The organism is Flavobacterium sp. CFBP9031 (genome assembly GCF_034044945.1).
Classification (GTDB): domain Bacteria; phylum Bacteroidota; class Bacteroidia; order Flavobacteriales; family Flavobacteriaceae; genus Flavobacterium.
Genome location: NZ_JAXCWF010000011.1, coordinates 1 through 230,686 on the forward strand (window position 1 = coordinate 1; position 230,686 = coordinate 230,686).

Genomic DNA, 230,686 nt, shown 5'->3' on the forward strand with positions numbered 1-230,686 from the left:
AGTCACAAGCTCGGAGGAACGAACAGTTTACTTTTGCTTCCTTTCTCAATCATAAATCTACTTAAAATTTCAAAAAACAAATCTAAAGGAGGAACGAGAAATCACACGCGGGATTCCGCAAACATAATAGACAATCTATGTGGTTACGAGTGTGATTTCTCCCTTCGGTCGAAATGACAAGATTGGGAAATTTCTTTTGAAAATAGAATTATTAGATTTAGATTTGAACTACAAATTATGATCTAAAAAATCTTAAAAGACTACATTACATTTATCAGAAGCTTCGAAGCTTTATTAAAAGATAAATACAAACAAAACGTAAATCCATGTTCGTTTTCTCGAACTTTTTTTGAAAGAGTAGGATCAATTGACGGAATTGAATATTATTTTCACGGAAGTGGATGCACTGCAAAAAAAGATGGTGTTATTTATGCTTACGATATTTCAATTTTTGAAAAGGATATAATCGAATTTTTCCAATGGAATCTTACTGAACTTATAAGAACTCATCCAGAATATCAGAAACTAAATTATACTGAAGATTATATCGAGTATGAACTTTATCAATTTATAAATAAAGGAATTTTAGAATGGTTAACTTTCGAAAAAATTGAAGGCAAAAATTTTGGATGTGTTTTTAAATGTTATAGAGTTGTCCAAGAAGCATTTTTTGTTGAAAAATTAATCTAATTCATATCTTTTTACCATTTTTTGGTAATATTCATCATCCGTTAGTTTTCCTCCATTAATTATTTTATTATCTGAGTCATATTCGTAAAAGCATAATGTAGTTTCTCCAACTGATAATGAAGTTCTGGTTAGTTGTCCATTTTCATTGTATTCATTATCCCAACCTAAATGACTTCCATTTTTGTATTCTTTCTCAAATGAGACAGTTCCGTCGAGATTTTTATCTAATACTAAATATCCTGTATAAAAAACTCCATTATGTAGTATTTTACGATATCCGTCATCGTCCCATCCACAATATTGAATTTGATCAAGATCGATTCTTAATTTATGAGGTTGTTTTAAACTCATTTGTTTTGTTTTTTATTGATTTTCTAATCTAAAATTTGACAAAAAAATATAGGTAAATATAAAACGTTATTTTGAGAAAAGATAAGCGGATGTAAATTTCTAACTAGTTTGTCATTTCGATTTCTATGATAAAACCAAATCTTTTTCATAAAAGGTTTGGTTTTTTATTACTGCAAAAACTCTATGGATTATTTTGTTTCTCACAGCATTTAAAACACTCATTTTGTTTTTTCCTTCATCAACTTTTCTAATGTAATATCTTCTCAGATCATTATCGAATCTAATTGCACTCATTGCTGCCAAATGCAGAATGGTTTTTAGGTTTTTATCTGCAAGCATTGATACTCCGGGTCTTCTTTTTAATGATGTTCCAGATTGAAAATCAAAAGGCACGACTCCGCTGTAGCATGCCATTTTTCTTGGATCAGTTATAACTGTAAAACCTTCTGTTTTTGATAATAATGTCCATGATAGAACTTGGCCCACTCCAGGAACAGATCTTATCAGTTTCTGTTGCTGGCTTAAACTTTGGTCATTATGTATTACTTTTTCAATATCATTTTCAATAATCTTAATCTGTGCATCAATGCTTTTAATAAGTTTGATGTTTAAGCTTTTCAATTCTTTATCCATTGCAATGCCTTTCATTAATTTGTAGTCATGCTGCTGAACCATAAGCTGTTTTTTGATTTTTATTCTTAAAGCTCTTTCGGTTAATAATATTTTTATCTTTTTAATGGAGCAGGAACTTGGTTTCCATTCCCTATTTTCCTGATAATTTTTTTCAATAAAACTACAAATTCGCAACGCATCAATTTTATCATTTTTGCCTCTGACAAGACCTATGCTTTTCTTGATATGCAAAGCAGATATTACATAAACCTTAAAGTTGAATTTTTCAAGTGCTTCAAACAGATTCCAATTGTATCTGCCAGTATTTTCCATAGCGATCATTACATTTTCACCTGAATATTTTTTGAAAAAATGCTTTATTGCCTGAATCTTATTCTCAATAGAAAAATAATTTACTGATTCCTCTTTAACACAAATATCCAAAGTCTTGCTGCTGATATCAATGCCGATAATAATGTTTTTCATAACTTTGCTTTTACGATTCAACAAATGATTTGAGAAATTCATCATAAGCTCAACTCCTTAATAACGGGTCACTAGCCCAAATTTCTATCTGAGTCTTTGATGAAAAGGAAGCTAAAGTCTTAATCGAAATATGAGTCACAAGCTCGGAGGAACGAACAGTTTACTTTTGCTTCCTTTCTCAATCATAAATCTACTTAAAATTTCAAAAAACAAATCTAAAGGAGGAACGAGACCCGAGCGATAGCGAATAGGCGAAGCAAATCTTCGCAAGAAACTCCACAATCTAAATCGATAATCTTTGTCGAGCTACTTGTGAAGATTTCTCGTTCCTCGAAAATGACAAACTTTGTGGTAAACTTTGACAAAGTTCTAATGAAAAAATTTATGTTCTCTCCTAGCCCCGATCGAAATGACATCTTTTTGTGGTGGGGTTCACCACAAAAAATATAATGTAGAGCGGGACAAAACGTTCTTAAAAACGAAAAATGTCCTGCTTCTAAAAAATATTAAAAGTGAAAACCTCAATAAATTCAAGGCTTCCTAATCCATCTATGGAACAATAAGAAAATATTATGATAAAAATATTTTGAAATTCAAAAATCCGCCATACATTTGCCTAACAGTGTTAAACGATTTAATACTTGAATACAATGGCTAGCAAAGATCGAATTTTAAGACAAAAAGAAGAGACAAGGAATAATATCCTTGGCGCTGCTTATGATATCGTAAAAGAAGAAGGCTGGAATGGTTTGAGTATGCGTAAAATTGCCGACAGAATCGAATATACTGCTCCTATTATTTATGAATATTTCTCAAATAAAGAAGCAATATTAGAAGAACTAACAGGCAAAGGTTTTATCAAACTGACAAAAGAACTGCAAATTGCAATTGATAAGTTTGAAAAACCCGAAGATCAATTAGAAGCCATGTGGATGACTTACTGGGACTTCGCTTTTACTAATACTGAAATGTATCAACTGATGTTTGGTGTTCAAATGACTTGTTGCGCACAGCGATGTTCGGCTCAAGAGGGACCTTACAAATTATTCACTCAGGTTATTGCTGAAGTAATGAAAGACAGCAATCCGAGTCAAGATATCATTAAACAAAAATATTTTACTTTCTTTTCTGTTATTCATGGTTTAATCGCCATCAACATCATTAACAAAAGCGATATTTTAGAAACAATAAATGCTCAGATTTTGAAGGATGCCATTGGTGGTATCATAAAATCTATACAATAAAAAATTTTCCAATTTTACTTAACAGTGTAAAATGATTTAAACGGGATAATATAAAATCCTTTTTTTTATAACTTTCGCTTAACACTGTTAGAAAATTTAATAAAGGTAATAAAAGCTTTTTTTTAGACTTTTACTTAACATCGTTAGATAATTTAATACTGATTTTGTAATAGAATTGGAAAGGCTTACTGTATGGAAATTTGCGCACTTTTACTTAACAACGTTAGATAATTTAATTCAATTAAATATGAATCCCGAGAATGCCAGAATGCCCAAAGAATTAATCCGAGAAAATGTTCAACCAATTAAAACCACTATGAAAATGAAAAATGTAATTATAACCAGTTTTATTCTGGCCTTAGTATTAAGCAGCTGTGGCGACAAAAATCAAGCTCCTACTGCTCCACCTCCACCGGTTTTACCAGTTTTAGCAATCACAAGTGCCAATACCACTACTGATGCTGAATATCCTGCTTCTATACAAGGAACTGTTGATGTTGAGATTCGTCCTCAAGTAAGTGGAAACCTAGACAGAATTTTTGTTGACGAAGGTGCTTATGTAAGTAAAGGACAAACTTTATTTAAAATCAATGAGCGTCCGTTTCGCGAGCAGTTAAACAATGCTTTAGCAAGTCTTCACGCAGCAGAAGCGGCTTTAATCAACGCTAATTTAGAAGTTGACAAATTGACTCCGCTAGTTCAGAACAAAGTAGTTTCTGATTATCAGTTAAAAACAGCTAAAGCTTCACAAAAAATTGCTTCTGCCAATATCGAACAGGCAAAAGCAATGGTAGGTTCTGCTAAAATCAATTTAGGATATACCAACGTAACCGCTCCTGTAAGCGGCTACATAGGAAGACTGCCTAAAAAACAAGGAAGTTTAGTTTCTGCTTCTGATGTTGAGGCTTTAACAACTTTATCAGACGTTCACGAAGTATTTGCTTATTTCTCTTTAGGCGAAACTGATTTCATCAACTTTAAAGAGCAATATAAAGGAAGTTCTCTTGGTGATAAAATCAAAAAATTACCTCCAGTTACTTTGATTTTAGCTGATAACAACGCTTATCCTCAAACCGGAAAAATTGATATGGTTGACGGTCAGTTTGATAAAACTACAGGAGCCATCACAATTAGAGCAACTTTCCCAAATGCAAACGGAACGTTACGTTCTGGAAACACAGGAAGAATCCGTTTAGGATTAAACCATGACGATGCGATTTTAGTACCGCAGTCAGCTACAGTTGAAATGCAAGACAAAGTATTTGTTTTCACTGTAGGCAAAGACAACAAAGTGACTAAAATGCCAATCATTGTTGTGGGTAAAAGCGGTACCAATTATTTAATTAAAGAAGGTGTAAAAACCGGCGACCAAATCGTGTTAAGCGGTATTGACAAACTTCAGGACGGGCAAGCGATTCAGCCTGAAAAATCAACTAAAGTTGCCGAAGTAACTAACAAAAAATAATCAGAAGAAATAATGTTCAAAATATTTATACAAAGACCTGTACTGGCAACCGTAATTTCCATTTTATTGGTGATTCTGGGAGTATTGGGTTTAACTAAACTGCCTTTACAACAGTTTCCTGATATTGCGCCACCATCGGTTTTGGTAACGGCGGTATATCCGGGAGCCAACGCAGAAACGGTTTTACGTTCTGTGGCACCTTCTATCGAAGAATCTATAAATGGTGTAGAAAACATGACTTATATGAGTTCTACAGCTAGTAACGACGGTACTTTGGCTATTACAGTTTTCTTTAAACTGGGTACAGATGCCGATCAAGCTGCGGTAAACGTACAAAACCGTGTTGCGCAGGCAACAAGCCAGCTTCCTGCAGAGGTTGTACAGCAAGGTATTGTGACAGCGAAACAGCAAAACAGTTTCATCATGGCAATTGGTATGTACACTGATGATGAAGCAAAATACGATCAGACGTTTGTGGCCAATTATGCGCAGATTAATATTATTCCGGAATTAAAACGTATTCCAGGTGTAGGTTCTGCCAGTATTTTTGGTGGTGTAAAAGATTACTCTATGCGTGTTTGGTTGAATCCAACACAAATGTCAACTTATAAAGTAACTCCAAGTGAGGTTATGGGTGCTATTCAAGACAAAAGTTTGGAAGCGGCTCCAGGGAAATTTGGAGAGCGAAGCAAAGAAGTTTTTGAATACGTTATTAAATATAAAGGGAAATTAACTAAACCAGAAGATTATGAAAATATTGCTATACGTTCTAATGCAGATGGCTCAGTACTTCGCTTAAAAGATGTAGCGAGAGTTGAATTGGGTGCGTACTCTTACAATAGTTTAACTCGTTTAAATGGTAAAAAAGGAATTGTAATTGGGGTTATTCAGTTAGCTGGATCTAACTCAAATGATATTCAGATTGCCATTAACAAAATGATGGAAAAGGCTTCTAAAGATTTTCCAAAAGGAATCAAACACAATATTTTCTATAGTACAAAAGTATCTCTTGACCAATCTATCGAACAGGTTGAACATACGTTAATAGAAGCTTTTATACTGGTATTTATTGTGGTATTTATCTTCTTGCAAGATTTTAGATCAACATTAATCCCGGCCATTGCTGTACCTGTAGCAATTTTAGGAACGTTCTTCTTCATGCAGTTATTCGGATTTTCGATCAACCTTTTAACACTTTTCGCATTAATTCTGGCGATTGGTATTGTGGTCGATGATGCCATTGTGGTAGTCGAAGCGGTGCATGCGAAAATGGAGCACAAACGTTTGTCTCCAAAAATCGCAACCCATGAAGCAATGCACGAAATAACGGGTGCTATTATCTCGATTACGCTGGTAATGGCTGCTGTATTCCTGCCGGTTGGTTTTATGGAAGGCTCAACAGGAGTTTTCTATCGTCAGTTTGCTTTTACGATGGCGATTGCAATTGTAATTTCGGCTGTAAATGCTTTAACATTGAGCCCCGCGCTTGCCGCATTATTCTTAAAAGATAATCACGGAGCTCACGATCACGACGCGCCTTATGTAAAAAAAGGATTTAAAGAGAAATTCTTTAGCGCTTTCAATAGCAGTTTTGAATCGTTGACAAACCGTTACACAGGCGGACTTAAATTCTTAATCAGAAGAAAATGGTTGAGTTTAGGCGGATTGGCTTTAATTACATTGGCAACAGTGGTAATGGTAAAAACAACTCCTCAAGGGTTTATTCCAACAGAAGATCAAGGATTTATTGCGATTGCAGTAAATACGCCATCTGGAACATCATTGGACGGAACTCAAAAAGTAATGACTGAAGCTGAGAATACTTTAAAAGCATTAGACGCTTCACGATTTGTAACCGCAATTTCAGGTTTCAACTTATTGACCAACTCTACAAGTCCATCATCTGCAGTAGTTTTCGTATTGCTTAAACCAAACGAAGAACGTGGAGAAGTAAAAAACATTGACGAAATCATGAATCAGGTTCGTGGTAAACTGGGCGCTATTTCTGGCGGAAGTTTCTTCGTATTCAGTTTCCCAACTGTTCCTGGATTTAGTAACGTTGAGGCTTTAGATTTAGTTCTTCAGGATAAAACAGGAGGAAAACTGGATAAATTCAGCGGTATTTCTCAAAACTTTATCGGCGAATTAATGAAACGTCCGGAAATTGCAGTTGCCTTTACCTCTTTCAAAGCAGATTATCCACAATTGCAATTGGAAGTTAACGACGAAAAAGCGAATCAATTGGGTGTTAATGTAAAAGACATTTTACAAACGATGCAGGCTTACTTTGGTAGCGCACAGGCATCTGACTTTAACCGATTTGGTAAATACTACCGAGTGGTTGTTCAGGCCGATATCGAAGACAGAGCAGATCCAACAGCAATTGACAGAGTTTTTGTAAAAAACAAAACAGGCGAAATGGTGCCAATAAATACATTAGTTAAACTAACTCGTATTTATGGTTCTGAAACCGCTTCTAGATACAATTTATTTAACTCAATTTCTATTAATGCGATTCCGAAACCTGGATTTAGTTCTGGAGACGCCATTAAAGCAATTGAAGAAGTAGCAGCACAACAATTACCTGCAGGTTACGGGTTTGAATTCTCGGGCCAGACTCGTGAGGAGATTTCTTCCGGAGGGCAATCGGCTACAATTTTCTTACTGTGTTTGATATTCATTTATTTCTTACTTGCTGCACAGTATGAGAGTTATATCCTTCCTCTAGCCGTTATCTTATCGATCCCTGCAGGTATTTTTGGAGTATTCGTTGCTATTGGTCTAACTGGAATTGAAAACAATATTTACGTACAAGTTGCTCTTGTCATGCTGATCGGGCTTCTCGCCAAAAATGCCATCTTGATTGTGGAATTTGCGGCGCAGCGAAGAAGATCAGGACAAGGTTTAGTAGCAGCTTCAATCATGGCAGCAAAATTACGTTTGCGACCAATTATCATGACGTCTCTTGCTTTTGTGGTAGGTTTAGTTCCAATGATGAGTGCCAAAGGCCCATCTGCACAAGGTAACCACTCCATCAGTATTGGGGCAGCTGGAGGGATGCTTTCGGGAGTAATTCTAGGATTATTTATTATTCCTGTTTTATTCATCATCTTCCAGCATTTACAAGAAAAAGTGAGTGGGAAACCAATCGCTGTAATTCATAACGAAGAAAAATAATAAATGGAAAACTATATAACAACCATTCTTGTCGCCATCATATTTGGCATCGGATATATATCGTACAGAATCTCAAGAGATCTAGAAACTAGAAAAGATACTTGTACAGAAATTTAATAAAAAGACTAATGAAAAATCATATAACCAAAATCGTGACCTTCGCCATTCTGATCACGACTTTAATATCCTGTAAAGTCTCAAAGGATATTGAAACTCCAAAAGATGCATTTCCTGAGAATTTCAGGAATGCATCGGTTTCGAGTGATACAACCAGTATTGCCGATGTGGAGTGGAAAAATTTCTTTACAGAAAAAGATATTATAAAATTAATTGACAGTGCCGTTGCGAGAAACAACGACCTTCAGATTGCCGAAAAGAACATCGAAATTGCGCAATACCGTTTTACGCAGTCAAAATGGGGAAATGTACCTCAGGTTAACTTATTTGTAAACGCAAGTACAAGCAATCCGTCAGACAATAGTTTTACGGGATTGAACTTAAATCAGGCAATTGGAGCTAAACATATTGACGACTATTCTGCTGGAGCTTCTCTTTCTTGGGAAGCTGATATTTGGGGAAAGATCAGAAACCAAAAGAAAGGGGCTTACGCAGGATATCTTCAATCTGAAGAAGTAAAAAAAGCATTGCAGACCAATATTGTTGCTAATGTTTCTAGAGGATATTATAATCTTTTGATGCTAGATGCACAATTGGATATTGCCAGACAAAACCTTCGTTTAAATGATAGTACAACGAATATTATCAAATTAAAATACGATGCGGGTCAGGTAACCACTTTGGCGATTCAACAATCGGAAGCACAAAAATTAAACTCAGCGCAATTGATTCCGTTATTGGAACAAAATATTGCGATTCAGGAAAACGCTTTGAGTGTTTTAACAGGTTCTTTTCCAAATTCTAAAGAAAGATCTATTCAATTAAGTGCAATTGAAGTAAAACACAATACAGCAATCGGAGTTCCATCTGCCTTAGTAAGCAGAAGACCTGATGTAAAAAGTGCCGAATTGGCTCTTAAAGCAGCTAATGCAAATGTCGGTATCACGAAAGCGGATTTATACCCAGCTCTCAGAATTACGGCTCAAGGCGGCTTAAACTCTTTCGAAACCAGCAATTGGTTCAACATTCCAGCTTCATTATTCGGAACTGTTGCAGGCGGGTTAACTCAACCTCTTTTAAATAACAAAAGAGTGAGAACACAATATAATATCGCTGTCGCGGAAAGAGAAAAAGCGGTTTTAAGTTTTAGACAATCAGTTTTGGTTGCTGTAAGCGAAGTTTCGGATGCTTTGGTTAAAGTAGAGAAATTACAACAACAGGAAACTTTCTTGAAAGAAAAAGTAAAAACATTGCAGCAAGCAATTAAAAATGCCAACCTTTTATTCAAAAATGGTATGGCAGAATATCTTGAAGTTTTAACTGCGCAGGCCAATTTATTGCAAAGTGAACTAGAACTTGCTGATATTAAAAGACAACAACTTACAGCCAATACAGATTTGTACCGCGCTCTAGGCGGAGGCTGGAAATAATACCTGTTACATTACCCGTTAATTATTTATTTTTTGAGATGAAAACGCTGTGGAACCTTTGGGTTTCATGGCGTTTTTTGTTTTTAAATTTGCCGCGAAGGCGCTAGGGCTCAAAGTTTTTTTAAGTTTCTTGTAGTCTCAATGCTTTCGGGATTGGAGATTAAACGGATTTTTATCTTATTTTGTGTCCTTTTGAGTGCCGTTAAAGGAGATGAAAAGTAATAGCTAGAAATGATAAATCTTCTCTACAAGCTCTAAACAGCAATTAAATCCTCTTGCCTCATTTCGTGCGATTTCTCTTTCTCAAAAAAATAATAAATCTTAACTTATTTTCTTACTTTTGAAAAATAAAACTTAGTGTTTTAGCGCCTTCGTGGCAGAAAATATCAATTAAACAAATTTAAACTAATGAAGAAAATAGCATTTTTTGCGCTTTTAGCTTTACTATTTACAAGTTGCAAACAAAACAGTTCAGAGCAAGAATTAGAATCAGCTAAAACCCCAGCTGATACTGTTACCGTAGCCAAAAAAGAAATAAAAGAGGAAAGTCCAGAAGAAGGAGATTGTAAGGATATAGAAGTTGAAATGGGATCTGGAAGAGAATGTATTCTAAAAGATACAGATATTAACCAGGTTTATCAAAATATCATTAAAAACAAAGAAGTAGATGAATCAGAATACTATTTGACCACTCTTCCAACAGAAAAAAAATCTATTGAAGTAAATAAAGACGGATTAATGTCTATTGATTATGAAATTACTAAAGACAAAGTAGCGATTACGATGAACTATGCAGGTGGTGTAACCGAAGTCACGCTAGAAAAAATAGATAATACAGTTAAAAGAAGTATTTATCATTATGCTGATTAATGCTAATAATTACTATTCTTTTGAGAAACCGCTATAAAGCTTTTTGTTTTTTAGCGGTTTTTTTTTTATTTGCCACAAAGGCGCTAAGTCTCAAAGATTTCTCTATGCTGATCATTAATTTTCAGTTTCTTTTTTATTCGAAAACATTTATAAAAATAATTCGTGGAAATTTGTGAAATTCGTGGCAACAAAAACTTTGTGTCCTAACGCCTTCGCTGCAAACCCTAAAAAAAAATGACTTTCAATAAAGAAACATACCTTAATAATCTAAAACAGACTATTGAAAGCTATTATCCTATTTCCGAAAAATCTTGGAAACTAATTGAAAGTATCACCAGTTTTCAAACACTTAAAAAAGGAGAAACACTATTACGAAATGGAGAAATTGCTAAAAATCTTCATTTTATTGCAAAAGGAGTTTTGCGAACTTTTATAACCGATGAAGAAGGAAATTTCTATAACAAAAACCTTTTTCTTGAAAATTATCTTGCGGGTTCTAAAGTTTCATTGATGCTTCAAACACCTTCCAATTTTACTATCGAAGCTTTAGAAGATTCCATTGTAATCAATATCAATTATAAAAAATACATTGAGTATATTAACGAAAATGACGATCTTAAAAACTTCTATATCGCTCACTTAGAAAGGCATTGGATTATCGAAAAAGAACAAAGAGAAGTCGCACTCGTTATGCAAAATGCCACAGAAAGATATATCACACTTCTTGAAAAACATCCTGACATGGCAGATCGTGTTCCGCTATTGCACATTGCATCGCATTTAGGCATTACTCCAACGCAGTTAAGCCGAATTAGAAAAAGTCTAGAAAAAGATTTGTAAATCAACATATGTAAAGGTTTTTCAGGAAAGCTCGTTTTATCTTTGTTTTAGATTTAATTCGATATCCAAAAAAAATGAAAAATAAAGATCTCATCAAAGATAATATTGACAATCTTACCACACTTTGGAAAACTGTTGCAACTCCTCTCCTTTCCTATCATAAAAATGATCCGTTCCAATTCAGTCAAATAAAAAATTCAGGCTGGCCCAATAGATTATGGTTTCGAGAAGATATTACCGAAGAAAGCTTTACGCAGATTATGGAAATCATGGAGAAAAATCCTGGTTTGGTTATTCCATACTGGGATATTTTTGGCAGCAATTCAAAATCATTTTTTGAAAAAAACGGCTTTAATATCCGTATTCATCTTGTGGCAATGGCTTTAAAATTAGGTCAAAAATTTCCGCTTCAAAGTAAGCTTACTTTCAAAAGAGTTCTAAATGAAGAAGATGCCAAAACCTGGTCAGATATTTATCCGCTATCTTTTAGTTATGTCATTAGTAAAGAAACACTGGTTCATAATTATGAAAATGTCAAATTTTATTTGGTTCATTTTGAAGGAAAAGCGATTGGAACACTAACACTTTTTCAAACAGGAAAAACAATGGGTATTCACGGCGTTGGTGTTATTCCAGAAATGCGCAAAAGAGGTTTTGCAGAAGAAATCATGAAATTCGCCATCAACGAAGCTATTGATGCCAATTGTAAATATGCACAACTACAAGCTTCTGCTTTAGGAAAAGGCATTTATACCAGATTAGGTTTTGAGGATTTGTTTACTATTACGAATTACCAACTGAGTTAAATTCCAAATTTTAAAATTCCAATTTATCAGCAAATTAATTCTCTCGCAAAGACGCGAAGTCGCAAAGTTTACTTTTTTAAGTTATTTTTCTTTGCGGCTTCGCGTCTTTGTGTGAGTTATTTTCATTGAAACTTTGACAAAGGTTTTTTAATTATAATTCTTCATGTTTAATGTCATGCTGGGCGAAATCGAAGCACTCGTACAGTTAAGCACACTAAATAGATTCAGCATGCGATCCTTCGACTTCGCTCAGGAAGACACTTAAAACCTTTACAACTTTGCGCCTTTGCGCCTTTGCGAGAACTATTTTCAATCTAAAATCCATATTCTATATTCTATATTCTATATTCTATATTCTATATTCTATACTCTAAAATCTAAAATCTACATTCTAAAATCTACATTCTAAAATCTACATTCTAAAATCTAAAATCAAAATCTTGTCCCAAATGCCCCCAAAATAGTCATAAATAGGTATTTCATGAAAAAATAAGAATAGTACATTTGTAATACATTAACTAATAACCATTTAAAACAAATACCCAATGAAGACAACAAAAATTATTTTTTGGACTACTACTATTTTAATCTTTTTATTTGAAGGCGTTATGCCAGCTTTAACCTCTCAAACTGAATTGGCCAAGGAAGGAATCAAACATCTAGGATATCCAGAGTATTTTGGAAATGCATTAGTTGTATTTAAAATTCTCGGAGTTTTAGCTTTAATTATTCCACAAGTTCCGGGACGTATAAAAGAATGGGCTTATGCAGGATTTGCTTTCGATTTTATTTTTGCTTCGATAAGTCATTTTGCAGTAGACGGAATCGGTTTTCAAGGATTCTTCCCTCTAATCGTTTTTGCCGTTTTAATTGTATCGTATGTAACATATCATAGAATACATCGTTATAAAAACATAGCACTCTAACAACCAAAACTTTATGATTGAAGTTTTTAAAACAAATGTTCAAGAAGCTGCTCAATGTTTGATCATCATTGAGAAGCTTCTTGAGCATTATCCAGACAGCTCGATCAACTTCGATTTAGAAGATTGCGACAAAATCCTCCGTATTCATGCATCCGATTTTTCGAATACAAAAATTATCGATATTTTAAATTCACACGGTTACTTCTGCGAAGCCCTTCCTTAAAAAATTAACACTTCTCAAATGCTTGATTTATAGTATTTTAATATTTTTTATTGTATATTTGAAGGAGTACCAGTTTCCCTAATTCTATAAATTAAATTTCACAGATAATGTACTGAGGTTTTATAATAAACCAATCGGTAAACATGAACTGTCGAATTCTCTATTTCTAAAATTAAAAAAAATGAAGAGCGCTATTCAAAATACCATACTGGAAACCTACACTAAATTGCATGATTTAGTTTCCTCTTTTTCAAAAGAAGAAATCAATATTGTTCCGTTTGAAGGGAGCTGGACTGCTGGTCAAACCACACAGCATATTACTCTGGCCTGCTCTGGTCTGACTATGCTTTTTGCAGGAAAAACAGAAAAAACAACTAGAGAACCTGATGAAAACGTAAAAGCTCTAGATGCTATATTTTTAGACTTCGCTACCAAATACCAATCACCCGAAAATATAAAGCCCCCAGATATCGAATATGAAAAAGGCACTTTGTTAGCTTCTATCAAAAAAATACAAAATGATTTGTTTGAAGCGGCAGAAACATACGATTTAACGCTTACTTGTCTGGACGCTAAAATACCTGGATTTGAACATTTCACAATTTACGAATGGCTTCGTTTTGCCATTGTACATGCGCAGAGACATACACATCAGTTAAAATCGATTTACGAATACATTAAAAAACAATAGAGCAGTATTTAACTAAAACTATTTTTATGAGATCAAAAGTTAGAACCATTGTTTCATCTGGTTTAGTTGCAGGAACATTAGACATCACTGCCGCTATTTTGATTTATGCAGGAATATTACATAAAACAACAGCAGAAAAAATTTTACAGTCTATTGCAAGCGGTATTTTTAAAAAAGAAGCGTACACAGCAGGGACAGAAATGACTTTTGTGGGCTTGGGACTTCATTTCTTAATTGCTTTTATTTTTGCTTGGTTTTATTTTAAGATTTTCCCTTACATCCCATTTTTTAAAATAAATACATTATTGTCGGGAGTCTCATACGGGTTCTTTATTTGGGTAATCATGAATCTTGTTGTTCTGCCCATTGTCTTTCCTGTTTTACCCGAGAAAAATTTAGATTTTCCGCTTTTGCTTTCTATTCTTATTGTAATTTGCTGTGTCGGGATTCCGATTGCTTTTATAACGAGAAAATATTACGCTAAATGGTATTAGAAAAAGGTACAAAGTGACAAAGGCTCAAAGGTGCAAAAGTCAAAAACTTTGAACCTTGCTACTCTGAACCTTTATAAAGAAAATTAAACCTTTCTTCTTCCTGTAATTAATGAAATGATAAACAGGACTAAAAAAATGAAGAATAAAACTTTTGCAATGCTTGCAGCTCCGGCAGCAATACCACCAAAACCAAAAATTCCAGCTATAATAGCAAGAATAATAAATATAACTGTCCAACGTAACATAGTATTGATTTTTTAAGTTCTTAATATGACTATTTTATAAGCCTTTTTTGTGTATTTCAAAGTTCTTTTATTCCTACAAATCTTATTAACTCTATACGCTTAATTGTTATCCCTATAAAATTAAACTAAAGCCAGAGTACACAGCACTTTCACTATTATTTGCAAGCCTTACAGAATTACCATGTTTATGCTTTTGAGTTAATTTTTTGATCGATTGGATTAATTGCCGCTTCTATACTAAAGTAATTTTAGATAAAATTTTTAACCATAGTGATGGAAGCTAAAAAACATGGTGTCATTTTAGAAAAAACAGATCGAACTTTTGAAGAATTAGGTGTTTTAAACCCTGCGATTTATCAAGATGGAAATACTGTTCACATGTTTTACAGAGCTGCAAAAAGAGGAAACTTTTCGACCATTGGTTACTGCCGTTTTGAAGGACCAACCACTTTAGTCGAAAGAAATACACAGCCCACTTTTGTACCAGAATATATTTATGAAATTCATGGTGTCGAAGATCCGAGAATTACCAAAATTGACGATAGGTTTTACATGACTTATGTCACTTATGACGGAATTAACGCCTGTGCTGCATTGGCAGTTTCAAAAGATTTAAAAGTTTTTAAAAAGAAAGGAATTATAACGCCAAAATTCATGCTTCACGAATTTACAAATTTGATTCGTAAGCATTTACAGAATCCAAGTATCGCTAAGATTTTGGCTTTTAATACCGAAAGAAATTATCCGCTGACAGAAACTATTAAAGAGAATCTGTTTGTTTGGGATAAAAATGTAGTTCTTTTTCCGAAAAAATTCAATGGAAAATTTGTTGCCTTGCATCGCATATTTCCATCTATTCAAATTTTTTCGTTTGAAAAGAAATCAGAATTAACAGAAGATTTTTGGAAAAACTATTTAAAAAATCTTCCAGATTACATTGTAATGGAACCTAAATATGATCACGAAACAAGTCATATCGGTCCAGGAGCCCCGCCAATAGAAACAGCAGATGGCTGGCTTTTAATTTATCATGCTGCCGAAAGAAGAGAAAAAGGATTGGTTTATCATGCCGCCGCTGTTTTACTGGATTTAGAAGATCCTTCAAAAGTTATAGCAAGACTGCCAAAACCCATTATTACTCCTTCTGAATATTATGAAAGACATGGATATGTCAATTATGTGGTTTTCCCGACAGGAACAGCCATTTTTGACGGCCAACTATATATTTACTATGGCGCTGCCGATGATAAAATTGCGGTAGCCTCCTTGAACCTGAACGAGTTATTAACCGAGCTAAAAAAGAATTCTCATGAAGACAATATCAAATAAATCAAAAATAGTTTTTTTATCTACTTTTCCGCCAACGCAATGCGGCATAGCAACTTATACACAAGATACCATAAAAGGAATTACAGATGTTTACGGTAAATCTATAAAATGTGAAATTTGCGAACTGGTTAATGAACCAAAGGAGCATCCGACACAGGCCTATACCTTAAACACAAAAAATAAAACAGAATATGCTAAAGTAGCAGAAGAAATCAATAAGGATGAAGCTGTGAAACTAGTTCATATTCAGCATGAATTTGGTTTGTTTTCAGGAAATTACGGAGATGATCTTTTAGATTTTTTAAATGTTATTAAAGCCCCTGTTACGTATACTTTTCACAGTGTTATTCCGAACCCAAATGACGAATTGAGAACATTTGTAAGGCTTTTATTGAGCTACAGCAATTCGGTTTTTGTAATGACTAATAAATCTAAAGAAATACTAATTAACGACTATGCTATTGATGAAGAAATAATTACTTGCGTGCCCCACGGAACCCATATTGTAATATATGAAACTCCAGAAAAGGCAAAAGAAAAATTAAATATTCAGGACAGATTAGTACTTTCAACTTTCGGTCTTTTGGGCGAAGGTAAAAATATAGAAACAGGCTTACAGGCTTTACCAAAAATTATTGAAAAGGCGCCAAACGCTTTATATCTAATTATCGGAAAAACACACCCCAATTTAATAAAAGATGGTGTCGATACTTATAGAGACAAATTAGAAGGTTTAGTAAAAGAATTGAATCTTCAGGATAATGTTCGTTTTGTCAATCAATATTTAGATACCGATGCACTTTTAGAATATCTACAAGCAACAGATATTTACATGTTTACATCCAAAGACCCGAATCAGGCGGTAAGCGGCACGTTTGCCTATGCCATGAGCTGTGCATGTCCGATTGTGGCTTCTAAAATTCCGCATACCAAAGAAGTATTAACTCCAGATTCTGGTATTTTAGTTGATATTGGAAATGTCGATCAATTTGCCGAGGCGGCAATTAAATTGATTGGAGATGAGAATTTGAGACATGAAATGGGCATCAATTCTTTTACAAAAATGCGCGCTTCTTCTTGGGAAAATGCTGCAATAACTCATATGAATACATACAAAAACCTGATCAAAAATCCGTCAGAAATAAAATACAGCTATCCTCCTATTCAGTTAAAACATATCAAAAAACTAACGACAGAATTAGGAATTATTCAGTTCAGTAAAATTTCTATTCCAGATCTAGATTCAGGATATACTTTAGATGATAATGCCAGAGCTTTAATCGCTTTCTGTATGCATTACAAACAAACACTGGACAAAGACGATCTAGCTTATATTTTAATCTATTTAGATTTCATTCAACGCTGTCAAAAGCCAAAAGGAGACTTTATCAATTATGTCGATCAGGAAAACCGCGAACATATTGAGCAAAATGCCGAAGTAAATTTAGAAGACTCAAATGCAAGAGCTATTTGGGCGCTGGGAACCGTTGTTTCAATGTCAGACATTCTTCCTGAAGCTATTACAAAAAAAGCAACAAAATGTTTATTGAACTCTTTAAAATGGACTGAAACTATTCAGTCGCCACGTTCTATTGGTTTTGCAACAAAAGGTTTGTATTTGTACCATACTACAGTTCCTAATTTATACGTTGCAGCAATTATCAATAAACTGAATGCTAAACTTTTGGCCAACTATGAAGACACCGCAACAGAAGATTGGCAATGGTTTGAAAATTATCTGACTTACGGAAACGGAACTCTACCAGAATCAATGCTGTATGCTTATTTAATTACCAATAAACCGGTGTATAAAAAAGTAGCACTAGATTCATTAGACTTCTTAATTTCTAAAACATTTGTCGACGGAAACTTTAAAGCCATTTCTAACCAAAGTTGGCATCATAAAGGGTCAGAGCCTGATCAATACGGTGAACAGCCAATTGATGTTACTTACACAATTCAAACTTTAAATGCATTTTATAATGCCTTTAAAACACCAGAATATAAAAAGAAAATGAAAGCGGCCTTTAATTGGTTTTTAGGTAAAAATCATTTAAATCAGATTATGTATAATCCTGTAAGCGGCGGCGGTTATGACGGACTTGAGAAACACAATGTAAACTTAAACCAAGGTGCAGAATCTACTGTTTGCTATTTAACCGCAAGATTACTAATGGAAAAACTAGCCATGTCACAATCGCGTGTTATTCCGTTACAAAAATCACGAAGCGGCATTGCTATAAATTTATAAGAAAAAATACTGGAGCTAACCAAATACTTCACTTTTTAAACCCTGAAAATCCCTTTCTTAATGAGAGGGATTTTTTGTTTGCGGACACTAACGTCAAAGTGTTTTAATTATTGTGAGCTTATGAAAATTATATAAGGCTGATGAAAAGTTGTGTAATATATTTTAACAAGTATTGAGCTAACTTTCCTGTATAATTTAATGATTTGAAAAAACTGTTAAATAATTGATTTTCATTTCACATCATTCACCTTAAAACCAAAACATTTTGATCCTTGCAATTAAAAATACATTCGCCGAAATTGGAGAGACCACCTTATTCGCCAAAAGGTTTTTTAAGGAGGTTTTTATTCCGCCATATGAGACCAAGGAGTTTCTAAAACAATGTTATGTTATAGGGTATAAATCTCTGCCATTGGTCGCAATTACCGGTTTTATAATGGGATTGGTACTTACCCTGCAATCCCGTCCAACGTTGGTAAAATTTGGTGCAGAATCTTGGCTTCCTGGAATGGTGGCGCTTTCGCTGATAAGAGAAATTGCACCTGTAATTACTGCATTGATTTGTGCCGGAAAAATTTCATCTGGAATTGGAGCAGAATTAGGATCAATGAAAGTAACAGAACAGATTGATGCTATGGAAGTTTCAGCCGTTAATCCGTATAACTATTTAGTGGTAACGAGAGTGCTAGCCTGTACTTTAATGGTTCCGCTTTTAGTGTTTTTTGCCGATGCTGTCGGAATCATTGGTGGTTATGTAGGCATTAACATTCATGGCGATGTCAACTTCTATCGATTTTTAACCCAGATCATTCAATCCTTAGAATTTCTAGATCTGTTTCCAGCCACTATTAAAACTTTCTTCTTTGGATTTTTTATCGGAATGATTGGCTGTTATAAAGGTTTTAATGCTTCTAACGGAACAGAAAGTGTGGGTCAGGCTGCCAATTCTGCTGTTGTAACAGCGTCGTTGAGCATTTTTATTATAGATATGGTTGCTGTTCAAATAACCGATTTATTCTTTTAAAATGATGAAGGAAAAACTACATAAAGAACCCACAACAAAAGAGAAAGATAAAACTCCGATTATCGAGATTAAAGATCTTCATAAAACTTTTGGAAAAGATAATGCCGTTTTAAAAGGCGTAAATCTCACTTTGAATAAAGGCGAAGATTTAGTGGTTTTAGGACGTTCAGGCTCGGGAAAATCAGTTACGATAAAATGTATCGTTGGATTGATTGAACCAGACAAAGGCGAAATTAAAGTTTTTGATGAAAATGTCCTTAATATTTCAAAAAGCGAGCTGAATGAAATTAGAGTCCGAATCGGTTTTTTGTTCCAAAGCGGGGCACTTTACGATTCGATGTCCGTTAGAGAAAATCTCGCTTTTACCTTGACCAAACACAAACGCGATTTAAGCCAAGAAGAAGTCGATAATGAAGTAATGGAAGCATTAGAAAGTGTAGGACTTGCCGATGCCGTAGACAAAATGCCTTCTGAACTTTCAGGCGGTATGAAAAAAAGAATTGGTCTAGCGCGCACGCTAATCTTAAAACCAGAAATTATTTTGTACGACGAACCCACAACGGGTTTGGACACGATAACTTCAAGAGAAATCAGCGAATTGATCTTGGATATTAAACACAAACAAAAAACTTCTTCCATCATTATTACTCACGATATGGCCTGCGCAAAAATGACAGCCGATCGAATTGTAGTTTTAAAAGAAGGTGTAATTCATGCCGAAGGAACATACGAAGAATTAGAAAAAGACGAAGACGAATGGGTACGCTCATTTTTTGAATAAAGCAAAATAAATAATAGAAATCATGGAAAAGGAATCTGGATATACTTGGAAATTAGGAATGTTTGTAACGATAGGTTTACTGCTTTTTATAATGGCCGTATATTTTATCGGAAAACAGCAAAATCTTTTTGGTTCAACCTTTCATATTAGCTCTCAGTTTAAAACGGTAAGCGGTTTAGAAGTCGGAAATAATGTTCGCTTTTCTGGGATTAATGTTGGAACAGTAGAACAAATTCAGTTAAAAAATGACTCGACTGTAAGAGTTGTTTTGGTCATGAAAGAAGAAGTTCGAAAATTCATTAAAACGGATGCCACAGCCAGTATTGGGTCAGATGGTCTAATGGGCGATAAAGTTCTGACTATTTCTCCAGGCGCTAAATCTCAAAAAGAGATTGAAGACAACGGGCAGATTGCTTCTGTTGACGGAATTGAAATGCACGATATTATGAAAAGCGTGAAGAAAAGCGTAGACAATATTGGCGTGATTTCAGACGAAATAGCCATTTTTAGCCACAGCATGAACAACGGAAACGGCGCTTTGGCAAGATTGGTTAAAGATGATAAAATGGCCAACAGCGTTTCTAATACGCTTTCTAATCTAGAAACAGGTACAAAAGGTTTCAGTGAAAATATGGAAGCGGCAAAAAGCAATTTCCTTTTTAGAGGCTACTACAAGAAAAAAGAAAAAGAGAAAAAGGAGAAGCAAGAAGAAAGAAAAGAGAAACAAGAGGAAAAGAAAGAAAAGCAAGAAGAAGCTAAAAAAGAGAAAGAAGAAAAAGCTGCTAAAGAAAAGGAACAAAAAGAGAAAGAAGAAAAGCAAAAGCAGGAAGAGGCTAAAAAGGCAGAAACTAAAAATTAAATTCCAAATTTTTAAAATGCCAAATTCCAATTCTCATTTTATGTCTTCCTGAGCGAAGTCGAAGGATACGCACTGTAAAACACGATCCTTCGACTTCGCTCAGGAGGACAAACATTATAAAAACCCAGCATTTCACAATTCACAATTTACAATTCACAATTAAAACTATATGCCAAGTCAATTCAAACATACCGCCTTAAAAGTTTTAAAAATTACTGGAATTACGATTGCGGTAATTTTGTTTTTGCTGTTTATTATTCCGCTGCTTTTTCCTGGAAAAATTGCTTCGGAAGTGAAGAAAATTGCGAACGAACGTCTGGATACGAAATTGGAATTTACAAAATCTAAACTTTCCTTTTTTACACATTTTCCATCATTGACTGTTTCGTTAGACGATTTATCTTTAACGGGTTCTAAACCTTTCAGCAATGATACTTTATTAAGAGCCGATCAGGTTGCATTTGGAATTGATATCAAAAGGCTGCTTTTTGACAACGAAGTTAAAATCAACAAACTCTATGTTTCAGATGCTTTAATAAATGTAATGGTCAACCAAAAAGGTCAGGCCAATTATAATATTTATGTGGCACCCGAAGATCGAAACAAAAAAGAAGATCCAAATGCTCCAGAAGAAGGAACAGCAATACGATTGGAACGCATCGATTTACAAAACTGCCACGTAAAATATAACGACCGTTCGGCAAAGATTTTAGTTGATGCAAAAGGCTTTAATTATATCGGAAAAGGAAATTTGAGCGAAGATATTTTTGACCTAGCAACAGATGCTAAAATTGATGAACTGGATTTCTATTATGATCGAACTGGCTACTTAAGAAAGAAAAAAGTCAGCGCCGATTTAATTACCCGAATCAATACACACGCCCTTTCCTTTATTCTTCAGAAAAATGAACTTCATATCAATAAACTGCCCTTAAAGTTTACTGGTCTTTTTTCCATTTTAAGAGATGGCTATAAAATCAATATTAAAGCGGCTTCAGAAAATACAACGGTAAAAGATTTATTGTCTGTAATGCCACCCGAATATTTAACATGGCTGGAAAGGACAGAGATTTCCGGACGTAGTGATTTACTGCTCACTTTTAAAGGAGATTATAACGTTCAGAAAAAACAAAAACCAAACTTGGCTTTCAATTTAAAAATTAATGAAGGCTCAGTAAATTATAAAAATGCTCCAGTTCCCTTAACCGATTTTCAAATGGATCTAAATGCTATGCTTCCATCTTTAGATACCGAACAATTGCTGGTTAATTTGAGAACCTTAAAATTTAAAGTGGGCGAAAAAGATTATTTTAATGCCTATCTGCACAGCAAAGGTTTAAGCGAAATGTCGATTAATGCAAGCGTGAAGGGCGCATTAGACCTTGCTGTTGTTGATGCTGCATTGGGATTAGAAAATATGGATTTGAAAGGAATTCTAAAAACCGATATTAAGGCTCGAGGCGTTTTTAGCACCTCTAAAAAATTATTTCCTAAAACGATCGGAGGCATTTCTTTGCGAAACGGCTGGCTTAAAACAAAATATTATCCCAATCCTATTACCAACATCACTTTTATAGCCAATATGCTGAACAAAGCGGGAACCTATCAGGATTTGATTGTTGCAGTCGCGCCTTTTTCTTTTGTTTTTGAAGGAAATCCGGTTTATGTCAATGCCACTTTATCCGATTTTAGCGATTTGGCTTATAATGCCAAAATTAAAGGCGAACTGAATGTAGGCAGAATCTATCAGGTTTTTTCGCAAAAAGGTTTGGATTTAACAGGCTACGCCAAAGCAGATCTTTCGTTAAAAGGAAAACAAAGTTATGCTACAACGGGTCAGTACGATAAACTGGACAACAGAGGAACATTGCTGCTAAAAAACATAAAAGCAACTTCAGAATTGTTTCCAAAAGCTTTCTATATCAAACAAGGGAATTTCCGTTTTCAGAATGAAAAAATGTGGTTTGAAAAATTCAATGCTTCGTACGGAAAATCAGATTTTGACATCAACGGTTATCTGATCAATACCATCAATTATTTTCTAGAATCAAAAGGAACTTTGAGCGGCAATTTCAACTTAAAATCAAAACTGATTAATGTAGATGAATTTATGGCGCTTGAAGAAGGCGAAAATAAAGACCGAAACCTAGAAGTCGAATATGCTAAAGAAGATCATCCGAAAATGAGCGGCGTGGTTATTATTCCAGAAAACCTAAATGTCACTTTAAATGCAAACGCAGACAAAATAGAATACAATAAATTGATATTTAACAAACTGAATGGAAAAATAGGTATAAAAAAAGAAGGATTTTACTTAGAAAATGTTACCTTTAATATCATTGACTGTATTTTAGGTATTAATGCATTGTATAAAGACGAGTCTCCGACTTCTGCCCATTTTGATGCTCATTTTACAGCAAAAGACTTTGATGTTCAGCGAGCTTACAAAGAAATTCCGATGTTTCATGATATGGTTACCGCCGCTGAAAAAGCACACGGAATAATCTCTGTTGACTATAAAATAAAAGGAGATTTAAACGGAAATATGGGACCTATTTATGAATCTATGCACGGCGGAGGAACCATTAATTTACGTGATGTTCAAATTAAGGGTCTGAAACTTTTTGACGGAATTAGTTCTAAAACAGGACAAAATGGTTTGAACAATCCTGACATGAAAGGAATTGAAATCAAATCGACTATAGATAAGAATCTTATAAATATTGAGCCATTTACCTTTAGCGTAGCTAGTTTTAGGCCAACTATTAAAGGAACTACAAGCTTTGATGGACTTCTGGATTTAAGAATGCGTTTAGGACTTCCGCTTTTCGGAATTATAGGTTTTCCAATTGTAATTACTGGAACACACGACGCTCCAAAAATTAAAATATTCAGCAAAACAGGACAAGAAATTAATCCGGCTGTTTACGATGAAAAAAACAATAAGGTAATTCGAAAAGAAAAAGTTAGCAAATCCAAAACAAAATAGAAATGAATTCAAAATCTCAGCATAAAAACAGTTCATTCGAGAAGTTTGCTTCAAAAGTTTCTAAAGCCGCTGGAAGCACACCAGCTTTTATTGGAGCTCTTTTTCTTGTTATTGGTTGGGCTATTTCAGGGCCAATTTTCGACTATTCTGAAACTTGGCAATTGGTAATTAATACCGGTACAACGATTATCACTTTTCTAATGGTTTTTTTGATTCAAAAAGCACAAAATAAAGATTCTCTTGCCATTCAGTTAAAATTAAACGAGCTAGTGGCATCCAATGATTTATCGAGTAATAGCCTTGTTGATGTCGAAAATATGACCGAGGAAGAGATGAAGATTATTCAGAAATATTACCATCATTTAAGCCAGTTGGCAAAAAAAGATAAAACGATTAGAACATCGCATTCTATTGCCGAAGCAGAAGAAGTTCATAGTCGCAAAAAAGAAAAAAAAAGTAAACCAGATACTATTAAAAAGACTACCAAAAACACCTCTAAAAAAATAACCAAAAAATGAAATTGAGCTCTACTGAAACGTATTGGCCATTAAAAAATGCCATAAAACAAAGTTATCCTTCCATAGATTCTGATATCCACACCGACATTTTGATTATTGGTGGAGGCATAACAGGAGCTTTAACAGCTTATAAATTATTAAACGAAGGAAAAAAAATTGTTCTTGTAGACCGCAGGGACGTCTGCGGCGGAAGCACTTCTGGCAGTACAGCCTTATTACAATACGAAATTGATGTTCCGTTGCATCAGCTCATAAAACTTCGCGGCGCTAGATGTGCCATAGACAGCTATCAAAATGGAAAAAAAGCCATTTTCGACCTTCGAAATATCATTGATACTGTGGGATGCGATTGTGGTTTTGAGTTTAAAAAAAGCGTCTATTTTACAACTCTAAAAAAAGATGTTCCTTATTTAAAAAATGAATTTAAAGCTAGAAAACAGCATGGTTTCGAAATCAGCTGGTTAAGCAGATCAGAATTGCAAAAAATGGGATTGAATGCAATTGCTGGCGTAGAATCTAAAACTGCTGCTGTTATGGATCCGTTTAAATTGGCAACCGATCTTCTATTTCATTGCCATGAAAAAGGAATGCAAATTTTTGACCGAACTAATATTGCTTCTATTCAGCATCAAAAAGGCAAAATTATTGCAACCACTGACACTAAATTTTCTATCACTGCAGATCATATTATACATTGCACAGGTTACGAAAGCACAGAAACGCTAAAAGAAAAAGTGGTTGATTTAAAAAGCACTTATGTTATCACCTCTGAAAGTCAGTCCGATCTTCCAGAGAATTTTAAAAACACGATTTTTTGGGATACAGCCTCTCCTTATCATTACATTAGAACTACAGATGATAATCGCATCATAATGGGCGGCGGAGATGAGGATTTTAAAGACGCAGCGAAACGAGATAAATTGCTTCCTAAAAAAGAAACGTATCTTTTAAAACAATTCTTTAAAAGATTTCCTGATCTAAATTTTAAAATTGATTATTCCTGGGCAGGCACTTTTGGAGAAACCAAAGACGGTCTTCCCTATTTCGGAAAACCTAATCCGAGAAAAAACGAACATTACATTTTAGGTTTCGGAGGTAACGGAATCACTTTTAGCGTCATTGGAATGAATTCGATCTTGGATTCACTTAATAATAAAAAAAATACAGATTTAGATTATTATAGATTTGGAAGATAGAAAGATGCTAAGGTTCTAAAATACTAAGTTGCTAAGTTTTTTTCTTAGTGTCTTAGCATCTTAGAACCTCAGTAACTTAACCAAGCACCAACTCCATCTGAATATTACATCTTTTATACGGAGTTTCCAGGCCGAAAACTTTTTCGAAACCCAATTTATAATAGAGATTTATTGCGGGTTTTAAGATGGTGTTGCTTTCTAAATATATTTTTTTTGCTCCCAATTCTTTTGCTTTTTCTGCGATAGCTTTACCTAAAAGCCAGCCAATGCTTTTTCCTTGTGCTTTTGGAGAAACGGCCATTTTTGCCATCTCAAAATCATATTCAGAATTATTTATTTTAATTAAAGCACAGACACCTACAGGTTCATTCTCATAAAGAGCCACAAGAATTTTCCCTCCTCTTTTTAGAATATACTCTTCAGGATTATCGAGCGCTTTATAATCGGCTTCTTCCATTTCGAAATAAGTTGAAATCCATTCTACATTCAATGCCCTAAAAGCTTCCTGATATTCTGGCTTATAATCAACTATTTTCACGTCTTTACTTTCTCTCTTTTTCTTTTGTTCACGAACTCTTTTAATCAGAGATTTTTGCTCCAGTAAAAACTCCCATTCTTCCAGTGCAGCCCACAGATTATGCTTGCTTTCGGCAATTATATCTTCAATCGCAACATCAATATCTTCTAGCTGCTGTTTGATTTTCTTCGAAATCAAAATTCCTTTTTCGGTAAGTGCGACATTATTCTTGCGCTTATCCTCTGTTTTTGCGCTTTCTTCAATCAACCCAGCGCCAATCATTTCCTGAATAATTTTGCTGACAGAAGGCTGAGAATGTCCAATTTCATTAGCAATTTCAGTAATGGTAATTTCGCGTTCTTCTGCCAAGGTATAAAATACAGGAAACCATTTCGGTACAAATTCAACCCCATACAATTCATATATTTTCGCAGCATCATCTGTAACAACAGCAGTCATTAAACGCAAACGGCTTCCTAATGCCGCTTTTCCAACTTTATCAAAAAATTCCATAACAAATAATTAATTATATAACTAGTTATGCAAATATATCTTTTTTTTTTAGATACTAAGAAACTAAGGTTCTAAGATTCTAAGTTTTTTTTGAAAACTATAGAATCTTAGAACCTTAGTGTGTATTTTTTGAGAGGCTAAGTTATTAAGATTCTAAGTGTCTAAGTTTTCCTTAAAAAAACCTTAGAATCTTAGCAACTCAGAACCTTAGCAACTTAAAATATATTGTGCTTTAGAGCTAGCGACAGTACTTTTTTTTGAGAGGCTAAGTTGCTAAGATTCTAAGGGTCTAAATTTTCCTTAAAAAAGCTTAGAACCTTAGCAACTCAGAACCTTAGCAACTTAAATATATTATGCTTTTAAGCTAACGAGAGTATTTATTTTTAAGATGGTGAAATATAAGTTTTCTCAAAAAAAACTTAGAATCTTAGCATCTCAGAACCTTAGCAACTCCGGCCGCTAGGCCGTTATAGCCAACGAATTCAAATTAAACTTATATTCTTTTGGGCTGCAGTTGAATTTTTGTTTGAATATTTTAGAGAAATAGCTTCTGCTGGTGAAACCAATGCAGTATACAATTTCTGAAATATTTAAATCAGATGTTCTAATTAGAATTTCGGCTTTTAGAACGCGCATGTGCGTGATATAATCGTTGACCGTGCGATTGTGGATCATTTTGAAACCTTCTTGAAGTTTATTTGGAGACAAACCAGATTTTTTACTTAAGGCTTTAATAGAAAATGCCTCTTCTGGACTTGTTTTTATAAATTCTGAAAGCTCTTTAATCTCTTCCATTTCTCTTAATGTCAATCCGTTTGATTCATTTGCGAAAGCGTGCAAATCATCTGAATGCTGCTGGATTTCCATTGCCAAAATAATTCTCATGATGCCTTCTTTCAGCAAATTTCTCACAATTCCTTTTTGTGTGATGGAATTAAGCTGCTCTATTTTTTCTGCAATCTGCAAATTATACGAACCAATATAAAAGAAATCTGTTACTTGATTATTTTCAAAAAAAGTATCTTTTACCTGCTGATTCAAAGAATGAGTTTGACTTGCAACATCAATCTGAGTACCAACAATAATTAATGTGAGCTTTGTCTTTTTACCTTTTTCAAAAAACAGCACATTATCCTGGTTTTGTTTAGAGGTTACAATTGCGGTTTGAAAAGTTTTTAATTTTCGTTCCTCACCATTTAATCCAAAACTGTGCGAAAGGTTTCCTTTAGAACAATAAGCAAAATAAATAGGCGATGATTTTACATTTAAAAAATCCAATCTCACATCTGCAGAAAATGTCATATCAAACTGAACATAGGAGATATTATCATTAAAGGAAGCTCCAATAATAGAACCTTCTGCAAAACTATTTTCTACTTCAAGTGCATATTCGTCTAAATCAAAATTCACTTTTCCGCCAAAACTAGTCTGAAGTTCATCAAATATATTTTGAGTTTTTTCTGTATTTATAGTAACTATTTTCATGGTTTGCCGGATTTAAAATTATAATTTGCCAAACAGATTATTTTCTAGAAATCTGAAATTCAAAGTTCGTTTAAAGACACGCCAAAAATGTTATATAATTTTTCGGTTTTGTTTTATAATTCCTTATAAATGTTTATTTTAACATATCTATTTATTCCAGCATGAAAAGTTTCTCCTTTGCCCCTATTAGTTCTCCAACTTCTAAAATTCTCATTTTAGGCACGATGCCTGGAATAAAATCTTTAGAGCTAAATCAGTATTATGGTCATAATCAGAATAACTTTTGGAAGTTTATGTTTCAGATTCTAGAAGAAGAGTTTTCTACTGATTACGAAATGCGAAAAAACTTATTAATCAAAAACAATATTGCGCTTTGGGATGTCTTACAATTTTGTGATCGAGTTGGAAGTTTGGACAGTGCCATCAAAAACGAAATAGCAAATGACTTTGAAGATTTCTTGGCAACTCATCCTCAAATAGAAAGTATTCTTTTTAACGGACAAAAAGCAGCTTCGTTTTTTAAAAAATATGTTCACTTAACAAAAGAATACAAAACATTCACACTTCTATCAACTAGTCCGGCCAATGCTGGCAAGACTTTTCAGGATAAATTATACGAATGGAACATCATTAAAACCTTATTATAAAGACCTGTATTTTATACAATTAAAATGCAAATATTGAAATCATGTAACTTTTTCTGTTTAAAGTATAACAAAAATCATCTGCTCTCGATCTAATTTTACATCAAAGAAAAATAAGCCATAGTGAAGATTTAATGAACGAAATGGAAAGGCTTTCTTCTTATTAAAATTGACAAAGCAAACTGTAAAAAGTTTAGTCTATAAAGAGAACATTGGTTATGTTAGTTTATTTTTGGGAAAAAGCTACTCTATAGAAATATAGAGTAGTTTTGTTTTTATAGGCTACCATTAAAAGATAAAAACATGAAAATCCAGACATATTATAATCATATACGGTTTTATACTCCGCATCATTTTATATATTATCCCATTTTAATTTTGTTCTTGATTGCCAGTATTTATTTGGCCATTACGACGGAAGATCATTTAATATGGACATTTATCAGCGTGGCTTTTGTATTGCTTTTTGCACTCGCTTATATGCTGCGCCAGCATTATGCTTTAACACTGCAAAACCGAATTGTACGCTTAGAAATGCGCTACCGCTATTTTACTCTAACAGGCAAAAGATTCGAAGAATTTGAATACAAACTTACAGACGATCAGATTTTTGCTTTACGCTTTGCGCCAGATAACGAATTGGTTCCGCTTGTTGAAGATACTTTAAAAAACAGCTTAACAGGCGATGCAATCAAAAAAGCAATTGTGCACTGGAAAGCAGATTATCATAGAGTTTAGCAATGGCAATTACAATATCAAAATTCAATAACAATATCAATTTTTAATTTTTAATTTTTAAAATTAATTATTGAATTTTGCCATTGATATTGATTTTTGACATTGAATTTTGCCATTGTCATTGATTTTTGAAATTGTTATTGAACTCTCTTTTTATTGAAAATAAGATAAAACAGAAACAGCAATACGCCAACTGCAACAATTACAGCAAAATAGACTGCAGCGATATTGGGATGCAAATAATTTGGCTCGTAAAACAACTTATTTAAAGTTTTAAATTTTTCTGCTAAAGCTTTTCTATCAAAATTATTTCTAATTCCATTAAGCGGTTCATCTTTATTATCTCTGTAGTGGTATACATCTTGAGTCAGCAACTTCGGAATCAAATTTGTTTCTATATTGTATTTTCTTAAAAGCGTATCTAATCTTTGAAAAGTATACGTTAATGAATCTTTCTTAGCATTGTATAGCAATTTATAGCGATCTACAGCTACTTTATATTTTTGCTTATCTACAGAATCTCCTTTTACAGGATTAAATAGAGACTTATTTTCTAAGAAAATACAAATATCCTCATCATGTTCTGGACGCACGGAAACACTCTTAAAAATAATTTCTGTGCTATCTCCCACAATTCTTTTTGAGATCACTCTTTTGTGCAATTCTTCTTTATCAAAACCGATAATATCAAAAATACTATCCGCCTTACTTTTCGTTTTATCAAAAGTGCTCGTTAAAGCTTTTATGGTGTCAATGCTATAATAATTGGTTTCTATAATCGGAAATTCACCAGGTACAATTGTATCATCTTCCTTAATTACGGGATACGGTTTTGGGTATAAAATATTCTCATAATTAAATAGTTTCTCAGAACTATAGGAAGTGTATGCGTATAAAAACGGATTTAAGACATTGATCAGTTTTTTGTCATTATTAAAATCCTTTTCAGACAATTCTGATTTCAGTTTAGCATTCATTCCGAAACTATAGCTAATAAAAAACGAAAAAGTCAGAAATGAAATAAAAAGCAAACAACCCGCGATTTTAAACAGATTCCCTCCTCTATAGCCTTCTCTAGAATGATTTCGAATCAAAAAAATCAAAAAGAAAAGCAAAAACAAACCACTTACAAAAAAGTGCGAAATCGAAACGTCATCGTAAAATTTGAATCGGTAAAACTCCGTGTAGGTATTAATATTCTTTATTCCTTTAAAAGTAAAATAACCGTATAAAAAGTAAGCTAAATGAATTAAGGCTAATATAATAACTGATTTTATGAAATAACGTTTTAGATTTTTGGTCATTTTTAAAAGGTGCTAAGGTTCTGAGATGCTAAGATACTAAGGTTCTAATATACTTAAAATTTATCTTGCCTTTCATAAAAATATATTTACAAAATTAAAAAGTAAAATAATCTGGGCGTGCCACCATTATAAAAAAAGGGCAAATAATAGCAACGCCTATTCGCCCTTTTTTTATAATGCTGTCGGGCTGTCCATGCTGCTTCGGCAGCTTATTCCCATCCCTCACGCAATCACGGTTTCAAAACAACCTCCCGAAACATTTAGCCACAATAAACCCAATCGACAATGAATTTCTGCCAATCTTTGGTTAGATGCACTGCAGTGCATCTCTACAGTATCATTGAATTTGATTTCGCTAAAAAAAACCTTAGAAACTTAGTATCTCAGAACCTTAGTCCTTTTTATTTCGAAATATCAAACCCTTCCTTCACTATTTCGCTTTCTACTTTATCAATCAGTTTATTGGTTTTACCCGTAAGTCTTTCTTTCTTCCAATCGCCTTTTGCGTATATGACAACAGTAATTAAAGCCGTTACAACAGAAGCAATCGGGAAAGCCCACCAGATTCCAATTTTACCTAAAGAAGTATTATGAGACAAAATAAAAGCCAGCGGAAACTGGATTACCCATTGCGAAACCAAAGTTAGAATCATAGGCAATTTTGTGTTTCCAACAGCTCGAAAAACACCAGTTAAACAAAGCTGTATGCCTAAAAATCCCCAAGAGAGACAAGTAATTCTCAATAACTCTGTTCCACCTTCAATAACGGCTTGATCATTTGGAACAAAAAATGCGATTAGATACGGCGCAAAAATAAAAGCAATGATTCCGAGACCAGTCAATAATCCGAAACCCAGATAAGCTCCTAATTTTGAAATTTCAGCTGCACGATCAACATTTCCAGCTCCAATATTTTGCCCAACAAGAGTTGCAATCGCCATTGACAAACCCAAAGCTGGAATTAGAATGAGCTGAATCAAGTTGGAACCCGCACCATAAGAAGCAACTGTCAATGTACCAAAACGAACAATCAAAAATGTGATTGCCATCATTCCTAAAGCACGCATTGACTGCTCAATTGAAGACGGAAAACCAATTTCAAAAGCTCTTTTGATATGTTTATAATCAGGTTTAAAATCGGAAATGCGAAGATGGATTCCGTGTTTTCCTCTAAACAAAATTGCAAATCCAATTATAATAGCCAAAAGCTGTGTAAATAAAGTTGCCAAAGCCGCCCCTTTTACGCCTAAAGCTGGAATAAATTTCCATCCGTAAATAAACAGCGGATCTAAGGCAAAGTTCAAGATAACGGTTCCTAAAACAATATAAACAGGAAGTGTTACACGCCCAACTCCACGCATAATCGATTGGAAAATCATAAATCCGAAACTAAAAACAAGCCCCACAAAAGCCACTCGCATAAAACCTAAAGCATCTACGTAAACTGCAGGCTCTACCTTCAACAGATATAAAAAATACGGACTCAAAATATAGCCTATAATCGACAAGAAAACAGATACAATAATCACCATAGACAAAGTCTGTGCTGCCACGTGGTTGACCATTTTCTGATTTCCTGCTCCAAAATATTGAGCAATTAAAATAGAACCCGCAATAGCCAATCCAGTTCCTAAAGCAATGGTTAAAAATATTACAGGCGTGCTTATCGAGACCGCCGCAACGGCATCTCCGCCCAGACGCCCAACCCAAAAAGCATCTACCAACTGATATGCTGCTTGTAATAAATTAGCAATCATAATCGGAACGGCTAATTTTAATAATGAAGAAAGGATTGGCCCTTCTAATAATTCATTTTTTTTCATTTATTCAAAATAATTATTCAAAAATCAGTTGACATATCAACTTTTAAAGTTCAAAAAAAATTAAAGAGTTTCTAGCTTGTCTGCATAAGATCGTACCGCATTCAACGCTTCAATTCTTTCTTTTGGAGAAAAAACAGACATTACTTCTTCTTCTGCCCTTTTCATCAGCGAGCGAATGCTTTTTGCTAACGAAATTCCTTCATCAGTAAGACTTACAATATTTTTACGTTTGTCTATTTTATCTTTTACAACCTCAACAAGATTCTTTTTTTCAAGTGCTGATATACTTCTTAAAATAGATGATTTGTCTCGCATTGTTTTATCTGACAATTCTCTCTGCGAAAGACTTTTATGATGCAAAATCATCAACAATGGCAACTGTTCTAGCTGTAATGTAATTCCGGCTTCATTCATTAACGCATTGGTACGCCTGAAAATTGCACGTTTGATACGATGAATCTGAAAGAAGAAACTATCTGATATTTCTTCTTTCCAAAAATTTGAAAAACTTTCTTTATCGGTATGTTTTTTTTCCATGATGCAAAATTACAAAAAAGATTGACATGTCAACTATTTTTAAAACAAATCCTTATTTTACTGATATACAATTCATTCACTAAAATAATTCGGTTAAAAAAAGAAAAATGAACGATTATTTTTACTAACTTTAAATGTTAAATATTGCCTAATAAAAACTTAAAAATTAATCTGATGAAACAATTATTTATTTTTTTGGTAATGATGCTCCTTTGGATTCCGTTAAACGCTCAAACTGTTGCTGAAGCCAGTAAAGAGGATAGCTTAACAACTTTTAAAACTGAAAAAGACGATTTTCAAGATAGTACTGTGGATGATCTGCCCTGGCACAATAGACGCTTTAAAGTTACCGCTGGCGCTTTTTTTCCTGTAAATAATACTCAAGTTAAAGTTGAAGGCAACAACGGAAATATAGGAACTGAGATTGATCTTGAAAATGATTTAGGGTTTTCTAAATCGACTGTATCCTTTTTAGGAACCTTTGATTGGCGCATATCCAAAAGATCTCGATTAGGTTTTGAATATTTTGTATTAGACAGAACTGCAACAAAAACGCTGCAAAGAGATATTAATTTCGGAGACCATACTTACCCATTGGACGGAAGGGTTCAAGGTACTTTTAACGTACAGATTGCTAGAATTGCTTATGGGTATGCTATTTTATCTAAACCTAAATATCAAGCTGGTCTATTGATTGGGGCGCATGTTCTTTTCGCAGATTTAGGATTAAAATTAGAAGCTAATACGCAAAGTGTAGAATATCGTGATACTTTTGATTTTACTGCGCCACTGCCAGATGTTGGAATTTGGGGTGAATTTGTTCTTGGAAAACGCTGGGGTTTATATGCCAACGTTAATTATCTTGCCGTAAAAATTGATGAAACCGATGGCCGAATCATAAGCTACAATTTATCGGTTTTGTATAATGTTGTAGACAACTTTAGTCTTACTGCAGGTTATACTGGCTTGAACTTTAGAATAGATACGGTTCAAGACCGCTTAAACGGTTTCTTAAAATGGGGATATAACGGGCCAACGCTTACAGCGGTTTACACTTTCGGTAAGCATGTTAAAGTTACTAGATAAAGGTTCTCTCTCAGATGCTAAGATTCTAAGGTGCTAAGGTTCTAAGTTTTTTTAACCGCAAAGAGCGCTAAGGATTACGCAAAGTTCGCAAAGTTTTTATTTCAAAGCTTTGTGGAAAAAAGCTATGAACATAATTTTACCGCAAAGAGCGCAAAGTTTTTTTTAGCTGAACGAAATATTCTCGCAAAGACGCAAAGTCGCAAAGTTTTTTATATTCTTTGCGACTTTGCGTCTTTGCGAGATTAAAATTTCATCAAAAAGCTTTGCGAACTTTGCATTCTCAAAAACCCACCTCAAAAAAACTCTGCGAACTTTGCGAAAATCTTTGCGCTCTCTGCGTTAAAAATTATACTCAAAGCTTATCAAACCTGAAACTTGAAACTAGAAACTAGAAACAAAAAAATAAACCCGATAACTCTCCAGCTATCGGGTTTATTACCAAACTTAAACTTACTTAACTTAACTCAAAATAAAACTTTATAAATTTAGAATCTCAGAAGCTTAGAAACTCAGATTCTCAGCATCTTAGAATCTTTAAAAAACTATTTTTCGATTGGAGTGAATTTTACTGCTGTTCCTCCTCCAGCTGCCAATTTGATATTTAAAACAGTTTTGTTGTTTACTTTTTGTTTAGAGATTGTAACTGGATATGGATTGGTTTTATAATTTGCCCCTTCTCCATCTGCATAAATTTCTGCTTCGTATTCTTTGTTTTTGTCTAAAAACGAAAGCGTTACTTTTAAGTCTCTTGCATTTCTATTTGTAATCGAACCCAAATACCAGTTTTTCTCGTCCCAATCTTTACGGGCAATTGTAGTGTATTCTCCAATTTTAGAATCTAAAACTTTAGTATCCGACCAAGTGCATGGCACATCTTTTACGAATTGAAATTCTGGTTTTCCTTCATAGTTTTCAGGTAAATCAGATGCCATTTGCAACGGACTGAAAATAATCACGTACAAGGCCAATTGATTGGCCAAAGTGGTTTGCACTTTTGCTCCAGAAGGTGTTTTATAATCAAAATTGAAATTCCCTGGTGTGTAATCAAACGGTCCAGAAAGCATTCTGGTAAAAGGCAAAGTTGTTAAATGCTCTGGCGTATTTCCTCCATCTACAGACCATGCATTATATTCTTGTCCTCTTCCGCCTTCTTGTGACATAAAGTTTGGATACGTACGCTGTAACCCCGTTCCTTTCATTGGTTCGTGGTTATCGATCATGATATGATATTTAGCCGCCGTTTCGATTACTTTTCTGTAATGACGTGCTCCGTACTGGCTGTCATGCCATTCTTTTTTATCCAAATATTTATTTACATAACCCGTTTTAACCGAATTCACTCCCATTTTTTGATACAGTTTGAAAGCCTCTTCTAACTGGTTCTCATAGTTTTTAGTAGCACCAGCCGTTTCGTGATGTCCAATTAAACGAACATTTTTTACGGCCGCGTATTTGGTAATTTCTTCCAAATTAAAGTCTGGATACGCTTTTACAAAACTAAATGCAGAACCATCTGCAGTCCAGTCACCATCCCAACCTTCATTCCATCCTTCAACCAAAACTCCGTCAAAACCATTTTTCGCAGCAAAATCAATATATTCTTTTGTGTTTTTGGTTGTTGCACCGTGTTTTGGGCCTTGTCCCCAAGTATATTTTTCTAAGTGCATTCCCCACCAGATTCCAATGTATTTTGAAGGTGTGATCCAAGATAAATCTTCAATTTTTGAAGGCTCATTTAGATTCAGCATAATGGTCGAAGTTGCTACTTGTCCAGGATTCTTCCCAACCACAATAGTTCTCCAAGGTGTTTTAAAAGGTGTTTCTGCGTATACTTTTACACCATCTGCCCACGGTACCAAATCACTTTTATATTGCTTGTCTGTCGTTTTTAAAAGTGTCATTGAGGCAAAATCTGTTAAATTGGCTTCGTGAATAGCAACATATAATTTGTCTTTGGTTTCAAAAGTTGCTGGAGTATTGATCGTATCTGTTTTACTCATTAACGTTTTACGGTATTCACTTTCGTAATAACTGTTTTCACGATGAACTGGAATCCACCAAACTTCATTATTATCTTTAAAAGTAAATTGTGTTACTTCGTTAGAGATTTTCACTTTTCCTAAATGAGGCTGTTTTGGAAATTCATAACGAAATCCTACTCCATCATCAAAAACTCTAAAAATAATATCGACTAAACGCTCCTCGCCTTTTGTTTCTTTTAAATGAACAATCAGTTCGTTATGATGATCTCTAACTTTTTTGAATTCGCCCCAAGGCTGTTCCCAAGTTTCATCTGCCGATTTTTCTTCGGTCGAAACGACTTCAAATCCATCTTTCATTTTAGCTAAACCCTGAAATTCAAATCCCATAAGAGAAGGTTCAATAATCGATTTTCCGTTAGAAGAAAAACTATATTGAGGCTGTCCAGAAGGCGTTAATTCAAAAGTTAATTCAGAGATCTTTTCCGGAGAACTGATTTTATACGTTTTTTTAGTACTGCAAGCCATAACGAGCATTGTGGCAAAAGCTATTAGACAGTATCTATATTTTCTGTTTTTCATTATTTAAATTGTATTAATTACAGCTCTATTTTATTTCGCTTAATGTTTGTTTTGCTTTTGCAGGCTGCATAGAAACAAAATAATTAAACACCTGATCGAGTTTTTTCTGGGCTTCGACATTTCCTTTTTTCTGTACGCGTAAATCATACAATTTGCTGATCTCTGGAAATACGCTTTCTGTATTTTTTACTCCAGCAAAAGCTTTGATTTTTTCAATGAAAGAATATCCAAATTCAACTGTTGGTTCAATCATGGTTCCTTCTCCGAAATCATTCCATGTAATCAGCTGCAGATAATTTACATTGGCATTTTTAGCTAAGGCAAGAGTTTCATCCAATGTTGCTCCATTGTTATGTTCAATCGTCCATCCAATCGCTGCTCCGCCTCCGCCTTGAGCGTAAAAATCTTTAAAACCAGGATAAGCGCTACCCATTGCTACACCCAATTTTGGTTTGGTATTGGTGTAAAAATTAGTTAAGTAACTATTGTCTTTGTATACCCACGCATATTCGCCAGAAGCATTTTCTCCTGCCATTGAAGAGTGGTCCCAAAGTGTCAAGAAAGTGGGTTTTGCTGTTAAAGTATTAAAGACGTTTGTCCATTCAGCGGGGGTCTGTAGCACAATTGGTCCAAAATTCATTAACAGCGGTTTACCATTAATCTTGATATAATTGGCATCCGAAAAATAATTCTTCTCTACATAAGCCAAATCTGTTTTTGCTGCACCAGTTACCGAAATTGCTTTTCCTGCATTAACCACATTGGTCAAAAATCGGTCTTCGTATACAATAGCATATTCTAAACCTACTTTATCAAGCATTTCGATTAATTGATCTGTATTCTCTTTGATCATTCCGTAATCGTTTACATCGTAAGTGCCGTACCAATCAATAAGAATTCCATCAATTCCTGAATATTTCATCAACAATAAATGATTTTCGATCACATTTTTATCGCCTGAGTGATAAGGTCCAATCAGCGGATAATAGTACGATGCAATTTCTCTTCTTCCGTTTGCTCCTACGTTGTTCGGATTTTTATTGGCCATTGTCCAATGATATCCCCATTTTTTATCGGCACTACTTTCGTTGGTTTCAAACCACGGCATGTAATGCATATAAATTTTAGTGCTGTTGGTTTTCTCAATCGCAACAGGGTCTGTTTTCTCTGGTTCTACAGGTTTGTCTGAGCCTTTGTCATCGCTGCTGCAACCGGCAATCATCGCAATGCTCATCAAACCAAAAACCAACGATGTGATATATCTTTTCATATTGATGTACTGTTTGTTATTTTTATATTTTGCCACAGATTAAAAGATTAAAAAGGATTTTATTGTGATTAATTTATTTCACGCAGATTTAAAAAGATTTAAGCAGATATGCGCAGATTATTTTTTTTACATTTAAAACCAAATCTGCTTTAATCCGCAAAATCTGCGTGAAACAAAATCTTTTTTCAATCCTCTAATTCGGTTTCTAATCTTTAGAATCTGTTACTAAAAAAAATTAAAAACATGTCAGCCTTCCACGACTAACCAACATGGAAGACTGACATTCTAGTAACCTAATTTGGATACCCAGGATTTTGTTTAAGGTTTTTGTTTGTGGTTAAAACAGTACTTGGGATTGGGAAAATTGCTCTGTATTTTTCTGTTGTCCCTTTTGACCACCATGGTTCGAAGAATGTTCCAAAACGAATATTGTCTGTTCTTCTTCTTCCTTCGAATGTAAATTCTTTCAACAATTCTTGATTTATAAATGCAAGGTCAATGGTTGCTGGCAATTCTTCACCTGCACGAGATGCTACTTGCTGTACAAATGGTCTTGCTAAATCTGGCGAGCCTAAACGAACGTAACATTCTGCTTGCATCATTAAGATTTCTGCATAACGAATTAATACAAAATCGTGATCACGCTCCCATTGCTCTCCTGCTTTCATTTCATATTTATGTAAACGAACTCCTTCATTCTCTTTTGCATCTTCCAGACTTGTTAGGTTCTCTGTATAGGTAAGTGGTTCTCCATTATCCATCATAATTACAGTTCCTGTCGCAAGATTGATCTGATCGCCTTCTAGCATACATTTTTTTCTCTTGTCTGTGTCTGCAAATGCAGAATAAACTCCAGGCTGTGCGCACATTCCGTTTGCACTCCAAGGATAATTGTTTGGAATGGCAGAAATAGCTAATTTTTGATTATAATGACAAGACATTGAGTTCATGTAGTTTCCAACTGTTCCAGCTTTTGAATCGTAAGGAATAGCGAAAATAATTTCTGTCGAAGTCTGATTTTCTGTCACGAAATTCGAAAAGAAATCTGGTGTTAAACTGTATCCAGTAACCTTTTGGCACATATTGATACAATCTTGCCAACGTGGCTGACCGATAAACGCTTCTGAATTAAGATATAATCTAGCCAAAATAGAATACGCAACATTTCTAGTCATTTTAGAATACACCGCATTTGGATTTAAATGCGGAATAGCGTCTGTCAATTCTTTTTCAACAAAATCATAAACCTCTTTTCGTGTTGAATTGGTTGGAAGAGCTGTATCTTCAAAATCGGTTACAATTGGCACATTTCCGAATAAATCTAAAAGATTGTAGTAGTAATAGGCTCTAAGCGCTTTTAATTCTGCATAAATTGGCTCTTTTGATTTATCACTAAGAGATGATTTATCGATTTGATAAATGATTGCATTAATCTTAGCAATTCCAGTATAATTGTAACGCCAAGCCGAAAGAATCATTCTATTGTCCGATTTCCAAGTATGCTTTTGCGCGTCTTGATATTGTCCGCCATCGTACCAGTTTGTTCCTCTTGTCGGAATTGTTGCTTCATCTGAAACTACTTCATTCAAAAAGAAAACATACTCACAAGTTGGAAAATTATTTGAGATTGCATCAGAGAATCCTCTTAACGAAGAATAAGCTCCACCTACCAGCGCATCAATCTCTTTGGTTGTATTTCCGAAATTTCCATCTTCTACCTGATCATACAACTGTTCGTCCAAATCAGTACAGGATACCGTAAAAAGCATGCTTAAAAGTATTACTGCTGTTATTTTGATTTTCATTGTTAATATTTTATGGTTATCAATTCGCTTAGTTATTCAGCGTAAAATTTAATCCAACAGAAATTGTAGTTGGTCGAGGATAATTATTGTATCTGTCAATTCCAGGAGCTGCCAAACCAGTTTGATCCATTACTCCAGTCTGATTAATTCCGTCCTGAGCATTTAAACCAATCTCTGGATCTACACCTTTGTAGCCTGTGATTACAAATAAGTTTTCGCCCATTACATACATTCTAAATTTAGATTTTTTGTATTTCAATGGTAAAGTATAACCAAAAGTCAATGTCTGAAGTCTGAAGAAAGAAGCATCTTCGATCCAGTAATCAGAATATTTTGGAGACGAAGTAATACCGCTACTCAAGAAAGAATCTGGCACATTAAAAGCTGGCAATCTGTTCGGATCGTTTAACATCATGTTTGTCGCATTTAATGCTTTTTGTCCAAACATTCCGTATCCAGAAAATCCAAGATCAAAGTTTCCGTAAGTAAAATTCATTCCGATACCTAAAGTTAAATCTGGCTGAATATTTCCTAGATCTCTTTTATCAGCATCAACCAAAGCACTTTCAGCGACTACTTCATTAGCAGCGTTGTAGTATTGAATTTTCCCATCGGCATCTAAACCAGCGTTTTTGAATCCCCAGAAAGTTCCAACTGGATATCCTTCTGCAATAATTTGAGAATATTGTCCAGACATACCTGCCAAACCATGTAGAGATCCGCTGTAGATCACATCTGTTTTATAGGTTGGGTTAGAAAGTTTTTCTATTTTCTGAACGTTATGTCCAAGAGTCAAATTAGCATTCCAGTTGAATTTATCCCCTTTAATGATATCTGCATTCAAAGTTAACTCTACCCCTTTGTTTGACATTTCGCCCACGTTAGCCAACATTGTTCCTACTAAATAAGGTGGCTGAGGCACTTCGTAAGTGTATAATAAATCTTTTGTTTTTTTAGAATAATATTCAAAAGATCCTGTAATTCTATTGAAAAGTCCGAAATCAAAACCAACGTTAATTTGCTCTGTAGATTCCCATTTCAAATCAGGATTTGGGTTTTGTTTTGGAGAATAAGCCAAACTCCAAGTTTTAGTAACTGGATCGTAATAACTGTCGCTTCCAACTCCCAAAATAGAAAGTGATTTATACTCTCCAATTCCATCTTGATTTCCTGTAACTCCATAACCAACTCTCAATTTTAAATTGTCTAACCAACCTTTTGAAGATTCCATAAATTCTTCGTTAGAAATTCTCCAAGCTGCAGAAGCAGATGGGAAAGTTCCCCACTTATTGTTTTCTCCAAAACGGCTTGATCCATCACGTCTTACGGTCGCTGTCAATAAATATTTACCATCATAACCGTAATTAGCACGAGCATAAAAAGACACTAGGTTCGATTTTCCTTTGTATGAATACACGTCGGTTAAACGATAGTTGTAACCTGCACCTAAATTATTGTAACTAAATGCATCTGTAACAAAACCACCTCTTTGTGCTCCAAAACCTTGATAGATATTTTCTAGATAAGAATATCCAGCCAAAGCGCCAATGTTATGTTTGTCTATAACTTTGCTGTAATTTACATAAAGCTCTCCTTGTGCATTTGTATATTCTGCATAAGTTCTTTGTGCAAAACCGCCTTCTGTCTGTCCTTCCATAACCGCATAAGATGGTTTGTAAGTACCCGCTTTTACTGCATTGTGCTCTAGCGAAATATTTGCTGTAGCAGTAAAGTCATTCAAGAATTTCACATCTGTTTTAAAGTACCCTAAAAGTCTGTGTCTTTCATTATCAAAAGTTCTGTTTGTTAAAATCTCAACCGGATTCTGATAAATATTTCCTACTACTGCACTGAAATTTCCTTCTGAATCGTAAACAGGAATCGTTGGATTTAAGTTATAAGCTCTTTCAAAAATTCTATAGTCTATTGGGTGCCATTTATCAATGTTTGCAAATAATCCCATATCAAATTTCACTTCTTTATTGTCTCCAAGAAATTGGTAAGCGCTAACATTACCGCTTAATCTTTCTAATCCAGATTTTTTAATAACTCCTTCATTATTTAAGTACGAAAGTGAAGTTCTAAAACCGCTGTCTGCTTTACCAGAATTGATGCTTAACGTGTGCGATTGAGAAATCGAAGTCTGCTCGATTGCTTTTTGCCAGTTTGTACTTCCACCATAATCTACTGCATCTGCAATTTGATTCTGGCGTACATATCCTCTCCACTGATTTGCCGAAAGAAGATCTAAGTTATTATTTACATAACCGATACCCGTTTGTCCGTTATAAACAACAGAAACACCTTTTGTTCCAGATTTTGTAGTAATCATGATTACTCCGTTTGCTCCACGAGAACCGTAAATTGCTGTTGCCGAAGCATCTTTAAGAACATCAACCGATTTAATATCTGAAGGTTGAACGACGTTTATATCAACTCCTGCAATACCATCTACCACAATTAACGGGCTGTTACTTGCTGTTAAAGAAGTTCCTCCACGAAGACGAATTGTAGAAGCTGCAGCTGGATCTCCAGAAGGACGAATAATGCTTAATCCTGCCACTTTTCCTTGCAAAACCTGCTCTGTAGAACCAATAGTTCCTTTTAGCAATTCATCTGCTCCAACTGTAGAAATTGCTCCAGTCAAGTCTGATTTTTTTACTTTTCCGTAACCTACAGAAACTACTTGCACTTCTGCCAATGCATACCCGTCATTTTGCAGGCGCACTTCATAATTAGAAGTATTGGCTGTAATCTGAACTTTTTGTGTTGTCGAGCCGATAAACGAAACTTCGATTGCACTTCCTACGGCTACATTCAGGCTAAATTTACCATCAAAATCTGTTGTAGTTCCGTTTTTAGTTCCTACTTCAATGATAGAAGCTCCTGGCAATACATTCCCTGTATTGTCATAAACAGTTCCTGATATCTTTTTCGTCTGCGCGAAAGAATTGGCAGTAAGAAAAAGCATAAAAATCATCAATACCGCTGCCTTAGCAGTCCACATTTGATGCAGGACGCTTTTTGTATTTTTACTATTCATTAGAATTGGTGTTTTAATTTAATAGTGATTATTTATCTAAAGTTTTTAGCGGAATGGTCGTATCCGAAATCGTTTTGTCTTTATTGTCTTTTACCAAAACATGAATTTCGCTTAAGCTCGGAACTCCATTAAGTTCTGAAACCAGATTGACAAAACCTTTAATTTCTGCAGTTCCTCCAGTAAACTCACCCGAAATTGTTTTTGTACCAGCTGTAATCGTGTAGATTAATTTGTTTACACCTGCCTCGTTATTTTTTCTTGACATTCCAAGAAAATCTTTTTGACTGATTTGCGATGGAAAGAAAGCAAAACTTGGCGGTGGCGGCGGAACAAATTCTCCTGCGTAAATAACCTGATCTCCAGAATTTGCTGTCCAATTCTCTGCTACCATCAGAAAATTTATCTTTTCCATTACAAAATCATCTGGAGCATTGAAATACTGCTTAGGAACAAAATCCATTTTATAAAAACCGTTACCTAAATCTTTTAATTTTGTTTTTTCGGCAATTTCTGGTTTTGCAGCTTCGTACATTTGCTGAATAGTCCAGTCATTCAAACCACCATGCATATGTACACTTGGAGTTCCAGCAAATGCCGGATTAAGATTTGCATTAAAAACAATACTTACTGGTTTATCAATTAATGGTTTTGATGGATATGATCTAAATAATTCACCTGAAGTATAGAAAGATGAAAAATCAATATAAGCCACATTGGCAACATCACTTTGTTTAGATCCATTTTTGTTTTTCAAACGAAACCAGAATCCATCACTCTTCGCTATTTCTTCTGGAGTTTTAGAAAAATAAAGTGTTGGAGTTAGCGTAAAACTCCAGATTCTATTTCCTTCATATTTCAGTTTTGCAAAATCTGATGAGTTTTCCCAGTGTCCAGCATCTGGTTCAGATGGAGACCAGATCCAGATATATAAATCTTCTGTTTCAGCAAATGTTGATGCCGACATATCAAAGTACCATGTAACTTTTTCATCATATTTGTAAACAACAGGAAATGATGATATTGGACCTACGGCTCCAGCAGCTTCTTGTGCCTGAATAAAATTAGGAGCCATCAACAAGGCAAGTAAAATTGTATATATAAACTTTTTCATATTACTTTTTAATTAATAGCATTTAATTTAAACACATAAGACACGAAATCTACACCACCAGAAGAATGCGCCAATTGAATCTGCATTTCTTTGCTTTTACCTGGAACTGAAATCAATCTAAGTTCATCTGTTTTTTGCGTTTTCTGTGCGTCGCTGTACAGATAGATTTTTGTTCCAACACCAGTAGTAGATTGAAACGCTGAGCTAAGTGCCCAATACCCCTTAGGAGCAAATAATGGAGGAACATCTCCAGTTACTTCGTAACTTGTAGGATTGTTATTTCCATCTACGTTAAATTTGATTTTAAAATCTTCGTAGTTGAAATAAGTGCTCAAGTTTTCTTCGTTTGGTTCGATCTTATTTGCTTTCGCAACTTCATCAACCATTTTCAGATTTGTTAATCCCCAATTTCCATTTACTTTTTCATAAAGGGTAATCGGTTCTACGTAGCTTCCGTCATCTGTGTTATCGCATCCGATAGCAAATAAACACATCATAAAAGCTAGCCAATAAAGACTTTTACATTTCATAAATTTTTGGTTTTCGTTAGTTTGTTATCCCCTTCAAAAGGATACAGCGAAACTAGACGTTAAATAAATCCTAAAAAAAAAATCTGAAAAAAATCAAGATAAAATTCAAACACAAAAAACATTAAATTACTAATAATCAATATTTTATATATTTTTACAAGAGTAAAAAATCAAGACGCTGTTGAGATAAAAATAAGCCGTTTTTATATGGTAAAAATGACAATATGTAAAATAATAAGCATATTTTTTTCACTATGTACATATATAACCAGTTTTTATTGTATAATTGCAAATAAATTACCTGTTTTTAACATTTGTAGCTCATTTTCACTCCGAAAATCACCTTTTAAAGCTATGTTATTAAACATTTTACAAGATTCTTGAAAAACAGGTTTAGCTTAATCTCAAACTTATTCTTAATTTTAAATCGAATTAACTCACTATATCTATCAACCCACTTTTCCCTAAACCAAAACCAAATCATGCAAAGAATATTGATGCTGCTTTTCTTCCTGGCAGGTTTTTCTCTTACTGCGAAAGAGACGAATCCGTATTTAGAAGAATTAGATCAGGTACTCTTGAAAAAAGAGATTTACCTGAAACAGAAATATCGAAAAATAGAAGCTTTAAAGAAAAATGTATCTAAGTTTACGCTTAGTCAGAATAATGAAGAATTGTACAATTGTTATATGTCTTTGTTTGATGAATACAAATCTTTTAAATACGACTCTGCCTATTACTATTTAGAGCAATCTAAAATCAAAGCTAAAATCCTAAAAGATCCGAAGTATTTATCTAAAAGTAGAATCAAGGAAGGTTTCGTACTTTTATCTTCTGGGCTTTTTAAAGAAGCCATTGACACGCTAAATGTTATTGACGATACTAAACTGGATCAAAGAAACAAATTTGAATATTATAACATTAAAGCTCGTGCTTATTATGATTTAGCTGATTACAACCGTGATCAGCGCTTTAATATTCATTATGTACAGCAGGGAAATCATTTCTTAAAGAAAGCTTTAGAATTAATTGGAACCAATACCAACGAATATTGGGCTGCAGAAAGTTTAAAACGATTGAAACAACAAGACTGGCGCGGGGCCGAATTTGCTTTCAGCTACTGGATCAACAACTACAATCTGCCTCCTGATTATTACGGAATTGCCACTTCGAGTCTCGGATATATTTATTCTGAACGGGGTTATACCAAAAAAGCGATTCAATATTTAGCTCTTGCCGCAATTGCCGATGTAAAAAATGCTACGAAAGAAACCGTTGCGCTTCGAAATTTGGCCAATGAACTTTTTAAAATGGGCTATTTGGATAAAGCAAACGAATACATCAATATTGCAATGGATGATGCCACTTTTTATAATGCAAGGCATCGAAAGATTGAGATTTCGTCTATTTTGCCAATTATAGAAAAAGCGCAGCTAAATAATGTAAAGGATAAAAATGATAAACTGGAGAAGATTATCATTCTCTTGACAATTCTAACGGTTATCATTTTCGTTTTCCTTGGCATCATTTTCAAACAATTAAAAGAAAAGAATAAAGCAAGAAAAATCATGGCCGATTCGTACTTGCAATTGCAAGAAATGAATGTAAGTTTAAGTGAGGCCAATGCTATTAAAGAAGAATACATTACGTATTTTATTAAAGCAACTTCGGCTTTCATTAATAAAATAGACCATATTCAGAAAAGTACGCTGCATAAAATCATTACCAAAAAAACAGATGAAGTTATTGCTAGTTTGAAGCGTTATAATGTTAAGGAAGAACGCGAAAATCTGTTTCATCAGTTTGACGAAATCTTCTTGAAGTTGTTTCCGACATTTGTAACCGATTTCAATAATTTATTCCCAAACGATCATAAATGCATTGTCAAAAAAGGTGAACTTTTAAATACAGAATTGCGAATTTTTGCTTTGTATAGATTGGGCATTCAAGACAGCAGTCAAATGGCAGAATTCTTAGAACTTTCTGTAGCTACAATTTATACGTACAAAACCAGAATTAAAAGCAAATCTGATTTTAAAGATACTTTTGAGCAGAAGATTATGGAGATTAAGACAATTTAAAGTTGCTAAGGTTCTGAGATGCAAAGGTTCTAAGTTTTTTTTAGCCACGGCTCTAGCTATAAGGACTGGCAAAGCAATTAACGAATTATGTTTTAATATCACAGCTCCAGAGGAGCGGCATATTTATAGAATGCAATTCAAACGACAATCAAAAGAGCTCCAGCGGAGCGACATATAAATTTAAATATTAATAAATATGTCGCTCCGCTGGAGCTCTTTTGTATAACAAATTTCTTTTCTATAAATATTTAGTCCCTCTGGGACTATACTCTAAAATTGTCATTTTCTATTCTGAAGTTTCCAATTGTAAAATGGTATTCTGATAAATCTTACTCAATGAAAACAATTGCTCTGCAAAAATCATTATTGCAATTGGAACAAAGAAAAATACCAGCAAACCTTCTTCATATAAAAAATAAGTCGAAAGCATCGCCAGACGAGTATATTCTAGGTAGTAAATCCATTTTCGTTGTTCTAATAAAGCACCGCAATTGATTAAAGTGATAATTACCAAAGAAAGTACAAACACTTTATCATACAATTCTAAATAATCAAAATAATAAGTAAAAACCGTTAGAATCAAAGTACAGATTCCTAATTGTATATAAAGATAATTTTTAAATCGAAGTCTCTGATTGGGAGCTGCTTTATCCTGCAAAAAACGCTTTTCCAGAATGGGACGAATATCCTGATCCATATCTGCTGGGCTTCCAAAAACAGCATTCCATCTCGCTTTGAATCCGCTTGAGCGTTTCCATAATTCGTAAATTTCGAAATAATAATGAAAATGCTGCCACAAGAAACTATAGCTTTTTAGCGGATGCGTCAATCCATATTTGGGTTTTTCCTCTTCGGTTTGGAAAGTTCCAAAAAGGCGATCCCAAAAGGTGAACATATCACCGTAATTTTTGTCTAAATACTTTTCGTCAGAAGCATGATGAACTCCATGAACAGAAGGGGTTACAAAAACATATTCCAGCCATTTTATTTTACCAATAAGCTGTGTATGCGTAAAAAAAGAATAAGCGCCATGAACAATAAGCATGGTAATCACCATACTGGGATGAAAACCAACAAATGGCAAAACGCACCAAAATCCCGTTCGAATTATAGCCTGAAAAGTAGTAATTCTCGCTGCCGCAGTAAAATTAAACTCTTCGCTGTGATGATGTACAATATGCGCTGCCCAGAAAAAATTGACTTCATGTCCTAAGCGATGATACCAATACCAGACAAAATCGGTGGCAAGAATAAGGGCAAACCAAACCAAGGCATTACTCGGAATATCAAAAAGTCTATAATCATCATAAATTAAATAATACAGCTGATAAAAACTGGCTGCAACAAATAAGTTAATCAAACGCTCTGCAATTCCGATGGAAATATTGGAAACAGAACTTTCATAGTTAAAAATTTCAGGCTTTTTTCTGCGTTGAGCAAGCTTATATTCCAAAAACAAAAAAAGAAAAAAGGCCGGCATGGCAAATGCTAGAAAATTGATATTTTTCATTTATTTGATACTTTTCGATTCTAAAAATTATGTATTGAGTAATTTTATTTTAACACATAGAAACATAGATTTTTATTACTTCTGCTTGAGATTACAAAAAAGCTAGCTTTAAAACATAGCTATGTGTATTGTTATTAGTGAAACGCCTTTTTACAGGCTTGTAAATACTATGTTTCTATGTGTTTAATAATTTTCTTCTCTTTTTAATAGTTCAAACGAAAAAGACACTTCCATTAATTACGTTTTTAAGAGCGCTAAAAACGTAATTAATGAAAATGATCTTTTACGAAGTAAACCTGATTTTTAATTCTGTTTAAATAAAGGCGCTTCCAAGGCAACTTCTTTAACTGACTGCGTTTCGGCCACTTTTTTCAAAGCGATTATATAAGCCGCAATACGAGGCGTTACACTATGTTTTACTGCAACTCTAAAAACAGTATCAAAACCTTTTTCTAAAATATCCTCCAAACGTTTGTTTATCTGATGGATTCTCCATGACTCCAAAAGCGAATTCTGAAGCCATTCAAAATAAGAAACGGTAACACCGCCCGCATTGGCCAAAATATCAGGAACAACTAATATATTTTTATCATGCAGAATCTGATCTGCATCTGAAGAAACAGGTCCATTGGCACCTTCAACAATAATTCTGGCTTGAATCTCTCCTGCATTATGCTTCGTAATAACATCTTCTTTTGCCGCAGGAATCAATACATCGACATCTAGAAGCAATAAATCTTCGTGTTTTATGGCAACCGAATTTGGATAGCCTTTTATGGTTTTATTATTTAAGTTATAGTATAAAATCAATTCTGGAATATTAATCCCGTTCGGATTATAAAATGCTTCAGAAACATCGCTTACGGCTACAACCTTCACTCCTTTTTCATGTAGAAATAACGCAGAATGTAGACCAACGTTTCCAAATCCTTGAATAGCTGCAGTAGCTCTTGCCGGTCTTATTTTTAGTTTCTCAAGTGCTAGAAGTGTAATAATACTTACTCCTCTTCCTGTTGCCTCTACTCTGCCTAAAGATCCGCCGGAATGAAGATGTTTTCCTGTTACAACCGCATGAATTGGTCTTCCGTGCAACAGTGAAAACTCATCCATTAGCCAGCCCATTTCGTCTGGTCCTGTCCCCATATCTGGCGCAGGAACATCTTTCTCTGGTCCGAAAATATCAGCCAAAGTTTTGGTATAAGCTCTTGTAATTTTTTCTAATTCTGTTTTAGAATGCTTTCTCGGATCGCAAATAATGCCGCCTTTTGCTCCACCAAATGGAATTCCAGTTACAGCAGATTTCCAGGTCATCCAGGCGGCAAGTGCTTTTACTTCATCCAGATTTACAGCGGTGTCGTAACGAATTCCGCCTTTTGAAGGTCCTAAAGCGGTGTTGTGAATTACACGGTATCCTTCGAAGTTCTGAACGTTTCCATTATCTAAAGTAATAGAAAAATTTACTGTGATTTGTTTTTCTGGGCGCTGCAATTTTTGTTTGATAGAATCATCCAATTTTAAAATATCAGCAGCGATATTAAAGCGATCAATCATGGATTGAAACGGATTATGTTTTATAATTTCTGAGCTCATAATATATAGTTTTTAGGTTTGGGTTACTTTTTATGTTTATGATCTTCTTTGGTAAGAAGATTTACTTTCTCTTTTAATCTTCAAACTAAATGCAACACGGAATTTTTATCAGGCAACGGCGCATCAAAATTTTCATATTTCTGTTGGTTCTCATATCTTGATTTTTTAATGATTCAAAAAAAAGCCTTTCATGGTGCAATGAAAGGCTAAAAAAAAAAAATAACTAACAAGTACTTTCTCTATTAACGCCATTTCAAAACGTGATTCATCATACAGCACATCGCAAAGCTGCATGGAAAAGACGTCATAATATTTCGGCTATAGTTTTTCATTGTTGAGACAAAGCTACAAAAATATATTTATAAATTCTATAGAATTAGTCGAGTTTATTTTCGTTAATTAAAATTTAAACATTAAATCAATTGAAAATAAAAGGGTTACCGCTTAAAAAAAATTACTTTAATTGCGACAAAACAATAAAAATGACAGCGACCAAAGCCAAAACTAGACCTAAAACATTGATTTTAGATAATTTTTCCTTGAAGAAAAAAGCACCAATAAGAGTTCCTAAAATAATTACGCCCATATTCATCCCAGCAAAAACTGTTGATGGATTTTCTGCAAATGCTTTGTGAGCTTTTAAATAGAATAATATATTTCCGAAGTTGAAAACGCCAACTAATATCCCAAAAGGAATACTTTTTAAAACAAAATTTTCTTTGGTTACAAACAGCTTATACAATACGATTAAAATAGAAACAGCAAAAGCAATTAGAAAAACAAAGAATAACGATGTGGTATAAGGAACGACCGTATACAAAGCTATTTTCTTAAAAAGAATATCAATAATTCCAAAACCAAACAAAACTGCAGCTGGATAAATCCATTTGTTTTCTGTATGGTTTGAGGGCTTTTTTAAAATTAATAAAAGTGCCGCAAAACCAATTAAAACTCCAATAACCTTATAAGTATTAAATCCTTCATTAAAGAGCAACCAAGCTGCCAAAATCGGAATAAATAAGGACAATCTTTGGGCTGCATCTGTTTTTGCAATTCCCATATATTTTATAGAAAGTGCCAAAAACAAAAATAAGATTGGAAGTAAAATTCCCACTGAAGTGTAAATTTCTAATGGGGCATTATGATCTAATGCATTAAGATCTGGACCAAAAGTAAAATAACAAAGTGCAATTGCTGCAATATAGTTGAATGAAATTATCTGAGAAGGATTAGCATTATATTTCCTTGAAATTTTGAATATAACGCCAACTGTAACACTGCATAGAATGCTTAAAATAAGAAATAACATAAATTTATATTTGGATTGTAAAAGTAAACTATTGTCAAATAAAAAAGCCCAGCCGGTTTTAAAAAACCAGCTAGACCAGATTAAATCTTAAACCGTTGAATTAAACAAAATCTAAATTGATCTGCTAAAATCTTTTTAAATCTGCGAGAAACAATTTTTTGCGCATAGAATTTTCACGCAGATTTAAAAAGATTTTAGCAGATATTATACAGATTAATATAACAAATGATTAACGATTAAAAACAAACTTAAGCGTTAAATTCAAATATTCCTTTCTTAGAATTTACTGATATAGCTCCCGTAAATATCTCTAAACTGACTTCCTTTTGCAAAACGATCTTTACTCAGTTTTTTATATTCTACCAATCCCCAAAGGATGAATTCTTTCATAAAATAGACATCTTCTTTTACCAATTGCGGCTGGTATTTTTTCAATAATTCATCTAATGGAGTTACTTCATCTAGAATGTTTTTATAATCTTTATCAGAAGCATCATCTAACAACTCGAAACCGCTCTCAGCAAAAAACCATTCTACAAGATCTGAATATGGTGTTTTTTCATCAGGCTTTTCTAATTTTTCTATTTTTGGGAAATATTCTGGAAATAATGTTCGAATGGCAGAACCAATTAAACTTTCAGCCACAACATCGGCTCCCTCCTGCTCTCCTTCGTAAACCAATTCGACTTTTCCTGTTATGGCTGGAATAATTCCGATAAAATCGGATAAACGAATTGAGGTTTTATCAACACCAGAAATCAAAGCTCGGCGCTCTGCTGTACTAATTAAGTTTTCGAAAGCCGTAATACTCATTCTTGCACTTACACCGCTTTTGTTGTCAATATATTCGCTTTCACGAGCTTCAAAACTAATTTGTTCCAAAATATCTCTTGCTAAACTCGGAACATAAACCACATCGGTCTGATTTTGATCTAATTTAGATTCCTGTTCTGTAATTGTTCTCGCAATTTCAATACTTTCAGGATAATGCGTCAGGATCTGAGAACCAATTCTATCTTTCAAAGGTGTTACAATACTCCCTCTGTTGGTATAATCTTCAGGGTTTGCAGTGAAAACAAATTGCATGTCTAAAGGCATTCTTAATTTGAATCCTCTAATTTGAATATCGCCTTCTTGCAAAATATTAAATAATGCTACTTGAATTCTTGCCTGTAAATCGGGTAATTCGTTGATTACAAAAATACAGCGATTCGCTCTCGGAATCATTCCGAAGTGAATTACGCGGTCGTCTGCATAAGACAATTTTAAATTAGCCGCTTTTATCGGATCGACATCACCGATTAAATCGGCTACCGTTACGTCTGGAGTTGCTAGTTTTTCGAAGAAACGATCGTTTCTATGCAACCATGAAATCGGAGTTTCGTCTCCTTTTTCTGCAATTAAATCCTTCGCAAAACGAGAAATTGGGTTTAACGGATCGTCATTAATTTCTGAACCTTCCACAAACGGAATATATTCATCTAATAATTCGACCATTTTGCGCGCCAAACGCGTTTTTGCTTGTCCGCGAAGCCCTAGCAAATTAATGTTGTGACGAGATAAAATCGCGCGTTCCAATTCTGGAATTACCGTATTTTCAAATCCGTGAACACCTTCAAAAACAGGTTTTCCCGATTTGATTTTCTCACGAAGATTATTACGCAATTCCTCTTTTATGCTTGTAGTTTTATATCCAGTGGCTTTTAATTGACCTAATGTCTTTATAGTATTTATTTCCATTGTGTTGAAATATAGATTGTTTATTTATTTTTTTATCACAATTGATGTGGTAGACGCACTGCGGTGCGTCTGTACGATATACGGACGGAATACGGAACGTATATTCAGGCGAAAAGAAACCTTAGTATCTTAGCATCTCAGAGCCTTAGTATCTTAGCATCTCAGAACCTTAGCAACTCTATTTAATCCTCTTCTTCCTATTCGCTTCATAGTCCTCAAAAATCATTTCGCCGAGACCTTTAATTCCGGTATAAAATGCTTTTCCTTGATTGGCTTCTGTAAACTGATTCACAAATCGCTGCAAATACGGATCTCGGGCAATCATAAAAGTCGTAATTGGGATATGAAGTTTTCTTGCCTGTTGCGCCTGAGTGTAGCATTTATCGACAATATATTCATCCAGACCATTACTATTCATATAATAAGAACCATCACGTTCGCGAACACAGCTTGGCTTTCCATCGGTAATCATAAAAATCTGTTTGTTGGTATTTCGCTTTCTGCGAAGAATATCCATAGCCAATTGCAAACCAGCAACCGTATTGGTATGATAAGGCCCAACTTGCAAATAAGGCAAATCTTTAATCGGAATTGTCCAGGCATCGTTTCCGAAGACCAAAATATCTAACGTATCTTTTGGGTATCTTGTTGTGATTAATTCTGCCAAAGCCATGGCTACTTTTTTTGCAGGAGTAATTCGGTCTTCTCCGTATAAAATCATACTGTGGCTAATATCAATCATTAGAACAGTACTCATCTGTGCTTTGTACTGCGCATCTTCTACGACCAAATCATTTTCAGTCAGCATAAAACTTTCGACACCGTTATTAACTTGAGCATTTCGAAGACTTTCAGTTAAAGAAATTCTTTCTAAGCCATCGCCAAAATTATACTCACGGAATTCTCCTGTGTGTTCATCGCCACTTCCCGCGTATTTTGTTTTATGATTTCCGCTCCCAGATTTTTTCAAGTTTCCAAAAATCTGATCCAAAGCTTGCTGTCTTATTGCTCTTTCTGTTTTTGCAGTTATTCCAAAACCAGAACTTCCATCGCCTTTTACTTCATCTCGAATGTATCCTTTTTTCTTCAGGTCTTCGATAAAATCGTCAATCGTATAATTTTCGTCGGTAAGTTTGTATTCTTTGTCCAGTTCCCGAAGCCAGTTTATAGCTTCATCAAAATCGCCCGAAGTATGGGTGATTAACTCTTTAAAAATCGTAAAAAGTTTGTCAAACGGAGACTGAAAAGGAGCTTCGTAAGTCTTAAAATAAAAGCCTTTTTTAAATTCGTTTTTCATAAATCTAAAATTACATCTTTTTAGAATTATGAAAAACGAATCGTTTATTAATTTTTAGTTAAAATATTTAAACAAAAATCTCAACTAACAGTGTTAGATATAATAATTATTCAAACTTTCCGTCTACATAATACCATGCACCATTTTCGAATTTAAAAGTCGAAAATTCGTAATGCGTTTGAGGTTTATTATCTGAATCTAAAAAGTAAGCTTTGAATTCAACTGTGTTTTCAGAAGAACTCAAAATTTTCAATTTCTGCCATTTATTAGAAACGGCCCATCTTAAAATTTCAGGTTTCGAATAATATTTTCTTTCTGAAATATAAGTCGTTTCCATAAGATATTCGGCATTATGAGTTGCATAGGCCGAATATCTTGACCGCATTAAAGTTAAGGCCGAAGGTGCTTTTTGATTGTCATTCAGATATAAACCGCAGCAATTTTCAAAAAGCAACCCTGTGTCACAGAAGCATTTTTTACTCTCCATCGACTGGTTCTTCCCCATTAATTTTAACGTGAAGCTGATTTAATAAAACTTGATAACGAGTTATTTCGCGAACTTCTTCGTCTTCTTCAGCAAAATCAATCATTTCATCCAATGTTTCGCTCACTTCCAATAATTTGTTGTTTGCTTCTCTGTCGTTTTTCGCCGCAATCAAATCAATGATTTCCTGTACGTTTGCTTTTAATTCTTCGAATTTACTATTCATTGTTTTTTTTGTTTCAGGTTTCAAGTTTCAGGTTTCAGGTTCGCAACGATAACTTGGAACCTGAAACTTGAAACTATTATCTATTCTTCGTTTTTACTTTCGTTGAATTTCTTAACGATTTCTTTTAATTTTTCTTTACGGGCAATTTCAGCTTGTTTGGCTTTTGCCTGAGCTTTATGCAATTTATCATTATGCTTTTTGATGTTTCTTTCGTTATTTCTTCCCATTACATCTCTCTTTTAATTTGTTCTAACGCTTTTTCAGTAAAAATCAATTCGCTGATGATCTGTTTTCGCAATTCATCAATATCGTCATAATCAAAATGTTTTGCCCAATTGGTTAGCTGCTGTAAGTTTCTAATTTGTTTTAATCTTTTTGTGGTTTCAAAACTTGTTCTTAAAACTGCTTTTCCATCATATTCAGGATTATTTTTATGCTCATAATTGGCAAGATTATTTTCGAAATCAACTTTTATATAGTATAATTTTTCTTCGGCATTATCGGGATAAAACTCTTCCCATTTTGCAAAACCAATCTTAGTTTTCGATTCCGTTTCTGGATTTCGGGCAATTAGACGCCATTTGCTATTGGCCAATCTACCCCAATGATTCGAAACACGGTACATTCCTTCTTCCGTATAATAATAGGCACTTCCTGCTTTGCTTTCAAATTGCTTTTTCAATCCTTGAATTGAATTTGGAAGTACTTCATTAAAAGCACAAAACGTATTTTTAAAAGAATTGGGATGTGGTTTAAAGTTCTTTTGCATTGTGCAAATATACTCAGATTACAGCGAACTCCCCAAACCAAACCTAAATTGCTTACCTTTGCTACTTTAATTCAAAACAAAAAAATCATGTCTAAAGATTTAGAACAAAAAATGCCTCAAAAAGGAGTTTTTACAGGCATTATCGAAAAAGATGAAAATAATAATTATTTCTGTGGAGAATATCTTTTAGACTATAAAATGGTTCAAGCCAAATTTGAGGTTGGAGATTGGATTACGATAAAATCTGTTATTGAAAATCCAAGCGACATCAGCTACGATAAATATCCTAAAAAATCAAGAAACTTCGATAAAGCGAATCATAAACCGGAATAGGTTTATTTTGTTTCAGGTTTCAGGTTTCAGGTTTCAAGTTTTGTTGGAACGGTTAAATTTTACCGCAAAGAACGCTAAGGTTTACGCAAAGTTCGCAAAGTTTTATTTATACAAAGCTTTGCGAACTTTGGTTTTTTATCTATTCTTAAATATATTTCTCAGCGTTCTTTGCGTAACTCTTTGCGCACTTTGCGGTTAAAAAAAAATCCTTACGACCTTTGCGACTAAATAAACTTACAGTTAACTTTTATCAATATTTTTTCGATCAAAACTGAAAAGTTAAAAAAAAGTGTACCTTTGCAAAAAATTTGTCGATTTGAACTAAAACAAAACGATTTCAAACTAATAGACAAGTAGTTACCTTTTATTTATGAAAAAAATAGTTGAATACCGCAAGTTACTAAACGTAGAAAAAACTGCAGAGTTAAAAGATTTAAAGACAATTTATCGTAATGCGATGAAAGAATCTCATCCTGATAAATTTGTGGGAAATGAAGCTGGTTTAAAAGAAGCTGAAGAAAAAAGTAAAACGATTATCGAAGCTTACCACTTTTTAGTAAGTATTCACCCTGATACTATCAAACTTAATTTACCTGAGTATACAGAAACAATTTCAACTTGTTCTATCACAGATTATAAATTTGTTGAAGGTCGTTTAATTATTGACTTTTCTAACGGAAGCGTTTACGAGTACATTAGCGTACCAAAAGCAACTTACGTGAAAATGGTAAATGCAGATTCTCCTGCAAGATTTGCTAAAAGACATATCTTAAACTCTTTTACTTGGAGAAAGAAAACAAATCAAGAATAGTTTTATACTACTATATTTTACAAAAAAGCACTCTATTAAAAGAGTGCTTTTTTTATGCCTTAAGTTCAAATATTTGCACACGGGTCGCTCAAATAACCATCTTATTAAGAGTATTTGATCAAATCGAGCCAATAAACACGCTGATTTAATGGGTTTTAAGCCAAAAAAAACTATAACAAAATTTTAGGTTGCAAAATTCTGTAAGTTTTATAATTTTAGATACTTTTGTTGCACAAATCAATTAACTAATTAATTTTTTATAATGAAAAAAATACTTTTTGTACTTACGGCTTCTGCAGCTATCATTTCTTGCAGCAAAGTTAAAGATGGAGAATACCTTATTACAGGTACTGCTACAGGGATTGAAAACGGAAAAACAATCATTTTACAAGGTGCAGATCCTGCTACAAGAATGCCTGTTTCTCTTGATACAGTAAAAGTTGAAAACGGAAAATTTGAAATAAAAGGAAAAGTTACTGAGCCAGCTTTCCATACATTAATATTACAAGGTGCTAACGGACCTATCCCATTTATCCTAGAAACAGGAGAAATTAAAATTGCTATTGACAAAGATAGTATCCATAAATCTAAAGTTTCTGGAACTTATAACAATGATGAGTACGTGACTTTTATGGAAGACATGAACAAAACTCAAAAAAGTTTAATGGATTTCCAGAAAAAGAACAATACTAAAATGCAGCAAGCTCAACAAGCTCAAGATACAGCAACTATCAATGGCTTGATGAAACAATACATGGAACTACAAAAAGAAGTTCAAGAAGGCAGCAAAAAGAAATATTTAGCTTACGCTGAAAATCACCCAAAATCTTTTATTACAGCTTTAATTATTCAAAGTTTATTGAATGATCCAACAGCTGATACAAAAAAATTAGAGAGCTTATACAGCACTTTGGATGAGTCTTTAAAAAATACTGCTCCAGGAAAAGAAATCAAAACTAAATTAGGTCAAGCAAAAATGCCATCTGTTGGTGCTACAGCTCCAGCGGTAGGCAGCGCTAAATGAAGAGCTGATTTTTCGGCTCCAAATCCAGAAGGAAAAGTAATATCGCTTAAAGAAAGTTTAGGTAAAGTAACTATTGTAGATTTCTGGGCTTCATGGTGCGGACCATGCAGACAAGAGAATCCTCATGTTGTGGCTTTATACAAAGAACTTCATTCTAAAGGATTAAACATCGTTGGAGTATCTTTAGATAAAGATGCTGCAAAATGGAAAGAAGCCATAGCAAAAGATGGATTAACTTGGACTCAAGTATCTAACTTAAAATTCTGGGAAGAGCCAATTGCAAAACAATACAATGTTGAAGCAATTCCTGCTACTTTTATTCTTGATGCATCAGGAAAAGTGGTAGCCCAAGATTTAAGAGGCGCTGAATTAAAAGCAAAAATCTTAGAATTGTTAGCAAAATAATTCTATCTCTTATAAAAATAAAAAAATCTCCCTTGTGGAGATTTTTTTTTGCTCTGTCAGAAATTCAAAAACGGAGTTTGATCAAAAAGAATTAAAAATTGAATTTAAAAAAGGAGGATTAATCCAAATGCAAAACCATATTAAACGGATATTTTTTAGTCGATATTCTTTTAACTTGTCAATAAAAGCAATATCTCACGACTTTATTTAAGATTAAATTCAAAGTAAAAACTACAAAATTACTATAAAAATAATCTTACTTTATGAAATAATTAAAAAAAAATATATTTTGGGAGTTTTTTATTTTATTCAATTCCAATGAATTAAAAAATAACTTTAAAATAACTTAAAATTAAGTCATTTTTTTGTTTGGAAATGTAGAAAGAGTTCCTATCTTTGCCACCGCTAAGAACAACTAAGCACAACAAGCTGAGATCGGGGAGATACTCAAGCGGCCAACGAGGGCAGACTGTAAATCTGCTGTGTGAACTTCGCAGGTTCGAATCCTGCTCTCCCCACGGAAAGGCCGAAAAGGCACAAAACTTAAAGTTTTCAATCTTTTCAAAAAGCCATAAAAAATGTCTGAAGACCTGCAAATTCAACGATTTGCAGGTTTTTTCGTTTTAAGCCTATTTTCAATATTTTTAAAAGCTCACAAAATTAAAGGTGCAGAATCGGTGCACTTTCCGGCGCGCTGAAAAGTGCACCAGAAACAGTGAAAATCCCTTATATTACAGGGGTTAACGAGATTAACGACTTGATTTGGCAGTAATATTATTCTACATTTATTAATTTAAAAAGTAGGATTATGTTGGAAAGCAGTTTTGGTTTGGGATTCTTTTTAAAAAGACCCAAAATAGAAAGTAAAGAATGGATCGTATATTTCAGAATAACTGTTGACGGTATCCGTAAGGAAAGCTCAACCAAAAGAAAATGGGATAATACACGATGGGATCAAAGGTTCGAAAGAGCGGTCGGCTCAAAGGAAGATGCAAAGTCGCTGAACTTCTTTTTGGATTCGCTGACTTTAAAAATCAATGAAATCAAAACCGAAATGATGTACAGCGGCAAAACCATAACCGCTGAGAAAATTATGGACGAGGTTCTGGGAAGGACAGCGCCAAAGATTAAGGTGCTCGAAGAATTTCAAAAGCATAATGATGAAATGGAGGCGCTTCTTGGAAAAGGCTATGCAAAAGGCACTCTTGACCGGTTTACCATTACTAAAAACCATTTGACTGCGTTTATAAAATTCAAGCTTAAAAAGCACGATCTTGAATTTGCGGATTTGAATCTCGAGTTTGTAAAGGACTTCGAGTTTTACCTTAGAACTGTACGCGACTGCAGCAACAACACCACCCTAAAGTATATTGCAAATTTCAAAAAGATTGTAATCCGCGCCATTGATAAGGAGTTAATCACCAAGGACCCATTTAAGAACTTTAAGGGACGTAAAACAAAACTGGTAAAAAAACCACTCACCGCACAGGAATTGTACGAACTTGAAAGTCATTATTTCACAACTGACAGGCTCAATGTGGTAAGGGATGTATTTGTCTTCCAATGCTACACTGGCCTGGCTTACATAGACGCTTATCAATTAAAGAAAACTGATATCAAAGAAGGCATTGATGGAAATCTATGGATTATGTCCGAAAGGCAGAAAACAAACTCATCATTTAATGTACCTCTTCTTCCCCAAGCACTGAAAATAGTTGAAAAATATAAAGAGCACCCGCTGTGTATCCAGCGTGGAACCGTGCTTCCTGTTTCATCCAACCAGAAAATGAATGAGTATCTAAAAGAGGTGGCAGTCTTGTGCGGCTTTCCTTTTACATTAAACACGCATATGGCCCGCCGTACTTTTGGAAGCACTGTGACATTAAATAACAACGTCCCTATTAATGTAGTTAAAGAACTGCTGGGTCATGCATCGGTAAAACAGACTGAGGCATATGCTATAACTGAGCAGGCTACAATCGGTCGTGAAATGTCTATTCTCAATAAAAAACTCAATAAAACTGGATCCAAAATATCTAAACCTGATTTGGCGGTTCTCAGCAGGCTCGAAAAGGAAATTCAGGCAATCAAAAAGAAATACAACATTTCTTCGTGATCAATAAATTTCAAGATATATTTAAAATTAAAAGAGGCTATCTCAAATATTTTGAGATAGCCTCCTTTTACACAACCTAACTTCGCTTTTATATCCTGGATGATAAGATGGGGTGTACTTAATGTATCCTAAATCCTGAAGCTGTTTAAAATACTTATGATACGTCGGCAGCGTATTCACATGTGACAGCTCCATAATTTTACTGCGGCTGACTTTAATCCTTCTTCTTTGGCCCTGCCTATAGCCTAATCCTAGTATTGCTGTCAAAATTGATAGATGCCAGACATTTAGTTTAGGATCATTACTATACATGCAGGGCTTGGAAGCCTTTTCTAATTTTGCTCTCATGTAATCCCTAGAACCTGTTCAATTGGTGCATTTTAGATTTTTAAAGCAGATTCTGAAATGGATTTTCTTTAAATTTTAATAGGGATGACAGCTTCTTCTTAGCTGATTGCTAAAGCTGAAAAAAGACTTTTAGAAGCTTGCGGACTGCGGTTTTTGGCAGTCAGCAAGATGTCTGGTTGTATCACAACCAAAAATCTTGCTGCCCCTCTGCTCGGAACTCGCTGGCAGTGAAACTTTAAGGTTGAATGAAATTGAAACAATGAAAAAGAAAAGATCATGGAAGAGAAAAACAGCGGCAGAAACAGATGGCTGCACATCCGGCTGACCAAAGAAGAATTGGATTTTATTGATAAGAATTTCAAAGCATCAGCCTGCCGCAAACGCAGTGATTTCGTGCGCAGAAATCTGCTGAGAAAACCCATTGTAATGAGATATAGAAACGAGTCGCTGGATAAGCTGCTGCAGGAGCTTATCCAGCTCAGAACACAGCTGAATTTCATGGGAAATAATTTCAATCAGAGCGTTAAAAAACTCCATACCCTTTTTGAAATTTCCGATTTAAGAGTCTGGATTCTGTCTTTTGAATCTGACAGAAAAAAATATTTTTCGCTGGTTGAAGAAATAAAAAAACAAATTGAAAATCTCGCCCAAAAATGGTTGCAGTCATAAACACAGGACACTCGATTAGAGGCATCTTCATGTACAATGAGAATAAAGTTTCCCAGGCTGCAGCTGTGTGCATCGGCGAGGGAAATTATCCCATCGATATTGAAAAAATGTCAGAATCTTTTAAGCTCGGCGTATTTCTAAAACAGCTCCAGCTCAATGAAAATGTCAAGCGCTGCGCTGTGCACATCTCACTGAATTTTGACCGTTCGGACAAGGATTTATCCAAAGAGAAACTCATGCAGATTGCCTGTTGTTATATGGAGAAAATTGGATTCGGCGCACAGCCTTATCTGGTCTACCAGCACCACGATGCGGGACATCCACACCTGCATATCGCAGCCATAAATGTGCGGGCAGACGGATCCAGGATTAACATGCACAATATTGGAAGAAACCAGTCCGAAACGGCCCGCAAAGAATTGGAGATTTCTTTTAATCTGGTTCGGGCGAACTCGAGAAAAAAACAGAGTCCAGCGCTTATTAATGCCATAGATGCGGAAAAAATAAAATATGGGGCAATAGATTCAAAGAGAGCCATCGCAAGTGTACTTAATGCAGTTATTCCGCACTACAAATACACAACGCTGGGTGAGCTAAACGCAGTATTGAACCTGTATAACGTGAAGGCGGAAAGGGGAACGGAAAATTCAAAAATGTTTCAGAATAAAGGGCTGATCTACCAGATTCTGGATGATAACAAAAAGACTGTCGGGGTTCCTATAAAAGCCAGCAGTTTTTATTCCAAGCCTACCCTTTCCCGGCTTGAAATTAATTTTGCCGCCTCCAAAACTTCTCGCATGGTAAACATGAAAAGAACCCGAAACGCGGTGGATCTGTTGCTTTTGAAATACACATCAATTACGCTCTCGCAGCTTGAAACGCGGCTGGCGAACCAGGGCATTACGGCAGTTGTCAGAAGAAATGAACAGGGGTCTATATACGGCATGACGTACATAGATCATAACACCAGATGCGTTTTCAACGGAAGCAGTCTGGGACCTGGATATGCAGCCAAAGGGCTCCTGCAGCGTCTGGGCCATCCGTCCAATTCTGCGAAGCAGTATACAGTTCCTGATGGTACCGCTAAGAAGCACGGCTCTTTTATTTCCGCAGGGGAAGTGCAGCGGATAATTGATGACGTGCTTTACGCCGGAACTCCGTCAGATTACGTTCCAAAACAGCTTAAAAACAAGCGAAAAAAAAGAAAGAGAAAAGGACAGTCAGATAATAATTAACACATAAAAATCATGAGCATGCAGACGGGAGAAAATGAACAGGCGCTTAGAAAAATTTTAGATATGACGAGACTGATGAGCATCGCAGTGCTGCTCATCCATTTTTATTATCACTGCTTCGATTCCTTCAGGCATTGGAATCTTGCTCCGGATTTTGCCCAGCGGATCTTGGAAAATATTTATCGTACAGGCCTTCTGGACAGCTTTCATAAATCTAAACTTTTTGCACTTGGACTCTTGGTTATTTCCCTTATGGGTGCCAGAGGAAGAAAAGATGAAAAGCTCCATTTTAGAACTGCTTTTTATTATATATCAATGGGCCTCCTGCTCTACTTTGGGTCCTATCTGGCTTTTGTAATATTTGCGGATGCTGAGGCGTGCTCTGTTCTATATATCTCACTGTGTTCTTTGGGCTATCTGATGACACTTTCCGGCGGCACGCTGCTCTCCCGCATTATCCGCAGGAAGCTCAGTTCAGCAGATATATTCAATAAGGAAAACGAAACTTTCCCTCAGGAGGAAAGGCTCATTGAAAACGAATATTCCGTTAACCTTCCCGCACGCTATCATCTCAAAGACAAAGTACGCAGCAGCTGGATTAACATTATAAATCCCTTCCGAGGCATTCTGGTTCCAGGCACGCCAGGTTCGGGAAAATCATACTTTGTAATCCGCCATATAATCACCCAGCATATTGCCAAAGGCTTTTCAATGTTCATCTATGATTTCAAATTCGACGACCTCACCGTTATCGCCTATAATGCCTGGCTGAAATTCCGTCATCTTTATGCCGTGGAGCCCAAATTTTATATCATAAATTTTGACGACCTCTCCAGAACCCACCGTTGTAATCCTCTTGATCCTGCGGCAATGACCGACATTACCGATGCTGCTGAATCTGCTCGCACAATCCTTATGGGACTCAATCGGGAGTGGATTAAAAAACAGGGCGATTTCTTTGTAGAATCCCCTATAAATTTCCTGACAGCCGTCATCTGGTACCTGCGAAAATACAACGATGGCGAGTTCTGTACCCTGCCCCATGTCATTGAAATGATCCAGGCAGATTACGAGAGCCTTTTCACGATTCTGAGAACCGAAAAAGAGATCGAAGTGCTTATCAATCCGTTTGTCAGCGCATTCCTAAATGAGGCAGTCGACCAGCTGGAGGGTCAGATCGCTTCTGCTAAAATCTCGCTGGCGAAACTCTCCTCTCCCCAGCTTTACTACGTACTCTCGGGCAGTGATTTTACTCTTGACATTAATAATCCATCCGATCCGAAAATTGTTTCAATGGGAAACAATCCGCAGAAAATACAGACATACGGGGCTGTCCTTTCACTTTTTGTCAGCCGTCTTATCAAACAGGTAAACCAGAAAGAAAAGATTAAAAGCAGTCTTATTTTTGACGAGTTCCCCACTATCTATCTCAATAATATTGACAGTCTGATTGCAACGGCAAGAAGCAACAAAGTGAGCACCTGTCTGGGGATTCAGGACTTCAGCCAGCTTCGCAAAGACTACGGCCGCGAGCAGGCTGATGTGATCATTAATATAGTCGGAAATATCATCAGCGGACAGGTAAACGGTGATACTGCAAAACAGCTCTCAGAACGTTTCGGAAAAATAATGCAGGAACGCGAAAGCCTTTCAATAAACAGCAGCGACACCTCCATCAGCCGTTCCCGACAGCTGGAATCCGCAGTGCCGCCTTCGAAGATTTCTTCGCTGAGTTCGGGGGAATTCGTGGGCATGACAGCTGATAACCCGGACTGCAGAATTGAGCTTAAAACCTTTCACTGCGAGATCATCAACGACCACGAAAAAATTAAAAAAGAAACAGCTGCTTACAAAGAAATCCCGATCATTCGAAGCATTGATAATGTTATCATCCAGAAAAATTATCTGCAGATCAAAATTGAGATTCAGGAAATAATCCACAGCGAGATGGAAAGGATAATCAAAAATCCGGCGCTTTCCTCGCTGGTTCTCAAAAAAGAAAAATAACTTTTAATACTTAGATGTTTTCTTGAGACAAAGAAAAAAGAAATGTTTTTTTAGCTGCCGTATTCTTTTATTAGCTGCAGTGTCTTTTCGTCCTGCTCTCCATTGTAATATTTCACAAGCACCTGCCTGAAACATTCAGGCGTTTCAGGCAGAAGTCCAAACAGGGTCATGCAGGATTTCAGTTTTCTTTCATCTGGCCTGCCCAGAATTTCCAGTGCCGTTTTGTTTTTGATTTCAAGCATGGCCTTGGTAATTTCCACAAGCCGTTTTCCCAATACAGGATGATTGAGATACTGCTCGGCTTCCTTCAGGTTTTCAATGCCGTAAAAGATATTATAATCCGTGAAGCCCAGTCCTCTTAGCTGGGGGAAAATAAACCACATCCAGTGGGTCTGTTTGCTGCCCTGTCTGATCTCGTGCAGTGCGTTCTCATACGTTTGTTGCTGTGCCTCTAAAAAACGGTCCAGATCATATTGCTTTTCCATTGCATTACTTTTTTCTCACCTGAAATTACAAAATATTTCAATGCCGATCCCAAAACAGGCATCTGAAATTGGTTCTGCCTGCTGTAAAAACTATAAGGAAATTTTCAATGAAAACGGATTAAAAGAGCCGCGAAAATAGCACCCGCAGGCTCCTGCATGCGCATAACGGCCTTGCCGCCCTTCGGGACTTATAGCACTCCGGATCCTTGATCGGGCGCTTGATTTTGTGCTTTCTTTTTTCCCGTTTTTTCTTTGAAAAATTTTATGCGGGCTTGAGGAAAAACAGAAAAAATACTCACTTAAAATGTTGCATCATGGAAATCTCAGGACGAATTACAAAAGATGCCGTAACGGCAAAAGTTTCAAATGACAGGGAGGTGGTAAATTTCTCCATTGCCATAAACGACAGCTACAGACCAAAAGGATCTGACGAGCTAAAAAAGATAGTAACCTACATCGACTGCTCCTATTGGATGGGTTCCAAAATGGCGCAGTGGCTTAAAAAAGGCACTGTGGTTGAACTCTTCGGGCGTATAGGTCTGAATGTCTACAATAATGCCGAGGGCAAAGCGCTCGGTTCGCTGACCTTTCACACCAGTAACATTAAGATACTGGTGTTCCCAAAAACAGAAAACAGTTCTTCTCTTCCCGCAGTTCAAAAGAAAAATACGGATCAAGACACCCCTGACGACCTGCCTTTCTAATTGGAATATATACCGTTTCACATCAAAATTTATACGCCATGAAAGCCTTTGAAAAATCAGTTTACATAGAATATCCCGTATCCGCCCAGTTCAAAAAAATAGTCCTCTCCAATATGGATTCCTATGACGGGACAAAAAAAGAGCAGTTAAAATCTTTCTTGGAAGACCTGCAGAAAAACGGATGCATCTGCGGGATGATTTCAGAGTTTGTCTACAACTCGGACTGCAGGAAATTCTATATACAGCATTTGGATGATTTGGAAAATATCCGATATGAAATTGAAGATTCCCTTGGGGAATCTGTCAAAAACCGCCACCGACTGCCCCATTACACATTTGTATGCTGGCTCTGCTTTGAAGAATACTGTTTTGACATCTACAGAAACAGTTTTGAATAACCCTTTTTCAATCTTAAAATCTTCCCTTATGAAAGCATCAGATAAATTTAAAACCGCTATAGAAAGCTACCTGAGCGAAAAAGCGCAGAACGATGCCGTTTTTTCAGCGGACTATAAAAAAGAGAGCAAAAACCTTGAAAGCTGTTTCCATTACATTTTCGGCGAGGTCAAAAAAACAGGGGAATGCGCCTTTGACAATCAGGAAATCTTTGACATGGCTGTAAAGTACTACACAGACGACACGATTGGAACGCCTGCCCCTGTTCAATGCAGAGTAGCAGTAAGCCCGCCTGTAAAACCTGATTTGTTCTCGACTGCTCCCGCAGTATCTCAAAGCACAGTTCAAAAAATAGAAAAAGTGCAACCCGTGAAGCCTGTACAAACCCTAACACTCTTTGACTTATGATACCCAAAACAGTTATAGAAAAAGAAATCAGCGCCTTAAGCACCACCCTAGCCCCAATCACAGCGCAGATGCACAAGTGGGCGGAAAAAAATATTTTCCTGAAATGGGCGGTACTCTCAAGGGGAAAATTCCATTGTCTGGAATGCACCCATTCGTGGAAACCCGACAGCCAAAGCCAGTCTTGCAAAAATTATATTAACTGTACCGCCTGTCAGGGGAAACTTAAAATGCATCAGCACAATCAGGTGCATTTCAAAGAAATCGAATATTTCGCCCTCACCGATACCTGCTCTGGGTATCAGGTGGTGCGCATCATCTGCTCGCATAAAAACATGAAAAAAAATGTTCTTCCCGCCTGTTCGCACACGGAAGTCATGCAGCATTGGATAAATCCAAAAGGGGAAGTGCGCACCATCTCAAGAAGCACCAATGTTTTTTCCAATGCCTATGATGCATGGCAGTACTATTCCCCTTTAGAAATCCGTCCAAAGGATTTTCAGAACTCGCCAAAATACCGCATTAATCCCTACAAGGTATATCCGCACATGAAAGTGATTCCGCTTTTGAAAAGAAACGGTTTTAAAACTTCCGTGCACGGCATTGCACCGCAGATACTCTTTACTGTTCTTCTAAAAGACCCCATTGCAGAAACCCTTTTAAAAAGTTCTCAGACTTCTCTGCTCAAGCATTACCTGAATTTTCATGAACAGCACCTGCGCGAAAACTGGCAGGCAGTAAAAACCTGCCTTAAACAGCGTTATCAGATTCAGGACATCAAAATTTGGGAGGATTATATTGCCCTGCTCCGATGGTTTAAAAAAGACCTCAGCTCCCCTGCGCTTGTCTGCCCTGAAAATTTAGAACAGGCGCACGACAGGCTTGTTGCCAAAAAAAGGGACATACAGCGCAGGAAGCATCTTGCGCAGATGCGTGCTGAAATACAGAAAGCAGAGCCGATTTATGAAAATGATAAAAAACAGTTCTTCGGACTTTCTTTCAACGATAATGACCTTACCATAAAAGTCCTTGACCGTGTGCAGGATTTTCTCCAAGAGGGCGACACGCTCCACCACTGCGTATTTACCAACGAGTATTATAAAAAGAAAGATTCACTAATCCTTTCGGCGCAGATTGAAAACAGACCCGTGGAAACCATTGAAGTCTCCCTTTCCAAAATGGAAATTATCCAGTGCAGGGGACTCCGCAATAAAGCCACTAAATATCACAGCAGAATTCTTAGGATTATAAATAAAAACCTGCCTGAGATTGCCGTGCGGTTGAAAAAGCAGAAAAAGCAGACTGCTCCCGCTTAAACCATTTTACTATTGATACCGCAGATTTTACACTGCGGTATTTTTTTTTGGCGCGCAGACACTTTAAGGTGCACGGGGCAGTCCCGGTTTAGGGACTATTGTGGAATGTTAAGTCAATTTCATCACAAAGTTCGGGCACGGCTTTCGGTTCTCCGCAAAAAATTCCCCCATAAATGCAGGGCTGCGCTCCTGCTTTATTGCGTTGCTTTCTGCGTTCGCTCAGCCCTGCCCGGGCAGCGGTGCTGTAATTAATCTTAAAACTACAGCAATTATGAAAAATCAACATCAAAACACAGAATGGCAGAAAGTATCAGAAATCGAACTGATCTATAAAACCAAAGTAAAAAGCGCCGAAAGACCGTCTATCACTTCTTCCAGAGATGCTTACCGCATACTGCTCGACAGCTGGGATCCCGGCAAAATAGAATTCTTCGAGCAGTTCAAAGTGCTGCTAATCAGCCAGTCCAACAGGGTTCTGGGAATCTACGAGGTTTCCTCAGGAGGCATCTCGGGAACTGTGGTGGATATTCGCCTGCTTTTCGCGGCAGCCCTGAAAGCTGCCGCCGTCGGGATCATCATCACCCACAACCATCCCTCCGGAAAAACATCACCTTCCGAGGCTGACAGAAATATGACCCGAAAAATCCGGGAAGCGGGAAAACTGCTGGATATTCCACTGATCGACCACCTGATCGTAACACCCGACACCTATTACTCTTTTGCAGATGAAGGCGCCCTCTAAGGGCGTTTTCATCTTTCATGCCCTTGCTCTGTTCTGGTTTTTTAGGTAATTTTGCCATATGAATCATGAAGAAATAAAACGATATTTTGAAAACAATCCGCCGCCGAAGGAAGTTGTGTGGACCGAATGGGCGAAGATTACCGACACTCAGGTTTTCCTCAACAGCTGTTATACCACCATCAAAAATTTTAACGGCCCGATAGAACGCTGCCCGGCATGGTGGCATTTAAGGGATTTTTACATTCTGATGAAGAAAACAGCAGGCCAGCCGATCGGCGAAGAACCTGCTTCAGAATAATTCTGATCCTTCCGTAAATTCTTAATAAAGCAAAAAAGCACCGATTTGGCTAAGGGTGGTCGGAATTTCTTCCGACCACCCTTAGCCTTATGCCGGTTTTTTTTATCGACGGGCAGACACTTTAAGGATTTTCATTTCTATCTTTTAAAGTATTTTTGTATTTCACAATTTACTTAAAAGTCACTAATAGCAGTACCTCTGCACGGTCAAATTAGGCATTCATCAAAAAAGGTTCTGTGCGGTATACTAGGAAATGAAAATTAAAATATCAAACTCAAATTAATATTATAAGCTCAATAATGCATCTGTTGTTTTTATATTTTGTTAATTTGTATCAATTAAAAGAATATAGAAATTTATGTCTGAAATATCGACCAATCCACTGAATAAACTTACTTTTTCTGGGCACGAAACTTTCCATTGCAGGCAATTGTGGCTGAAAAAAGGTTACGATTTTGTAAAAAAAGGAAGCAGATTCAGTGATAGCGAGGCAGTAGTTCTGTTGGGTGTCGGTAAAAATATGGTTTCAGCTATACATTTCTGGATGAAGGCATTTGCATTAATCGACAAAGAAGGAAACACTAGTGAGTTGGCGGATTATATTTTTTCTGCAAATGGCAGAGACCCCTATCTGGAAGATGAAGCTACCTTATGGCTTCTTCATTACCACCTCGTAGCTCAGGGCTCAGCATCAATATATGATTTGGTTTTTAATCAATTGAGAAAGGAGAAAATTGAGTTTACAAAAGAAAATTTCCTGCTGTTTGCAGAAAGGAAGGCAAATGAAATTGGATTTACACAGTTCAACAAGAAGACCGTTGCGGCGGATTTTGAGGTATTGGTAAAAATGTACATCCGAACAACCGACCAGGTAAAAGATAAGGAAGACACCTTTTCCGGGCTTTTAACGGACTTAAATTTAATACAGGAAGAAAAGAAGCATAGTTCTCTGTATTCCATTCCTAATGAGAACCGAAACAACCTGCCTGAAGAAATTATTTTATACACAATTTTGGATAAAGATGATTTTCAAAAATCTGTAAGCTTAAATGTTCTTTCTCAGGATCGAAATAAGGCCGGGTCTGTTTTTGCGATTACGAAAAATGCATTGATGGAAAAATTAGAATCAGCTGTTAACAGTCTTAAATATAAGAAATACGGTATAACATTAAGTGATCACGCGGGTATCAAAGAACTACAGTTCGCAGTAAAACCCAATAAATTTGAAATACTAGATCTTTATTATGGCAAATAAATTCACTACATCCACCAATATAATTCGTGATACAGACAGGGAATTGACATATATTCCTACTCCAAATGCCATTCGAATTAGTAATCAAATAAGCAATGACTTTAAGCAAGGGACAAGGTCATTTAATATAATCGGATCATACGGAACCGGTAAGAGCTCGTTCTTATGGGCTCTTGAACAAACCCTGAAAAAAAATAAATCATATTTTGGATTAAACATGCTTGCTGATCCGAAAATTGGTTTTGTTAAAATAATTGGTGAATATCAATCTTTAAAGCAGACCTTTGCTGATCTACTTGAAATCAAGAATGATAAAGATGTTATTGAAAATATCTTTTCTGAACTTTTTAACCGCTATTACGATCTGGACAAGAAAAGCCCCCTGCTTTTTATTGTCATAGATGAGTTCGGCAAATTTCTTGAATATGCATCACAGAATAAACCTGAGCAGGAACTGTATTTCATACAGCAGCTGTCTGAGTTTGCCAATAATTCGGATAATAATATAGTATTATTGACAACAGTGCATCAAAATTTTGATGCCTACGCCATGAATCTTGGGTCGTCGCAGAGACAGGAATGGACAAAAGTTAAAGGAAGATTTAAAGAAATCACTTTTAATGAACCCGTTGAGCAGTTATTGTTCCTTGCATCCGAACATATTGAAGAGAAGCAGTCAGTCAATAAGAAAGAACGAACTATTGCTGAACTGGTTGAACTGCTGGCAGATTCTAAGGCTTTTAGGACTAATGAAGACTACATTAACGGAATTGCCAAAAGATTATATCCCCTGGACGCTATTTCTGCCTACGTACTGACATTGTCATTGCAGAAATACGGGCAAAATGAAAGGTCATTATTTTCTTTTTTAGAATCAACAGATCATACGGGATTATACCAGCACAGTATCTTGACAGATGGTTTCTATTCAATAGCTGAAGTGTATGATTTTCTGGTGCATAATTATTTTTCATTTCTTAACTCAAGGTATAATCCTGATTTTAGTGCGTGGAAAGCTATAAGGACTTCATTGGAAAAGGCAGAAGTTTTATTTGACAGTAACCTGGCGGATTATGAGAAACTGATTAAAACAATAGGCTTGCTGTCAATAAATGCGCAGGCCGGCTCATTCATAAATCGTGATTTTCTTATAAGGTATGCCCAAAAAAGTCTAGGTATTGCTGCCGCTGATGCGATAATCGAGGATCTCGAGGTAAAGAAAGTGATTCTTTACAGAAATTACAATAACAGATATATCCTTTTTGAAGGGACAGATTTAGATATACAAACCGCCCTTTACGAAGCGGGGAATAAAATCGATGACATTACAGATGTAGTTACCTTGCTGAACAAAAATTACGAGCTCCCTCCCGTATTGGCTAAAAGAGCTATGTTCGAGACAGGAACGCCGCGTCTGTTTGAATATAAAATTACCTCACAGCCTATTTCTGCAAAGCCCGAAGGAGATGTGGACGGTTACATTAACCTGATTTTTAATGAGAAGGACATCTTGTCCGACATTGAAAGCTTCTCATCTGAGAATCAGGAAGGAATTCTATATTGCTATTATTTAAATTCTAAGGAGATTAAGGATCTCCTATTCGAAATAGAGAAAACAAGAAAAGTTATAGAAGAAAACCGCGATGACAAAGTCGCAGTTACAGAGCTTAAAAATATTGTTATGCACCAGAGAAATTTATTGAATCATAAGATACTCAATAGTTTTTTTGGAGATAAGGCGACGGTAAAATGGATCTTTGAGGGACAGCAGAAAGAGCTGAAATCGCAAAAAGAATTTAATGCATTTCTATCTGAGATTTGCCGCAAGGTTTATCATAAAACGCCTTACTTTAATAATGAGCTAGTAAACAAGCATAAGATCTCGACATCGATCCATACAGCAAAAAGAAATTATTTCAGGGCTTTGGCCAATGATTGGGATATTCCCCAGCTTGGTTTTCCTGCAGAGAAGTATCCGCCGGAGAAAACAATTTATTTATCCTTGCTGGAAAACAATGGTATCAAGTTATGTGATGATAATGCATCCCGTTTGATTGAACCTCATAATGAAAACGGTTTTGATGATTTGTGGAAAGTCTCTGTGGAATTTTTAAACAGTGCCAAGCTGACCAAAAGAAACTTAACAGAATTCATAGAAATATTAAGCAACAGGCCTTTTAAGCTCAAGCAAGGTTTCATTGACTTTTGGGTTCCCACTTTTTTATTTATAAAAAGGGACGAATATGCCTTATTTAATGTAAATATCTATACTCCTACCATTAATGAGGATATTTTGGAACTAATGGCAAAAGTGCCAAAAGATTTTGAAGTAAAATCTTTTGTGCTTGAAGGGGTTAAGTTGGATATTTTCAATAGCTATCGCAAATTTTTAAATATTGATATAAATAAAAACGGCAATGCCCAGACTTTCATAGAAACAATAAAGCCTTTTCTGGTATTTTATAGAGGACTCCCGGAATATTCGAAGGAAACCAAACGTTTGTCAAAAGAAAGTTTTGCCATCAGAGAGGCAATAGCAAATTCTAAGGACCCGGAGCAGTCTTTCTTTGAAGATTTCCCTACTGCATTAGGCTATTCTGTTTCAAAAATACAGAAGGACAGGGCGGAATTACAGCATTTTATAGTACAGCTGCAGGATTCCATAAAAGAGGTTCGCAACTCTTTTGATGAATTGGTTAATCGTTTTGAATCTTTTCTACAGGATAAATATTTAGACAAGCCTATGCCCTTTGATCAGTACAAAATCAAATTTCAAAGTAGATATAAAAGTTTGCACCGCCACTTGCTGCTCAACACGCAGAAATCATTTGTACAGAGGCTTGATTCTCAAATAGAGGATAAGAAAGCATGGTTAAGCTCATTAGCGCAATCTTTAACGGGCAAATCGCTCGAAAAATTTAAAGATGATGACGAACTTGTGCTCTATGATAGGTTTGCCGATATGATTTTAAGTCTGGATAGTTTAAATAGGATATCAAAGACTAAATTTGATGAAGATAAGGAAATAGCCTTGGATGTTCAGATAAACTCTTTTGAAGGAGGAATGGCGAACAAGGTCATACGGCTTCCGAAAGGAAAAAGCAAAGAGGTCGAGAATCTCGAAGAAAAGATAAAACAGCTGCTGTCTAAAGATAAAAGTATAGACCTGGCCGCTGTAACAACTGTTTTAAAAGACTTGTTATAATGGGTAAAGTAAGACACGTATTGGGCATATCTGGAGGAAAGGACAGTGCCGCCTTGGCTATATATATGAGGCAGAATTATCCGGAACTGGATATAGAATATTATACATCGGATACAGGAAAAGAACTTGATGACACTTATAATCTGATAGAAAATCTTGAAAATTATTTGGGCAGGGAAATATACAGACTTCCTGTTCTTTCTGACGACAGCCTGAATCCTTTTGATCATTTTGTAAAAATGTACAACGGCTATCTGCCTGGAAATATGTCGCGCTGGTGCACGAAAAAACTGAAGCTCGAGCCCTTCGAAAAATTTGTTGGAGACGATTTGGTTATATCATATGTGGGTATCCGCGGTGATGAAGACAGAGAGGGGTATATATCTAGAAAATCCAATATCCAATCTATTTTTCCGTTCCGCAAGAATATCTTCAGCGAAGATGTTACGGCCAAATTTCTTTCAAATAACAATATCAATAATGTTTTAAAATATTATGAGGCATTTGATTTAGGCGAAAAGCGTGAAAGATTTTTTGAAGTTATAAGCGAAGAGGTTTCGATTAACTTCAGTCAGTCGCAAAAACTCAATAATCTCTTGGATCTTGGAATTAAAGAATATAATCAAGCTGTTTTTCAATTCCTCCAGACAACTGAATATCCATTGTCAAAAGAAACTGAATTTCCTTTGATAGATAATCAGGAAGTACTGGTCAGGGATGATATTTTCACAATATTGGAGGATTCCGGCGTTGGGGTTCCGGCATATTATAAAGCCATAGAATTTGAAGTAAATGGCAAAAAATCAACTTATGCGCGAAGCCGCTCAGGCTGCTTCTTTTGTTTTTATCAGCAGAAGATTGAGTGGGTTTGGCTGTATGAACAGCACCCCGATCTGTTTTTGAAAGCTATGGAGTATGAGAAAGACGGCTATACCTGGATACAGGATGAATCCTTGTCTGAATTGGTGCAGCCTGATCGTATCGAAAAAATAAAAGAAGAGTATATCAAACGTAAAGAAAGAAAAAACTCAAAAGTACAGTCGCCTTATCTTTTGGATATTTTGGAAGATGCGGAAGGAGAAGGTTGTGCAAGTTGTTTTATATAATAGAAATACACCATGGTAGAACATAAAATTTTACAATTTACTACAGGGGCCATGTCTATTATCCAAATGGGTGAAGAACAAATTGGACATCCTTCAACAGCGATCAATGAATTAGTGAAAAATGGGTATGATGCAGATGCTGACAAATGTTGGGTCTACACCCAATATAATGCCGATCCGAATAAAAATTTCCTGATAATAAAAGACAATGGGCTCGGAATGAGCAGCCATACTCTTTTTAATGACTGGTTAATTACTTCAAGAAGCAGTAAAAGGGACGAAGATAAAGATAACCGCAAAAGTCTCATCTACGAACGAAAATATTTAGGATCTAAAGGGATAGGCCGACTTGCGGCAATGGCCCTTGGAAGACATCTGACAATTATCACAAAGCAGAGCAGTGATGCTAAATATAATTGGATAAAAATTGATAGGGAGAAATTCAGGGTCGACAGCCTGCTGGACGAGGTATCTTTTTTAGGTGGTGAGATTGATGATTATACCGAGCTGTTTTCCGATGAGGAGTTATTGGAAAAGAGCGCATTAAATAAAAATGGAATATTGCTCAACTTGTTAAGGGATGATCCATTTAATGAGTTTAATGAAGGAACCATGATTATATTGCAGGACGTTGATAATTCGGTGAGTTCCATTATTGAGGAAGAAACCAATAATAATGATATCGAGGGTACAACATTTTATAAAAGCCTTGTTGAATTAATAACGCCACTCAAGCAAAGTTCATTAATCCAGAAAGAACTTGTGGCTGAAGGAATAATTGACCAGGAAAACAAAATTGACAACGGATCGGGAACATTTCAGCTGTTTTACGGAATAAATTTTATAAAAAACCAGATAAAAGGCAGGATAGATTTTATTGAAATAGAGCCTTCAAAGATTTTTGAATATTACGACTATCGCATTTTTGGGAAAGTTACGGCTGAAAATTATGTAAAGGGAAAATACCTATGCAAAAGATTGCCTGAAGACGTACTAAACCAAGATTTTGATATTGAGCCTGAGTATCTTCTATCCGATGAAGATTTAAATAAAAGGAAAGAAATTAGTTTTGACGATATTCCTACCAAATACAAAGACACGCAATTAGGAGAGTTTTACTTTGATATTAGGGTTTATGATCTGGATGAAGATTCTAAAGAGAAAATGAAAGACCTTCTCAAAGCAAGCGGAAGAAGAGAATCAGCTGTTATAATGAGCAGATATCTTGGCCTAAAGGTTTCTAAGAATGGTTTTGGTGTCAAACCCTACGGAGAAGAAGAGCAGGATTGGCTTGGACTTGGCGCCCAAAGAGTAAAGAAGCATATTGTAACAATCGGACCAAATCAAATATTGGGATATACCTTTTTATATTCACCTGAAAACGACGGACTAAGCGAGAAGACCAACAGAGAAGGATTTTTCGAAAACAAGGCCTTTATCGTCTTTAAAAAATCGATCACAGGAATACTAGAGGAAGCAGGACGAAGAAGGGCCAGATACAGGCTAAAGCATAATCTGGGTGTCAAAACCGGGGGCGTGAAAAATAAATTTGAAAGGCCTGATTCTGAAAAATTCATTCAGTATCTGGCAGAGAAAAGCAATAATGATCCTGAATTGATGAAATTGACTAAAGAATTTGTATCTGAAACCAATACCTCTTTAGACAACATGCAGGAAACGCTGACATTGTCACAGCGCTTGGCAACCTTGGGAACAAGTCTCGAATTAATATATCATGAATTGGCTCAGCCAATTTCGGCTATCGGAGGAGATATCAGCGTATTAAAGCTAAAAGCCAAACATATACAAGAACAGAATCTCAGAGAGGAAATTACAGCAAGATTTGCCAACATCGATCTGTCTTTGGATGCCATGGATGAACTCAAAGATTCTTTGCAGCCTGCTATCGGCAAAGGAAGACATAAAAATTTCAAGCCAATAGATACTTTCAAGAAAGTTTTACACCTTTTCCGGGAGAAAATCGAAGAAAATGGAATTACAGTTACCATTTCCCGTTCCCTTGAATCGCTTGAAATTAAGGAAGTGGAGTATCCTTTTTGGGTGTCCTTTTTAAACATTGTCAGTAATTCTGTGTATTGGCTGCAGCAAGGCCAATCAAACAAAATTATCAGTTTTGAGTATAAGGAACCAAATACGTTTGTAATAAGCAATACTGGGCCTAAAATCAATGAAGATGAACTTGAGATAATTTTTGAATACGGTATCACAGGCAAGAAAGAAAGAAATGCTACTGGATTAGGATTGGCTTTTACCCGAAATATGTTGGGGAACATTGATTGGCATATAACAGCTGAAAACATATCATATGGTCCTGCTTTTTATATTACAAAAAATTAAGAATTTTATATTTAAACTCATGAGTTCATCACCTGCCGCTTCAGCAAATATAGTGCTTCTATTAGAAGATGATAAGAGAATAATAGAGCCTTTTGTATCCTATTTTAGTGAGAAAAAACTAAATGCAGATTTAATTGTTTCCCAGAATTTAAAAGATTACCTAAAAGCATTTGAAGACAATCGGGACAATGTAAAATGTTTGGTTATGGATCTGAATAATCAGGATCATGATTCGGCGGCATCAATCAATGAAACTATAAACCAGATAAAAACACACTACGAGAATAATAGAATTCCCATTTTTGTCCACAGCGGCAATTTAGCTCATTTTACAGAACTCGATGAAAAAGGGACAATTATAAAAAAGCAAAAAAACAGTAGATCTATTGCGCAGATAATTGACTCGATAGAGTTGATGTTGAATAGCGGATTCTTGAATATCTTTTCCATAAATGGAACTTTGGACCAAAAGATCATGTCCGAAATCCATTCGGCATTTGTCAACCAGTTTAAGCATAATGAGATTGAGGAGATAATCAAATCAATCCAGACTGATAATCCCAATGATCCGGAATTTTCAAGCAGGACCCGAGAGGTGTTTGAAAGAATCGCAGTAAGATCGATCTACCAAAATCTAATAAATGGCAATTCTGAAGACAAAAGCGTCGTTGTAAATTCAATTGAGCATTATTACAGAAGGACCAATACTGATAAGCATTGTTTTTATACAGGTGATATATTTGAAAACCAGTCGGGAAAAATGTTTTTTGTCGCAACTCCAAGGTGTAATATTTCCAATAGGAATTTCGAGCAGATACTGCTTTGCGAAATAAATGAAATTTCTGCTGATCAGAATAATAGTTTTCAATCTGCCAAAGTTGAAAATAAAGCGACTGGGGAAACTAAGGGAGCCAAGCAGATAAGAACCAGCATAACCGATGATGTCACCAATTCTTATGTGGGGGAGCGCTTTAGATTTTTGCCTCCTTCACCGCAATTCAGAGGAGGTTTCGTAGATCTAAAAAAGATAATTACAGTTAGCGAGGAGGAATTAATGAGTTACAACCTGGTCATTTCTTTGGTTGATGATCTAACAAATGATGTTGTCAGGAAACTGGCCGGCTACTTATTAAGAGGCGGTATTTCTGATACGGCATATAATGAAGCACAATACTATTTAATAAAAGATTAACGTTATTGAAATTTAACCGCTCTTTTGGGACAGGGATTAATCTTTCAAGTTGATAATCAACTGCCATTCCAAAACTAAGAAGAAAGTAAAGTAATAACTATCGAATACATCTCGAATATAATCAACGATAGTTATTGCTTTGCCATTATTTGCAGTCACTAAAGAAAATCCATAATCCTATTTTTTGGTATATCTCATTTTTTAATTAATTGCATACTTGCTAAAGTGTGAGATTCAGCTTGTCGCTAATAGTTATCATCATGCTGCATTCTGTCCTAATTTTTGCTGCGAATCAGATTTTCTACATGCATAAGGAAATAGTTGTAAATATTTAAATCGGGATGTCCGTTATCGAAATTTTTTTTTGCGATCGCTATGGCACGTTCAACATTTTGTTTTGCTTCTTGCAGATTGCCTAGCTCCAGCTGAATTACAGCCATAGTGCTAAAGGTAGTGCTTAGCGTATGGTGACTTTCTCCCAGAACTTCCATTTCTATAGCAATGGCTAGTTTTTGAAACTCATAGGCTTTTTGAAAATCTTTTCTTTTTAAATAGATAGATGCTAAATTGTTGTAGGACGCACCAAGTGTGTAGTGATTGTCTTGATAAATCTTTTTCCTAATTTCTATTGATTTCAAAGTATGGTACTCTGCTTCGCTAAGCTTATCTATAGTTTCATACATAGCCGCAATGTTTCCATGCGCTTCGGCAAGGGCAGGATGATTTTCTGCTAAAACTTCTTTACGTATAGCAAAGGATTTCTGCTGATATTCCATCGCTTCTTCTATTAATCCAATTTTATAAAGCAATATGGAATAATTGTTATATGCTGCTGCTAGATGCGGATGGTTTTCATCAAGGTTGAATTCTGCAATAAATAATGCTCTTTTTTGATAATCTAATGCAGATCGCAAGTCCCCTTCAATTTCATATAGCAGCGATAGATTATTGTAGGAAGTGCCCATATCCGGATGAAGAGGATGTTGATACTCCTCCTGAAGTTCTATTGCTTTAAACTGAAATTCAAATGCCTCTTCCATTTGACCCAGCGTTTTGTATATTGATTGCAGATTATTGTATCGTGATGAAAGTTCAAGTGCGTTATTTGGTATATCTTTCTCATATATTGATACAGCATTGTGATTGAATAAAAGCGCTTTTTCAAGGTTAAATAGATCCTCTTCTCTTAAACCTAAAATACTGTAAAGTCCAGCAATTTCTTTTCCTTCTTTGGACTCTTTAATATAGCTGGCAGCACTTTGGGCGTATTGAACGAATCTCTCAATATCAAAAGGATTTATTTCCCATGAGATCGTTAGGACTTTTGTAAGGGTATTGATTAGCAATATGCAGTTGTCCTCATCGGGTTTTAATTTATCTCTTAATACTTCTTGTATTATTTGATGCACTTGATAGTTGCCATCTAATTCTTTCAACCATCCTTTTAAAGCCAGTTCTGATATATTATCGAAAAATTTGTTGTCATCTTCCGGAATTTCGAAAAGCAATTTTAAGTCGTCATAAGAAATTGGAGCTGAATTTAAAATAGAAAAGTATAGTAAATATTCGACTTGTTCTTCAGTTAGATCCGAAATTGAGAATATTTTGAGCAAGTATTCAAAAAGTGTTGTTGCTTGTGGATCATGTCCTACAACAATCTTTGCCGTTTTAGGAATATTCAATCCATTTTGCTTTAATAATTCAACTAGTCCTTGAATGCTTAGTTTTCTTTTTTGAGCAGTCTTCGCTAGTAATTCAATTGTTAAAGTATGGTTTCCAATATAATTCAAGAGACTGATTACTAAATCGCTTTTTTCAATTTTATAGTATTGATAAAAAATGCAAATTGCATCTTCATCATTTAAGACTTCGAGATTGAGCAGTGAGTAACCTTCAATTTCTTCACGAGAAGTTAAGAGTATTTTCCAATTATTAAATGGAAATTTACTATCGAATTCAATTATTTCGGCCGAAGTATTGTCGACAACCAACAAATTAGAACCTGAAATATTTTGTAATTTATTAAGAATCATCAATAATCGGTCTTCCGGAGATATCTCGTTAATCGGAAGTTTCAGATTATTGATCAACGTTACGTTATTTGCAAAAGCTTCCACTAATGGAGATCTTCTTTCTCCAATTTTCGCTTTTGAAAAATCAGTTTTTACATCCAGCCAGATCACGTGTGAATAATTGCGATAATTCTTGGCTACAAAAAGTTTGGCAAGCGTAGTTTTTCCTACTCCGCCCATACCATTAACCAATACAGCTCTTTTGGAAGATTCAATTAAAGCTTCAAGGTTTGACAAGTCGATGGCCCGACCAACTATTTCCTGCTCATGGACATTAGGTATATATGTGATTACCTGTGGTATCGCAGATTCATTCTGGAATAAATGAGGATAATACCTTCTCCTTAATTCTACATACTGTGAAATATATCTTTCAATGTCTTCCCAGCTCCAAAAAACAATCTCAAAGCCATTTAATTGAGAAAGAAATATAGCGCGATCCTGAACACTGCCATATTTTTTAGTAGTGCTTATTAAGATAAACCGACGGCAAGTAAGTGCTGAACCTAAAAATAGTTTGATGCTTTCATCTAAATCATTAATAAGTTCTTTTTCTAGCTCTTTGTCGGACCGCAACAGCTTCTTTTTTTTACATTGTACTACTACTTTATGTGCTGTCGATAAAATATCGATTCCAAATTGGGCCGCACCTTTTGTTTTGTAGAGTTCGAATGACTGGGTTTGATAAACGCAATTCAATAGGTCCTTGCAAAAATCCTGGAATACATTTTCATCTCCGATGGTCTCATATTGGAATTGCATATCAATATTCAAATAAAGTGTTACTGTTTAAATTTTATTATCCTTAAAAATCAATCCTCCAAACTTCCCATCAGCTGTTCCATTCCAAAATTCAACAGAAAATCAGAGTAATAGCTATCGAATACATCGCTGATATAGGTGTCGATTGTTATTTCTTCCTCAGTATTATCAGAAGAAGAAAGCCTGTAGTTTTTCTTTTTGGTAATCATGTATAAGAACAATGAATGAAAATAAACCGCAGCAATATACCTTTTTTGAGCTACGATTATCTGATCCTCATTCTTTAGTTTTTTGCGATAATTAAGAAAAACGTTGCTGTCGATGTTTATATAAATTTTCTCTAATATATCTCCAGAAGCTACCGGCGCCAGTACAGTATCATAGTTCATGGAAATGCCCCCGTTTATTTCAATTTCCTCCCATTGCTCTTTTGAAACTTTTACCAGTTCCGGTAATCCTATATTATCAAAACTCTCTTCTTCCTTAGGTGCTATTTCTTTCTTTTGTTCCGGGTCAACAATTTTCAGAAAAACAATCTCCTGGAAGAAGGTATCTCCCGCACCTTTCAAGGAAGCTTCTATTTCTATCTCATCGCCTTGCCGTAATTCCGTATCAGGGTTGAAAGTGATTTTGATTGTCCCTTTGTCAGGACTTGACTTTATAATATTTATTAATTCCCCCGGTTCTTTTGCATTTCCCTGCTGATTGCCGCCTTTGCTATCTGTCCGTTTTACTTTTAAAACACTGACTTGCAAGTCCCCTGGATTATCTGTCCGGTCAAAATAGTGGTCTTCAACATCGGTTTCAAAGCGCAGAGTCTTTTCGCCCCCGATTGGTACAGCAATGGGACTGTTGGCTTTATGCTGTAATTTAAAAAAACTTGGAAAACGTTCAGGCTTAAAAGGCGTCTGCTCCCTCACTGGTCTTCCTGTTGATTGTTTTTTTTCAGGTTTTTCTTTTGCCTTTTCCTCAAGTTTCAGAGTGTTCTGCAGCAGCTTGAAAAGTTCACTGTCTTTTGAAAGGTTTTTAGCAAAGCTTTTTATAAGTTCAGAAGTGTCCTCGCTTTCTAATCCGATAGAATCTTTTCTGCGTTTGTTGATTTCTTCAAGTTTGGATTTGGTTAATTTCTTTCGCAGATAATCTCTTAATTCCTCTGCCTTTGCTCCATTTTTTAAACGATCGCGCGAAGCCATAAAAAGGTCTTTTCTAAACTCATATTTCATCTTTGTGCAGTCCACATTGATGAGCAGGTAATCTTTCAGTAGATTAAATTTTAAGCTTCTGGTAATAAATTCTGAAGTGTAGTGGCCATGTACCTGGCCGTTCATTGAAAACAAAGTTGACATGTTGTTTTTAAAAAACCTACGTTGGATGTCTGCTTTTGTTTCCTTGACGGTTTTGCCTTCTTGTTTTGCCTTGAAAACATAACAGGTAACTTTCATCTTGCCGAAAAGAATGTCTTCGTATTCTTCAGAAAACCAATCTTCAACATAATCTTTTTCTTCCTCCAAACGTCTCTGCAGTCCATATACCGTTGTTTCCAAAACTCTATTGTTCGGATAACGCTCTTTTGTATCTATTGTAAAGACCGGCAAAACCGGTTTAAATAAAAATTCATTCAGGTTCTGATTCAAATCCTGAGCAAACCCGGAAACTCCTTTCATTTGATAAGAATACATCTTGATGACAGAACCGGTTGTAAAATTTCTGTTAAGAAGCTTTAGGTCAAATTCTGAAATATCGAAAGAAGGAATTTGGGCATCAATTTTTAAGTATTCGTACCAAGTGTTTTTCTTTACCTCCAATTCATCTTTCGAGAGCGGATGTTCCCTGACTAATGTAAAACCGAATTTTCCTGAACCGTCAAATCTTTTGGACCCAATCAGCTGGTATCCTTTTCCGCAAAAGACGATTGCTCCGCTTCCTCCCATATTGTACTTTCCTTGAACAAAATGGATTTCATTTTTGTTCCCTCGCATCAGGGAAAGAAAAGTGCTTTCAAAATTTTCAGGATGTTGTCCTTCGCCATTGTCATAGATGATTACTGAACTTTGCTTTGTCGGGCCGTCGGCTATAATTTGGATGTCTTCCGCCTGTTTCCTTCTTGTTGTGGTTAGATCCCAATTTTTATGGTTGGTAAAAAATAAACCAACTGCCTCATCCATAGATTTGGGAGCATTTTTTGATTTAGGATCCAATCCTGCTTCAATGCATTTTTTCATTAGAATCGCATCAATAGAATTGGTTACTTTTTCCACTAATGCCGCAATTGGATTAGATTGTTGGTTTTCAATTATGCTGAAATTAGATTCATTCTGCCCAATTGGAAACCAGTTGTCTGAGTTCGACAGATATGAATTTGCTGAAATTAGATTGTCAATATCCAGTTCGGTTTTACAATTGTATATGGATTCAAATAAAGCTTTCAACATAAGCAGTTAAATTGGTTATTATAAAAAATTAAATATACTAATTTATAAGCTGTATTTTAGATAGATGCGTAAATCTGGCACAGCAAATAAATATTTAAAAAAATCATTATTATAAATCTAAAGTTCTCTTCAAGTCAGTTTTTGATATGATGTCAAAGGAATATTTTGAAAGAGATCTTTTTCCTATACTGCTGCTGTCCGCATATGTTCCAATAATTACCCTTTTAAGAAAATTATCATCTATTCCTGAATGGTCTCCTAGTATATTTTTTAACTCTTCAATTTTGGTTTCATTGTAATAGACTGACTTAAATAGCAGTTCTTGGGCTACATCTTTATGAAGATTATACAACTCGTTTATTAAAAATGTTTTACAGGAATTTTCTATGCTTGCTTTCATTTCATTGTCCTCAGTCAAAGAAGTCAATACTATATCAAAGCTTTCCAAATCGGGTACTATTTCATCGATAACCTCGTCCTGATATTTGACTTCGAATTGAAAATCGCCATTTTTAGTCTCTATGAAAGGATGCAGGTGCGGATGAGTAAAAAAATCCTTTGCCCCTTTTAGATTGGAATTACAGATATGGCAGCTCGGGATTAGGTTATATATAGATATCGAGAGAAAAGGATATTTTGATTTTGGAAAAAAATGATCTAATTCCGGCCTCGTTTTTCCGTGTTCGTTGTAGCTGGTGTGGATGTAGTTCCTATTGCAGTACGGACAAACGGTTACACCTAATGCATTTGTAAGCTTGTAAGCCCCCCAAGGCTCTTTCGATTCAATTAAAGCATCATAATTAAAGACAGAATAGATTCTTGAATAGAATTTTTTTACATCTTCATTAAACTGTGTTTTGAGTTTTGAATGGTATTCTTTCACAAGGCCAATCGCTATTTTTGCTTCCGGATCCGGGGCTGTAAACAAATCTGGGGCTAGTAATCCATCCTTCAAAGCTGTAAACTTATCACAGTAGTCCCTTCTTCTTGCGGCCACCGTGTCTTTTCCGAAAATTTCCCCTGCTTTTTTATTGATCTGCTCATAAATCTGATCATAAGTGCCGAACGATAAAAACATCTGGTACTGCGATAGCAGATCTACGCTGGTTACAACATTTGCCTGATAATATTCGATTTCACCTTTCAATTGATCGGGTCTGCCGGTAATAATAGATTTTAATAGATTCTCATCGTTTTTCAGCCTGGCAAAATACCGGCGTTCTTTAAAGTCCATAGTTACATCGTCTGCTAAGGCCTCTAATTCAGAATAGCCATCAGATGCTTTAAAATACTTCCAATGAGACTCAAGTAGTGAATCTGCTATGTTTCCTATAAAAATCATGAGGCACTAAGTTTAGAAATTTCTAATTCATGCCATTTGATTTGAGTCTCTTTAGATAACTCCTTCAGCCTCTTTTTTAGTTCGTCTTCCAAGCGGAAGCGCAAAACAGGTTCCCCAATCATATCGACCCTTTTTTGGAATTGTTCAACATTGTCATCGGTCATCTCTTTTATATCATTTAAAAGACTTGTGATTTTTCTTTTTGCAAATTCCCCAATGGATCCGCTTGTTAAGAAGAACTGCCTAGTAAATAATTGATGAATATTTGCCCCAAACGATGACTCTTCATTTAGCTGCCTAGTCGGATGACAATTTTCGTCCAAAAGGATCACGTTTTCTTTTGGCAGATCAGAGATAAGAAATGGTGAATGTGAAGTGAGAATAATTTGAACTTTTGATGATTCAAATACATTGGGAATGAACCAAATAAGATCATTTAGAAAATTCTTTTGCCATTCAGGATGTAGGTAAAGGTCGCCTTCATCTATACAAATCAATACACTTTTGGAATTTCCTCTTATTTTTTCGCCAACGGAGTACAATTGTGAATACAAATTCAAATAAGCCCTCATTCCAGAACTTAGTTTTGACCAGTCGTGTGATATTAGTGAAGGGTTGTTGAAAACATTTTGCTTCTCTCCTATAAGAGTTTTGAAATCCTCATTGAAATCTACCAGAATGGAATTGCTGTTGCGCTCTACCTCTCCAAAATTATAATTGGATACCTCCAATTCTTGAAGTAGATTATTGTAAAAACGATAATCCAATTCGCTTAGGTCTTCTATTTGGGAAGTATCGATTTGATTGAGATAGTTTAAAATTTTGGGATTCAAAGTTGCAATAGCCTCAGCCATTCCTTCTTGCCCGACTAATTGCACAAGCTCCAAAAACTGGTCCATACCTACAGATTTAGATACCAAAAAACTAAACAGATTGATTGCCAATCCATACTTAAATCGATTGTAATTGGATGTCGATTCCTGGTAAATAGCCTTTCTGTAACGCTTTAAAATCCCAGAAATCTTGTCCTCTTCCGCATGAGACTTTTCCAGTTCGGTAAAAGCAACAGGATTGAATATGAACCTGACCTTTCTTTCAGGATTATTACCGGGATTTAATTTTTTCCAGGTATCATCGAAAATATCTGAATCTACGAATCTAATCTTATTTGACTGCAGCTTGTTCATTGCTTCGAATGAACAATTATTGACAGTACTATTTTCGAATACGTATTCTTTATTATCGGCAACATTTGAATAAAACATACTTTCCCATTCACGAACTGGATCAATTTTCTCCAATTCAGCTTGCATACTATTAACAGTTGAGCCTGTTAAATTATTGTTTTCTGTTTTGCCCCAAAAATAAGGCTGGTCATTTTTTTTAAAAATCAAAACATAGTTTGAGCTTAATCTATCCCTGCTCCCTCTGCTGATTGCTGTAAGTATAAAATCTATTACATTGCTCTTTCCTGATGAATTTTTACCAATAATTGCTGAGATTTGAGAAATATCAGTTGTGGTTTCCGAACTATCAAATTTGAAAAAATCCTCTAAATAATTACTGTTATCAGTATTAAAATTCAAGATTCCATTTTGATTTGTCAAGGCGCTACTGCCATCAATCAAATTAATCGTAATTTGATTTGAAGCACTATCATAATAGAGATCATATTGATTAGAAAAGTTGAAGCCTTTGTTGTTTATGTTTCTAAATTTTTCAATCCACACATATAGTAGTTCCATTATATAATTATTGGTTGTAAGTATTTGTAATAATAATCTCAGAGTATAAATTACAGATAGCGCAGTTAGACATTTATAAAGTTTTTGATTCGTTGGATAAGTAATTGGATATCTTCCTGTGTGTTGAATTTACCAATAGATATACGGAGGCTGTTCATGGCGTTGTTGTTGCTTAAGCCCATTGCTAATAAAACATGTGAGGGCTGGATTAATGCTGAGTTGCAGGCCGAACCGTTGCTTACCGCCAAATCATTATTGATGCCAATAAAGATTTCAGTATCAAATCCTGGTATGCAGAAGTTTACAGTATTGTAAATTCTTGGTGAGCGCTGTCCATTAACAATAGCTCCTGCAATCTGTGATAATTCAGATTCCAATAAGTCCCTAAGTTTTTCTATATGGGCTTTATTCTCCTGCATTTCTACCTGCGCAATCTCGATTGCTTTTCCCAGTCCTGCAATTAAGGGGACATTATATGTACCGCTTCTGAGGTTGCTCTCCTGTCCTCCTCCATGGATTAATGGCTGTATTTTATTTTGTCGCGTTATTTTCGGGTCAATGTAAATTCCTCCAACCCCTTTAGTGGCATACAATTTATGACCGGAGAAGCACAAGATGTCAATACTGCAGTCTGTGAGGCTAATAGGCAGTTTCCCTATTCCCTGAGAGCCGTCACAAACAAAATAAATACCCGCATCTTTTGTTATTTTGCCAACTTCATTTATTGGATGGATTACTCCTGTTTCATTATTTACCCACATCAGGCATACCAAAAGAGTATCCTCTTTGATCGAAGATCTAAGATGTTCTATATCTATTGCCCCCTTATTATCAACCGCAAGATATTCGATTTCAAATCCCAGTGTCTGCAGATAATCGCAAGTTTCTATTACCGCTTTATGTTCAGTGCTGCAAGTAATAATGTGTTTCTTGGAATTGTTAGGGTTTAGAGCCAGTCCCTTTAATGCTAAATTGACGCTTTCGGTTGCTCCAGAAGTAAAGTAAATGCTATCTGCTTCAATGTCCAGCAATTCAGCAATACTAGCCTTCGCATTTTCTACTGCTATTTTAGATTTATTTCCAAAGGAATACAAACTAGACGCATTGCCAAAAAGTTCATTAAAGTAAACATTTACTATATCCACAACTCTACCATCAACGGGAGTTGTCGCGTTATTATCTAAATATGTTATTTTATTTTTCAAAAGATTATAATCATTTAATGAAAGCTAATATATGACATTTTACAGTTTGAACTATGTCAGTTATTTAATAATTCTCAGCGCCTGTATCGGTTTGCTTCTAAATCCAAAAAATCATAATCTAAAATACTTTTAAAGCGAAATTGATTATAAAAACACACACAATGCAGCTTTTGTAAAATAGATAAGACTTATAGGAAAATTAGAACGGTGATTCTGAAGAGAGCCGGTCTGCACTGAACTGCCATAAGACCTAATTGCCGCCCTTTACCCATCACACTGATCCTGCTTCCTTGCTTTAGCTGATTTTTTTAATTTCTTTTCCGTATTTTTGTCTTTGAACAACCGCATATACAGCTATCTTATTGATCGATAAACGTTTGTAAATACAGTCTGTACAGTTCTCTAAATATTTCATCTATTAACACAAGAGTTGAAAACCATATAAAATAATTTTCATATATATAGTTTTGGCTGACAAGTGTATTTAATGTTGGAAGATTCTGCTGATAGGACTGCGTATTATGGGCAATTCTATTTCTAAACCTATACAGGTAATCCCTGTATATCACCTGCAGTGAAAGTTCACCATCCTTTAGTGCCGTGAAAAGGTTATTATTATCGTTTGCAAAATGTTTGGTTTTAATTTCGTTCCATATAATGCCGTATTCATTAAAACTTTTCTGGGACCAAATGGAAAGATTACTTTCTGCAAAAATTTCTTTGACCGCAGTGGTTGTTCTGCTTAGAATTTCTTTTTTATCCAGATCGCTGGCCGTCTTAAAACTCTTCGACCTTTTTTGAAGCTGTCCAATTAGATCCTTATAGAGGGTCTGCTTATCATTATAAGAGGAGCGATCCCCAACAGGATTGGTTTTATAATCGTATCTGTACTCGAAATCAACAGACGCCAGTTCCCAGCATATGCATTTGAGTTTCTGTTCCTGAAATCCAGTCATTTTTATAAAAACGGACTGCATTACGTAATCGCACATTGGAAAAGTTTCGATGCCCGAACCGATTCCTACACTCGCCGATACGACATCAGTCAGAATTTCGGTAATGGGCGACATGATAAACGAAGTATGGATGTTAGGCTGCATAGGCTCTGAAAAATGAAATTGAAGTATATATTCGATACCTTAAATGTCCAAGATTATTTGGGGCCCTGGTGTGTGACGGATTATTTTTCATGCCCTTTATTTCTAACTCAATAGCAGCTTTTAAAGCTTCTTTTTTTGCAGTGTTAATCTTTCGATTTCGAAATACGGTGAAATAGACCAGGCCAAAAAAGTACATATCCAGATCAATAATTGAAGGGAATTCCGTTTTTATCTCCAAATCTGATAAGGTCTGTTTCAGATTTTCAATTTGCACCTCGTACTTGCGTCCAGGAAAAAACTTGGAAAATTGGCCGTACCTTGTGCTATTGATGTCAGATACCACAGCATATATGTATTCCTCGTAATATTTTTCCATATTTGGCTTATAGCCCCTTGCAATATATTTTGAATCATTGTCATTTTTGTATTGAGACAATAATGACAGTAGTCTAACAAAGTCTAGTTTTGCTTCCCCACTGACACCCTTTACAACATATTTCTTCAAAAAATCAGGTGCAAAAAACTGCACGAGGTCTTTGTCCAAAAAATACAGCGATGCCCTACTTTCCTGGGCCAGGAGAGGTGCTCCCTGAATATTTATATTTCTGAAAACAGAAGAATAATAGTTTTGTTGCTGCTTCTCATCTGAAATTACCGGAACCAGATAAGAAAATCCTAAAAATGTATTTTGAAAGAACTCAGCTGTAACATCGAGATTTATTTTTTTGTAATTGCCTTCCTTGATACCCGAGATAATACCCTCCTTGGTTTTACCCTTTGCGGTTAGTTTGGTAAAGGTCCACTCCACCACATCATCAAGACGTTCATCTTCCTCCTCTTCATCATCGTTTTCAGAGGCAAACATTTCTATCGTTTTTTTATATACCACCTGATCTGGAAACAATCCCAGGTAAGCCAGCAGTATGCTGGTTAATCTCTGCTGCCCGTCAAGAATCAGATTTTGATTGGTCTGATCAAATTTAAAGGCGCCTATAGTTACAGGAGGCACAAATTGTTTGTATTTAAAAGTTTTTATTAAAGTTTCAACCTTTTTTTCATCCCAGACAAAAAAACGCTGGTATTCGGGCAGTATTATATTTTTCCTGAGTATTAAATCAATCCAATGCTTCAAAGAATACTCTCCGTAATATACTCTATTGTCCATATTTAATTCGGCTTTGTTTGTTATAATTTTTGAATGCTAAATCTTTTTGTGAAAATTTGTAGCCGCTGTACCTATCCACGCAGGCAGCGCAGCGATTAAAATATACAAACGTCGTCTAAAATCTATGAGTGACAGCAGGTAGATTTACCTGTTTTTCCAGTCAGGGCAAAGTGTAATATTTTCTTTGGCATACAGCTGCTAATGTATCAAATTACACTTTCATCACTTTACGGAAAACCGTAATGGTCTTCAATTGACCGCTAGACGTATCCTTTTTTGCCTCTGTTGCCGATATTAGTGCATTATTTTAAAAGTGTTGTTGTTCATTAAAATGGCAGGACTTTTCTTGGACTTGACACCTTTCGTTCGCAAAAAACTAAGACTAACTTTGCCTATTTTAAAGTAACTAAGCTTTGTGGCTCTTTGGGTGCAGAATCGGTGCAATTAGAATTAATAATCAATTAAAATACTGTAATAAAGCTATTTAAAGCCATAAGTTCGAAACATTACTACCTTTTTTTGATTTTCCACCGAACTTCAAAATTGATCTAATTCATTACTAACTCCAAGAAAACAAGAATTAAAAAATAATCTGTAATTCATAATAAACTGACCAGTTTATTATTATATTTGCATCATTATGGCAAGAACAAAGGAATTTGATTATGAACAGAAATTGGATATTGCGCTAGAACTTTTCTGGACGCAGGGATATCATGTGACTTCCATCACTGACTTGGAGACGCACTTAGGAATTAATCGAAGCAGTATTTATCCAACTTATGGAGATAAAAAAGCACTGCTTATTAAATGCCTGACCAAGTATATGAAATCTAAAGTATCAGAATATGAAGGTATTTTAAAACCTGGCCAGACTGATGCAGTTGAAACTTTAAGAGCATTATTAAAGCTGGCAGTAGCTCAAAGCATACAGGAAGACAGAATATGTCTGGCTGTTAAAATTGCTTTTGAACTGGCATTAACTGATCAGGAAGTCAGACGTCTGCTTGCAGCAAATGAGAAAAAGATAGAACACATCTATTTTGAAACATTAAAGCTGGGGCAGAGCCAAGGAAGCATTAAAGTTGATTTAGACACAAAATTGACTGCTGATTTCTTTGCCAGTTCGTCTAGTGCAATGTTCAAGAATTATGCATTAAATAAAAATCGAAAATATATCTACGATATGATAGAGACTTTAATCGTAATGGTTAAAGTCTAAATAGGTGACCTTGGTACGAAATTAATTATAATAAAATATTTTTTTAATCTTTTTTAAACCGATCAGTTTGATATGAAATAAATTTAAACAAAAGAATTGCATACTTGGGATGCATGGACGTTATCGAAATAATAAGTACAGATTTCGCTACTCTTATAAGATAAACTGTACATTATATAAAAATCGAAGGTGTAGCTACGGCATTTTAAAAACTTTAATCACTACGATTAAAATGAACTAGGAACTTTCGAACAGAATTAATAAGTAATAATTTTTTTTAACCTTTTTTAAACCGAACAGTTTAATATGAACTCAAATTTAAATAAAAGAATAGCGTACATCGGATGTCTGGGCGTTATCGGAATTATAAGCACAGAATTTGGCGTAATTGGCATCTTGCCGCAGATAGCTGATTACTACAAAATAAATATTGGAACCGCAGGGTACCTCTTGAGCATATTTGCTTTAACTATTGCCCTTACAGGGCCTTTCATGGTTTTATACGTATCAAAATTTGACAAAAAGAAAATTATGATGTATGCCTTGGGGCTTTTCCTAATTTCTAATTTCTTTTCAATTTTCAGCCCTCCTTTCTGGCTTCTAATGATACTTCGAATACTGCCCACGATTTTGCATCCAGCATTCTTTTCAATGGTAATTGCTGCCGCAACAAAAGACACATCGACTCAAATGCAGATGCGCTTAACCAGTATCATAATTGGAGGCATAGCCCTTGCACAGGTAACACTTATCCCATTCACCACATTTATCGCAAGTATTTACACCTGGCAGTTGAGTTATGTTATTCAGGGTCTGCTCATTTTGATAACACTGATCATCATTTATAAGTTTCTGCCGTCTATGCCCAATAAGGAGGTGAAGTCTTTTAAAAACCAATTGAGCATACTCAAAAGACCCAGGTTTATTGCCGGGACTTCTTTAAACCTGCTTCTTATAACTGCCTGGTTTTGTTCCTATAGTTATTTTGCCGATTATCTTTCGAAGGAAAAAGGTTTAAGTGCACAACAGATCAGCTATATGCTGTTTTTGTTTGGAATAATGGGTGTGATATCTAACTTTCTGGCAGGTCGTTTACTGGGAAGATATATGTTCTGGACTACCCTATTTTTCCTTGCAGGTACATTTCTGCTTCCATTTGCATTTCAATATACCGGCAGTTCACTGCTCAGCATATCAATTGTGGTGGGATTTTGGGGAATTATGTATGGACCATGCTTCCTAATTGGCGTCGGCCATATGGTATCGGCCGCATCCGATGCAAAAGAATTCGCAAACAGTCTTCAGACTTCGTTTGGAAATCTTGGTGTTTCACTAGGTACTGCTATTGGTGGATGGTTTATTAATCATTACGGAATATCAATTACGCCATGGATTGGTCTGGGTTTTGGTGCACTGGCTGTTATTGTAATTTTTTGGAGAGCGTGGCTCGATAGAGCTATTACAGCTGAGACCCTTTAAAGATTTGTAAAAAATACTATTTAAAGTTGCGGTCTTTGAAGACCGCAATTTTTTTTGGAGTGGATACCTTTTTTGCTAAAAAAAATTAAGATAGTTTTTAAAGTTATTTGACCATTCTAAGTTTTGTGGCAGAATCGTGGCACAATGCATTTTAAAAAAAGTACAACATCATAAAAATCAACATCTTACAAGTTTAGGTTCGAAACTTTTGTACAGTCCAACAATTCTGTCGACAGAGTCTGCAGAATTTATTTTCCATATTCAAATGTTTTCAAAATTAGATTATATTCATTAAATTAGCACTATGGATAAAGAAGCAGAATCAGGACTCGATTTTATAATTGACAAATTAACAAACTCGATAGAAAACGTGATTACCGGAGATAGTTTTCAGACTGAAATTTCTATTCTCCAAAATTCTGATTTAAAGTCTTTAACAAAGAAAAATGGCTGGCTTTTTAATTGGAATGAAGAATTTAAAAACCCAATTAGAGATGTTTATAAACTTACAATTTTTGGAAATTCAAAAATAATTCAAGGTCTTATAAGCTTAGAAGTTAAGTCAGATCATGTCTATATGCATCTTGTTGAAAGTGCTCCATTCAATAAAGGACAAACAAAGGTTTATGCTGGTGTAGCTGGTAATCTAGTTGCTTATGCTTGTAAATTATCTTTTCAGCGCGGTCACGATGGAAATGTTTCTTTTCTTTCAAAATCGCAATTAGTTGATCATTATGAAAAAACACTTGGAGCATTCCATTTCGGTGGTAGAATTATGATAATTGAAACAAAATCAGCTTTGAAATTAATCAATAAATATTTTCAAAATAAATAATTATGAAAACTAAAAAATTAGATTTAGATATAGACAGTATTGGTGGACTAAGTTCTCTAACATTAGCTGAAGAAAAAGCTTTAAGCGATTTTTTTCAAAAGAAAAAACTAACAAAAAAGAAAACTGAGAAAAAGAAATTAATACTTAAAAATTAGCACATACCATATCAGACATTTGATGTACTTGATACTTTTTGCTCCAAAAATTTAGCAATCATATGAATTATTATCTCAATTGTCTACATTATTGGTTTTTTTAATCCACTAAAACATCGAAATCTACTGTTGACAAAGTGGTTTCATATCTTCGAAAATTGGAATATTTCTGGCATTGTGCCAAAAAATAATTAACAGGCACAATGGAACTATAATGGCTAAAGGAAAAAAAGAAAATGGTGCCGAATTTATAGTTACCCTTCCCCTTAAGCAGAATTCCGAAAGTATCTAGAAATCGCTATTGCTTAATAGAATATAATTGAAATAAAGTACTGTTGCGATCTAAACTATTGGCTTTATTTCCAAATATATCTGTTCTTGTTAAAAAATTACACTTCGATTTTTATTATTAAAATTTTGCCGTATTTTTTTAAACCTCGTTTATTACAAGGTAGTGTACTTGACTTAAGCATTAGAAAAACAAATTGATACAATAAAACGACAGTCCCCAACAGGACATCTAACCAAATTGTTATCGCCATACAAAGACAAACTCTACTTCCAGTAAGCCAACCCTCTTCAAATCTTCCATAAAATTTATTGAAATTTGTCCTGTTCCCGGTCATAAACAAGCTAAATGGCGCCAATTGAAGACAATTGGCGCCATTTTTTTATAATCTCACTTATTTTTATTAGTCTAAAGAGCCGGGCTCCTCAGCAGCCCTAGCCCCGATAGCAGTGGAAATCCTTTTGTGCCGGCGCTCGGCGCAAAAGATTGCAACGAATAGCGGGAAAAAGCTCCAAAAAAATAAGATTAAGCCAAAACTCAATGATCATCAAATAAAATAAAAAATCCCATACAACAAAAATTACCACAAGCACCACCGTAATTCCCAAAACCCGATCAAAGGCCCAAAACACGAAACCAAAAACACCTAGCCCCTATGACCCGCAGCACCCTTAAAAGGAACCCCAAAGCGGCCCCAAAGACATAACGGTGAAGGACATCAAAAAGGCGTTATAGAGAATGACCCTTTAAAGGGGTCCCAAACGGATAGGAATACCCAAAAGGGCAACCTGATCCGGGGACAATACTATTTTTTATGGTTTTGCATTTTCTCCAAAAATTCCCTGTACCAATTGCCCGCTTTACTTATTTACTTATAGGTCATTTCCCTTATAGTTATCTGTTTATTGCCCTGTTAGCTGTTAAATATTCCGATGAGGATACACCGAAATGCTTTTTAAAGGCCCTGTAGCAGGTCGTCCTGCTTCTAAAGCCGCAAGCAAAGGCCATTTGCTCCACTGAGAAATCTTTCCAGTTCGCATCATTGATTTTTCCCTTGAAATAATTGATTCTCTTCAGGTTTATATAATCTTTAAAATTAAGATTCCTTTCAGAATTGATTAAATAAGAAATTACATAAAGCTGGATTCCTGTTTCTTTTGCGAGATCCGGCATACAAAAATCTTTTTTAAGAAAGAGTTTCCGAGAGGCCAAAATATTTTCTATTTTGGCCATGCCCTGTCGCTTTTCTTTTGGTGTCAATTTTTCAAATCCCATATTTTTTTTATTACTATCTGGAAAAACACATTAAAATCTAAAGTAATATCTCTAAATGGAGCTTTCCCTTTAGGTCTGAATATGCTATCTCCAAGAGAAAATTCTATTTAAAATCGATCATCACCTTCACAATTTTATCGGTAAACTTATTTGGAACTTTATAACTGGGCGATACAGGAGTCCCGGTATCAAGTCCAACGTCCATTGTTTCATCTAATGAAAACCGGAATGGAACTGTCTTCTCTATATGTCCGGATGCCACAGTCTTACCATCTACACTTAATACCCCGTTACCTCCTTTGCCAACCCCTCCGCCATCATAGGTGAAATCAAAAGTTATCGTATGCTTGCCTGCGGGCAAAGCCTCTTTCGCTGCAATAGGTGTTATTTGCTCCTGCAGCCAATTGTAGATAAACTGTGGCCTGCCTTTGTCTACAATTAAGGCCCAACCGGCAAACAGGCCGCCTTGGGTAATGATAACCCCCTGGCTTTTATTTTGGGAAACTTCAATATCGGCTGTCAGGGTAAAAGATTTATTTTTTACATCCGGGGCACTTCCTTCCGGTAAACGGTACATTCCTTCATAATAAGTAAAATGGCTAAGGCCTTCTATTGGCCCGGAGGGCCTGCCTGCCAGTTTTGCATTAAATCGTTCTGCTGCGCGATCATCAAGGGGGAGCACATCATACTTTTTGGCTTCTTCCATAAAAATTTTCTTTAATTCCGCCAGTTTCCCCGGATTGGATTTGGAGATATCATCATGCTGGGTAAAATCATTATTGATATCATAAAGCTCCCATGTATCATTGCTAAAAGCGATATCAGGCGCTCCATCTGCCCATGGCTTTAGGCCGTGGATTGTAGCGGCTATCCATCCGTTATCGTAAATTGCGCGGGCCCCTCCCATTTCAAAATATTGTCTTTTATGATGTGTGGCAGCCGCTGCATTTGCGGCATCAAAGGTATACATCATGCTCACCCCTGACATCGGGGTCTGTTTGACACCGTTGACCACTGTGGGCTGCGGCAGGCCAGCTGCCTCCAGGATGGTAGGAACAATATCATTGCAGTGACTAAACTGGGTGCGTATTGCGCCTTTATCCTTAATAACCTTCGGCCAGGAAATAATTAAGGCATTGCGCGTTCCTCCAAAATGGGACGCGGTTCGTTTGGCAAATTTAAAAGGTGAATTCATAGCCATTGCCCATCCTACCGGATAATGGTTGTATGTTGTAGGACCTCCAATGTCATCTAAACGTTTCAAAGCATCCTGTACAACATCCGGACGATAGCTGTTAAAATCGGCAGCCACTTCATTCAAGGTTCCCGTAAGTCCTCCCTCGGCACTGGCCCCGTTATCACCAATAGCATATATGACAAGTGTATTGTCGCCTGCCCCAAGTTCATTGACTGCATCGAGCAACCTGCCCACTTCAAAATCAACATAGGAAAGATAAGCTGCATACACTTCCATCATGCGCGCATATACTTTCTTTTGGTCGGCACTTAATTTATCCCATTCTCCTACCTCAGAAGGTATGGGATTATATTTTGCACTTGTCGGGATTATGCCTTTAGCCTTCATCCTTTCAAAAGTTTCCTGACTCACCTTATTCCATCCCGAATCAAACTTTCCCTTAAATTTGGCGATCCATTCTTTTGGTGCATGATGCGGTGCATGGGTGGCCCCTGGTGCAAAATATACAAAAAAGGGCTTATTAGGGGCAGTTGATTTCTGATTGCGGACCCACGCAATGGAGCGGTCCGTTATATCTGCCGTTAAGTTGTAATCCGGATCGTTCGCAGGAGGCAACACAGGCCTTGTATTTTCTACCAGCGGCGGCGAATACTGATTACAATCCCCTCCATTAAATCCAAAGAAATATTCAAATCCCATATTTGTCGGCCATTGCGTAAAAGGCCCTGCCTGACTCGTTTCATAGTCAGGAGTGTTATGGTTTTTACCAAACCAGGATGTATTGTATCCATTATCACGCAAAATTGTTCCGATCGTAGCAGAGTTGTCCGGCATGATGGCATCATAACCCGGGAAACCGGTGGCAACTTCCGAGATCACTCCAAAACCTGCCTCATGATGGTTTTTACCGGTAATGAGAGAAGCACGCGTTGGCGAACAAAGAGCTGTGGTGTGCCATTGTGTATAGCGCAAACCTTCCTGGGCAAGCTTATCGGCCGTAGGGGTCGGTATTGGTCCTCCAAAAGTGGAACTGGCGCCAAAACCTACATCATCTAAAAGTATAAGGATCACATTTGGTGCTGCCCCAGGCGCTTGACGAGTCAGGGGAAAATCTGCTTTTGAATCTTTATAATTCTCTTTGATAATCCCTTTAAAGTCCGAGGGCCTGCGGTCAGGCAATACCAATCCCGGTTTTGTTTTTTGCTGCGTCGATTTATTCTGGCCAAATGACTGCTCCGGGAAAATTATAATATTGAATAGTAAAATTATACTAACCATAAACTTCAGGGGGCATTCTTTTGTTTTTTCTGTTAAATTAAATTTCATGGCTTATCTAATTAGGTTAAATCTGATCCGTTTTCATCTGCATTTTTAAATCGTTTCCATTCACTAAGGGATACTGTCGTCTTATTTTATTTCTTCGATTGGAGCGGGAAACCATTCCCCGTCCAGCACCGGTTTTTTAGAAACATACATGCGCATGGTCAGTGCAAAGCCTTTTCCTTTCGGAGTTGGCAGCCAATTGCTTTGGATGGCACCTTTAGGCAGAGAAGAACCCAGCCAGATACTCAAAGATCCATCGGCATTTTTCTTTAATCCTGACACATTATTCAAATTATATCTCTTCAGCTTATTGTCAACCACTCTGTAATCCGGTACACTGTACAAAGTGACAGACCAAAAAGCATTGACCATTAAATCGGGAATATCTTCTTTGGGAAATTTAATTTCATATACCTTGTCTCCGCTTAATAATTCTTTTTTCGAATCTGTAAGCCCCACAAAATAAATTGCTTCTTCCACGCGGTTGGCCCATAACCCGCCATAATTGATAATATCCCTGGCCATAATATCATCACCAAAATTACCCGCGGCATACGAAACAGACCATCCTCCTTTTTGGGTGCCAAATCCTTTTGCGCCAGCCAAAAATGCCGGAATTGCTTTTGTTTTAACAACTTGGTTAATATGTGCTTTTGCCTTGTCACCTGTTTTTGCATACTGGGCAACTGCAATTGCTTTCGCCTGATATTCTTTAGCTTTTGGCATAGCATCAGGAGCAGAATTGAGAACCTCCTGGACCTTATCAAAAATTTCTCCGGCAATCGGCGCTTTTGGAGTAAAATCAGGAATAGTAACCGGAGGTGCAATTTTGATCCCCTCGGGAACGGTAAAAGTAAACTGCTCCTGAAGTTTTTTGGCCGTGGCCGAAGTTCCTTTTAATTCTACCCTGGCCAGCATTTTTGCTTTTTCTGATGGCAGCTCTACCTTTACCGCATCTGAAGGAATTGCCGGATTGGAACCTTTTAAAACCAAAGCAAATTTTCCCCAAGGTGTTTTGGGAAAATTGCGTTCGTTGATATTGGCTATTACTTCTCCCCAGCCATCCAGTAATTGCGCTGTATAGTAACGTCCCTGGATTTTAGGGACATTCAAAATAACAGCATGCTCCTTATCAACGGCAATCCACGCCTCCAAATAAGCAACATCAAGATTGGGGTTTACAAACTGCGCAGAGCCAAGCGGGTTGTATTTGATTTTATTATACCCTACCTTCTCTATATTAATATCATGGTTTTCCTGCTGGATTACCAGATATCTTCCATACAGGTACGTATATGCATCAATGATATCCTGATCAGATGGCGTTGCAGTATTTTCCGAAGCTGTAACTGGTGTAGTACCTGAGCTTGTTTCTTTTTTGCAACTAATAAATAGAAAGACTGCTGCTATAAATAGAAGAGATTTTTTCATTTTACATTTTTTTAGTTAAATATGATTATTGGGGAAATATAAAAGAGATAACAGCCCTGAGTCCCCAATCTGGTCTTATATTGGAATGGCCTACAACTGGTATTAAAGGCATAACGGCAAATTGCATAGTCTGCCCGCCCAGTTTTGTGATCGCCCCTACATTTGGGCTAACGGTGATAAGGGTTGTTTTGCCTTCCCAGTTTTGGGTAATCTCTGATGTGATTCCCAAGCTTGCCCCGCTTTTATAACTGTGCGTTAAAAATAGCTGGGTGTAAAACTGATTAAAATCAGCGCGGTTTTCATTTCCCGCCACAGACCATATCTGATTGGCCAGGAAACCTACGGAAAGACCTTTTCCCTGATGCATCACAAGTACACTGGGTCCAATACCAAATTTTTCTGTTCCCAAAAATGTATCGGTGGCAGTCGGGACCAAAAAAGCGGGTCCAAATCCTAAAATAATGCCCTTGGTTTTGGGAGCAAAAAAAGCGGTTACCGTGGCATCACTCAGGCCAAACTCATGTTTGTTTTCACCGGTAACATCCTGCTGGTCTACAACCGGCAGGATATAACGGGTAATCAGGTTTAAATTATCACTTAATTTAAAAGGAATTACCGGCTGGATATTGATTTGGTATTTTGAACCATTATAGGTACCAATTCCGTAGGTTAGATTATTCTGCAGCGGGACACTGATTAAACTTGCAACAGGATTGGCTAGTTTATCTGCCAGTTCCTGGGCGCTGGATCCGGGTTTTTCAGGTTCTTGCTGCGCAAAAACATTAAAATTTAAGAAGATAAAAAATAGAAGTAAAATCTGCTGGACTCTGTTATGAGATAAGGGCTGTTTCATGGCTTATAATTAAGTTTGTAGTTAATACTAAGTGTACCCGAAATTAAAACTTTTGCCACCCAGACCATTAACCGGAAACTACCAAAATGGTTGCAAATTATAATTTGCAACCATAATTGAGTGAATAATTTATAAATTGTATAGATTTACTTTCTCCATAACAAAAACGGGGCGCTCCAGCAGCCCTAGCCCCGATAGCAGTGGAAATCCTTTTGTGCCGGAGTTCGGCACAAAAGATTGCAACGGATAGCGGGAAAAAGCTCCAAAAAAAATATTAAACCTAAAAAAATATACCGCCCAACCTGCCCCGTACCCCTCCTTAAAAAAAAACAACAGCAATAATCTAATTCAAAAAATAAAACAAAAAATCCCGTACAACCAAAAATTACCACAAGGACCACCGTAATTCCCAAAAACCAATCAAAGCCCCAAAAACCACAGCCAAAAACACCCAGCCCCTATGACCCGCAGAACCCTTATAAGGAACCCCAAAGCGGCCCCAAAGACATAACAGTGAAGGGCATCAAAAAGAACGTTACAGAGAATGACCCTTCAAAGGGGTCCCAAACGGATAGGAATACCCAAAGACCCATGAGGATGAAAACGAAGCCTTTGAGACCATAGCGCCCGAAAAGGATAATGCGGTCAGGAAGGAATTCGAAATCGGGCAGCCTGGAAGTGAGGAGCATCAGGAAGATGAGCGCACCAGAAACGAAACGGGTAACGGTTCAATCCACAATAGTAAACCTTCCCGGCGAAAATTTTAATGTATAGGTGTAACAATATAAAAAAACGTTATCATTTAACTAACTAACTAACTAACTAACTAACTAACTAACTAACTAACTAACTAACTAACTAACTAACTAACTAACTAACTAACTAACTAACTAACGTTGTAGCTGTTATGCCTTGTTTTTAAATTTTCGTTTATGTTCTATTATATAACTTGTAGAGTCAGGCTTTATATCGAAATATTGAAATTTATATAGCTCGTTAATTTCTTTACTTTCGTTTAATTTATAGTCAAACAATTTCTTTAAAACAAAAGTGGTGTCATTCAATATTACGCCTTTCTTTTCAACTAAATAATATGCACCAATCCAATTTATATAATACTGAATAATAATTTCATTCTTTTCTGTTTTGAAAACTCCTTTTCCCCAAATTGGAAATCTGTCTTTGTAATGCCTTATGTCACATTCAAAATGCTTTTTAGCATTACCAATTGAGTTATGGTCAGTCAGTCCACAATTAGCCGAGTAGTCAAACACGTAGTTTTCCTGGAAACCTGTTGAAAATCCAAATGTCAGCAAAGTGCCATCTTTATGAAGTGTCAAAGGTCTGATTTGTTTCTGTAAATAAGGTTTTGTGCTATCTTTGCTGAAACCACCGTAGGAGTTTTTATAATACGGAAATGTCATTTCTTCTCTTTCTTGATAATAATACCCGTCTGTTCTTATTGGTCTTAACTTGTCGCCAACTTTGTCCAGGTTAATGACATATTTCTTGTGATTAATTTCCATGCACGAAGTCAAAATCAGTAATGCCAATATTGATAATTTAAATTTCATACTATTTTTTCGTTCTTCTAGAGTATCGGTTGTAAAATAAGGCATAACGTTCTGGCACTTCAGCGGGTTTGGGACTAAATAAAGCCCATTCTTCGGATTTGCAAAATAATCATAAATACAAAAACGAACGTCCATTAAGGCAATTGCCCAAATCCGTTGTAGCTGTTGGCGGTTCGGTTGTTTTTAGTTGAAATTATGATTTCAATCCTTTTTTTAAGTTATCGCTTTTCCGCTTTGTTTTCCTTAGTTCGAAATAACAATATTCGCATTGTTTCTTAAAGTAAAAAAGAAAATAACTGAAATTAGAATTCCAATTATAAAAAAAATCAATTCAAATTTACTGAAATACTTTTTTGAGAAATTATCCATCATAATTGTTAAATAAATTGCAATGTAATAAAGAACAGAAAGCCGTTAGAAAAAACCCTAAAAATTTTTTGTTCTCCAAAACTTCTCACTGACAATTGATTGATTTCAGCGATTGTTATTGTATAAAAAATCAGAGTCCAAAACCAAAATATTCCCCTTGTTGTTTTAGAAGGCGCTTGATTCATTTTTTTTATTGAATTTGAAATCTGTTTATATTTTCTTTGCGTACGTTCGGTTTCAACTGACAGCCAACGGTTTGCAGCTACCCGAAGGGCGGGACTTTTAAAACAAAAATTGATTTGAAAAACTAATGTTTCATTAACCACAAAACTGTCTTTGGAACACCAATCCCCGCCTTTTGGGTAGGTGCTGTATGCACAGGTATTTGTCTATTCATTGAAACAGTTAAAGTTAACTTAACGATAGATTGACCATGTCAAACTTAATTTATATCATCTAAATTCAGAACTTCTTCGATGTCCTGTTTCGAAAGTGGTTTGTGATATAACTTTTTAATCACAGGATATGATTGAGATTTTAACTTGTCGCTTTCATCTGTGGAGGAAGTTACAATATAGAGTTGAAATTTATTGAAAGACTCAGGTTTTATTTTTTGCAGACCGTCTAAAAAGCCCCATCCATTTAGTACGGGCATATTGATGTCTAAAAGTACAACAATAGTATCGTTTGAGTTTTGTAGAGTTTCTAATACTGCCAAACCCATTTCTCCGTTATCACAATGATGACAATAAACTGAATCATCCAATTTGTGAATCATTTTTTGGATAACGAATCTGACGATCGGATCATCATCTACTATAAGTACTGTTTTGTCCATTTCTTCATGTTTAAGTTAAGTGTTGTGCCTCATTAACCATATTCTTTACAATGTCATCCAATTCATTTGCGGAATCTCTCAAATGTTTTAACCACATTAAAGTATCATCAAGACTTTCATTATTATCCTCAATAACATTCATAATTCCCAACATTCTTGCAAGAGGAGCCCTTACAATATGAGACTGTGTCCAGGCAATATTTTTGAGTTTTTCGTTCTGTATTTCAATTTTCCTGACATAATTATTTCTGCTTATTTCAAAATTCTTTCGCTCCGTGATATCATTCATGGCTCCTACCATACGGATAGGATTTCCTTTTTCATCTCTGATTACAATGCCCTTGTCTACGACATCGGAAAAAGTACCATCATTTTTTTGATAACGATACTCGGCAATCCAGTCAGATTGGTTGGGTTTTTCGAGTGCTCCATAAATACTTTGCAATACCCATTCCCGATCCTCAGGGTGAATGTGATTGGTCCAGGTTTCCAAAGTTGGAGTTGTTTTTTCAAATTCGTATCCAAAAAGATTTTTTAAACCAGCCCCCCGATACAGTGTATTTTCTAAGATATTCCAATCCCATATCGCATCATTGGTCGCTTCAGCAACTTTTTCAAAACGTTCATTGGATTGAAGCAGGCGTATATTCGACTCTTTTCTCAGTGTGATGTCTCTAAAATAAACAGACAGCCCAGTGGTTGAAGGATATACCGTCACCTCTAGCCATACATTCAACGCAGGGTAAAACTCTTCAAAAGTCAAATTTTCTTGAGTTTCCATGGCTTTATGATATTGTCGGTAAAAGTCGGTCTCAATGGCGTCAGGATATTCATCCCAAAGGTTTTTGCCAATCAGGGTATCCCTTTTTCTATGCAATACCTTTTCTGTTTCTTTATTTAAATAGGTTACTACCCAATCTTTGTTAACATAAAAAAAGCATCTCCGATACTTTCCAGAATGTTGATTTTTTCCTGATAAGCTTTTTCAAGTTCTTCTGCGGCATGCTTTCGTTCATCTATATTCTTGAAGTAGGCAGATACCCCGCCCTGCGATGGATAGGTATTTATTTCATACCATTTTCCATCTCCCGGGTAATAATATTCAAAGGATTCTTTTCTCTTTGATCGGGCGACCCTTTGATAAATTTTCCGAATAGGAGTATCTGCACTTGCTGGAAATAATTCCCAAATATTCTTGCCCAAAACATCTTCAGCTTTCTTTAAGAGTAAGTTCTCTGCTTCCTTGTTGAAATAAGTAAACTTCCAGTTTTTGTCCACAGCATAAAAAGCGTCAGATATACTTCCCAAAATCTCACGAATTTGAAGCTCCAGCAACTTGTAAGCGTGAATATCCTGAAAACTGCCATATATTCGTTGGCATTTCCCATGAATCATTTCTACATTTCCAATAGCCCGAACCCAACGCTCGTTCTTTTTCTTAGTTATTATAACAGCTTCAAAGTCAAATACAGCACCAGTTTCAATGCTATTTTGTAAAGTGTCATTTACCATTGATCGAAAATCTTCCCTATAAAATCTTAGACCTGTTTCTAAATCAGGCGTGAAAGTTTTCGGGTTTGTTTCGTGAAGTTCGTGGACAATGTTGGACCAGTATACTTTGTTACCCGCAATATCAAATTCCCAATTTCCAATTCTAGCGAGTTTTGAAGCCTTGTGGTAAAAGAAAATATTTGAGTCTTGTTTATTCGCTTTCATTTTTCAATTATTTATCTTCTGGTCTATACTTGTGCCTAACGTCAGTCTGTGAAAAAACCTTCGTTTGTATTACCTCAAATATAACAAAAAAGTTGTGCTAAAACAGGAATTTTCGTATTTTTAAGAATGTAATATATCTCAGGAATTTCCCGTCATCAGATGCATATTTCAAGTCTGAAAGACGCAATAAGCCCAGACAATCAGGTTCGTTTTATAGATGCTTTTGTATCGTTTGTAGATTTACCTAAGCTTGGTTTTGAAGTTAAAACACTCAAAGAAGAAGGTCGCCCAAGTTACAATATTAAAACGTTTCTTAAAATTTATTTATATGGTTATCTAAACGGAATAAGAAGCTCTCGAAAATTAGAAAAAGAATGTTACAGAAACATTGAAATGCAATGGCTATTGGAAGACATTCGGCCGAATTACCACAGCATTTCTGATTTCAGAAAAGACAATCCTTTAGCATTAAAGAACTTATTCAAACTCTTTGTTAGTTTTTTAAAAGACGCCGATTTAATAGGCTGCGAAACCATTGCTATTGATGGAACTAAAAGTAGGGCGTACATTCAACTAGCAAAATATAGATCATTTAAAATCTTTAAAACTTTCACCAATGGTTCGAATTCTGTACGATCATGGTTTCTATAAAAATGATTTAAGTATTCTGTTTCTGATAAGCAACCAAATTCAGGTTTTTATACTTTAGATTACAGAAAAACATTAGTACGCCCTGCCCTAGCCCCGATAGCAGTGGAAATCCTTTTGTGCCGGGGTTCGGCGCAAAAGATTGAAACGTATAGCGGGAAAAAGCTCAAAAAAAACAATATCAAACCCAAAAAGATACAACCAAAAATCACCACAAGGCGACCGTAATTCCCAAAACCCGATCAAAGACCCAAAACACGCAGCCAAAAACACCCAGCCCCTATGACCCGCAGCACCCTTATAAGGAACCCCAAAGCGGCCCCAAAGACATAAGGGGAAGGACATAGAAAAGCACCTTATAGAGAATGACCCTTTAAAGGGGTCTCAAACGGATAGGAATACCCAAAAGAGTAATGAGGATGAAAGCGACACCTTTGAAACCATAGCCCCCGAAAAGGACGATCCGGTAAGGAAGGAATTCGAAATTGGCCAGCCTGGAAATGAGGAGCTAAAAGACGATGGTCATGCCAAACCAATCAAGCTTTTGTCTGCACCCCGCCCTAATTAAAAGTACTAAAGAATAAAAAATGTAAATTAGCCAATATTTACAATAGTGTCATACTTAAGATGGGTTACATATTATGAAATGGATTACAAGGGAAAGACCTAAAATAGACCGTATTGCCTGCCCGTGGCTGATAAAAAAATTTGTCGACAAGCAGGCTGAATTTATCTATGTCCCATATAGTGAGGTACTGGTGAAGGCCAAAGAACTGGAGGCTATTGCTTTTGATATTCCTGATGTCGAATATACTCACTATGATGAAAAATGTACTTTTGATTATATCGTTAAAAAACATAAAATTGAAGATCCTGCCATACTAATTATTGCAGAAATTGTTCGTGGAGCAGACACAGACAGACATGACATTGCAAAAGAATCATCCGGGCTTTGGGCAATTTCAGCCGGGCTTTCTTATAATATCACTGATGATCATAAACTACTGGAAAGCGGAATGGTCATTTATGACGCGCTCTACAGCTGGGCGACGCATCTGCACAAGCAAAACCATCTTCAAAACAGTCCTTTTGAGAATCTCCTGCATGAGGTTTACAATAAATTTTTAAACGAAAAAAAATCAAATAAAAAAACACCTTCCTGGGTAAAGGAACTTAAAGAAATTATTCAGGATCAGATTGACACCCAGTTTACCTTCGATTTAAAACAAATTTCAAATGATCTTGAATTAAACCCATCTTATTTGTCCAGAGAGTTCTCTAAATATTTTGAAGACCTGAATTTTGGGGATTATATTCGAAAACTGAGAATTGAAAAAGCAATTCATCTTATTGAAAATTCGTCCTATACACTCACTGAAATAGCCTACATGACCGGTTTCTCAGACCAAAGTCATTTTACAAGGATTTTCAAGCTTCAGACTGGGAAAAATCCATCCTCATACCGAAAAAAAACACAAAAAAGTAAACCAGATACAAAAAGTAAATAACCTTCTATTTCTATCGGTTTGGTCTATATAGCTTTGTTGTTCGAAACAAAACTATTCATTGTAATGAAACCAACGCTACTTTTTGCATTGCTGTTTATAAGCACAGCTGTCTTTTCTCAGGAAACCTATCCAAAAATCACAGGATATTTTGGAATTTACCATCCTATTGTTACAACCTCCAGCGAGCAGACCAATTTAAACTTCAGGGATTATTATGCAGTGGGCTTTCCAACGGGAATCAATATCTGGAAAAGCTCCAAAATAGGTTTCTCTTTTGAAATCGTTCCCAACATAAGGGTTCAGGGCGCCAGCGACAAAGTAAGCAATATCGTATTTCATCCAGGGGTTTTAGTGGCTTTGGGAAAAGGCTACACTTTTGCAGGAAGACTGGCTTTTGAAAGCGGCGGCAGATATGGCTTTACGCCCGTTCTGAACAAAACGGTTATAAAAAACAAAAACAGCAGCTACTTCCTGGCTCTACCCCTGCCCGTTCGTTTTGGAAATGATCATCCCGCAACCTTTACTGCCGGTCTGCAATTTGGAATTGCTTTTTAAAAATCATCTAATGGAAGAAAATCAAAAATACAGCTTAAGATCCCTGGTGCTTTATTTCCTAAAACTGGGCACTATGGGCTTTGGCGGCCCCGTTGCTTTGGTGGGTTACATGCACAAGGATCTGGTAGAAGACAGAAAATGGATTTCAGAAGAACAGTACAGAGAAGGCCTGGCACTGGCACAGTTAGCCCCGGGCCCTTTGGCAGCGCAACTGGGAATCTATATTGGGTTTGTACATTACCGCATTCTTGGCGCTACACTGGTAGGATTTGCCTTTGTACTGCCCTCTTTTATAATGGTAGTTTTACTGGGCATTGTCTATAAACTATACGGGGGCTTATCTTGGATACAGGCCGTTTTCTACGGCGTTGGAGCCGCTGTTATTGGAATTATAGCCTTAAGCTCCTATAAGCTTACGCTGAAATCCATTGGCAAATTCAATCTGGAATGCTTTAAATCAAAATGGCTGCTATGGCTGTTTTTCGTCCTGGCTGTAATCATCACATTTATGACCGAACAAGAGCAGGTTCTATTATTTATAGCCGCAGGTCTATTGTACATGATCATCAAAGCACCACCTAAATGGTGGAATGGAACAACCGTAAATTCAATAGTTTTATTGCAGGTTACTTTTTGGAACTATGAAAGCACAACTCTCACAAAAATTGCCGTTTTCTTTGCCAAAGCCGGCACTTTTGTTTTTGGAAGCGGACTGGCAATTGTTCCCTTCCTGCATTCGGGAGTGGTGGTTGAAAACCAATGGCTGACAGAGCAACAATTTCTGGATGCAGTAGCGATTGCCATGATCACGCCAGGTCCTGTTGTAATCACCGTCGGGTTTATTGGTTATCTGGTCAACGGGTTCCTTGGCGCATTAGTGGCGGCGCTGGCAACATTTCTGCCTTGTTATCTCTTTACAATTGCAATGGCACCATCATTTAAAAAAATTGCACAAAATAAACCAGTCAAAGCATTTGTAGATGGTATTACCGCAGCAGTTGTAGGTGCGTTAGTGGGATCAGTGATAGTAATTGCCAAAAGAAGCATTATAGATATCCCAACTCTGCTTATTGCTTTTTCAAGTATTTTAGCTTTGATATATATAAAGAAAATTCAGGAACCGTATATTATTGTTATAGCCGCTATTTTAGGTATTATAATAAAATCAGTAATAATATGAACAGAAGACTTTTTAAAATCGGGTGCTCTTTTTGGTGCAGCAGCACTGGTACTTCCAACAACCAATGCTTTTTCAAAAAATTTAACTGATAACAATATTGATATATTAGTAGATACTAACGGTAATTATATTCAGCAGGCTCTTCTATAGTCTCGTCGAGGTCACTACAGCCAAATAGCGCCAATTGAAGGCAATTAGCGCCTTATTTTACTTAAAGAACTTTTAATCTGTATATTAGTGAATTTTTTATTTTCGTTTCATCGTTATAAGACATAAAAACCAGAAAAATATTTTATTTATTGCAGCGCTTATAAATTAGAAATACAATAATTGGCTTCAAATATACTTTCTCCAAAAACAAAATTGGGCTCTCCGGCAGCCCTAGCCCCGATAGAAGTGAAAATCCTTTTGTGCAGGGGTTCGGTACAAAAGATTGGAACGGATAGCGGGAATAGCTCCTAAAAAATAATACTAAATCTAAAAACTGAGTTTTTGAAAAAATTGACAGCAATAATTTAATTCAAAAAATAAAATCAAAAATTCAGATACAACCAAAAATTACCACAAGCACCACCGTAATTCCCAAAACCCGATCAAAAACCCAAAAACCGCAGCCAAAAACACCCAGCCCCTATGACCCGCAGAACCCTTATAAGGAACCCCAAAGCGGCCCCAAAGACATAAGGGGGAAGGACATAGAAAAGGACCTTATAGAGAATGACTCTTTAAAGGTCTCAAAGGGATAGGGATACCCAAAAGAGCGATGAGCCCCAAAGCGCAACCTTTGAGACCATTGAAGCCCGAGATGGACAATTCGGTGCAGAGGGAATTCGAAATTGGGAACCTTGGCAACCAAGAGCTTAAAGAAGATGAAATTACCAGAGATGAATCGCGTAATGGATCATCTGGCATTATTAAACCTTCCCAGCGAAAATTTTAATGTATTGATCCTGAAAAAAAATAAAAAAGGTATCGACAGATTTGCTGGCATTTTCCTGCTCTGCTAATTCTAAATGAATGCCAGGATTCTCAAAAAAAGTATCTTTTATGAAAACGAGATGCCAGTAATCTTGTCGCAAGTGGACAAAAAGCGCTCTTGCAATAAAACATCATCAGCCTGCGGATTGTAACTTACCGGCTTTTTATGATAAAAATAATTTCCGCTTACCTTCACTTTTTCATCACTGCTTCCTGCAAGCCATACCTGAGTTTCATATCCCTTATTTAAATCCTCAGGCGCACCTCTGCCACCCATTTTGGTCGGAACCCAACACGGATTCAAAGCATTGACATAAACATCCGGCCATTTTCTGGCAACTGCCTTGCAAAGTAGCAGAACATGTAATTTTGTATCGGAATAAGTTATTTTGCCTATTACTTTGTCAAAATATTCAAGTTTTGCATGCCCGCTTTCATGCATGTCAGAGCTTATATAAATTAGCTTTTTAGGCTTTTTGATCAGGCAGGTTAAAATATATGGGGCAAGGGTATTTACTGCAAGAAGCTCAGGCGCTGGGTAATAATAAACACCCGCATTGTGAATAACAGCATCAAAGCTTCCTAAAGCATTCACTTTTTCTGCCAGCTGTATTGTATCTTCTATATTAGCCAGGTCTCCTATAAGAACTGTTTGTGCATCAGGCGCTTTAGCCAGTGCCTATCTGCCTCGTTCTTTATTTCTCGCATGAAGGACTACCTGATGACCTTGGGCGATTAATGCGCCAGCTGCCAACAGCCCAAGACCATCTGCCGAGCCGGTGATAAATATTCTCGCCATTTAAAATTTAGTTTCTCAAAAATTATTTACTGATTATATTGTGGCAGTCTTCCATTATCGTCATTATGGCTTCTGCATATTATAAACTTACAAAAAAAACCTCCAAAATCAAATGACTTTGCAGGTTTAATTAGCGTGAGCGTTAGGAGATGGGGCTAATTGATATTTGATAAAAAACCGCGCGATATCTTATTTCAGATTATCATTAAAGAAACGCCCTAATGTATCAAAAGGAATCACATCCACTTTGTCATACAGATCAACGTGAACTGCATTTGGTATAATGATTAATTCTTTTGGCTCATTGGCCTGTTTAAAAACATCTTCACTAAAATATCTTGAATGCGCCTTTTCCCCTGCGATCAATAACATTGGTCGTGGCGCAATTTCCCTTACATAAGAGAGTATTGGCATATTCATAAACGAGATTGGATTGGTTACCGGCCAGGCTCCGTTTGAGTTCACAGAATTAACTTGAAAACCACGCGGTGTTCTGTAATAGTCAAAATATTCCTTTACAAACTGCGGCTCGTCACCATTCAATTTTTCAGGCAGGTTCCTTGGCCCATCGGCCGGTTTTCCGTTTTCCATATCTTTCCAGCGCTGCTCGCCCAAAGTTTCCAGTGTTTTGGTTCTTTGTTCGGGAGTTACTGAATCATTGTAGCCTTTCGACATTACTCTGGTCATATCATATAAACTAGTCACAGCAACGGCTTTAACCCTTTTATCAACAGCAGTTGCATTTAAAGCAAAGCCGCCAAAACCACAAATCCCGATGATCCCAATTTTATTTCTATCTGCATTTTTCTGTAATCCTAAAAAATCAACCGCAGCGCTAAAATCTTCAGTATTAATTTCCGGAGATGCCAGGTTTCGCGGTTCACCACTGCTTTCTCCTGTATAAGACGGATCGAAGGCCAAAGCTATAAAACCACGTTCTGCCATCTGGCTGGCATATAATCCTGATGATTGTTCTTTTACCGCTCCAAAAGGTCCGCTGATGGCCAATGCTGATAATTTTTCGGTTCCTGTATTTTTTGGAAGGTATAAATCACCGGAAAGTGTAATTCCATACCGGTTTTTAAAACTAACTTTTTGACGTATTACTTTGTCACTTAATTGAAATGTATAATGCTCTTTTGATGTATTCATTTTTTCTGAATTTGACTTTTTCTGGGCAAATATTTGCCCTGTTATCAGTAATAATATTACTATAGCTAATGCTTTTTTCATTAATTTTTGAATTATTTTATTTAATAAATACCCTGCGTTTAGTATGGTTTCTTTTCCGATTTACAATTCCTTTCCATTATTTGGAACGGAGGTCTATTAAAGCTCCTGCGCAGTTGGGCGGAAGATAACTTCATTAATATCTACATCCTCAGGCTGACTGATTGCGAAAGCCACGATACGTGCAAAACTGTCCGGACTAATTCCCACCTCACCTACATAATCTTTGTTGGCCTGCTGAATATCTGCCTCGCTAATATGCTCCAATAGCTCTGTTTTAACAGCGCCGGGACACACGATTGTGGTACGAATATTATAGGGCTTTACCTCTATTCGTAAACCTTCAGTTAATGCGCGAACGGCATATTTTGTAGCGGAGTAAACTGCAGAACCGTAAAATATTTTATGTCCAGCCACAGAAGAGGTATTGATAATCTGACCAGACTTTTGCTCTTTCATATAAGGAAGAACAGCCGCAATGCCATTGAGTACGCCTTTAATATTAACATCAATCATGGTGTTCCACTCCTCAACATTTATCCTGTCCATTGGAGACAAAGGCATAATCCCTGCGTTATTAATAATAACATCTACACGTCCAAATTTTTTGACTGCTGAATCAACTAAGTTTTTTACCTGTTCCAGATTTGTTACATCCACCGCTACAGCAAGGGCTTTCGCGCCCGTTTCCTGAATAGCTTTTGCCAGTTTTTCAATTTTATCAGCTCTTCTTGCACCTAAGATCACAGTTGCTCCCAGTGATGCCAGATGCTTTGCAGCTGCTTCTCCCATCCCGCTGCTTGCTCCGGTAATGATTACTACTTTGTCTTTGATATTATTTTCCATAATTAATTTTATTTAAGTTCAACTCTTTTTGAAAACTATTCAGCACTTTTATACACCTTATCTATTACCGCTTCGTTCCAATTTACAATTCCCTTTTCGGTATTTGGAACGATGTATAATTGTTGCAAACCCACATCAGCACTTGCACCATGCCAATGTCTTACATTTGGCGGACATTTTATGACGTAACCTTTTTTGATAATTTCAACAGGCCTGCCCTCAATCTGATGATAACCAACACCATCGGTAATAATCAGGATTTGACCCGCGGGATGACTGTGCCAGTTGCTTCTTGCACCAGGCTCGAAATACACATTACCTACAGCTGTTGTAAAAACGCTATCAGCATCAACCAAACCAGTATTGTATGCATTTCCTGTAAATAAATCTTTTGAACCTTTTTCTCCTTTTGGAAAAATTTGAGTCAGTTCGTTCTTATCTGCATTCATTTTTTCCTGATTTTGATTATTGCAGGCGGATAAACACAGCATAGCGGCAGCGAAAATGCCGATTACACTAATTTTTTCTTTAGTAATCATAGGTTCAGTTTTTAAATTTTATAACTCAATATCATTTTCACAAAATCAGCGTCGTAATGGGAAAAGAATAAACTCTCAGCAATATCCAATTTGAAAATGCTGTCCATATCCTGTCGCGAAAGTTCAAAATCGAAGACATTGATATTTTCTATCATCCTTTCTTTGGTTACTGTCTTCGGAATAACAATAATGTCTCGCTGGATCAGGAAACGCAAAGCTACCTGAGCAACGCTTTTACCATATTTTTTACCGATGTTCTGTAAAGTCTCGTTACTGAAAAAATTATTTTTCCCTTCTGCAAAAGGCCCCCAGGACATTACTTTCGTCCCGTACTTATCCATCAATTCCTGAGACTTGATTTGCTGATTGAAAACGTGAGTTTCAACTTGATTTACAGCCGGCTTAACCGATACATGTTCCGCCAAATCAATGAAACGGTCCGGATAAAAATTACTTACGCCGATCGCTTTTGCTTTTCCTTCTTTATAAGCTTCTTCCATCGCTGAATAAGTTCCATAGTAATCGCCAAAAGGCTGGTGAATAAGCAGTAAATCGATGTAGTTGGTTTGTAATTTTTGCAATGATTGTTCAATTGACTTTTTAGCTTGTTCGAAACCTGCATTACTTATCCAGATTTTTGTTGTTACAAAAAATTCACTGCGTGGAATTCCACTTTTTTTAATCGCGGTTCCAACTCCTTCTTCATTACCATAAGCTTGTGCAGTATCGATGGAACGATAGCCCGCACTAATGGCCTCAGATACATTTTTTTCACATTCTTCAGGCGAAATCTGATATACACCATAACCCAAAATCGGCATTTCTAACCCGTTGTTCAATGTTATATTTTTCATAATGATTTTATTTTAATTGTTTTCAAATTTCACAATTACATTTCCATCACCCACAGCTGCAGCTAATCCTGCAGGATTGTCAATATATCCTAATTTTGTATAACTATAGGATGTGTTGAAAGTTTTATAAAAAAGCACAAGTACATTGTTACCGTAAAGTGCTAAATCTCCTGTTTTTAAATTTCCTCCAATGGAAGCATTTGCCGGAAGTGCACTAGGGAAATCGTAGTACTTTTCATTGCTATTCAGTTCAGTCATATTTACGGTAAGCGGGAGCATTGCTTTCAATGCAGCTGCACTTGGATTGTCATATAACGTTGCTGTAAAAACTGTTGTACCAATTGTAATTTTCATTTTAGTTGAATTATTATTGTTTCCATTCTCATTATTTTGTCTTGGTACTCTTTGATTGTCATTGCTGCAGCTTGCATTACAAAAAGTAAAAACAAAAATAATAGCAATAACTGTCACTAAAGATTTCAGTTTCATAATTGTCTCTTTTAAGGTTGAATATTTTTTATGAATTTTGCAGGAACTCCGCCAACGATGGTATTATCAGGAACATCTTTAGAGACTACTGCCCCTGCTGCGACAACTGCATTTTCTCCAATTGTTACGCCGGGTAAAATAGTCGCATTAGCTCCAATCCATGCATTTTTTTTGATTAGAATGGGTTTTCCAATGAGTCCTTTTCTTTCCTTAGGGTTTAATGGATGATTTTCGGTAATGAGGCTCACTTTGGGGCCAATTAAAACGTCGTCTTCAATGGTAATTCCGCCCAATGCCAAAAAAGTGCAGTCAAAATTGATAAATACGTTTTTACCAATTGTAATGTGTTTTCCATAATTGATGTAAAGAGGGGCGAATACGGCAACATCCTGAAGTTCTTTATCTAAAATCCTGCTTAGTATTTGCGTAATTTCTTCAGGATTTACAGCATTGTTCATCTGATTCAGTAAGGCTTTCACAGCGAATGCTTCTTCTCTCAATCTGCCTATCTGCGAATCGTTAGGAAGTATGGTTTCGCCTGCTAAAAGCCTATCAAAAATATTTTTTTGAAATGGTACAGCATCGGATATAGGGTTTGAATCTGACATATTATTTGAATTAAATAAGCAGATACAAAGATAAGACCGCCTTTAAGCAAGGCAGTAATGATAATCAAACCAAAGATTAAGAAATTCAAACTTCTGCCAGACGAAATGCGGAGGGATTGGTACCCGTATTTTTTTTGAAGAAATTATTGAAGTAGGTTGGATAATCAAATCCAAGTGCATAAGCGATTTCAGAAATACTCCAGTCAGTATGCTGTAAAAGAGCTTTTGCTTCTGTGATGATTCGCTCGGTAATATGAGTCGTTGTCGATTTTCCGGTAACTTCTTTTACGGCCCTGTTCAAGTAGTTGATATGCACATTCAAATGTTGGGCGTAATGTTGTGCTGTTCTTAACTGCAGTGGATTGGAGGTGGTTTCAATTGGAAATTGCCTTTCCAGTAATTCCAAAAATACAGATGACAATCTTGAAGATGCGTTCGTATTTTGTTCGAAATTTTCAGAAGGTTCCATCTTTAAGGATTCGTGAATAATGAGACTAATGTAATTGCGAATCAGCTCATCTTTAAAAACATAAACACTTTCCTGCTCCGCAATCATTTTCTGAAAAATGGTATTGAGAAAATCTCTCTGTTCTTCTGTAATTTTTAAAACGGGAGTTCCGCCAATTTTAAAAAAAGAAGATTGCTGAAGGCTTTCGGAACGCTCGGAGTTTTTAAAAAACTCTTCTGAAAATAAAATAGTATAACCTATATAGGTCGTGGATATTGTTTCCCATGAATATGGAATATGCGGATTTCCAAAAAAGAGAATCGTACCTTCCTGCTCATAGGTTTTATCAGAATAATGGATCCTGCTTTTCCCTGTAGTCAAGCAGATTTTATAAAACTCTTTTCTGCTGTAAGTTCTGGTTTCAGCACCATCATCCTCTATTTGGAATGCTTTAAATCCTTGGAGTTTCAGTTCATTATTAAACTTGGAAACTTCTCTTACTATCTTCTCTGTCATTATGCAAAGTTAAGAAATTCAAACTTGTTCAAAACCTCTAATCTTAATTTTTATCCAAATACTTTTCATGTAGCCTTATCCTCATTCCATTATCACATCGAGAAATTTTTGGAAATACTGTTTTAATTAATTGAAAATAAGCTGGCAATGTTACCAAGAATTAGAATATTTTAAAACGTTGCAATAAAAATAGCTTAAAATACTTGCAAAGGACAACTCATGCATGAAAAAACTTTTATAATAAATAATTACGGATATTTCTTAAGTTAAAAAACTTGCTACCTTGCCCATCCACTCCCCTTACCTACAACGCTGAAAGATAATTTAAGTATTTATTTAAGTCGCGCTAATATATAAAAGTTTGATTAAACAGTAAAATCACGGAACCGGTAAAGTATACTTAAAAATGTACCTAATAACTTTATTGCCCGAAAAAACAATGCAGGCACTTTTAGAATTTAACATCAATAAATTTTTATGACAACATTTTCAGCGCTGATTATAGAAAAATGACATTACAACTCTTTAATTTCTATTATTTAATTTTCAATCAATCCTCAAAAGGACATCCAAACCAAATTCTTTTAGCCACTGAAAGCAAGACACTACCAGCAGTACGCCAATCTCTTCAAATCCTCCATAAAACGTATAGAAATTTGTTCTGTTCCTCTCACCACAGCCAAAAGGGGCCAATTGAAGACAATTGGCGTCTTTTTTATTATAACCTTCTGATTTTTATTAATCTAAAGAGCTGCCGTATGGTATGTTTTATTGCATCAGTATAAAAAAGTGATTGGTCATTGAGTAGAAGTACAACAATTGGGTTTGGATGGTGCAGTTCTCCAAGACAAAAAAGGGCCCTGAGCAGCCCTCGGCACCGATTGCTTCGCCATTTCGCTTCGCTCGTGTGCAGTGAAATCCTTTGTGACGGGGTTCGCTGTAAAGATTGAAGCCTATAGCGGGAAGAGCTCCTAAAAAAATAAATACTGTCAATCCATACCATATCTTATTATATTGTAAGAAAAACAAACTCATTTATATAAAAGTATGTTTCAAATTATAATATGAAACAAACTGAATCTGAAACATACAATATTTGATATATGGAGTTAAAGTTTAATTTCGGACATTTTGAAATTCAAATAAACGAAGAAAAAAATCATTGAGCGGTCTTTTTATTTGGATGATCGAAAACTGATATAAAAAAAGCTTATCGAAATCCTTCTGAAATTTATTATAATGATTTCAATGAACATCCGAAAAAATGAGCATCATAGATTTTTGTATTCCAATTGAATAAATTAAAACTTATTAAAAATGGAATATAAAGAAATAAAAAACAGTTATACTTTTGACTTTAATAATTACATGGTTTTTTAGCAGTTTTTTAATTAAACATCACAAAAAAATACTATTCGCATAAAAAGTCCAAAATCATTTTCAATGAAGTAAAAACTCATACCATAAAAATTAAAAATACAAAGTGAAAAATTTCAAAATCATATATAAAACTAAATACATTTTTGCTAAATCACCAACAGGACATCTAAACCAAATTGTTAAAGCCAATCAAAGACAAACATTACATATGGTAAGCCAATTTCCTTAAATCATCCATAAAATATGTTGAAATTTGTCCCGTTGAGGTCACTACAAAGCCAAAAGGCGCCAATTGAAGACAATTGGCGCCTTTTTTTATTTAAAAAATTATTAAATAGTATATTAGCTTATTTTTTGTTTTCTTTTCTGATATTATACATCCATTTAATAACACTGCAACTTTTGGAATTTAAAAATGTCCTTCTTCAAATTTGCCAAATTGTCCAAATACAAAACCAACTTCATTAAATCAATTGCCAAAATCACTTGTTGTCGATGTTAGTAGCCTTTTCTTCTGAGTATGAGATTAAAAAAATGCTATAAAATAAAATAGATATAAAATCCGTGCATTATTGAAAAAGTCAGAATAACTTTTTCAATCCAAGGCCTTCGGCGTATAAAAAGTTGTTTCCAACTGTTCCAACAAGCCGTTGGAAGAGAATTCTATACTCGGGAAATAACCAAAATATAAACTCTCAAAAGTTGTGAATAATTGTATGATACTTCACATAGGAATAGTTGTTGGCTGTAGTTGTTTTTACCTTTAAGTATAAAGCCATTCACAAATATGTAAATGGCTTTATCTTTTTTATTTAAAATTCGTTTAGAATTTTCCGTTATTGTTTTTCCAATTTTCTTTTGGGGCAATTGGCTCAATTACATCCCAGTGTTCGGCAATTTTTCCGTTCTCAACTCGGAATAAATCATAGAAAGAGTTGTGGCTTTTTCCGAAGTGTCCTTCGCTGACAACTAACACAAAATTTCCTTCACCAAGTACTCTGTGGATTTTGTCATATTTCAAAAAGATGCCTTGTTTAGCTAATTCTTCAAGTGTTGCACCAAGGCCTGAAAGTTGGTCAGGAATATTTGGATTGTGTTGAATGTAGTTGTCGCCGTCAAAATAACCTGCAAGTTTATCCATCTTACCATTTACCAAAATGTCGTCAACAAAATTTCTAACCAAGGCTTTGTTGGCTTCTGTTTTGTCAAGGTCTTTGATTTCTGTTGCTCCATCAATCATTGTGTGTCCACTTGGATTTGGTTTTGCTGTTTCTTGTAAATTATCCCAATGCTCTACAATTTTGCCATCTTCAAAACGAAAAATATCAAAGCCAATTTTTGGTCCGAAAAAATTATAATCGGTATGTGCAAATACAAAATCTCCATCTTGAAAAGCACGAACGGTATTCACTTTTGCAGAGTTTGGCGGTAATGCCTGTAGCAATGCTCCAAAACCTGCAAGTCCGTCTGCTACACCTAAATTATGCTGAATGTATTTGTTTGGATTGATGTATCCTACAGGTTCACTCGCTCCTGTTTCAATCGCTTTTAATAAGCTTACTACTTTTTGTTTGTTTTCCATTTTTACTGTTTTTTTTGTTTTTGAAATTGACTTATTTTGTGCAGTTGCAGTCGATAATCCAAATCCTAAAATCATCGTTAGACTTAATACTATTTTATACATTTTGCTTTGGTTTTAATTACAATACAAAAGTGCAACGATCAATAAAAATGAGAAAGGTAGAAATGTGCCTTTGAATGATACTTTTACGCCAATGTGTTTTTTTCTCTAAATTCAGTTGGGGTAACTGTTGAATGTTTTTTGAAGTATTTGATAAAATTTGTTGGTTCTTCATAACCTAAATGATAAGCTATTTCCTTAACGTTTTCGGTGGTATGTGCTAGAATTCTTTTGGCTTCTAGAAGTACACGATCGTCAATGAGTTCTTTTGGTGATTTACCCAAAACCTTTGTAGTGGCTTGATTCAACCGCTTTTCTGTAATGATTATTTGCTTGGCATAATAATTTACTTGTTTTTGATTTTTATAATCCTTTTCCAAAAGGTCTTTAAACAGCATAACATAATCAAGGTCAGCCCCTTTTTTTATTTCGGTAAAGTTTTGTTTACGTCTTTCTCTTTCAGAATGAAACAGAAAATTATGAAGCAGGTTTTGTAAAATATCGGCTTGGAAATTATCTTTAACGTTCTGCAATTCATCTGTCATTTGTTGAAGTAAATCCATAAATATTTTTGATTGTTTTTGAACTTGAATTTGTGAAACTGAAAACAAGTCGTTAAACAAAATATTGGTTCGTAAAAATTTAGTGTCGGTTTCCGTCTTACAGAAAAAGCTGTCAGTGAATAAAATTGCTTTACCACCAAACTTTATTTTGTAGTCAAACCGTTGAACAGTGTCCTTGTTTAGGAATAAAATAGTGTTGGGTTTTATTTTTACTGGATTAAAATCCACCAAATGTGTCGGACTGCCTTGCTGAAACCAAATGATGTGATAAAAACCTGTTCTGTGTGTTGTGGTTAACGTGTCTTTGAATTCTTGGTATAATGTATTCAAGTCCACAATTTCAAATTCTTGTGGAAGCCCTGGTTTAAAATCGTATTTTTTGATATCTGTTTTCATTTGTAGGATGTTGTCACAATTACCGCCAACTTATATATGTCTGAATATATCCGATATATACCCTAAATTGAGTCGCTATATCTAATAAATGTCAATGTTTATTTCTTTCAAAAATAGGATATTTACTTTATAAATATTTAGGTGGGGCTTTTTATTTGTTCATACTTTAGTACATATTATGAATGTAATATTCAGAACCATTAAACTACATTATATGCATAAAAACCATTCAAAACTAATTGAATGGTTTTTTCTAATGTATCTAAATGTCTGTTATATTCTATATCCGCCCGAAACTTCTATTCGTTGTGCATTAATCCATTTGGAATCATCGCAGCAAAGGAATGCTACTGCACTTCCGATATCATCCGGCAGACCAACTCTTCCTAAAGCTGTTTCTGAGGCTATGTATGTATTCAAATCTGAAACATCACGAACAGCACCGCCTCCAAAATCTGTTTCAATGGCGCCCGGAGCAATAGAATTAACTCTTATTTTTCTGCTTCCCAATTCTAAAGCCTGGTATCTTGATAAGGAATCGACTGCTGCTTTCATCGCGCCATAAGCAGAATATCCGGCAAAAGAAAATCTTGCCAAACCAGAAGAGGTGTTCACGATGCTGCTTCCGTCATTGAGTAAAGGCAGCAATTTTTGTGTTAAGAAATATGGACCTTTGAAATGGATATTTGTCATTGCGTCCAAAATTTCTTCTGTTGTGGTTTCAAAACTTTCATTAATTCCGATACCTGCGTTGTTTACCAGTGCATCGAGTTTTGCGGTAGAAAATTGAGTGTCTAAAACCTCTTTTACTTCAGCTGCAAATTGGTCAAAACCTGCCGTTGTGGAAATATCCAAAGACAATGCAAACGCTTTTTTTCCAAGAGCTTCAATTTCTTTTACCACCTGGTCTGCAAACTCTTTTTTGGTTTGATACGTTAGAATGATATCAAATCCTTTTTTGGCCAATTGTAAAGCTGAATCTTTACCAAGTCCACGGCTTGCGCCTGTTATTAATGCTATTTTATTTTGATTGTTTGACATTCTTATTGTTTTTATGTTTGTTAGTATTTTAAAATTAAGTCATTACAGAATCCAGCCCATATAATTTCACTTATAACAGCCCAAGACCTATTCTTTATAACTTATGAGATATGTTGTTAATTTAGCCTGCTTCCTCTAAATTCATTTGGTGTGCGGCCTACTTCTTTTTTAAAGAGGCGTGAAAAATAGGTGGTATTTTCAAAACCTAGTAAATGAGAAATTTCAGATATATTCAGTTCTCCTTCGGTTAACAAGTTTTTTGCTTCACCGATCAAAAAAAGATGAATAAGCTCTAAAGCTGTCTTTCCTGTTTCTTGTTTGAGCAAATCGGTTAAATAGCGGGAAGATATATTTAGCTTCTCTGCCATAAGAGATACTGTTGGAAGTCCAATATTTGTTGTTCTTCTTTCTTCAAAATTAGCAGCCAGCAGTGCATTAAACTTCGTGACTGTAAAACCAGTTAGTGCTGCACGGTTAATAAACTGTCTTTTATAAAAACGCTGTGCATATTTAAGCATGGAATCCAGATGACTTACAATAATAGCTTTGCTGAGTTCGTCAGTATTATTATGGTATTCTTTTTCAATACTGAAATACAAATTCCAGATGATATCCTCTTCTGTAGGTGAAAGATGTAACGCCTCATTGACCTCATAATCGAAATAACTATACTTCCTGATTTCCTTGTAAAGGACTGTTCCGGGTAAAAAGTCTTCATGAATCATAATTAGAAAGCCCTTTTCCTCTAATTCCACATTTTTAAAAACCACTTTCTGCTGGGGTTTTACAAACGACATTGAACCAAGGTCATGGTCATATTTTGTTTTTCCATAGTGCATACTGCCGGATTTTAATTTTTTAAATCCGATGATGTAAAAGTCTGAAGAAAATTCAAGAATATTATTACCGTCACATGAGTCCCGTTCACCATATGCAACACTAAAAAGTGGATTTTCAGGAGGTTTTACACCAAGAGCTTCATGCAGATCGCTAATTTTTTTGAAATGTTTCATTGTTCTCAATTTTAAAAACAGAACCCATAAAATCCAGATTCTGTTATTTTAAACTTCTATTAACCGTGTGCTGCTACAGAAACACCCTGCCATGACTCCCATGTTTTAAGACGTTCTTCGTAAGTGTGTTTTGTCCAAGGGTAAACACTTTTACCTAATAATAATCGTAAGGGCGGATTTTCTGAATCTACCAATTTAAAAAGAGCTTTGGCAGTTGCTGCAGGGTTACCGGAATCCTGTTTACTGGCGTGCTTATAAAATTCTTTCCTTACACCGTCGTAAGCTGGTATAGATTCGCTGAGTGCAAGAGAAGTGTTACCGAAGAAATCTGTAGAAAAACCACCCGGTTCAACTATTGTAACTTTAATACCAAAAGAACTTACTTCACCAGCCAGGGTTTCTGTGAGCCCTTCGACGGCAAACTTGGTTGAACTATAGAGTCCCATTAAAGATACGGTATTCAATCCCAACGCACTCGAAAGTTGAATGATATGTCCGGAATTTTGTTGACGCATAATAGGCAGAACAGCCTGAATAGTCCACAATGACCCCAGTACATTGGTTTCAAACTGAGATCTGACGTCCTGTTCTTTGAGTTCCTCTACAGCCCCTATATGTCCAAAGCCCGCATTGTTTATCATTACGTCGATCTTGCCGAAGTGTTTTTTTGCAGTTTCAATTGCTTTAAAACTTTCACTTCTGTCAGTAACATCAAGTTTTAGCACCAAGAGATTTGATGAAAACTTTTTGGCCAGTTCATTTAATGTTTCAGGATTACGAACAGTTGCAACGACATTATCGCCACGTTTTAAAAATGCTTCTGTCCAAATCCTCCCGAATCCTCGCGATGCACCTGTTATAAAAATTGTCTTTGCCATAATTTTAGTTTAATAATTATAAGGACAAAGTTCTGCTTATTAGCAGCAGTAATTGTGATACAAAAGTAGGCAATAATGAAACGTTTTAACGATTTGCCTCTATTTCTAAAAATTGTTTAAAATAGATCTTATCTCGTTAGAAGTAATATCTATTTTTACAATCGGTTTTCGTTAAACAGATTTAGGATTTTTTTGAAACAACCCTCTGTTATATTCTACTATATCCCGATGAGATGGATACGATGGCAAAGAAGAAAGTTCCGCAATAGCCTTATCTCTTAAGGATGGGGCTTGTTCTTTAACACCATCAGAAAGTGCCTGTTTTAATTCGTTTGTATTAAGTTCTGTGCAATAAGCAGGCGTTCCTGGCTGATGTTTCCACGATTCAGAAAGATCACCGGAATCAACTGCATCAAAACCTGCATCATTAATTAATCCTGCAATTATTTTTTTTGCCTCTTTATCATCACCTGCAACGGCCATTGCTATTCTGTCCTCAGCACCGGGTTGTTTTCCTCCATTTGCTAATGTTTCTGCCAATAAGTTATTGAAGGCTTTTATTACAGGTCTTCCCACTTGCTCAGAAACCCAAACGCTTTCTACTTTTCCATTTTTGATTTCTTCAATATCGGCATCACGAAAAGGATAATAATTGGAAGTATCAACCACGATTACATTTTCGGGAACGTTTGCTAAGAAATCTTTTGGCAAAGTTGGAATTGCTACAGTGGGTACTGATAAGATGATGACATCTACATCTTTTACGATATTTTCTATTGTTGCAGCTACGACGCCTAATTCTTCAGCACGAGCATTTAATTTATCAGCATCACCTGAATTACTGATTTTGACATCATGACCAGCTGCCGCCATTTTTTTTGCAATCGTACCACCAATTGCACCGGTACCAATTATTCCTATTTTCATATTCTCTTTATTTTATTTGTTATAATTTTCTACTTAAACTCTTGGATCAATTCCATACTGATCCGGAGCGCCAAGGTGTCCACGTAAAGTTTTACCTTCATACTCTTTGTGAAAAAGCCCACGCTCTTGCAAAAGCGGAACAACCTGATCTACAAAGGCATCAATTCCATCTGAATTAACATCTGGTGAAATCCAGAAACCATCAGCTGCTTCTGCTTCAAACCACATCTGCATATGGTCTGCTGCTTCTACAGCCGGCCCCACAATTACCGGATGATAATCGATAACACCATGCGCAAGAATGTCCCGAAGGCTCCAGCCTTCTTTTGCTATTTTTAAAGCATTGGCAGAACGAGGATCATACCGAGATGGGCGTGCTGTCTCCAGTTGCGCTTTTGAAATTGACTCGTTCATTCGGGAAGGATCAAGTGGAACACCCAACATTTGCTGCAGGTAGCCAAGTCTTTGCACAAGTGAGTCTCCTCCTAATTGTATTCTTCGATCAAGTGCCGTGCGTCTGTCTTTGGCAATAGTAGTCATCAATCCAGCAATGTATTTGATTTCATCAGGATCACGACCGTATCTTTTTGCCGCTGCCCTAAATAAATTACGCTGAGCTCTCGCGTCTTCAATGGTAAATGCTGCTCCTATTACCACATTTGCAAAACGTCCTGCCAATTCGTGTGCGTTGGGACTGCCGCATGCATGAAAGATGATAGGCTGCCCCTGCTCAGATGGTGGAATATAAAGAGGGCCTCTTGAACCAACATATTTACCCTGTAGATTAATTGGAAGGATCTGCTCTTTTCTGGCAAACTGCCCTGTTTCCTGATTATGAATCCAGGCATCTTTTTGCCAACTTCCCCATAGCGCCTGAATGAGTTGAATAGCCTCGTGAGCACGACCATAACGATCTTCGCTTGAAGGAATTCTTTTTCCATAGTTAGCAGCAACATCTTCGCCACTCGATGTGATGGCATTCCAACCCGCTCTGCCGTGGCTCATAATATCCAAAGCCTTAAACTGTCGCGCTAAATTAAAAGGTTCATTAAAAGTAGTTGATCCCGTAGCGACCAATCCAATATATTCAGTTTCTCTGGCTACTGCAGCGAGAGTCATCATCACATCAAGATTAAAAGCCGGAGATTCGGTCGCGATATCTGTCATTACTGCTCCCGGACCATCTGGCAAAAATATAAATTGAAATTTTCCCCGTTCTGCAGCCTGAGCTTGTTTTACACGGGCATCAAAACTTTTATAGCTTTCGGGATCAACTCCCGGCATACGCCAGGCTCCCGATTGAGAACCATATCCATTTCCGAGGTGAAGTCCGATGAGCATCTTTTGATCAACTTTCATAATTAGCAAATTTTGAAGAGATTATTTTGCAAAATTAAATCAAAAATACTTTCCTTTGTATAGTCCTTTCCCAAAGGAAAGCAAAATAAAAATTTTACTATGTCGAAAAAGAAACCTTACTGTGAGTGCCTAAATACCGTTAAGCCAGTACGGGACACCCTTGAAGTAATTAATGGAAAGTGGAAATTATCCATCATTATTTCTGTAGGTGTAGGCAATAGCCGATTTACAGAAATTCAGGAGAGTATTCCCGGATTAACTCCCAAAGTCCTTTCTAAAGAACTTAAGGAACTTGAACAGCACCAGCTTATCAAAAGAATTATCACAAACGATTATCCTGTCAAAATATCGTATTGCCTTGAACCATATGCAGATACTCTGACGCCTATTATATACGCTATGAAAGATTGGGGACTAAACCACAAGAAGAAGATTTTTTCGCAGGTAAAACCATTCGATATTAAATTACCATAATTCAAAAGCCCACTGGAAAAAGCTTGACAGCAACTTTCGAAAATTTTAAATTTTGAGGAATAAATTACAACTTCTAACTGCTGAATTTAACGGATTCAGCAGTTTTTTTATACAAAGTCAGATTATATTTTAAGCTACAGTAAAAAGTCTGCGTAAATATGTATCACGTCTTCCCACTTTTGTATAAGAAGCTGCAACAACTCCCGCTGTAACTTTGCTTCATTATTAATCATATAAAAAAATAAAAATGAGCAAAACAATTTTAATCACAGGCGCGTCATCAGGTTTTGGATTGATGCTGGCAAATAATCTTCATAAAAAAGGATTTAACGTAATTGGAACCAGTCGTGAACCAGAGAAATATAAAGTAGATTTCAAATTAATACCTCTGGATATAGATGATGATAATTCTATTATGGCATTTAAAGATAAAATTTCTGCCGAAATAAAACAATTGGATGTTCTGGTTAATAATGCCGGATTTATGATCACTGGAATTGCGGAGGAAACACCAATAGATGTGGCTAGAAAACAATTTGAAACCAACTTCTGGGGAACCGTTAAAGTTACAAATGCGTTATTGCCATATTTTAGAAAACAAAAATTTGGACAAATTATAACTATAAGTTCTATTGTTGGTTTGATTGGACCTCCAAATTTATCATACTATTCTGCTTCTAAACATGCCATTGAAGGCTATTTCAAATCACTTCGTTTTGAGCTAAATCAATTTAATATCAAAGTTAGTGTTGTTGAACCCGTTTGGTTTAAAACAAATCTTGGACATAATGCGATATCTTCAACAGGAAGTATTCAAGATTACAATAGTTATAGAAAAAAAGTAAACGCAGCTACTCAAAAAGGCTTAGACGAAGCAGAATCTCCAGATGCAGTAGCAAAAATTATAATCAAACTAATTGGTACAAAAGAACCAAAATTCAGAAATCCGGTGGGGAAAATGTCTAGTATGATTGTATTCCTGCAGCATTTTGCCCCAAAAATGTTTGAAGGTTCAATATTAAAAAGTATTAAGTAAATAATTCCATTTTATTAAATTTTAAAAAAAAATCTCCCTAAGTATGTTTATTTAACAAAAAAAATCTGCTAAATAAACTAAATCTTGGAGCAAAACGAAAATAAATGAAAAGTAAAATTATAACCAATGCAGCTCTTAAAATCAATCCTGAATTCATAGAGCTAGTACTTCCGCTAGCAATTGAAACAAAAAACCAAATTTTACTTGAAGAAGGATGCGAGAATTTTGTTTTGATGAGAAAAAATGAAGAACCAAATACGCTGGTAATTTTTGCCGTTTATACTTCAAAAGAAACGTATAACTGGCATCTCGAACAAGATTACGTAAAGCATTTTTTTGATTTTTTAAATGGAAAGCTGATTACCTCACCGGAAGTAACATATCTAGAAGAAATTTAACTTGTCTACATCCTAAACTTTTTAATGTAAATTTATAATGTCTAAAACGGTCAAGCATGAAAAATTACAAAACGATAAGCGAGCTTTATACCTCAAACGGATTTCCGCCTCCGGAAAATCCGTTGCTGGGGCTGGTCACTTTTGAAGAGCTACAAGGATGCACATTTGCTGAAACAGAATTCACAATGGATTTTTATAAAATAGCTTTAAAAAAAGTAAAATCCGGTACCATTTTATACGGAAAAACGAAGTATGATCACGATAACGGTTCGATGGCATTTGTAAAACCTGGCCAGAAAATTACAATGAGCGACATTGAACTTACCGAAAAAGGCTTTATGATTTATATCGATGAAGATTTTTTAATGAATACCAATCTTTATTCGGAAATCAAAAAATACGGCTTTTTTGATTATGAAGTTAATGAAGCCTTACATTTATCACCAAAAGAAGAAGAAACGATCTGGGATTTATTTTATAAAATAAAATTGGAATACTACAACAATCAGGACGATTTCAGCAAAGATATTATGTTGACCCATATCGACTCAATTCTAAAATATTCGCAACGCTATTACAAGCGTCAGTTTTTAAACAGAGCCACGTTGTCAGGAACAGTTATTACTAAGTTTACTGAAATTTTAAAATTATATTTCGAAAGCGGGAAACTTCAAAAAGAAGGATTGCCAAACGTAAAATATATGGCTGCTGAATTATCTTTATCAGCAAGATATCTCAGCGATCTATTAAAACAGGAAACTGGCAAAACGGCACTAGAACATATTCATGTTTTTTTGGTCGCAGAGGCAAAAAATCTATTGGTCAGCACAGACAATACAGTAACAGTAACAGCCTATCAATTAGGATTTGAAAATCCGCCCTACTTTTCAAGATTATTCAAAAAAGAAGTCGGACTTACTCCAACAGAATATCGTGATCAATTTTTAAACTAATTTAATTAATGAAAACTTCATATATTATTTAAATATATTTTGTGACAAAATCGTGGCACATACAATATGGAGTGGATACTGGAGTGGATATCTTTTTTGCCATAAAAACTTAAAGCAGTTTTAAAGATATTTCACTAGTCGAAGTTTTGTGGCAGAAAGGTGGCACAAGCAATTTGCAATGGAAACCTTTTTTGCCACAATAGGCTAAGGCGGTTTTAATAAAGAGGTTAATGATTTGTTTTTTTGACGGTACATTTTCGTTTAATCCCCAACAGGACATCTAAACCAAATTTATAAAGCCAATGAAAGACATGACTTACATGTAATAAGCCAATCTCTTCAAATCCTCCATAAAATTTATAGAAATTTGTCCCGTCGAGGTCACAACGCCAAATGGCGCCAATTGAAGACAATTGGCGCCATTTTTTTTATTTGGACTACTAAAGAAATTAACTTTGAATCATTTTTATCTTTCTTCTGTCTTTCTTTAGCCCGATTGCTTCGCCAGTTCGCTTCGCTCGTGTGCAGTAAGATCCGTTTGTGCCGGTGTTCGGCACAAGCGATTGGAACGTATAGCGGGAAGAGCTCTCACAAATAATATTAAAAGCAACTGCGCTAATCTAAATCGCATTTCAATTGCAGGAAATTTTATGAAGGTCCATATCTTCGATTCCTATCTGCTGCTAGATTTAGGTAAAAAATTGGTTGATTACCGTTGCTGCACTTTTAATTATCATTACTAAACCATTTGGCACAGCTGATGATAGAAATTGGTTTTTCTGTTGCCTTAAAATTTTTTTTTTTGCGACGCTGAATTTCCGCGTTCAACTGGTTCATTTTAAAAGTTAACGGCAAAAGGCAATGGGTAAACAGCACAATTACAGAGAGCAGTATAAAGTCGTGCGTGCTGTATAGTAAACGAATTAAAAACAGTATTGTCAGAAACATCAGAACACTGATAGCCATCACTATATAAAATATTCCTCTGCGCCTGCATTTAAGTTCCTGCAGTGTTAAAATTGATAAATCCCTACTTTTCATAAAAACCGCTTTGTTTTAAACAGACATGTATTATTAACATTGAAGGACATGTCAAAGAACTCCTGAAAATGTATTGATGTAGTATATGCAGCGACAATCCTTTTAATGTCCTAAAGAATTTTCCTTTCCTAATATAACTTTTGTAAATCCTAAATTATCTACTGCTTTACCTTGCCAATAATGCTGCGTAAAGCCGGATCGTTTGTCATCAAACTCCAAAACCAGTTCGATAATAACTTTAGTCGGTTACGTACTCCTGTTAAAGGTACCAAATGCACGAGCAGCCAAACCAGCCAAGCAGCTAATCCCCCAAAATACATTTTTGGCAAATCAACAACTGCCTTAAATTTTGATATTATGGCCATGCTGCCTTTGTTCTTGTAAAGAAAGGGTTTCGTCTTAATACCGAGGATCTCGCGCTGTAAGTTTTCTGCAAGTTGTTTTCCCTGCTGTATGGCTACCTGAGCTAATTGTGGATGGCCTTGAGGGTATCGGGTATCATGAAGAGCCAACGCCTGATCCCCGATACAGAAAAGATTAGAATAACCATCTACCTGATTAATGTCATTAACCAATATCCTGTCTCCCCTTCCTATACAAGCGGCAACAATACCATCAACTTTTCGAGCTTTTACCCCTGAGGTCCATAACAAAGTTTCTGCTATAATTATCTCCCCGCTGGAGAGTTTCACCTCGCTGTTTTGGTAATCGTTGACCAAAGTGTTCAGCATAATAATTACTCCCAGTTTTTCAAGTACACGGTAAGCCTCTTGCTGTGCATTAATGCTCATCGTATTGAGAAGATTTGGTGCTCCCTCAATAAGATATATTTTTGCTTTTAGACCTAAAGCCTCCGGATAATCTTTGTCTGCAATGTTTCTGCCCAATTCCGCTATCTTTCCAGCAAGCTCGACCCCGGTCGGTCCTCCACCAGCAATTACAATAGTTGAAAATTTTTGCTTTTCTTCTAGAATTACACTTCTCATGCTCTTCTCCATAGAAAAAAGTATATGATTACGTATCATAAGGGCATCCTCTATACTCTTCATCGCAATTGCATTTTTCTTTATGTTTTCATTTCCAAAATAATTAGGTTCTGTTCCCATAGCAAGTACCAGGTAATCATATGAGAGTGTACCCTGGTCTGTCACAAGCTTATTAAATTCAGGAAGTACCTTATCTAGTTTGCCCATATGGAAACGGATATTAGATGCCTTTTGAAAAAGCTTGCGAAAAGGATAAATTATATTGGATGGCTCAATAAAAGCAGTAGAAACCTCATATAGAAGCGGTGGAAAAAAATGATAATTGTGTTGATCTAACACTATAACATCCAGCTTAGGATTATTTGCAAACTTTTTTGCGAGACGAATCCCGGCAAAACCACCGCCAACTATAACAACCTTTTTTTTATTATCCATTTTACTGGTATTAATTTTAAATATTATAACCTCCTGCCTTCAATTTGCTTTATATAAAGCTATTGAAACAAAAACTACTATTCTCCGGGCAAAGGTAGCTGTCCAAAAGCAATAGAAAAAGGTCAATAAATAGCCAAAATTGGTCTAAATGAAGCTTTTTTACTTTAAAATCGTAAGCATTAATTTATCCCAAAATTTCTAATTAAACCGTATCAGCATGAAATATCATTTTTATGATTCAGTAAAAACGGTGAAATGTCGGTTTCAAAATAAATCCTGCCCGGAGCATTCCCCTTTCAGATTTAAAATCTATCAGACTCTCACTATAACCCTGCCACCACTGCAGGGTAATGAGCTGATTAGCCTTTTTTGACAGTTTATAGCTGATCCCTGCATTCAAACTTCCCTTGAAATCCCAGCTGGCGCCTTTTCTTAGCATTAAGTCAAAAAACAATCTGTCATTGCAGGTGATCCACTGAAGCTGCACCTCGCCGTATCCGATGTATTTTGGAAGAGATGGATTGTTATCTATCAAAAAAGGCAGCCATGCCTTGACCGAAACAAAAAGTTCGGGAGAAAATACTCTAATAAATCCTATCGAAATCATATTTATGCTTCTTGAATAGATACTGTCGCGTCCATTGGATTCGTGTTCTATTCCATAGGTCAGAGCACCAACAAAATGATTATTTCTAAATACAGGCCTGAGCATCATCAATCCCGGATTATAATTGCTTTCCTCAAAAGGGCTTGATGCTTTATATATCTTCCAAAAGGATTTTTGTGTGTACGTTAGATAAGCATAAGAATCAAACAGCAAAGGTTTGTCTGATAATCGCTGCTTGAAGCTAAACTGAAACTTAGCATCCATGCTGTTTCTCGTAGGTGTTTTATCTAAATTCACACCCGTTACAAAATAATTATCTTTATAGATCGAAAAGGCAGGAAGCTGGGTAATTATTTTATGAATTGAATCTCTATCCAAGGAAAATTGCGCATAGCTGAAGGTATAAAACATTAATAACAGTAAGAAATAGTTATTTTTTATGTACCGAGAAAATAGATTGCATTTCATATAATTTTTTATTAGTAAAGCATCAGCCATTTATTCTAAATTCAACTCAATAGCAGATTTAAAAATTTATTTGCAGAGAGATCACAATAAATTATGCGCCTCACAAATAGATTATTTAAGATTGTATAAAATAGTCGTCAGTAAATTGACACTACTTCTTTTTGACTTCTTTTTGCTGTATCAGCATTTTTTTTGTCTCGCATTACCCCCCATTTTATACAAGCTGCTCCCCAAGAGAAGCCAGCCCCGAAGGTTGTGATTAATAGGTTTTCTCCTGTCTTAAAATCATCTTTGAAATCCCAAAGACAAAGAGGAATTGTTGCAGAGGTCGTATTTCCGTATTTCTGGATATTAATTTTTATTCTGGATTTATCGATACCTAAATTTGAACCCACCGCCTCAATTATCCGCAGATTGGCCTGATGCGGTATTACCCAGTCAATATCATCCGTGCTAAAGCCGCAGCTTGTTAAAACTTCCCCGCTTACAGAACTCATTGCTGCAACTGCCTTTTTAAAAACATAAGCCCCATCCTGTTTTATGTAATGATCTCTATGAAGTAAACTCTGCATACCAGCAGGTATTTTAGAACCTCCTGCCGGAACTAAAAGCGAAGAAGTACCACTCCCGTCAGTATGAAGAATCGATTTCAATAATCCAAAATCAGATTCTGATGCTTCAAGCAATACAGCTCCTGCTCCATCGCCAAACAAAATACAGGTAGAGCGATCTTCATAATCTACAAGAGAACTCATTTTGTCTGCCCCTGCCACCATAACTTTCTTGTAACGCCCGCTTTCGATCAGGCAGCCCGCTAATTCAATTGCATATAAAAAACCGCTGCATGCTGCATTGATATCAAGTCCAAAGGCATTTTGTAAATTGCTTTTTTCACATACCAGAGATGCTGCCGGCGCCAGCATATGATCGGGAGTAGCAGTAGCAAGTATCAAGACTTCAATCTCATACGGGTCAACCTCATAGTTTTCGATAAGATTATTAATCGCACCAGATGCAAGATCAGATACAGCAGTATCATCGTCGGCTATTCTGCGCTCTTTAATTCCTGTTCTTTTTTCAATCCATTGTTCTGAAGTATCTACTGTTTTAGAAATTTTTTTATTATCTAAAATTGAAGGCGGCACATAGCCGCCGACAGCTGTTATGACGGCATTCATTGTCTATTTTTTTTTAAGCGTAGCTTTTTCATATCGTTATAATGCACTTAATCGAAAAAAGATTAAACAGATGTTTTTTAATCTTTTTTCAATTAAAATAATGGTCACCGAAAGTCTCGGCAACATATTTATTTAATGAAGTTTTTCTTGATATTTTCGATAAAGTAGTAATCATAAATAAAGGCAGCGAAATTGCCTCCTGAATAATAAGCAAGTACGATGGAATACTAGCCCATTGGTTATAACCGTTTTAAACACCCCCGCTTTTTAATACTGCGGAAATGACAATAAAGGGACATCTAAACCCGATGCCATTATTCTTGTTTTGCTTTTGTGGACCAGAGAATCCCAAAAACCATATTTTTTGGGCACCATGACCAGTATATCTGCCTGATAGCGCTTTATTTCTTTTTCTATTTCATTAATAACGGCATTTGACCGCACTGTCTTGTAAATGTACTTCACATCCTCAAACTCTTTTCCCAGTGTGCCATCCCTTACTGCTGCCTCATCCCGTTTCCTTATTTCAGCAACACTTTCCTCGACACTGAAAAGTTCAATCTCAATATCAGGATTTCCTATTACCTTGATAATCCAGCTGAATCTCCTAGCGGCCGAAAAACTCAGCGTATCACAGGCATATAATACTTTTCTTAATTTTTTAAATCGGGCATTGAGAGGCACTGCCAAAACAGGGATATCAATATTTTTAATGACTGATGTTGTGGTGTTGCCCTGCAGATCCTGCTCAAAAGAACGTTCTGCCATACCCATTACAACCAATTCAGCACCTGTGCTTTCAAGTACAGCTGCCAGTTCGTCTTTCAGAAAGGAATAGCTGCAGCAGCATTGGACTTCAATTTTAAACAAATGGGCTATTTCTTTACCCAGGGTTTCCAGTCTTAAAATAGCCCTGTCTAATTCTTTCTGCATTTCTTCTGCGCTGATAAGCGCATTTGCGCTGTGCACATTTAAGCTAAAAGAGTTAAATAGAACAAGTTTCGCATTTGCGGCTTGGGCAATTCCTGCCGCATAGGTAACGGCATTTCTGGCTGTATCGGAATAATTTGTAGCAGCGATGATGGTTAGCGGTGTGATCATAGTTGTATGTTTTTAGATGCTTTTGCAAGCCATCAGATATTTTGATTATAAGCAGAAGAGAAAATGCTTCTGCTTATAAAATTATTTAGTATTCGCCAATTGCTTTTTTGTATTTGGCTTCGCTGATTTTGTATCCTGCCTTTGCATCGATAAGATCAGCGTAGGCTTTCTGCCAAAGCACCTGGGCTTCCAAAACGTCTTCTCCCAGAACGGTTCCGGCATCAAAACGATCCTGATTTAAACGAAGATTTTCCTCAGCCTGTTTTAGTGACTTTTTATTCAGATCTATTTGTGTTGCAGCCTGATTAAGCATCAGCCATGCGTTCTGAACCTCAATGCTCAAAAGTTCTTTTGTTTCCTCAAGTTCCAACTTTTGCGCTTCGGTTGCAAAATGCTGTTCTTTTACCTTCTGTTTCCTCGCTCCCCAATCCAGAATAGGAACAGAAACTGTTACCAGTCCCACAAATGCCTTCATATCATCGCTCCCGTCAGAAAAATTAATCTTTTTACCGTAAGATGCCAGGCCGTTTGCACTTAAGGCAACAGTGGGTTTTTGGTCTCCTTCCAGTAACTTGGCCTGGTACTCGTTGACCTCGACTGACTTGCTGAGCGCATAGATCTCAGGACGGTTATTTACAGCCGACGCAACATCGGCTTTGCTTATCAGCCGCATATCATCTGAAAAATTGCCTGCTACATCGTATTGAGCTGCACTTAAACCTGTAATCTGAGACAGAGCCAGTTTGGTTATCGTTAAACCGTCTTTAGCTTTTGTCAGGTTAAGGATCGCTTCGTTTTGCTGCACTTCCACTTTAAGCAGATCATTTTTATAGATCAAACCTGCATTAAAAGAGTTCTCAAGGTCTTTTTTCAATTCGCCTAAAAGGCTTAGGTATTTTTCTGCCAGAACTACTTTTTCCTTTAGGTTGACAGCCTGCCAATACGCAGTTTCAGCGTTCAGCAGCACCTCGTCTTCGGTTAAATTTTTCTGGGCGCTCTGCAGGTCAACCAATGAACTTGTCATTTTTTTTGCCGTCTGGATTTTGTTTCCTGCATAGACAACCTGGGTCACGGCTACAGATCCATTAGCACTGTATTCCGGCAGTAAGGTCCTGAAAGGATCCGAGAGATAGAGCCCGAAAACGCTTGCCTCTACGGTGGGTTTTGTCGCTGCATTGGCCGCCTGATTGGCCGCTTTGGCTGCACTAATGCTGCTTCGAGCCTTCTTGAGTTTTTTGTTGTTTTCCAAAGCCATGCTTCTGATCTGATCCAGAGAGACAGTCTGCTGCCCGTGAACAATTCCTGAGAAAAAAATCAGGAACAAAAAATATATAGTGTTTTGTTTACTTTTCATGTCAATTCATTTTTAAACAATCCTGCCGAAATTTTATTACAAATCGACAGGAGGTTTGAAGAATTATTATTATTTATCAATGCTGGTGAACCGGCTTATACAGTACATCCTCTTCTCCATCAGGCTGCTCTTGAGGCGCTTCATCTTCGATTATAGGGTTCTTCAGTAACTTATAGTACATGACAGGCACCACAAAAAGGGTTAGGATCATCGAAAAGATCAAACCAAAAGCTAGCACGCTTCCCAGCGGACCCCACATAGGCGATTTACCTATAATCATAGGCACTACGCCGACTGCGGCAGCGGCAGAAGTCAGGAAGATAGGTCTCATTCTGCGTTTAGCAGCGGCAATTGCAGCAGCTTTGTGTTTGTATCCATGATCTCTGATAAGCTCATCTGCATAATCGACCAGTATGATTCCGTTTCGCACCACGATGCCTATCAAACTTATGATTCCCATAAACCCAGTCATCCCAAGTGGATTACCTGTTACAAGAAGTCCTAGGAAGGCTCCAAAAAGACTCAGTAAAAAGGTGCACAATACGATAAGCGCCTTTCCAAGACTTTTGAACTGAAACAAAAGTGTCAGGAAAATCAAAATAAGGCTGACTCCTAAAGATATTCCCATACTTGGCGCATTCTCCCCGCTTGATTCAGCGTCTCCTCCGTATTGAATAGTAGTTCCGGCAGGAAGTTTAAGAGCATCTATTTCCGGCTTTACTTCTTGAAGAATACGCGAGGGTTTTTTACCCAGCTGCGCCTCTGAATATACACTCAGCATCTTTAATCCGTTTCTTCTCAGTAGCATTCCGGTGTGCCATTCAGGATCTAGAGTTGCTACAGCTTTAAGCGGCACTTTCTTCCCGTAACGTGTTGTAATGTGAAGATTCTGCAAGGCAACGAGATCTTTACGGCTGTCTTCGTCATAACGAAGGAAAATGTCTACCGTCTTATCTCCTTCCCATAAGGTGGAAATAGAATATCCTTTTAAACCGGCTCCTAAAGTCTGCGTAATGGCTTGTGTGCTTATACCTAAGCGGCTTGCTTTCGCATTATCTATATTGAGTTTGACCCCCATATAATCGTACTCGCTGCTCAATCGGACATAGTTGACCCCCTCAGCTTTTTCCAGAATTTTTTTGACTTCTATAGCTGTACGTTTCTGATCGGCTTCATTTTCGCTTACCACCCTGATATCAATCGGAGCACCCTCTTGAAAACTCAGCTGTTTGATTTTAACCGCTCCGTCCTGCATAAAACCTTTTAGCTTGTCCAGATACTCTTTGGCCATTTCATTTGTTGCATCAATGTCGGTTGTTGTAATAAATACCTGCGCAAATTGCTTTCTTGGAGTTTCCGGTGCGTATGACGTATGAAAACGAGGTGAACTCATTCCTATGAAACTCGTTACGTCAACAACCCGTTTGTCTTGTTTTAGGATATTTTCCAATTCTTTTACTTTCGCTTCGGTTTTCTCCAAAGACGTGCCGTTTGGCATCCAGACTTCCATATTAAACTGATTGCGCTCACTTAAAGGGAAAAATTCAGAATCGACTTTTGTAGCAATAAAGAGAGCTGCAACAACAGAAAGCAATCCCAATCCCATAGTTGTTTTAGGATTTCTAAAAGCTGCTTCTACTCCTTTATCAAAAGCGGACTGAAGGTGATCCAGCAGGTTTTTCTTTATGGGTCTGTCGCTTATTTTGTGTTTTAATCCTTTCTTTATAAACACATAACAAGTGTACGGGGTAAAAAGAAGCGCAATAAGCATGGAAACAATAAGAGCTATGGCAACAGTTACCGGAAGATAAAACATAAAATCCTTAGCAATTCCGTCCATAAAAATGGCCAGCGGCAAAAATGCGAATATAATGGCGAGTGTTGCCGTAAATATTGGAACCATCAATTGTTTGGCAGCCTGCCAGGCACCTGTCCAAGGCTCTACGCCTTCGTCGAGTTTCTCGATATAATTGTCGACCACCACAATGGCATTATCGACTACCATTCCTAGTACAATAATAAGAGCGGCCAGTGTTACCTGATGAAGCTCCACCCCGAACATGCTCATAAAGGCAAAAGTAATCAGCATAGAAATCGGAGCTGCCGCGGAAGCCACTACTGCTATACGAAAAGGCAGTAAAAGCATGACCACCAAAAGCACCGATCCGATTGCCAGACCAAATTCTTTCATAAAATGACTGATACTGTGCTCCACATCTTTTGGCTGGTTCACAATGGTTTTCATTTTAATATCCGGAGGAAATGTTTTTTGGATAGCCGCAATTTTTGCTTCAACTTCTTCACCAAATGCTACAATATTGTTCCCCGGAAGCATATCGACAGACAAGACCATAGCTTTGTCTTCCCCTACACGTACAAATGATGATTTTTCTTCGAAACGGCGTTCAATCTCAGCCACATCTTTTAAACGGACAATTGTTCCAGATGGTGTCGTGTAGACAATCTGGCTGGCAATATCATTTTCATCCTTGTAACGGCTGTTGGCATAAATAGGCACAATATTATTAGATCCTACTGATACTTCTCCAGTATAGCCTGTAATATTCTGCTGTTGCAGGATCCCCATTAAAACGCCGGCATCCAAGCCATACTGCTGAAGTTTTTTATCGTTTATTTTAATATAGATCTGCTGTCTTTGCCCCCCCGAACGATTTATCTTAGAAACCATCGGAATGACTTTTAACCCGTCTTCGAGTTTGTCAAGGTATTTTTCGATCTCAGCATACGAACGCTCTTTTGACGATACAGAAATAATCATTGCCGTAACATCGGCAAAATTACTGTTGATAAAGGGCCCTATAACACCCTGAGGCAATTTTGAACGCAAATTGGCATCCATATCCAGTTGCAGAGTATGCCAGAATTTCTTTCTGTCTTTTACATTTGTGTAAATTTCGGTGGTAATAAAAACCTGTCCTTCACGAACTTCTGACTTTACTTTCTTCTTTTTGATTTCTTCAAATGAGAATAAGTACTGTTCTATTTTCTTTGCCACTTCTTCTTGTACCTGATGTTCATCAGCACCTGGATAAATAGCATATACCAGAGCTGTAGGCATATCAATTCTAGGGTTTTCGCTTCGGGGCATGTTCACTAAGGAATTGATTCCCATCAGCATCAGCAGGACAACCAGTACAATGACAACCTGCTTGTGCTTCATTGCGGCTTCTAAAAAGTGTATTTTTCGCTTTGTCATCTTTTAATTGAATTTTAGAAAATTAGAATTTGACAGGCGTACCGTCTATTAAGTTGGTTTGTCCGTTTACAATGATTTTGTCGCCCGCCTGAAGTCCTTCTTTTACCACAACATCATTCGTTCCGGTTATTTTAGATATATTGACTCTCTTTTTAAAAGCAGTATTTCCTTCTTTGGCGATATACACGTAGTTTATATTATCTGGATCTCGCACTAGGGCTTGCGCAGGAATAATTATTGTATTTTGAATCTGTCCGGAGTTGATGCTGATATCGGCAATCATTCCAGGAAGCAGCTGTCCATTGACATTCTCCAGACGCACCTTAACGGTGTAAGTTTTCGAAAGATCATCGCCCTGCGGATTTATTATGGTGATTTTTCCTTTGATTTCCCTATTCAGGGATGGAATTGTAATATTGGCGTCTGCACCTATTTTCAATGAAGTGATTTCATTTTCATTAATAGCTGCCACAGCATATACTTTGTCTGTTTTTACAATGGTAAAAGCTGGAATTCCAGGCGCTGCGCTGGCACCTGCCTCGGTGAGTTTATGGGTTACGATTCCTGAGAAAGAAGCATACAATTTGGTATCGTGCATGTTTTTTGATGCCGTTTCTTTATTGGCTTTTGCTTGTGCCAGACCGGTTTTTCCAGAAATATAATCTCGTTCGGGAAGGCTTCCTTTTTTATAGAGCTGATCGAGACGGTTGAAATTATCCTGGGCCTGTTCCAAGGCTGCATTTGCGACGATAAGATTGTTCTGATAGGCATTCTGCTCTATTGATGCCAGAAGCTGTCCTTTCACAACACGCTCTCCCTCCTGTACCAGAACAGCAGTCACCCTTCCCGGAATGCTAAAGCCGATAGAAACAGTATTGTCTGCTTCAATAGTGCCGCTGTAATCCAAAACTTCTGCCTGAGATGACAGTTCAATTTCCCTAACACTTACTTTTACAGGTTCAACTGTCTGGTTTTGGTTTGTTTCCTTTTTACCGCATCCGGCACTTAATAACATAATACTCAGAATAGATAAGATATTCCTCTTAAACATTACCATATAATTTGCTTTTTTATATTGATTAATAAAAGTCCATGCAGTTATTCCAACTGATGGTGCAAATCTCCATAGAATGTTTAGTCTACAAAAGGTCTGTTCCGAGCCGTTTTTGGTCTAAAACCGTTATTTTAGACAATAGAGTTTCGCCTCACTTGCATAAGAGAGGTCGTTTTTAAAGAAAAATATCGCAAAAATTTAAAGGCTATTTGTATTTGTCGCGAAATGATTTTGGGGTAACTTTCATTTTCTTCTTAAAGAATTTCCCGAAAAAAGACTGATCACTGAAATGAAGTATTTCAGCAATTTCTGCCAGCGAATGAGAGGTTTCCATCAGCAGGTTTCGCGCCTCCATGACTACTGCTTCCTCAATAATTTCGCGCGAAGTGTTTCCCGTAACCTCTTTGGTTAGTTTAGACAAATGCCCAGCAGTTATAAATAGTTTATCGGCATAAAACTTGACATTTCTATTATTGCGAACATGAATCGAAAGCAGGGATAAAAACTCATGAATGATCTCTTTCTTTCTATTGGTTTTCAAATCGGCCTGATTTACTCCGCTTCGGTGCATTTCCATCATTTCAAGCGCCAGCAGATTGAAATAGTGAAATATTTTTGCCTTCTTATAGAGATTATGTTCTGATTGTGACAAATTCAGTGTATACATTTTTGTCATGATATCGAAAATAATACTATACTGATCTTCTGTAAGTGATAATATTGGGGTTTGGTTAAGCTCTGTTAATCTAAAAAGTCTTATATCCTCATAATTAAGCATATTGGTCATAGCAAATTCGTCCGTAAATACACAACCTATATTCTGAACAGGTTCTATAATTTCCAAAATATGTATCATCGACTGTGACGATAGTACCATCGTATCCATTGGACCAACAATATAGGTCTGCAAATCAATCTGTACTTTTATCCTTCCTTCCAGCATGAGCAATACAGCGGTATTGCAGCTTCTAAAAGGAAAAGGAAATGGATTTCCTTCAATAACCTCTTTATTGTAATGCACATGAAACTCTGTTCCGTGTGCTGCTTCTTCCCCCAGCATATTAATAATATCCCGCAGGCTGTAATTTCGAATTTCTGTATATCTGCCCACTTTTATTAATTATGACAAAGCAAAGTTAAAATATTAACTTTTAAACTTAAGGCAATTTTTTAAAATCCAGCATTTGGAGTTGATGTTTTTTTGCTGCAAAAAATTAAAGTGAATTTTACAGGTGTTTCGCTTGATTAATATGTATGGTAATTAAAAGGCACAGTACATTTTTTTCAAAGCTTCAAGTTCCATTCTATATAAATGCTAGAGCTTTATGCAACAAATCTGGAACTCAAGTTATTTTTTTTTACTTTTAAACTGCATTTTAGCTTAACGGATTGCTCTATTGACTTCTTGTTCAATTCATGCAAGAAATTGGCTTATTTCTGACTTAATCTTTTTTCTCGCAAAAAAAGCAAAGACGAATAATATTTGTAGAGTTGTATATTAGTTTACCGCCATAAACCAATTGAGTTTTTATATTTTTTTGCATCAATCCCCAACAGGACGTCTAAACCAAATTTACAAAGCCAATGAAAGACAGACGCTACATGTAGTAAGCCAATTTCTTCAAATCATCCATAAATGATGTTGAAATTTGTCCTGTTCCTGTCACATACAAGCCAAATGGCGTCAATTGAAGACAATTGACGCCATTTTTTATATTACATCCTTCAATTTTTATATTACTCAATCAGTACGTTATCTCTTGTTTGATAAGCCTAAAAAGGATATTATTAAGCATAAGTAAAAAAGGAACGGCCCTTTGTTAGGCTGTTCATCGAGTGCTGTTTCTATAGCCGTCAAGATCTTTCAATTTTTGAAACTTCTGTAAATTACAAATTCAACAATTTAATTCAAATTTACATTTTTCCAAATGCAAAAATAGGGCCCGCAGCCCTTAGCCCCGATAGCAGTGGAAATCCTTTTGTGCCGGGTTTCGGCACAAAAGATTGGAACGCATAGCGGGAAAAGCTCCTAGAAAACAATAATAAACCTAAAAATAATATTAAACACCCCGCCTGTAAAGTATATAACATCATAAGGGCAATAATCCCCTACTTTTACCCGTTACAATCCAGCAGCAAAAAAAGCGCATAACAGCAAGAGCATATCAGGGCCTGCCCCTGTAAAGGAGATTACAAGAAATGAAGAAGTTTTAAATAAAAAATGCAGATGGCAACCAATGGCTGGTATCCCACAACGAGTTCCCAAAATTCACCTGCTGCTTTGAGAATAAAAAATTCAATTACCAAAGGACCATAACAGGACTTTCCGACCCCTTAGGCGATCCAGATGAAATCCAATTACTGCAGAAAATGGAAAAATGGCTCCGGGAGTACCATAAGGAGAAAATAAACGGATGAGCATAAAAAAAAATAAAGGCGCAGGTGATTCACCAGGTGTCTTTTTGTAATCAGTCATCATTTTATTTTCGACCTATTTAATCGCTCAAGTCTCTTTAAAATTATAAATTCAGGAAAGTACAGATGCGTATTATACAATTACCAGCATCAAAGCTATAAGAAGATCCCTTTATTAAAGGTCACCTTTGAATACGAAAATTATAAGTAAACATAAAATGGAAGATTATGTTTATGGACGCCCCGCCATGTACATAACTGTATGTGGCGGGTTTTCCATTTCATTATATCAAATACCCTTCAACGGTTTTTTTCTTAAATGGCATCAATTACATCAAAGTGTTACCATGCTGTCAGGGAAAATTAAAAAACATGCAATCACCAGAATAAATTAAAGATTCAGTAACATGCTGCTCCAATCGGTCAATCATAGCTATACAACCCATTAAAAATGGCTGTACTATTTTCTCCAGATAAAATACAACACCAGAATACAGCGGCAATAGTCCAAATACATTCTATTACTCATTGTATCGGATATTGATTACTAAAAAACAAGCGCGATATTCTAAATTTATTTATAAAAAGTAATCCGGATGTTAAACAGATTGATTTTGTTTATTTTTTCCAAAATAAAGTTAAACAAATTATTTGCTTTTTAATAACTTAGCAATACAGCGACAGCAAATTCTATGGAGTGCAACAAAAAAATCCTATGTTGTAATTGTACAAAACTTTTCCGATTTTCTATAATAGTAATCCCAAATAACACGCTAGCTTCGTAACCACCAAAAACCGATTGCCATGTACCGACATATGAGTCTCTTAAAAGATATCGTTGACAATACCCCTTTGCCAATTGCCGTATATTCGGGGGATGAGCTTAAAATAGAACTGGCTAATACCGCGATGATCAAAGCCTGGGGAAAAGGCGATCAGGTACTGGGAAAAAACTACCTTGAGGTACTTCCGGAGGTCAAAAAAGAAGATTTTTTCCAGCAGGCCACAACAGCGCTTAAAACCGGCATACCCTTTCATGCCAAGGATAAAAAAGTAGACCTTGTGATCGACGGGGTACTTAAAACACACTATTTCAACTACAGCTTTATTCCTCTTGCTGACAGCAATGGCCATATCTACGGAGTAATGAACACCGGGGCCGACGTGACCGATATACACCTGGCAAAACTGCAGCTGCAAAGCGCTCAGGAGAGGCTCCGCATTGCAATAGACTCCTCGGGCATGGGAACGTATGAAATTGATCTTGCCACCAGAAAAGTAAAGACATGTGGGAATTTCAACACCATAGTCGGCGTTGAGGGGGAAGTATCTAATGAGCAGCTAATTGCAAAACTACATCCAGCAGATTTACCCCTACGCGAACAAGCACATCAAGATGCCCTGAGTACAGGGATCGTATCTTATGAGAGCAGGATTATAAGCAAGGATAAGACCTCCCGCTGGATTAAAATTAACGGCAGGGTCATCAAAGATGAGAATGGCAATGATACGGCCATTATAGGCATTATCCAGGATATCCATGAACATCGGGAATTTGAGGATGAACTCAAAAGACAGGTCGCCCAAAGTACCGAGGAGCTCAGAAGATCCAATGACGATCTGCTGCATTTTGCCAACGTAGTGAGCCATGATCTGCGGGAACCGGTCAGAAAAATTAAAATTTTCAATACCCTGCTTCGAAATGAAAAAGACACTGTTTTTAATGAGAGCTGCAAAAAATACCTTACCAAGATTGACCAGTCAGCGCTAAGGATGAACAATATCATAGAGGGCATTTTAAGCTACTCAACAATCGATAAATCCCAGCAGTCTATTGAGGATATTGACCTGTCGGAAGTTATCGAAAACATAAAAACCGACCTGGAGCTCATCATCAAGGAGAAAGGCGCCATACTCAATGCAACAGTGCTCCCTGAAATTCAAGGTGCACCGATTCTCATTACCCAGCTATTTTATAACCTGATAGAAAATGCGCTTAAGTTCTCCAAAGCAGACCAGCCTCCGCGTGTTATTATTACCAGTGCCTTGGTCACTATTAACGGCGAGGATGCAGTGCAAATTACCATCAAGGACAATGGAATAGGTATGGATCCTGCATTTGCCGAAAGGATTTTCACAGCCTTTGAGAGATTAAATTCCAAAGACCAATATGAAGGAAATGGTCTGGGACTAGCACTTTGCAGAAAAATAGCCAAAAGGCACAACGGCACCATAACGGCCACGGGCGAGAAGGATAATGGCGCTGAATTTACAGTTACACTACCTCTGAAACAGACCAAAGCTAATATTTAAAATTTAAATATACAGGAGATTTGTACTAAAATGGATCCTTTGAAAAAAATCACATTCTGTTTTTTAATTTTCCTTTTACAGCGGGGAGAGTTCCTAAAAAATAAATCCTAATAATATACCACATCCATAAAACAAAAAAAGGCATCTGCGGGGTGCAGATGCCTTTTATAAGCTAACTGTTATAGTATATTATGCTATCACTACGTTTACTGCGTTTGGACCTCTGCGGCCTTCTTCAATGTCATATCGAACTTCATCGTCTTGACGAATGTTTTCTGATAGACCTGAAACATGAACAAAAACTTCGTTTCCTCCATTGCTAGGAGTTATGAATCCGAACCCTTTTTCTTCATTGAAAAATTTTACTGTACCTTCTTGCATTTTAATGTATTTAATTATCCAAAGGTACCCTATTAAAATTAGAACTGGCTGAAATTGGGATTTTTATTCTATACTATTATTTCTGCATCCCAAAAATAAGGATAAAAGTGTATTATAATTACAATACGCAATGAGAAATACTATTATCTAGTCCTTATGGGAAATATTCTTTTCAGAAACAAAAAATATATTTTTAACCGGATTTATCAAAACTTTTGTCCAGTGCAGTAGGAATACTTTTTTCAGAATCAAAATAAAGCCGGTAAAAGAACTTGGTTTCTGCACATATAGGTTTGCCCCTTTGCTGAAAGTCTCTTCAATATCATTGGGGTGACTTGAAGTCGAAAGCATAACCGCTGGGATATCCTTTAGCTTTTGATCACTCTTTATTTCTGCCAGCGCCTCCTTGCCTCCTTTAACTGGCATATTGATATCTATAAAAACAATATCAGGATTTGGTTCATCCGGATCTCTCAGGGTGCTCAATAATTGCTCTCCGTTCTCTACCGTAGTTACTTCAGAAGAGATATTTGCTGCATCAAGAGCTTCCAAAAAAAATTCCTTATCATCCTTGTCATCCTCGGCCAATATAATTTTTACCGGCTCTTTTTCTTCCAGATCATCAGAAGTTAGGGCAGAATTTTTAGGACTTGTCATATTGAAGCGGTTTTACAATCACCAAAAGTACTATATAAATGCTTAATAAAAATTTCAACAAGCAGTTATATTAAAATATAGGGATTTTTTGATTTAGCCTTCACAGAACATAACCGCTGGGGCATTAATTATATTGGAGTTGTACAATCATTATTCTTAAATTGTATAACATAACTTGCCGGGCACCGCACTACCTTAGTATCAACCATAAAGCCAATAAATGTGCAGACCAATATAATTTTCTACAAGATATACTACAACATACTCCAATACCCACTGCAGTTTATTGTGGTGACGATTTACTAATTTCTTTTGCAAATACCGCCATGCTTACTTTATGGAATCAAGGGGAGCACGTGATTAGCAAAAAGTTTACCGATATCATTGCGGATTTTTACAAAGATTCGATTAGCGAACAAATTCTTACGGTAATGAAAACGGGAATATCTTTTCAGTCCAATGACAAAAAAATTGATGTCCTTATAAATGAAGTATGGACACCACTTTTTTTTAACTATAATTTCACCCCACTTCGCAATGAAAAAGGAGTTGTTTACGGCGTGGTACATACCTGCACAGAAGTCACTAAATTACATGAAGCCACAAGTCAAATAGTGAATTCCGATGAAATGCTAAGCATGGCAATAGAAGCCTGTGGCATGGGAAGCTATGAAATCGACATTATAACAAACAGGATCAAAACTTCTGATAATTTTAAAAAACTATGGTCGATCGACTCTGAAATTACTGTACAGTCACTGGCATCAAAACTGCACCCGGATGATCGCTTCCTTCAGGAAAAAGCCCATAAAGAGGCCCTTGAAAACGGAGTAGTCTGCTATGAGGCCAGAATTATACAAAAAGACAACTCGGTGAAATGGGTTAAGGTTTTTGGAAAAATCATAAAAGATGAAAAGGGTGATCCCTCAACAATCCTAGGAATTGTTCAGGATATACATAATCAAAAAGAAATTGAAGCAGAACTCAAAAGAAAGATTCAGGAAAGTACACGGGACCTGCGGCGATCTAATGATGACCTGCTGCATTTTGCCAATGTAGTGAGCCATGATCTTCAGGAGCCGGTGAGAAAAATTAAGATCTTCAATAACATGTTAAAAAATGAGATCGCAAAACAGCTGCCGGACCGCTCTGTTACGCACTTAAATAAAATTGCCCATTCTGCAAATCGTATGCAGTGCATTATCGAAGGGCTCCTTGCCTACTCTACAATAGACAAAAGCACCCAGCCTGTTGAAAAGATTTTCCTAAACGATTTATTGGAGAACATCAAAACAGATCTGGAGCTTATAATAAAAGAAAAAAATGCCATTTTAATCGTAAGTGATCTTCCTGAAATCCAGGGAGCCCCTATTCTTATTCATCAGCTATTCTACAATCTTATCCAAAATGCGCTCAAATTCACAAAAACCAACCAGTCTCCACGAGTTATTATTACATCGGCTATAAAGAATATCGATTCGGTTGAATCTGTTGAAATTTCCTTCAGAGACAATGGTATCGGGCTGGATCCTATTGATGCAGAAAAAATATTTGCCGCTTTTGAAAGACTTCATTCCAAGAATGAATACGAGGGAAACGGGATTGGCCTGGCACTCTGCCAAAAGATAGTGAGCAGGCACAATGGAACTATAATGGCTAAGGGAGAAAAAGAAAATGGTGCCTAATTTATAGTTACCCTTCCTCTTAAACAGACTTCCGAAAGTATCTAGGAAAAGCTATTGATTCATAGAATACAATTACAATGAAATATTGTTGCGATCTAAACTATTGGCTTTATTTCCAGATATATCTGTTCTTGTTAAAAATATTACACTTCGATTTTTATTATTACAATTTTGAAGTATTTTTTTTAACCTCCATTATTACCAGGATGTGTATTTGACTTAAGCGTTAAATAAATTGATACAATAAGGCAACAATCCCCAACGGGACATCCAAACCAAAATACAAAAGCCACCTAAAGACAGCCTCTACATCCAGTAAGCCAATCTCTTCAAATCTTCCATAAAATTTATAGAAATTTGTCCAGTCGAGGTCACTACAGCCAAATGGCGTCAATTGTCTTCAATTGACGCCATTTTTTATATAACCTTCTTATTTTTATTGGTCTAAAGGACGGGGCTGCTCCAGCAGCCCTAGCCCCGATAGCAGTGAAATCCTTTTGTACCGGGGTTCAGCACAAAAGATTGGAACGAATAGCGGGAATAGCTCCCAAAAAATAATATTAAACTCTAACAATAATATTATATGCAAATCACTTGGTTTGGATAAATTATCAGTTGTAGCACGCAGCTTATTTTATGACTAAAAAACCAACTTAATTCAAAGCCTTCACCCGTAAGATTACACTGGTTCTTCTAGCGTTGGCTTCAGGATTAAAACCAATCTTCATCAGCAAGTCTCCTGAATAAATCTTGGAGCTGTCAATGGGTGACTGTATTCCGGGATAAAGATTTACTTCTTCAATTCTGTATTGTTTTTTTGGATCGAGCCCCTGCATTTTAATAGGCAGTCCAATTGTGGTATTGAATGTAGTGGCTACATAATAGTTGAACACAATTGCTTCCTCTTGATTCTCTTTTACATAAGCCATCGACGCTACTTTTTCCTCATCCGGGTTTTGCAGCCTATATTGATCACCATGCCAGATGATATCTTTAATTCCATTATACAGCTTCACTGCATTTTGTGCATAAAGTAAATCCGTAGTATCTAATTCATTTACCCGAATATCGAAACCCAGCTTGCCCATCATGGCAACATCTGTTTTAAACTTAATGGGTTGTTTACCCATATCCGTAACATGATTGTCCACAGCAATAGAAGGAAAATAACACGAATATTCCCATTGCATAAATATTCTGTCGAACGGATTGGTATTATCACTTGGCCAAAACTCTGTGAAGTACTGCAGGGCAGCATAATCAACTCTTGAGCCGCCGCCTGCACAAAGCATCATGGGTGTTTTTGGATATTTGGTCCTTACTCTTTCCAATACTTTGTTTAAACCACGAACATATTCAATATAAAAGTGATCCTGGTTTTTTAAAAATGGTGAGTGGGCATTATAGATAAGCGAATTACAATCCCATTTGATGAACGCCAATTCAGGCACTTCTTTGAACAATTGCTCTACAGTATTGTATACAAAATCCTGAACCGCTGGATTAGTAAGATCAAGCACAAGTTGGTTACGCATATAAAATTCTTTTATACCTGGTTGCCTGATGATCCAGTTAGGATTTTTTTCATACAATTCGCTTTTAGGATTCACCATTTCGGGTTCTATCCATATACCAAACTTTACACCATGCGCAGTAGCTTCCTTGCCTACAGAGCTGATACCATTCTTGAGTTTTTGTTTATTATACTGCCAGTCACCAAGCCCTGTTGAAGCTCCGTTACGGGGATATTTATTACCAAACCATCCGTCGTCTAGCAGAAAAACATCCACCCCTAGTTTCTTTGTGTCTTTAGTGAGTTCGCTCAGCTTTTCGTCATTGAAATCAAAATAAGTGGTTTCCCAATTGTTTAATATGGTTTGGCGTTGGCCGCTGCCTTGCGCCAATTGATAGTTTCTGGCCCAGCGTTGCAGATTACGGCTGGCTCTGCCTTTACCTTCGCCAGAATAAGTGTACACAAAACGTGGTGTAGTGAACTTCTCAGATGATTTTAATGTGTAGTTTGATGAAAAATTATTGATGCCCGCTGTTACACGCAAGTAGTATTCATCAAAGGTTTCAAAATCAATTTTAAAGTTACCGCACCATTCCAATGAACCGGCAATTACTTCACCTTCTGTTTCGCCCGCAGGCTTGTCGATGGATATCATGAAGGAGGATGAATGCAATAGGTTGCTGCGTGTGCCCAACTTTGAATCGAGTGTGCGGATACCATGCAATAGCTGCTGTTCTTCTGAGAGCATCTCACGTCCCCAGCCACTGTAGTGATTTTTAAGAAAAAACTTTTTGCCCTGGAGCGTAAGGTTGGCAGAAGCATATTTATTCAACACAACATTACCCTTTTCCTTATGCTCTATTTCCGACCATTGTTCAATTACATCTTCTTTATAATAGGCCTTGTAAAATAATGTGACTTGGAATTTGTACCTCGTATCTTTCAATACAATAGTAGTCAATGTCTGGTTGTCGTCAATTTTTTTTACTTCATGGTTTACATACTGCAACACTACGGATTTATTCCCATCGCTATGGGTTACAGACAAGGCAGGCTCCATCAGGTTAAGCGAGCCGGATGCTACGTAGGCTTCCCGCTTGTTAAACAAATCATCATTACCTGCCTTAAACTTATCCAGCGAGTTGATGACCGCATATTCATCTGTATTTTTTAATTTTTTCCCAAGGTAGGTGGTTATTAAAGAGCTGTCTTTGTCTGTTTGCAGTACAAGAACTGTATTTTCAGTGGATACTGTAATGATTTCCTGGCTGGTAGCTTTGCTGGTAAAAAGTATCATCACGACAAAACAGGTTTTAAAAAACTTAGAATGCATTATATGTGGATTTTAAATTAAAAAGCTGGGGAACTTTGATATTAAAATCAGCTTTTCCCATGGCCTCTCGGTTAATATTTTTTTTGCTGTTTAGCTGGATAAAAAAAAACTAAAGTATTTAGATCTACTTATTTCTTCTATTAAATTCATAATGTTAAATCGTGATAACCATCAGCAATCAAGACAGTATCAAAATCTAGCTAAGCCAACTGTAATTCATTTCTAAGTTTTAAATGAACAATAGTAATTATGGTTTAGCTTGATATTCATTTATTGTTTCTTGCATTTGAACTATCTATTTTATCATTTAATCCTTATACTTTTTCTTATCAGGGGGCATTTAAAAAAAACGAAGGTATGAGTGAATGCAAAACAAAGCTTTTAAATTTGATTAAAAATCTTTCCGTTTTGTCTAAATAGCTATTTAATTGGGGATAATATGGTTCACGTCGGATTTGTCAGAATCCAATATAAGAATTAATTAATTTAAAAATTACCTCGCCAATTTACAGAATGATTTAAAAATAAATATCTCTAGTCTAATCATTTGATTCTTTCTAAGCATATGCACAACTTCAATTTCGCTTAGAGTTCTCTTTGCAGATTCAAAACTTTTAAGGCCTAATTTGTTGGAGTGGATACCTTTTTGCCCCAAAAAATTAAGGCGTTTTTTTATAAATAATTCACCAGACTAACTTTTGTGGCAAAATCGTGGCATTTGATGTTTTTGAAAACCAGAACTCAGCAAAATCAAACTCTAAGAAATTTAGTTCAAATCTGCAGCTCAACACTATATCATCGATCAAGCTATGGATTTTACTTCTTTTTAGAGTTTGCAAAAGACCTTTTCTAAGGTCGAAATATAAAGTTTGGAATGATTCTGCAATTTAAAAAAAATACTATCCAGATATCATCTTGAAAAAATGTCTCTTTGATTTTCTACCATTGAAAGTTATAAAGTTCATCAGATCGTGCGCTTAGGTATTACTATCGCTTATAAAAAAAAGAATTATAATACTTGTACTGCTGGCTATGCAAATAGTTCATTCGCAGACTAAGAACAAAACCGCCGATGCCCTTTTTGATAAAATGTATTATATAGAGGCCGCCAAATCGTATGAATTGTCGGTAAAAAATGGAGATGCTTCTAAAGAAACACTGCAGCCTTTTTGTCCTGCTGCTGTTAGCGAAACAAATAAGAAAACCACATAAATCAAAAACCTATTTTTTTCCATTTCAGTTAAATCATTAATATTAGTAAATATTTCACTGCAAAAGTGAATATAAATTGACATATAGTAAACTTATGGATTTTAAGAAATTCTTAACAGACAATTATTGTTACGTAAGTTTAATGTTAACAACCCACGGAATCACCAGCAAAAACTGCTAATTTTAGAATTTGGCAAAAAATGGTAATATTTACAAATAGTAATAATATCTGTTTAAATCAAAATTAATTCTAAAGAAATTTTCACAATGCAGAAAGCAGATATTCCGTTGTTTCAAATTCAATAATTTAAAATCTTTCAGATCACAATTCTATATCTGCATCAAAATTGATTTACGGCCAGTTTTAGCCTTAAAAAAACGTCTTTACACAAATTCAAAACATTTATGATAGAATTTGAAAGACCGTTTTAGATCTCCAGTTTAACTTCGCTTTATAAAATATTCGAAAAACAAAAAGAATACAGATATAAACGAATTAACTATGAAAAAAACCTTCAATCTATTTCTAGTCCTCTCCACTATTACTTTTAACACTTTTGCAAAGCCTATTCAAAATGATGATCCGTCTTTGCTTTGGTTTAAAAAAACAATCGAAGTCATTCAATTTCAATTAAACAAAGCAGCACAAACATACAAACCCGGGAAAAATCCGCGTTCGGTAAATCCCAACGGAACAGTGCGCTTAGCCGGTTTAACCGATTGGACTACTGGTTTCTTTCCCGGAAGTCTTTGGTACGGCTATGAACTTACAGGCGACAAAATACTGGCCGATGAAGCTAAAAAATTCACACTCGCGCTGGATTCTATTCGAAATATTAAAAATACCCATGACGTTGGTTTCATGTTGTATTGTTCTTATGGAAATGCGTATAGAATTACAAAGGACGAAAGCTATCTGCCTGCTTTGAGCGATGGAGCAGCCCATCTTTACACCCGATTTAATCCTAAAATTGGAGTGATTCGCTCCTGGGATTTTCCATCGTGGCATTATCCTGTAATTATTGATAATATGATGAATTTGGAGTATTTATATTGGGGAGCGAAGCAATTTAATAAACCCGAATATAAAAATGCTGCAGATACTCACGCGTTAACAACTATGAAAAATCACTTCAGAAAAGACTTCAGTTCTTACCATGTAGTAGATTATGATCCTGTAACTGGAAAAGTTCTGCGTAAAGCTACTCACCAGGGATTAACAGACGAATCAGCGTGGGCACGTGGTCAGGCCTGGGGTTTATATGGCTATACGGTATGTTATGAAAACAGCAAAAATCCAAAGTTTTTGCAACAAGCCGAAAATATTGCGAAATTTATAATGAACCATCCCAGAACACCAAAGGATAAAATACCGGTATGGGATTATGATGTCCACAATGCATTAGAAACCGATGAGCTGGCACCAAGAGATGCTTCGGCTGCAGCAGTTATTGCTTCTGCCTTATTAGATTTGAGTACACAAGTAAAAGACGGTCAAAAATATGCTGACTATGCTGAAGTACTATTGAAATCATTATCTTCAGATGCTTATTTGGCTAAACCAGGTGAGAATCATTATTTTCTGCTAAAACATAGTGTTGGTGCTTTTTTATACAATTCAGAAATTGATACACCACTTGATTATGCTGATTATTATTATCTGGAAGCTTTAAAAAGATATGCTGCAATCAAAAAAATCCAGATATAAGCAGCATCTTTAATCAATTTGAAAAATTTAATGCATTAATAAAGAATTTAGGAAGTTATTTTTGATCTCTAAAAGATCCATTAAACAGCTTCTTATTTATTATAAAAACAAATGATAAATTTAAAAAGAACTACCGCTCTATTTTTTATGCTGCTAACATTTTGTTCTAGCAATGCGCAGGAAACTGTAGTAAATAAAGAAAGCTTTGATGCTGTAAACCTCAATTATCCGGGGTTAGAAAAAGTAAACCAGCTTTTTAATCAAGCCAAATACAATGATGCTGCAAAAGAACTTTTGGTTTATTACCGTAATCGTAAAACCGTAAAACATCCTGATTTTAATATCGGTGATGAAGCACGATTTAAAGGAAAAGACATCGGAAAAGCCAATCAGGAAAAAGCAGACAATGCCTTACTGCATCAATTTCAGCCGCATAAAGGATATGGCTTTTTTGATTATGGAGCCGATATCAATTGGGATCTTTGGCCAATAAAAGACAATGAAATCCGTTGGCAGCTGCACCGTTTAACCTGGTGGCATTCTATGGCATTAGCATATAGGAGCAGCGGAGATGAAAAATACGCCAAGGAATGGGTGCTGCAATTTAGAGACTGGGAAAAGAAAAACTTTTTAGGACGTTCTGCAGAAAACGACAGCATAGCATGGCGTCCGCTGGAAGTATCAGAACGTATACAAAGTTATCCGGCTATATTTAATTTGTTTGTAGTATCTCCCAACTTTACACCAGCATTTTTGATGGAATTTTTAAACAGTTTCAACAAACAAACCGATTATATTCCAAAGCATTACAGTAAAGAAGGTAATCATTTATTATTTGAAGCACAACGTGTTTTGGGTGCAGGAGCATTTTTTCCTGAATTTAAACAAGCTGAACAATGGCGCAAAAGCGGTATCGAAATCCTTAACCGCGAAATAAAACTACAGGTATTTGCCGACGGAGTACAATGGGAACTTTCTCCGACTTATCATGTGGGCTGTATCGAAATTTTTACTAAAGCATATAATGCTGCAAAAATGACGGGATTAGAAAAGGAATTTCCGGAGTCTTATATCAAAACCATTGAGAAAATGGTCTTAGTTACTGCCAATATCTCTTTCCCTAATTATAATTATCCTATGTTTGGCGATACCTGGGCTGTTGATAAAGCAGTAAGGATAAAACAATTTTCAAGCTGGTCAAAGATGTTTCCTAATGATGGACTTATAGAATATTATGCTGCAGAGGGAGCCTCAGGAAAATTACCCGGTTATCTGTCCAACGCATTTCCTAATGGAGGTTTGTATACCTTTAGAAACGGATGGGATAATAAATCAACAATAATGGTTTTAAAAGCAGGTCCGCCTGCAGAGTTTCATGCGCAGCCGGATAACGGAACTTTTGAGCTTTGGGTAAAAGGGCGTAACTTTACACCAGATACGGGCTGTTATATTTACAGCGGCGATGCCGAAGTGACTAAAATGAGAAACTGGTTTCGCCAGACAAGAGTGCACAGCACATTGACACTGGATAATAAAGACATGATAATTACCGAAGCCCGTCAAAACAAATGGAAGACCAGTAAAAATCTTGATGTTTTAACGTATACAAATCCCAGTTATACCAATTTGAACCATCAAAGAAGTGTACTTTTTATCAACGGAAAATACTTTTTAATAATTGATAAAGCAATTGGTACAGCAACAGGAAAATTAGGCGTGCATTTTCAGTTAAAAGAAGACAGCAAACCTGTTTTTGATAAAGAAAATAATAGCGTTTATACCACCTACGAAGATGGAAATAATCTTTTGATTCAATCCTTAAACAGCGATAAAGCGGTATTAAATGAAGAAGAAGGTAAAGTTTCGTACTCTTATGCAAAAGAAACATCGAGACCGGCATTTGTGTTCGAAAAACCAAAAAATGATACACTATCACAGCAATTTATCAGCATCGTTTATCCGTATGATGGAAATAAGGCTCCGCAAATAACCATCAAACCAAATCCGGGAAATGATTTTGAGAAAGGAAACATCAATTTAAGTATCACTATCGATGGTAAAACCAATGCTGTTCAAACAACATTAGAACAATAAAAATCAAAATGTCAGCTGTGTTTTCTTTTCTTAATTATTCATTAAGAGAAGAAAACACAGTCATTAAGAATCCATCCGTTATTTAATTTTTTAATGTAAAGTTATATGAAAAAAAACATCATCCTTAAACTGGCTTTTCTCGGTTTGGCACTAACAGCCGGCATAGCATGCAGTAAGGAACAAAATAACGATTTAGAACCTGTTTTAAAACCAGCTGTAAACGATACCATTCTCAACATAAATTACGAATCTGGCGAGGTTACTTCAGGAGTTACAGGTATAACCGGCACTCATGCACCCGCCGCTGATGCCGTTTCTGTGACTTCACCCGGCAGTACTGGTAAATATGCTATTGCGCATAAAGTTACCCTTGGAGACAACGTTTATTTTTCAGACGGTTCCTACCGCAGTGAATCTGATGCAGTTACTTTAGCTAAATACCGCTATATCCCTGGAGACGAACATCGATACGAGGTTAGTATATTATTAAAAGATTGGCAGCAGTGGAATAGCGCGAACCCAGCCTATGGAGATAATGTTTTCCAGCTGAAAATGTCTGATAATCAATTACTGCCTTTAAGAATTCTTACTAAACGAAATGCTGTCGTTGCCAGAGATTATCAGTATCAGGATAATCTGATTACTGATTATCGTCCTTATATTAATCAATGGATTAAGTTTCGAATTGAAGTGAAATGGGCAATGGATGAGACAGGATACATGAAAATATACGTTAAGCTTCCAGATCAATCCGATTTTAATCTGGTTCTGGAACGAAATAATTTTATAACATTCACAGGCAGCCCCGCTGTGGGAAATGTAGGTTACTTAAAATGGGGTGTTTATCGCGAAGCTGGAAAAAATGCCGATGGAAGCGTAATTACCAGCGATAATGTACTAACACGCATCGCTTTTCATGATGATATCCGCATCATCAGACTTCCTTTAAAATAGTAATGTACAAGTTCAAAAATAGGCAGCTTTTAGGCTGCCTTTTTCTTTATAAAACATTCTTAATCTTCTTTGACATTTTTAAATTACTCTTCAGAAAATATCCAATTGAAAAAGTATATTTTTAATTGACATTACTAAACGCTAAAGTTATTTTGTTTGATTCAATTATCACTCATTGGTCATGCAAGTTATTCTTTAACAAGTTTTATCTGTATGAGAAAAATAAGCACAGTTTTTTTTGCTGTTAAAAATCAATATTTTAGTTAACAATTTACTTTCTTTTGACTAACCTATACTCAATACTGTATATTTTAAAACTGATTACTATTTACGGCGCTTTCTTTAAAATTTAGTTTTAAAAGAAATAGTATAAAACACTGATATTACCAATGTTTACTATTAACGAAAACGTTGTATTAATCAAAATCAATAGCATTTTGGACGCATTCAAAACTGAACTTTATAGTCGATTAATATATTTGTTTTAATTAAAATCAAAAAAACATGACCAAGCAAAAAGAAACCACCCGACTATTACAGAATTTATTTTTTTTCTCAAAGCAGAAAATTCCCCTGTCCTATTTTCAAATTAATAAATTGTTATAATTTTCCTCACAACTCATTGTAGCTTTTTAAAAATCATTTAATATAGAGCAGCAAAATAGTAATGAATTTTATTTAACAGGACAAAAACTCAACTTAGATAACATCAATGCGAAATAAGTCTCAAGCTTATTTCGGCTAAACGAATAAATTATGAAAAGGACTATATTTTTATTTTTGCTGCTGGCAACTTGCAAAATGATGTACGGGCAGGATAACATTACTGTTAAAGGTAAAGTTACAGATGCACAAAATATTCCAATGCCCGGAGCAACAGTTTCTGAAAAAGGAACTAAAAACAGCACCATTACTTCTATGGATGGTGACTATCAAATCACAGTTAAAGCTGATGCTGTTTTGGTATTTTCTTATATCGGAACAAAAACGAAAGAAGAGCAGGTTAAAAACAGAACAAGTATCAATACCAAATTAATAGATGACACTAATAATCTTGACGAGGTAGTTGTAGTAGGTTATGGCACCAAAACCAGAAAAGATCTTACTGGAGCCATCTCTTCTGTTAAAGGCCAGGAATTGGCAAAAATTCCGGTACAAAATGTGGCGCAGGCTTTGCAGGGACGTATTGCGGGTATGCAGGTAACAATGTCTGATGGAACTCCCGGAGCTGAGCCAACTCTTAGAATTAGAGGCGGAGGTTCTATCACACAAAGTAACGAACCGCTTTATGTAGTTGACGGTGTAGCCCAAACCGGCGGATTAAGTTTTCTGGATCCAATGGATGTTGAATCAATGGATGTTTTAAAAGACGCTGCTTCAACCGCTATCTATGGTGCACAAGGTGCTAATGGAGTAGTTCTGGTAACCACTAAAAAAGCAAAAGGAGGAAAACTTACCCTAAGTTATGATACCTACGGGGGTATTAAAACAATAGCAAAAACACTTCCTGTAATGAATCCGTATCAATACACGCAGCTACTGTATGAAGCAGCAACTGATGATGCGAGATTGCAGAAATTCACTAATACTTTTGGTACTTATGATGAATTGGAAGGTCTTTACAAAAACAGAAAAGGAATTGACTGGCAGGATGAGGTTTTTGGAAATGCTGTAGAAAGCCAGTACCATAAAATAAGTATCAGCGGAGGCGAAAATGATACGAAATACAACGCTTTTTATTCGGTTAATAATGATCAGGGAATTATGCTTGGAAGCGCTTCTGTCAAAAATATTGCAAAACTAAACGTTACTAATACAATAAGTAAAAAGGTTACTGTTAATGCTATTGTCAATTACTCCAATCAAAAAGTAACAGGCTTATCTACAGGCGATGGAGGAAATGCGAGATTAAGCATGCTGCAGAATTTACTTCAGTACAGACCTACAATTGGAAAGATAGGATCAGACGAAGATTTAAAGACACTCACCGTAGACCCTTTAGACAATCAGGATTCGCCAACATTTCAAAGTCCGCTTATTACAATTGACAGTCAAAAAAGAGAAGCGGTTACCAGATCTATTAATATGAGTTTACAGCTGCAATACAATATTACTCCAAATTTAATTTACCGCGGACTGGTTAGTTATACGGACAACAGCATTAAAAATAAATTCTTTAATGATTCAAGAGGCATTCTGGCTATTAGAAGCGGCGGTGCATTTGGCGGCATTACACATAATATTGCAACACGATTAAACTACAACAACGTTTTAACGTACAGTAAAACCTTTAATAAAATCCATAAATTTGATGCAACGGCCGGGCAGGAATATATTTATAACTATTCCGAAGGAGTTACTACAACTGCTTCAGCCTTTCCCGAAGTTAATTTAGGCTGGGATAAATTACAATTAGGCACAATTGCAGGAATTCCGACAACTTTTTCAGAAGATGATGCTTTGTTGTCTTTTTTCGCAAAAACAAACTACTCCTATAAAAATAAATATCTGTTTTCTGCCAGTATTAGAGCTGACGGATCTACAAAATTCGGAACTGAAAATCAATGGGGATATTTTCCTGCCGTATCTGCCGCATGGAGAGTTATTGAAGAAGACTTTATGAAAAAGCTGCCTGTTTTCTCCGATTTTAAATTTAGAGCCAGTTATGGTGAAGCCGGAAATAATAGAATCGCAAATTATGCGGCTTTAGGAATTTTTAATTCAGGTTCTTATCCTTTAAATAATCAAACTCAGATTACAGCATTTCAAAATAATCTGCCAAATCCATATTTAAAATGGGAAGCTACTAAATCGACCAATTTAGGTCTTGATCTAGGATTTTTTAATCAAAGAATATCTTTAACAACTGAGATATACGAAAATAAATCTAAAGACCTGCTATATAATACTCGTGTACCTGCAAGTTCAGGTTTTAAAAAACAGTTTCAGAATATTGGAGCCACCTCTAATCGTGGTATCGAATTTACACTGAATACAACCAATGTAAAAACAGACAATTTTATATGGAATAGTACTTTTAATATTGCTTTCAATAAAACAAAAGTATTGGCTTTAAGCCAAGGAGAAAACTCTTTGATTACAAATAGTTACACAGATAAAAACGACTATATCTTACAAGTAGGAAAACCAGTTGGCACCATGTACGGCTATGTTAGTGACGGACTGTATCAGGTAAATGATTTTGATTATAATCCAGCAACAAAAGCCTATACATTAAAAACTGGGGTTGTAAGCGATAATATTGTAGTACAGCCTGGATTTATAAAATTTAAAGATATAAGCGGAGCAAATGGAACTCCTGACGGCGTAATAAACGATTTGGACAGAACAGCTATTGGCGATGCAAATCCAAAATACACAGGAGGTTTCAACAATACTTTTACTTATAAAGGACTAGATTTGAGTGTATTTCTTGATTTTACGGTAGGAAACGATATTTATAATGCAAACGTATTAAACAACTCAAGACTGAATTTAGATAACCTGAATACACTGGCAATTTATGCAGACAGATGGACAACTATTAATGCTGCAGGACAGCGAGTAACTGATCCTGATGAACTGACTGCGCTAAATGCTGGTAAAACAAATCCTGCTTTCAACGGTAATACTACCGGACGTTTGTACAGCGATATCATTGAAGATGGTTCATTTTTAAGAATCAACAATATCAGTTTAGGATATACACTTCCTAAAGAATGGCTGAAAAAATCTAAAATTTCTAATTTGAGAATTTATTTTACAGCCTATAATTTATATGTGTTCACTAAATATTCTGGATATGATCCTGAAGTAAGCGTCTACAGCAATGCCATAACCCGGGGCGTAGATTTCAGTGCATATCCTAGAAGTAAATCTTTTGTTACAGGTTTAAATATTTCACTATAATTTAATTTTAATAAGATGAAAAAATATATATTTTCCCGCAGAGCAATTATAGCAGCGAGCATTACTTGTCTTCTATTACCTTTAAATTCCTGTGATAAAGAACTAGAAGTAACGCCTTACTCCTATTTTACAACTGCCAACTTTTTCTCAAATGTAGATGAAGCCTATATGGCAACACTTGGTGTTTACGAATCCATGTCATCACTTGATAGTTATGGATGGAATATTTCTCTAATTTTTGATGCCGATACCGATATTGAACAAATGACAGGAATTGGAGCTGATGACTGGAGAACAATAGCACATTATCAGGGAATTTCTCAAACTACCACTTTTTACACCGCGTGGAGTAAACTTTACGAAGGAGTTGACAGAGCGAATGTAGTAATCGAAAGAATTCCTCAAATGGATCTGTTTACCAATGGGACTCAAACTCAGAAAGATCAGTTAAATAGGATGCTGGGCGAAGCCAAATTTCTCCGCGGATTCTACTATTCTGAGTTAGTACGTTTATGGGGCGATGTGCCTTTCAAAACAAAAAGTTCTCAATCAGGAGATAATCTGCAAGTTGGTCTGGTAGACCGTTACGAAATTTACAGTCAAATTATAAAAGACATGCAGGAAGCTGCTCTTCTTCTGCCAGAACAAACACCTACAGATGAACGTATCAATAAATGGGGAGCAAAAGCCATGCTGGCAAGAGTGGCATTATTTGCAGGAGGCTATTCTTTACAGGCAGACGGAACTATAAAACGTCCTACAGATTACAAAGAATATTATAAACTGGCACAGAAAGAGATTAATGATGTAATGGCTCAAAATCCTTACAAACTAAATCCATCTTATTCTAAAGTGTTCAAAAACCAATGCCAGCACGTTTTAGAACCAACCGAAAATATTTTCCAGATTGCTTTTTACAATCCAGCAGGAACTTTAGGAAACGCATCTTGGGTTGGAAATTTTAATGGTCCTGCGACAGCAAACGGAGTTTATCCTTCGAATATTTCAAGATGTCTAGTGCCAAAACCATTTTATAACAGCTTTAATGCGGCCGATCAGCGCAGGGATTTTTCGATTGCTACATATTCTATTAATAATCTTGGCAATAAATTACCGCTTTTAACCACCAATCAGGACGAAAGATGGACAATTGGAAAATGGAGCAGAGAATATCAAACGAATGCAACTGCCGAAAGAGTTTATACACATATTAACTGGGTAGTTATGCGTTACTCTGATTTGCTTTTAATGCGCGCCGAAGTAGAGAATGAATTAAATGAAGGACCAAATGCGATTGCTTACGATGCTATAAATCAGGTAAGAAAAAGAGGTTTTGGTGCAGATGTTGCAGGAAGCAGAATTGGCATAACTTTAGGAAATAAAGGTACAGGATACACTTCGGCAGCAAATGTAGTGATACAAATTACAGGCGGCGGCGGTACAGATGCCGCTGCTGCAGTAATAACGCTGTCAGGCGGAGGAGTTAATACCATTGGAATGTTACGCTCTGGTGATGGTTATACTTCTGTACCAACAGTAACCATTACAAGCACAGACGGAAAAGGGTCTGGAGCAACTGCTACTGCACAATTATTAGCAAAACCCGCAGTTGCGGCAATCAATCTTGCTTCTGGATTAAATAAGGATAACTTCCTTAAAGCAATACAACAGGAAAGAGCCTGGGAACTTTCCGGAGAAGGAATGCGCAGAGCCGATTTAATTAGATGGGGAATTTTAGAAACTAAGTTAGCCGAAACAAATACTGCCGTAAAAGCGATTCGATCTACTTACTTCTTCCCTTCTATCACCAATTTTGTGGCAGGGAAACATGAATTATATCCTTACCCTCAAAATGAAACGGATGTAAATAAGAGCATTACGCGACAAAATCCTAAATATTAAAAACAAAAAGCTAATATTATGAAAAAGATAGTATTAGTATTGAGTTTAATCTTTATTTCCACATTTACGTTTGCGCAAGACACCTAAAGATATGAAAGTGTTAAGAGATTCTATATTTACTATAATGAAATTAAGCAACGCTAATAGACAGAAAATGCACGATTTGACTGCAGAAAATGGCAAAGGACAAAAAGCAATTAAAGACGATCCAGCACTTTTTTATAATCAAAGACAAGAGAAAGTTGAAGCTTGGAAAAAAGACATAACAACTAAAGAAAAAGCAATATTAACTCTATAAAAATTTCAAATATGGAGAGATTTTGTCAAATCTATACACAAACCTAAGTCATAATACAGATTAGGTTAAAATAACCCATTATTTTTTTTATAAAATTACTTGGTTTTTGGACATTAATGCAGAACTTGCCGTTCTGCATTAATTGTTTCTAGAAGAAACGAAAATAATAAAATAAAGCAAAGATTATGAATACCTTAAATGATACACAAATATCTAATTCCTATGCAATTGGAATAGATATTGGCGGTACTGCACTGAAATGTGGTGTTGTTAATGAACTTGGAGAAATTCTGTTTTCTTTTTTAGTATCTCTCAGCGAAGTAAAAACCGAAGAAGAAATAATAAACTTAATTGTGAGCGCTATCACCCAATGTACACAGCAGTTAAATGAACCTATTGTTGGTATAGGAATTGGCTTTCCTGGTCTTATAGAAAATGACGTAATTGTGGGCGGAGGAGTAAACTTACCCGGATTTGAACAACTGCCCTTAGGGAAAATTTTAAACGACATAACTGGATATAATATCGCAATTGATAATGATGCCAACTTAATGGGACTAGCCGAAGTAATTTACGGAGCGGCAAAAGACAGCGATGACGCTATTTTTCTAACTATTGGCACAGGAATAGGCGGTGCCATAATGATCAATAAAAAACTATTTGGAGGTTACCAGAATCGCGGTGCCGAATTAGGACATACCATAATCCAGCAGAATGGACTACAATGTGCCTGCGGCGGAATAGGATGTTTAGAAAGCTATGCTTCTGTAACCGCATTAATTAAATATTACAAATCTCAAAATAAATCTGCAGAAGAAAATATCGACGGGAAAATTATTATCGAAAAATATCTTGCCGGCGAAGAATATGCTGTAATAACGATGCAGCATCATTTTGACTATTTAGCAGCCGGAATTGTAAATTATGTGAATATATTCAGCCCGCAAAAAGTAATTATTGGAGGAGGAATTAGCGAAGCGGGTCAGTTTTACATTGATGAATTAACAAAGCGGGTAAAAAAGACTGCAATTCCAGTTTCTTTCTCTAATACCGAAATTGTAGCAGCAACTCTTGGAAATAAAGCAGGTTTACTTGGTGCTTGTGCCAATGCCTTTCAAAAATTAAAAACATTAGATTACGCAACTAAATAAGGATTTGAAGAGATGTTGACACAAATTGTAAATCACAAATAATGAAAAAAATATCACAAATTGTTTTATTACTATTTTCCTGTTCAGTACTTGCTTGTGTTTGTAATGAAAATAAAATAACAGAAAAATATATAGAATCTGATTTTGTTGCTAAAATTAAAATCAAAAAGAATTATAAAAATGAAAATTCAGAAGAACTTTATAAAACAGATTTTATAATTAATGAACTTTTTAAAGGTGAAAAAATAAAAGCGCTTTATGTTGCAGGAAGAAGCGATCAAAATGCAGGGAGTTCTTGTTCACTATTTATTCCTGTAAATACGGAATTAATTGTTTATGCCCGAAAAAATAAGGATGGAAAATATATCATAGGAATGTGTTCAGGATTATTGTATCTCGATAAAACTAATCTTAAAAAACAAAAAAGAGAATTAGAAATATTAAAAACTTTTAAGTCAAAAAAAATAACTTTTACAGAAAAGATAAATTACCGTGAAAAAAATTATAGCGAAAGTAAAAATATTGGTACCGATTTAGAGCAATTTAGAGGTATTGAACCTAATAAAGAATATGGAATTTATGAAATTACTTTCGATGCAAATTTGAGAATTAAAAATGTTTCGGATATTAGTGGTTTCGGAAATCAAATTGATCAAAAATTGATTGAAATTATTAAAAAAAGTAAGTGGTCTAGCAATGACAATGGAATTAAAGATAAAATTCCCGACAATAGTAAGCTCCTAATTGGAATCTATTTTTATGGAAAAGAAAAAAATAACATGAGTTTTTTAAGTACATATTATCTCTAAAAACAACTGGTCCTAACCTAACAGCTGTTTTTAGAGATTGGGATTTTAAGCTTAATTTAATAAACAAACTCACAAAGCGCCAACACGATAAGTTTAATTGACTATCTTTTGATTAAACCTCTAAAAATAAAACACATAAACAGAGCTTAAAAGTGTTTTAACTAAAATTAATATCATTTTACACAAAATCAAAACCCTCTTATAACATTGATCATTAAATTCGTTTTGTATTTCAGCATTTACAAAACAAATAATAATCATAAAGATCATGTTTCAAAAAAACATATTTTTCATATGGCTTTTCGTGGTATTGAATATTCCGTTTTTTGGGAATGCTCAAGATGCTGACCGTCCTAATATCTTAATCATCATGACCGATCAGCAGACCGCTGATGCCATGAGTATTGCAGGAAACAAAAATCTGAATACACCCGCAATGGATAAATTGGCTCAAAACGGAGTTCGGTTTACCAAAGCCTACTGTGCACAGCCTTTGTGCACGCCATCACGCGCTTCTATCATGAGCGGAAAAATGCCTTTTGAAAATGGTTTTATAGGCAATGCTCCTGAAAAAGATGGTCAATGGCCGGAAGATTTATTAATGATGGGAAAAATTTTCCAAAACGGAGGTTACAAAACCGGTTATGTTGGCAAATGGCATTTACCGGTTCCTACTTCGAAAAAAAGCCAGCATGGTTTTGAATATATCGAAAACACCAATTTTCAAGATTATAATGATGCTGCAACACCTTCATTCTGCGCTCGTTTTATCAAAGAAAACAAAAGCAACCCATTTTTATTAGTGGCGTCTTTTTTAAATCCGCATGACATTTGCGAATGGGCGCGAGGTGAAGATTTAAAAATGGATATTCTGGAAAAAACACCTCCAGCAGATCAATGTCCACCACTGCCAGCCAACTGGAAAATTCCCGAATACGAACCCAAAATTGTTCGCGAACAGCAAAAAGTAAGTTTCAGAACCTATCCTACCGTTAACTGGACACCAGATCAATGGCGCCAGTACCGCTGGGCTTACAATCGTCTGGTCGAAAAAGTTGACAGTTATATCGAAATGGTTCTGGCTTCTTTAAAAAAATACAATATCGAAAAAAATACCATTATTATTTTTACTGCAGATCACGGCGATGGTTATGCGGGACACAGCTGGAACCAAAAGCAGATATTATACGAAGAGTCGGCCAAAATACCTTTTATCATTTCAAAAATTGGTCAGTGGAAACCTCGAACCGAAGATATGCTTGTTTGCAATGGCACAGATATTATTCCCACAATATGCGGATTTACAGGAGTGTCTAAACCGTCTTATTTAAAAGGAATTGACATCAGTAAAAAAATAGAAAACCCAAATCAAAATCTTCGTGATACGCTGGTAATTGAAACCGATTTTGCCGATAACGAAGAACTCTTAAATATTAGCGGACGTGCCGTAATTACAAAAGATTATAAATATATCGTATATAACAAAGGAGATTTAAAAGAACAGCTTTTCGATCTTACGAAAGATCCAGGAGAAATTACCAATTTGGCGGTAGATCCATCACATAAAAAAGAACTAACTGCCATGCGCCGTTATTTAAAACAATGGTGTAAAAAGAACCGAGATCCTTTCTCGTCTGGATTATAATTTGGTTAAAGAATAATTTATGAAAAATATAACTGCTTTATTTTTATCATTCACCGCTGTTTCAGTTTTCAGCCAGCAATCTGCTGCTATAAAATTAACGGCAGAAAAACTGCATTCAAGAGTTCGAGAATGGCCTTATCCAGTAAACGGAATTACGGTTCCTACCAATGCTCCTGCCCTGCTTTGGCCTGCTACAAATGGAAAAGACATGGTTAAACCAATGGAAAGCGGCAGTGAAGTTCCCGAAGATCCAAATATTGGCAATGTCCGCTATAAAATAATGCTTGCATGCGATACCAATTTCAGTAAAAATTTAATTGCCAGCACAGAACAGCGCTGGGCTGTTTATCCGCTTCATGCTGCTTTGAAGCCCGGAAAATGGTACTGGAAATACGGTTATGCATTAAAAGGCAGCAGTCAATGGACATGGTCTGCTGTTTACGATTTTGTTATTGATGCTAAATATGCCAGCGAAAAAGTATCACCACCCATAAACGAAGTTTTAAAACGCAACGAAGGATCGCATCCGCTTTTATGGGATATGAACCGTATTGGCGAAGATTTCTATAAAAACAATCTTGATAATCCCGAAGCCAAAAAGTTTATCGCTTTCGCGGAAAAATTAATGCTGGCTCCGCTTCCAACCGAAAAACCACAAAGAGTAATTGATACTACGGGCAAAAATAAATTAGAAAAAAAGATCATTTTAGAAAGAATGTATCATGGTTTTGGTGATGCTGTTGGTAATCCGGTTCGTAATTTATGCATTGCCTATCAGCTTACTAAAGACGAACGTTTTATTCAGGATGCCAAGCGCAGAGCCTTAAACCTTGCAGCCATGAATCCAGATGGACTGGCAACAGGAGATGATTTTACAAGCGGCGCCGTGCTTGAAGCCATGGGCTGGTTTTATGATGCCGGATATCAATTTTTAACTCCAGAGGAAAAAGAAATTTTTAAAAATATAATTACGATTAGAGCTAAACGTGTTTACAATCATTTACCTAATCGTTTTGAACTGCATGTAAGCGATAATCACGTCTGGCAGATTACGCTGCGAAATCTTGCAATTGCGACTGTTGCCGTAATCAATGATGTTCCCGAAGCCAAAGAGTGGTTTACTTATATGTACGAAGTCTGGTCGGCACGTTTTCCGGTTTTAGGCACATCAGATGGCGGCTGGCACGAAGGAAATGGCTATTTCAGAGTTAACTTTAAATCCATCATTTACTTATCGCAAATGTTTGGCGATTTTAGCGGAGTCGATTATTTTAAACTTCCGTGGATGCAGAACCTGCCTTATTACATGCTGTACACACATCCAAACGGAGCCGCAAGTACCGCACTTGGCGATATGTGGGAGAATATTCCGTACATCGTAAAAGGTGAAGCCTGGTTTGCCGATGCACTGACTTATAAAATGAATAATCCATACTTAAACTGGTATGTAAACGAAATAAAAAGAGACCATCCATCTTATTATCACGGCACAGATGATTTCCTGTTTTTCAGATTATTAAACTATAAACCCAATAGAAATCTACCTGTAACTTCACCAGAGAACTTGCCAAAAACCCGCAAATTTGGTGATATTGGTGTTGTTGCCATGCACGAAGATTTGGCCAAAGCCGATAAAACACTAAGCAGTTATTTATCCAGCAGTCCGTTTGGTTCTTCGGGTCATGGTCATGCGTCTCAGAATGCTTTTACTATCAATTACAAAGGAAAAGTAATCTTTGGAGGAACAGGTTATTACAGCAATTTCAGCGACAAACACAACCTTTTATATTATAGATCATCAAAAGCTTACAACACAATTTTAGCCGATAGTTTGAATCAGAAATTGGGTGAAGAAGGTTACGGATGGATTCCAAGAGCTATCTCAGGAAAACACATTCAATATGCCTTGGGAGATGCCAGTAACGCTTACGGAGAAATAAAAAGTGATTTTTGGTTAGACCGATTCAAGCAAATTAATGTTGTACCAAGTAAAGAAAACGGTTATGGAGAATCTGGTGTAACTTTGTATCGCAGACACATGTTGCAATTAGAAGGCGGTTATATTGTTTTATACGACGAATTAGAAGCTAAAACTCCCGTAAAATGGACCACTCAATTTCATTGTCCTTATTACAGCATCAAAGGAGAAAATGCTATAAATGCCAAACAGCAAAACTTTACTGTACAAACCGATTTAGGAAATGTAAACGCAAGCGTCTTTACAGATACATCTTTAAAAATGTCGGTACATAATCAGTTTTTTGAACCTGCAGTTAATTGGAATAAAGTCACCAATGACGAAGGCCAGATAAAAGAATTTAAAGATCAATGGCATGCCGGAATCACTTCTGAACCAAAACAAAAATTCAGGTTTTTAACCATTATTCAAATTAAAGATGGCAAAACAGAAGTCATCAAAACCCTCTCAAACAGCAATGGTGTATCACATTTACAAGTTGGAGAATGGGAAATTCAGGCGCAGTTAGACGGAGAAAAAGCAGCAGCTTTACAAGTTTCGGGAAAATTTATAAAATCATTATTCAGCTATGGAAATCTGCCTGTTAAATTTGAAGGAAAAGCATATTCGCCTAAAATTAAAGGAAGTTCGGTATTGTTAGAAATGGAGAAAAACAAAGTAAACAAACAAGAAGCCGTAGATGAACTGCCAGACACTGCCAAATATGATAAAAATTAAAAGCTATAAGATGCTTACTTTTTCTTTAAATTAGAGTTTAATTTCTTTAATAGAAGAAATTTTAAAAAAAAACAAAAAATAATTACAATATCACTTCATGAAAAAAAAGACTGCTATTACTGCCTTTTTCTGCATTCTTCTTTTCGCAGCCAAAAGCTATGCACAAGTTCAGGATCGATATTTCCGAAATATTTCGGTCGATAAGGGCTTGTCGCAAAGTTCTGTTTTTGCTATTCAGCAGGATTCACTGGGTTTTATCTGGATTGGAACTCAGGACGGATTAAACCGTTATGACAGTAAAGGTTTTAAAGTATATCGACCATTAAAGAATGTCAAAAACAGTCTGCAGTCTTATTATATCAGAAGTCTTTTTACAGACCATAAAGGGCAGTTATGGGTTGGCGGCAATCAAGGCATCAGTGTTTACAATTATAATACAGACAGCTTTACAAATTACCCGCTTCCCCGTAGTATTGGCGAATGGTATATCTCTTCTATAACCGAAGATAAAGAGCATAGAATTTGGGCAAGTTCTATAACAGGAGACGTATTCGTATTGCTTCCCCAAACTTCAAATTTTGCTACAATCAAATTCAACGCTTCTTCTCATGAAATTAAAAAAATAGCCGACATTGGAATTTGGCAGCAGCAAATTATATTAGGTACAGATGTTGGTCTTTTTAAATTAAACACCAATACACATCAATTAACTAAAATTGATTTAGGAGCAAAAAAACCTTATATCAATGATGTTTATACTGATGGAAAGAAATTATGGGTGGCTACTGAAGGCGATGGTCTAATTCAGTACAACTCTCAAAATGGTCAGATTGTTTCTTTGCTTCACAATACTGCAACTAGCAGCATTGCTGATAATAATGTAAGATGTGTCGGAAAAGATACAGAAGGCAATATCTGGCTGGGAACTTTTAAAGGGCTTAGTATTTTTAATCAAAAAAACAATTCATTCACCAATTATTACCATCAAATATCACAGCCTTATACAATAAGCCAAAACTCTGTCCGATGCTTTTTTAAAGACAAACAAAACGGAATTTGGCTTGGAACGTACTACGGAGGTTTAAATTATTATCATAAAAACGACATTAAGTTCAATCTTTTAAGTCAAAACTCAGGAAAACCGTCTTTAAACGATGAAGTAATTGGTGTTATTAAACAGGATGCAAAAGGCAATTTCTGGATTGGAAGCAACGATAAAGGACTGAATTACTGGAATAAAAATGCCAATACGATTACCTATTTTTCTAACAGCGAAAATAATCCAAACAGTTTAAGTTCTAATAATATTAAAGCCATCGAATTTGATGATAATGGAAATGTATTGATTGGTACGCACAACGGCGGATTGAATCTACTGAATCCGAACGGCGGCCTTGTACAGCGATTCCTGCATAATGAAAATGATCCCGGCAGTATTGCAGGAAATTTGGTTTACAGCATCTTAAAAGATTCTAAAAAACGAATCTGGGTTGGAACAAGATCGGGTTTAGATCAGTTTCATCCTGAGACCAAAACCTTTACACACATTCATTTAGATAAAGCTGGAAAACGGCCAACATCAGACGATATTACATTTTTGTTTGAAGACAGCAAGCATCGGATCTGGATTGGAACCACAAACGGAGTAACCCTTTTCTATCCTGAAACCTTTTTATTTGGAAACATCGGGCACGGAAAATTAAGTGATGACATTGTAAATTGTATTACAGAAGATCAAAAACACCGTATCTGGATTGGAACAAGAGAAGGTTTGCGTTTATATGATGAAAACCAGGAATCTTTTATCAGTTTTAAAACCAGAAAAGATTTCGTTAAAGAAACAATTTACGGCATAATTCCAGATGACGACGGCAACCTTTGGATTTCAACCAACAACGGCTTAATTAAATTTAATCCCGACAAAGATTCGGTTCAGGCTTTTGATGAAAGTGATGGTTTACAGAACAAACAATTCAATGATTATGCTTTTTATAAAGCAAAAGACGGGATGCTGCTTTTTGGCGGCATAAAAGGGATTTCGTATTTCTATCCATCAATGGTTAAACAGAAGGCGCTTCCGCTAAAACTAAGTTTTACCGCTTTAGAAGTATTAAATAAAACTGTTGCAGTGGGCGATGAAACAGGTATTTTGGAAGAGCATATTGACCAGACAGATGAAATAGAAATTGGACCAGAATACAAGCAGTTCACTATCTTTTTCAATACGTTCAATTATATTTCTTCTAACAGAACTTACTATTACTATAAATTAGAAGGAATTGATAAAGACTGGCAGCGTACAGATGAATTAAAGGTCAGCTACAGTAATTTACCCGCAGGAAATTATAACTTTCAAATTAAAGCCATTGGGCCTAATGGTGAAATGAGCACCGTTAGAAGCTTAAAAATCGGGATTCTCCCGCCTTGGTATAAAACAATCTGGTTTTCATTATTATTACTAGCAATAGTCGGTACTGCTGCATACATTGGTTTTAGAATTATAAGAGAAAGAATAAAAGCTGTTCAGCAGTTAAAGCTGGAACGAATTGACAAAGAGAGAGTAAGCTATATCAATCAGGTAAAAATGGATTTTTTTACCAATGTTTCTCATGAATTAAGAACGCCTTTAACGCTGATTTTAGCTCCACTGGAAGAATTATTAAAAATGCCTTCTGCAGATAAAGTTTCAAAAAAGAAACACGAATTAATGTTTATCAATGCCAAAAGGCTTTACAATTTGGTGGATCAGCTTTTTGAATTTAGAAAAACTGAAATGGGAACGCGACAGCTTAAAGTGGGCAAAGGCGATATTGTAAGTTTTACAAAAGAAATTTTTGAATCCTTCAAACCGCTTTCAGAGAAAAATGGTATTCAATATTCCTATCATTCGGCAGAACCGCAGCTTCTATTTTATTTTGATAAAGATGCTATGGAAAAAATCTTATTTAATCTTTTATCTAATGCCTTCAAATATACTAAAACGGGTCAAAGCATTCATGTTGAACTACTAAAGAATAATGATACGGTACAAATAAAGGTCGCTGACACGGGGGTCGGAATTAGCGAAGCAGATCTATCCAAAGTATTTGATCGTTTTTATCAGGTAAACAATCGCGAAATGAATTTGGGTTCCGGTGTTGGTTTGGCTTTTACAAAACGTTTAGTAGAATTGCATCATGGCGAAATTATGGCAGAAAGCACCGTGGAGGAAGGAAGTACTTTTACCGTAACCATTCCGATTTCAGATCAGGTTTACAGGAATGATCAGCAAGTCGAAAGTTCACTTTACGAATTGTCTATAATTTCAGATAATGAACTTGACGAAGACACAGCATTAGAAGAAGAAAATGAAATAACAGAAAGAGATCAGCCCATTAAACTGCTTATTGTAGATGATAACAAGGAGATCTTAGATTATCTGCAGGAATATTTCAGCAAAATATATGAAGTTACAACAGCTTACAACGGACAAATGGCGTTGGATCTTCTAGAAATTCAGCCGTTTGATCTTATTATCAGCGATGTCATGATGCCGGAACTCGATGGTTTGCATTTTTGTAAAAAAGTGAAGCAGAACATTAATACCTCTCATATTCCGTTAATGCTTTTGACAGCAAGAAATGAAACCAGCCAGCAGCTAAAAGGTATTGAAATGGGCGCCGATGATTATATTACAAAACCATTTTCGACTCCGTTACTGGCGGCAAAAATTACAAATCTGCTCCGTTCTCGCAAACGATTAAAAGAGTATTATTCTGTTGGTAAAGAAATGGTACCTGAGAATATTGCATTTAATACCCTTGACGAAGAATTTTTAAAGCAAGCCATTCAAATTGTAGAAGACCATCTAGCTGATTCTGAATTTTCGGTAGATCAGTTCAGTAAAGAAATCGGCATGAGCAGATCGAATCTTTATTTGAAATTGAAAGCTATAACAGGCGAATCAGCAATGGACTTCATTAAAAGAATCCGCTTTAAAAAAGCGGTTGAACTGATGCAGAGTAAACGTTATACGATTGCACAAATCACTTATATGTGTGGTTTTAACTCGCCGTCTTATTTCTCTACTGCATTCAAGCAGCATTATGGCTGCATGCCAAGCGAATATTTAGCCAGTCTAGACGAATCGAAAGGTTAACTAAACTAGAAACAACACAACAAATAACTATTTAATGAAAAACTGCAATCGCTATTCTTAACAAAACCAGCTAAAATAAAGTCTTTAAACGACTAAGATCAATTACAAATTCAATTCTGAGAATTAAAAAACTCGTCTAAATAACAAACTCATTTAGAATCGAGAAGCTAGAACTATGTCTTTTCGGAAATTATAAAAAAACACATTTATGAAATTAATAAAAACATTCCTTTTATTCACTTTCTTCCTGCCTCTAATTTCTACTGGGCAGACAAAAGCGACAGTAACAATTCAAAACAATTCGGTTTTAGAAAGAAAAGAAACTTTGGTGGCTGTAAAATGGCAGACAGTACTTTCCTCGTATCCTAAAATAGATACTTCAAATTTTATCGTAATTGATTTTAAAACAAAAAAACAGATTCCTTTTCAGTTAGAACATCGCGGTAATACCGCTGTTCAAAATTTATTAATACAAGTTGATCTTAAGGCAAAATCTTCACTTACACTAATTATTCAAAAAGGAAAACCTGAAATATTTACGTCTAAAACTTATGCGCGCTATGTACCGGAACGTAAAGATGATTTTGCGTGGGAAAATGATAAAATTGCTTTTCGTACTTATGGAAAAGCATTAGAAAAAACCGAAGGAGACGCTTATGGCTATGATGTCTGGGTAAAAAGAACCAATAAATTAGTAGTGAACGACCGCTATAAACGTGATGACTATCATATTGATCACGGAGACGGATTAGATTATTATCATGTAGGTTTTACATTGGGCGCTGGAAATATGGCTCCGTTCGTAAAGGATACGATTCGTTATTCTGGTAATTATCATTATTGGAAAATTTTAGACAACGGTCCTCTACGCTCTACTTTTCAATTGAATTACGATTCCTGGAACGCTGGCGGCATTAAAGTAAAAAATACCAAAATTATTTCGATTGATGCCGGTTCTCAATTAAACCGAATCGAAAACATCTTTACTTTCGAAGATAACAAACCAATGCCTGTTGTAGTTGGAATCATAAAACGTGAAAAAGCAGGTGTGATTGCATTAAATGAACAGCAGGGAATTATGGCTTATTGGGAACCAACTTTTGATAAAGACGGAACTACAGCTGTTGGTTCTATTCTAACAACACCAGTAAGTAAGATGTGGGTTGATAAGGAACAGCTCCTATCTAAGACCTCAGTTAAAAATAATGAACCAATTGTATATTATTCAGGAGCAGCTTGGGATAAAGCAGGTCAAATTACCAGTTCAAAACAATGGCAGGATTATTTAGATCATTTTAATCAGGAGCTTCAAAGCCCATTGATTATCAGCATAAAATAAAAATTTACTAATAACCAAAAACTAAAAAAATGTCAATTAATTTATTCGATTTAAAGGGAAAAACAGCACTTATTACAGGAGGAGTTCATGGTCTGGGAATGGCAATGGCCAAAGGTCTTGGGCATGCAGGTGCAAAAATTGTGGTAAACGATCATTCGTCGCAGGAAGCAGTTGATAACGCCATAGCTGAATACAAAGCTGAAGGAATCGAAGCTTACGGATATCTGTTCGATGTAACCGATGAGACTGCCGTGATTAATGCAATCAACAAAATAGAATCTGAAGTTGGTCCAATCGATATTTTGATCAATAACGCAGGAATTATCAAAAGGACTCCTATAATTGAAATGGAAGTTGCCGATTTTGAAGCTGTAATAAAAGTGGATTTAACAGGGCCTTTTATTGTTTCAAAAAATGTGGCTAAAGGAATGATTGAACGCAGAGCAGGAAAAATCATAAACATGTGTTCGATGATGAGCGAATTAGGAAGAGATTCTGTAAGTGCTTACGCCTCGGCAAAAGGCGGTCTAAAAATGCTGACCAAAAACATGGCTACAGAATGGGCGAAATTTAATATTCAGACTAACGGAATTGGTCCAGGATATTTCGCTACAAGCCAGACGGCTCCCATTCGTGTAAACGGGCATCCATTCAACGAATTTATTATGGGAAGAACACCTGCCGGCCGTTGGGGAGATCCTGAAGATTTGCAAGGTGCTGCCATATTTTTAAGTTCAAAAGCAAGTGATTTTGTAAACGGGCATATTGTATATGTTGATGGTGGAATTTTGGCGACCATAGGAAAACCATCTAACGAAGAATAAATTTTCCGAGATTAAAATTAAATTATCTTGATAAAAGTAACGTTGGAGATGCCTCCCATTTTGCCACAAAAGCTAAGGTATTTTTTAATGATTCAATTCTAAAATTTTGTGGCAGAATCGTGGCGTATAACTCTTCAAATGGTACTCTATTTATTCAAATTAAGCTCTTCTAGATTGAGTTTCAGATGGCAGAGCGATTAAAAACATTTTTTAATCGTAAGTATTCAGTATTTTTAATATATTTGTTATACAGAAAGAATAATACTACAGCCAGTAGTTAGTTAGTATTTAAAATTTCGTGAATGATTTAATATTGAAGTAGAAAAAATTTGAATTTGGGTGCAGAATCGGTGCACTTTCGGCAAAGACATTTTATAAAACCTAGTATAGACAGGACTTCAGCGATAAAGTTCGAATCCTGCTCTCCCCACGGAAAGGCCGAAAAGGCACAAAACTTAAAGTTTTCAATCTTTTCAAAAAGCCATAAAAAATGTCTGAAGACCTGCAAATTCAACGATTTGCAGGTTTTTTCGTTTTAAGCCTATTTTCAATATTTTTAAAAGCTCACAAAATTAAAGGTGCAGAATCGGTGCACTTTCTTCATTGCCCGTTCAACTCTAGTAAGAAATACATTTTATACACTATGTCTTTTAAAGGAGTACACTCTTTCAAAAATAAATTCACTTACCTACAGGTAACTTCTTTTAGCCACTATCTGAACATTTACTTTCTAAAAATTCGAAAAATAATTTCTTTAAAAATTTAAAAATAGAATAAGGAACACCTTCATTAAAAAACAACTTAAAACATTAAAAACAAAAAAGTTAACAATTAAAAAACTTTTCATTCCCCGTTACTATTCTATTCTAAAAGCTGATAAAAATTTGAACATTAGAGATGATAAAAATCAGATTGGTAATAACCTTTAAAACCATTATAAATATATATTTAAATAATATTATTTGTATTCGATCTAAATAAACATAAATTTGCAGCGTAAAATAAATAACCGCCATGAAGTTAAATTTCTCTTTACTGCTGCTCGCCTTTATAAATATTGGTCTGGCGCAAGATGCCAAAATTACCGGGAAAATTATTTCCGAAAATAACGAAGTCGTCTCTTACGCTTCTATATCAATTAAAAGTCCTAAAAAGAATGCTGTTTCTGATGACAAGGGAAATTTTGAAATTACAAATCTTTCTCCTGGAAACTATATCATCTACTTCTCTGCGATGGGGTTTACAGCAGAACAAAAAAACGTTGAACTTCATGAAAATGAAAATCTTGATATTTCCATTACTTTAAAAGAAAACATCAATACGTTGCAAACTGTAGAAATTACTGGACGAAAAGAAAAATCCTATCGAAATACCAAATCTTTTATCGGAGCTAAAACAGAAATCGCTTTGAAGGATTTACCGCAAGCAGTTTCGTATGCTACTAAAGAATTAATAGCCGATCAGGGAGCAATTCGTGTGGGCGAAGTCGTGAAAAATTTCAGCGGTGTAAGCCAATTTACTTTTTATGACGATATCTCCATTAGAGGTTTTAGAATAAACGGAGGAAGCAATACGCAATTACTAAATGGCATGCGAACATCCACCGGATTTTGGAAACAGCCTCTAGCAAACTATCTGGAGCGTGTTGAAGTTTTAAAAGGACCATCCTCTGCTCTATTTGGGAATGCTTCTCCTGGAGGAGTTTTAAATCGTGTAACCAAAAAACCATTAGACCAAGCCGCAAACAGTGTGAGTTTTTCTACTGGAAGTTTTAATACTTTAAGAGCTTTAGCCGATTTTACTGGGCCATTAACCGAAGATAAATCACTTTTATACCGTTTGAATTTAGGTTATGAAAATGCCAACTCATTCAGAGATCTGCAATATGATAAGAATATTGTGGTAGCTCCTTCCCTTTCTTTTCTTCCGAATGATAAAACAAGCGTGAATTTTGATTTAATCTACAGTAGCTCAAATGGAAATCTAGATCGCGGACAGTCTACTTACGAAGACAACCTCTATTCCACAAAAACTTCAAATTCGTTAAACTCAACAAACGATTATTTAAAGGAGGAAACCTATATCGTTACCACTTCTTTAAACCACCAGTTTTCAGATCGCTTATCTTTTTCAGGATCGTATATCAGAACGGGCTATAATGAGGATCTCTTAGAGCACCGTGGTGCCAATAAATATGCTTCTGCTGGAGACGGATCGACAATTCCAACCGCAATTGAAATGCAGGTTTTTCAACGTAAACGCAAGCGTTATATTGATAATCTTTCCACTTTCTTCAAATATGAGGCTAAAACGGGAGCTTTAGACCATAATTTAATTGCAGGATTTGATTATGCTCAAGAGGAGGTTCCTGTAGGAGGTTCACAATTAACTGCAAGTGGTTATAGAAATGCGGCCAATAATGGCTTTATCGCGACTTATAATCCTGCAAATAAAGCCAATTATTTGTTGGATCCGAAAGGAAATCCAGTGCCAAACGTAGCTCATTTTGATTTGAGCAATCCATTTGCATCGCAGCAATTAAAAGATATGAGCAAATATTTTTATGTGGCTCGCCAGGTAGATCCAACCTATTATTCATTGTACGGAATTTATATTCAAGACCATATTAAATTTGGCGCTTTTCAGGCTTTAATTGGTATCCGTTACGACGAATATTCAGATAAAGTAAATTACAAAAAAGCCACAGAAACAAAAGTAAAACAGCATTCGTTTTTACCTCGTTTTGGCCTTACTTATACACTTAACCCAAACATTAACCTCTACGGAACTTATGTTCAGGGATATAATCCTCAAACGGCGTCTACTCTGGCAAATCCAAATTCGGGAGGTCCATTTAATCCGTTAGAGAGTAATATGGTTGAATTTGGAGGGAAATCTTCTTGGTTCAAAGAAAAACTTTTTGTGACTGTTGCGTTATTCAAAATACAGCAAAAAAACACGTTATATCCTGCTAATGATCCGTCAAATCCCGATTTAATGAGATCTATTGGTGAAGAAGAATCTAAAGGTATCGAATTTGATTTGAATGGAAATATTACGCGCAACTGGAGTATTTCTGCCGCTTACAGTTATAATGAAGCTTATATTACAGAAAGTCCGATTGAAGTTGAAGTTGGAAGACAAAAAGCAAATACTCCAAGACAACAAGGTAACATCTGGACTCGTTATAATTTTACTAATGGCGCTTTAAAAGATTTTGGAATTGCAATGGGATCTAATTTTGCAACAACGCGTACTATGAGCCAGACTACTACAGAAACTCTTCCTGGATATACCTTGTTTAATGCTGCTTTTTATTACAATATCAATAAATTTAAAATTCAGCTGAACGCGAATAATATTCTAAACAAAACCTATTGGGTTGGAGGGTATGATTATATCCGTTTGTTCCCTGGCGCTCCTTCAAATTGGCTTTTAACTCTTGGTTACTCCTTTTAAAAAGCTTTAATTATATTGAAAATATTTTTTACTGCCTCTTTACATGAATAAGACATTTAAAAAAAACATTGGAGTTTTACATTTATGGCTCGGACTAACGTCCGGGCTTATTGTATTTATTGTAGCCCTTACCGGAAGCATTTTAGTTTTTGAAGAAGAAATCGACGCTTTTATTAATCCTGAATTTTATAAAATTTCGAATATTGGAATCCAAAAAATGCCTGTTGATCTTTACGTTAATTCTATTGCAAAACAATATCGCATTACAGAATTAGACCGAATTCAAACGTATCAAGATCCAGCAAGAACAGTAATTATTTCTGGAACAGATGCTGATAAAAAAGATCAGATTTTCTCCGTAGATTCGTATACAGGAAAAGTACTGGCAACCATTCCTGAAAAAAGCAGGTTTTTCTCTGTAATACTAGATCTGCATCGTCATTTGATCCTAGGAGAAGTGGGAAAATTTATTACAGGCTGCAGCTGTCTTATTTTTATTTTTATGTTGCTTTCGGGACTAATTTTATGGTGGCCAAAAAAAATAAAAAACTTAAAGCAGAGATTGACCATAAAATGGAATGCTTCTTTTAAAAGGGTCAATTGGGATTTTCATTCTAATTTTGGTTTCTACAGCTTTCTATTTCTTCTGATCATATCCTTGACTGGATTGACCTGGTCTTTCAAATGGTTTGAAAGCGGTATCTATTTACTGGCAGATGGAACAGCAAAAAAAACTTCGGCTAAAGTTGAAAATCCGACAAAAGTGGATCCAAAACTGGATAAAACTTTTTTCTATCAAAACATACTTTCAAAAACAGAAAACATTTATAAATACAAAGGAGATACGCAGATTAGAATCCCATCTGATACCATAAACAGTATTATGGTTATTAAATTGAATCTTGAAAAATCTATTCCGAATATTTCAAGTATGGCTTATTTTGACAAATACACAGGTAAACTTTTGAAAATAAGACCTTATGAATCCTTTAGCAATGGCGATAAAGCACGACGCTTAATTTACCCAATTCATACAGGAAGCATTTATGGCTATCCAACCAAAATTCTAGCTTTTATTGTTTGTTTATTTGCGGCAACATTACCCATTACAGGACTTCTTATCTGGTTGGGAAGAAAGAAAAAAAAGTGATGTTCTTGGTATTATATTTAAACACATAGAAACATAGAATTGAGATACTTAAAAAAGGCGTTTCGCTTATTTAAAACAAACATAGTTAGCAATTTATAAATCCCTAAGTAAAACAAAAAAGTGGACTTGGAGATTTACTTTTTTTGAAAATAGAGATAATTAGTTGTTGCATTTATATCTCGTAATCGTATCTGAGAATTATTAAATTCAAACAGCTTCCAGTTGAAATTTAATTTAGAAAGCACTCCTGTATTGAAAATTACTTTAACTTCTCTGACACCATTTTGAACAGAACTTTCCCACTGTCCCGTTTCTGAAACCCCACTTTTGGTGGCAACTACAGATTGATCGGTTTTAAATACAAATGTATAGTCGCTGTAATTTGAAGTCTTTACAGCACCATCGTAAAAATAAGGTATTTCCCAAGAACCTTTTGCAATGGTTGCGTCAAAATCTAGTGTCACAAGGTTATTTTCTGGGCAATAATCTATGGCATATTTAATAGCGTTTTCGAAATCCTCATTATTTGAAATCGTTTTTGTCTGATTATTGTAATCTGCAATTGTGATAGGATATTTTAGAGAGATATACTGGCTTTCATTTAAATTTTTTATAAAATTAAAAAAGGCCTGATCGCTTACTATTAATTGAGAACTCGCTGCTTGATTGAGGCTGTTATAGCTGTTGATTGTGATGGGATAATTGATATTCAGACCGTTGATTTTGGATAAAAGATCTGGATAGAGATTCCAATAATCGATTAAAGAATCAAAATCTGCCTGATTTGGAATCAGTTTTTCGATGTAATTATAATATACCATCGTTACAGGAAAATCTATTTTTACAATATCATCATCATAATTGCTTGCGTTGATATTATCCAAAACTTTTTGATAATCGGCAGTTGCGTTTACTGCAATCTGCTCATTATTTACTGTAACGGTATAAGGGAGTTTTATAGTACAATAACTAGATCCGTCAATCATATTATCCTGTACAGTTCTAACCATAGCAACCCTTTGCAAATAAGTTGTAAGCGGAGAAACAGTAGTAATGGTTCCCTGCGAATTATTGTTTTGCTCGTCTACTTCACTTTGACAGGAAAACAGTAAAAATAGGAAAACTGCAATTGATAAATATTTTTTCAAAAGGAACATATTTATATTTTTACAAAGGTAATAAATTTTAAAACAAACTGTTTTTTAATAACCTACAGCAAGGCTTGATAATTTTCATCTATACTAAATTATCAAAAACCAATAGCATTTTATTCTTCTATAAAACAATCATCTCTACTTTTACCCTACTTAAATTAAAAACAAATACTTTTACGCTGAAAAAATTGAAACTCTAAATGCCAGATCAAAACCAATCTAATACTTGTGATGAAATCATTTTTTCGTCTTTCTTCAAAAGTCATGTAAAAGCACTTCGGAATTTTCTTTTTTACAAATTTGGAAACGCAGAACAAGCAGAAGATATAACCCAAGAAGCATTTGTAAAGCTTTGGCAGAACTGCGCTTCTGTACCTTTAGAAAAAGCAAAATCATACCTTTACACCATTGCCAATAACAGCAGTCTCAACCAGATTGCACACCAGAAAGTGGTTTTGAAATATGAAAAAAACTTCACTGGTTTGGATAAGACCAATGAGAGTCCGGAATATCTTCTGGAAGAAAAACAATTTCAGGCTAAACTTTTAAAAGCCATCGAAAACTTAAACGAAAAACAACGCACTGCCTTTTTGATGCACAGAATTGATGGCAAAAAATACAGTGAAATTGCCTTAGAGCTCAACATTAGCGTAAAGGCAGTAGAAAAACGCATCCATTTGGCCCTGTTAAGCTTACGTAAAGAAATTGACTTATAAAAAGTAGGGTAAATTTAATTCTAATTGTTTTAATTAAATAATACGATAAAATGAAAAAAGATCGCTTATTGGCAAAATGGCTCAACGACGAATTATCTCCGGATGAATTGGCCGCATTTGAGGCAAGCCCCGATTTTGAAAAATACCAAAAGATAAAAAACTATACCGCTCATCTAGAAACAGGCGATTTGGATGAAAATGCTATGTTATCGAATATTTTAAGCCAGAAAAAAACAGCGCCAAAAGTAATTCCTTTATATAAAAAATGGATGTTTAGAGCTGCCGCCATATTCGTTCTCGCTCTTGGAATTACGTTTGCGATGAAAGTTTTTGTGCCTCAAACAGAAACTGCCAATTTTGGAAAAAAGACCGCTTTTTCATTACCCGATAATTCTGAAGTGGTTTTAAATTCAGGTTCTGAAATACACTATAAAAAGTGGAATTGGAACAACAACAGACATTTGGAACTTAAAGGAGAAGCTTATTTTAAAGTTGCAAAAGGCAGAAAATTTGAAGTGCAGACCAATCTTGGAAAAGTAACGGTTTTAGGAACGCAATTTAACGTTAAAGCCAGAAAGAACAGGTTTGATGTTGTGTGTTATGAAGGCCGTGTCAAAGTAAATTATAACAACATTCAAGTTTTATTAACTCACGGACAAAGTGTTCGATTTGAAAATGGAAAAGAGGCAAAAAGCACTGTAAATTCATCACAGCCAGAATGGATGGATAACCAAATCTGTTTCTATAAAGAAAACATACGAACTATTTTAGATGAAGTTGAAAGGCAATACAATATTAAAATCGATTTAAACGCCAAAGATACTATCTCTCTGTTTACAGGAAAACTGCCTGCAAAAGATCTCAATACAGCTTTGCAGATTATTAGTACGACTTATCATTTAGAAGCTAGAAAAGTTTCTAACAACAAAATAATTTTTAACGAAAAATAAATGTTCCGCCCCAAACAATTTCATTTTTTGTTTTTTCTCTTTTTTCTTGTCCTGAATATTTTTGCTCAAGACAAAGGAAAGGTTATGCCTTTTAAAAAAATAATAATTGATATTGAAGAACAACATGGCGTAAACTTTAATTATACCGAAGATAATATTGAAGGTCTCGAATTAAATCCTCCCAAGAAATCATTTTCATTAGAACAAAAATTGGAATATCTCGAAAGAAGAACACATTTGTCTTTTGAAAATATAGGCAATAAATTCATCAATATCTATAAAAAGGATACTATTTCTAAAATGATTTGTGGCTATGTTTTATCTTCCATAGATAAAAAGCCTATTGAAAATGCCAATGTTAGTTTAAATAATAAAACTCACTATACAACTGATTCTGAAGGTTATTTTGAGTTTAATAAAGAGGATAAAAACAATTTTATAATTAGTCATATTGGTTTTGCCTCAAAGAGAATTACGGCAGGAAATACAAAGGTTAAAGATTGCATTCAAATCCTGCTAGACCCTGAAATTACAGAATTGCACGAAATTAAAACCAATGCTATTTTGGCTTCGGGGATTTCTAAAAACACTGATGGATCTCTTGAAATTAAGCCGAAAAAATTTGGTATACTTCCCGGCCTTATTGAACCCGATGCGCTGCAGACTATGCAGCAGATTCCAGGTGTAAACAGTTTGGATGAAAGTGTATCAAGTATCAACGTTCGCGGTGGTACACACGATCAGAATTTATTTTTGTGGAATGGAATACGTATGTTTCAAACAGGGCATTTTTTTGGTTTGATATCCGTTTTCAATCCAAATCTTGGGCATACCATTTCCATCTATAAAAACGGAAGTTCTGCCTTTTATGGAGAAAGCGTTTCAAGTATAGTCTCGATTTCTTCTACTCCAGAAAAAGCAGAAAAAAACTCTTTTAGCGCGGGAATCAACATGATTAATGCTGATGTTTATGGAAAATATAATCTTTCTAAAAAAAGTTATATCGAAATTTCGGCACGCAAATCGATTACCGATTTTGTAGAAACTCCTACTTATAAAGAATATTTCAATAAAGTATTTCAAAATACTACCATTACCGATTTTTCGCAGAACCAAAATCTTAATTATAAAAGTGATAAAAAATTTGGCTTTTATGACGCTACAGTAAAATACGCGCAAAAAATAGGGATCAAAGATCAAATCACACTTGATTTAATAACGATAAAGGATAATCTGGAAGTTACTAAAAGTGCTGCTTCATACAATATAAACAAATCGCAAACCAATGTTTTACGCCAACAGAACTACGGTGCGAATTTGTTATGGAAAAGAAACTGGAATAAATTTAACACAACCAAAATTAATGTTTATAATTCTTCGTACGAACTTCTAGCCGATCAAAAATCAATTTACGAAAACCAGACTGTTATTCAGGAAAATACCGTAAACAACAATGGCGTTAATTTAGAAAATAATCATATCCTAAACTCTAAATTTAGTTTCAGCGACGGATATCAATTTAATGAAATTGGCATTACTAATTTAGAGCAGGTAACTAATCCTGATTTTTATCGTAAAGTAAAAGACGTATTACGAACTCATGCTTTAATTGTAGAAGGTAAATACAATGATACCATTTCCCGAGTATATTTTAAAGGTGGAATGCGGCTTAATTATATTGAAAAATTCAAAAAATATATCGTAGAGCCTAGAATCCAATTGGCTTACGGACTTAGTAAAAGTGTAACTTTAGAACTTCTCGGCGAACTCAAAAGTCAAAACTCCCAGCAGATTATTGATTTGCAGAAAGATTATTTTGGCATCGAAAAAAGACGCTGGATTATCTCGAATAACGGCACAATTCCTATTCAAAGAAGCAGACAGTTATCTTTAAACTTGTTCTATCAAAAGAACAACTGGCTTTTGGACATCGAAAACTTTTATAAAAAAGTAACCGGAATAACAACCTCCAGCCAAGGTTTTCAGAATCAGCTTGAATTTATTAGAACCACAGGCGATTATGAAATTTGGGGAACAGAAATCCTAGTTCAGAAAAAAATAAACCACTTTCTTACGTGGTTAAGTTATACTTACAATGAAAACAATTATAATTTTCCGAATTATGAATACCCTCGTTTTCCCAACAACTTTGAGCTGACACACTCTTTGTCTTGGGCCGCAATTTATGAGAAAAACAATTTCAAGATTGCTTTAGGAACAAAATGGACTTCTGGAAGACCAAAAACATCTCCAAATTTATCTCAAATTGATCTTTCTGATCCTGTACTGGTTTACAATAAACCAAACGACAGTAATCTAAATATGTTTTCTCAGGTTAATCTTTCCTCAACGTACAAGTGGGAAACCGCAGATGGAATTCAATACAAAATAGGAATCTCAATCCTAAATATACTAAACAGAAGAAATGAAATCAGCGAATATTATAGAATAAATTCTTTAACAAATTCTATAGAAGAAGTGGATACTTTTTCACTCCAAAGAACTCCAAATCTGAGTTTTAGAATTTCATTTTAATATCGTTTCTACAAGAGTTTTTTAGGCTCTCATTATACATTTTTATTTTTTTTTCAAAAAATCACAATTCTTTGGTAGGGTAATCTTTACTAAGGCTGTTTCACTATAGAATCATCATTTGATTTGAGACAGTTTTAAAATATGAATACATCAGAAAATTCAACATCTAATAAACGGCAGATCAGATTTGCATCAAAATGCAAATCTGAAATAGTACCCATCATGGATGCTCTTTACATTATTAACGGAAAATGGAGAATCTCAATAGTCCTTACGCTTATGGAAGGTAACAAACGGTTTTCTGAAATTCAAAAAGAAGTGCAGAAAATCACATCCAAAGTTTTAGCTGATGAACTTAAAGAAATGGAACTAAACGGATTTGTTGAAAAGAAAATAGATGGTCAAAGCCGCGCTAAAACCGAATATCAATTAACCGATTACAGTTCATCACTTGAGCCTATTATCAAATCATTACGGGATTTTGGCCTACAGCATCGAAAAAAAATACGGGACGAAAGCTATCAAATTAACAAAATCGCTGACTGATTATTATCTATTACCAATACAAACCAAATATGAAAAGAAAAAAAACAGCAATTGTAGCTTCAATATTACTCCTGATGGTTTCTGCCGGCGTCTACTTTTATTATGGAATTATCTTTAAAGAAGCCCGAAATATAGAATCAGAAACGCCAGATTTTAGTTTAACGGCAAAAAAACTGCTTGAAGATTATAACGAAGACCCAAAAAATGCAGATTCAATATACCTCAACAAAACTATTGAAATAACGGGCCTTGCAACCAAAGAAACCGATTCTTCATTGATACTTGAAAATAGTGTTTTCTGTCTTTTCAAAGAAAAACTAAAAGACAAAATGATCAATAATAAAACCACAATTAAAGGCAAATGCATTGGATATGACGAATTGTTTATGGAAGTCAAAATAGACCAATGCACAGTTAAATAAACCAAAAAATTAATAATTAATTTATGAAGAAAATTTTAGTTCCGTTCTGCCTGTTTTTAGTTACACTGGCTTACTCTCAGGATGATTTATTGAAGAGTCTTGATTCTACACAAACAGAAGAAAGCTATTCTACAGCTACATTTAAAGCTTTACAGCTGGTAACCTTACAGACCACAAAAATGCCTGCTAAAAAAGAATTTTATTTTGTGGTTTCGCATCGTTTTGGCACTGTAAAAGATGGTTTTGACAGTTTTTTTGGACTTGACAATGCAACCACAAAACTCGGAGGAATCTACGGTGTTACAGATTGGTTATCGGTCAGCCTTTCGAGACATACTTTAAATAAAATGTATGAAACCGGATTGAAATATCGGGTAGCAAGACAAAACGATAATTTTCCGCTGGACATTGTTGGGTACAGTGTTGCAGATATCAATACTTTTTTAGAAAAAGACCAATATCCTGGTTTAGAGTTTAAACATCGTATGACGTATGTACAACAGGTTTTACTATCTAGAAAAATCAGTGAAAAATTCTCATTAGAATTAGTACCGTCCTTTATACACAAAAACCTTTACAATCCTGATATCGAAAGAGACAATCAGTTTTCTTTTGGTGGTGGTGGACGCTATAAAATCACGAAAAGATTATCTGTCAATTTAGAATATATGCACAATTTTGATAAACCTGACTTTTATAAAAATCCGTTGTCTGTAGGTCTTGATGTGGAAACAGGCGGACACGTTTTTCAATTAATCTTTACCAATTCACAATCTATGAGTGAGAGCGGATATCTTACCAATGCCTCTGGCGACTGGGGTAAAGGGGATTTCTTCTTTGGCTTTAATCTATACAGAGTTTTCTAACAATTAAAAACAATAAATCATGAAAAAAACAATCGTACTTACCATTTTACTCGCGGCATTTGCAAGCTGCAGTGATTCTGACACCGTTCAAGATATCGAAGGAACACCAACAACTCCGACTACACCCACAACCCCAACTACACCAACGAATCCAACTGACCCGACAACTCCTACTGCGGCTACTTATAGCAAAGATGTAAAATCTATTATTGATGCCAATTGCATAAGCTGCCACTCCAGCGGAAGATCGGCATCTTTTAGACCATTAACTACTTATGCGCAAGTAAAAGCAGCAGTAGAAAATGCTGGTTTATTAGGCAGAATCCAGCTTCAAAGCGGCCAGCAGGGACTTATGCCTCAAGGTGGAAGAATGGCTCAGGCTAATATTGATCTAATAGTAAAATGGAACACCGATGGTCTAAAAGAAAATTAATTATTATGAAAAAATCATTTATTAATTTCTTTGCGCTACTGCTTATTATAATTGCGAATAACGACGGGTTTGCACAAAAACTGATTACAAAAACAGGAAATATAAAATTTCAGGCCTCTATGCCTACTTACGAAGAAGTTGCAGCCGAAAGCAAATCAGTTTCAGCTGTTCTGGATCAGACAACAGGAGATTTTGCCAGCTTGGTGCTTATAAAAGGTTTTCGGTTTAAAGTAGCGCTGATGGAAGAGCACTTTAATGAAAATTATATGGAATCTGAAAAATTTCCAAAAGCGACTTTCAAAGGCAAAATTGAAGATTTTGATAGTTCAAAAATTACAAGTTCTCCTAAAAATTTCACATTAAAAGGAGATCTTACTATTCACGGAAAAACAAAACCAGTCTCTGTGATTGTAAAAATTTCCAAAACTACAAATGGAGTTAATGCTATTGGCACATTTGAAGCAAAACCAGAAGATTTTGATATTGAAATACCAAGTCTTGTCAGAAAGAAAATTGCCGAAAAAATAAAGATTAATTACAATTTCTTATTAGTTAAATAACCCTTTTTAAGAATCGGATTTATTCAGATTTACAAGAGTTTTAAGCATGACTAATGTTCTCGAGGCCGGTAAACTTATTACGCCGGTCTCTTTTTTTAACCTCAAATCGCATTAAAATGATCTGTAAAAATTATATTGTTACCGGAGAAGATGTAAATGATTATATGGTTATGGAAGATACCGCATATATCTCGTATACGATCCGATTGTTATACCATTTTTTGTTTCATAACGGTTTTTCCAAAGAAAAGCTTAATTATATGCATTTAGGTTTACAGGAAGGAAATCATGAATTAATCATCCATAAAAACCTGATGTTTACAGAACATTTTTTAGTTGAAATGAAGCATTGTTATATAGAGGATAAAATCAATATTAAAAGCTGCTTTTTTAACTCAAAAAACGAATGCTGTGCAGAAGTAACAAAAGAAGTAAAATGGTTTGACGCAATCGGTAAAGAAGTCATTAAAACGCCAAATCAAATTCTTAGACATTTTTATCCAAAAGTATAAATTGAATTTAACTGGAGTAATAAGAATAATCTAAAAAGAATCAATTTTCGTATATAGTATTAAAGGAATTATTTATGGAACTATCTTCTGTTTTTTTTCTAAAAATTCTTCGGATACTAGCTAGGAAATATAGCATAGGCTTTACTTTTGAAGAGCTAACAAAGCTTGTAACAACAGTGTCTAATGTTTCAAAATTTACTAACAATATTGCTTCTGAAAGGGAAAACCAGGCAAAACTGTTGGATGTTTTAGTTTTGATGAACTCTGAAGGCTACATTTTTCTTAATTCAGATACTGATCAAAGTTTAATTACAATAAAAGGTCTTATTGCAATAAATAATAAAATTTTATGGAATTAACTTTTCAAGAAAGCAATTAAAAATTGGCTGCTAAAACTCAAAATTTTATCCTTGAAATACATAGTAAGTGAATTTGATACCTTTTTTTGCGACTAAAGGCTTAAACCTTTATAATTCGAATATATTAGTGATGACGAGTTTTTGTTAAATCACTGATTTGATTCTAAACGTTTCAAAATCACATTTTTTAAACGTCCTTCATGTTCATCTCCCCAATTGCCAATAGCTGAAATTACAGGAATTAATGTTTTTCCAAAATCTGTCAGGCTGTATTCTACTTTAGGAGGTACAACAGGATAAATGACCTTTGAAACCAATTCATGATCCTCTAATTCCTTCAGCTGAATATTTAGAACCCTGCGTGAAGCATCTGGAATTTTACGCTGCAGTTCACTTGGCCTTTTATGACCTTCATTTATAAACCAAAGCAAACGTATTTTCCATTTGCCATACAAAACTTCCCCTATCAGGTCAAGTCCGCAGTTTAGATTCGGGATTATTTTTCTTTCATACATATAACAAAAGTAAACCTATGTTCCGATTTATACAATAGGGGAAAAATTTATCCCTATCTGAATCGTAACTCCGTACTTGTGAGAAAGTTGCATACTTCTCAAATTTGTACTAAAGAAATTTAAATCGAATATAAGATGGATTATCAAAATGAATTATCAGGCAAAATTGCCCTAGTAACAGGAGGCACAAAAGGAACTGGAATGGCAATTGCAGAAAGACTGCTGCAAGCTGGTGCAACAGTTATTATTACCGCACGAAACGCGCCAGAAAAAGAAAACACCAAACTGCATTTCATTGCTTCGGATTTGAGTAAAGCTGAAGGAACACAAAAAGTTGTCAGTGAAATATTGTCGACTTACGGAAGACTGGATATTCTTGTGAATAATCTAGGTTCTTCAACCACACCCGCAGGCGGCTTCAGCGCACTTACTGATGATGATTGGGTATCAACCCTAGAGGCTAATCTGCTTGCCCCTGTTCGACTGGACAGAGGTTTTATCCCTCAAATGATAGATCAAAAACAAGGTGTTATTATTCACATAGCTTCAATTCAGGGTAAATTGCCTTTGTATGATTCCACTCTCCCCTATGCTGCAGCAAAAGCTGGACTTATTAATTACAGCAAAGGCTTATCTAAAGAAGTATCTTCAAAAGGCGTGCGTGTACTGACTGTTTCGCCAGGATGGATCAATACAGGGGCGACAAAAGCTTTTCTTGGTGAGATTGCAAGAAATGCAAACAGTACAGTAGAAGAGGCGCAGCAAAGCGTTATGGATGCATTGGGCGGAATACCTTATGGCAGGCCAGCTGAACCGGAAGAAGTGGCTGAATTGGTTGGATTTCTTGTTTCACCAAGAGCTAAATATTTAACAGGAACTGAATTTGTGATCGATGGTGGCACAGTACCGACGATCTAATAACCTTTAAAAAATTAAAAAGATGAACTTACCTAAAGTGATAAAAGATTTAGTCAATGCACAGAACAGCTTCGACAGCACTGCCTATGCCAACTGTTTTTCCGAAAATGCTGTTGTATTTGATGAAGGCAAAACGCATAACGGAAGACTGGACATCCAGCATTGGATAGACGAATCAAATAAAAAATACAAATCAGTGATGAAACCTCTTCAATATGCTGAAAATGGAACCGCAAGTGTCTTAACTGCAGAGTGCGCAGGAACATTTCCAGGAAGCCCCATTACACTACAATTTCATTTTGATATTGCTGACGGGCAAATTCAACATTTAAAAGTGACTGGATAAATAGAGAAAGTGAGTAATTAAAGGGCAATTTTGAGAAAAACATGAAATTGAAGAAACATCTTTTTTCTCACAATTGTCAATTAATTATCAATTTATAATAGTGTATATAAAAAGTATAAAAGAGAAAAACCTGCAAATCTTGGGATTCGCAGGTTTTTCTCTTTTATATGTCTAATACTTCTCACACTTATTGCAGAAGTTTTTATTATACGGTAAGTAATCAATTGTTAAAAAAAATGAAGGTCTTTCTTTTTTTTTTATCTTAGCAAAAATTTTACTTCTATAACTGCCTCATATACAAAATTTTATCAAGCCTTCTTTTTAAATAATCCAATTTTTGTATATACAATTTCAGTGTGTTTTTTTGAAAAATTATAGTTAAAACAAATGATGTTTCTCAAATATCATTCGTAACAGCGAAAATCAGTTTTGCATTTTCATTGTAATTTTTTTGATTGAATAAACGACACGGATATATGATTTTCAATTTACTTATTAATAAAAAGAAACTAATATGCCAACTCCTATCCCTGCAGGTATAACACTTGAAACCATTATCTATAATGGTCCAACAAAGGACAAAAAAAATCTTCTTTTTTTAGGCGATGGCTTTAGTGCAGCTGATAGAGCTCTTTTTGATAGAACAATAAATGAAATTGTGATCCGATTTTTTAGAAAGGCTCCTTTTAATCTTAGAGGAGTTAAAGAACACTTTAATATTTTTAAAGCATTTACACCATCACCGAGCTCGGGTATTTCATGTGCCGTGCCTGTCGACGCTAATGGGATAACAGTTCCAGACAATCCTGGCACAGCTGGAGCGGCTATTGGGACTATGATACAAAAATCAAATGCATTGGGACTAACTTATGGTTATCTGATAAACGGAACGCCAATGGCCAGACTTATAGGACCTAAAACTGGTGATCAAACATTAATAATGGATTTTATTGCTACGCTTACTTTGCCTTCTGAAGCTGCGGCAGATAATTTAATACCGCAATGTTGGGCTGCTCCTCCAAGTGGTGTCTCTTCCTCTACAGGAAAAGACCATGCATTAGTTATTGTATTGGTAAATGATGATAAATATGGTGGAGGCGGGCATCCCGATTTTGCAATGGTCTGTTTGGGCGATCAGCCTGGTTTTCAAGGATTATCAACTTCTGCTGCGGGTATAGACCATAATCCGGGCACTCCAAGAAATAATTATAATAATCTTGCTGCCGTGAGCATGCATGAATTAGGCCATTCGCACTTTAGACTTATAGATGAATATTCTGAAATAAACACACCAGCCATCGCAACTACAGCAGGCCATTTTGATGGTACTGATGTGCGTCCTAATGCTGTAACACGGAGAGATGTGCTTGATACTGTTACGAATGCATTTGACCCCAGCAAGGCCAAATGGTACAAAGACGCTTATCCCGGCAGCTCAGAAAAATTAATCGGCACCGATGCCTTTACTTATATGCAAACCAACCTCAAACCGCTATGGGAGCGACCTGCAGGTACCGTATGCGCCAATATTGGTTTTGACGGATCTACGAAGTATCCACCTGTATCGATAAGAAATGGTATTCGCTATCCGCAACGAATTATAGGTTTATATGAAGGGGGCGCCAGAGAAGGCTGTGGTGTATATATTCCTGCAGGATCGTGCAGAATGAAAAGTACAAGTTATGATAATGATTTTTGTTATGTATGTAAATATGCAATTATAGAAAAGATAGACCCAACACTGCTAGAAGCTTTGTATCGAACTTTTTACCCAAGACCTTAAAATAATTAAAAAATGGCGGCTGATAAAAGTACATTTGAGTTATTAATTGAAGAGCTAGGACAAGCCATCAATGGTGTGCTCAATGATATAGGCAATCCTGTAAAGTCTCCTCAAACCACTTTATACTTCCTTCGCAACTTGGGTTGGAATGTTCCTGAAAGTACAGACCTCTCTTCGTCTCCTCTTAAATTTATCAATAGCTTTTCTTCCATTAATCTTAATAATACTTCCGATTACGGATCGCTTATCGGATCACTAAAAAATGTAATAACCGATTTTGATTCCATCAAAGATAATCTTGGTCTTGGCGCAACATTATCTGATTTTGGCACAAAGTTTCCTAGACAGCTTCTTGATTATACGATCATGCGGCATCTGCAGTATGAACATCCAAAAATTTCTGCTTTCTTCCTCTTCATTGGTATTTTTGATAATAGCTACCAACCAGCGGCATTGCCTGCCCATATTGCCTACAAACAATATCGTATTGAATGGGAAAGATTAATCATTTTTCTACAGGAACCACATCGCATACCAGAAATTGTTTACGGATGGGGTACACCAACTTATGATGGTAAATTATTAATAGAAAATATTGAACATTTACTAAATGCGCTAGAAATACAAACTGGCGTTTATATGCCTACTGGAGATATTACTTCACAATATAGTTTAAGTGGTGATGCCTTGTATGTACCATTTTTTGATCTTGATACGGTTAAAGCTGGACTAGAAGTCTATCCAATTGCCACAGATAGCACTCCAAATAACGCAGGGTTGGCAGTGTCGCCATTCTTTATCGGAAGTGCTGAAACAGAAATTGTAATCAATGAAAATTTTTCCTTACTTATTAAGGGCGGACTTAAAATAGATAAAACCACAGGGGTAGAAATAAGACCCAAGACGGCCATAACTTTATTTGATCTTACTGCTGCCTCTGCTATTAATGGTAGTATTGAAGTAACTTTTCGAATATCGGGCCCAGAACATCTGGTACAATTAGGTGCGCCAGAATCTTCCAGACTCGAAATAGGAGCCATAGAATTAACTGGTAAAGCTCAAGTAAACCAGCAAGGCAATGATTTTACTATTGAAATTGCCGTTAAAGATTCACGTGTGGTAATAGATTTAGGTGGCGGAGATGGATTTATTTCTTCTGTACTGCCGTTGGATCCTATAGAAGTTCCTCTCGATCTTACTGTAGGATACTCCACTAAAAATGGCATTTACTTTAAAGGAAGTGCAGGAATACAGATTCAATTGCCCATCCACATTTCATTGGGACCTATTGAAATTAGCGGTATCACCATCGAAATAAAAATAGAAGACCGAAAAATACCTATATCGGTAAGTGCTGACTTTAAAGGCGAATTGGGTCCGCTTACAGTGGTTGTAGAAAATATTGGAGTGAGCACCAATTTAAGTTTCCCCGAAAATAACCGTGGAAATATGGGGCCATTTGATCTGGGTTTTGGCTTTAAGCCACCAAATGGACTGGGTCTTTCTGTAAATGCTGGAGCAGTCATTGGCGGCGGTTACTTATTTTTTGATTTTGAAAAAGAAGAATACGCTGGTGTACTAGAACTGACAATTGCAGGATTTATTTCTGCAAAAGCAATAGGCTTGATTACGACAAAGATGCCAGATGGCAGTAAAGGTTTTTCAATGCTTATTATTATCACGGCAGAATTCTTTCCTCCATTTCAACTAGGTTATGGCTTCACATTGAATGCTGTTGGCGGATTATTGGGATTGAATAGAACCATGCTGTTGGATCCATTAAGAAATGCCGTGCGTACTGGAGCAGTAAACAGTATCATGTTTCCACAAAATGTAATTGCCAACGCACCAAGAATTATTAGTGATCTAAAATCGATATTCCCTCCCTATGAAGAAAGATTTCTAATTGGCCCTATGGGAAAAATTGGCTGGGGAACGCCAACTTTGATTACACTTTCACTTGGTATTATTATTGAAATACCTGGAAATATTGCTATTCTGGGAGTACTTAAAGTAGCATTGCCAACAGAGCAAACGCCATTAGTTCAAATACAGGTTCTATTTGTAGGAACTATCGATTTTGACAAGAAAATGCTAACCTTCGACGCGAGTCTCTATGAATCATTTATTCTTACTATGACTCTGGAAGGCGATATGGCAGTGCGTTTGAAATGGGGCGATGAACCTGATTTTTTATTGAGTGTAGGAGGTTTTCATCCGTCATACACACCTCCCCCGCTTTCATTACCCACCATGAAACGCCTTTCTCTCACGATCCTAAATACAGACATTGCCTTGATACGGGTAGAATGTTATCAGGCAGTAACATCCAACACGGTACAGTTTGGTGCTAAAGCAGAGATTAAATTTGATCTTAGAGCCTGTATCATAGAAGGAAGTATTGGTTTTGATGCCTTGTTCCAGTTCAGCCCATTCTATTTTATTATTCAAGTATCCTCCAGCTTCAAACTTAGTGCCGCTGGTATTGATATATTAAGTGTAAGGGTGAGAATGTCTCTTGAAGGACCAACTCCATGGAGAGCGAAAGGTACTGGTAGTGTTTCTATCTTATTTTTCGAAATATCTGCCGACTTTGATGTTACTTGGGGAGAAGAAAAAAACACAGCCATACCAGAAGTGGCTATCTATCAAAAATTCCTCGACGATTTACAGAAAAGAGAATACTGGAGTACCATACTGTCAAATAACAAAAATCTTTTAGTATCACTTCGAAAAATGGAAGAGTCGGCAACAGCGCCTCTTGTGTTACATCCTGCAGGATCACTGGTAGTACAACAAAAAATACTGCCATTACAGGTAAAAATTGATAAAGTAGGAAGTCAAAAAGTGAACGACGTACAAAAAATCACTATTAAAAAAGCAACTAGTGATGACAATGAACTAAAAATCACAGAAGTAAACGACAACTTCGCCCGAGCACAATATCAAAACCTTACCGATTCAGAAAAACTGTCTAAGCCTTCTTTCGAAAAAATGCCAAACGGCGTTCAAATATCATTGAGTAATACAATTATCAAAAATGGAAAATTTGTACGAAAAAATGTCGCGTATGAAATTACCATTATCGATAAAGAGCCTATAAAACCATTTAGAAAAGGAAGATTCTTTATGGAAATCGGCATCTTGTTCAATCATTTCCTAAAAGGAAACAGTGTATCTAAGTCTACTTTATCTAAATCTCATTTGAATAAAATGCAGCCTTTTGCAGAAAAAATTTCTATAAAAGAAGAAGGTTATACTGTAGCCTTAAAATCAAACAATAAGGCGCACACTGCGCACGCAACATTTGAAAGTGAGATCATGGCGCAGACTTATATGGAGGAGCAAATTGCCAGACAGCCAGGACTGAAAAAGGAGCTTCAAATTATTCCTAATTATGAATTACAATCATCATGAGCGAAACATTAGCAAACTACTCTTTTTTACCATGGTTACGCCAAGGATTATCTAACAACATCATTAAATTCGACAATGATAGTTCTGTGCTTTTGCGTGCCTCTATAAAAGTAGCACTCGAAATTGAAGCAATAAAAGTAGATGGAAAAACGGAAGACAACAGAATATTACCAGCTAAAGAAATTCAACTTTATGGACCTGGTGACATTGTAGGTATAGATAGCAAGGCAATTGTAAAAACAGAGCCCAGAAACTGGATCACAAATTTTGAACCTAATTATTTACCTTATATCGAATTTTACGAAGAAGATTTTCCATGGCGATACACGCCCGCAAGACCTTCCGAAAACAAGCTTCGCCCTTGGCTCACGCTCGTCGTACTAAAAGAAGATGAATTTGAAGAGGGTCAGAATATGAAAGATAAACCGCTGCCTTTCTTTAAATTGAAAAGCGGAAAAAATAGTGCCGATATTTTCCCGAAATCATCAGAACTTTGGGCATGGGCACACGTACACATAAATACAGATCTTTCTAATGGAGCAGACGCAAACACTGCAAACTCAGAAACTATTACAGATGCTATTAATGATTTAATTAATAAAAATCCTGATAATGCCTACTCTAGAATCATTTGTCCAAGAAAACTGGAACCCAATATTGGATACTATGCTTTTCTTATTCCCACTTTTGAAAGCGGGAGACTTGCTGGATTAGACTACGAAATTCCTTCAACATTAGTAGCAAGTAAATGTGCATGGGATGACAGCAACGTTTCCGAATTTCCGTATTACCATCGCTGGCATTTCAAAACAGGCAATATGGGTGACTTCGAATATTTAGTAAACCTATTACAGCCAAAGCTTGCTGATAAAAGTATTGGAGTAAGAGATATAGACGTGATACATCCAGGCTCTAATCTTCCTCCGATAAATGACCCTGAACTCCACCATATTTTAAAACTCGGTGGCGCACTAAGAGTTCCTTTTGATTCGATGAAGCCCGCCGATAAAGCAATTGCAAAAAAATATGATGAATGGGATGAACATCCCTATCCGCATCAATTTACCAAGGCTATGGCCGCAAGAATAAATCTTTCTGATGATTATAGCATTGCAGCAAATACTATGGAGCAGGTAAATTTTGATGCTGGAATTATTTCAGAAGATGATCCTACAAAAGGTGATCCAGATCCAGTAATCACTTCTCCATTATATGGCACATGGCACGCACTACAGCAACGTTTATTGAAAACCAGCGATAGTACAGACCTTCCCAACAATAAAAACTGGATACATGAGCTAAACCTTGATCCGAGATTCAGGACAGCTGCGGGGATAGGAACTAAAGTTATTCAGAAAAATCAAGAAGAATATATGCAAGCGGCTTGGGAGCAAGTAGGTCGTGTTACAGAGATTAACAACAAGTTCAGATTTGCACAACTCGCATTGCAAGTATCTTTAAAATATTATAACAAACATCTGACGCCCCTGATTACCGAAAAAGCGTTTATGTTTACGTCACCCGTTCAAAAAAGGATTATCTACAAAAACCTTACTGTCTATCAAACCATATCAGAAAGTACGATACCAGCTGTAATGACTTCGGGCAAATTTCGCAGCATTACAAGAACTCGAGGCGGTTTTATGAAGAAACTAAACTTTTCTGATACTGTTACGCCTTATAATTTAATAGATAGAATAAACAACGGCGAAGTTGTTGTTACACCGCCAAAAACAGATCCCGAAGGCGCAATAAACCTCACCGATCTGGCCGAGGAGATGGCCCCAACAGATATTCCGCAATTGATTGTAGAGCTCTTAAAAAAATACAAGTGGTTCAAGTTTTTGCCTCTGTTATTATTGATATTGCTATTCTTATTCATGCTACTATTCGCCGCATCGTTAAGCGGATCTGTGGTATTGGGACTTATAGGAGCTGCATTGGTATGGTTCTATCTAAAATTAAAAAAATGGAACAACGATGTTATGGCAGCCACTGCTGTAACACAAGACAGTCAAACGCCTGCTGCAGTAGACCATTATCCTGTTAGTCCAGGCTTTGTCATAACATTACCCGGAAGCACTTATACACCAACAACTGGCAGTACAGACAGTGAAGAAGCCATTAAATTTAAAACTGCTTTAAAAGATGCTTTTACATTGATAAGTATTAAGTTTCCAGATCCTATACGAAAACCTGTGGATTTAAAAGACTTAACTACTTCAGTGGTAAGCTCACTAAATCCCGTTATTACTATTCCTAAAAGAACCCATCACAGTATTACTATCCCGGCTCGTATAGCCACCAATATGGTAGAACAATTTGCGCCAGTAATGGTATATCCGGAGATCGATATCCCGATGTATAAGCCATTGAGCGAAATGTCTTCAGAATTGTTTCTGCCAAATATCAACCTTATCGAACAGAATAGCATTACACTTTTAGAAAACAACCAAAAGTTTATTGAATCTTATATGGTCGGCATTAATCATGAAATGTCAAGAGAATTATTGTGGAGAGAATATCCAACCGATCAAAGAGGTTCCTATTTTAGACAATTCTGGGACGTACAAAGCTTCTTGCCTCCACAACCTGAATCGGAAACCTCAGCACAAGAATTAAGAGAAAAATTAAGAGATATTCCCAAAATACACGAATGGTCAAAAATTAATACTGCAAAAGTTTTTCCTTCGCAAGCAGACTCTCCATTGAAAAATGAACTGGGTCAGCATAACCAAAGGGCGCTAATAAGCGGAAAAACACAATTGGTATTGGTGATAAGAGGAGAATTACTGAAAAAATACCCAACAGCAGTAATATATGCACATAAAGCAGATTGGGGACCTGATCAAACTATTATACCAGACCAGCCCGCTCCAAAACCCAGAAGTGTAAGTGAAGAAAGGATTTTTGCAAAACTTTCGGCAGAGGAGGAAAAAAATCCACCACAATCTATTATCAAAACGCCCTTGTTTGAAGCAAAAGTAGAACCTGATATTTACTTTTTTGGATTTGATCTTGATGACGAGGAAGCAAGAGGTAAATTAAATCCAACTTCAATAACGGATGATCCAGGCTGGTTTTTTGTCATAAAAGAAAGACCAGGTGAACTGCGCTTTGGACTAGACATTGAAAAAGCGAAGAATGCGGCAGGAGTGGAAAAAATTGTAAACTGGAACAACCTTTCTTGGAAAGATATTCAAACGGCTGACGGAAGTTGTATTGAAATGAATAAAACAGTGACCTTAAAAACACCCAATGCTGATGATCAGGAAAATATAGAACACCCAGATGATGTGCAAGCAAGATGGTCTCCTGACACCAATGCCGCAGAACTTGCCTATATCCTTTATCAGGTTCCAGTACTTGTTGGAGTACATGCTAGCCGAATGTTACCCAAATAACTTTAATTATGAGTGATCTAAAAAACATACAGGACGCACAAAACAGTAACCGAAAACAATCGGCTGCGGTGAACATTGAAATTCAAAAGGCGCAAGCTGCATTGGAGAAACTAAATGCTGACGAAAAGGAAGAACTAAAAAGTCTTAATGAACAAGAACGCGAATCAAAGAAGTTATTCAATGAAAAACAAAGAAACCAAATAATAAAAGATATTGGAGAACTAAGAGATTCAAAAAAATCGATTAAGGCCAACTACGAACAGATAACGAATGCTTTTTTAGCACAACTTGATCCTATAAAAAAGATCACAGAATTAAACGACAACATTCCCATTCTGATGTTTCCGTTACGTTTAGAAACAAGATTCAAATCAACTGGCAATCAAAAACAGCTTTGGTTACGAGTTTATCCCGATGATTGTAATATCAATAGCAAAGAAGAGCTATTATCTGAATCTGAATTGAAAAATGCAAAAGCCTTTTGGATAGAAATGTGGAAAGCAGGCGGCATAAAAGCAGATGAAAAAGCGGCCTGGAGAAGCTTGGTAAATAGCCATGGTACGGGGCGTTCTGCTTATATCATAAAAGAGTATAAACCTGCCAATAGTAAAACTGTAAGGCCTAGCGCGGAATATAAAATTTTTGTGGTAAACTCTTCTCTTTCCTTAAGCTCGGCTGAAAAAGATGCCGCAACAAAATATTGGTCAGCATTTTGGTTTGCCAAAGGCGACACTGTAAAAATTGATAAGGCAAAAGAAATTTTAACCGCGGCAACAAACTCTGCCACAGCAACATCAATACAAGAAAACTATATTCCGGAAAATATTAGTGATGAAATACCTGAAGAACAAGACAGCAGTAAAATCATAATTTCTGAAATCGATCTTCCTGATTATACCGCTAAAAATGGTTCCTGGACACAGTCAGCTAAAACAATGGGACTTCCTAATAAGTTTGTAGTAACCACCTTTGATGGAAATGTAAAAAAAACAATCCTGTTTAATAACCCTGTCAAAGATCATTTGGCTGTAAGTGTGGATCCCTCTTTAACAGGAGATGACCAGCTTAAGAAAGATGATGATAAAAATCTTATTCTCAATGACGAATTGAGCTGGATGGTAGATTTTGAAAAAGCAGAACAGGCTGGAATGGCAACAAAAATAGACCTTACACCTGAGGAAGCGCAAACCGGTTTTAAAAAATTATTTGTTACAGGCATAAGATTCACCTCTGATGAAGCTGATGGCCAAGAACAACTGGAAACCTTATTTACGGATCATTTTTACAGCAAAAATGGTCTTGAACTAATAAAACAGGGAGCACCTACAAATAACACTGAAGACGCACCTGCTGCATACACTTGGACTGATAATGGCGATGATAGTTTTGATTCGTTTTTTAGCAATACTGAAGATTTTGTTTCGGCAGATACACCAGATAAAAAATCAGATGGCGAAAAACTGGCTGATTGCCTTGGAATAGATCCTGCCATATTAAAAAATGTAAAAAATGCCAATGGTAAAGATCAGTTAGAAGCTTACGCTATGAATACGGCACTTTTTCCAGCAACGTTGGGCTATTTTATGGATGAAATGATGGATCCATTATTCACCGACAGGGATATCGAAGCTACCAAAGCATTCTTCTCTGGTTTCGTTTCAGGACGAGGTCCTATACCGGCCATACGAATCGGAAAACAGCCTTACGGAATTCTGCCGATAACTGTCTATTCCAAATTAAATTTCTTAGGAAGAGACAATAACACAGACTTATCCAACAACATTAGAACACCATTTCTGCCAAGACTTCACAGATGGCTGATGAAAATGGACAGCACTTGGGATGAATTATTAATAGATGTCGCACACATAGGCAAAACAACAGATGATGCCCACAAGCTATTATTAAAAATTCTAGCATTGAATGCCAATTCAGTTGAGTTTCATCAGCGCTATGCACAGTCGAAAAATCAAATGCATAATCAGCTAAATCTGCAGCATCATTTTCTTTTAACACCAAAATTTGAAAAGAAAATGCAGGAAAAAGCAAAGCAAATTTTAAATGAGCTTGGAATTGACACCGTTCCTATACTTGAAAAATTCTTTCTGAGTCGTCCTAATCTGTTGAGCGGCCCATTTATTGATGATGTACCCGATTCCGAAACATCTGCTATCCGTCCCTATAGTGCAAACGGATTGAATTATATCGAATGGCTGGTTGCAACAGCAGGCGATAACGTACGCAGAGATGATTTTGGTGATCAAGAAGCCCCGACAGCACTACTCTATTTACTTTTAAAACACGCGCTTACCCAATCACAATCCAATGCAGCGGCAAATGTGTTGGCAACAAACAATCTCATTGCCAGCAGGAAAGTATTTAAAGATCCTGATTTTTTACATGTAGAAGCCAAAGGTATTGGAAAAAGTAAATACGAACATTTATTCAGTACCTATCCTACTATCACTGGAGATGCTACAACGAAATTAATAGATTATATCCAGAAACCCAATATTTTACACAATCTGGCAGAGACGGAACAATTGAAGGAAACAATTGATGCTCTGAAAATACTGGAGAAAACACCAACCGCAAGATTAGAACGTTTATTAACCGAACATCTAGACTGCTGCAGCTATCGCATTGATGCATGGAAAACGGGTTTGGTACAATACAAACTTACGGAACAACGTTTAAGAAACAGCAAAAATACTAAAACCTCAAAAGGCATTTATCTTGGCGCTTATGGCTTGTTGCTGGATGTCGAGCCACAAAATAGAACACTTACAACCGAAGCCCTTACACCTGAACTGAATGAAATATTCAATAAAGAAAACAGTACTCCGCTCCAATCAGACAGCAAAAATCTTGGTTTCATACACGCGCCTTCCTTAGACCAGGCCGCCACCGCTGCTATTTTGCGCAACGCTTATGATAGCAACAAAGATGCCGGCAGCGACAATCCTTTTGCCATAAACCTCACATCAAACAGAGTGCGTGTAGCTGCTAATTTTTTAGAAGGAATGCGTAATGGTCAGCCTCTTGCGGCATTACTTGGCTACCAATTTGAAAGAGGTTTGCATGACAAATACAGTCTTGGCAAAGGTGAAGTAGATAAATTTATTTTGCCTTTAAGAAAAGTCTTTCCGTTGGTGGCAGATAATCTTATAGACACTAAATCAAAACCTGAAGAAAATGAAGAAATGATAGCGGCAAACAATGTTCTTGATGGATTAAAGTTCATTAATTATGTCAGAGAAGCCTCTGTTAAAGTATATCCTTTTGGTTTGGCATCAACTTTTAATTTACCCACGGCCACTCCAGATCAGGCTAAGGCAATAAAAGAAGAACTCGACTACATTATCGATATCAACGATGCGATATCCGATCTTGTAATGGCAGAACAAGTTTATCAGGTAGTGCAGGGAAATTTTGAAAGAGCATCCGGAAACGCAAATGCATTTAGCAAAGGAGATTATCCGCCGGATATTGACATTATCAACACCCCTAGAAGCGGTGTAACCCTTACACATCGAATGGCTATTCAATTCGATAGTGATGCAACCGTAATTTCAGGTGCAATAGCTCGAGCAAAAGCCGAACCTGCTGTTAACAAATGGCTTATCGAAAATTTACCCGCACCAGAAAATGTGATCTGTAATGTAGTCTACAGTACGCCTCTTCAGGCCGATATTCCAATCACCGTTTCTCAAAAAGAATTGGGACTGGAAGCAATTGATCTTTTATACGTATTAAACACAGATACGGAGCAATCAATGACCGAATTGGATGATCGAATATTGAATTTCGTACGCTACACCAAATCAAATCATCCAAAAACAACCATCAAAATAAATTATACCGAAGCTGTAAATACAACAAATAAAGCGAATGTTTCTTTCTTTGAATTGGCTGCCCTAATAAAAAGCTTACGCAAAATATTGATCGGATCTAAAGCGATAACTCCTACTCAGGTGCTGTTATCAACAGAATCTGCAACACCTACTAATCTCGATGATGCGAGATTGAAGACAACGGTAGAAAATTTAATAGCTATTGATTTTGATAGTGTCAAAACAAGTTTAGAAAATATTAGCACCAACACACATTCGTTTACCAGCATTTCGGCACAACTTTCTAATGATATTGGAACACTCCTAACTGACCCATCTATTAAAGACAACATCATTATACAATTAAAATCTGATCTCAAAAACTATCTTGCTGACCCAAATCCTGCTAACAAAGCTACGATCCTGACTGCATTTGAAAATAGTATTAATTCTATAGGTGTTCCTTCAACCATTAATACTTTAAAATCAACCTATGATAACTACCTAGAGCTGTATGCAAATGATTTTGTCCATTTTGACACCTTGGTAAAAGATATTTCTACGCAGTATTTAAAAACAGCCCTTTTTGATAACGTGCAAACAGGAATTGGCTTTATTCATAGTGGCGTGGCTGTTATTTATCAAAATGTATTTACCAAACTAGATATTCTGATAGAAAGATGGAATAAAAAATTAATTGAAGTAGAACTCATAATGTCGGCTTATACTACAACAGCCGATCCTGACGAAAAAATAGAATTACTTCAAAAAGCAGAGCAGCAAATTTCATCTGTTTCTACTTTTCCAGTTTTACCATTGGCTGCTTATAAAACTGCATTTGATACTAAGAAAGCCGATTTTATTAGTTTATTGAATAACATTAAAGCACTAAAAACAAATAACAAAACCACAATTATTGATTTTTTATCAGATGTAAATACAACCATTAAAGAGGTAAGCGTATTCGATACCGTCGCATTTGACACCGTAACCGAAAGTAACAATACTAACACAGAGCTATTGCAATTGGCTTTATTGAAAGAAGATATTGTAGTATCTCTAAACAACCTTCAAAAATATATTGAGAAAAAAATAATCAATAGTAAAGCCTTAATAGCCGAGGCTGATGCAACAGTTGTTAATTCCGATAAAATTGCTGCCCTTATAAAAGCTGCAAAAACAATATTGGGAGATGAAGCTTTACTATTGCCACGCTTTACACTAAATAGTACTTCTGCCGCCGAATTTAATAACGCTCTTACTGATAAAGACCAATTATTAACTTTTATAAAAGCAACAGAAAACAGCCTATTTCCAGTTGAAGACTGGCTGGGAGGAGTTGCCAGAGTGAGAGATAAAGTGCATCATTGGGAAAACATTGTTTTTCTCACCGATGCATTCAAACCAACAGTCGAAGTAAACCTTACTGCCCTACAATTTCCTTATCAATCAAATGATCGCTGGCTGGCTGTAAAATTTAGAGAGGATACCGCCACAGAAAAAGATGAAAATGGCAAATACATCTTTAACATCAAAAATGATAAGCTGCTCTATACGGCACATTTTGCAAAAGATTATGATAACACCAAACCACAATGCGGTATTGTAATAGATGAATGGACAGAAGTAATTCCTGCGAATGAAGAAACAACCGGAATCGCTTTTCATTATGATCAACCTAATAGCGAACCTCCGCAAACAATGTTTTTGGTAACGCCTCCGCAGATAACCGGAAATTGGAAATGGAACGATATCATTGAATCTATGGAGGAAACTCTACAGATGGCTAAAAAACGTGCTGTAGAACCTGCCCAAATAGAAGGTTCAAGATATGGACATTTTCTTCCTGCGACCATAATGGCTGTAAGCATGCATTGGATTACCGCTTCTATCAATCTGGCTCAAAACAATAATATTTATAAAAAAATAAACAATGGTTAGTCCTATTAAAGATATCAGAGAAGCGCTTGAGTTAAAGTTATTCCCTACCGTAATGATGTGGAATAGACTTGAAGGAAGGCCACGCACCCATAATTTTGACCGCGCACTAAAAGCCGAAGTAAGAGATGCATTATGGATGCTTACCAAACAATGGCAAATGGGAGAATTTAAAGCCGATGATGCAGGTTCTCCTGTATTTGCAAAAATTCATATTACCAGTTCGCATTTACAAAAGTACAAAGCGGCTGATAATACTGTTCAAAATTTTGAGAACAATGTCCCTCTCGAAGCAAAAACAGAACAGAAGAAGATCGCTTTTAAAAGAGAAGAAAAAAAAATAAGCATTGATATTAGGCTGCAAATGGGCAGATATTGGTTGCAGTTATTAAAAAAATATGCTCTTAATTATCGAGATATTTATATCGATAATTATGGTTTTACCATGCCGCCAAATAATCGTGATAATGCCTCTATTTATGCTCATAAAAATGTATGGCAACAATATGCCGCTATAAGCGGAAGAGCAATGGATGGCTATGCACTATATGAAAAGATTATTTTGGGCACACCCGCATCTGACGGTATTGTTTTAAGCGATCCTGGACATCAAACAGTACTTGACAATGATCTCGCAAATGACTTTAAGGACTGGTACGCTAAAATATATCTTCAACCGAATGATGAAAAGAATACTGCTTGGCTGCCTAATAAATTAGAATACCAATTTGAGTGTAGCGCAACAGCTGAAAAAACAGAAAAAAAATTGTCTGCTGCAGAATATTATCAAGGACATCCAGATTGGTATGTATTTGATATTAAAGAACAAAAAACGAATAATACAGGAGAACCTCTCAACAAATTCACAGATACCTTTATACCTTCACATATCGCATTTGAAGGCATGCCGGATCGAAGATGGTGGCAATTTGAAGATTCTAAAACCGACCTTGGAGATATAAAACCCTCAACAACAGAACTTTCAAAACTATTATTAATGGAATTCGGATTGGTTTTTGCTAACGACTGGTTCTTAGTACCATACACACTTCCAATTGGTTCTTTAGCCAATATTGAAGGCCTCACAGTGAAAAACAACTTTGGAGAAACGATCTGGATTAAACCAACTGAAGAAATAGGCAAAGAGAATACGAGTTGGAGTATGTATAAATTACATTCAGAAAAACAAAATAATACACTATTTCTCTCCCCAACTGCAATGAAAGTACATGAAAGTGATCCTATCGAAGAAATTGTATTGATAAGGGATGAAATATCGAATATGGTCTGGGGAATAGAAACCGTTATTCCGTCTCCAGCAGGTATTGGCGAAAAAGGAAGCGAAGCGGCATTGCGTGTGCGTCAATTTCATGAAAACATCGTAAACAAAAATACCCCAATTGCAACATTGCCCTATTCAGCCAAAATCAGTTATCAGGCTATGAGCAATGTTCCAGAAAACTGGATACCATTTGTTCCCGTACACAAAAAAAATGATAATAGGGAAACCCAATTACAACGTGCCTCTTTATTAAGAATCATAGAAAAAGATCAGGAAACGCCAAAAAAAATCAAGCCACAATCCAGTATTCTACGCGAAGGTTTGGACGAAATTCCAAAACCATTACCCTATTACATTCATGAAGAAGAAATACCAAGAGCAGGTGTAAAAGTATCGCAATCCTTTCAGCGTACGCGTTGGCTGAACGGAGAGGTATTTGTATGGCTCGGCATGAAAAAGAAAATCGGAAGAGGCGAAGGCAGCAGTAATATGGCTTTTGATCAGATCAAAGATGTAAAAGATTAATTGAGTCATTACCGTTTTGGAACTGCCCTTTTTTCGCATAAAAAAGCTATGGCAGATTAGCATAGGAATTAAAAAAGATAATTTGCCGTACCGCTAAATCTGCCATAATCCTATTTTTTTAGATTAAAAATTTGATTATCCTTTTGGAGCTATAATTTGGTAATTTCCACTAAGATGCATTAAACTGAAGAGATACATTAATCCATCATAATAGGGATCAAAATAACCGTCTTCGTAAGGCTCTAGCTTGGCATTCCAAACCGCACGAACAAAATCGATACTTGCTTTGTCTTTATTTACTAATGATGCTGTAGCTGCTGTTCCTACTAACCCGATTGAATGCCTCAGTTTTTTCACCGGACCCGCCTGAAGAATAAATTCAGGAGTAGAACCATCTAGATTGAACTGATCTTCATAAGTATCTAATCCTTTAGATCTTAAGAAATTTTGAAAACGCTTCGCATAGTCTTCCTGCCATTCTTTATCTTTTCCGTACCAAGTATAATCCATGGCAATGTTCATAGGAACGCGCCAAGAATCATAACGAAATCCCGGAGGCATCCAAGGTGTCGGATGTGGTTCTCCATTAAATTCTGTATAATCTGAATTTAGCCCCGTAACAGGATGGCAGGCTTTATGCAAAAAGTTACGCGAAACATCCGCACATTCTTTATAAAACTGCTCATGTCCGTCTTTGGCATACAAGGCCCATATTTCATAAAAGGCAGGAACATGATAAGAAGGATCTGTCCAATTGTAGCCTCCTCCTTCTGGTACAAAAGAAATTTGCTTATGTTCTGTATTAATAATATTATGCACATTACCCGTTCCGTCTTTTTTCCACATAGCATCTAATATTCTTCTGGCTTCTTTGTAGTAGTCTATTCCGGTATCATTGCCCCATTTATTAGAAGCGAAAAGCAGACTCGTTACATAATACAATTCTCCGTCTGAAGCAGAACCTGGAGAATTTTGTTTTTTAGTCTCTGGATTTACGCTCCAAGCAAAGTAACCTTCTCTTGGTCCATCTTGATGCTGCATGTATTTTACCGACCATCTCCATAGACGATCGAAAACATCTTTTTTATTGAGCTGAACCGCAACCATCATTCCGTATGACATTCCTTCTGTACGAGCATCTTTATTTTTGATATCAGAAACGTATCCTAAAGCATCCCCTTCTTCAAAATAAACTTTATCTGGCCCTTCAAAAACATCATAATAGGCTTTGGCCAGTTTCTTGTCTATTTCAATCTGGCTATAACCTGCTTCTTTAAAAAGATTACGGTATTGCGGTCTTTTTAATGCTGATTTATCCGCTTTCTTTTTATTTTGACTAATAACTAAAAACGGAACCATCACTGCAAAAATCAATAGTAGAAGTCGGGTTCTAATCAGGTATTTATTTGTAAAATCTTTAGCTATAACCATGTTTCTATTTTTATTATTTTACTAGTTAATTGAAAAAAAATTGCGCTTTGAAATCTTTCGTTTCATTAGAAAAATTAAATCTGCTTTTTACTTGATTTTGCTTACTCCTTCTGCAGTTTGTATTATTTTCTGAATAGTGCCATCTTTATTATAATGCATGTAATCTACACAGATGGAACGTCTGTAGCTGCCGCCTGTTGGCAGACTTCCGTTATGATAAAAGAAGTATGATTTTCCTTTATAATCTATAATGCCAGGATGTGTGGTAAAACTATTCTGAACATTTTCCTGAATAATTCCTTGATAATTCCATGGACCCGTAATATTTTTAGCGGTGCAGTATTCTATCATTTCAGGTTTTGTACCTTCACTGGCATATACTAAATAATAAAGTCCTTTTCTTTTATAAACCCAAGGACCTTCAATGTAATTTTTAGGTTTAAAAGTGGTAATAGATCCATCTAGCTCTATCATATTCTTTTTAAGTTTAACCCATTTACAGCTTCCATTGCCCCAGAACATATAGGCTTGCCCGTCGTCATCCACAAACACAGTCGGGTCAATATCATCCCAACCGTACGTCATATCGGTTGTCATTTCGTTTATTATAAGGGCTTTTCCAATTGCATCTTTAAAAGGGCCTGTAGGACTATCTGAAACCGCAACACCAATTGCTGCACCGCCTTGGCTTACCTCATCTTTTTTATGAAATGTCGAAACAAACCAATAAAACTTTCCGTCTCTCTCGATGCATTGAGCTGCATAAGCATCGCCCGTTGCCCATGAAAATGTGCTAGGCGAAAGTAGCGCTCCGTGATCTTTCCAGTCTTTCATGTTTGTTGTCGAAAATACATGCCAGTCAGCCATTTTATAATTAGTATCCTCTTGAGTTGCTACATCGTGTCCTGTATATAAATACAAGATTCCCTTATGTACAAGAGGAGCAGGATCTGCTGTAAAGATGTCCTTAATAATAGGGTTTTGTGCTTCTATGTTTACTGTAAAAAAACAAGAAATGATCACCAATAAAATTTTACTTATATTTTTCATTTTTTGATTCAATTAATTCAAAATGCCATTTGATTTTTCTTCGATAGTATTTCTCTAAACAATAAACAGCGCAATAAATGCGCTGTTTATAAAAACTAACTTAACTTAAACTAACCAAAATTTAAAGCCTTAATAACCAGGATTATTATCACTAGGCTTTATTTTAGGATTAGACGAGGTTTCTCTGTTTGGTATTGGCCATAACTCGCTTTTACCAGCAGTAAAACCTGTTCCTTGTAATACAGTGTTTGCTATACCCCATCTTATAATATCATCAAAACGAGATTGTTCTCCGGCAAATTCTACTTGACGTTCGTGAACAATTGCTGCAAAAACAGCCTCTTTTGTTGGAGCAATGTTAGTGGTCAGGTTGGCTCTGTCGCGCACCTGTTTGATATATTCTATTGCCACTGTCTGCGAACCGCCATCTCTTTGGTTTTCACATTCTGCTTTCATAAGCAGCACGTCGGCATAACGCATTACTTTAAAGTTGATGCTTGATCTTGTTGCTTCATCTTCTCTATTGTAATAGTTTTGATATTTTTTCCAGCCTGCTCTTCTAATACCTGCAGAGGTTGTAAAATTACCTGCTACCATTACTTTGGTTCCTTTTAAATAAGACGATCCTGGCACATAAAAAGTATCTCCAAAACGGTTATCACCTGCTTCATACGAATCTAAAAGATCGTCTGACGGATAAACATTATACCAGCTAAGATTTCCATATTCCTGACCTCTTAGTGTTGACTCCTCAAAGCCTGTTCCTCCACTATCACCAACAGCACCCCATTGATCGCCAGTTCCATTTTTTTCATCAAACTCAATTTCAAAAATCGATTCTTTACCATGTTCCGTTTCTTCCATAAAGTTGTTGTAAAAATTCCCTTTATCTTCCAGACTGAAACCTGTCACATTATTAAACGCTGCTAAAGCTTCAGTATATTTCTTTTGATATAGCAATACTTTACCCAATTGTGCATAAGCGGCTTCTTTATTGGCTCTTCCTGCTGATTCTGATGCTCTTGGCAAAAGATTTTGAGATGCAAATACAAGATCCTCTTCAATCAAAGCATAAGCCTCTGCTTTAGGGCTTCTTGCATTTCCAACAATAGTATTTGTTTTATAAATTGGCAAATCGCCAAAACGTTTTACTAATAGAAAGTAATAGTAAGCTCTTAAGAAATGAGCTTCTCCTAAATATTTGTTCTTTTTTTCCTGAGATAAAATAGAAGCTGGAAGAGCGTTAATTTTCTGCTCGTTATCTAGCACAAAATTCGCTCTGGATATTCCCATATAACAAGATTCCCAGTAATATTGAATAATATCATTTCCTCCGTTAAAAGAAAAATCCTGAAAAGGTTTCTTGTTACCCTCTAACTGCGGGTTCCCTAAAGCGTCATGCCCCATAAGATCCATCGCAAAGAAAAGATTTCTTCCATAAAGCCCTCTGGTCTGAAGATTTGCATAAGAAGCATTTACAGCAGACTGCACCTGTGCCTCAGTTTTAAAGAAAGTTTCAGGCGATAAAGCATTGGGATTGCTTAATTCTAATTCGCCCGTGTCACATGAAGTTATGGTTAAAACTCCAGACAATACTATAAGTATATATTTAATTTTTTTCATCGTCTTTTAAATATTAAAATGTAACATCAATTCCAAAAATCACCGATTTTGGCTGTGGATACCTTCCTAAATCAATACCTGCTGAGTTCGCATTAGCATCTGCACGTGCAATTTCTGGATCTAGACCTGAGTAATTTGTAATGGTAATAAGGTTCTGTCCGCTTACATAGAATCTTGCTTTTGAGAAATAGCTTTTAAAAGCATCACCAGATAGTGTATATCCTAAAGCGATGTTTTTTAATCTCGTAAAAGAACCATCTTCTATATAACGCTGGTTTGCAGAAGACCAGTTAATATCTGCACCTTGAGCTCTTGGCAATGTTGCAGAAGGATTGGTAACAACACCATTGACAACATTTGCTCTATCTAAAACATCTGTGCTGGCATTAAACAAACGGTTCATTCCTTTTAAATCAAAAGTATTTGCATTGTAGATATCATTACCTGCCACACCCGTTATAAAGCAATTGAAATCAAAGTTTTTGTACGCTGCGCTAAGGTTCAAACCATAGGTAAAATCAGGATACGGATTTCCGATGTTTGTTTTATCATCTGAATTGATCACTTTATTTCCATCACGATCAACAATTTTAATATCACCCGGTTTTATAGATGTCTGTCCTGGGCCAAAAACAGCGTCTACTTCTGCTTGATTTTGATAAATTCCATTGGTCTGATATCCATAAAAGTAAAATAGCGGCTGACCTACTTCTAATCTTGAAAAATTCTCTAAACCTGCTCTTGGTGAAGGTCCGCCTAAAACGCTCGATACCCCTGGAGCTAAACTCACTACCTCATTTTTACTAGTACCTAAATTTGCCACAGCAGACCATGTAAAGTCTCCTTTTCTGTCGTTGTAACCAATCGAAACTTCAAAACCGCTTACTTTTACGTCAGCAATATTTTGAATCTGCGTTCCACCGCCTGCAGATCCAACAGAAGCTGCAAGGGGAACTGCAAAAAGAATATCGCTACTCTTATTGTTGAAATATTCAAATGAACCCGTTAGCTTTTCATCAAAAAATCCAAAATCAAGACCAATATTTCTATCTAATTTTGATTCCCATTTTAAGTCTGGATTAGCTGCCACTCCCAAAGAAACTCCAGGTGCATTCGCTCCTCCAATTGGATAATTGTAATTTGCTATTAAAGTAGCGCTGTATTGGTAATTTTCTATTCTGTCATTTCCTGTTGTTCCTGTACTAGCTCTAAGTTTTAATGTGCTGAAAATAGAATTTTGCATGAAATTTTCTTTCGCTATATTCCAACCCGCAGCAACAGAATAAAAATTACCCCAACGATTATTTGATCCAAAACGAGAAGATGCATCTCTACGTCCTGAAACTGCCAGCATGTATTTGTCATCGTAGTCATAGTTAATACGAACAATATACCCTAAGTTTTTTTCTTCATAATTTGCAGATCCTAAACTTCCTTCATTATATCTCAACTGATCAATTTCATTTGAAATATAGTAACGGCTGCCAGCTGCAACACTTTGCGATTTCCCATCAATTTTAGTAATAACTCCTAAAACTTCCAGATTATGTTTGTTTGCGATCGTAGTTTTATAAGTCAAACTATTATCAAAAACGATCGTCTGCCCTTGAGAATTTGTTTCGTTTGTTGAAGAAAACGCCTGCTTGTGGTAAGAACCATCCTGAAAACTCGGAATGAAAGTGTGATCTTTACCTGTATAATAATCTAAAGAAACTTGTGATCTGAATTTCAAACCCTTGTAAATTTCTAATTCAGCATAAATGTTTCCAATTATAGATAAGTTGTTTATTTTCTGATATCCTAAATTAGCTACACGAACAGGATTTTCTGCGTCATTGCCATCAATAGCGCTCGGTCCTTGGTAACCGCCTAAATTATCTTGATTATATATTGGTAAATAAGGTGCCATTTTTATAGCATGTTCTAATAATGTTCTTCCTCCTGCAGTACGTTCTGGATTAATAGTACTAAAAGAAACCCCAATATTGCTTCCTATTTTTAATTTACCAATATCTTGCGTATTATTAGCTCTAAAAGAATAACGTTCGAAACCTGTATTAACAATGGCTCCCTCCTGTTTCATATATTCAGCAGAATAGCGGCTTGTAGAATTCTCTGTACCATTTGAAAAACTCAAATTGTAATCCTGCATAAGTCCTGTTTGAAAAATCTGGTCTTGCCAGTTGGTATTTATGTTTCCAAACTCAGCTGCTCTAGCCGTTAAATCACTTCCTAAATCTTTAGCGTATTGAAGGTATTGCTGTGTATTTAAAACATTATATCTTTTTGTCACTTCCTGCCCTCCAACGTAAGTACCAAAGCTTAACTGACCTGGTCCTTTTTTACCTTTTTTGGTAGTCACCATAATAACACCATTAAAAGCTTTAGAACCGTATAAAGCTGTAGTCGAAGCGTCTTTTAAAACAGAGATGCTCTCAATGTCATTAGGGCTTAAGCCAGAAAGATTTCCAGTTAAAACTCCGTCAATTACATAAAGCGGAGCACTGTTTCCCATGGTAGCCAGACCACGAATACTAACTGTAGGATTAGAGCCTGGTGCACCATTTACAACGGTAACCCCTGCCGCACGTCCTTGTAGTGCAGATTCAGCATTTGTAATAGGTACAGCGGCAATATCTTTTGAGCTTACCGTAGAAACTGCACCAGTAACCTTAGTTCTCTTTTGAGTACCATAGGCTACTACAACTTCATTTAAATTTTGTGTAGATTGAACAAGAGTTACATTGATTGAGCTTCTTTCGCCCACAGTAATAGTCTGTGATACTAAGCCCACATAAGAAAAAGTTACTTTATCGGTTGGATTAACTCCTTTTAAAGAGTATTTACCGTCAAAATCGGTTGATGCGCTATTCTGCGTTCCTTCTACATTAATACCGGCACCAGGTAACGGAAATCCTGATGGGTCGGTAATCACGCCATGAATGGTCTTTGATTGTGCCATTATACTATGACTGCCCACGATCAGCAGTCCGATTAGTGCAATTTTAAGTTTTAAGTTCATTTTAATAGTTTTTTGTTTGGTTTAAATAGTTAATGGTTTGTTTAAGTTACTTGTAATAAAAGTTCATTGATGGTATTTTTATTTGGTTATTTATTTTGAAATCTTTTCATTTTTGAAAAAATTGATTTCCGAAAATTGTAATATTTTGGTAACAAATATAAAAAAACAATCAATAAAACAATCGGTTGCATTGTATTTTATTTAAAATAAACACAAAAAAAAACTAAAATAAAAACATTAAAAATATTTTTAAGCTTAAAAAAATAATAATAATTTATTTTGAAAATAAATTTCAAATAAATTATAATAATTCAGTAGCTAACTGACCAATTTTCTACAAAAAATATAATATAAGAAAAATCTAATATTTTAATATAAATAGGATTATAAAATAAGTAATATAGTACTAAAATGAGTTAAAAAGCATTCTTTTACAATTTATCTTATAAAGAAAAAGCAACAAAAACGGCAAGGAAAACAAAAACAACAATCGGTTGTTAAAAATGACAAAACCTACTTAAGGCTATTTGTAGCGCTACAAAAAACAAAAAAGCCCGATGCGATTAATGCCATAATCTGCATCGAGCTGTAATTTTTTGATAAGCCTTTTACGTTTATCGCAAATAACTCTAGAAATCCTTTTTGGTATAAGTTCTATCCGTCTAAAGTCTTGTTTGGTTTCTTCATTAAAAATACCCCAAATAGTATCTAACTTTTTAGGGCACTGACTTTTGATCAAACAAATCAGATTAACTGATTTTAATAGTACTATTCAAGTTGTTTTAATTGATTATTACAATCCCTCCATTGCGAGGTATTTTTATTTCTACTTCTTTGTTTTTATTTATTTTAAGTGCATTTACTTTTCCATTGAGCTGATCATCATCTGTATAAGAATTTACCGCTGTCCCAGAAGAAAACATGTCTAATTTTAGTTTTGTTCTAAGGGTTTTATTTTCAGCATTAATTCCAGCGATATACCACTTTGCTCCTTTCCTTCTGGCCAGCAATACATATCTGCCTGGATATCCATCCAAAAAACGAACCTCATCCCAGACTGTAGACACTTCTTTCATAAATTTTATAGCCCAATCTGGAGCGTCATGCAAATTATTTGGCGCTAAGGCAAAATGCTGCACGCCGCTTTGAAAAAGCACTGAAGTAGCCAAAGCAAACACATCAGAAGTCATTCTTTTTGAACCTTTATTGGCAATGTTATCACTGTTGTAGAATTTATTTAAAGCGCTTCCTCCAAAATCCATGCTTCCAACCGTATTTCTAATAAAAGTATGCGTTGCTGCATTTACAGCTTCATTATCACAGCTTTGCTGCCCAAAATGCAGATTCTCACTTGCCAAAACCGCTTCGCTAGACGCAAAATTAGGATACATTCGTTCCCAACCTCTTGGTAAGGTACAGCCATGAAAAATGACCATAATTCCAAAATCATTCGCATCTGTTAAAATATCTTCATATAATTTCATCGTTACCTGCTTATCACCTCCAAAAAAGTCAACTTTAATGCCTTTAATCCCAATGCTATTCATCCATGCCATTTCTCTACGTCGGATAGCGGCATTATCCATTAATCCCCTCGGTCCCTGCGGAGCATCATTCCAATACCCATTTGAATTGTACCACAAATAAAGTCCTACGCCTTTCTGCGCGCCGTATGCTGCTAATTCTGCTATTTTTTCACGACCTATCTGCGTATCCCAAAGCGCATCAACTAAAACAGTTTCATATCCCATCGAGGCACTAAAATCGATATACTGTTTTTGCACAGGAAAAGTGGTATTATCATCCATTTTTATAATCCAGCTCCAAGTGCCTTTTGTATATCGATATTCTTTAGATGCTTTATATTTTGGTTTAACCAAATCAAACGGAACTGTAGTCTCGACAATAGGCGCAAGTGTTTCTCCTATTGTGATAGTGCGCCACGCTGTTTCTCCCGTAAGTGATATTCCTGGTGCTGTTGTTCCGTTTCCGTTATTCTCTCCCGGCATCGGAAATCCAATTGTATATAACCCATTTTCATGTCCAATTAATCTGCTTGCACAATAACCGCTATCTACACCTGTTTCAGAAATTAAGACCCATCCGCTGTTATTTACCTTAAATAGACATGGAAATGTATATCCATTTCCTAATCCATTTTTTCCGACTGCATCATCTAGTGTATAGGAAGTCTCGTAACTAGGTGCAGTCCTAGCAAATCCTGTCATTGGATTACTTTGCGGACAAAGAAATGTAGTAGTTCCTTTTGGCAATAAAAACCCTGAGACCTCTTCTTGAACTACACCCGAAAGTGTTTCTTTCTGTGGATATAATTTATATTTAAATGCCACATTGTTGTTGCTGACTCTAAAAACAACATCAAGGACGGATGCATTATCTTTTGTGAATGAAAAAATGGCTTCGTTTGCTATATAATGAACGTTGCTTTGTTTTATATTGCGCAATTGGTAAGTCTCGTCTATTTTATTTTGTTTCACATCTGCCTGTAAAGACAAGCCTGAGCTAAAATCTCCTGCATTTGTTTTTAATCCTAAAGGAGATTTTTCTATAAAACTCTTTTCATTGTATGTAACGGTGTAGAATGGAATTCCATTACTTATAGAAACCGAAACTATGAGTTTTCCGTCTGGACTTTTTATCGTCGGCTGAGCATTTAGTTTCAAAAATCCAACTAAACAGAAGATTATTAAACTTTTAAGATTCATAATTATAGATTTATCTTTTGATAAAGGAATTTTTAAAGTGTTTTTTTTTTATATAAGTATACAGATACAGTTTACTTTGTTTCTGAAATTTTATCATTCAATCGGAAATAATCAAAATCTGCGTAACCTCCAATTGTTTTAGAAGCGTAATTAAACAGCCCAAATCGATAGCCCATAAAATGAGGAATTGTGTACGGCATCTTTATTGGTTTCCCGATACTAATCCATTTTTTACCATCTAAACTGTAATAAAACTTCCCTTGGTCTACTTGATCTTTAAAATTGCATTCGGCTTTAAAATAGATCTTGTCATGATTTAATAAAACACTTTCTATTTCTTTTGGATTTCCATTTTCAGCATTTATCATGATGATTTTTTTCTTGCCCTTCTCGACTTTTACTCCAACGAGACCAAAATCTTTTTGTAGCAACGAAAGTCCTGCAAAATCTCCTTCTTTCATATTTGAAAGTTCCAACATAGTAGATCCCGAACATACAGGCCCAAAAGTTCTTTGTGTCAGAATGTTTTTTACCTGCGTAAAACTGCTGTCTATTCTGGATGTTTTTAATCTTAAGTAACCTTTTCTTTCTTTTACAGACCAAAACTTATTATCTGGATTATGATTCCATTGCCAAACCAGCGGCAAATCATGCTCTCCATTTTTACGGGTAAATTCATCTGAGTTTACAATTCTGGTAATCAGGCTTTTATCAACAGGAAGATCTAGATTTTCTGGCACTTTACCATTTTCTCCCAATATCGGCCAACCGTTTTCCCATTTTACAGGAACCAAATACGGAATACGGCCAACACCTCCTGCATCTCTAAATAAATAAGAAAACCATCTGCCGTCTGGAGTATCAATAAGTCCGCCTTGCGCTACACCTAAATCCTGCAGTCCAATCTTTCCTTCCCAAGGTCCTGCAATCGAATCTGCTCTATGTATGATTACGGTGCGCATGCCGTTTTTGGGCCAGCAGATATTAAATAAATAATATTTTCCTTTAATTTTAAAAAGCTGTGATCCTTCAGCTGGCAGCATTATATCGCTTTTCGCAGGTTCATTGGCATTTTCTATTAAAACTTTTTTAGTCTCTTCCTTTACTTCTGATAAATCTTCTTTTAGTTCAACTATTTGAATCTTTCCGCCTCCACAGACAAGGTAAACTTTACCATTATCATCAAAGAAAAGCGAATGATCATGGTACGAATTGTTTAACACAATTCTTCTCCAAGGTCCTTTTTCAATATCTTTTGTAGAAAAAATATACGTTTTGCCTGTTGTTCCCGAAAAAGTACTCACATAATATACATCGTTATGATAGCGCAGACTGCTTGCCCAAGAACCTCTACCGTAGTCATTTTTTCCATGATCTAAATTCAATCGATCATCATTATCTTCTAAAGTTTGGTAAGCGTAATTTACAAGATGCCAATTCACTAAATCTTTAGATTTCATAATAGGAACACCAGGATTCATATGCATCGTTGTACTACTCATATAATATGTGTCGTTTACTCTGATTATGGATAAATCTGGCACATCTGCAAAAATAATGGGATTTTGAGCTTTGTCCTTTTGAGCCTGACTTGCAAAAATATTCATTGTAATGGCTAAAATAGCATATATAAAATCTTGTATTTTTATCATAATTTCTTTTTTCGGTATTTCTAAAAAAATATCTGAAAGGAATATTAAACTAATTGAATAACAACTGCGAATACAGCAATAAATCATGTCTCCACACTGGCCATGTGTGTCCACCAGAATATTCGCTATAGCTATATTTAAGACCGAGCTGATCAAACTTTTTCATCATTACCTGACAATTCTCGTAGGCGATGTCTTCCTTTCCTCCCATCGAAATCCACAATTTTATTAGATTACTATTAATAGACTGTGCATTACTTTTTATAAACTCATATTGAGGATCGGCTAATTTTGGGTTATTTGCCCACCAGCCTGAACTGAATACGCCGAGACTTGAGAACAGTTCCGAATTTTTAATTCCTGCATAAAGTGTCTGCAGTCCTCCCATTGACAAACCTGCTAAAGCTCTATTTTTACTATCGGTTGCAACTTTAAAATTACTTTCTACAAAAGGTATAGCTCCGTTTTTTAATTCGTTTTCAAATGCTTTTAATGTTTCTTTGCTAAAACCAGCAATACCGCCTGCATTTCCCATATTTCCATCAAGCATTACAATCAGCATTTTCTTTGCTTTATTTTCTGCAATCAGATTATCTAAAATTAAATTAGCCTTTCCTTGAGCGCTCCATCCTCTCTGGTCTTCGCCTCCTCCATGCAGAAGATATAAAACAGGAAATTTTTCAGATGCGGTTTCATATCCTGGCGGTGTATAGACATACATTTCGCGCCATGAATTAGTTGCTCTCGAAAAGTATTTCATTGTTCTTACCTCACCATGCGGAACGTTTTTCAAGTCATAAAAATCTCCATCTCTTTTAGGAATTTCTATTCCGCTTGCCATGCGGCCCATTCCATAAAAGGTTTCACTTGACGGATCTGCAACTGCCACACCGTCAATTAAAAGGGAGTAATAGTTAAATCCTCCATTTATCACATCGGTTGTAACACTCCAAACGCCCTGTCCGTCTTTCTGCATATCGTACTTTCGTCCCAGATCTATCTGCACTTTCAAAGCTTCAGGCGCGCTAACTTTAAAGATTACCCTGTTATCAGGCAATATCTGAGGATACTTAGCATTACGAATATTCGTTTGGGCTGTCGTTCCTAAAACGGTATATTTTGCAAAACTCGATTCATCAACGGGTTTAAACAATAACTGCGAAAACATGTATAAACTGTTTTTCCATACTTTAAAATCGTGAACTCCAGGCTCCAGATAATAAATGTGCGGCACATTATTTTTAAATAAATAATCGTGGGTGCGTCTACTGTTTTCAATCAGCCAATCATTATCTCCGCAAGAAATCCAAAGTAGTTTCAGTTTCTTTTTAGTTTCTTCAGGATTAGGAACTAACTCTTCTGTTTTCTTAGTATTTGGAGCCGACGAAAATCCGCCGATCCATGCAAACTTGTCTAAATTTCCTAAACCGAAATTCAGAGACTGTCCCCCTCCCATAGATAATCCTGCAATGGCACGATGTTCTTTGTCCTTGAAGACATAGTATTTTTTTTCAACAAAAGGAATTAAATCATTTAATAGATCTTTTTCAAAATCTGCAAATGCCTGTACTTTATCTGGTGCCATTATATTTCCAGAAGCGCTGTCCTCTTTCATGGCTCTTCCGTTTGGCATTACAACAATCATTGGCTGGAGTTTTCCTTCTGCATAAAGATTGTCCAATATAATCTGCGGACTTCCTCCCTTCAACCATTCTTTTTCGTCTCCTCCAATTCCGTGTAAAAGATATAAAACTGGGTATTTTTTATTTTTAGCAAACCCAGGTGGCGTATAAATAGTTGCTTTTCTAACGGTTCCAACCGTCTTCGAATTATAACTTACCGTTTCTACTTTTCCATCTGGAACTGCTGGATTCAACTGATCAAAACCTATAGGCGCCTGAACTATAAAAGGCTCTTTCGAATTATCTGATTTATACCCTAATAACGAAAGCATTTTTTCTGCATAGCGATTTCCTAATTCTCTATAGCCTGCTGCATTAAAATGGAGCAAATCTGAAGCCACTGCACAACCTTTTGACGAAATTACATAAGACGTTGGAATGGTCTGAGGCAGTGTCGCAATAATTTTATTCATGCTCGCACATTTGCCGTTTTGATCTTCATGAACGGTCTCTCCAGAAAGTAAAGGCACTTTTTTAGGATCTAAATTGAGATCCTTCATTAGGTTGTCATACACTATTTTGACCTTTTTTGTCCATAATGTGTCACCTGTATTTGATTCTCCTTGGTGTAACAATATTCCTTTTATAACGCCTTTTTTCTGCGCTATTTTTGCCATTTCAACAAGTCTAGCGTATGGGCTTCCATTATATTCTTTGATCATTCCGAGCATCCAGTCTGGCGCTGTTTTCATGTAGTTTTCGAAATTATCTTTATCAAAAAGCTCAATTTTACAACCTCCAACTGCAACATTTACCACTCCTACTTTTATATTTTTAGGAAGATTGGCAACCATTGTTCTTCCAAAAAAATCTGTTAGTGTTAATCCGGTTTTACATCGGCATAACGGCGGTATCGCTGTGTACCATTGGCCCATCTTGCGATTTAATTCTGGGCAGTTTACCGCTTCTAAAACCTGAAAACGAGGATCTACATTTATCTTGTGTTCAGCTTCTATTGGCGCAGCGCCCTCCATATTTGACTGTCCAAAACTCAAATAGATATGAAAATTTGGGTCTTGAGAATATCCATTATATCCTGTAAAAAAAAGAACTGTAACTGCGAAAAACTTAAGTATTGATTTCATGATATCTTGTTAAATCTGCTTTTATTAAATAAGTTTAAATCTACTGCTTCCCCGATTCTTTGGTATCCAAGAATCAGTTTCTGATGCCCTTTCTTTGTCAAAATCAATTACTGCATCAAAGATGTTTTTTCGGATCCATGCATTTGAGCTCAATCCAGTGATCCTGCTGCTGTTTTTGTATTTTATTTCGGAATTGCATTATTGGATGCAGTAGCATATAAACCTACCAAAGCTCCTGTAAATCCTCCCGCTACATTTGTTGAAAGAATATCTCCTGAGACTGCACTTCCCAGATTTTGAAAATCGGTACCATTTAAAGCGTAACTAAACTGATAATTATCTCCTATTGCTTTTACTTTCAAGTTCATTACACCCTTACTCTCAATTTTTGTACTAGCTATAATTTCTGATTGGCCATTTTCTGTTCTTTCCAGTAGAACATAAGTATCTTTTTCTTTTTTAGTTACTCCAAAAACATAATTAAAGTGTTCATTTTGAAGACATACTATTCCTGCCAAATCTTTTTCAGAGTTAGGTTTATACTCTAATGTGGTTTCAAAAGAAAAATTATTGTGCTGCTGTCTGTAGAATAATGTCGAAGTTGGCTTTAATTCTTTGATATTGACAGGAAAGGGACTAATCTGCAATCCTGTTTTAACAATAGAAATAAAATGCTCTCTTGGGCCTCTCAATCCTATCCATCTGTAATCTAGCTTTTCTGAGGTGAAGTTCTCTGTAAATGTAAAATTGCCATTAGGAAAAAAACCATCTTTACCAGTTTTATTTAATACACCATTTGGCATCTTCAATTTTGGTCCCATTGGAACTAGGCCATTTTCAAAAACAGGAAAAGTCCCCGACCAGTCTACGGGCAACATAAACGTTTCTCGTCCAGCATTTACTCTGTCTTTTTCATTGGGACGAATTCCTAAAAATACGCCATAATATTTATTATCAGGACCAAGTACTAAATCAGCATGCCCTGCCCAATCTACTTTATCGGGCCTATTTTGAGGGAAATATCTTTGAGTAAGAATCGGATTATTGGATGCTGGCTTAAAAGGGCCTTTTGGACTATCACTAATAAAAATAACCTCACTATGATTTCCTCCTGTACCTCCTTCGGCACACATTAAATAATAATGATTGTCTTTTTTATATAAATGAGGAGCTTCTATCCATATGGGTTTCTTAGAAAGATCAACTCCACCATCCACTATAATTTTATCTGTACCAGGAATAACCTGATCTTTCTCTAGATCGTATTCCCAAACTTTAATCACACGATGCCCCTCGTATAATTCTTTTCCTTTATCTGGAGCATCATTGTGCACCACATAACCTTTGCCGTTATCATCAAAGAAAATAGAAGGATCAATTCCGTTAAAAGCCAGTTTAATTGGACTTCCCCAACCTTTTTTCGGATCTTTAGTTTTTACAATAATATTGCCCATATTTCCTGTAAATGCCGTTACAATCATATAGAAAGTATCATTGTGAGGGTTATAAGTAATTCCAGGCGCATAAACCCCAGCACTGATGCCTGTATCATGGGGGTTAAACTCTGAAACATTATTCAATACCCCACCTAAATCAGTCCAGTTTACTAAATCTTTAGAATGAAAAATTGGCACTCCTGGAAACATGGCAAATGAAGAACACACCATATAATAATCGTCTCCTTTTCTTGTAATGGCTGGATCTGGATAACATCCCTGCAGAACTGGAGAATAAAATTCATCTTCTTTTAATGGATTGTTTTTATATATCTGGTCATCTCCCTGATATACCACATTCGAAAATACTGGAGCCTGTTTGTTTGTTTGTTTCTTTGAATTTTTCTCCTGAGCTGTTAATGAGAAAACACATAAAAATCCTATTATGAATAAAAAAGGTAATTTTCTTGTAATCATTGTTCATTGTTTTTGGTTTCTTTTAAGCTGATACACTATTAAGCAAAAATTGGTTAAAATTTTATAAGTGTATTTTTAACAAATATAAAAAAAATATTATTAAAACGCAATCGGTTGTGTTTTATTTAATTGCATACTACAAAAAAATAAAGCCAAAAAAAAGAAATTATCGCATCATTAAGGCTTAAAAATTGAATTTTAATCAAATACATCTGCACCATTGTAGACATATTTGCCAAAAAAGAATATGTTTATCTGATATTCCTAAAGAAAACATAAAAAACACCTACTTGATTTCTTATTTAAAAATTACTAAAAGCTATTTATATTATTTAAAGATTACAATTTGAAGAATAAATTTAGTTTTATAAAAAAAAGAAAACTGCTGTTACATAGAATGCATGGCAGTTTTTTGGAAGATCAATTTATATTTTTTCGAAGATTCGAGAATAAGCCTATGAAATCGTCAATGTAGCCACTCTGCAATATCGTAAATCGTTACAGGTCTATGTTCTTCCATTTCCTATACAATAAGTAGTATATATAATTTTAAGAGGAAATAAACCTCTACGAAATATTATTTTTCTATTTTACAATATAAATCAATAAATACTCAACAAAAACACAATATTTGTCATAAAAAAATATTGATAAATCATAAAAATATCTTTTTTGACAAAATAAAAATTCCATATTACATATATTTTTCTTTTCTTTATGCAATCGGTTGTGTTTATTTTAATTTAAAAATCATTTTAGCGCTTCAAACAAAAAATCATTATTATGAAAAGAAAAAAAATAAAATATCAGATTCTTATACTATTCTCATTTTTGTGTTCTGCCCAAAATAACATAGTAAAATTTCCTTTTCAAAATACCAGTCTCACTTTTGAAGAAAGGGTCGAAAACTTAGTCAGCCAACTAACACTAGAAGAAAAAGTAGCACAAATGCTAAATGCTGCACCCGCAATACCAAGACTAGGAATTCCTGCTTATGATTGGTGGAATGAAACACTACATGGTGTTGCAAGAACTCCCTTTAAAACCACAGTTTTTCCGCAGGCTATTGCGATGGCCGCAACTTTTGATAAAAATTCACTTTTTAAAATGGCGGATTACTCTGCCTTGGAAGGAAGGGCTATCTATAATAAGGCGGTTGAGCTTAAACGAACTAATGAACGCTATTTAGGACTGACCTACTGGACTCCTAATATCAATATTTTTCGAGACCCAAGATGGGGGCGCGGACAAGAAACATACGGAGAAGATCCCTATTTAACAGCTGCATTAGGTGATGCTTTTGTAAAAGGTCTTCAGGGTGATGACCCCAAATACTTAAAAGCCGCAGCTTGCGCAAAACACTATGCTGTGCATAGCGGACCAGAATCTCTGCGACATACTTTTGATGTTGATGTCACTCCTTATGAACTTTGGGATACTTATCTGCCGGCCTTCAAAAAATTAGTAACCGGATCCAAAGTTGCGGGAGTTATGTGTGCCTATAATGCATTTAGAACACAGCCTTGCTGTGCCAGCGATATTTTAATGAATGACATTTTAAGAAATGAATGGAAATTTAATGGTTATGTCACATCTGACTGCTGGGCAATTGACGATTTTTTTAAAAACCATAAAACGCATCCTGATGCGGCATCCGCTTCAGCCGATGCAGTGCTTCATGGTACAGATATTGACTGTGGGACAGATGCTTATAAATCACTTTTTCAAGCGGTTAAAAATGGACAAATTACTGAAAAACAGATTGATGTTTCTGTAAAACGTCTTTTTATGATCCGTTTCAGATTGGGTATGTTTGATCCTGTGTCAATGGTAAAATATGCACAGACTCCAAATTCTGTTCTAGAATCAAAAGAGCATAAAGACCATGCTTTAAAAATGGCTAGACAATCAATAGTACTGCTCAAAAATGAAAAAAATACGCTTCCATTGAACAAAAAGCTGAAAAAGATTGTTGTTTTGGGGCCAAATGCAGATAATTCAATTTCTATACTTGGAAATTACAATGGAACTCCATCCCAACTAACAACGGTTTTACAAGGCATTAAAGAAAAAGTAGGCCCTGAAACTGAAGTAGTTTATGAAAAGGCCATCAACTTTACAAATGATACATTATTGGTTTATAAAGATCTAAAGAGCCGTTATTCTTATGAAGGAAAACAAGGCTTTAAAGCTGAATATTTTAATAACAATACATTGTCTGGTGAACCTGAAACTACAAGAACTGAATCTGAAATAAATAATTTCTGGCAAGAAGGAGAAATGGTTACCAAAAACATCAAAGCAAATCATTTTTCAGCACGTTACACTACCAATTTTAAAGCAGATGAAGATGGTTCTATAACTTTTGAAGTCGCTGCAGATGACGGTTATAGGTTTATTATTGACGGAAAAGAAGTTATCGACACCTGGAAAAAAAACAGATGGGGAGCAAAAACCTACAAACTGCAAACCAAAAAAGATTCTGTTTACAAATTAGTGCTAGAATACTGGCAAGGTGAAGGAAAAGCCGAAGTATCTCTGCAAACAGGAAATTTTATAAAAACTGATTTTGCTAATCTAATTGAGCGCCATAAAAATGCAGAGGCCTTCATTTTCGCTGGAGGTATTTCTCCTCAGCTTGAAGGAGAAGAAATGCCAGTAGATATGCCAGGGTTTAAAGGAGGAGACCGCACTTCTATCCTACTTCCAGAAGTACAGACTAGGCTTCTAAAAGCGCTTCAATCGTCTGGAAAATCAGTAGTTTTTCTCATGATGACTGGCAGTGCAATAGCTGTGCCTTGGGAAGCAGAAAACATTCCGGCTATACTTAATATATGGTACGGCGGACAATCTGCTGGAACTGCCTCTGCTGATGTCGTTTTTGGAGATTACAATCCTGCAGGAAGACTTCCGGTGACCTTTTACAAAAGCGATTCTGATTTACCCCCTTTTGTTGATTATAAAATGGATAATAAAACATATCGTTACTTTAAAGGCACTCCTTTATACGGATTTGGTTATGGTTTAAGCTATACTGAGTTTAAATACAGCGGAGTAAAAGCTCCTGCAAAAATAAAGAAAGGGCAGTCAGCCACTATTTCTGTTAAAGTAACCAATACTGGAAAAATGGAAGGAGAAGAAGTTGCACAGCTGTATCTAATAAATCAAGATACATCAATAAAATCTCCTTTAAAGAGCCTCAAAGGATTTGAAAGATTTAATTTAAAGCCTGGCCAGAGTACAGTTATCAATTTTAATCTTTCTCCAGAAGACCTTTCTTATGTAACAGAAAGTGGAACTTTAAAATCATATGAAGGTAAAATTAGAATTTCAGTTGGAGGTTTTCAGCCAGATGAAAAAAATCAGTCAAAAAACAATATCATAACTCAAACTTTAGAAATAGAAAAATAATTAATCATTTCCTCTTTATACTGTTTTTCAATTTTTTTTAAACCGAACTAAATTTCTGTGGTAAAATCGTGGCACATTGCCTATTGAAAATAAAGAATTTAGCAAAATCGGGATATAATAAGCCACTTTACGAATAGATTAAACAAACAAATAAGATGAAAAAACAATTCTTTCCTGTTACGTTTGAATTCGTATATTCGGCCTTTATTTTGAAAAAAGAGAATGATTGCAAAATTGAATGAAAAAAAATCCTATCCCTGGATTGTTGTTGGCCTGCTATGGTTTGTTGCTTTATTGAATTATTTAGACCGACAAATGCTCTCCACCATGAAATCAGCGATGATGGATGACATTCCTGAATTAGCTAAAGCTGAAAATTTCGGCCTTTTGATGGCCGTTTTCCTTTGGATTTATGCGCTTATGAGCCCTGTTTCTGGAATTATAGCCGATCGGTTTAACCGAAAAAGAATCATAATAGGCAGTCTTTTTATTTGGTCTGGGGTGACTATGGCGATGGGTTATGCCACAACTTTCAATCAGATTTATATTTTGCGCGGCATTATGGGTTTTAGTGAAGCCTTTTACATTCCGGCCGCCTTATCCTTAATAGCCGATTATCATCAGGAAAAAACACGCTCTTTTGCAATTGCGATTCATACCACTGGAATTTATTTAGGACAGGCCCTCGGTGGTTTTGGGGCTACTATTTCTAAATATTTTTCCTGGCATTTCAGCTTTCACTCCGTAGGTTTATTTGGTGTGCTTTACAGTTTAATATTGATATTTTTTATACAAGAAAAGAAAACGTACTTCTTAGATACCACAAAAAAGTCCTCTATCAGCATTGAATTCAGGCAAATGTTCAAAGGATTGGGAATACTATTCGGTAATATCTCCTTTTGGGTTTTGCTCTTTTATTTCTCCGCACCAAGTTTACCGGGCTGGGCGGCCAAAAACTGGTTACCCACTTTATTTACCGAAACTTTACATTTGGACATGTCTCTGGCGGGGCCAATTGCAACGGTAACCATTTCGATGTCTTCCTTTTTTGGCGTTTTAATTGGAGGTGCCATTTCAGACAGATGGGTGATGAAACATCTTAAAGGAAGAATTTACACCAGCGCTATTGGATTGTTTCTTACCATCCCGGCATTATTTTTATTTGGCTATTGCTGTGACATAACCGCTATTGTTTTTGGGGCTATCCTTTTTGGACTTGGATTTGGAATATACGACACCAACAATATGCCCATTCTTTGCCAGTTTGTTGCTCCACGCTACAGGGCTACGGGATATGGAATTATGAATTTTGCAGGTATTTCGGCCGGAGCTGTTATTACAGAGTTTTTAGGAAAAGCCGCTGATAATGGAGGAATGAGACACGTTTTTGTACTACTCTTATTTGTAGTTTTTACTGCAATTGTTTTACAACTCGTAAGCCTGCATCCAAAAACTATTGATATGACTGATGAGAATTAGCTTTCAATCTAAAAAAGAGGCAAATTTGGATATTAAATAAAATAACTTTACATGAAAGCCTTATTATTTATTATGCTTTCTATTTTCCATAAAAGTTACTAAATTCGTTACTGAGCATGGAGAGAAAAACTTCTTATTTGAATCTGGATCAACTGTCCCATTTGAGACAATTCCAACAAGCAAACCATTTTCATCTACTAATGGAGCCCCGCTAAGTCCTCCGAATTTCTCTGGCACAAGAATATCTTTTAATAAAATGCGATTTGAAATTGTTTTATAATATTCAAATTCATATACCCTTTGAGGTCCATTTTCCATCGTTCTAGTCCAGCCCACAACATATAATTTTTCTCCCTGAACTAAAGGAGTGTTTCTTATTTCCAAAGGTATAATGTTGGAAGAGTTTTGTTTTATGGAAAATACCAGCCAGTCATTGTCGTAAGTAGATTTGGCTTCCAATAACTCAGACTTGTCTTCATTTAATAATTTATCACAAATTACAATTTCGGACTTATTGTTCAATGGGTACAATACCCATTTTTTAATATAGTTCTCCAATAACAGGGTTGTCATTTTTTCGGGCTTAATAATCTTAAGTATATGTTTTGCTGTTACAGCAAATGTTTCATTGTTACATTTTATAAGAAACCCACAACTGAATTTTGGCTGGTCATATTTCGGGTTTATAAATTCTATCCCATTTACCAGAGCTATTTCTTTAAATACTTTATTTGAAGAAATCTCCTGTCCATAGCAACCTACTATCCACAAAATCGCAATAGCAAAAAAAAGTTTAAATTTCATAATACTACCAAATTTAGAGTTCCCTATCAGCCAATGCAAAAACTTCCTTTCCGTTTATGCTGAGTTTCAAATGTAAAAAAACAAATGTTATAAATGACAGAAGAGATGCAAGTATATCTAGCATCTAAAACAATTAACGGTTTACGTTACAAAGACTAGGGATATCATAATACTATTTTCTTTGCAAAATCTCAAAACTGGCACATACATCTTTAAACACTTAAAAATGAAGCAAATCAAAAGATTCTTTTACTTGTTTAAATCTTAGAATTGCATTTTAAAAAAAACATCATAATAGTTTTGCTTAAATTTGCAGATTACTCTTATTGTCGCTGTCTATTGTCTAAAGATGATGGGACAAAAAGAAAAAACATGACATTACGATACATATATTTAACAAATGGATTTAAAACGGTTTAAGCTTACACAGAACATCCAGAAGCAGGAGGATACAAATCTGTCTTTTCGAGTTTTTGAAATAAGCGATCTCAATATCAGCGAATATCTAAAACCGCATAAAAATGACCATTTTTACATCTTAATAGTTGAGGCTGGAAAAATTGACATCCAAATTGAAGAAAAAGTTTTTAATTTAAAATCTGAAAAAATATCAATTGTTTTCCCTGGCCAGATTAACTTTATATCAAACCCCAGCAGTGACCTGAAAGGCAAAATAATATTATTTGAAGAAATATTGTTCTGCTCTGATATATTGAAAAATGAATTAAGCCCTTATAATGTAAACCTATCGGCAAATCTGAACTGCAGCGCGCTTTCTAAGGAAGAGTTCATACAGGCATTATCACTTATTGAACACATCCGAGTTATTTATAACAATCCGAGTCTTGTGAGAAAAGAGCAGGCTCGTTTTTACATTAAGATATTGCTACTGGGACTTATTGAATCGGTTCATGGCCAGCATCCCGTATTGCACCAAAAGACCAATCAGCATCTTTATATAGGTTTTAAAAAACTCCTAAATGAACAATTTAAAAGCCAGCGCACAGTACAATATTACGCATCAGAACTTGGCATTTCTCCAAAAAAACTTAATGATATCACGAAAAAACACTGCGCAGAAACAGCAATTAACGCCATACATAATCGAATCCTAAAAGAAATAAAAAGACAGCTGCTGTTTTCTGATCTTTCGCATAAAGAAATTGCATTTGATCTTGGTTTTAGTTCTCCGTCAGCATTAAATAAATTTGTGAAATCAAAACTCAAAGAAACACCGACAGAACTTCAAAACGAACTGGCACAAATTTACAACGTATAGTACTATTTTTTTATTTCCGTAAACTTATTAATGTAACATCTGTTGAGTTCAAATAACAATTCGCTGCTGCTGAAAAATAAACAGTCAAAACCGTTTTGCTGCAAAAACATTCATGATTATTTCTTTTTAATACATTAAAAAATACAGCGAGATTAAAAAAAATCAAAGAAGATATTCAAGTGCTCAAACTGAATAATATAATCACGTCCTTTTTTAATTAAGCATTCTACAATATTTATATCTTGAATCTATTTCTTTAATGGAAAAATGGCCGATGCTCAAAATTCAGAAAAAAATATTTCTGAGATTGATCTATTCTTTTATTCTACTCTGGAAAGTTAAAATCATCTAGATCCATTAATAGATAAAATTGGCGCAAATTTATACCGCGTCGTCTCATATGTATAACACCCTCCCCTCTCTGCTGATTTATCTTTGCATCAGCAATCAGAATTTATTAAAGTTCTATAAAAACTTAAAAAAAATCCAGAAATAACGCTGTTTAATTCAATTTGATTGGGATTAAAAAATCCATAATAAATTCAAAAATCATCACTAAAACAATCCTGTCCCGTTAACAATTTTGCAAAAAACAGGCTGGTCCCGATACTTAAAAGCAAACAGATGAATAAAAAAAATTCTACAAAGGAAAACCTAGAGACTATTTTAAACGAAAATCTAAAATTAGCGGACCAGATTAATCAACAGCAAATAGATGCTCTGATTCACGAAATTAAAGCTGCAAAACGAATCTTTATCATGGCAGCCGGAAGAAGCGGACTGGCATTAAAAATGGCAGCAATGCGATTTATGCACTTAGGCTACCATGTATATGTTGTTGGAGAAATTATAACACCTGCAATTCTTGAAGGAGATCTTCTGCTGGTAGCTTCTGGATCTGGAACTACCTCATCTGTGCTTTCAGCCGTCGAAAAAGCAAAAGCACAAAAGGCAAAAGTTATAGCAATAACAGCCGATGCAAAAAGCAGACTGGCAGAATTATCAGATAATATACTGCTAGTCAATGCTGCAACAAAAACGGATTTCGGCATATCAGTTTCCAAACAATACGCAGGAAGTCTTTTTGAACAATTTACACTGTTTATACTTGAGAGTATTTTTATGAGCCTCTGGCAGGAATCCGGTTTAACCAAGGAAGACCTCTGGCCTAAACATGCTAACCTGGAATAACCTTTTTTATTATTAATTTTTTAAACATTTTGAGATGACCAAATTACAAGTCGCAATTGATTTACTTACTACAGAGGCAGCATTAGAACTTGCAGGCAAAGTAGCACCTTATGTAGATATTATAGAATTAGGTACGCCCCTTATTAAAGCTGAAGGCCTTAAAGTTGTAACAGCCATGAAAGCTGCCTTCCCTGACAAACTAGTTTTTGCGGATATGAAAACTGCAGATACTGGTGCATTGGAAGCAGAAATAGCTTTTAAAGCTGGTGCAGATCTAGTTACCGTTATGGGTACTGTAGATGATGCAACCATAAAAGGTGCTGTAGAAGCAGCAAAGAAATATGGAAAACAGGTTGTAGTGGATACTATCGGTGTTAAAAACAGAGTCCAGAGAGCAAAAGAAGTAACTGAATTTGGAGTAGCTTTTGTTGAATTACATGCTGGTCTTGATGAACAGGCATTACCTGGATATTCCGTACAAACTCTTATTGCTGAAGGAAGAGAAGCAAAAGTTCCTTTTTCTGTAGCAGGTGGCGTTAACATCGATACGATAAAAGATGTTGTAGCTGCCGGTGCAGATGTAGCTGTAGCAGGGGGAGCTATATATGGTGCTGAAGATCCAGCC

Annotated in this window: 173 protein-coding genes, 1 tRNA gene and 2 pseudogenes (1 of these 176 cut by a window edge); 97 read left to right on the top strand and 79 right to left on the bottom strand. The window is 35.8% G+C overall.

The genetic code is table 11. The annotated features are described in order from the left end of the window. Positions 1–249 precede the first annotated feature (249 nt). Positions 250–690 carry a DUF6896 domain-containing protein gene (locus tag SOM12_RS24155; protein ID WP_414655679.1) on the top strand — a complete coding sequence of 147 codons (441 nt, stop codon included), beginning with the start codon at positions 250–252 and terminating at the stop codon, positions 688–690. On the opposite strand, the gene SOM12_RS17820 is transcribed toward SOM12_RS24155, so the two are convergent. Both SOM12_RS17820 and SOM12_RS17825 read right to left on the bottom strand, forming a co-directional pair. Continuing rightward, positions 682–1,041, bottom strand: a complete 360-nt coding sequence (locus tag SOM12_RS17820; protein WP_320494667.1) for a hypothetical protein — start codon at positions 1,039–1,041, stop codon at positions 682–684. The genes SOM12_RS24155 and SOM12_RS17820 overlap by 9 nt on opposite strands. A 123-nt stretch (positions 1,042–1,164) precedes the next feature. Beyond that, on the bottom strand, positions 1,165–2,139 hold the full coding sequence (locus SOM12_RS17825) for an IS110 family transposase (protein ID WP_320494668.1): 975 nt from the start codon (positions 2,137–2,139) through the stop codon (positions 1,165–1,167). 650 nt (positions 2,140–2,789) lie between these two features. On the opposite strand from SOM12_RS17825, the gene SOM12_RS17830 reads away from it, so the two are divergent. The 11 genes from SOM12_RS17830 to SOM12_RS17880 all read left to right on the top strand — a co-directional run bounded on the left by SOM12_RS17830 (position 2,790) and on the right by SOM12_RS17880 (position 14,422). Then, positions 2,790–3,383: a TetR/AcrR family transcriptional regulator gene (locus SOM12_RS17830; RefSeq protein WP_068842436.1), complete on the top strand. Its 594-nt coding sequence runs from the start codon at positions 2,790–2,792 to the stop codon at positions 3,381–3,383. A 247-nt stretch (positions 3,384–3,630) separates the two neighbouring features. Then, entirely contained in the window at positions 3,631–4,848 is a 1,218-nt protein-coding gene (locus tag SOM12_RS17835) for an efflux RND transporter periplasmic adaptor subunit (RefSeq protein ID WP_320494672.1), read from the top strand. A gap of 12 nt (positions 4,849–4,860) precedes the next feature. Then, complete coding sequence (locus tag SOM12_RS17840) at positions 4,861–8,025, top strand: efflux RND transporter permease subunit (RefSeq protein ID WP_320494673.1); 3,165 nt, start codon at positions 4,861–4,863, stop codon at positions 8,023–8,025. Positions 8,026–8,153: 128 nt separating this feature from the next. Next, on the top strand, positions 8,154–9,572 hold the full coding sequence (locus tag SOM12_RS17845) for a TolC family protein (RefSeq protein WP_095931606.1): 1,419 nt from the start codon (positions 8,154–8,156) through the stop codon (positions 9,570–9,572). A 408-nt stretch (positions 9,573–9,980) separates the two neighbouring features. Next, positions 9,981–10,442 (top strand): hypothetical protein, encoded by a 462-nt coding sequence (locus tag SOM12_RS17850; RefSeq protein ID WP_320494675.1) that lies wholly within the window; start codon positions 9,981–9,983, stop codon positions 10,440–10,442. A gap of 234 nt (positions 10,443–10,676) precedes the next feature. Next, positions 10,677–11,282, top strand: coding sequence for a Crp/Fnr family transcriptional regulator (locus SOM12_RS17855; protein ID WP_320494677.1), 606 nt, complete (start codon positions 10,677–10,679; stop codon positions 11,280–11,282). A 74-nt stretch (positions 11,283–11,356) separates the two neighbouring features. Next, entirely contained in the window at positions 11,357–12,088 is a 732-nt protein-coding gene (locus SOM12_RS17860) for a GNAT family N-acetyltransferase (RefSeq protein ID WP_095931609.1), read from the top strand. Between the two features lie 545 nt (positions 12,089–12,633). Continuing rightward, on the top strand, positions 12,634–13,014 hold the full coding sequence (locus SOM12_RS17865) for a DoxX family protein (protein WP_095931610.1): 381 nt from the start codon (positions 12,634–12,636) through the stop codon (positions 13,012–13,014). Positions 13,015–13,027: 13 nt separating this feature from the next. Then, entirely contained in the window at positions 13,028–13,237 is a 210-nt protein-coding gene (locus SOM12_RS17870; protein ID WP_095931611.1) for a hypothetical protein, read from the top strand. 181 nt (positions 13,238–13,418) lie between these two features. Next, on the top strand, positions 13,419–13,928 hold the full coding sequence (locus SOM12_RS17875) for a DinB family protein (protein WP_320494681.1): 510 nt from the start codon (positions 13,419–13,421) through the stop codon (positions 13,926–13,928). A 26-nt stretch (positions 13,929–13,954) separates the two neighbouring features. Further along, positions 13,955–14,422, top strand: a complete 468-nt coding sequence (locus SOM12_RS17880) for a DUF1440 domain-containing protein (protein ID WP_095931613.1) — start codon at positions 13,955–13,957, stop codon at positions 14,420–14,422. Positions 14,423–14,505: 83 nt separating this feature from the next. Here the strand turns inward: SOM12_RS17880 and SOM12_RS17885 are convergent, their stop codons facing one another. Further along, the gene (locus SOM12_RS17885) at positions 14,506–14,667 is read right to left on the bottom strand and encodes a DUF1328 family protein (protein ID WP_008467744.1); all 162 of its coding nucleotides are present in this window, start codon (positions 14,665–14,667) and stop codon (positions 14,506–14,508) included. Positions 14,668–14,940: 273 nt separating this feature from the next. Between SOM12_RS17885 and SOM12_RS17890 the strand changes: the two genes are divergently transcribed. The 8 genes from SOM12_RS17890 to SOM12_RS17925 all read left to right on the top strand — a co-directional run bounded on the left by SOM12_RS17890 (position 14,941) and on the right by SOM12_RS17925 (position 25,614). Further along, on the top strand, positions 14,941–15,996 hold the full coding sequence (locus SOM12_RS17890) for a pesticidal protein Cry7Aa (RefSeq protein WP_414655676.1): 1,056 nt from the start codon (positions 14,941–14,943) through the stop codon (positions 15,994–15,996). After that, the gene (locus tag SOM12_RS17895; RefSeq protein WP_320494686.1) at positions 15,977–18,247 is read left to right on the top strand and encodes a glycosyltransferase; all 2,271 of its coding nucleotides are present in this window, start codon (positions 15,977–15,979) and stop codon (positions 18,245–18,247) included. Before SOM12_RS17890 ends, SOM12_RS17895 begins: the two co-directional genes overlap by 20 nt. Positions 18,248–18,512: 265 nt before the next feature. Further along, entirely contained in the window at positions 18,513–19,271 is a 759-nt protein-coding gene (locus tag SOM12_RS17900) for an MlaE family ABC transporter permease (RefSeq protein WP_095931616.1), read from the top strand. A 4-nt stretch (positions 19,272–19,275) separates the two neighbouring features. Continuing rightward, complete coding sequence (locus SOM12_RS17905) at positions 19,276–20,052, top strand: ABC transporter ATP-binding protein (RefSeq protein WP_414655680.1); 777 nt, start codon at positions 19,276–19,278, stop codon at positions 20,050–20,052. A gap of 22 nt (positions 20,053–20,074) precedes the next feature. Next, on the top strand, positions 20,075–20,911 hold the full coding sequence (locus tag SOM12_RS17910) for an MlaD family protein (protein ID WP_320494690.1): 837 nt from the start codon (positions 20,075–20,077) through the stop codon (positions 20,909–20,911). 169 nt (positions 20,912–21,080) lie between these two features. After that, a complete protein-coding gene (locus SOM12_RS17915; RefSeq protein WP_320494691.1) occupies positions 21,081–23,900 on the top strand; it encodes an AsmA family protein in 2,820 nt (939 codons plus the stop codon). A gap of 2 nt (positions 23,901–23,902) precedes the next feature. After that, a complete protein-coding gene (locus SOM12_RS17920; RefSeq protein WP_095931620.1) occupies positions 23,903–24,418 on the top strand; it encodes a low affinity iron permease family protein in 516 nt (171 codons plus the stop codon). Then, positions 24,415–25,614: an NAD(P)/FAD-dependent oxidoreductase gene (locus tag SOM12_RS17925; RefSeq protein WP_095931621.1), complete on the top strand. Its 1,200-nt coding sequence runs from the start codon at positions 24,415–24,417 to the stop codon at positions 25,612–25,614. Before SOM12_RS17920 ends, SOM12_RS17925 begins: the two co-directional genes overlap by 4 nt. 76 nt (positions 25,615–25,690) lie before the next feature. On the opposite strand, the gene SOM12_RS17930 is transcribed toward SOM12_RS17925, so the two are convergent. Beyond that, entirely contained in the window at positions 25,691–26,644 is a 954-nt protein-coding gene (locus SOM12_RS17930; RefSeq protein ID WP_320494693.1) for a bifunctional helix-turn-helix transcriptional regulator/GNAT family N-acetyltransferase, read from the bottom strand. A 459-nt stretch (positions 26,645–27,103) separates the two neighbouring features. Continuing rightward, positions 27,104–28,129, bottom strand: coding sequence for a helix-turn-helix domain-containing protein (locus tag SOM12_RS17935; RefSeq protein WP_320494694.1), 1,026 nt, complete (start codon positions 28,127–28,129; stop codon positions 27,104–27,106). Between the two features lie 161 nt (positions 28,130–28,290). Here SOM12_RS17935 and SOM12_RS17940 point away from each other — a divergent pair, with 161 nt between their 5' ends. Both SOM12_RS17940 and SOM12_RS17945 read left to right on the top strand, forming a co-directional pair. Then, positions 28,291–28,776 (top strand): DNA-deoxyinosine glycosylase, encoded by a 486-nt coding sequence (locus SOM12_RS17940; RefSeq protein ID WP_320494695.1) that lies wholly within the window; start codon positions 28,291–28,293, stop codon positions 28,774–28,776. Between the two features lie 300 nt (positions 28,777–29,076). Next, on the top strand, positions 29,077–29,511 hold the full coding sequence (locus tag SOM12_RS17945; RefSeq protein ID WP_320494696.1) for a DUF6526 family protein: 435 nt from the start codon (positions 29,077–29,079) through the stop codon (positions 29,509–29,511). Between the two features lie 137 nt (positions 29,512–29,648). On the opposite strand, the gene SOM12_RS17950 is transcribed toward SOM12_RS17945, so the two are convergent. The 3 genes from SOM12_RS17950 to SOM12_RS17960 form a co-directional block, all read right to left on the bottom strand. Further along, entirely contained in the window at positions 29,649–30,815 is a 1,167-nt protein-coding gene (locus tag SOM12_RS17950; RefSeq protein ID WP_320494697.1) for a hypothetical protein, read from the bottom strand. Between the two features lie 401 nt (positions 30,816–31,216). Beyond that, entirely contained in the window at positions 31,217–32,638 is a 1,422-nt protein-coding gene (locus tag SOM12_RS17955; RefSeq protein WP_320494699.1) for an MATE family efflux transporter, read from the bottom strand. A 60-nt stretch (positions 32,639–32,698) separates the two neighbouring features. Beyond that, positions 32,699–33,175 carry a MarR family winged helix-turn-helix transcriptional regulator gene (locus SOM12_RS17960; protein ID WP_320494700.1) on the bottom strand — a complete coding sequence of 159 codons (477 nt, stop codon included), beginning with the start codon at positions 33,173–33,175 and terminating at the stop codon, positions 32,699–32,701. Between the two features lie 174 nt (positions 33,176–33,349). Between SOM12_RS17960 and SOM12_RS17965 the strand changes: the two genes are divergently transcribed. Then, positions 33,350–34,261: a hypothetical protein gene (locus SOM12_RS17965; protein WP_320494701.1), complete on the top strand. Its 912-nt coding sequence runs from the start codon at positions 33,350–33,352 to the stop codon at positions 34,259–34,261. Positions 34,262–34,803: 542 nt separating this feature from the next. On the opposite strand, the gene SOM12_RS17970 is transcribed toward SOM12_RS17965, so the two are convergent. From SOM12_RS17970 to SOM12_RS17995, 6 genes are all read right to left on the bottom strand, one after another. Beyond that, positions 34,804–36,822, bottom strand: coding sequence for a glycoside hydrolase family 97 protein (locus tag SOM12_RS17970; protein WP_320494702.1), 2,019 nt, complete (start codon positions 36,820–36,822; stop codon positions 34,804–34,806). Between the two features lie 25 nt (positions 36,823–36,847). Next, the gene (locus SOM12_RS17975) at positions 36,848–38,092 is read right to left on the bottom strand and encodes a glycoside hydrolase family 71/99-like protein (protein ID WP_320494703.1); all 1,245 of its coding nucleotides are present in this window, start codon (positions 38,090–38,092) and stop codon (positions 36,848–36,850) included. A 293-nt stretch (positions 38,093–38,385) separates the two neighbouring features. Beyond that, the gene (locus SOM12_RS17980) at positions 38,386–39,897 is read right to left on the bottom strand and encodes a RagB/SusD family nutrient uptake outer membrane protein (protein WP_320494704.1); all 1,512 of its coding nucleotides are present in this window, start codon (positions 39,895–39,897) and stop codon (positions 38,386–38,388) included. 28 nt (positions 39,898–39,925) lie between these two features. Beyond that, positions 39,926–42,940, bottom strand: coding sequence for a SusC/RagA family TonB-linked outer membrane protein (locus tag SOM12_RS17985; RefSeq protein ID WP_320494705.1), 3,015 nt, complete (start codon positions 42,938–42,940; stop codon positions 39,926–39,928). Positions 42,941–42,968: 28 nt separating this feature from the next. Then, on the bottom strand, positions 42,969–44,051 hold the full coding sequence (locus SOM12_RS17990) for a hypothetical protein (RefSeq protein ID WP_095931633.1): 1,083 nt from the start codon (positions 44,049–44,051) through the stop codon (positions 42,969–42,971). Between the two features lie 8 nt (positions 44,052–44,059). Then, positions 44,060–44,581, bottom strand: a complete 522-nt coding sequence (locus SOM12_RS17995; RefSeq protein ID WP_095931634.1) for a DUF5004 domain-containing protein — start codon at positions 44,579–44,581, stop codon at positions 44,060–44,062. A 482-nt stretch (positions 44,582–45,063) separates the two neighbouring features. Here SOM12_RS17995 and SOM12_RS18000 point away from each other — a divergent pair, with 482 nt between their 5' ends. After that, the gene (locus SOM12_RS18000) at positions 45,064–46,662 is read left to right on the top strand and encodes a DUF6377 domain-containing protein (protein WP_281633115.1); all 1,599 of its coding nucleotides are present in this window, start codon (positions 45,064–45,066) and stop codon (positions 46,660–46,662) included. 286 nt (positions 46,663–46,948) lie between these two features. Here the strand turns inward: SOM12_RS18000 and SOM12_RS18005 are convergent, their stop codons facing one another. The 9 genes from SOM12_RS18005 to SOM12_RS18045 all read right to left on the bottom strand — a co-directional run bounded on the left by SOM12_RS18005 (position 46,949) and on the right by SOM12_RS18045 (position 55,587). Continuing rightward, on the bottom strand, positions 46,949–48,172 hold the full coding sequence (locus SOM12_RS18005) for a sterol desaturase family protein (RefSeq protein ID WP_095931636.1): 1,224 nt from the start codon (positions 48,170–48,172) through the stop codon (positions 46,949–46,951). A 303-nt stretch (positions 48,173–48,475) separates the two neighbouring features. Beyond that, positions 48,476–49,762: a Glu/Leu/Phe/Val family dehydrogenase gene (locus SOM12_RS18010; RefSeq protein WP_172426956.1), complete on the bottom strand. Its 1,287-nt coding sequence runs from the start codon at positions 49,760–49,762 to the stop codon at positions 48,476–48,478. Between the two features lie 454 nt (positions 49,763–50,216). Continuing rightward, positions 50,217–51,071: an EamA family transporter gene (locus tag SOM12_RS18015; protein WP_095931638.1), complete on the bottom strand. Its 855-nt coding sequence runs from the start codon at positions 51,069–51,071 to the stop codon at positions 50,217–50,219. Positions 51,072–51,347: 276 nt separating this feature from the next. Beyond that, entirely contained in the window at positions 51,348–52,811 is a 1,464-nt protein-coding gene (locus SOM12_RS18020) for an AAA family ATPase (protein ID WP_095931639.1), read from the bottom strand. A 178-nt stretch (positions 52,812–52,989) separates the two neighbouring features. Further along, a complete protein-coding gene (locus SOM12_RS18025; RefSeq protein WP_320494708.1) occupies positions 52,990–54,108 on the bottom strand; it encodes a vWA domain-containing protein in 1,119 nt (372 codons plus the stop codon). Positions 54,109–54,214: 106 nt separating this feature from the next. Further along, complete coding sequence (locus SOM12_RS18030) at positions 54,215–54,595, bottom strand: YchJ family protein (protein WP_095931641.1); 381 nt, start codon at positions 54,593–54,595, stop codon at positions 54,215–54,217. Further along, positions 54,585–54,818, bottom strand: coding sequence for a hypothetical protein (locus tag SOM12_RS18035; RefSeq protein ID WP_095931642.1), 234 nt, complete (start codon positions 54,816–54,818; stop codon positions 54,585–54,587). The genes SOM12_RS18030 and SOM12_RS18035 overlap by 11 nt, the downstream gene beginning before the upstream one ends. Positions 54,819–54,898: 80 nt before the next feature. After that, the gene (locus SOM12_RS18040; protein ID WP_095931643.1) at positions 54,899–55,045 is read right to left on the bottom strand and encodes a hypothetical protein; all 147 of its coding nucleotides are present in this window, start codon (positions 55,043–55,045) and stop codon (positions 54,899–54,901) included. Then, entirely contained in the window at positions 55,045–55,587 is a 543-nt protein-coding gene (locus SOM12_RS18045; protein ID WP_095931644.1) for a hypothetical protein, read from the bottom strand. Before SOM12_RS18045 ends, SOM12_RS18040 begins: the two co-directional genes overlap by 1 nt. An 87-nt stretch (positions 55,588–55,674) precedes the next feature. On the opposite strand from SOM12_RS18045, the gene SOM12_RS18050 reads away from it, so the two are divergent. The 9 genes and pseudogenes from SOM12_RS18050 (at position 55,675) to mobC (ending at position 64,535) form a co-directional block, all read left to right on the top strand. Next, a complete protein-coding gene (locus tag SOM12_RS18050; RefSeq protein ID WP_095931666.1) occupies positions 55,675–55,920 on the top strand; it encodes a hypothetical protein in 246 nt (81 codons plus the stop codon). 370 nt (positions 55,921–56,290) lie between these two features. Continuing rightward, on the top strand, positions 56,291–56,731 hold the full coding sequence (locus tag SOM12_RS18055) for a KTSC domain-containing protein (RefSeq protein ID WP_095931645.1): 441 nt from the start codon (positions 56,291–56,293) through the stop codon (positions 56,729–56,731). 262 nt (positions 56,732–56,993) lie between these two features. Then, positions 56,994–57,755: a DUF4369 domain-containing protein gene (locus SOM12_RS18060; protein ID WP_095931646.1), complete on the top strand. Its 762-nt coding sequence runs from the start codon at positions 56,994–56,996 to the stop codon at positions 57,753–57,755. Between the two features lie 18 nt (positions 57,756–57,773). Beyond that, a pseudogene (locus SOM12_RS18065) lies at positions 57,774–58,160 on the top strand (TlpA family protein disulfide reductase); the annotation flags it as partial. A gap of 437 nt (positions 58,161–58,597) precedes the next feature. Further along, a tRNA-Tyr gene (locus SOM12_RS18070) sits at positions 58,598–58,678 on the top strand. 290 nt (positions 58,679–58,968) lie between these two features. Then, positions 58,969–60,276 carry a site-specific integrase gene (locus tag SOM12_RS18075; RefSeq protein WP_035688725.1) on the top strand — a complete coding sequence of 436 codons (1,308 nt, stop codon included), beginning with the start codon at positions 58,969–58,971 and terminating at the stop codon, positions 60,274–60,276. Between the two features lie 624 nt (positions 60,277–60,900). Continuing rightward, complete coding sequence (locus SOM12_RS18080; protein WP_320494712.1) at positions 60,901–61,293, top strand: plasmid mobilization protein; 393 nt, start codon at positions 60,901–60,903, stop codon at positions 61,291–61,293. After that, a complete protein-coding gene (locus tag SOM12_RS18085; RefSeq protein WP_320494714.1) occupies positions 61,278–62,528 on the top strand; it encodes a relaxase/mobilization nuclease domain-containing protein in 1,251 nt (416 codons plus the stop codon). The genes SOM12_RS18080 and SOM12_RS18085 overlap by 16 nt, the downstream gene beginning before the upstream one ends. Positions 62,529–62,546: 18 nt before the next feature. After that, entirely contained in the window at positions 62,547–64,535 is a 1,989-nt protein-coding gene (gene mobC / locus SOM12_RS18090; RefSeq protein ID WP_320494835.1) for a conjugal transfer protein MobC, read from the top strand. Between the two features lie 50 nt (positions 64,536–64,585). Here mobC and SOM12_RS18095 read toward each other — a convergent pair whose 3' ends face one another. Continuing rightward, positions 64,586–65,020, bottom strand: a complete 435-nt coding sequence (locus SOM12_RS18095; protein WP_320494715.1) for a DUF1810 domain-containing protein — start codon at positions 65,018–65,020, stop codon at positions 64,586–64,588. Positions 65,021–65,334: 314 nt separating this feature from the next. Here SOM12_RS18095 and SOM12_RS18100 point away from each other — a divergent pair, with 314 nt between their 5' ends. From SOM12_RS18100 to SOM12_RS18150, 11 genes are all read left to right on the top strand, one after another. After that, positions 65,335–65,724: a single-stranded DNA-binding protein gene (locus SOM12_RS18100; protein WP_320494716.1), complete on the top strand. Its 390-nt coding sequence runs from the start codon at positions 65,335–65,337 to the stop codon at positions 65,722–65,724. Positions 65,725–65,762: 38 nt separating this feature from the next. Further along, complete coding sequence (locus SOM12_RS18105; protein ID WP_012026357.1) at positions 65,763–66,122, top strand: DUF7222 domain-containing protein; 360 nt, start codon at positions 65,763–65,765, stop codon at positions 66,120–66,122. Between the two features lie 28 nt (positions 66,123–66,150). Further along, positions 66,151–66,528, top strand: a complete 378-nt coding sequence (locus SOM12_RS18110; protein WP_198857872.1) for a Cas9 inhibitor AcrIIA9 family protein — start codon at positions 66,151–66,153, stop codon at positions 66,526–66,528. Continuing rightward, positions 66,525–67,841, top strand: coding sequence for a PcfJ domain-containing protein (locus SOM12_RS18115; protein WP_320494717.1), 1,317 nt, complete (start codon positions 66,525–66,527; stop codon positions 67,839–67,841). Before SOM12_RS18110 ends, SOM12_RS18115 begins: the two co-directional genes overlap by 4 nt. 271 nt (positions 67,842–68,112) lie before the next feature. Then, on the top strand, positions 68,113–68,583 hold the full coding sequence (locus SOM12_RS18120; RefSeq protein ID WP_320494718.1) for a JAB domain-containing protein: 471 nt from the start codon (positions 68,113–68,115) through the stop codon (positions 68,581–68,583). Between the two features lie 58 nt (positions 68,584–68,641). Further along, positions 68,642–68,881 carry a DUF6965 family protein gene (locus SOM12_RS18125; protein WP_320494719.1) on the top strand — a complete coding sequence of 80 codons (240 nt, stop codon included), beginning with the start codon at positions 68,642–68,644 and terminating at the stop codon, positions 68,879–68,881. Positions 68,882–69,239: 358 nt separating this feature from the next. Then, positions 69,240–70,136 carry a DUF4007 family protein gene (locus SOM12_RS18130; protein ID WP_320494720.1) on the top strand — a complete coding sequence of 299 codons (897 nt, stop codon included), beginning with the start codon at positions 69,240–69,242 and terminating at the stop codon, positions 70,134–70,136. Next, a complete protein-coding gene (locus tag SOM12_RS18135) occupies positions 70,126–73,341 on the top strand; it encodes a hypothetical protein (RefSeq protein ID WP_320494722.1) in 3,216 nt (1,071 codons plus the stop codon). The genes SOM12_RS18130 and SOM12_RS18135 overlap by 11 nt, the downstream gene beginning before the upstream one ends. Next, on the top strand, positions 73,341–74,447 hold the full coding sequence (locus tag SOM12_RS18140; protein WP_320494724.1) for a phosphoadenosine phosphosulfate reductase family protein: 1,107 nt from the start codon (positions 73,341–73,343) through the stop codon (positions 74,445–74,447). Before SOM12_RS18135 ends, SOM12_RS18140 begins: the two co-directional genes overlap by 1 nt. Positions 74,448–74,459: 12 nt before the next feature. Then, on the top strand, positions 74,460–76,805 hold the full coding sequence (locus SOM12_RS18145; RefSeq protein ID WP_320494725.1) for a sensor histidine kinase: 2,346 nt from the start codon (positions 74,460–74,462) through the stop codon (positions 76,803–76,805). 19 nt (positions 76,806–76,824) lie between these two features. Beyond that, on the top strand, positions 76,825–77,997 hold the full coding sequence (locus SOM12_RS18150; RefSeq protein WP_320494726.1) for a hypothetical protein: 1,173 nt from the start codon (positions 76,825–76,827) through the stop codon (positions 77,995–77,997). A gap of 275 nt (positions 77,998–78,272) precedes the next feature. On the opposite strand, the gene SOM12_RS18155 is transcribed toward SOM12_RS18150, so the two are convergent. The 7 genes from SOM12_RS18155 to SOM12_RS18185 all read right to left on the bottom strand — a co-directional run bounded on the left by SOM12_RS18155 (position 78,273) and on the right by SOM12_RS18185 (position 89,820). Beyond that, positions 78,273–80,843 (bottom strand): tetratricopeptide repeat protein, encoded by a 2,571-nt coding sequence (locus tag SOM12_RS18155; RefSeq protein ID WP_320494727.1) that lies wholly within the window; start codon positions 80,841–80,843, stop codon positions 78,273–78,275. A 38-nt stretch (positions 80,844–80,881) separates the two neighbouring features. Continuing rightward, positions 80,882–83,263: a hypothetical protein gene (locus SOM12_RS18160; RefSeq protein WP_320494728.1), complete on the bottom strand. Its 2,382-nt coding sequence runs from the start codon at positions 83,261–83,263 to the stop codon at positions 80,882–80,884. 109 nt (positions 83,264–83,372) lie between these two features. After that, a complete protein-coding gene (locus tag SOM12_RS18165; RefSeq protein ID WP_320494729.1) occupies positions 83,373–84,605 on the bottom strand; it encodes an HNH endonuclease in 1,233 nt (410 codons plus the stop codon). Then, on the bottom strand, positions 84,602–86,350 hold the full coding sequence (locus tag SOM12_RS18170) for an AAA family ATPase (protein ID WP_320494730.1): 1,749 nt from the start codon (positions 86,348–86,350) through the stop codon (positions 84,602–84,604). Before SOM12_RS18170 ends, SOM12_RS18165 begins: the two co-directional genes overlap by 4 nt. 65 nt (positions 86,351–86,415) lie before the next feature. Further along, on the bottom strand, positions 86,416–87,555 hold the full coding sequence (locus tag SOM12_RS18175; RefSeq protein WP_320494731.1) for a cysteine desulfurase family protein: 1,140 nt from the start codon (positions 87,553–87,555) through the stop codon (positions 86,416–86,418). A gap of 359 nt (positions 87,556–87,914) precedes the next feature. Next, positions 87,915–88,625, bottom strand: a complete 711-nt coding sequence (locus SOM12_RS18180; RefSeq protein ID WP_320494732.1) for a hypothetical protein — start codon at positions 88,623–88,625, stop codon at positions 87,915–87,917. A 19-nt stretch (positions 88,626–88,644) separates the two neighbouring features. Continuing rightward, positions 88,645–89,820: a DUF262 domain-containing protein gene (locus SOM12_RS18185; protein WP_320494734.1), complete on the bottom strand. Its 1,176-nt coding sequence runs from the start codon at positions 89,818–89,820 to the stop codon at positions 88,645–88,647. Between the two features lie 640 nt (positions 89,821–90,460). Here SOM12_RS18185 and SOM12_RS18190 point away from each other — a divergent pair. The 4 genes from SOM12_RS18190 to SOM12_RS18205 all read left to right on the top strand — a co-directional run bounded on the left by SOM12_RS18190 (position 90,461) and on the right by SOM12_RS18205 (position 93,511). After that, complete coding sequence (locus tag SOM12_RS18190; protein ID WP_320494736.1) at positions 90,461–91,042, top strand: TetR/AcrR family transcriptional regulator; 582 nt, start codon at positions 90,461–90,463, stop codon at positions 91,040–91,042. A gap of 306 nt (positions 91,043–91,348) precedes the next feature. Beyond that, positions 91,349–92,521: an MFS transporter gene (locus SOM12_RS18195; RefSeq protein ID WP_042565295.1), complete on the top strand. Its 1,173-nt coding sequence runs from the start codon at positions 91,349–91,351 to the stop codon at positions 92,519–92,521. Positions 92,522–92,825: 304 nt separating this feature from the next. Then, entirely contained in the window at positions 92,826–93,356 is a 531-nt protein-coding gene (locus SOM12_RS18200) for a hypothetical protein (protein ID WP_042565294.1), read from the top strand. Positions 93,357–93,358: 2 nt separating this feature from the next. Beyond that, on the top strand, positions 93,359–93,511 hold the full coding sequence (locus SOM12_RS18205) for a hypothetical protein (protein ID WP_165571361.1): 153 nt from the start codon (positions 93,359–93,361) through the stop codon (positions 93,509–93,511). 1,183 nt (positions 93,512–94,694) lie between these two features. Here SOM12_RS18205 and SOM12_RS18210 read toward each other — a convergent pair. The 10 genes and pseudogenes from SOM12_RS18210 to SOM12_RS18255 form a co-directional block, all read right to left on the bottom strand. Continuing rightward, positions 94,695–95,075 carry a helix-turn-helix domain-containing protein gene (locus SOM12_RS18210; RefSeq protein ID WP_320494740.1) on the bottom strand — a complete coding sequence of 127 codons (381 nt, stop codon included), beginning with the start codon at positions 95,073–95,075 and terminating at the stop codon, positions 94,695–94,697. Between the two features lie 103 nt (positions 95,076–95,178). After that, a complete protein-coding gene (locus SOM12_RS18215; protein WP_320494742.1) occupies positions 95,179–97,599 on the bottom strand; it encodes an arylsulfatase in 2,421 nt (806 codons plus the stop codon). A gap of 81 nt (positions 97,600–97,680) precedes the next feature. Continuing rightward, positions 97,681–99,027 (bottom strand): DUF1214 domain-containing protein, encoded by a 1,347-nt coding sequence (locus SOM12_RS18220; RefSeq protein ID WP_320494743.1) that lies wholly within the window; start codon positions 99,025–99,027, stop codon positions 97,681–97,683. A 25-nt stretch (positions 99,028–99,052) separates the two neighbouring features. Continuing rightward, complete coding sequence (locus SOM12_RS18225; protein WP_320494744.1) at positions 99,053–99,880, bottom strand: hypothetical protein; 828 nt, start codon at positions 99,878–99,880, stop codon at positions 99,053–99,055. 905 nt (positions 99,881–100,785) lie between these two features. Next, positions 100,786–101,499 carry a hypothetical protein gene (locus SOM12_RS18230; RefSeq protein ID WP_320494746.1) on the bottom strand — a complete coding sequence of 238 codons (714 nt, stop codon included), beginning with the start codon at positions 101,497–101,499 and terminating at the stop codon, positions 100,786–100,788. A 332-nt stretch (positions 101,500–101,831) separates the two neighbouring features. Then, positions 101,832–102,149 (bottom strand): hypothetical protein, encoded by a 318-nt coding sequence (locus tag SOM12_RS18235; protein ID WP_320494747.1) that lies wholly within the window; start codon positions 102,147–102,149, stop codon positions 101,832–101,834. Between the two features lie 116 nt (positions 102,150–102,265). Next, positions 102,266–102,661, bottom strand: coding sequence for a response regulator (locus SOM12_RS18240; protein WP_320494748.1), 396 nt, complete (start codon positions 102,659–102,661; stop codon positions 102,266–102,268). 10 nt (positions 102,662–102,671) lie between these two features. Further along, entirely contained in the window at positions 102,672–103,379 is a 708-nt protein-coding gene (locus SOM12_RS18245) for a PAS domain-containing protein (RefSeq protein ID WP_320494837.1), read from the bottom strand. Continuing rightward, positions 103,368–103,541 (bottom strand): annotated as a pseudogene (locus SOM12_RS18250) (hypothetical protein); the annotation flags it as partial. The pseudogene SOM12_RS18250 and the gene SOM12_RS18245, both read right to left, overlap by 12 nt. A gap of 29 nt (positions 103,542–103,570) precedes the next feature. Beyond that, positions 103,571–104,377, bottom strand: coding sequence for a PAS domain-containing protein (locus SOM12_RS18255; RefSeq protein ID WP_320494749.1), 807 nt, complete (start codon positions 104,375–104,377; stop codon positions 103,571–103,573). Between the two features lie 159 nt (positions 104,378–104,536). Here SOM12_RS18255 and SOM12_RS18260 point away from each other — a divergent pair, with 159 nt between their 5' ends. From SOM12_RS18260 to SOM12_RS18280, 5 genes are all read left to right on the top strand, one after another. Continuing rightward, the gene (locus SOM12_RS18260) at positions 104,537–105,028 is read left to right on the top strand and encodes a transposase (protein WP_320494751.1); all 492 of its coding nucleotides are present in this window, start codon (positions 104,537–104,539) and stop codon (positions 105,026–105,028) included. Positions 105,029–105,666: 638 nt separating this feature from the next. Next, positions 105,667–106,533: a chromate resistance protein ChrB domain-containing protein gene (locus tag SOM12_RS18265; RefSeq protein WP_320494753.1), complete on the top strand. Its 867-nt coding sequence runs from the start codon at positions 105,667–105,669 to the stop codon at positions 106,531–106,533. 63 nt (positions 106,534–106,596) lie between these two features. After that, entirely contained in the window at positions 106,597–107,088 is a 492-nt protein-coding gene (locus SOM12_RS18270) for a hypothetical protein (protein WP_320494754.1), read from the top strand. Between the two features lie 10 nt (positions 107,089–107,098). Then, positions 107,099–108,268 (top strand): chromate transporter, encoded by a 1,170-nt coding sequence (locus SOM12_RS18275; RefSeq protein WP_320494755.1) that lies wholly within the window; start codon positions 107,099–107,101, stop codon positions 108,266–108,268. 869 nt (positions 108,269–109,137) lie between these two features. Further along, positions 109,138–109,275 (top strand): hypothetical protein, encoded by a 138-nt coding sequence (locus tag SOM12_RS18280; RefSeq protein WP_320494757.1) that lies wholly within the window; start codon positions 109,138–109,140, stop codon positions 109,273–109,275. Between the two features lie 38 nt (positions 109,276–109,313). On the opposite strand, the gene SOM12_RS18285 is transcribed toward SOM12_RS18280, so the two are convergent. From SOM12_RS18285 to SOM12_RS18355, 15 genes are all read right to left on the bottom strand, one after another. Then, positions 109,314–109,841, bottom strand: a complete 528-nt coding sequence (locus SOM12_RS18285; protein WP_320494758.1) for a daunorubicin C-13 ketoreductase — start codon at positions 109,839–109,841, stop codon at positions 109,314–109,316. A gap of 393 nt (positions 109,842–110,234) precedes the next feature. Beyond that, complete coding sequence (locus tag SOM12_RS18290; RefSeq protein WP_320494759.1) at positions 110,235–111,197, bottom strand: alpha/beta hydrolase; 963 nt, start codon at positions 111,195–111,197, stop codon at positions 110,235–110,237. 177 nt (positions 111,198–111,374) lie between these two features. Next, the gene (locus SOM12_RS18295; protein ID WP_320494761.1) at positions 111,375–112,121 is read right to left on the bottom strand and encodes an SDR family oxidoreductase; all 747 of its coding nucleotides are present in this window, start codon (positions 112,119–112,121) and stop codon (positions 111,375–111,377) included. A 35-nt stretch (positions 112,122–112,156) separates the two neighbouring features. After that, positions 112,157–112,660, bottom strand: coding sequence for a cupin domain-containing protein (locus SOM12_RS18300; RefSeq protein WP_320494763.1), 504 nt, complete (start codon positions 112,658–112,660; stop codon positions 112,157–112,159). Between the two features lie 11 nt (positions 112,661–112,671). Continuing rightward, positions 112,672–113,514, bottom strand: a complete 843-nt coding sequence (locus SOM12_RS18305; protein WP_320494764.1) for an aldo/keto reductase — start codon at positions 113,512–113,514, stop codon at positions 112,672–112,674. Between the two features lie 12 nt (positions 113,515–113,526). Continuing rightward, a complete protein-coding gene (locus tag SOM12_RS18310; RefSeq protein WP_320494765.1) occupies positions 113,527–114,003 on the bottom strand; it encodes a cyclophilin-like fold protein in 477 nt (158 codons plus the stop codon). An 11-nt stretch (positions 114,004–114,014) separates the two neighbouring features. Beyond that, positions 114,015–114,611, bottom strand: a complete 597-nt coding sequence (locus SOM12_RS18315) for a DapH/DapD/GlmU-related protein (protein WP_320494766.1) — start codon at positions 114,609–114,611, stop codon at positions 114,015–114,017. Positions 114,612–114,696: 85 nt separating this feature from the next. Further along, complete coding sequence (locus SOM12_RS18320) at positions 114,697–115,575, bottom strand: helix-turn-helix domain-containing protein (RefSeq protein ID WP_320494767.1); 879 nt, start codon at positions 115,573–115,575, stop codon at positions 114,697–114,699. 2,203 nt (positions 115,576–117,778) lie between these two features. Next, positions 117,779–118,639: a nuclear transport factor 2 family protein gene (locus SOM12_RS18325; RefSeq protein ID WP_320494768.1), complete on the bottom strand. Its 861-nt coding sequence runs from the start codon at positions 118,637–118,639 to the stop codon at positions 117,779–117,781. An 83-nt stretch (positions 118,640–118,722) separates the two neighbouring features. Continuing rightward, positions 118,723–119,595, bottom strand: coding sequence for a helix-turn-helix domain-containing protein (locus tag SOM12_RS18330; protein WP_320494769.1), 873 nt, complete (start codon positions 119,593–119,595; stop codon positions 118,723–118,725). A gap of 273 nt (positions 119,596–119,868) precedes the next feature. After that, positions 119,869–120,636, bottom strand: coding sequence for an SDR family NAD(P)-dependent oxidoreductase (locus SOM12_RS18335; protein WP_320494770.1), 768 nt, complete (start codon positions 120,634–120,636; stop codon positions 119,869–119,871). Positions 120,637–120,752: 116 nt separating this feature from the next. Continuing rightward, positions 120,753–121,649, bottom strand: coding sequence for a helix-turn-helix domain-containing protein (locus SOM12_RS18340; RefSeq protein ID WP_320494771.1), 897 nt, complete (start codon positions 121,647–121,649; stop codon positions 120,753–120,755). A 59-nt stretch (positions 121,650–121,708) separates the two neighbouring features. Beyond that, the gene (locus tag SOM12_RS18345) at positions 121,709–122,527 is read right to left on the bottom strand and encodes an SDR family NAD(P)-dependent oxidoreductase (RefSeq protein WP_320494772.1); all 819 of its coding nucleotides are present in this window, start codon (positions 122,525–122,527) and stop codon (positions 121,709–121,711) included. 171 nt (positions 122,528–122,698) lie between these two features. Further along, complete coding sequence (locus tag SOM12_RS18350; RefSeq protein ID WP_320494773.1) at positions 122,699–123,454, bottom strand: NADPH-dependent F420 reductase; 756 nt, start codon at positions 123,452–123,454, stop codon at positions 122,699–122,701. Positions 123,455–123,487: 33 nt separating this feature from the next. Further along, positions 123,488–124,813: an NtaA/DmoA family FMN-dependent monooxygenase gene (locus SOM12_RS18355; protein ID WP_320494774.1), complete on the bottom strand. Its 1,326-nt coding sequence runs from the start codon at positions 124,811–124,813 to the stop codon at positions 123,488–123,490. A 99-nt stretch (positions 124,814–124,912) separates the two neighbouring features. Here SOM12_RS18355 and SOM12_RS18360 point away from each other — a divergent pair, with 99 nt between their 5' ends. The 4 genes from SOM12_RS18360 (at position 124,913) to SOM12_RS18375 (ending at position 127,674) form a co-directional block, all read left to right on the top strand. Next, a complete protein-coding gene (locus SOM12_RS18360) occupies positions 124,913–125,287 on the top strand; it encodes a winged helix-turn-helix transcriptional regulator (RefSeq protein ID WP_320494775.1) in 375 nt (124 codons plus the stop codon). Between the two features lie 247 nt (positions 125,288–125,534). Continuing rightward, on the top strand, positions 125,535–126,323 hold the full coding sequence (locus tag SOM12_RS18365; protein WP_320494776.1) for an SDR family NAD(P)-dependent oxidoreductase: 789 nt from the start codon (positions 125,535–125,537) through the stop codon (positions 126,321–126,323). Positions 126,324–126,427: 104 nt separating this feature from the next. Beyond that, the gene (locus SOM12_RS18370) at positions 126,428–126,721 is read left to right on the top strand and encodes a putative quinol monooxygenase (protein WP_320494777.1); all 294 of its coding nucleotides are present in this window, start codon (positions 126,428–126,430) and stop codon (positions 126,719–126,721) included. Between the two features lie 56 nt (positions 126,722–126,777). Continuing rightward, on the top strand, positions 126,778–127,674 hold the full coding sequence (locus SOM12_RS18375) for a helix-turn-helix domain-containing protein (RefSeq protein WP_320494779.1): 897 nt from the start codon (positions 126,778–126,780) through the stop codon (positions 127,672–127,674). A gap of 1,199 nt (positions 127,675–128,873) precedes the next feature. Here SOM12_RS18375 and SOM12_RS18380 read toward each other — a convergent pair. The 9 genes from SOM12_RS18380 to SOM12_RS18420 form a co-directional block, all read right to left on the bottom strand. Beyond that, complete coding sequence (locus tag SOM12_RS18380; protein WP_053471290.1) at positions 128,874–130,136, bottom strand: NAD(P)/FAD-dependent oxidoreductase; 1,263 nt, start codon at positions 130,134–130,136, stop codon at positions 128,874–128,876. Between the two features lie 238 nt (positions 130,137–130,374). Continuing rightward, positions 130,375–131,241 (bottom strand): phospholipase A, encoded by an 867-nt coding sequence (locus tag SOM12_RS18385; RefSeq protein WP_320494781.1) that lies wholly within the window; start codon positions 131,239–131,241, stop codon positions 130,375–130,377. 107 nt (positions 131,242–131,348) lie between these two features. Further along, a complete protein-coding gene (locus SOM12_RS18390; RefSeq protein WP_320494782.1) occupies positions 131,349–132,389 on the bottom strand; it encodes a beta-ketoacyl-ACP synthase III in 1,041 nt (346 codons plus the stop codon). 267 nt (positions 132,390–132,656) lie between these two features. Further along, complete coding sequence (locus SOM12_RS18395) at positions 132,657–133,490, bottom strand: universal stress protein (RefSeq protein WP_053471287.1); 834 nt, start codon at positions 133,488–133,490, stop codon at positions 132,657–132,659. Positions 133,491–133,575: 85 nt separating this feature from the next. Further along, on the bottom strand, positions 133,576–134,844 hold the full coding sequence (locus tag SOM12_RS18400; protein WP_320494783.1) for a TolC family protein: 1,269 nt from the start codon (positions 134,842–134,844) through the stop codon (positions 133,576–133,578). A gap of 76 nt (positions 134,845–134,920) precedes the next feature. Continuing rightward, entirely contained in the window at positions 134,921–138,061 is a 3,141-nt protein-coding gene (locus SOM12_RS18405) for an efflux RND transporter permease subunit (protein WP_320494784.1), read from the bottom strand. Positions 138,062–138,083: 22 nt separating this feature from the next. Next, positions 138,084–139,076 (bottom strand): efflux RND transporter periplasmic adaptor subunit, encoded by a 993-nt coding sequence (locus SOM12_RS18410; RefSeq protein ID WP_320494785.1) that lies wholly within the window; start codon positions 139,074–139,076, stop codon positions 138,084–138,086. A gap of 244 nt (positions 139,077–139,320) precedes the next feature. After that, positions 139,321–140,226 carry a helix-turn-helix domain-containing protein gene (locus SOM12_RS18415; protein ID WP_131494944.1) on the bottom strand — a complete coding sequence of 302 codons (906 nt, stop codon included), beginning with the start codon at positions 140,224–140,226 and terminating at the stop codon, positions 139,321–139,323. Positions 140,227–140,713: 487 nt separating this feature from the next. After that, a complete protein-coding gene (locus SOM12_RS18420) occupies positions 140,714–140,860 on the bottom strand; it encodes a hypothetical protein (RefSeq protein WP_320494787.1) in 147 nt (48 codons plus the stop codon). A gap of 1,474 nt (positions 140,861–142,334) precedes the next feature. On the opposite strand from SOM12_RS18420, the gene SOM12_RS18425 reads away from it, so the two are divergent. Continuing rightward, positions 142,335–143,843 carry a PAS domain-containing sensor histidine kinase gene (locus SOM12_RS18425; RefSeq protein WP_320494788.1) on the top strand — a complete coding sequence of 503 codons (1,509 nt, stop codon included), beginning with the start codon at positions 142,335–142,337 and terminating at the stop codon, positions 143,841–143,843. Between the two features lie 189 nt (positions 143,844–144,032). Here the strand turns inward: SOM12_RS18425 and SOM12_RS18430 are convergent, their stop codons facing one another. Together SOM12_RS18430 and SOM12_RS18435 are read right to left on the bottom strand one after the other, a co-directional pair. Next, on the bottom strand, positions 144,033–144,224 hold the full coding sequence (locus tag SOM12_RS18430; protein ID WP_053471281.1) for a cold-shock protein: 192 nt from the start codon (positions 144,222–144,224) through the stop codon (positions 144,033–144,035). Between the two features lie 147 nt (positions 144,225–144,371). Continuing rightward, positions 144,372–144,881, bottom strand: coding sequence for a response regulator (locus SOM12_RS18435; RefSeq protein ID WP_320494789.1), 510 nt, complete (start codon positions 144,879–144,881; stop codon positions 144,372–144,374). 161 nt (positions 144,882–145,042) lie between these two features. Between SOM12_RS18435 and SOM12_RS18440 the strand changes: the two genes are divergently transcribed. Beyond that, a complete protein-coding gene (locus SOM12_RS18440; protein WP_414655677.1) occupies positions 145,043–146,566 on the top strand; it encodes a PAS domain-containing sensor histidine kinase in 1,524 nt (507 codons plus the stop codon). A gap of 653 nt (positions 146,567–147,219) precedes the next feature. Here SOM12_RS18440 and SOM12_RS18445 read toward each other — a convergent pair. After that, the gene (locus SOM12_RS18445; RefSeq protein ID WP_320494790.1) at positions 147,220–149,412 is read right to left on the bottom strand and encodes an alpha-galactosidase; all 2,193 of its coding nucleotides are present in this window, start codon (positions 149,410–149,412) and stop codon (positions 147,220–147,222) included. A gap of 1,032 nt (positions 149,413–150,444) precedes the next feature. Between SOM12_RS18445 and SOM12_RS18450 the strand changes: the two genes are divergently transcribed. From SOM12_RS18450 to SOM12_RS18525, 16 genes are all read left to right on the top strand, one after another. After that, positions 150,445–150,624, top strand: coding sequence for a hypothetical protein (locus tag SOM12_RS18450; protein WP_320494791.1), 180 nt, complete (start codon positions 150,445–150,447; stop codon positions 150,622–150,624). 502 nt (positions 150,625–151,126) lie between these two features. Beyond that, the gene (locus SOM12_RS18455) at positions 151,127–152,332 is read left to right on the top strand and encodes a glycoside hydrolase family 88 protein (protein WP_320494792.1); all 1,206 of its coding nucleotides are present in this window, start codon (positions 151,127–151,129) and stop codon (positions 152,330–152,332) included. 111 nt (positions 152,333–152,443) lie between these two features. Continuing rightward, a complete protein-coding gene (gene hepC, locus SOM12_RS18460; protein ID WP_320494793.1) occupies positions 152,444–154,426 on the top strand; it encodes a heparin-sulfate lyase HepC in 1,983 nt (660 codons plus the stop codon). 105 nt (positions 154,427–154,531) lie between these two features. Further along, complete coding sequence (locus tag SOM12_RS18465; protein WP_320494795.1) at positions 154,532–155,380, top strand: heparin lyase I family protein; 849 nt, start codon at positions 154,532–154,534, stop codon at positions 155,378–155,380. A gap of 756 nt (positions 155,381–156,136) precedes the next feature. Next, positions 156,137–159,289 carry a SusC/RagA family TonB-linked outer membrane protein gene (locus SOM12_RS18470; RefSeq protein WP_320494796.1) on the top strand — a complete coding sequence of 1,051 codons (3,153 nt, stop codon included), beginning with the start codon at positions 156,137–156,139 and terminating at the stop codon, positions 159,287–159,289. 15 nt (positions 159,290–159,304) lie between these two features. After that, positions 159,305–161,191 (top strand): RagB/SusD family nutrient uptake outer membrane protein, encoded by a 1,887-nt coding sequence (locus tag SOM12_RS18475; protein ID WP_320494798.1) that lies wholly within the window; start codon positions 159,305–159,307, stop codon positions 161,189–161,191. A gap of 124 nt (positions 161,192–161,315) precedes the next feature. Beyond that, positions 161,316–161,489, top strand: coding sequence for a hypothetical protein (locus SOM12_RS18480; protein WP_320494799.1), 174 nt, complete (start codon positions 161,316–161,318; stop codon positions 161,487–161,489). Positions 161,490–161,674: 185 nt separating this feature from the next. Next, positions 161,675–162,640, top strand: a complete 966-nt coding sequence (locus tag SOM12_RS18485; RefSeq protein ID WP_320494800.1) for an ROK family protein — start codon at positions 161,675–161,677, stop codon at positions 162,638–162,640. 41 nt (positions 162,641–162,681) lie between these two features. Beyond that, complete coding sequence (locus SOM12_RS18490) at positions 162,682–163,449, top strand: hypothetical protein (protein WP_320494801.1); 768 nt, start codon at positions 162,682–162,684, stop codon at positions 163,447–163,449. Positions 163,450–163,717: 268 nt separating this feature from the next. Beyond that, the gene (locus SOM12_RS18495) at positions 163,718–165,094 is read left to right on the top strand and encodes a sulfatase family protein (protein ID WP_320494802.1); all 1,377 of its coding nucleotides are present in this window, start codon (positions 163,718–163,720) and stop codon (positions 165,092–165,094) included. A gap of 19 nt (positions 165,095–165,113) precedes the next feature. Next, on the top strand, positions 165,114–167,789 hold the full coding sequence (locus SOM12_RS18500; protein WP_320494803.1) for a DUF4962 domain-containing protein: 2,676 nt from the start codon (positions 165,114–165,116) through the stop codon (positions 167,787–167,789). Positions 167,790–167,886: 97 nt separating this feature from the next. Then, positions 167,887–171,927, top strand: coding sequence for a hybrid sensor histidine kinase/response regulator transcription factor (locus SOM12_RS18505; RefSeq protein ID WP_320494804.1), 4,041 nt, complete (start codon positions 167,887–167,889; stop codon positions 171,925–171,927). A 208-nt stretch (positions 171,928–172,135) separates the two neighbouring features. Next, the gene (locus SOM12_RS18510; protein WP_320494805.1) at positions 172,136–173,266 is read left to right on the top strand and encodes a DUF4861 family protein; all 1,131 of its coding nucleotides are present in this window, start codon (positions 172,136–172,138) and stop codon (positions 173,264–173,266) included. Between the two features lie 29 nt (positions 173,267–173,295). Beyond that, entirely contained in the window at positions 173,296–174,090 is a 795-nt protein-coding gene (locus SOM12_RS18515) for a gluconate 5-dehydrogenase (protein WP_320494806.1), read from the top strand. A gap of 1,014 nt (positions 174,091–175,104) precedes the next feature. Next, on the top strand, positions 175,105–177,549 hold the full coding sequence (locus SOM12_RS18520; protein ID WP_320494807.1) for a TonB-dependent receptor: 2,445 nt from the start codon (positions 175,105–175,107) through the stop codon (positions 177,547–177,549). A gap of 43 nt (positions 177,550–177,592) precedes the next feature. Further along, entirely contained in the window at positions 177,593–178,699 is a 1,107-nt protein-coding gene (locus tag SOM12_RS18525; RefSeq protein WP_320494809.1) for a PepSY-associated TM helix domain-containing protein, read from the top strand. A 134-nt stretch (positions 178,700–178,833) separates the two neighbouring features. Here the strand turns inward: SOM12_RS18525 and SOM12_RS18530 are convergent, their stop codons facing one another. Then, positions 178,834–179,856 (bottom strand): hypothetical protein, encoded by a 1,023-nt coding sequence (locus tag SOM12_RS18530; RefSeq protein WP_095931650.1) that lies wholly within the window; start codon positions 179,854–179,856, stop codon positions 178,834–178,836. Between the two features lie 197 nt (positions 179,857–180,053). On the opposite strand from SOM12_RS18530, the gene SOM12_RS18535 reads away from it, so the two are divergent. The 10 genes from SOM12_RS18535 (at position 180,054) to SOM12_RS18580 (ending at position 187,752) form a co-directional block, all read left to right on the top strand. After that, positions 180,054–180,569: an RNA polymerase sigma factor gene (locus SOM12_RS18535; protein WP_095931651.1), complete on the top strand. Its 516-nt coding sequence runs from the start codon at positions 180,054–180,056 to the stop codon at positions 180,567–180,569. 50 nt (positions 180,570–180,619) lie between these two features. Next, positions 180,620–181,519 (top strand): FecR family protein, encoded by a 900-nt coding sequence (locus tag SOM12_RS18540; RefSeq protein ID WP_095931652.1) that lies wholly within the window; start codon positions 180,620–180,622, stop codon positions 181,517–181,519. An 84-nt stretch (positions 181,520–181,603) separates the two neighbouring features. Then, positions 181,604–184,054, top strand: a complete 2,451-nt coding sequence (locus tag SOM12_RS18545; protein WP_320494811.1) for a TonB-dependent receptor — start codon at positions 181,604–181,606, stop codon at positions 184,052–184,054. A gap of 141 nt (positions 184,055–184,195) precedes the next feature. Then, positions 184,196–184,600, top strand: a complete 405-nt coding sequence (locus SOM12_RS18550) for a winged helix-turn-helix transcriptional regulator (protein WP_095931654.1) — start codon at positions 184,196–184,198, stop codon at positions 184,598–184,600. A 29-nt stretch (positions 184,601–184,629) separates the two neighbouring features. Then, positions 184,630–185,022 (top strand): OB-fold protein, encoded by a 393-nt coding sequence (locus SOM12_RS18555; protein ID WP_095931655.1) that lies wholly within the window; start codon positions 184,630–184,632, stop codon positions 185,020–185,022. A gap of 23 nt (positions 185,023–185,045) precedes the next feature. Next, on the top strand, positions 185,046–185,888 hold the full coding sequence (locus SOM12_RS18560) for a DUF5777 family beta-barrel protein (protein WP_095931656.1): 843 nt from the start codon (positions 185,046–185,048) through the stop codon (positions 185,886–185,888). Positions 185,889–185,907: 19 nt separating this feature from the next. Then, complete coding sequence (locus tag SOM12_RS18565) at positions 185,908–186,321, top strand: hypothetical protein (protein ID WP_095931657.1); 414 nt, start codon at positions 185,908–185,910, stop codon at positions 186,319–186,321. 5 nt (positions 186,322–186,326) lie between these two features. Next, positions 186,327–186,881, top strand: coding sequence for a YceI family protein (locus SOM12_RS18570; RefSeq protein WP_172426957.1), 555 nt, complete (start codon positions 186,327–186,329; stop codon positions 186,879–186,881). A 116-nt stretch (positions 186,882–186,997) separates the two neighbouring features. Beyond that, positions 186,998–187,393 (top strand): hypothetical protein, encoded by a 396-nt coding sequence (locus tag SOM12_RS18575; protein ID WP_095931659.1) that lies wholly within the window; start codon positions 186,998–187,000, stop codon positions 187,391–187,393. 74 nt (positions 187,394–187,467) lie between these two features. Then, a complete protein-coding gene (locus tag SOM12_RS18580; RefSeq protein ID WP_095931660.1) occupies positions 187,468–187,752 on the top strand; it encodes a hypothetical protein in 285 nt (94 codons plus the stop codon). A gap of 149 nt (positions 187,753–187,901) precedes the next feature. Here SOM12_RS18580 and SOM12_RS18585 read toward each other — a convergent pair whose 3' ends face one another. Next, on the bottom strand, positions 187,902–188,267 hold the full coding sequence (locus tag SOM12_RS18585) for a winged helix-turn-helix transcriptional regulator (RefSeq protein ID WP_095931661.1): 366 nt from the start codon (positions 188,265–188,267) through the stop codon (positions 187,902–187,904). A 135-nt stretch (positions 188,268–188,402) separates the two neighbouring features. On the opposite strand from SOM12_RS18585, the gene SOM12_RS18590 reads away from it, so the two are divergent. From SOM12_RS18590 to SOM12_RS18620, 7 genes are all read left to right on the top strand, one after another. Further along, entirely contained in the window at positions 188,403–189,185 is a 783-nt protein-coding gene (locus SOM12_RS18590; protein WP_095931662.1) for an SDR family oxidoreductase, read from the top strand. Positions 189,186–189,207: 22 nt separating this feature from the next. Next, positions 189,208–189,531: a nuclear transport factor 2 family protein gene (locus tag SOM12_RS18595; RefSeq protein WP_095931663.1), complete on the top strand. Its 324-nt coding sequence runs from the start codon at positions 189,208–189,210 to the stop codon at positions 189,529–189,531. Between the two features lie 766 nt (positions 189,532–190,297). After that, positions 190,298–191,314, top strand: coding sequence for a M64 family metallopeptidase (locus tag SOM12_RS18600; RefSeq protein ID WP_253251882.1), 1,017 nt, complete (start codon positions 190,298–190,300; stop codon positions 191,312–191,314). Between the two features lie 366 nt (positions 191,315–191,680). Beyond that, positions 191,681–194,731 (top strand): DUF6603 domain-containing protein, encoded by a 3,051-nt coding sequence (locus SOM12_RS18605; RefSeq protein ID WP_320494812.1) that lies wholly within the window; start codon positions 191,681–191,683, stop codon positions 194,729–194,731. Continuing rightward, positions 194,728–198,135, top strand: coding sequence for a hypothetical protein (locus SOM12_RS18610; RefSeq protein WP_320494813.1), 3,408 nt, complete (start codon positions 194,728–194,730; stop codon positions 198,133–198,135). The genes SOM12_RS18605 and SOM12_RS18610 overlap by 4 nt, the downstream gene beginning before the upstream one ends. 8 nt (positions 198,136–198,143) lie before the next feature. Further along, positions 198,144–203,909, top strand: coding sequence for a hypothetical protein (locus SOM12_RS18615; RefSeq protein ID WP_320494814.1), 5,766 nt, complete (start codon positions 198,144–198,146; stop codon positions 203,907–203,909). Beyond that, positions 203,902–205,713, top strand: coding sequence for a hypothetical protein (locus SOM12_RS18620; RefSeq protein ID WP_320494815.1), 1,812 nt, complete (start codon positions 203,902–203,904; stop codon positions 205,711–205,713). The genes SOM12_RS18615 and SOM12_RS18620 overlap by 8 nt, the downstream gene beginning before the upstream one ends. Before the next feature lie 135 nt (positions 205,714–205,848). Here SOM12_RS18620 and SOM12_RS18625 read toward each other — a convergent pair whose 3' ends face one another. From SOM12_RS18625 to SOM12_RS18660, 8 genes are all read right to left on the bottom strand, one after another. Beyond that, positions 205,849–207,144, bottom strand: a complete 1,296-nt coding sequence (locus tag SOM12_RS18625) for a glycosyl hydrolase family 8 (protein WP_320494816.1) — start codon at positions 207,142–207,144, stop codon at positions 205,849–205,851. A gap of 87 nt (positions 207,145–207,231) precedes the next feature. Then, positions 207,232–208,194, bottom strand: coding sequence for a glycoside hydrolase family 43 protein (locus tag SOM12_RS18630; protein WP_320494817.1), 963 nt, complete (start codon positions 208,192–208,194; stop codon positions 207,232–207,234). A gap of 129 nt (positions 208,195–208,323) precedes the next feature. Next, complete coding sequence (locus SOM12_RS18635; protein WP_320494818.1) at positions 208,324–209,817, bottom strand: RagB/SusD family nutrient uptake outer membrane protein; 1,494 nt, start codon at positions 209,815–209,817, stop codon at positions 208,324–208,326. Between the two features lie 13 nt (positions 209,818–209,830). Further along, a complete protein-coding gene (locus SOM12_RS18640) occupies positions 209,831–212,839 on the bottom strand; it encodes a SusC/RagA family TonB-linked outer membrane protein (protein ID WP_095931820.1) in 3,009 nt (1,002 codons plus the stop codon). A 782-nt stretch (positions 212,840–213,621) separates the two neighbouring features. Further along, positions 213,622–215,565: a glycoside hydrolase family 97 protein gene (locus SOM12_RS18645; RefSeq protein ID WP_320494819.1), complete on the bottom strand. Its 1,944-nt coding sequence runs from the start codon at positions 215,563–215,565 to the stop codon at positions 213,622–213,624. Between the two features lie 71 nt (positions 215,566–215,636). Then, positions 215,637–217,217, bottom strand: coding sequence for a glycoside hydrolase 43 family protein (locus SOM12_RS18650; RefSeq protein ID WP_320494820.1), 1,581 nt, complete (start codon positions 217,215–217,217; stop codon positions 215,637–215,639). Positions 217,218–217,266: 49 nt separating this feature from the next. Then, positions 217,267–219,984, bottom strand: a complete 2,718-nt coding sequence (locus SOM12_RS18655; protein WP_320494821.1) for an alpha/beta hydrolase-fold protein — start codon at positions 219,982–219,984, stop codon at positions 217,267–217,269. A 182-nt stretch (positions 219,985–220,166) separates the two neighbouring features. Continuing rightward, positions 220,167–221,897, bottom strand: a complete 1,731-nt coding sequence (locus SOM12_RS18660) for a glycoside hydrolase family 43 protein (RefSeq protein ID WP_320494822.1) — start codon at positions 221,895–221,897, stop codon at positions 220,167–220,169. Positions 221,898–222,680: 783 nt separating this feature from the next. Here SOM12_RS18660 and SOM12_RS18665 point away from each other — a divergent pair. Together SOM12_RS18665 and SOM12_RS18670 are read left to right on the top strand one after the other, a co-directional pair. Further along, a complete protein-coding gene (locus SOM12_RS18665) occupies positions 222,681–225,308 on the top strand; it encodes a glycoside hydrolase family 3 C-terminal domain-containing protein (RefSeq protein ID WP_320494823.1) in 2,628 nt (875 codons plus the stop codon). Positions 225,309–225,530: 222 nt separating this feature from the next. After that, positions 225,531–226,787, top strand: coding sequence for an MFS transporter (locus tag SOM12_RS18670; protein WP_095931790.1), 1,257 nt, complete (start codon positions 225,531–225,533; stop codon positions 226,785–226,787). Positions 226,788–226,850: 63 nt separating this feature from the next. Here SOM12_RS18670 and SOM12_RS18675 read toward each other — a convergent pair whose 3' ends face one another. After that, positions 226,851–227,591, bottom strand: a complete 741-nt coding sequence (locus SOM12_RS18675; protein WP_320494825.1) for a trypsin-like serine protease — start codon at positions 227,589–227,591, stop codon at positions 226,851–226,853. Positions 227,592–227,991: 400 nt separating this feature from the next. On the opposite strand from SOM12_RS18675, the gene SOM12_RS18680 reads away from it, so the two are divergent. From SOM12_RS18680 to hxlA, 3 genes are all read left to right on the top strand, one after another. Continuing rightward, positions 227,992–228,870 (top strand): helix-turn-helix domain-containing protein, encoded by an 879-nt coding sequence (locus SOM12_RS18680; protein WP_320494827.1) that lies wholly within the window; start codon positions 227,992–227,994, stop codon positions 228,868–228,870. 624 nt (positions 228,871–229,494) lie between these two features. Next, positions 229,495–230,061: a 6-phospho-3-hexuloisomerase gene (gene hxlB, locus SOM12_RS18685; protein ID WP_095931787.1), complete on the top strand. Its 567-nt coding sequence runs from the start codon at positions 229,495–229,497 to the stop codon at positions 230,059–230,061. Between the two features lie 34 nt (positions 230,062–230,095). Next, positions 230,096–230,686 carry the 5' portion of a 3-hexulose-6-phosphate synthase gene (gene hxlA, locus SOM12_RS18690; RefSeq protein ID WP_095931786.1) on the top strand. The gene runs 51 nt beyond the window's last position, so only the first 591 of its 642 coding nucleotides appear in the window; its start codon is at positions 230,096–230,098; its stop codon lies beyond the right edge, outside the window.

What these genes read in the sequence shown, in the direction of transcription:
- SOM12_RS17990 (WP_095931633.1), bottom strand. Translation starts at nt 44,051, where the DNA reads ATGAAAAAGTTTATATATACAATTTTACTTGCCTTGTTGATGGCTCCT.
- SOM12_RS18410 (WP_320494785.1), bottom strand. Translation starts at nt 139,076, where the DNA reads ATGTTATTAAGTGCCGGATGCGGTAAAAAGGAAACAAACCAAAACCAG.
- SOM12_RS18240 (WP_320494748.1), bottom strand. Translation starts at nt 102,661, where the DNA reads ATGGACAAAACAGTACTTATAGTAGATGATGATCCGATCGTCAGATTC.
- SOM12_RS18230 (WP_320494746.1), bottom strand. Translation starts at nt 101,499, where the DNA reads ATGCCTTATTTTACAACCGATACTCTAGAAGAACGAAAAAATAGTATG.
- SOM12_RS18540 (WP_095931652.1), top strand. Translation starts at nt 180,620, where the DNA reads ATGAAAAAAGATCGCTTATTGGCAAAATGGCTCAACGACGAATTATCT.
- SOM12_RS18575 (WP_095931659.1), top strand. Translation starts at nt 186,998, where the DNA reads ATGATCTGTAAAAATTATATTGTTACCGGAGAAGATGTAAATGATTAT.
- SOM12_RS18055 (WP_095931645.1), top strand. Translation starts at nt 56,291, where the DNA reads ATGAAAAAAATAGTTGAATACCGCAAGTTACTAAACGTAGAAAAAACT.
- SOM12_RS18140 (WP_320494724.1), top strand. Translation starts at nt 73,341, where the DNA reads ATGGGTAAAGTAAGACACGTATTGGGCATATCTGGAGGAAAGGACAGT.
- SOM12_RS18680 (WP_320494827.1), top strand. Translation starts at nt 227,992, where the DNA reads ATGGATTTAAAACGGTTTAAGCTTACACAGAACATCCAGAAGCAGGAG.
- SOM12_RS18665 (WP_320494823.1), top strand. Translation starts at nt 222,681, where the DNA reads ATGAAAAGAAAAAAAATAAAATATCAGATTCTTATACTATTCTCATTT.
- SOM12_RS17830 (WP_068842436.1), top strand. Translation starts at nt 2,790, where the DNA reads ATGGCTAGCAAAGATCGAATTTTAAGACAAAAAGAAGAGACAAGGAAT.
- SOM12_RS18535 (WP_095931651.1), top strand. Translation starts at nt 180,054, where the DNA reads ATGCCAGATCAAAACCAATCTAATACTTGTGATGAAATCATTTTTTCG.
- SOM12_RS17875 (WP_320494681.1), top strand. Translation starts at nt 13,419, where the DNA reads ATGAAGAGCGCTATTCAAAATACCATACTGGAAACCTACACTAAATTG.
- SOM12_RS18265 (WP_320494753.1), top strand. Translation starts at nt 105,667, where the DNA reads ATGAAATGGATTACAAGGGAAAGACCTAAAATAGACCGTATTGCCTGC.
- SOM12_RS18380 (WP_053471290.1), bottom strand. Translation starts at nt 130,136, where the DNA reads ATGGATAATAAAAAAAAGGTTGTTATAGTTGGCGGTGGTTTTGCCGGG.
- SOM12_RS18180 (WP_320494732.1), bottom strand. Translation starts at nt 88,625, where the DNA reads ATGTCGCCCATTACCGAAATTCTGACTGATGTCGTATCGGCGAGTGTA.
- SOM12_RS18030 (WP_095931641.1), bottom strand. Translation starts at nt 54,595, where the DNA reads ATGGAGAGTAAAAAATGCTTCTGTGACACAGGGTTGCTTTTTGAAAAT.
- SOM12_RS18305 (WP_320494764.1), bottom strand. Translation starts at nt 113,514, where the DNA reads ATGAAAAATATAACATTGAACAACGGGTTAGAAATGCCGATTTTGGGT.
- SOM12_RS18025 (WP_320494708.1), bottom strand. Translation starts at nt 54,108, where the DNA reads ATGAAAAACGAATTTAAAAAAGGCTTTTATTTTAAGACTTACGAAGCT.
- SOM12_RS18270 (WP_320494754.1), top strand. Translation starts at nt 106,597, where the DNA reads ATGAAACCAACGCTACTTTTTGCATTGCTGTTTATAAGCACAGCTGTC.
- SOM12_RS18480 (WP_320494799.1), top strand. Translation starts at nt 161,316, where the DNA reads ATGAAATTAAGCAACGCTAATAGACAGAAAATGCACGATTTGACTGCA.
- SOM12_RS17865 (WP_095931610.1), top strand. Translation starts at nt 12,634, where the DNA reads ATGAAGACAACAAAAATTATTTTTTGGACTACTACTATTTTAATCTTT.
- SOM12_RS18655 (WP_320494821.1), bottom strand. Translation starts at nt 219,984, where the DNA reads ATGAAATCAATACTTAAGTTTTTCGCAGTTACAGTTCTTTTTTTTACA.
- hxlB (WP_095931787.1), top strand. Translation starts at nt 229,495, where the DNA reads ATGAATAAAAAAAATTCTACAAAGGAAAACCTAGAGACTATTTTAAAC.
- SOM12_RS18475 (WP_320494798.1), top strand. Translation starts at nt 159,305, where the DNA reads ATGAAAAAATATATATTTTCCCGCAGAGCAATTATAGCAGCGAGCATT.
- SOM12_RS18020 (WP_095931639.1), bottom strand. Translation starts at nt 52,811, where the DNA reads ATGGAAATAAATACTATAAAGACATTAGGTCAATTAAAAGCCACTGGA.
- SOM12_RS17960 (WP_320494700.1), bottom strand. Translation starts at nt 33,175, where the DNA reads ATGGAAAAAAAACATACCGATAAAGAAAGTTTTTCAAATTTTTGGAAA.
- SOM12_RS17980 (WP_320494704.1), bottom strand. Translation starts at nt 39,897, where the DNA reads ATGAAAATCAAAATAACAGCAGTAATACTTTTAAGCATGCTTTTTACG.
- SOM12_RS18365 (WP_320494776.1), top strand. Translation starts at nt 125,535, where the DNA reads ATGAGCAAAACAATTTTAATCACAGGCGCGTCATCAGGTTTTGGATTG.
- SOM12_RS18130 (WP_320494720.1), top strand. Translation starts at nt 69,240, where the DNA reads ATGTCTGAAATATCGACCAATCCACTGAATAAACTTACTTTTTCTGGG.
- SOM12_RS18170 (WP_320494730.1), bottom strand. Translation starts at nt 86,350, where the DNA reads ATGGAACTACTATATGTGTGGATTGAAAAATTTAGAAACATAAACAAC.
- SOM12_RS18110 (WP_198857872.1), top strand. Translation starts at nt 66,151, where the DNA reads ATGAAAGCATCAGATAAATTTAAAACCGCTATAGAAAGCTACCTGAGC.
- SOM12_RS18570 (WP_172426957.1), top strand. Translation starts at nt 186,327, where the DNA reads ATGAAAAAATCATTTATTAATTTCTTTGCGCTACTGCTTATTATAATT.
- SOM12_RS18620 (WP_320494815.1), top strand. Translation starts at nt 203,902, where the DNA reads ATGGTTAGTCCTATTAAAGATATCAGAGAAGCGCTTGAGTTAAAGTTA.
- SOM12_RS18010 (WP_172426956.1), bottom strand. Translation starts at nt 49,762, where the DNA reads ATGAGCTCAGAAATTATAAAACATAATCCGTTTCAATCCATGATTGAT.
- SOM12_RS18060 (WP_095931646.1), top strand. Translation starts at nt 56,994, where the DNA reads ATGAAAAAAATACTTTTTGTACTTACGGCTTCTGCAGCTATCATTTCT.
- SOM12_RS18560 (WP_095931656.1), top strand. Translation starts at nt 185,046, where the DNA reads ATGAAGAAAATTTTAGTTCCGTTCTGCCTGTTTTTAGTTACACTGGCT.
- SOM12_RS18675 (WP_320494825.1), bottom strand. Translation starts at nt 227,591, where the DNA reads ATGAAATTTAAACTTTTTTTTGCTATTGCGATTTTGTGGATAGTAGGT.
- SOM12_RS18545 (WP_320494811.1), top strand. Translation starts at nt 181,604, where the DNA reads ATGCCTTTTAAAAAAATAATAATTGATATTGAAGAACAACATGGCGTA.
- SOM12_RS18450 (WP_320494791.1), top strand. Translation starts at nt 150,445, where the DNA reads ATGCAAATAGTTCATTCGCAGACTAAGAACAAAACCGCCGATGCCCTT.
- SOM12_RS18425 (WP_320494788.1), top strand. Translation starts at nt 142,335, where the DNA reads ATGTACCGACATATGAGTCTCTTAAAAGATATCGTTGACAATACCCCT.
- SOM12_RS18405 (WP_320494784.1), bottom strand. Translation starts at nt 138,061, where the DNA reads ATGACAAAGCGAAAAATACACTTTTTAGAAGCCGCAATGAAGCACAAG.
- SOM12_RS18580 (WP_095931660.1), top strand. Translation starts at nt 187,468, where the DNA reads ATGGAACTATCTTCTGTTTTTTTTCTAAAAATTCTTCGGATACTAGCT.
- SOM12_RS18330 (WP_320494769.1), bottom strand. Translation starts at nt 119,595, where the DNA reads ATGAAAACAGATATCAAAAAATACGATTTTAAACCAGGGCTTCCACAA.
- SOM12_RS18630 (WP_320494817.1), bottom strand. Translation starts at nt 208,194, where the DNA reads ATGAAAAATATAAGTAAAATTTTATTGGTGATCATTTCTTGTTTTTTT.
- SOM12_RS18395 (WP_053471287.1), bottom strand. Translation starts at nt 133,490, where the DNA reads ATGATCACACCGCTAACCATCATCGCTGCTACAAATTATTCCGATACA.
- SOM12_RS18515 (WP_320494806.1), top strand. Translation starts at nt 173,296, where the DNA reads ATGTCAATTAATTTATTCGATTTAAAGGGAAAAACAGCACTTATTACA.
- SOM12_RS18500 (WP_320494803.1), top strand. Translation starts at nt 165,114, where the DNA reads ATGAAAAATATAACTGCTTTATTTTTATCATTCACCGCTGTTTCAGTT.
- SOM12_RS17890 (WP_414655676.1), top strand. Translation starts at nt 14,941, where the DNA reads ATGGAAGCTAAAAAACATGGTGTCATTTTAGAAAAAACAGATCGAACT.
- SOM12_RS18320 (WP_320494767.1), bottom strand. Translation starts at nt 115,575, where the DNA reads ATGACAGAGAAGATAGTAAGAGAAGTTTCCAAGTTTAATAATGAACTG.
- SOM12_RS18095 (WP_320494715.1), bottom strand. Translation starts at nt 65,020, where the DNA reads ATGGAAAAGCAATATGATCTGGACCGTTTTTTAGAGGCACAGCAACAA.
- SOM12_RS17955 (WP_320494699.1), bottom strand. Translation starts at nt 32,638, where the DNA reads ATGAAAAAAAATGAATTATTAGAAGGGCCAATCCTTTCTTCATTATTA.
- SOM12_RS18465 (WP_320494795.1), top strand. Translation starts at nt 154,532, where the DNA reads ATGAAAAAAAACATCATCCTTAAACTGGCTTTTCTCGGTTTGGCACTA.
- SOM12_RS17880 (WP_095931613.1), top strand. Translation starts at nt 13,955, where the DNA reads ATGAGATCAAAAGTTAGAACCATTGTTTCATCTGGTTTAGTTGCAGGA.
- SOM12_RS18300 (WP_320494763.1), bottom strand. Translation starts at nt 112,660, where the DNA reads ATGATTACTAAAGAAAAAATTAGTGTAATCGGCATTTTCGCTGCCGCT.
- SOM12_RS18185 (WP_320494734.1), bottom strand. Translation starts at nt 89,820, where the DNA reads ATGGACAATAGAGTATATTACGGAGAGTATTCTTTGAAGCATTGGATT.
- SOM12_RS17920 (WP_095931620.1), top strand. Translation starts at nt 23,903, where the DNA reads ATGAATTCAAAATCTCAGCATAAAAACAGTTCATTCGAGAAGTTTGCT.
- SOM12_RS18510 (WP_320494805.1), top strand. Translation starts at nt 172,136, where the DNA reads ATGAAATTAATAAAAACATTCCTTTTATTCACTTTCTTCCTGCCTCTA.
- SOM12_RS18210 (WP_320494740.1), bottom strand. Translation starts at nt 95,075, where the DNA reads ATGGGATTTGAAAAATTGACACCAAAAGAAAAGCGACAGGGCATGGCC.
- hepC (WP_320494793.1), top strand. Translation starts at nt 152,444, where the DNA reads ATGATAAATTTAAAAAGAACTACCGCTCTATTTTTTATGCTGCTAACA.
- SOM12_RS18660 (WP_320494822.1), bottom strand. Translation starts at nt 221,897, where the DNA reads ATGATTACAAGAAAATTACCTTTTTTATTCATAATAGGATTTTTATGT.
- SOM12_RS18205 (WP_165571361.1), top strand. Translation starts at nt 93,359, where the DNA reads ATGAAAACTAAAAAATTAGATTTAGATATAGACAGTATTGGTGGACTA.
- SOM12_RS18080 (WP_320494712.1), top strand. Translation starts at nt 60,901, where the DNA reads ATGGAAGAGAAAAACAGCGGCAGAAACAGATGGCTGCACATCCGGCTG.
- SOM12_RS18220 (WP_320494743.1), bottom strand. Translation starts at nt 99,027, where the DNA reads ATGAAAAAATCTCTTCTATTTATAGCAGCAGTCTTTCTATTTATTAGT.
- SOM12_RS18550 (WP_095931654.1), top strand. Translation starts at nt 184,196, where the DNA reads ATGAATACATCAGAAAATTCAACATCTAATAAACGGCAGATCAGATTT.
- SOM12_RS18275 (WP_320494755.1), top strand. Translation starts at nt 107,099, where the DNA reads ATGGAAGAAAATCAAAAATACAGCTTAAGATCCCTGGTGCTTTATTTC.
- SOM12_RS18370 (WP_320494777.1), top strand. Translation starts at nt 126,428, where the DNA reads ATGAAAAGTAAAATTATAACCAATGCAGCTCTTAAAATCAATCCTGAA.
- SOM12_RS18160 (WP_320494728.1), bottom strand. Translation starts at nt 83,263, where the DNA reads ATGTTGAAAGCTTTATTTGAATCCATATACAATTGTAAAACCGAACTG.
- SOM12_RS18390 (WP_320494782.1), bottom strand. Translation starts at nt 132,389, where the DNA reads ATGAATGCCGTCATAACAGCTGTCGGCGGCTATGTGCCGCCTTCAATT.
- SOM12_RS18195 (WP_042565295.1), top strand. Translation starts at nt 91,349, where the DNA reads ATGAACTCAAATTTAAATAAAAGAATAGCGTACATCGGATGTCTGGGC.
- SOM12_RS18645 (WP_320494819.1), bottom strand. Translation starts at nt 215,565, where the DNA reads ATGAATCTTAAAAGTTTAATAATCTTCTGTTTAGTTGGATTTTTGAAA.
- SOM12_RS18505 (WP_320494804.1), top strand. Translation starts at nt 167,887, where the DNA reads ATGAAAAAAAAGACTGCTATTACTGCCTTTTTCTGCATTCTTCTTTTC.
- SOM12_RS18625 (WP_320494816.1), bottom strand. Translation starts at nt 207,144, where the DNA reads ATGGTTATAGCTAAAGATTTTACAAATAAATACCTGATTAGAACCCGA.
- SOM12_RS18125 (WP_320494719.1), top strand. Translation starts at nt 68,642, where the DNA reads ATGAATCATGAAGAAATAAAACGATATTTTGAAAACAATCCGCCGCCG.
- SOM12_RS17930 (WP_320494693.1), bottom strand. Translation starts at nt 26,644, where the DNA reads ATGGAATTTTTTGATAAAGTTGGAAAAGCGGCATTAGGAAGCCGTTTG.
- SOM12_RS17850 (WP_320494675.1), top strand. Translation starts at nt 9,981, where the DNA reads ATGAAGAAAATAGCATTTTTTGCGCTTTTAGCTTTACTATTTACAAGT.
- SOM12_RS17895 (WP_320494686.1), top strand. Translation starts at nt 15,977, where the DNA reads ATGAAGACAATATCAAATAAATCAAAAATAGTTTTTTTATCTACTTTT.
- SOM12_RS18635 (WP_320494818.1), bottom strand. Translation starts at nt 209,817, where the DNA reads ATGAAAAAAATTAAATATATACTTATAGTATTGTCTGGAGTTTTAACC.
- mobC (WP_320494835.1), top strand. Translation starts at nt 62,547, where the DNA reads ATGCAGACGGGAGAAAATGAACAGGCGCTTAGAAAAATTTTAGATATG.
- SOM12_RS18590 (WP_095931662.1), top strand. Translation starts at nt 188,403, where the DNA reads ATGGATTATCAAAATGAATTATCAGGCAAAATTGCCCTAGTAACAGGA.
- SOM12_RS18310 (WP_320494765.1), bottom strand. Translation starts at nt 114,003, where the DNA reads ATGAAACTGAAATCTTTAGTGACAGTTATTGCTATTATTTTTGTTTTT.
- SOM12_RS18105 (WP_012026357.1), top strand. Translation starts at nt 65,763, where the DNA reads ATGAAAGCCTTTGAAAAATCAGTTTACATAGAATATCCCGTATCCGCC.
- SOM12_RS17935 (WP_320494694.1), bottom strand. Translation starts at nt 28,129, where the DNA reads ATGAAAATAGTTACTATAAATACAGAAAAAACTCAAAATATATTTGAT.
- SOM12_RS18150 (WP_320494726.1), top strand. Translation starts at nt 76,825, where the DNA reads ATGAGTTCATCACCTGCCGCTTCAGCAAATATAGTGCTTCTATTAGAA.
- SOM12_RS18430 (WP_053471281.1), bottom strand. Translation starts at nt 144,224, where the DNA reads ATGCAAGAAGGTACAGTAAAATTTTTCAATGAAGAAAAAGGGTTCGGA.
- SOM12_RS18375 (WP_320494779.1), top strand. Translation starts at nt 126,778, where the DNA reads ATGAAAAATTACAAAACGATAAGCGAGCTTTATACCTCAAACGGATTT.
- SOM12_RS18345 (WP_320494772.1), bottom strand. Translation starts at nt 122,527, where the DNA reads ATGGCAAAGACAATTTTTATAACAGGTGCATCGCGAGGATTCGGGAGG.
- SOM12_RS17825 (WP_320494668.1), bottom strand. Translation starts at nt 2,139, where the DNA reads ATGAAAAACATTATTATCGGCATTGATATCAGCAGCAAGACTTTGGAT.
- SOM12_RS18350 (WP_320494773.1), bottom strand. Translation starts at nt 123,454, where the DNA reads ATGAAAATAGGAATAATTGGTACCGGTGCAATTGGTGGTACGATTGCA.
- SOM12_RS17945 (WP_320494696.1), top strand. Translation starts at nt 29,077, where the DNA reads ATGAAAATCCAGACATATTATAATCATATACGGTTTTATACTCCGCAT.
- SOM12_RS18585 (WP_095931661.1), bottom strand. Translation starts at nt 188,267, where the DNA reads ATGTATGAAAGAAAAATAATCCCGAATCTAAACTGCGGACTTGACCTG.
- SOM12_RS18385 (WP_320494781.1), bottom strand. Translation starts at nt 131,241, where the DNA reads ATGGCTGATGCTTTACTAATAAAAAATTATATGAAATGCAATCTATTT.
- SOM12_RS18045 (WP_095931644.1), bottom strand. Translation starts at nt 55,587, where the DNA reads ATGCAAAAGAACTTTAAACCACATCCCAATTCTTTTAAAAATACGTTT.
- SOM12_RS18085 (WP_320494714.1), top strand. Translation starts at nt 61,278, where the DNA reads ATGGTTGCAGTCATAAACACAGGACACTCGATTAGAGGCATCTTCATG.
- SOM12_RS18605 (WP_320494812.1), top strand. Translation starts at nt 191,681, where the DNA reads ATGCGGCATCTGCAGTATGAACATCCAAAAATTTCTGCTTTCTTCCTC.
- SOM12_RS17855 (WP_320494677.1), top strand. Translation starts at nt 10,677, where the DNA reads ATGACTTTCAATAAAGAAACATACCTTAATAATCTAAAACAGACTATT.
- SOM12_RS18335 (WP_320494770.1), bottom strand. Translation starts at nt 120,636, where the DNA reads ATGTCAAACAATCAAAATAAAATAGCATTAATAACAGGCGCAAGCCGT.
- SOM12_RS17835 (WP_320494672.1), top strand. Translation starts at nt 3,631, where the DNA reads ATGAATCCCGAGAATGCCAGAATGCCCAAAGAATTAATCCGAGAAAAT.
- SOM12_RS18315 (WP_320494766.1), bottom strand. Translation starts at nt 114,611, where the DNA reads ATGTCAGATTCAAACCCTATATCCGATGCTGTACCATTTCAAAAAAAT.
- SOM12_RS17940 (WP_320494695.1), top strand. Translation starts at nt 28,291, where the DNA reads ATGAAAAGTTTCTCCTTTGCCCCTATTAGTTCTCCAACTTCTAAAATT.
- SOM12_RS18290 (WP_320494759.1), bottom strand. Translation starts at nt 111,197, where the DNA reads ATGAATACATCAAAAGAGCATTATACATTTCAATTAAGTGACAAAGTA.
- SOM12_RS18595 (WP_095931663.1), top strand. Translation starts at nt 189,208, where the DNA reads ATGAACTTACCTAAAGTGATAAAAGATTTAGTCAATGCACAGAACAGC.
- SOM12_RS18100 (WP_320494716.1), top strand. Translation starts at nt 65,335, where the DNA reads ATGGAAATCTCAGGACGAATTACAAAAGATGCCGTAACGGCAAAAGTT.
- SOM12_RS17965 (WP_320494701.1), top strand. Translation starts at nt 33,350, where the DNA reads ATGAAACAATTATTTATTTTTTTGGTAATGATGCTCCTTTGGATTCCG.
- SOM12_RS18255 (WP_320494749.1), bottom strand. Translation starts at nt 104,377, where the DNA reads ATGAAAGCGAATAAACAAGACTCAAATATTTTCTTTTACCACAAGGCT.
- SOM12_RS18075 (WP_035688725.1), top strand. Translation starts at nt 58,969, where the DNA reads ATGTTGGAAAGCAGTTTTGGTTTGGGATTCTTTTTAAAAAGACCCAAA.
- SOM12_RS18325 (WP_320494768.1), bottom strand. Translation starts at nt 118,639, where the DNA reads ATGTATAAAATAGTATTAAGTCTAACGATGATTTTAGGATTTGGATTA.
- SOM12_RS18610 (WP_320494813.1), top strand. Translation starts at nt 194,728, where the DNA reads ATGAGCGAAACATTAGCAAACTACTCTTTTTTACCATGGTTACGCCAA.
- SOM12_RS18520 (WP_320494807.1), top strand. Translation starts at nt 175,105, where the DNA reads ATGAAGTTAAATTTCTCTTTACTGCTGCTCGCCTTTATAAATATTGGT.
- SOM12_RS18360 (WP_320494775.1), top strand. Translation starts at nt 124,913, where the DNA reads ATGTCGAAAAAGAAACCTTACTGTGAGTGCCTAAATACCGTTAAGCCA.
- SOM12_RS18670 (WP_095931790.1), top strand. Translation starts at nt 225,531, where the DNA reads ATGATTGCAAAATTGAATGAAAAAAAATCCTATCCCTGGATTGTTGTT.
- SOM12_RS18225 (WP_320494744.1), bottom strand. Translation starts at nt 99,880, where the DNA reads ATGAAACAGCCCTTATCTCATAACAGAGTCCAGCAGATTTTACTTCTA.
- SOM12_RS18470 (WP_320494796.1), top strand. Translation starts at nt 156,137, where the DNA reads ATGAAAAGGACTATATTTTTATTTTTGCTGCTGGCAACTTGCAAAATG.
- SOM12_RS17905 (WP_414655680.1), top strand. Translation starts at nt 19,276, where the DNA reads ATGAAGGAAAAACTACATAAAGAACCCACAACAAAAGAGAAAGATAAA.
- SOM12_RS18000 (WP_281633115.1), top strand. Translation starts at nt 45,064, where the DNA reads ATGCAAAGAATATTGATGCTGCTTTTCTTCCTGGCAGGTTTTTCTCTT.
- SOM12_RS18115 (WP_320494717.1), top strand. Translation starts at nt 66,525, where the DNA reads ATGATACCCAAAACAGTTATAGAAAAAGAAATCAGCGCCTTAAGCACC.
- SOM12_RS18565 (WP_095931657.1), top strand. Translation starts at nt 185,908, where the DNA reads ATGAAAAAAACAATCGTACTTACCATTTTACTCGCGGCATTTGCAAGC.
- SOM12_RS17915 (WP_320494691.1), top strand. Translation starts at nt 21,081, where the DNA reads ATGCCAAGTCAATTCAAACATACCGCCTTAAAAGTTTTAAAAATTACT.
- SOM12_RS18340 (WP_320494771.1), bottom strand. Translation starts at nt 121,649, where the DNA reads ATGAAACATTTCAAAAAAATTAGCGATCTGCATGAAGCTCTTGGTGTA.
- SOM12_RS18035 (WP_095931642.1), bottom strand. Translation starts at nt 54,818, where the DNA reads ATGAATAGTAAATTCGAAGAATTAAAAGCAAACGTACAGGAAATCATT.
- SOM12_RS18015 (WP_095931638.1), bottom strand. Translation starts at nt 51,071, where the DNA reads ATGTTATTTCTTATTTTAAGCATTCTATGCAGTGTTACAGTTGGCGTT.
- SOM12_RS18495 (WP_320494802.1), top strand. Translation starts at nt 163,718, where the DNA reads ATGTTTCAAAAAAACATATTTTTCATATGGCTTTTCGTGGTATTGAAT.
- SOM12_RS18490 (WP_320494801.1), top strand. Translation starts at nt 162,682, where the DNA reads ATGAAAAAAATATCACAAATTGTTTTATTACTATTTTCCTGTTCAGTA.
- SOM12_RS17985 (WP_320494705.1), bottom strand. Translation starts at nt 42,940, where the DNA reads ATGAATAGTAAAAATACAAAAAGCGTCCTGCATCAAATGTGGACTGCT.
- SOM12_RS17840 (WP_320494673.1), top strand. Translation starts at nt 4,861, where the DNA reads ATGTTCAAAATATTTATACAAAGACCTGTACTGGCAACCGTAATTTCC.
- SOM12_RS18435 (WP_320494789.1), bottom strand. Translation starts at nt 144,881, where the DNA reads ATGACAAGTCCTAAAAATTCTGCCCTAACTTCTGATGATCTGGAAGAA.
- SOM12_RS18120 (WP_320494718.1), top strand. Translation starts at nt 68,113, where the DNA reads ATGAAAAATCAACATCAAAACACAGAATGGCAGAAAGTATCAGAAATC.
- SOM12_RS18640 (WP_095931820.1), bottom strand. Translation starts at nt 212,839, where the DNA reads ATGAACTTAAAACTTAAAATTGCACTAATCGGACTGCTGATCGTGGGC.
- SOM12_RS18215 (WP_320494742.1), bottom strand. Translation starts at nt 97,599, where the DNA reads ATGAAATTTAATTTAACAGAAAAAACAAAAGAATGCCCCCTGAAGTTT.
- SOM12_RS17870 (WP_095931611.1), top strand. Translation starts at nt 13,028, where the DNA reads ATGATTGAAGTTTTTAAAACAAATGTTCAAGAAGCTGCTCAATGTTTG.
- SOM12_RS18485 (WP_320494800.1), top strand. Translation starts at nt 161,675, where the DNA reads ATGAATACCTTAAATGATACACAAATATCTAATTCCTATGCAATTGGA.
- SOM12_RS18165 (WP_320494729.1), bottom strand. Translation starts at nt 84,605, where the DNA reads ATGATTTTTATAGGAAACATAGCAGATTCACTACTTGAGTCTCATTGG.
- SOM12_RS18280 (WP_320494757.1), top strand. Translation starts at nt 109,138, where the DNA reads ATGAAATTACCAGAGATGAATCGCGTAATGGATCATCTGGCATTATTA.
- SOM12_RS18190 (WP_320494736.1), top strand. Translation starts at nt 90,461, where the DNA reads ATGGCAAGAACAAAGGAATTTGATTATGAACAGAAATTGGATATTGCG.
- SOM12_RS17885 (WP_008467744.1), bottom strand. Translation starts at nt 14,667, where the DNA reads ATGTTACGTTGGACAGTTATATTTATTATTCTTGCTATTATAGCTGGA.
- SOM12_RS18400 (WP_320494783.1), bottom strand. Translation starts at nt 134,844, where the DNA reads ATGAAAAGTAAACAAAACACTATATATTTTTTGTTCCTGATTTTTTTC.
- SOM12_RS17995 (WP_095931634.1), bottom strand. Translation starts at nt 44,581, where the DNA reads ATGAAATGTAAAAGTCTTTATTGGCTAGCTTTTATGATGTGTTTATTT.
- SOM12_RS17860 (WP_095931609.1), top strand. Translation starts at nt 11,357, where the DNA reads ATGAAAAATAAAGATCTCATCAAAGATAATATTGACAATCTTACCACA.
- SOM12_RS18040 (WP_095931643.1), bottom strand. Translation starts at nt 55,045, where the DNA reads ATGGGAAGAAATAACGAAAGAAACATCAAAAAGCATAATGATAAATTG.
- SOM12_RS17975 (WP_320494703.1), bottom strand. Translation starts at nt 38,092, where the DNA reads ATGAAAAGATATATCACATCGTTGGTTTTTGGTTTGATGAGCATTGCG.
- SOM12_RS18005 (WP_095931636.1), bottom strand. Translation starts at nt 48,172, where the DNA reads ATGAAAAATATCAATTTTCTAGCATTTGCCATGCCGGCCTTTTTTCTT.
- SOM12_RS17820 (WP_320494667.1), bottom strand. Translation starts at nt 1,041, where the DNA reads ATGAGTTTAAAACAACCTCATAAATTAAGAATCGATCTTGATCAAATT.
- SOM12_RS18455 (WP_320494792.1), top strand. Translation starts at nt 151,127, where the DNA reads ATGAAAAAAACCTTCAATCTATTTCTAGTCCTCTCCACTATTACTTTT.
- SOM12_RS18445 (WP_320494790.1), bottom strand. Translation starts at nt 149,412, where the DNA reads ATGCATTCTAAGTTTTTTAAAACCTGTTTTGTCGTGATGATACTTTTT.
- SOM12_RS18260 (WP_320494751.1), top strand. Translation starts at nt 104,537, where the DNA reads ATGCATATTTCAAGTCTGAAAGACGCAATAAGCCCAGACAATCAGGTT.
- SOM12_RS18650 (WP_320494820.1), bottom strand. Translation starts at nt 217,217, where the DNA reads ATGATAAAAATACAAGATTTTATATATGCTATTTTAGCCATTACAATG.
- SOM12_RS18200 (WP_042565294.1), top strand. Translation starts at nt 92,826, where the DNA reads ATGGATAAAGAAGCAGAATCAGGACTCGATTTTATAATTGACAAATTA.
- SOM12_RS17950 (WP_320494697.1), bottom strand. Translation starts at nt 30,815, where the DNA reads ATGACCAAAAATCTAAAACGTTATTTCATAAAATCAGTTATTATATTA.
- SOM12_RS18135 (WP_320494722.1), top strand. Translation starts at nt 70,126, where the DNA reads ATGGCAAATAAATTCACTACATCCACCAATATAATTCGTGATACAGAC.
- SOM12_RS17925 (WP_095931621.1), top strand. Translation starts at nt 24,415, where the DNA reads ATGAAATTGAGCTCTACTGAAACGTATTGGCCATTAAAAAATGCCATA.
- SOM12_RS17970 (WP_320494702.1), bottom strand. Translation starts at nt 36,822, where the DNA reads ATGAAAAACAGAAAATATAGATACTGTCTAATAGCTTTTGCCACAATG.
- SOM12_RS18525 (WP_320494809.1), top strand. Translation starts at nt 177,593, where the DNA reads ATGAATAAGACATTTAAAAAAAACATTGGAGTTTTACATTTATGGCTC.
- SOM12_RS18295 (WP_320494761.1), bottom strand. Translation starts at nt 112,121, where the DNA reads ATGGAAAATAATATCAAAGACAAAGTAGTAATCATTACCGGAGCAAGC.
- SOM12_RS17910 (WP_320494690.1), top strand. Translation starts at nt 20,075, where the DNA reads ATGGAAAAGGAATCTGGATATACTTGGAAATTAGGAATGTTTGTAACG.
- SOM12_RS18145 (WP_320494725.1), top strand. Translation starts at nt 74,460, where the DNA reads ATGGTAGAACATAAAATTTTACAATTTACTACAGGGGCCATGTCTATT.
- SOM12_RS18615 (WP_320494814.1), top strand. Translation starts at nt 198,144, where the DNA reads ATGAGTGATCTAAAAAACATACAGGACGCACAAAACAGTAACCGAAAA.
- SOM12_RS18355 (WP_320494774.1), bottom strand. Translation starts at nt 124,813, where the DNA reads ATGAAAGTTGATCAAAAGATGCTCATCGGACTTCACCTCGGAAATGGA.
- SOM12_RS18530 (WP_095931650.1), bottom strand. Translation starts at nt 179,856, where the DNA reads ATGTTCCTTTTGAAAAAATATTTATCAATTGCAGTTTTCCTATTTTTA.
- SOM12_RS18555 (WP_095931655.1), top strand. Translation starts at nt 184,630, where the DNA reads ATGAAAAGAAAAAAAACAGCAATTGTAGCTTCAATATTACTCCTGATG.
- SOM12_RS18050 (WP_095931666.1), top strand. Translation starts at nt 55,675, where the DNA reads ATGTCTAAAGATTTAGAACAAAAAATGCCTCAAAAAGGAGTTTTTACA.
- SOM12_RS17845 (WP_095931606.1), top strand. Translation starts at nt 8,154, where the DNA reads ATGAAAAATCATATAACCAAAATCGTGACCTTCGCCATTCTGATCACG.